Annotated in this window: 222 protein-coding genes, 2 tRNA genes and 4 pseudogenes (2 of these 228 running past the window's edge); 105 read left to right on the forward strand and 123 right to left on the reverse strand. The window is 45.0% G+C overall.

Annotated elements, in window-relative coordinates; genetic code table 11:
* Window positions 1-1,093: pseudogene (locus tag ACZ1GZ_RS00040) on the forward strand (M23 family metallopeptidase) (it extends 856 nt beyond the left edge of the window).
* On the opposite strand, the gene ACZ1GZ_RS00045 reads toward ACZ1GZ_RS00040, so the two are convergent.
* The 7 genes from ACZ1GZ_RS00045 to ACZ1GZ_RS00075 form a co-directional block, all read right to left on the reverse strand.
* Window positions 1,090-1,461 (reverse strand): MmcQ/YjbR family DNA-binding protein, encoded by a 372-nt coding sequence (locus ACZ1GZ_RS00045; RefSeq protein WP_472666387.1) that lies wholly within the window; start codon window positions 1,459-1,461, stop codon window positions 1,090-1,092. The pseudogene ACZ1GZ_RS00040 and the gene ACZ1GZ_RS00045 sit on opposite strands and share 4 nt — an antisense overlap.
* A gap of 71 nt (window positions 1,462-1,532) precedes the next feature.
* Complete coding sequence (gene clpB, locus ACZ1GZ_RS00050) at window positions 1,533-4,139, reverse strand: ATP-dependent chaperone ClpB (RefSeq protein WP_472666388.1); 2,607 nt, start codon at window positions 4,137-4,139, stop codon at window positions 1,533-1,535.
* A gap of 188 nt (window positions 4,140-4,327) precedes the next feature.
* Complete coding sequence (locus ACZ1GZ_RS00055; protein WP_472666389.1) at window positions 4,328-4,915, reverse strand: DUF4167 domain-containing protein; 588 nt, start codon at window positions 4,913-4,915, stop codon at window positions 4,328-4,330.
* Window positions 4,916-5,238: 323 nt separating this feature from the next.
* Complete coding sequence (gene prmC / locus ACZ1GZ_RS00060) at window positions 5,239-6,093, reverse strand: peptide chain release factor N(5)-glutamine methyltransferase (protein WP_472666390.1); 855 nt, start codon at window positions 6,091-6,093, stop codon at window positions 5,239-5,241.
* A 27-nt stretch (window positions 6,094-6,120) separates the two neighbouring features.
* Window positions 6,121-7,200 (reverse strand): peptide chain release factor 1, encoded by a 1,080-nt coding sequence (gene prfA / locus ACZ1GZ_RS00065; protein WP_472666391.1) that lies wholly within the window; start codon window positions 7,198-7,200, stop codon window positions 6,121-6,123.
* 56 nt (window positions 7,201-7,256) lie between these two features.
* Window positions 7,257-9,524 carry a phosphoenolpyruvate--protein phosphotransferase gene (gene ptsP / locus ACZ1GZ_RS00070; protein WP_472666392.1) on the reverse strand — a complete coding sequence of 756 codons (2,268 nt, stop codon included), beginning with the start codon at window positions 9,522-9,524 and terminating at the stop codon, window positions 7,257-7,259.
* Between the two features lie 79 nt (window positions 9,525-9,603).
* Complete coding sequence (locus ACZ1GZ_RS00075) at window positions 9,604-10,851, reverse strand: aspartate kinase (RefSeq protein ID WP_472666393.1); 1,248 nt, start codon at window positions 10,849-10,851, stop codon at window positions 9,604-9,606.
* A 240-nt stretch (window positions 10,852-11,091) separates the two neighbouring features.
* Between ACZ1GZ_RS00075 and ACZ1GZ_RS00080 the strand changes: the two genes are divergently transcribed.
* From ACZ1GZ_RS00080 to ACZ1GZ_RS00095, 4 genes are all read left to right on the forward strand, one after another.
* Window positions 11,092-11,796, forward strand: a complete 705-nt coding sequence (locus tag ACZ1GZ_RS00080) for a DUF899 domain-containing protein (RefSeq protein ID WP_472666394.1) — start codon at window positions 11,092-11,094, stop codon at window positions 11,794-11,796.
* An 88-nt stretch (window positions 11,797-11,884) separates the two neighbouring features.
* Window positions 11,885-12,631, forward strand: coding sequence for a bifunctional 2-polyprenyl-6-hydroxyphenol methylase/3-demethylubiquinol 3-O-methyltransferase UbiG (gene ubiG / locus ACZ1GZ_RS00085; RefSeq protein WP_472666395.1), 747 nt, complete (start codon window positions 11,885-11,887; stop codon window positions 12,629-12,631).
* 114 nt (window positions 12,632-12,745) lie between these two features.
* The gene (locus ACZ1GZ_RS00090; protein ID WP_472666396.1) at window positions 12,746-13,306 is read left to right on the forward strand and encodes a helix-turn-helix domain-containing protein; all 561 of its coding nucleotides are present in this window, start codon (window positions 12,746-12,748) and stop codon (window positions 13,304-13,306) included.
* A 4-nt stretch (window positions 13,307-13,310) separates the two neighbouring features.
* Window positions 13,311-13,862, forward strand: a complete 552-nt coding sequence (locus ACZ1GZ_RS00095) for a GNAT family N-acetyltransferase (RefSeq protein ID WP_472666397.1) — start codon at window positions 13,311-13,313, stop codon at window positions 13,860-13,862.
* Here the strand turns inward: ACZ1GZ_RS00095 and chrA are convergent.
* From chrA to ACZ1GZ_RS00125, 6 genes are all read right to left on the reverse strand, one after another.
* Window positions 13,859-15,145: a chromate efflux transporter gene (gene chrA / locus ACZ1GZ_RS00100; RefSeq protein WP_472666398.1), complete on the reverse strand. Its 1,287-nt coding sequence runs from the start codon at window positions 15,143-15,145 to the stop codon at window positions 13,859-13,861. The genes ACZ1GZ_RS00095 and chrA overlap by 4 nt on opposite strands.
* A complete protein-coding gene (locus tag ACZ1GZ_RS00105; RefSeq protein WP_472666399.1) occupies window positions 15,142-15,960 on the reverse strand; it encodes a chromate resistance protein ChrB domain-containing protein in 819 nt (272 codons plus the stop codon). The genes chrA and ACZ1GZ_RS00105 overlap by 4 nt, the downstream gene beginning before the upstream one ends.
* Before the next feature lie 119 nt (window positions 15,961-16,079).
* The gene (locus ACZ1GZ_RS00110) at window positions 16,080-16,508 is read right to left on the reverse strand and encodes a DUF1178 family protein (RefSeq protein ID WP_472666400.1); all 429 of its coding nucleotides are present in this window, start codon (window positions 16,506-16,508) and stop codon (window positions 16,080-16,082) included.
* Window positions 16,509-16,517: 9 nt separating this feature from the next.
* Complete coding sequence (locus ACZ1GZ_RS00115) at window positions 16,518-17,339, reverse strand: carbon-nitrogen hydrolase family protein (protein ID WP_472666401.1); 822 nt, start codon at window positions 17,337-17,339, stop codon at window positions 16,518-16,520.
* 15 nt (window positions 17,340-17,354) lie between these two features.
* Window positions 17,355-17,612: a glutaredoxin 3 gene (gene grxC / locus ACZ1GZ_RS00120; RefSeq protein WP_472666402.1), complete on the reverse strand. Its 258-nt coding sequence runs from the start codon at window positions 17,610-17,612 to the stop codon at window positions 17,355-17,357.
* Between the two features lie 87 nt (window positions 17,613-17,699).
* Entirely contained in the window at window positions 17,700-18,476 is a 777-nt protein-coding gene (locus ACZ1GZ_RS00125) for a ComF family protein (RefSeq protein ID WP_472666403.1), read from the reverse strand.
* An 85-nt stretch (window positions 18,477-18,561) separates the two neighbouring features.
* Between ACZ1GZ_RS00125 and ACZ1GZ_RS00130 the strand changes: the two genes are divergently transcribed.
* A complete protein-coding gene (locus ACZ1GZ_RS00130) occupies window positions 18,562-19,434 on the forward strand; it encodes a class I SAM-dependent methyltransferase (RefSeq protein ID WP_472666404.1) in 873 nt (290 codons plus the stop codon).
* Window positions 19,435-19,448: 14 nt separating this feature from the next.
* Here ACZ1GZ_RS00130 and ACZ1GZ_RS00135 read toward each other — a convergent pair whose 3' ends face one another.
* The 6 genes from ACZ1GZ_RS00135 to ACZ1GZ_RS00160 form a co-directional block, all read right to left on the reverse strand.
* Window positions 19,449-19,637 carry a Flp family type IVb pilin gene (locus tag ACZ1GZ_RS00135; RefSeq protein WP_472666405.1) on the reverse strand — a complete coding sequence of 63 codons (189 nt, stop codon included), beginning with the start codon at window positions 19,635-19,637 and terminating at the stop codon, window positions 19,449-19,451.
* A gap of 8 nt (window positions 19,638-19,645) precedes the next feature.
* A complete protein-coding gene (locus tag ACZ1GZ_RS00140) occupies window positions 19,646-19,993 on the reverse strand; it encodes a hypothetical protein (RefSeq protein WP_472666406.1) in 348 nt (115 codons plus the stop codon).
* Between the two features lie 114 nt (window positions 19,994-20,107).
* Window positions 20,108-20,524, reverse strand: coding sequence for an 8-oxo-dGTP diphosphatase MutT (gene mutT, locus ACZ1GZ_RS00145; RefSeq protein ID WP_472666407.1), 417 nt, complete (start codon window positions 20,522-20,524; stop codon window positions 20,108-20,110).
* A complete protein-coding gene (locus ACZ1GZ_RS00150) occupies window positions 20,521-21,297 on the reverse strand; it encodes a GNAT family N-acetyltransferase (RefSeq protein WP_472666408.1) in 777 nt (258 codons plus the stop codon). Before ACZ1GZ_RS00150 ends, mutT begins: the two co-directional genes overlap by 4 nt.
* Window positions 21,298-21,309: 12 nt before the next feature.
* Complete coding sequence (argJ, locus tag ACZ1GZ_RS00155) at window positions 21,310-22,527, reverse strand: bifunctional glutamate N-acetyltransferase/amino-acid acetyltransferase ArgJ (protein WP_472666409.1); 1,218 nt, start codon at window positions 22,525-22,527, stop codon at window positions 21,310-21,312.
* A gap of 12 nt (window positions 22,528-22,539) precedes the next feature.
* A complete protein-coding gene (locus ACZ1GZ_RS00160; protein WP_472666410.1) occupies window positions 22,540-23,388 on the reverse strand; it encodes a peptidylprolyl isomerase in 849 nt (282 codons plus the stop codon).
* A 209-nt stretch (window positions 23,389-23,597) separates the two neighbouring features.
* On the opposite strand from ACZ1GZ_RS00160, the gene secA reads away from it, so the two are divergent.
* The 4 genes from secA to ACZ1GZ_RS00180 all read left to right on the forward strand — a co-directional run bounded on the left by secA (window position 23,598) and on the right by ACZ1GZ_RS00180 (window position 29,992).
* The gene (gene secA / locus ACZ1GZ_RS00165; RefSeq protein ID WP_472666411.1) at window positions 23,598-26,324 is read left to right on the forward strand and encodes a preprotein translocase subunit SecA; all 2,727 of its coding nucleotides are present in this window, start codon (window positions 23,598-23,600) and stop codon (window positions 26,322-26,324) included.
* Between the two features lie 164 nt (window positions 26,325-26,488).
* Window positions 26,489-27,847 (forward strand): lipopolysaccharide biosynthesis protein, encoded by a 1,359-nt coding sequence (locus tag ACZ1GZ_RS00170; RefSeq protein ID WP_472668197.1) that lies wholly within the window; start codon window positions 26,489-26,491, stop codon window positions 27,845-27,847.
* Entirely contained in the window at window positions 27,847-29,094 is a 1,248-nt protein-coding gene (locus ACZ1GZ_RS00175) for a GNAT family N-acetyltransferase (RefSeq protein ID WP_472666412.1), read from the forward strand. Before ACZ1GZ_RS00170 ends, ACZ1GZ_RS00175 begins: the two co-directional genes overlap by 1 nt.
* Before the next feature lie 100 nt (window positions 29,095-29,194).
* Window positions 29,195-29,992: a lysophospholipid acyltransferase family protein gene (locus ACZ1GZ_RS00180; RefSeq protein WP_472666413.1), complete on the forward strand. Its 798-nt coding sequence runs from the start codon at window positions 29,195-29,197 to the stop codon at window positions 29,990-29,992.
* Here ACZ1GZ_RS00180 and ACZ1GZ_RS00185 read toward each other — a convergent pair.
* The gene (locus ACZ1GZ_RS00185; RefSeq protein WP_472668198.1) at window positions 29,989-30,513 is read right to left on the reverse strand and encodes a gamma-glutamylcyclotransferase; all 525 of its coding nucleotides are present in this window, start codon (window positions 30,511-30,513) and stop codon (window positions 29,989-29,991) included. The genes ACZ1GZ_RS00180 and ACZ1GZ_RS00185 overlap by 4 nt on opposite strands.
* A 94-nt stretch (window positions 30,514-30,607) precedes the next feature.
* Between ACZ1GZ_RS00185 and ACZ1GZ_RS00190 the strand changes: the two genes are divergently transcribed.
* Window positions 30,608-31,600: a DUF2125 domain-containing protein gene (locus ACZ1GZ_RS00190; protein ID WP_472666414.1), complete on the forward strand. Its 993-nt coding sequence runs from the start codon at window positions 30,608-30,610 to the stop codon at window positions 31,598-31,600.
* A gap of 8 nt (window positions 31,601-31,608) precedes the next feature.
* Here the strand turns inward: ACZ1GZ_RS00190 and ACZ1GZ_RS00195 are convergent, their stop codons facing one another.
* Together ACZ1GZ_RS00195 and hisC are read right to left on the reverse strand one after the other, a co-directional pair.
* The gene (locus ACZ1GZ_RS00195; RefSeq protein ID WP_472666415.1) at window positions 31,609-32,544 is read right to left on the reverse strand and encodes a prephenate/arogenate dehydrogenase family protein; all 936 of its coding nucleotides are present in this window, start codon (window positions 32,542-32,544) and stop codon (window positions 31,609-31,611) included.
* 2 nt (window positions 32,545-32,546) lie between these two features.
* Window positions 32,547-33,647 carry a histidinol-phosphate transaminase gene (hisC, locus tag ACZ1GZ_RS00200; RefSeq protein ID WP_472666416.1) on the reverse strand — a complete coding sequence of 367 codons (1,101 nt, stop codon included), beginning with the start codon at window positions 33,645-33,647 and terminating at the stop codon, window positions 32,547-32,549.
* Between the two features lie 265 nt (window positions 33,648-33,912).
* On the opposite strand from hisC, the gene metX reads away from it, so the two are divergent.
* Window positions 33,913-35,079: a homoserine O-acetyltransferase MetX gene (gene metX / locus ACZ1GZ_RS00205; protein WP_472666417.1), complete on the forward strand. Its 1,167-nt coding sequence runs from the start codon at window positions 33,913-33,915 to the stop codon at window positions 35,077-35,079.
* 3 nt (window positions 35,080-35,082) lie between these two features.
* Entirely contained in the window at window positions 35,083-35,706 is a 624-nt protein-coding gene (gene metW / locus ACZ1GZ_RS00210) for a methionine biosynthesis protein MetW (protein WP_472666418.1), read from the forward strand.
* A gap of 3 nt (window positions 35,707-35,709) precedes the next feature.
* On the opposite strand, the gene ACZ1GZ_RS00215 is transcribed toward metW, so the two are convergent.
* Window positions 35,710-36,462 (reverse strand): class I SAM-dependent methyltransferase, encoded by a 753-nt coding sequence (locus ACZ1GZ_RS00215; RefSeq protein WP_472666419.1) that lies wholly within the window; start codon window positions 36,460-36,462, stop codon window positions 35,710-35,712.
* A gap of 81 nt (window positions 36,463-36,543) precedes the next feature.
* Between ACZ1GZ_RS00215 and ACZ1GZ_RS00220 the strand changes: the two genes are divergently transcribed.
* Window positions 36,544-36,990 carry a cupin domain-containing protein gene (locus ACZ1GZ_RS00220; protein WP_472666420.1) on the forward strand — a complete coding sequence of 149 codons (447 nt, stop codon included), beginning with the start codon at window positions 36,544-36,546 and terminating at the stop codon, window positions 36,988-36,990.
* Between the two features lie 4 nt (window positions 36,991-36,994).
* Here the strand turns inward: ACZ1GZ_RS00220 and ACZ1GZ_RS00225 are convergent, their stop codons facing one another.
* Window positions 36,995-37,765, reverse strand: coding sequence for a DUF3108 domain-containing protein (locus tag ACZ1GZ_RS00225; protein WP_472666421.1), 771 nt, complete (start codon window positions 37,763-37,765; stop codon window positions 36,995-36,997).
* A 249-nt stretch (window positions 37,766-38,014) separates the two neighbouring features.
* On the opposite strand from ACZ1GZ_RS00225, the gene rpmB reads away from it, so the two are divergent.
* Complete coding sequence (gene rpmB, locus ACZ1GZ_RS00230) at window positions 38,015-38,305, forward strand: 50S ribosomal protein L28 (protein ID WP_472666422.1); 291 nt, start codon at window positions 38,015-38,017, stop codon at window positions 38,303-38,305.
* 85 nt (window positions 38,306-38,390) lie between these two features.
* A complete protein-coding gene (locus tag ACZ1GZ_RS00235) occupies window positions 38,391-39,026 on the forward strand; it encodes a VUT family protein (RefSeq protein WP_472666423.1) in 636 nt (211 codons plus the stop codon).
* Window positions 39,027-39,045: 19 nt separating this feature from the next.
* On the opposite strand, the gene ACZ1GZ_RS00240 is transcribed toward ACZ1GZ_RS00235, so the two are convergent.
* Genes ACZ1GZ_RS00240 through ACZ1GZ_RS00255 form a run of 4 tightly spaced genes read right to left on the reverse strand, consistent with a single transcriptional unit; the run spans window position 39,046 to window position 43,618 of the window.
* Window positions 39,046-40,041 carry an esterase-like activity of phytase family protein gene (locus tag ACZ1GZ_RS00240; protein ID WP_472666424.1) on the reverse strand — a complete coding sequence of 332 codons (996 nt, stop codon included), beginning with the start codon at window positions 40,039-40,041 and terminating at the stop codon, window positions 39,046-39,048.
* Entirely contained in the window at window positions 40,042-41,946 is a 1,905-nt protein-coding gene (gene cobT / locus ACZ1GZ_RS00245) for a cobaltochelatase subunit CobT (RefSeq protein WP_472666425.1), read from the reverse strand.
* Window positions 41,947-41,959: 13 nt separating this feature from the next.
* Window positions 41,960-42,955, reverse strand: coding sequence for a cobaltochelatase subunit CobS (gene cobS, locus ACZ1GZ_RS00250; protein WP_472666426.1), 996 nt, complete (start codon window positions 42,953-42,955; stop codon window positions 41,960-41,962).
* 30 nt (window positions 42,956-42,985) lie between these two features.
* Window positions 42,986-43,618: a J domain-containing protein gene (locus ACZ1GZ_RS00255; RefSeq protein WP_472666427.1), complete on the reverse strand. Its 633-nt coding sequence runs from the start codon at window positions 43,616-43,618 to the stop codon at window positions 42,986-42,988.
* A gap of 169 nt (window positions 43,619-43,787) precedes the next feature.
* On the opposite strand from ACZ1GZ_RS00255, the gene ACZ1GZ_RS00260 reads away from it, so the two are divergent.
* Complete coding sequence (locus tag ACZ1GZ_RS00260; RefSeq protein ID WP_472666428.1) at window positions 43,788-44,069, forward strand: BolA family protein; 282 nt, start codon at window positions 43,788-43,790, stop codon at window positions 44,067-44,069.
* Between the two features lie 7 nt (window positions 44,070-44,076).
* On the opposite strand, the gene ACZ1GZ_RS00265 is transcribed toward ACZ1GZ_RS00260, so the two are convergent.
* From ACZ1GZ_RS00265 to ACZ1GZ_RS00275, 3 genes are read right to left on the reverse strand one after another with little or no spacing between them, the layout of a single operon-like run.
* Window positions 44,077-45,375, reverse strand: coding sequence for an HlyC/CorC family transporter (locus ACZ1GZ_RS00265; protein ID WP_472666429.1), 1,299 nt, complete (start codon window positions 45,373-45,375; stop codon window positions 44,077-44,079).
* Window positions 45,368-46,495, reverse strand: coding sequence for a 3-dehydroquinate synthase (gene aroB, locus ACZ1GZ_RS00270; protein WP_472666430.1), 1,128 nt, complete (start codon window positions 46,493-46,495; stop codon window positions 45,368-45,370). The genes ACZ1GZ_RS00265 and aroB overlap by 8 nt, the downstream gene beginning before the upstream one ends.
* Window positions 46,496-47,101 (reverse strand): shikimate kinase, encoded by a 606-nt coding sequence (locus tag ACZ1GZ_RS00275; RefSeq protein WP_472666431.1) that lies wholly within the window; start codon window positions 47,099-47,101, stop codon window positions 46,496-46,498. It abuts the gene before it with no gap.
* Window positions 47,102-47,262: 161 nt separating this feature from the next.
* On the opposite strand from ACZ1GZ_RS00275, the gene ACZ1GZ_RS00280 reads away from it, so the two are divergent.
* The 5 genes from ACZ1GZ_RS00280 (at window position 47,263) to ACZ1GZ_RS00300 (ending at window position 51,070) form a co-directional block, all read left to right on the forward strand.
* The gene (locus ACZ1GZ_RS00280) at window positions 47,263-47,409 is read left to right on the forward strand and encodes a histidine kinase (protein WP_472666432.1); all 147 of its coding nucleotides are present in this window, start codon (window positions 47,263-47,265) and stop codon (window positions 47,407-47,409) included.
* Window positions 47,409-48,371, forward strand: coding sequence for a site-specific tyrosine recombinase XerD (gene xerD, locus ACZ1GZ_RS00285; protein WP_472666433.1), 963 nt, complete (start codon window positions 47,409-47,411; stop codon window positions 48,369-48,371). The genes ACZ1GZ_RS00280 and xerD overlap by 1 nt, the downstream gene beginning before the upstream one ends.
* Before the next feature lie 101 nt (window positions 48,372-48,472).
* Window positions 48,473-49,429 carry an acetyl-CoA carboxylase carboxyltransferase subunit alpha gene (locus ACZ1GZ_RS00290; protein ID WP_472666434.1) on the forward strand — a complete coding sequence of 319 codons (957 nt, stop codon included), beginning with the start codon at window positions 48,473-48,475 and terminating at the stop codon, window positions 49,427-49,429.
* A 162-nt stretch (window positions 49,430-49,591) separates the two neighbouring features.
* A complete protein-coding gene (locus ACZ1GZ_RS00295; protein WP_472666435.1) occupies window positions 49,592-50,815 on the forward strand; it encodes a L,D-transpeptidase family protein in 1,224 nt (407 codons plus the stop codon).
* A 15-nt stretch (window positions 50,816-50,830) separates the two neighbouring features.
* Window positions 50,831-51,070: a sulfurtransferase TusA family protein gene (locus tag ACZ1GZ_RS00300; RefSeq protein WP_472666436.1), complete on the forward strand. Its 240-nt coding sequence runs from the start codon at window positions 50,831-50,833 to the stop codon at window positions 51,068-51,070.
* Between the two features lie 8 nt (window positions 51,071-51,078).
* Here ACZ1GZ_RS00300 and gluQRS read toward each other — a convergent pair whose 3' ends face one another.
* Window positions 51,079-51,963, reverse strand: a complete 885-nt coding sequence (gene gluQRS, locus ACZ1GZ_RS00305; RefSeq protein WP_472666437.1) for a tRNA glutamyl-Q(34) synthetase GluQRS — start codon at window positions 51,961-51,963, stop codon at window positions 51,079-51,081.
* 62 nt (window positions 51,964-52,025) lie between these two features.
* On the opposite strand from gluQRS, the gene ACZ1GZ_RS00310 reads away from it, so the two are divergent.
* Both ACZ1GZ_RS00310 and ACZ1GZ_RS00315 read left to right on the forward strand, forming a co-directional pair.
* Window positions 52,026-52,670, forward strand: coding sequence for a DNA-3-methyladenine glycosylase family protein (locus ACZ1GZ_RS00310; protein WP_472666438.1), 645 nt, complete (start codon window positions 52,026-52,028; stop codon window positions 52,668-52,670).
* 117 nt (window positions 52,671-52,787) lie between these two features.
* Window positions 52,788-53,345, forward strand: coding sequence for an HNH endonuclease (locus ACZ1GZ_RS00315; RefSeq protein ID WP_472666439.1), 558 nt, complete (start codon window positions 52,788-52,790; stop codon window positions 53,343-53,345).
* 12 nt (window positions 53,346-53,357) lie between these two features.
* On the opposite strand, the gene ACZ1GZ_RS00320 is transcribed toward ACZ1GZ_RS00315, so the two are convergent.
* Together ACZ1GZ_RS00320 and ACZ1GZ_RS00325 are read right to left on the reverse strand one after the other, a co-directional pair.
* Window positions 53,358-53,894, reverse strand: a complete 537-nt coding sequence (locus ACZ1GZ_RS00320) for a disulfide bond formation protein B (RefSeq protein WP_472666440.1) — start codon at window positions 53,892-53,894, stop codon at window positions 53,358-53,360.
* An 8-nt stretch (window positions 53,895-53,902) separates the two neighbouring features.
* The gene (locus tag ACZ1GZ_RS00325; protein WP_472666441.1) at window positions 53,903-54,484 is read right to left on the reverse strand and encodes a YqaA family protein; all 582 of its coding nucleotides are present in this window, start codon (window positions 54,482-54,484) and stop codon (window positions 53,903-53,905) included.
* 143 nt (window positions 54,485-54,627) lie between these two features.
* Between ACZ1GZ_RS00325 and ACZ1GZ_RS00330 the strand changes: the two genes are divergently transcribed.
* The 4 genes from ACZ1GZ_RS00330 to ACZ1GZ_RS00345 all read left to right on the forward strand — a co-directional run bounded on the left by ACZ1GZ_RS00330 (window position 54,628) and on the right by ACZ1GZ_RS00345 (window position 56,753).
* Window positions 54,628-54,927, forward strand: coding sequence for a DUF5665 domain-containing protein (locus ACZ1GZ_RS00330; protein ID WP_472666442.1), 300 nt, complete (start codon window positions 54,628-54,630; stop codon window positions 54,925-54,927).
* Between the two features lie 85 nt (window positions 54,928-55,012).
* Window positions 55,013-55,097: transfer RNA gene (locus ACZ1GZ_RS00335), tRNA-Leu, on the forward strand.
* Window positions 55,098-55,220: 123 nt separating this feature from the next.
* Window positions 55,221-55,889 (forward strand): FkbM family methyltransferase, encoded by a 669-nt coding sequence (locus ACZ1GZ_RS00340; RefSeq protein ID WP_472666443.1) that lies wholly within the window; start codon window positions 55,221-55,223, stop codon window positions 55,887-55,889.
* 81 nt (window positions 55,890-55,970) lie between these two features.
* Window positions 55,971-56,753 carry a glycosyltransferase family 2 protein gene (locus tag ACZ1GZ_RS00345; RefSeq protein WP_472666444.1) on the forward strand — a complete coding sequence of 261 codons (783 nt, stop codon included), beginning with the start codon at window positions 55,971-55,973 and terminating at the stop codon, window positions 56,751-56,753.
* Between the two features lie 4 nt (window positions 56,754-56,757).
* On the opposite strand, the gene ACZ1GZ_RS00350 is transcribed toward ACZ1GZ_RS00345, so the two are convergent.
* The 3 genes from ACZ1GZ_RS00350 to ACZ1GZ_RS00360 form a co-directional block, all read right to left on the reverse strand.
* On the reverse strand, window positions 56,758-57,528 hold the full coding sequence (locus ACZ1GZ_RS00350) for an enoyl-CoA hydratase (protein ID WP_472666445.1): 771 nt from the start codon (window positions 57,526-57,528) through the stop codon (window positions 56,758-56,760).
* A gap of 22 nt (window positions 57,529-57,550) precedes the next feature.
* Entirely contained in the window at window positions 57,551-58,432 is an 882-nt protein-coding gene (gene mmsB, locus ACZ1GZ_RS00355) for a 3-hydroxyisobutyrate dehydrogenase (protein ID WP_472666446.1), read from the reverse strand.
* A 72-nt stretch (window positions 58,433-58,504) separates the two neighbouring features.
* The gene (locus ACZ1GZ_RS00360; RefSeq protein WP_472666447.1) at window positions 58,505-60,001 is read right to left on the reverse strand and encodes a CoA-acylating methylmalonate-semialdehyde dehydrogenase; all 1,497 of its coding nucleotides are present in this window, start codon (window positions 59,999-60,001) and stop codon (window positions 58,505-58,507) included.
* Window positions 60,002-60,119: 118 nt separating this feature from the next.
* Here ACZ1GZ_RS00360 and ACZ1GZ_RS00365 point away from each other — a divergent pair, with 118 nt between their 5' ends.
* Window positions 60,120-60,998, forward strand: a complete 879-nt coding sequence (locus tag ACZ1GZ_RS00365; protein ID WP_472666448.1) for a LysR family transcriptional regulator — start codon at window positions 60,120-60,122, stop codon at window positions 60,996-60,998.
* A gap of 12 nt (window positions 60,999-61,010) precedes the next feature.
* Here the strand turns inward: ACZ1GZ_RS00365 and ACZ1GZ_RS00370 are convergent, their stop codons facing one another.
* Window positions 61,011-61,652 (reverse strand): LysE family translocator, encoded by a 642-nt coding sequence (locus ACZ1GZ_RS00370; RefSeq protein ID WP_472666449.1) that lies wholly within the window; start codon window positions 61,650-61,652, stop codon window positions 61,011-61,013.
* A 132-nt stretch (window positions 61,653-61,784) separates the two neighbouring features.
* Between ACZ1GZ_RS00370 and ACZ1GZ_RS00375 the strand changes: the two genes are divergently transcribed.
* From ACZ1GZ_RS00375 to ppa, 6 genes are all read left to right on the forward strand, one after another.
* The gene (locus ACZ1GZ_RS00375; protein ID WP_472666450.1) at window positions 61,785-63,011 is read left to right on the forward strand and encodes an argininosuccinate synthase; all 1,227 of its coding nucleotides are present in this window, start codon (window positions 61,785-61,787) and stop codon (window positions 63,009-63,011) included.
* 579 nt (window positions 63,012-63,590) lie between these two features.
* On the forward strand, window positions 63,591-65,666 hold the full coding sequence (locus ACZ1GZ_RS00380) for a M3 family metallopeptidase (RefSeq protein WP_472666451.1): 2,076 nt from the start codon (window positions 63,591-63,593) through the stop codon (window positions 65,664-65,666).
* A gap of 21 nt (window positions 65,667-65,687) precedes the next feature.
* Complete coding sequence (locus ACZ1GZ_RS00385; RefSeq protein WP_472666452.1) at window positions 65,688-66,680, forward strand: aldo/keto reductase; 993 nt, start codon at window positions 65,688-65,690, stop codon at window positions 66,678-66,680.
* 196 nt (window positions 66,681-66,876) lie between these two features.
* On the forward strand, window positions 66,877-68,691 hold the full coding sequence (typA, locus tag ACZ1GZ_RS00390; protein WP_472666453.1) for a translational GTPase TypA: 1,815 nt from the start codon (window positions 66,877-66,879) through the stop codon (window positions 68,689-68,691).
* A 112-nt stretch (window positions 68,692-68,803) separates the two neighbouring features.
* Window positions 68,804-69,310 (forward strand): GNAT family N-acetyltransferase, encoded by a 507-nt coding sequence (locus ACZ1GZ_RS00395; protein WP_472666454.1) that lies wholly within the window; start codon window positions 68,804-68,806, stop codon window positions 69,308-69,310.
* A 212-nt stretch (window positions 69,311-69,522) separates the two neighbouring features.
* Window positions 69,523-70,050, forward strand: a complete 528-nt coding sequence (gene ppa, locus ACZ1GZ_RS00400; RefSeq protein ID WP_472666455.1) for an inorganic diphosphatase — start codon at window positions 69,523-69,525, stop codon at window positions 70,048-70,050.
* Between the two features lie 70 nt (window positions 70,051-70,120).
* On the opposite strand, the gene ACZ1GZ_RS00405 is transcribed toward ppa, so the two are convergent.
* The 5 genes from ACZ1GZ_RS00405 to ACZ1GZ_RS00425 form a co-directional block, all read right to left on the reverse strand.
* Complete coding sequence (locus ACZ1GZ_RS00405; RefSeq protein ID WP_472666456.1) at window positions 70,121-70,411, reverse strand: YggT family protein; 291 nt, start codon at window positions 70,409-70,411, stop codon at window positions 70,121-70,123.
* Window positions 70,412-70,553: 142 nt separating this feature from the next.
* Window positions 70,554-73,088, reverse strand: a complete 2,535-nt coding sequence (locus ACZ1GZ_RS00410; RefSeq protein WP_472666457.1) for a response regulator — start codon at window positions 73,086-73,088, stop codon at window positions 70,554-70,556.
* Between the two features lie 158 nt (window positions 73,089-73,246).
* Window positions 73,247-73,951 (reverse strand): rhomboid family intramembrane serine protease, encoded by a 705-nt coding sequence (locus ACZ1GZ_RS00415; RefSeq protein WP_472666458.1) that lies wholly within the window; start codon window positions 73,949-73,951, stop codon window positions 73,247-73,249.
* A gap of 82 nt (window positions 73,952-74,033) precedes the next feature.
* Window positions 74,034-74,612 (reverse strand): cob(I)yrinic acid a,c-diamide adenosyltransferase, encoded by a 579-nt coding sequence (locus tag ACZ1GZ_RS00420; RefSeq protein WP_472666459.1) that lies wholly within the window; start codon window positions 74,610-74,612, stop codon window positions 74,034-74,036.
* 2 nt (window positions 74,613-74,614) lie between these two features.
* Entirely contained in the window at window positions 74,615-74,812 is a 198-nt protein-coding gene (locus ACZ1GZ_RS00425; RefSeq protein ID WP_472666460.1) for a twin transmembrane helix small protein, read from the reverse strand.
* Between the two features lie 244 nt (window positions 74,813-75,056).
* Here ACZ1GZ_RS00425 and ACZ1GZ_RS00430 point away from each other — a divergent pair, with 244 nt between their 5' ends.
* On the forward strand, window positions 75,057-75,344 hold the full coding sequence (locus ACZ1GZ_RS00430) for a hypothetical protein (protein ID WP_472666461.1): 288 nt from the start codon (window positions 75,057-75,059) through the stop codon (window positions 75,342-75,344).
* Between the two features lie 4 nt (window positions 75,345-75,348).
* On the opposite strand, the gene ACZ1GZ_RS00435 is transcribed toward ACZ1GZ_RS00430, so the two are convergent.
* Window positions 75,349-76,431 (reverse strand): D-alanyl-D-alanine carboxypeptidase family protein, encoded by a 1,083-nt coding sequence (locus ACZ1GZ_RS00435; RefSeq protein ID WP_472666462.1) that lies wholly within the window; start codon window positions 76,429-76,431, stop codon window positions 75,349-75,351.
* A 121-nt stretch (window positions 76,432-76,552) separates the two neighbouring features.
* On the opposite strand from ACZ1GZ_RS00435, the gene ACZ1GZ_RS00440 reads away from it, so the two are divergent.
* Window positions 76,553-77,713, forward strand: a complete 1,161-nt coding sequence (locus ACZ1GZ_RS00440) for a M20 aminoacylase family protein (RefSeq protein ID WP_472666463.1) — start codon at window positions 76,553-76,555, stop codon at window positions 77,711-77,713.
* Between the two features lie 27 nt (window positions 77,714-77,740).
* On the opposite strand, the gene ACZ1GZ_RS00445 is transcribed toward ACZ1GZ_RS00440, so the two are convergent.
* Window positions 77,741-78,520 carry a class I SAM-dependent methyltransferase gene (locus ACZ1GZ_RS00445; RefSeq protein ID WP_472666464.1) on the reverse strand — a complete coding sequence of 260 codons (780 nt, stop codon included), beginning with the start codon at window positions 78,518-78,520 and terminating at the stop codon, window positions 77,741-77,743.
* Between the two features lie 99 nt (window positions 78,521-78,619).
* On the opposite strand from ACZ1GZ_RS00445, the gene ACZ1GZ_RS00450 reads away from it, so the two are divergent.
* A tRNA-Arg gene (locus tag ACZ1GZ_RS00450) sits at window positions 78,620-78,695 on the forward strand.
* A 77-nt stretch (window positions 78,696-78,772) separates the two neighbouring features.
* On the opposite strand, the gene ACZ1GZ_RS00455 is transcribed toward ACZ1GZ_RS00450, so the two are convergent.
* Complete coding sequence (locus tag ACZ1GZ_RS00455) at window positions 78,773-79,810, reverse strand: LacI family DNA-binding transcriptional regulator (protein WP_472666465.1); 1,038 nt, start codon at window positions 79,808-79,810, stop codon at window positions 78,773-78,775.
* A 222-nt stretch (window positions 79,811-80,032) separates the two neighbouring features.
* Between ACZ1GZ_RS00455 and ACZ1GZ_RS00460 the strand changes: the two genes are divergently transcribed.
* From ACZ1GZ_RS00460 to ACZ1GZ_RS00485, 6 genes are all read left to right on the forward strand, one after another.
* Window positions 80,033-81,517 (forward strand): M81 family metallopeptidase, encoded by a 1,485-nt coding sequence (locus tag ACZ1GZ_RS00460; protein ID WP_472666466.1) that lies wholly within the window; start codon window positions 80,033-80,035, stop codon window positions 81,515-81,517.
* A 63-nt stretch (window positions 81,518-81,580) separates the two neighbouring features.
* Window positions 81,581-83,161, forward strand: coding sequence for an ABC transporter substrate-binding protein (locus tag ACZ1GZ_RS00465; RefSeq protein ID WP_472666467.1), 1,581 nt, complete (start codon window positions 81,581-81,583; stop codon window positions 83,159-83,161).
* A 79-nt stretch (window positions 83,162-83,240) separates the two neighbouring features.
* On the forward strand, window positions 83,241-84,182 hold the full coding sequence (locus ACZ1GZ_RS00470) for an ABC transporter permease (protein WP_472666468.1): 942 nt from the start codon (window positions 83,241-83,243) through the stop codon (window positions 84,180-84,182).
* Window positions 84,183-84,226: 44 nt separating this feature from the next.
* Entirely contained in the window at window positions 84,227-85,093 is an 867-nt protein-coding gene (locus tag ACZ1GZ_RS00475) for an ABC transporter permease (RefSeq protein WP_472668199.1), read from the forward strand.
* A 2-nt stretch (window positions 85,094-85,095) separates the two neighbouring features.
* A complete protein-coding gene (locus ACZ1GZ_RS00480; protein WP_472666469.1) occupies window positions 85,096-86,088 on the forward strand; it encodes an ABC transporter ATP-binding protein in 993 nt (330 codons plus the stop codon).
* Window positions 86,085-87,080: an ABC transporter ATP-binding protein gene (locus ACZ1GZ_RS00485; protein ID WP_472666470.1), complete on the forward strand. Its 996-nt coding sequence runs from the start codon at window positions 86,085-86,087 to the stop codon at window positions 87,078-87,080. The genes ACZ1GZ_RS00480 and ACZ1GZ_RS00485 overlap by 4 nt, the downstream gene beginning before the upstream one ends.
* 300 nt (window positions 87,081-87,380) lie before the next feature.
* Here the strand turns inward: ACZ1GZ_RS00485 and ACZ1GZ_RS00490 are convergent, their stop codons facing one another.
* From ACZ1GZ_RS00490 to ACZ1GZ_RS00505, 4 genes are all read right to left on the reverse strand, one after another.
* The gene (locus tag ACZ1GZ_RS00490) at window positions 87,381-87,953 is read right to left on the reverse strand and encodes an invasion associated locus B family protein (protein ID WP_472666471.1); all 573 of its coding nucleotides are present in this window, start codon (window positions 87,951-87,953) and stop codon (window positions 87,381-87,383) included.
* A 38-nt stretch (window positions 87,954-87,991) separates the two neighbouring features.
* Window positions 87,992-91,054, reverse strand: a complete 3,063-nt coding sequence (locus ACZ1GZ_RS00495; RefSeq protein ID WP_472666472.1) for an autotransporter outer membrane beta-barrel domain-containing protein — start codon at window positions 91,052-91,054, stop codon at window positions 87,992-87,994.
* Between the two features lie 267 nt (window positions 91,055-91,321).
* The gene (locus ACZ1GZ_RS00500) at window positions 91,322-92,746 is read right to left on the reverse strand and encodes a sodium/proline symporter (protein ID WP_472666473.1); all 1,425 of its coding nucleotides are present in this window, start codon (window positions 92,744-92,746) and stop codon (window positions 91,322-91,324) included.
* A gap of 1 nt (window position 92,747) precedes the next feature.
* A complete protein-coding gene (locus ACZ1GZ_RS00505) occupies window positions 92,748-93,524 on the reverse strand; it encodes a helix-turn-helix transcriptional regulator (protein ID WP_472666474.1) in 777 nt (258 codons plus the stop codon).
* Window positions 93,525-93,843: 319 nt separating this feature from the next.
* Here ACZ1GZ_RS00505 and ACZ1GZ_RS00510 point away from each other — a divergent pair, with 319 nt between their 5' ends.
* Both ACZ1GZ_RS00510 and ACZ1GZ_RS00515 read left to right on the forward strand, forming a co-directional pair.
* Window positions 93,844-94,827, forward strand: a complete 984-nt coding sequence (locus ACZ1GZ_RS00510; protein ID WP_472666475.1) for a helix-turn-helix domain-containing protein — start codon at window positions 93,844-93,846, stop codon at window positions 94,825-94,827.
* 28 nt (window positions 94,828-94,855) lie between these two features.
* Window positions 94,856-96,184: an MFS transporter gene (locus tag ACZ1GZ_RS00515; RefSeq protein ID WP_472666476.1), complete on the forward strand. Its 1,329-nt coding sequence runs from the start codon at window positions 94,856-94,858 to the stop codon at window positions 96,182-96,184.
* Window positions 96,185-96,290: 106 nt separating this feature from the next.
* On the opposite strand, the gene ACZ1GZ_RS00520 is transcribed toward ACZ1GZ_RS00515, so the two are convergent.
* From ACZ1GZ_RS00520 to ACZ1GZ_RS00555, 8 genes are all read right to left on the reverse strand, one after another.
* Window positions 96,291-97,073 carry an L-fucose dehydrogenase gene (locus tag ACZ1GZ_RS00520; protein WP_472666477.1) on the reverse strand — a complete coding sequence of 261 codons (783 nt, stop codon included), beginning with the start codon at window positions 97,071-97,073 and terminating at the stop codon, window positions 96,291-96,293.
* A 1-nt stretch (window position 97,074) separates the two neighbouring features.
* Window positions 97,075-98,352 (reverse strand): L-fuconate dehydratase, encoded by a 1,278-nt coding sequence (locus tag ACZ1GZ_RS00525; RefSeq protein WP_472666478.1) that lies wholly within the window; start codon window positions 98,350-98,352, stop codon window positions 97,075-97,077.
* Entirely contained in the window at window positions 98,349-99,209 is an 861-nt protein-coding gene (locus tag ACZ1GZ_RS00530; protein ID WP_472666479.1) for a fumarylacetoacetate hydrolase family protein, read from the reverse strand. The genes ACZ1GZ_RS00525 and ACZ1GZ_RS00530 overlap by 4 nt, the downstream gene beginning before the upstream one ends.
* Window positions 99,210-99,280: 71 nt before the next feature.
* Window positions 99,281-100,225 (reverse strand): substrate-binding domain-containing protein, encoded by a 945-nt coding sequence (locus tag ACZ1GZ_RS00535; RefSeq protein WP_472666480.1) that lies wholly within the window; start codon window positions 100,223-100,225, stop codon window positions 99,281-99,283.
* Window positions 100,226-100,362: 137 nt separating this feature from the next.
* Window positions 100,363-101,349, reverse strand: coding sequence for an ABC transporter permease (locus tag ACZ1GZ_RS00540; RefSeq protein WP_472666481.1), 987 nt, complete (start codon window positions 101,347-101,349; stop codon window positions 100,363-100,365).
* A 13-nt stretch (window positions 101,350-101,362) separates the two neighbouring features.
* The gene (locus ACZ1GZ_RS00545; protein WP_472666482.1) at window positions 101,363-102,880 is read right to left on the reverse strand and encodes a sugar ABC transporter ATP-binding protein; all 1,518 of its coding nucleotides are present in this window, start codon (window positions 102,878-102,880) and stop codon (window positions 101,363-101,365) included.
* Window positions 102,881-102,883: 3 nt separating this feature from the next.
* Window positions 102,884-103,774, reverse strand: a complete 891-nt coding sequence (locus tag ACZ1GZ_RS00550) for an amidohydrolase family protein (protein WP_472666483.1) — start codon at window positions 103,772-103,774, stop codon at window positions 102,884-102,886.
* Window positions 103,774-104,529, reverse strand: coding sequence for an SDR family oxidoreductase (locus ACZ1GZ_RS00555; RefSeq protein WP_472666484.1), 756 nt, complete (start codon window positions 104,527-104,529; stop codon window positions 103,774-103,776). The genes ACZ1GZ_RS00550 and ACZ1GZ_RS00555 overlap by 1 nt, the downstream gene beginning before the upstream one ends.
* 128 nt (window positions 104,530-104,657) lie before the next feature.
* On the opposite strand from ACZ1GZ_RS00555, the gene ACZ1GZ_RS00560 reads away from it, so the two are divergent.
* Entirely contained in the window at window positions 104,658-105,437 is a 780-nt protein-coding gene (locus ACZ1GZ_RS00560) for an IclR family transcriptional regulator (RefSeq protein WP_472666485.1), read from the forward strand.
* A gap of 104 nt (window positions 105,438-105,541) precedes the next feature.
* On the opposite strand, the gene ACZ1GZ_RS00565 is transcribed toward ACZ1GZ_RS00560, so the two are convergent.
* The 4 genes from ACZ1GZ_RS00565 to ACZ1GZ_RS00580 are packed head-to-tail and all read right to left on the reverse strand — an operon-like array spanning window position 105,542 to window position 111,513.
* On the reverse strand, window positions 105,542-106,501 hold the full coding sequence (locus tag ACZ1GZ_RS00565; RefSeq protein WP_472666486.1) for an ABC transporter substrate-binding protein: 960 nt from the start codon (window positions 106,499-106,501) through the stop codon (window positions 105,542-105,544).
* 58 nt (window positions 106,502-106,559) lie between these two features.
* On the reverse strand, window positions 106,560-108,107 hold the full coding sequence (locus ACZ1GZ_RS00570; RefSeq protein ID WP_472666487.1) for an ABC transporter permease: 1,548 nt from the start codon (window positions 108,105-108,107) through the stop codon (window positions 106,560-106,562).
* 2 nt (window positions 108,108-108,109) lie between these two features.
* The gene (locus tag ACZ1GZ_RS00575; protein WP_472666488.1) at window positions 108,110-109,180 is read right to left on the reverse strand and encodes a quaternary amine ABC transporter ATP-binding protein; all 1,071 of its coding nucleotides are present in this window, start codon (window positions 109,178-109,180) and stop codon (window positions 108,110-108,112) included.
* Window positions 109,177-111,513: a DUF1989 domain-containing protein gene (locus ACZ1GZ_RS00580; protein ID WP_472666489.1), complete on the reverse strand. Its 2,337-nt coding sequence runs from the start codon at window positions 111,511-111,513 to the stop codon at window positions 109,177-109,179. Before ACZ1GZ_RS00580 ends, ACZ1GZ_RS00575 begins: the two co-directional genes overlap by 4 nt.
* Before the next feature lie 190 nt (window positions 111,514-111,703).
* On the opposite strand from ACZ1GZ_RS00580, the gene ACZ1GZ_RS00585 reads away from it, so the two are divergent.
* Window positions 111,704-112,702: a LacI family DNA-binding transcriptional regulator gene (locus tag ACZ1GZ_RS00585; protein ID WP_472666490.1), complete on the forward strand. Its 999-nt coding sequence runs from the start codon at window positions 111,704-111,706 to the stop codon at window positions 112,700-112,702.
* A 72-nt stretch (window positions 112,703-112,774) separates the two neighbouring features.
* On the opposite strand, the gene ACZ1GZ_RS00590 is transcribed toward ACZ1GZ_RS00585, so the two are convergent.
* Entirely contained in the window at window positions 112,775-113,947 is a 1,173-nt protein-coding gene (locus tag ACZ1GZ_RS00590; protein ID WP_472668200.1) for an iron-containing alcohol dehydrogenase, read from the reverse strand.
* 190 nt (window positions 113,948-114,137) lie between these two features.
* Between ACZ1GZ_RS00590 and ACZ1GZ_RS00595 the strand changes: the two genes are divergently transcribed.
* From ACZ1GZ_RS00595 to ACZ1GZ_RS00610, 4 genes are all read left to right on the forward strand, one after another.
* Window positions 114,138-115,535, forward strand: a complete 1,398-nt coding sequence (locus tag ACZ1GZ_RS00595) for a cytochrome ubiquinol oxidase subunit I (RefSeq protein ID WP_472666491.1) — start codon at window positions 114,138-114,140, stop codon at window positions 115,533-115,535.
* Between the two features lie 11 nt (window positions 115,536-115,546).
* Window positions 115,547-116,548 carry a cytochrome d ubiquinol oxidase subunit II gene (locus ACZ1GZ_RS00600; protein WP_472668201.1) on the forward strand — a complete coding sequence of 334 codons (1,002 nt, stop codon included), beginning with the start codon at window positions 115,547-115,549 and terminating at the stop codon, window positions 116,546-116,548.
* 144 nt (window positions 116,549-116,692) lie between these two features.
* Window positions 116,693-117,877, forward strand: a complete 1,185-nt coding sequence (dxr, locus tag ACZ1GZ_RS00605) for a 1-deoxy-D-xylulose-5-phosphate reductoisomerase (protein ID WP_472666492.1) — start codon at window positions 116,693-116,695, stop codon at window positions 117,875-117,877.
* Window positions 117,878-117,927: 50 nt separating this feature from the next.
* Window positions 117,928-118,182 (forward strand): YMGG-like glycine zipper-containing protein, encoded by a 255-nt coding sequence (locus ACZ1GZ_RS00610; RefSeq protein WP_472666493.1) that lies wholly within the window; start codon window positions 117,928-117,930, stop codon window positions 118,180-118,182.
* 57 nt (window positions 118,183-118,239) lie between these two features.
* Here ACZ1GZ_RS00610 and ACZ1GZ_RS00615 read toward each other — a convergent pair whose 3' ends face one another.
* The 3 genes from ACZ1GZ_RS00615 to ACZ1GZ_RS00625 are packed head-to-tail and all read right to left on the reverse strand — an operon-like array spanning window position 118,240 to window position 121,722.
* Window positions 118,240-119,238 (reverse strand): aldose epimerase family protein, encoded by a 999-nt coding sequence (locus ACZ1GZ_RS00615; RefSeq protein ID WP_472666494.1) that lies wholly within the window; start codon window positions 119,236-119,238, stop codon window positions 118,240-118,242.
* Between the two features lie 5 nt (window positions 119,239-119,243).
* Window positions 119,244-121,067: an ABC-F family ATP-binding cassette domain-containing protein gene (locus ACZ1GZ_RS00620; RefSeq protein WP_472666495.1), complete on the reverse strand. Its 1,824-nt coding sequence runs from the start codon at window positions 121,065-121,067 to the stop codon at window positions 119,244-119,246.
* 1 nt (window position 121,068) lies between these two features.
* Window positions 121,069-121,722 (reverse strand): thiamine diphosphokinase, encoded by a 654-nt coding sequence (locus ACZ1GZ_RS00625; RefSeq protein ID WP_472666496.1) that lies wholly within the window; start codon window positions 121,720-121,722, stop codon window positions 121,069-121,071.
* A gap of 212 nt (window positions 121,723-121,934) precedes the next feature.
* On the opposite strand from ACZ1GZ_RS00625, the gene ACZ1GZ_RS00630 reads away from it, so the two are divergent.
* Both ACZ1GZ_RS00630 and ACZ1GZ_RS00635 read left to right on the forward strand, forming a co-directional pair.
* Entirely contained in the window at window positions 121,935-122,279 is a 345-nt protein-coding gene (locus tag ACZ1GZ_RS00630; RefSeq protein WP_472666497.1) for a hypothetical protein, read from the forward strand.
* Window positions 122,255-123,379, forward strand: coding sequence for a M48 family metalloprotease (locus ACZ1GZ_RS00635; protein WP_472668202.1), 1,125 nt, complete (start codon window positions 122,255-122,257; stop codon window positions 123,377-123,379). Before ACZ1GZ_RS00630 ends, ACZ1GZ_RS00635 begins: the two co-directional genes overlap by 25 nt.
* Before the next feature lie 79 nt (window positions 123,380-123,458).
* On the opposite strand, the gene ACZ1GZ_RS00640 is transcribed toward ACZ1GZ_RS00635, so the two are convergent.
* The 6 genes and pseudogenes from ACZ1GZ_RS00640 to ACZ1GZ_RS00665 form a co-directional block, all read right to left on the reverse strand.
* Window positions 123,459-124,028: a CarD family transcriptional regulator gene (locus ACZ1GZ_RS00640; RefSeq protein ID WP_472666498.1), complete on the reverse strand. Its 570-nt coding sequence runs from the start codon at window positions 124,026-124,028 to the stop codon at window positions 123,459-123,461.
* Window positions 124,029-124,399: 371 nt separating this feature from the next.
* Window positions 124,400-124,738 carry a ferredoxin FdxA gene (gene fdxA / locus ACZ1GZ_RS00645; protein ID WP_472666499.1) on the reverse strand — a complete coding sequence of 113 codons (339 nt, stop codon included), beginning with the start codon at window positions 124,736-124,738 and terminating at the stop codon, window positions 124,400-124,402.
* Between the two features lie 145 nt (window positions 124,739-124,883).
* Window positions 124,884-125,276 (reverse strand): RNA-binding S4 domain-containing protein, encoded by a 393-nt coding sequence (locus ACZ1GZ_RS00650; RefSeq protein ID WP_472666500.1) that lies wholly within the window; start codon window positions 125,274-125,276, stop codon window positions 124,884-124,886.
* Window positions 125,273-128,216 (reverse strand): annotated as a pseudogene (locus ACZ1GZ_RS00655) (helicase-related protein). The gene ACZ1GZ_RS00650 and the pseudogene ACZ1GZ_RS00655 overlap by 4 nt, the downstream one beginning before the upstream one ends.
* Window positions 128,217-128,819: 603 nt before the next feature.
* Complete coding sequence (gene phbB, locus ACZ1GZ_RS00660; protein ID WP_472666501.1) at window positions 128,820-129,545, reverse strand: acetoacetyl-CoA reductase; 726 nt, start codon at window positions 129,543-129,545, stop codon at window positions 128,820-128,822.
* A gap of 109 nt (window positions 129,546-129,654) precedes the next feature.
* Entirely contained in the window at window positions 129,655-130,833 is a 1,179-nt protein-coding gene (locus ACZ1GZ_RS00665) for an acetyl-CoA C-acetyltransferase (RefSeq protein ID WP_472666502.1), read from the reverse strand.
* 259 nt (window positions 130,834-131,092) lie between these two features.
* On the opposite strand from ACZ1GZ_RS00665, the gene phaR reads away from it, so the two are divergent.
* A complete protein-coding gene (gene phaR / locus ACZ1GZ_RS00670; RefSeq protein WP_472666503.1) occupies window positions 131,093-131,677 on the forward strand; it encodes a polyhydroxyalkanoate synthesis repressor PhaR in 585 nt (194 codons plus the stop codon).
* 62 nt (window positions 131,678-131,739) lie between these two features.
* Here phaR and ACZ1GZ_RS00675 read toward each other — a convergent pair whose 3' ends face one another.
* The gene (locus ACZ1GZ_RS00675; protein WP_472666504.1) at window positions 131,740-133,323 is read right to left on the reverse strand and encodes a gamma-glutamyltransferase family protein; all 1,584 of its coding nucleotides are present in this window, start codon (window positions 133,321-133,323) and stop codon (window positions 131,740-131,742) included.
* A gap of 141 nt (window positions 133,324-133,464) precedes the next feature.
* Here ACZ1GZ_RS00675 and ACZ1GZ_RS00680 point away from each other — a divergent pair, with 141 nt between their 5' ends.
* On the forward strand, window positions 133,465-133,893 hold the full coding sequence (locus ACZ1GZ_RS00680; RefSeq protein WP_472666505.1) for a GlcG/HbpS family heme-binding protein: 429 nt from the start codon (window positions 133,465-133,467) through the stop codon (window positions 133,891-133,893).
* Window positions 133,894-133,958: 65 nt separating this feature from the next.
* Here ACZ1GZ_RS00680 and ACZ1GZ_RS00685 read toward each other — a convergent pair whose 3' ends face one another.
* From ACZ1GZ_RS00685 to mtgA, 4 genes are all read right to left on the reverse strand, one after another.
* Window positions 133,959-134,360: a hypothetical protein gene (locus ACZ1GZ_RS00685; RefSeq protein WP_472666506.1), complete on the reverse strand. Its 402-nt coding sequence runs from the start codon at window positions 134,358-134,360 to the stop codon at window positions 133,959-133,961.
* 109 nt (window positions 134,361-134,469) lie between these two features.
* Window positions 134,470-134,655: a 50S ribosomal protein L32 gene (gene rpmF / locus ACZ1GZ_RS00690; RefSeq protein ID WP_472666507.1), complete on the reverse strand. Its 186-nt coding sequence runs from the start codon at window positions 134,653-134,655 to the stop codon at window positions 134,470-134,472.
* Window positions 134,656-134,859: 204 nt separating this feature from the next.
* A complete protein-coding gene (locus tag ACZ1GZ_RS00695) occupies window positions 134,860-135,507 on the reverse strand; it encodes a glutathione S-transferase family protein (protein ID WP_472666508.1) in 648 nt (215 codons plus the stop codon).
* Window positions 135,508-135,575: 68 nt separating this feature from the next.
* On the reverse strand, window positions 135,576-136,250 hold the full coding sequence (mtgA, locus tag ACZ1GZ_RS00700) for a monofunctional biosynthetic peptidoglycan transglycosylase (RefSeq protein ID WP_472668203.1): 675 nt from the start codon (window positions 136,248-136,250) through the stop codon (window positions 135,576-135,578).
* 224 nt (window positions 136,251-136,474) lie between these two features.
* Between mtgA and ACZ1GZ_RS00705 the strand changes: the two genes are divergently transcribed.
* The 4 genes from ACZ1GZ_RS00705 to ACZ1GZ_RS00720 all read left to right on the forward strand — a co-directional run bounded on the left by ACZ1GZ_RS00705 (window position 136,475) and on the right by ACZ1GZ_RS00720 (window position 140,374).
* Window positions 136,475-137,392, forward strand: coding sequence for a polyprenyl synthetase family protein (locus ACZ1GZ_RS00705; RefSeq protein WP_472666509.1), 918 nt, complete (start codon window positions 136,475-136,477; stop codon window positions 137,390-137,392).
* A gap of 264 nt (window positions 137,393-137,656) precedes the next feature.
* The gene (locus tag ACZ1GZ_RS00710; RefSeq protein WP_472666510.1) at window positions 137,657-138,406 is read left to right on the forward strand and encodes an electron transfer flavoprotein subunit beta/FixA family protein; all 750 of its coding nucleotides are present in this window, start codon (window positions 137,657-137,659) and stop codon (window positions 138,404-138,406) included.
* Between the two features lie 11 nt (window positions 138,407-138,417).
* The gene (locus ACZ1GZ_RS00715; protein WP_472666511.1) at window positions 138,418-139,347 is read left to right on the forward strand and encodes an electron transfer flavoprotein subunit alpha/FixB family protein; all 930 of its coding nucleotides are present in this window, start codon (window positions 138,418-138,420) and stop codon (window positions 139,345-139,347) included.
* A 151-nt stretch (window positions 139,348-139,498) separates the two neighbouring features.
* Entirely contained in the window at window positions 139,499-140,374 is an 876-nt protein-coding gene (locus ACZ1GZ_RS00720) for a 3-hydroxybutyryl-CoA dehydrogenase (RefSeq protein ID WP_472668204.1), read from the forward strand.
* Window positions 140,375-140,383: 9 nt separating this feature from the next.
* On the opposite strand, the pseudogene tlpA reads toward ACZ1GZ_RS00720, so the two are convergent.
* Window positions 140,384-141,075 (reverse strand): annotated as a pseudogene (gene tlpA / locus ACZ1GZ_RS00725) (thiol:disulfide interchange protein TlpA).
* Window positions 141,076-141,100: 25 nt separating this feature from the next.
* Here tlpA and argH point away from each other — a divergent pair.
* From argH to ACZ1GZ_RS00750, 5 genes are all read left to right on the forward strand, one after another.
* Entirely contained in the window at window positions 141,101-142,513 is a 1,413-nt protein-coding gene (gene argH / locus ACZ1GZ_RS00730) for an argininosuccinate lyase (protein WP_472666512.1), read from the forward strand.
* Between the two features lie 113 nt (window positions 142,514-142,626).
* Window positions 142,627-142,788 (forward strand): hypothetical protein, encoded by a 162-nt coding sequence (locus ACZ1GZ_RS00735; protein WP_472666513.1) that lies wholly within the window; start codon window positions 142,627-142,629, stop codon window positions 142,786-142,788.
* A gap of 15 nt (window positions 142,789-142,803) precedes the next feature.
* Complete coding sequence (lysA, locus tag ACZ1GZ_RS00740) at window positions 142,804-144,072, forward strand: diaminopimelate decarboxylase (RefSeq protein WP_472666514.1); 1,269 nt, start codon at window positions 142,804-142,806, stop codon at window positions 144,070-144,072.
* Between the two features lie 15 nt (window positions 144,073-144,087).
* Window positions 144,088-144,822, forward strand: coding sequence for a CPBP family intramembrane glutamic endopeptidase (locus ACZ1GZ_RS00745; RefSeq protein WP_472666515.1), 735 nt, complete (start codon window positions 144,088-144,090; stop codon window positions 144,820-144,822).
* A 135-nt stretch (window positions 144,823-144,957) separates the two neighbouring features.
* Window positions 144,958-147,540 (forward strand): TIGR02302 family protein, encoded by a 2,583-nt coding sequence (locus ACZ1GZ_RS00750; protein WP_472666516.1) that lies wholly within the window; start codon window positions 144,958-144,960, stop codon window positions 147,538-147,540.
* 35 nt (window positions 147,541-147,575) lie between these two features.
* Here the strand turns inward: ACZ1GZ_RS00750 and ACZ1GZ_RS00755 are convergent, their stop codons facing one another.
* The 3 genes from ACZ1GZ_RS00755 to ACZ1GZ_RS00765 form a co-directional block, all read right to left on the reverse strand.
* A complete protein-coding gene (locus tag ACZ1GZ_RS00755; protein ID WP_472666517.1) occupies window positions 147,576-147,935 on the reverse strand; it encodes a response regulator in 360 nt (119 codons plus the stop codon).
* Window positions 147,936-148,096: 161 nt separating this feature from the next.
* Window positions 148,097-148,642, reverse strand: coding sequence for a hypoxanthine phosphoribosyltransferase (gene hpt / locus ACZ1GZ_RS00760; RefSeq protein ID WP_472666518.1), 546 nt, complete (start codon window positions 148,640-148,642; stop codon window positions 148,097-148,099).
* Between the two features lie 42 nt (window positions 148,643-148,684).
* A complete protein-coding gene (locus ACZ1GZ_RS00765) occupies window positions 148,685-149,293 on the reverse strand; it encodes a hypothetical protein (RefSeq protein WP_472666519.1) in 609 nt (202 codons plus the stop codon).
* A gap of 204 nt (window positions 149,294-149,497) precedes the next feature.
* Here ACZ1GZ_RS00765 and ftsE point away from each other — a divergent pair, with 204 nt between their 5' ends.
* From ftsE to xth, 6 genes are all read left to right on the forward strand, one after another.
* Window positions 149,498-150,160 carry a cell division ATP-binding protein FtsE gene (gene ftsE, locus ACZ1GZ_RS00770; RefSeq protein ID WP_472666520.1) on the forward strand — a complete coding sequence of 221 codons (663 nt, stop codon included), beginning with the start codon at window positions 149,498-149,500 and terminating at the stop codon, window positions 150,158-150,160.
* Window positions 150,150-151,142: a cell division protein FtsX gene (locus ACZ1GZ_RS00775; protein ID WP_472666521.1), complete on the forward strand. Its 993-nt coding sequence runs from the start codon at window positions 150,150-150,152 to the stop codon at window positions 151,140-151,142. Before ftsE ends, ACZ1GZ_RS00775 begins: the two co-directional genes overlap by 11 nt.
* A 98-nt stretch (window positions 151,143-151,240) precedes the next feature.
* The gene (locus tag ACZ1GZ_RS00780) at window positions 151,241-151,996 is read left to right on the forward strand and encodes a YdcF family protein (RefSeq protein WP_472666522.1); all 756 of its coding nucleotides are present in this window, start codon (window positions 151,241-151,243) and stop codon (window positions 151,994-151,996) included.
* 217 nt (window positions 151,997-152,213) lie between these two features.
* Complete coding sequence (locus tag ACZ1GZ_RS00785) at window positions 152,214-154,757, forward strand: DNA translocase FtsK (protein WP_472668205.1); 2,544 nt, start codon at window positions 152,214-152,216, stop codon at window positions 154,755-154,757.
* 106 nt (window positions 154,758-154,863) lie between these two features.
* On the forward strand, window positions 154,864-155,514 hold the full coding sequence (locus tag ACZ1GZ_RS00790) for an outer-membrane lipoprotein carrier protein LolA (protein ID WP_472666523.1): 651 nt from the start codon (window positions 154,864-154,866) through the stop codon (window positions 155,512-155,514).
* Window positions 155,515-155,582: 68 nt separating this feature from the next.
* Window positions 155,583-156,392 carry an exodeoxyribonuclease III gene (xth, locus tag ACZ1GZ_RS00795; RefSeq protein ID WP_472666524.1) on the forward strand — a complete coding sequence of 270 codons (810 nt, stop codon included), beginning with the start codon at window positions 155,583-155,585 and terminating at the stop codon, window positions 156,390-156,392.
* A 1-nt stretch (window position 156,393) separates the two neighbouring features.
* Here the strand turns inward: xth and ACZ1GZ_RS00800 are convergent, their stop codons facing one another.
* The gene (locus ACZ1GZ_RS00800; RefSeq protein WP_472666525.1) at window positions 156,394-156,849 is read right to left on the reverse strand and encodes a cyclic nucleotide-binding domain-containing protein; all 456 of its coding nucleotides are present in this window, start codon (window positions 156,847-156,849) and stop codon (window positions 156,394-156,396) included.
* A gap of 33 nt (window positions 156,850-156,882) precedes the next feature.
* A complete protein-coding gene (locus ACZ1GZ_RS00805; protein ID WP_472666526.1) occupies window positions 156,883-157,566 on the reverse strand; it encodes a response regulator transcription factor in 684 nt (227 codons plus the stop codon).
* 170 nt (window positions 157,567-157,736) lie between these two features.
* Between ACZ1GZ_RS00805 and ACZ1GZ_RS00810 the strand changes: the two are divergent.
* A pseudogene (locus tag ACZ1GZ_RS00810) lies at window positions 157,737-158,287 on the forward strand (L,D-transpeptidase family protein).
* Here ACZ1GZ_RS00810 and ACZ1GZ_RS00815 read toward each other — a convergent pair.
* The 5 genes from ACZ1GZ_RS00815 to tsaD form a co-directional block, all read right to left on the reverse strand.
* Window positions 158,288-158,698, reverse strand: a complete 411-nt coding sequence (locus ACZ1GZ_RS00815; protein WP_472666527.1) for a DUF1761 domain-containing protein — start codon at window positions 158,696-158,698, stop codon at window positions 158,288-158,290.
* Between the two features lie 89 nt (window positions 158,699-158,787).
* Window positions 158,788-159,216, reverse strand: coding sequence for an EVE domain-containing protein (locus ACZ1GZ_RS00820; protein ID WP_472666528.1), 429 nt, complete (start codon window positions 159,214-159,216; stop codon window positions 158,788-158,790).
* 5 nt (window positions 159,217-159,221) lie between these two features.
* Entirely contained in the window at window positions 159,222-159,515 is a 294-nt protein-coding gene (locus ACZ1GZ_RS00825) for a YciI family protein (protein WP_472666529.1), read from the reverse strand.
* 14 nt (window positions 159,516-159,529) lie between these two features.
* Entirely contained in the window at window positions 159,530-160,528 is a 999-nt protein-coding gene (locus ACZ1GZ_RS00830) for an NAD(P)H-dependent glycerol-3-phosphate dehydrogenase (protein WP_472666530.1), read from the reverse strand.
* On the reverse strand, window positions 160,528-161,643 hold the full coding sequence (gene tsaD, locus ACZ1GZ_RS00835) for a tRNA (adenosine(37)-N6)-threonylcarbamoyltransferase complex transferase subunit TsaD (protein ID WP_472666531.1): 1,116 nt from the start codon (window positions 161,641-161,643) through the stop codon (window positions 160,528-160,530). The genes ACZ1GZ_RS00830 and tsaD overlap by 1 nt, the downstream gene beginning before the upstream one ends.
* 70 nt (window positions 161,644-161,713) lie before the next feature.
* Here tsaD and hemC point away from each other — a divergent pair, with 70 nt between their 5' ends.
* From hemC to ACZ1GZ_RS00865, 6 genes are all read left to right on the forward strand, one after another.
* Window positions 161,714-162,643, forward strand: coding sequence for a hydroxymethylbilane synthase (hemC, locus tag ACZ1GZ_RS00840; RefSeq protein WP_472666532.1), 930 nt, complete (start codon window positions 161,714-161,716; stop codon window positions 162,641-162,643).
* Window positions 162,644-162,649: 6 nt separating this feature from the next.
* Complete coding sequence (locus ACZ1GZ_RS00845; RefSeq protein ID WP_472666533.1) at window positions 162,650-163,381, forward strand: uroporphyrinogen-III synthase; 732 nt, start codon at window positions 162,650-162,652, stop codon at window positions 163,379-163,381.
* Window positions 163,382-163,445: 64 nt separating this feature from the next.
* On the forward strand, window positions 163,446-164,756 hold the full coding sequence (locus ACZ1GZ_RS00850; protein ID WP_472666534.1) for a COG4223 family protein: 1,311 nt from the start codon (window positions 163,446-163,448) through the stop codon (window positions 164,754-164,756).
* Between the two features lie 11 nt (window positions 164,757-164,767).
* Entirely contained in the window at window positions 164,768-166,474 is a 1,707-nt protein-coding gene (locus ACZ1GZ_RS00855) for a heme biosynthesis HemY N-terminal domain-containing protein (protein WP_472666535.1), read from the forward strand.
* 48 nt (window positions 166,475-166,522) lie between these two features.
* Window positions 166,523-166,984 carry a tellurite resistance TerB family protein gene (locus ACZ1GZ_RS00860; RefSeq protein ID WP_472666536.1) on the forward strand — a complete coding sequence of 154 codons (462 nt, stop codon included), beginning with the start codon at window positions 166,523-166,525 and terminating at the stop codon, window positions 166,982-166,984.
* Between the two features lie 5 nt (window positions 166,985-166,989).
* A complete protein-coding gene (locus ACZ1GZ_RS00865; protein WP_472666537.1) occupies window positions 166,990-167,703 on the forward strand; it encodes a glutamine amidotransferase in 714 nt (237 codons plus the stop codon).
* Window positions 167,704-167,725: 22 nt separating this feature from the next.
* Here ACZ1GZ_RS00865 and ispG read toward each other — a convergent pair whose 3' ends face one another.
* Both ispG and ACZ1GZ_RS00875 read right to left on the reverse strand, forming a co-directional pair.
* Window positions 167,726-168,958, reverse strand: a complete 1,233-nt coding sequence (ispG, locus tag ACZ1GZ_RS00870; RefSeq protein WP_472666538.1) for a flavodoxin-dependent (E)-4-hydroxy-3-methylbut-2-enyl-diphosphate synthase — start codon at window positions 168,956-168,958, stop codon at window positions 167,726-167,728.
* Window positions 168,959-169,079: 121 nt separating this feature from the next.
* The gene (locus ACZ1GZ_RS00875; RefSeq protein WP_472666539.1) at window positions 169,080-170,264 is read right to left on the reverse strand and encodes an MFS transporter; all 1,185 of its coding nucleotides are present in this window, start codon (window positions 170,262-170,264) and stop codon (window positions 169,080-169,082) included.
* Between the two features lie 282 nt (window positions 170,265-170,546).
* On the opposite strand from ACZ1GZ_RS00875, the gene ACZ1GZ_RS00880 reads away from it, so the two are divergent.
* Window positions 170,547-170,957: a hypothetical protein gene (locus ACZ1GZ_RS00880; protein WP_472666540.1), complete on the forward strand. Its 411-nt coding sequence runs from the start codon at window positions 170,547-170,549 to the stop codon at window positions 170,955-170,957.
* 97 nt (window positions 170,958-171,054) lie between these two features.
* On the opposite strand, the gene pyc is transcribed toward ACZ1GZ_RS00880, so the two are convergent.
* Together pyc and ACZ1GZ_RS00890 are read right to left on the reverse strand one after the other, a co-directional pair.
* Window positions 171,055-174,516, reverse strand: coding sequence for a pyruvate carboxylase (pyc, locus tag ACZ1GZ_RS00885; protein ID WP_472666541.1), 3,462 nt, complete (start codon window positions 174,514-174,516; stop codon window positions 171,055-171,057).
* 182 nt (window positions 174,517-174,698) lie between these two features.
* Window positions 174,699-176,000, reverse strand: coding sequence for a DEAD/DEAH box helicase (locus ACZ1GZ_RS00890; RefSeq protein WP_472666542.1), 1,302 nt, complete (start codon window positions 175,998-176,000; stop codon window positions 174,699-174,701).
* A gap of 550 nt (window positions 176,001-176,550) precedes the next feature.
* Here ACZ1GZ_RS00890 and ACZ1GZ_RS00895 point away from each other — a divergent pair.
* From ACZ1GZ_RS00895 to ACZ1GZ_RS00965, 15 genes are all read left to right on the forward strand, one after another.
* Window positions 176,551-177,201 carry a 50S ribosomal protein L21 gene (locus ACZ1GZ_RS00895; RefSeq protein WP_472666543.1) on the forward strand — a complete coding sequence of 217 codons (651 nt, stop codon included), beginning with the start codon at window positions 176,551-176,553 and terminating at the stop codon, window positions 177,199-177,201.
* Window positions 177,202-177,226: 25 nt separating this feature from the next.
* On the forward strand, window positions 177,227-177,496 hold the full coding sequence (rpmA, locus tag ACZ1GZ_RS00900) for a 50S ribosomal protein L27 (RefSeq protein WP_472666544.1): 270 nt from the start codon (window positions 177,227-177,229) through the stop codon (window positions 177,494-177,496).
* A 125-nt stretch (window positions 177,497-177,621) separates the two neighbouring features.
* Window positions 177,622-178,293 (forward strand): GNAT family N-acetyltransferase, encoded by a 672-nt coding sequence (locus ACZ1GZ_RS00905; RefSeq protein ID WP_472666545.1) that lies wholly within the window; start codon window positions 177,622-177,624, stop codon window positions 178,291-178,293.
* A 1-nt stretch (window position 178,294) separates the two neighbouring features.
* Window positions 178,295-178,867, forward strand: coding sequence for a GNAT family N-acetyltransferase (locus ACZ1GZ_RS00910; RefSeq protein WP_472666546.1), 573 nt, complete (start codon window positions 178,295-178,297; stop codon window positions 178,865-178,867).
* Window positions 178,868-179,019: 152 nt separating this feature from the next.
* Window positions 179,020-180,027: a GTPase ObgE gene (gene obgE, locus ACZ1GZ_RS00915; protein WP_472666547.1), complete on the forward strand. Its 1,008-nt coding sequence runs from the start codon at window positions 179,020-179,022 to the stop codon at window positions 180,025-180,027.
* The gene (proB, locus tag ACZ1GZ_RS00920; RefSeq protein ID WP_472666548.1) at window positions 180,027-181,169 is read left to right on the forward strand and encodes a glutamate 5-kinase; all 1,143 of its coding nucleotides are present in this window, start codon (window positions 180,027-180,029) and stop codon (window positions 181,167-181,169) included. Before obgE ends, proB begins: the two co-directional genes overlap by 1 nt.
* Before the next feature lie 24 nt (window positions 181,170-181,193).
* Complete coding sequence (locus ACZ1GZ_RS00925; RefSeq protein WP_472666549.1) at window positions 181,194-182,480, forward strand: glutamate-5-semialdehyde dehydrogenase; 1,287 nt, start codon at window positions 181,194-181,196, stop codon at window positions 182,478-182,480.
* Between the two features lie 53 nt (window positions 182,481-182,533).
* Window positions 182,534-183,127, forward strand: a complete 594-nt coding sequence (locus tag ACZ1GZ_RS00930) for a nicotinate-nucleotide adenylyltransferase (protein WP_472668206.1) — start codon at window positions 182,534-182,536, stop codon at window positions 183,125-183,127.
* A 124-nt stretch (window positions 183,128-183,251) separates the two neighbouring features.
* Entirely contained in the window at window positions 183,252-183,665 is a 414-nt protein-coding gene (rsfS, locus tag ACZ1GZ_RS00935) for a ribosome silencing factor (protein WP_472668207.1), read from the forward strand.
* Window positions 183,666-183,807: 142 nt separating this feature from the next.
* Entirely contained in the window at window positions 183,808-184,290 is a 483-nt protein-coding gene (gene rlmH, locus ACZ1GZ_RS00940) for a 23S rRNA (pseudouridine(1915)-N(3))-methyltransferase RlmH (protein WP_472666550.1), read from the forward strand.
* A gap of 126 nt (window positions 184,291-184,416) precedes the next feature.
* A complete protein-coding gene (locus ACZ1GZ_RS00945; RefSeq protein WP_472666551.1) occupies window positions 184,417-185,787 on the forward strand; it encodes a murein hydrolase activator EnvC family protein in 1,371 nt (456 codons plus the stop codon).
* Window positions 185,777-187,099, forward strand: coding sequence for a S41 family peptidase (locus ACZ1GZ_RS00950; protein ID WP_472666552.1), 1,323 nt, complete (start codon window positions 185,777-185,779; stop codon window positions 187,097-187,099). Before ACZ1GZ_RS00945 ends, ACZ1GZ_RS00950 begins: the two co-directional genes overlap by 11 nt.
* Window positions 187,100-187,110: 11 nt before the next feature.
* Window positions 187,111-188,352, forward strand: coding sequence for a divergent polysaccharide deacetylase family protein (locus tag ACZ1GZ_RS00955; protein ID WP_472666553.1), 1,242 nt, complete (start codon window positions 187,111-187,113; stop codon window positions 188,350-188,352).
* 8 nt (window positions 188,353-188,360) lie between these two features.
* Window positions 188,361-188,885, forward strand: a complete 525-nt coding sequence (locus ACZ1GZ_RS00960) for an RNA pyrophosphohydrolase (protein ID WP_472668208.1) — start codon at window positions 188,361-188,363, stop codon at window positions 188,883-188,885.
* Complete coding sequence (locus ACZ1GZ_RS00965) at window positions 188,886-190,073, forward strand: MalY/PatB family protein (RefSeq protein WP_472666554.1); 1,188 nt, start codon at window positions 188,886-188,888, stop codon at window positions 190,071-190,073.
* Between the two features lie 59 nt (window positions 190,074-190,132).
* Here ACZ1GZ_RS00965 and ACZ1GZ_RS00970 read toward each other — a convergent pair whose 3' ends face one another.
* The 7 genes from ACZ1GZ_RS00970 to ACZ1GZ_RS01000 all read right to left on the reverse strand — a co-directional run bounded on the left by ACZ1GZ_RS00970 (window position 190,133) and on the right by ACZ1GZ_RS01000 (window position 198,046).
* Window positions 190,133-190,528, reverse strand: coding sequence for a F0F1 ATP synthase subunit epsilon (locus ACZ1GZ_RS00970; RefSeq protein WP_472666555.1), 396 nt, complete (start codon window positions 190,526-190,528; stop codon window positions 190,133-190,135).
* Between the two features lie 82 nt (window positions 190,529-190,610).
* Window positions 190,611-192,125, reverse strand: a complete 1,515-nt coding sequence (gene atpD, locus ACZ1GZ_RS00975) for a F0F1 ATP synthase subunit beta (protein ID WP_472666556.1) — start codon at window positions 192,123-192,125, stop codon at window positions 190,611-190,613.
* A gap of 24 nt (window positions 192,126-192,149) precedes the next feature.
* On the reverse strand, window positions 192,150-193,028 hold the full coding sequence (locus ACZ1GZ_RS00980; RefSeq protein WP_472666557.1) for a F0F1 ATP synthase subunit gamma: 879 nt from the start codon (window positions 193,026-193,028) through the stop codon (window positions 192,150-192,152).
* 24 nt (window positions 193,029-193,052) lie between these two features.
* Window positions 193,053-194,582 (reverse strand): F0F1 ATP synthase subunit alpha, encoded by a 1,530-nt coding sequence (gene atpA / locus ACZ1GZ_RS00985; RefSeq protein WP_472666558.1) that lies wholly within the window; start codon window positions 194,580-194,582, stop codon window positions 193,053-193,055.
* A complete protein-coding gene (locus ACZ1GZ_RS00990) occupies window positions 194,582-195,142 on the reverse strand; it encodes a F0F1 ATP synthase subunit delta (RefSeq protein ID WP_472666559.1) in 561 nt (186 codons plus the stop codon). The genes atpA and ACZ1GZ_RS00990 overlap by 1 nt, the downstream gene beginning before the upstream one ends.
* A 251-nt stretch (window positions 195,143-195,393) precedes the next feature.
* The gene (locus tag ACZ1GZ_RS00995) at window positions 195,394-195,783 is read right to left on the reverse strand and encodes an AGROH133_08824 family phage infection protein (protein ID WP_472666560.1); all 390 of its coding nucleotides are present in this window, start codon (window positions 195,781-195,783) and stop codon (window positions 195,394-195,396) included.
* A gap of 58 nt (window positions 195,784-195,841) precedes the next feature.
* Window positions 195,842-198,046, reverse strand: a complete 2,205-nt coding sequence (locus tag ACZ1GZ_RS01000) for a primosomal protein N' (protein ID WP_472666561.1) — start codon at window positions 198,044-198,046, stop codon at window positions 195,842-195,844.
* A gap of 97 nt (window positions 198,047-198,143) precedes the next feature.
* Here ACZ1GZ_RS01000 and fsa point away from each other — a divergent pair, with 97 nt between their 5' ends.
* Window positions 198,144-198,797, forward strand: a complete 654-nt coding sequence (fsa, locus tag ACZ1GZ_RS01005; protein WP_472666562.1) for a fructose-6-phosphate aldolase — start codon at window positions 198,144-198,146, stop codon at window positions 198,795-198,797.
* A gap of 73 nt (window positions 198,798-198,870) precedes the next feature.
* Here fsa and ACZ1GZ_RS01010 read toward each other — a convergent pair whose 3' ends face one another.
* A complete protein-coding gene (locus ACZ1GZ_RS01010) occupies window positions 198,871-199,818 on the reverse strand; it encodes a 1-acyl-sn-glycerol-3-phosphate acyltransferase (RefSeq protein ID WP_472666563.1) in 948 nt (315 codons plus the stop codon).
* Between the two features lie 195 nt (window positions 199,819-200,013).
* Here ACZ1GZ_RS01010 and ACZ1GZ_RS01015 point away from each other — a divergent pair, with 195 nt between their 5' ends.
* Both ACZ1GZ_RS01015 and ACZ1GZ_RS01020 read left to right on the forward strand, forming a co-directional pair.
* Window positions 200,014-200,949 carry a tyrosine recombinase XerC gene (locus tag ACZ1GZ_RS01015; protein ID WP_472666564.1) on the forward strand — a complete coding sequence of 312 codons (936 nt, stop codon included), beginning with the start codon at window positions 200,014-200,016 and terminating at the stop codon, window positions 200,947-200,949.
* 138 nt (window positions 200,950-201,087) lie between these two features.
* Entirely contained in the window at window positions 201,088-202,167 is a 1,080-nt protein-coding gene (locus ACZ1GZ_RS01020) for a TraB/GumN family protein (RefSeq protein WP_472666565.1), read from the forward strand.
* 23 nt (window positions 202,168-202,190) lie between these two features.
* Here ACZ1GZ_RS01020 and ACZ1GZ_RS01025 read toward each other — a convergent pair whose 3' ends face one another.
* The 18 genes from ACZ1GZ_RS01025 to ACZ1GZ_RS01110 all read right to left on the reverse strand — a co-directional run bounded on the left by ACZ1GZ_RS01025 (window position 202,191) and on the right by ACZ1GZ_RS01110 (window position 220,423).
* Window positions 202,191-202,646: a YtoQ family protein gene (locus tag ACZ1GZ_RS01025; protein WP_472666566.1), complete on the reverse strand. Its 456-nt coding sequence runs from the start codon at window positions 202,644-202,646 to the stop codon at window positions 202,191-202,193.
* 9 nt (window positions 202,647-202,655) lie between these two features.
* Window positions 202,656-204,065 carry a dihydrolipoyl dehydrogenase gene (lpdA, locus tag ACZ1GZ_RS01030; RefSeq protein ID WP_472666567.1) on the reverse strand — a complete coding sequence of 470 codons (1,410 nt, stop codon included), beginning with the start codon at window positions 204,063-204,065 and terminating at the stop codon, window positions 202,656-202,658.
* A 35-nt stretch (window positions 204,066-204,100) separates the two neighbouring features.
* Window positions 204,101-204,859 (reverse strand): SDR family oxidoreductase, encoded by a 759-nt coding sequence (locus ACZ1GZ_RS01035; RefSeq protein WP_472666568.1) that lies wholly within the window; start codon window positions 204,857-204,859, stop codon window positions 204,101-204,103.
* An 18-nt stretch (window positions 204,860-204,877) separates the two neighbouring features.
* Window positions 204,878-205,531 (reverse strand): LysE family translocator, encoded by a 654-nt coding sequence (locus ACZ1GZ_RS01040; protein WP_472666569.1) that lies wholly within the window; start codon window positions 205,529-205,531, stop codon window positions 204,878-204,880.
* Window positions 205,532-205,540: 9 nt separating this feature from the next.
* Window positions 205,541-205,864 (reverse strand): carboxymuconolactone decarboxylase family protein, encoded by a 324-nt coding sequence (locus tag ACZ1GZ_RS01045; protein WP_472666570.1) that lies wholly within the window; start codon window positions 205,862-205,864, stop codon window positions 205,541-205,543.
* Between the two features lie 17 nt (window positions 205,865-205,881).
* Window positions 205,882-206,400: a hypothetical protein gene (locus ACZ1GZ_RS01050; RefSeq protein ID WP_472666571.1), complete on the reverse strand. Its 519-nt coding sequence runs from the start codon at window positions 206,398-206,400 to the stop codon at window positions 205,882-205,884.
* Between the two features lie 17 nt (window positions 206,401-206,417).
* Window positions 206,418-207,626, reverse strand: a complete 1,209-nt coding sequence (odhB, locus tag ACZ1GZ_RS01055) for a 2-oxoglutarate dehydrogenase complex dihydrolipoyllysine-residue succinyltransferase (RefSeq protein WP_472666572.1) — start codon at window positions 207,624-207,626, stop codon at window positions 206,418-206,420.
* A 55-nt stretch (window positions 207,627-207,681) separates the two neighbouring features.
* The gene (locus ACZ1GZ_RS01060) at window positions 207,682-210,663 is read right to left on the reverse strand and encodes a 2-oxoglutarate dehydrogenase E1 component (protein ID WP_472666573.1); all 2,982 of its coding nucleotides are present in this window, start codon (window positions 210,661-210,663) and stop codon (window positions 207,682-207,684) included.
* A gap of 137 nt (window positions 210,664-210,800) precedes the next feature.
* Window positions 210,801-211,703, reverse strand: coding sequence for a succinate--CoA ligase subunit alpha (gene sucD / locus ACZ1GZ_RS01065; RefSeq protein WP_472666574.1), 903 nt, complete (start codon window positions 211,701-211,703; stop codon window positions 210,801-210,803).
* 3 nt (window positions 211,704-211,706) lie between these two features.
* Window positions 211,707-212,900, reverse strand: a complete 1,194-nt coding sequence (sucC, locus tag ACZ1GZ_RS01070) for an ADP-forming succinate--CoA ligase subunit beta (RefSeq protein WP_472666575.1) — start codon at window positions 212,898-212,900, stop codon at window positions 211,707-211,709.
* A gap of 24 nt (window positions 212,901-212,924) precedes the next feature.
* Complete coding sequence (gene mdh / locus ACZ1GZ_RS01075) at window positions 212,925-213,887, reverse strand: malate dehydrogenase (protein WP_472666576.1); 963 nt, start codon at window positions 213,885-213,887, stop codon at window positions 212,925-212,927.
* Between the two features lie 289 nt (window positions 213,888-214,176).
* Window positions 214,177-215,325 (reverse strand): cell division protein ZapE, encoded by a 1,149-nt coding sequence (gene zapE / locus ACZ1GZ_RS01080; RefSeq protein ID WP_472666577.1) that lies wholly within the window; start codon window positions 215,323-215,325, stop codon window positions 214,177-214,179.
* Between the two features lie 30 nt (window positions 215,326-215,355).
* Window positions 215,356-215,889: a protease inhibitor Inh/omp19 family protein gene (locus ACZ1GZ_RS01085; RefSeq protein ID WP_472666578.1), complete on the reverse strand. Its 534-nt coding sequence runs from the start codon at window positions 215,887-215,889 to the stop codon at window positions 215,356-215,358.
* A gap of 162 nt (window positions 215,890-216,051) precedes the next feature.
* Window positions 216,052-216,831, reverse strand: coding sequence for a succinate dehydrogenase iron-sulfur subunit (locus ACZ1GZ_RS01090; RefSeq protein ID WP_472666579.1), 780 nt, complete (start codon window positions 216,829-216,831; stop codon window positions 216,052-216,054).
* Window positions 216,832-216,872: 41 nt separating this feature from the next.
* Window positions 216,873-218,711, reverse strand: a complete 1,839-nt coding sequence (gene sdhA, locus ACZ1GZ_RS01095; RefSeq protein ID WP_472666580.1) for a succinate dehydrogenase flavoprotein subunit — start codon at window positions 218,709-218,711, stop codon at window positions 216,873-216,875.
* A 3-nt stretch (window positions 218,712-218,714) separates the two neighbouring features.
* Complete coding sequence (sdhD, locus tag ACZ1GZ_RS01100; protein WP_472666581.1) at window positions 218,715-219,095, reverse strand: succinate dehydrogenase, hydrophobic membrane anchor protein; 381 nt, start codon at window positions 219,093-219,095, stop codon at window positions 218,715-218,717.
* 10 nt (window positions 219,096-219,105) lie between these two features.
* The gene (sdhC, locus tag ACZ1GZ_RS01105; protein WP_472666582.1) at window positions 219,106-219,501 is read right to left on the reverse strand and encodes a succinate dehydrogenase, cytochrome b556 subunit; all 396 of its coding nucleotides are present in this window, start codon (window positions 219,499-219,501) and stop codon (window positions 219,106-219,108) included.
* A gap of 238 nt (window positions 219,502-219,739) precedes the next feature.
* Window positions 219,740-220,423 carry a LysE family translocator gene (locus ACZ1GZ_RS01110; protein ID WP_472666583.1) on the reverse strand — a complete coding sequence of 228 codons (684 nt, stop codon included), beginning with the start codon at window positions 220,421-220,423 and terminating at the stop codon, window positions 219,740-219,742.
* 134 nt (window positions 220,424-220,557) lie between these two features.
* Between ACZ1GZ_RS01110 and ACZ1GZ_RS01115 the strand changes: the two genes are divergently transcribed.
* On the forward strand, window positions 220,558-221,187 hold the full coding sequence (locus ACZ1GZ_RS01115) for a DUF6434 domain-containing protein (protein WP_472666584.1): 630 nt from the start codon (window positions 220,558-220,560) through the stop codon (window positions 221,185-221,187).
* A 12-nt stretch (window positions 221,188-221,199) separates the two neighbouring features.
* Here the strand turns inward: ACZ1GZ_RS01115 and ACZ1GZ_RS01120 are convergent, their stop codons facing one another.
* A complete protein-coding gene (locus tag ACZ1GZ_RS01120; protein ID WP_472666585.1) occupies window positions 221,200-221,811 on the reverse strand; it encodes a LysE family translocator in 612 nt (203 codons plus the stop codon).
* 73 nt (window positions 221,812-221,884) lie between these two features.
* On the opposite strand from ACZ1GZ_RS01120, the gene ACZ1GZ_RS01125 reads away from it, so the two are divergent.
* The 3 genes from ACZ1GZ_RS01125 (at window position 221,885) to ACZ1GZ_RS01135 (ending at window position 223,953) form a co-directional block, all read left to right on the forward strand.
* Window positions 221,885-222,337, forward strand: coding sequence for an Lrp/AsnC family transcriptional regulator (locus tag ACZ1GZ_RS01125; protein ID WP_472666586.1), 453 nt, complete (start codon window positions 221,885-221,887; stop codon window positions 222,335-222,337).
* A gap of 113 nt (window positions 222,338-222,450) precedes the next feature.
* On the forward strand, window positions 222,451-223,011 hold the full coding sequence (locus ACZ1GZ_RS01130) for a TetR/AcrR family transcriptional regulator (RefSeq protein ID WP_472666587.1): 561 nt from the start codon (window positions 222,451-222,453) through the stop codon (window positions 223,009-223,011).
* Between the two features lie 3 nt (window positions 223,012-223,014).
* Window positions 223,015-223,953 (forward strand): sterol desaturase family protein, encoded by a 939-nt coding sequence (locus tag ACZ1GZ_RS01135; protein ID WP_472666588.1) that lies wholly within the window; start codon window positions 223,015-223,017, stop codon window positions 223,951-223,953.
* On the opposite strand, the gene ACZ1GZ_RS01140 is transcribed toward ACZ1GZ_RS01135, so the two are convergent.
* Both ACZ1GZ_RS01140 and ACZ1GZ_RS01145 read right to left on the reverse strand, forming a co-directional pair.
* Entirely contained in the window at window positions 223,890-225,338 is a 1,449-nt protein-coding gene (locus ACZ1GZ_RS01140; protein ID WP_472666589.1) for a DUF3179 domain-containing (seleno)protein, read from the reverse strand. The genes ACZ1GZ_RS01135 and ACZ1GZ_RS01140 overlap by 64 nt on opposite strands.
* Window positions 225,339-225,391: 53 nt before the next feature.
* Window positions 225,392-225,691: a chorismate mutase gene (locus ACZ1GZ_RS01145; RefSeq protein ID WP_472666590.1), complete on the reverse strand. Its 300-nt coding sequence runs from the start codon at window positions 225,689-225,691 to the stop codon at window positions 225,392-225,394.
* A gap of 167 nt (window positions 225,692-225,858) precedes the next feature.
* Here ACZ1GZ_RS01145 and ACZ1GZ_RS01150 point away from each other — a divergent pair, with 167 nt between their 5' ends.
* Window positions 225,859-226,818: an ornithine cyclodeaminase family protein gene (locus ACZ1GZ_RS01150; protein WP_472666591.1), complete on the forward strand. Its 960-nt coding sequence runs from the start codon at window positions 225,859-225,861 to the stop codon at window positions 226,816-226,818.
* Here the strand turns inward: ACZ1GZ_RS01150 and ACZ1GZ_RS01155 are convergent.
* Window positions 226,815-227,468, reverse strand: a complete 654-nt coding sequence (locus ACZ1GZ_RS01155) for a TenA family protein (protein ID WP_472666592.1) — start codon at window positions 227,466-227,468, stop codon at window positions 226,815-226,817. The genes ACZ1GZ_RS01150 and ACZ1GZ_RS01155 overlap by 4 nt on opposite strands.
* Window positions 227,469-227,642: 174 nt before the next feature.
* On the opposite strand from ACZ1GZ_RS01155, the gene ACZ1GZ_RS01160 reads away from it, so the two are divergent.
* Window positions 227,643-228,341, forward strand: a complete 699-nt coding sequence (locus ACZ1GZ_RS01160) for a TspO/MBR family protein (RefSeq protein WP_472666593.1) — start codon at window positions 227,643-227,645, stop codon at window positions 228,339-228,341.
* A 128-nt stretch (window positions 228,342-228,469) separates the two neighbouring features.
* Window positions 228,470-228,730, forward strand: a complete 261-nt coding sequence (locus ACZ1GZ_RS01165) for a hypothetical protein (protein ID WP_472666594.1) — start codon at window positions 228,470-228,472, stop codon at window positions 228,728-228,730.
* Between the two features lie 102 nt (window positions 228,731-228,832).
* On the opposite strand, the gene leuC is transcribed toward ACZ1GZ_RS01165, so the two are convergent.
* Window positions 228,833-230,242: a 3-isopropylmalate dehydratase large subunit gene (gene leuC / locus ACZ1GZ_RS01170; RefSeq protein WP_472666595.1), complete on the reverse strand. Its 1,410-nt coding sequence runs from the start codon at window positions 230,240-230,242 to the stop codon at window positions 228,833-228,835.
* Window positions 230,243-230,607: 365 nt separating this feature from the next.
* Here leuC and ACZ1GZ_RS01175 point away from each other — a divergent pair, with 365 nt between their 5' ends.
* Window positions 230,608-230,686 carry the start of a phosphoadenylyl-sulfate reductase gene (locus ACZ1GZ_RS01175; RefSeq protein WP_472666596.1) on the forward strand. Its footprint extends 647 nt past the window's final position, so only the first 79 of its 726 coding nucleotides appear in the window; its start codon is at window positions 230,608-230,610; its stop codon lies off the right edge, out of view.

Consider the following 230,686-nt stretch of genomic DNA (forward strand, 5'->3'; position numbering starts at 1 on the left):
AGCGGGTTATATTGAAGAGCAGGTCATTATCTATGAAGATCTGCTGTCGGGTGAAATTGACACAAATAATCTAGAACCTGGCATGTCGCTGCGTATCGGAGTTGAGCAATCCGAAGACGAAACTCAAATTATGAGATTGTCAGTTTACGAACAAAACAAACATCTCGTAACAGGTGCAAAGAATGACCGAGGACGCTATGTGCTAGCGGAAGAGCCGGTATATTCACCTGGCATTGCGGCACTTTTGGAAGATTCTCCAGGAATTGCACCACAACCTTCAAAGATGCCGCGTGTTTATGATGCCATTTATCAAGCTGGTCTTTCCTATGGCATGACACCAGATATGATTAAGCAACTTATCCGGATGATGGCTGCAAGCGTTGACTTCAGAGCACGCGTTAAACCAACGGATCGTTTGGAAGCTTTCTTCTCCGTATCCAATAATGAGGATGTGGCATCTGAAGATTCAGAATTATTATTTATCTCTGCAAATTTCGGCGGCAATCTAACAAAGTTCTACCGATTCGCACATCCGGAAGATGGTACAGTTGATTATTACAATGAAGATGGCCGCAGCGCGCGTCAATTCTTGATTAGAAATCCTGTACCAACAGCAAAATTCCGCTCGGCCTTTGGCATGAGACGGCACCCAATTACTGGGCGCAGACGCATGCACTCTGGCGTGGATTGGTCCGCACCACGCGGAACACCAATTTTGGCCGCCGGTGATGGTGTGGTTGAAAAAGCCGGTTGGCATTCAGGTGGTTATGGAAAACAAACCAAAATCCAACATGCAAATGGCTATGTATCGTCTTACTCACACCAGTCAAAAATTGCCAATGGTGTTGTACCCGGCGCACGCGTAAAACAAGGGCAAGTCATTGGTTATATTGGATCAACCGGCCTTTCAACAGGTCCTCACCTGCATTATGAATTGATCGTCAATGGGACAAAAGTAGATCCGTTACGCGTCAGACTTCCTGGCGGGAAAACATTAAAGGCTGATATATTAGATCAATTCCATCGCGAACGACGCAAGCTCAATTCGTTGTTGGATATCGACGAAGAAGCAACTGAATTGGCCAGCAATTAATCTTGCTGGTTCAAACCAAGTTCTTTTTGCAGTTTTTTCGTCAAATTCAAGCTTATCAAGCGATGTGATTCTTTAAGATAATCACGCAAGGCCTCTTCATCCAATCCAGGATCTTCAAAATGCTGAATCCATTTTGCACCGCGCGGCGCCAAATAAGGTGCGGGTCGCAAACCGGGTTGCTCTTTTAAGATATCAAATGCCAAATCAGAGACTTTAAATGTCACACGAGTGAAATTAGCATCATCTTCCCAACCCGCAATGGCGAAAACTTTGCCGCCAACTTTCCAAACATCAGATCCACCCCATTGGACGACATGAGATGTAGCCCGCAATTCTGAACAATAAGCATTAAACTCTTCACGGTTCATATCAATCTCCAAAAGAAAAGGGCCAGCTATTAACTGGCCCAATCATAACGTGATTCGACAATCAACTCTATTTAAGCAGCAGATTGTTGATCAGTTTTTCGAACATAAACATTTAACCTGTCCGATCCATTGGTGATCACAAGGCTTGAACCATCGTGGATTTCACCGCCAAGAATTTTCTCAGCGAGCATATCCTGAAGATACTTCTGGATAACTCGTTTGAGCGGACGCGCGCCAAACGCCGGATCATAACCCTTGTCCGACAACCAGCTACGTGCTTCATCCTCAATTTCAATGGTGATTTTGCGGTCAGCCAATAATTTGGACAAACGAGCAAGCTGAATATCAACAATGGCACCCATATCTTCTCGCTTAAGACGATGGAATAGGATTGTATCATCGAGCCGGTTTAAAAACTCTGGTCGGAACGCTGTGCGAACAACGGACATGACATCATCACGTGCGCTATCGACATCTTGGTCTTCACCCAAATTCACAAGGAATTCAGCGCCAAGGTTAGATGTCATAATGATCAAGACATTTCTGAAATCAACCGTTCTTCCCTGACTATCGGTTAAGCGGCCATCATCAAGAACCTGCAACAGCACATTGAATACATCACCATGCGCCTTTTCAACTTCGTCAAATAAAACAACTTGGTAAGGTCTGCGACGTACAGCTTCGGTTAAAGCGCCACCTTCATCATAACCAACATATCCAGGAGGCGCGCCGATCAAACGCGCAACCGAATGCTTTTCCATATATTCGGACATATCAATGCGCACCATGGCTTGTTCATCATCAAACAAAAACTCAGCCAATGCTTTGGTCAACTCGGTTTTACCAACACCTGTTGGCCCTAAGAACATGAAGGAACCGATCGGTCGATTTGGATCTTGCAACCCGGCACGCGCACGACGAACAGCGCGAGATACTGCTTGAACAGCTTCGCCCTGACCGATGACACGTTTTGCCAATTCATCTTCCATACGCAAAAGCTTATCGCGCTCACCTTCGAGCATCTTATCAACAGGAACACCTGTCCAACGTGACACAATATGAGCAATGTGATCAGGTGTAACCACTTCTTCAACCATGCTCGCAGATGCAGTATCTTCCCGATTTTCAGCTTCTAAAAGTTGCTTTTCCAATGCTGGAATTTCACTATAGGTGAGTTCACCCGCCCTTTGGTATTCCCCATTTCTCTGGGCTATTTCAAGCTGATTGCGCGCATGTTCAAGCTGCTGTTTTAAATCAGCGGCAACACCAAGCTTCTGTTTTTCTGATTGCCATTTAGCTGTTAAAGCTGTTGAGGTTTCTTCCAAATCAGATAGTTCTTCTTCCAAAGTAGATAACCGCTCTTTGGTCGCTTCATCATCTTCTTTTTTCAAAGCCTCACGCTCAATTTTCAGCTGAATGATTCGGCGATCAAGCTCATCAAGCTCTTCAGGTTTAGAATCTACCTGCATGCGCAATCGCGCAGCAGCTTCATCCATCAAATCAATCGCTTTATCGGGTAAGAACCGGTCTGTAATATAGCGGTTTGATAAGGTTGCGGCAGAAACAAGCGCGCGATCACTAATGCGAACTTTGTGATGCTGCTCATATTTTTCCTTAAGCCCACGTAAAATCGAAACTGTATCTTCAACCGTTGGCTCATTGATCAAAACCTGTTGAAAGCGTCTAGCCAGAGCGGGATCTTTTTCAACATGTTTGCGATATTCATCAAGTGTTGTCGCACCCACGCAATGGAGTTCACCGCGCGCCAATGCAGGCTTGAGCAAATTCGAAGCATCCATTGCACCATCGGATTTACCTGCACCAACCAAAGTGTGCATTTCATCAATGAAAAGAATGATTTGGCCAGCTTCTGCCTGCACTTCATTCAACACAGATTTCAATCGCTCTTCAAACTCACCTCGGTATTTAGCACCCGCAATGAGAGCACCCATATCAAGGGCCATCAAGCGCTTATCTTTGAGTGATTCTGGCACATCGCCATTCACAATACGCAATGATAGACCTTCAGCGATCGCTGTTTTACCAACGCCAGGTTCACCAATCAGGACCGGATTGTTCTTTGTTCGACGAGAAAGGACCTGAACAGCGCGACGGATCTCATCATCTCGACCAATCACTGGATCAAGACGGCCCTCACGCGCATCTTCGGTTAAATCACGAGCATATTTTTTAAGCGCATCAAAGCCTTCTTCCGCTGATGCACTATCTGCTGTGCGACCTTTGCGGATTGAATTAATAGTCTCATTCAGTGCTTGGGCGGTTAAGCCAGCCTGCGTTAAAATCTTACCAACTACTGTCGATTTATCAGTCACCATGGCAAGCAATAAACGTTCAACCGTGACAAAGCTATCGCCAGATTTCTCAGCAATTTTTTCAGCGTCTGTAAAAAGTTTGGCCAGTGGTTGGGTCAAATAAATCTGCCCATTACCACCAGATACATTGGGTAATTTTTGAATAGCTGTTTGCGTTGCGATTTTAGCTTCAGATGAGCGCCCGCCTGATCTGTCAATTAAAGACGACGCCATGCCTTGTTCATCATCGAGCAAAATTTTCAAAAGATGCTCAGAGGCAAATTGCTGGTGACCTTCGCCAAGTGCAAAGGATTGCGCGGACTGAATAAAACCACGCACACGTTCGGAATACTTTTCTAAGTTCATTTCATTCTCCAAATCATGTTTCGCCCTATTTAGGCACGAATACAATACTTCCGGAAGAACTCCCACTAAGTGGCAAGTTCGTTACTCTATTTATATGGGTATTGATCGATATTTCGAAAAGGGTTAATTGCATAAAAACAAAAAAACCCGGTCAAAACCGGGCTTTTTAAATTAATTATGCGTAAAACCTATTCAGCAGGCGTTGCTGCTTCAACAGCATCTGATGTTTCCACAGGTGCCTCTGCAACAACATCGACTTTAGGCGCAGCTGCTGCATCTTCACCATTTTCGCTTGTGCGTGGGCGACGTTGACGAGGCCCTGTTCTACGGCGTTGATTACGGCGCGGTTTCTCCTCAGCATCTGCAGATTGAGTAGCTTCGCCAGCATCTGTATTGTCAGCACTTGAATCGGCCGCTTCAGCTGTTTCGTCAGAATTTTCAGCAGCTTCTGCGACTTTTTCCTGTTGTTCGCGCTCTTGTTGTTCACGCGCAGCTTCGTCACGCTGTTGGCGTTCTTGGATCTGCGCCTGACCTTGCGCAACAATACGATTGTAATGTTCTGCATGCTGCAAATAATTTTCAGCCATAACACGATCGCCTGAACTTTGCGCGTCACGCGCCAAAGCCATATATTTCTCAGCAACAGTTTGCGCATTACCCCTAACTTTTACGTCAGGTCCAGTACTATCATAAGAACGGGAAAGTGGATTGGATGGCTTTCGGTTATTATTATTATTACGTCCGCGTCCACGATTATTCTTTTGTCCAGGCCTCATTGGTAACTCGCTTAAAATCCTGTTATGATGATGGCTGCTCAATCTGAATACAGATCAAACATTCGGTTAATGTCATAATTTTATATGACGTGATAAGGTCGACCCCTATGCCGCTACGATATCAAAATTCTCTCGACGATATAGCAATTCCAATGAGCTAGATTGTATCTTGAAAAGATTGCAAATTAGGGTTTTTGGATTGCTAGCGGGCACTGCCCCGCGCCAGTTTCTAAGAAGGACATTAGACATATTCGCATGTAATTCCAAGTCTTTTCTTCATTAAAAATTCTCATTTTTCCCATGTAGCAACATATTTTTGTTGTTTATTTCATTTCAAACAGCAGCACACGGTCATGACCTGCCAAATCTTTGTGCAAAGCCAACAATGAAAAACCTTGTTTTGTGAAAATATCAATGACGTCCTGGGCCTGACGCCAACCGATTTCGACACCTGTTATTGCACCCGGCAACAGAATTCTTGGAATTTCAGTGGCTAATATGCGATAGGTTTCAAGACCATCTTCACCGCCATCAAGTGCCAACATCGGATCATGCTGCGCAACCTCAACACTTAACTCTGCAAGTTCATCTTTGGTAATATAGGGCGGATTAGAAACAACAATATGAAATTGATCATCAACCTTTTCTAACCAATTGCTTTGCAAAGATTGGAAACGTGCCCCAAGCCCAAGTTGCTCTGCATTCTTACCAGCTGTAACTAAAGCGTCACGCGCTTGATCCACGCCCAAGGCAGTTGCCAGCTTACAATGATGCAACAATGACAAAGCTATCGCACCTGTTCCAGTCCCAAGATCGATAATTTTACAACCACCCTCTTCGCTCGCAAACTCTTGAGCAAATGGCAGTATAACATCTACCAAAACTTCTGTATCGGGTCTGGGTTCTAGCGTCGCTTCTGACAATTCAAAATTTAGACCGTAAAATTCGCGCCAACCCAAAATTCGATAAACTGGCATTCCCTGCAGGCGCTTTTCCACCGCTTCATTGGCCTGCTGGATTTGTATTTCTGTAAGCTCAAGTTCACGACGCGTTGCAACATCAAGTGTGGTAAAACCAAGCAGACCAGTTAACAGCGCTTTCGCCTCAAAAGACGCTCCATCAATGCCGGCAGCTTCAAATGCTGTGTTCATCTTGCGAAGCATTTCTGAAAGGGTCATAATTAGAATATACCCGTTGCGACCGTCTTAACTAGCTTGACCAAGCGCTGCCAACTGAGAAGCCTGATGATCTGAAACCAATGCATCAATCATTTCATCAATTTCACCGACGAGCATTTTATCAAGCTTATAAAGCGTAAGATTAATACGATGATCCGTTACCCGACCTTGCGGAAAATTATAGGTGCGAATGCGTTCTGAGCGGTCACCTGAGCCAACCTGGCTTTTGCGATCTGCTGATCGTTCTTCATCAGCCTTTTGGCGCTCCATATCATAAAGACGTGCTTTTAGAACCTGCATGGCGCGAGCTCTGTTTTGGTGCTGAGACTTCTCAGACGAAGTCACAACAATCCCGGAAGGAAGGTGTGTAATACGCACTGCACTATCCGTTGTATTCACGTGCTGCCCGCCAGCACCAGATGCGCGCATTGTATCAATACGTATATCTTCATTCCGCACTTCAATGTCGACATCTTCAGCTTCGGGCAAAACTGCAACAGTTGCAGCCGATGTGTGAATACGGCCACCTGATTCTGTTTCAGGTACGCGCTGAACACGGTGTACGCCTGACTCAAACTTCATCCGCGCAAACGCACCGCGACCAGATATGGTTGCCGAAATTTCTTTAAACCCACCAACATCACCTTCGCTGGAAGAAATAATCTCAACTTTCCACCCTTGGCTGGACGCATAACGCTCATACATGCGAAACAAATCGCCAGCAAACAAAGCCGCTTCAGAACCGCCAGTACCACCACGAATTTCCAAGATCACGTTTTTACTGTCTGCAGCATCTTTTGGCAGCAACAGAATTTGCATATCGGATTCTAAAGTCTCGATCTGCTCTTTCAGCTCTGGCAATTCCATCTCTGCCAGTTCGCGCATTTCAGCATCTGATTCTTTATCAGCTATAATCTCAGCGAGATCCTGCACCTCATTAACAGCTTTGTTGTAAGTGCGAATAGTTTTTACAACTGGCTCAAGCTCTGAATATTCAGATGCAAGCTTTACATAGGTTTCTGAATCCGGTCCGGCAGACATACGCGCTTCGATCTCATCGAAACGGCGTTCCAGTTCTCGCATTTTATCAATTGGTAATGTTGCCATAGCTGTAATTTTTTCACTCTATTTGAATGACACAGATGATGTGTAGGTTTCAGAATTTAAAGTGATATACCATTTTCTTCAATAAAATCAGTAAGAATTTCAGCAATCGTCATTTTTGCTTCTGTTTCTTCCAATGCTGGCAATAAGATGCCTTCCAATTTATCGATATCCAGCGATAGCAACATTGATTTCACAGGCCCAATTGCTGCTGGTGACATCGAAATTGAACGATAGCCAATTCCAAACAGCGCCATTGCGCTGAGTGGGTTTCCTGCCAATTCACCGCAAAGTGTAAGCGGTGTATTGGTTTGCTCTGCTTTTTCAACGATGGATCTGAGCACACGAAGAAATGGCCGCTTTAACGGTGAAAACCTATCAGACACACGGGCGTTGCCGCGATCACTTGCAGTAATAAACTGGAACAGGTCATTTGAACCGACAGAGATAAAATCAACCTCTTCCATCAATTCATCAAGCTGGAATAAAAGACTTGGCACTTCCAGCATAGCGCCAAAGGTCACTTTTTCCGGAACCTGATAACCATGACGCTTTAAGAAAGCCGTCTCTTTCTCAATCAATTTACGGGTATCGCGCAACTCCGATAATTCTGTGATCATCGGGATCATAACCCGCAATTCTGATCCACCTGTGGCACGCAACAAGGCGCGTAGTTGTGTTTGCAAAAGGCCCGGGCGATCAAGCGAAAAACGAATAGCACGCCAACCCATTGCAGGGTTTTCTTCTTCAGCTGATCGCAAATAAGGAACAACCTTATCGCCACCAATATCAACAACACGGAATGTCACCGGCAATTTGCCAGCTTTATCAAGAACCTCTCGATAAAACATTTCCTGTTCTTGAACCTTTGGCATTTTTGATGAGATCATAAACTGAAGTTCAGTACGGAACAGGCCAATACCTGTTGCACCTGATTCTTTGAGTTGCGGCAGATCAACCACTAGCCCCGCATTCATCAACAACTTGCATTTCTGACCATCTTTACTGACGGGTGCGACATTACGCAGAGCGTAAAATGCTTTTTGACGTTTGGCAAAAAATTTAACTTTATCAGCATAAGCATCTTGCAAATCGACAGCTGGGCGCAAATGAACCGTACCGTCATTGCCATCAACGATGATCGGGTCACCATTTTCAGACAGCGATGCGATACCAATGGCTTGGCTGACAACTGGAACACCCATTGCTTTTGCAACGATTACGATATGGGAAGTAACTGCACCCTCTTCCAATACCAATCCACGAATATGTTCACGCGGATAATCCAGCAATTCAGCAGCACCCATCGTACGCGCAACAATCACCGCATCTTGAGGCAGGCCATCAACCAATGCGCTGGGTGTAAATCCAGTTAATTGTCTGAGCAAGCGATTTGCTAAATCATCAAAATCCGCAAGGCGTTCGCGCAAATACGGATCTGTCAGATTGATCATACGCGCACGTGTATCAGACTGAACTTTTTCGACCGCAGCTTCAGCGGTTAAGCCGTTGCGAACGGCCTCTTCCATCTTACGAACCCAGCCGCGGTCATTGGCAAACATACGAAACGCTTCAAGCACCGCACGATGCTCACCTTCCATGGGCACATCGCGACGCTCAAGCATATCGTCAATGGAAATACGTAAAGACCCAACGGCACCATCTAATCGCTCAAGTTCTGCATCAATATCATCGTTCAATAGATTTGTGACAATAACGCGCGGCTCATGCAGCACAACATGCCCAAGGCCAATACCTTCGCCATAGGCATCAGCATCAATGGAAACGGGCCGAGTCATGTTAAGTTCAAGGCCAGGTTTTGTAACCTTTTTCAGCTCACCCGTGGCAATCATTTCCGCCAAAACCATGGATGTTGTTTCCATAGCTTCAACATCGTCATCGCCATATTCACGATGTTCTTTATTCTGAATAACCAAAACGCCTAAAGAACGTCCAGCTCGCAGGATCGGAACACCCAGGAATGAGTTATAGATTTCTTCCCCAGTTTCAGGAAGATATCTAAAGGCGTGGTGAGATTGCGCATCAGATAAATTAAGTGGTTCTGCATTTGCTGCAATAACACCTACAAGGCCTTGCCCCATTTTCAATTGCGCTTGGTGGACGGCGTCTTTTTTCAGACCTTCCGTGGCATAAAGTTCCAACACACCATCGGCACGCAAGACATAAAAAGAGCACACTTCAGCTACCATGCTGGTCGCAATTTGGTGCACTACTCTGTCTAGGCGTTCTTGCGGCTCTAAGGCTTCCGCCATCAGCTCACGGAGGCGCTTTAGGAGATTGCGTGGGCCAGTTTGATTAGGCACCATAAATCCTCCTAAATGTCACACTGATATTTATCTCATGTTCGGTGAACATGATCAGCCTCCATAAAAGCTATCGGTTTCTTTAGTCTAACTCGTAAACAGAATGTAGGGTACGAACTGCCAACTCAGCATACTCGCTATCGATCAGGATTGAAATTTTAATTTCAGACGTTGTGATCGCTTTGATATTGATACCTTTTTCAGCCATGGCTTTAAATGCGGTTGCCGCAACACCAGCATGCGAACGCATGCCAATACCAATGACAGAAACCTTAACCAAACCCGTTTCACTTTGTACAACATCAAATCCGATATTCTGCTTTTCTTTTTCCAAAACACCGAGAGCTTTTTCAATATCTCCAGATGGCAAAGTAAAGGTCATATCGGTGTGAGTACCATCTTCAGAAATATTCTGAACGATCATATCAACGTTGATATATTCATCTGACAAGGGTCCGAAAATTGCCGCTGACACGCCAGGCGAATCTGACAAACGTCTTAGAGAAATTTGTGCCTCATCTTTTGAATAGGCAATACCTGTGACAACTTCTTGTTCCAAAATCTCATCCTCATCACAAATTAAAGTACCGGGCGGGTTATCAAAATCACCCATTCCCTCAGTATCAGGGTCTTCAAAGCTGGAACGCACAAACATCCGGACTTTGTGCACCATCGCGAGTTCGACAGAACGAACCTGCAGAACTTTCGCCCCCAAAGATGCCATTTCAAGCATTTCTTCAAACGCAATCTTGCCCAAACGACGCGCTTTTGGCTCGACACGTGGATCTGTTGTGTAAACCCCATCAACATCGGTGTAGATATCACAGCGGTCAGCTTTCACACCGGCAGCGATAGCGACGGCACTTGTATCTGAACCACCACGACCAAGCGTTGCGACACGATTGTCTGGACCAATGCCTTGGAACCCAGCGATAACGGCAACCTGTCCTTCACCAAATCGGCGCACAAGATCAGATCCGTCAATATCTTCAATACGCGCAGCACCATGGGCACCACTTGTGCGAATAGGGATTTGCCATCCCTGCCATGATCTTGCATTTACACCCATCGACTGGAGGGTAATGGCCAAAAGACCGGAAGTAACCTGCTCACCAGAGGACACCACAACATCATATTCTCGCGCATCATGCATAGGTGATGCTTCACGCGTCCAACCAACCAGCTCATTGGTTTTACCAGACATTGCAGACACCACAACGGCAACTTCATGACCATTGTCGACTTCGCGTTTTACGTGGCGAGCTACATTTCTAATGCGGTCAATATCCGCAACAGATGTGCCGCCAAACTTCATAACTATTCGGGCCATTAAACTCAAGGGTCCTGTTGTATATCATTCACATGTGCTGTTTCGCCCGGCAATACCGACTGCTCTATGACCAATCATGTGGGACGAAGTTGCCGCTACATATCGAATAAATGCAAAAACTGCAACTCTTGGAAATCACTGGAATAGGTATTTCAAGCATTGTCAGACTAATTAATTGACTAATCTATTTAATTTTTATAATTGTTAATTAACATATTTGCTAATTAAAGGAAAAAACACATGAATATCCGAACAGTGTCTAAGGAAGAGTGGTTGGAAAATCGGCTTGCATTATTGGATCAGGAAAAGGAACTCACGAAATTACGCGATAAGATCAACGCGGCCCGCCGTCGGCTTCCACGCGTCAGAATAGAACAAGATTATGTTTTTCAAACAAACCAAGGCGAAAGATCTTTAGCAGATTTATTTGGCACTAAAAGTCAGTTGATTATTTATCATTTCATGTATGGAAATGACTGGGAAGAAGGCTGCAAAAGCTGTTCATTCTGGGCTGATAATTTTGATGGTATCGACATCCACTTGGCCCATCGGGATGTGAGCTTTATCGCAATGTCACGCGCTGAATTAAAAACTCTGAATGCTTTTAAGAAGCGAATGGGCTGGTCGTTTGAATGGGTATCATCGCATGGCTCTGATTTTAATCGAGACTTTGATGTATCCTTCGATGCGGAAGATTTTGAAAATGAAACCGCAAGATATAATTATCGCCCGTTTACATTTCCAATGAACGAGCACGCTGGCGTGAGCGTATTTCAAAAAGATACCGATGGTTCAGTTTATCACACTTACTCGACTTATAGCCGCGGGCTCGACATGTTAAACGGCGCCTATAACTATCTTGATCTTGCACCAAAAGGACGAGACGAAGCGCAGCTAGAATACGGCATGGAATGGTTAAGGCACCACGACAAATATAGCGATTAATTAGCGCAGGCGGTCTAAAATCTTTTGACTTGCGTAGATATGTTATGATTGAACATGAATAACTTGTCTCATTTAAAGGCGTTTAAAAATGACCGTTGCAGAAAAATCTACCATCGACCAAAGTGAAGTAGACCGCTTTTCAAAAATGGCTGCTGAATGGTGGAACCCAGATGGTAAATTTAAGCCTCTGCATAAGTTTAATCCCGTTCGCCTAACCTATATCCGTGACCATGCCGCTCAACACTTTGGCAAAGATCCGCATTCGCAAAAACCTTTAGAAGGTTTACGCATGTTAGATATAGGCTGCGGCGGGGGCTTGTTATGCGAACCCATGACACGCATGGGCGCATCTGTTGTGGGCGCAGACGCATCTGAAACGAATATTGAAATTGCTAAAATTCACGCTGAACAAAGCGGTTTGGAAATTGATTATCGCGCTGAAACATCAGAAGCTCTGTCTGCTGCAGGTGAAAAATTCGATATCATTTTAAACATGGAAGTCGTTGAACATGTTGCGGATGTCGATTTGTTTCTCACATCTTGTGCAGACATGCTCAAACCTGGTGGATTGATGTTTGTTGCAACAATCAATCGCACCATGAAAGCCATGGCACTCGCCATTATTGGCGCTGAATATGTTCTAAGATGGTTGCCACGCGGCACACACCAATATGAAAAACTTGTTCGTCCTGAAGAAATCAAAACACCTATAACAAACTCTGGTTTAACGATGGTTGATCAAACAGGTGTATTTTACAACCCTCTGCAAGATCGATGGAACATGAGCAACGATATGGATGTAAATTATATGATGCTGTTTGAGCGTAAAACATAAGCTATAAATCAGCCTAACGCTCCCAAACTCACTGCGTTACAATTCTATCTTTACAAAACCAAACTGCTGTGCAATTCTCATATATAAGAAATATTCCCATATGTGAGAATTTAAATGCAGGAAGTCTTTTCAAACAAGTTGGCAAACCATTTAAAGCAAATGCGTTTGGACAAAGGACTGTCACTCGAGCAGCTGGCAACCGAAACCGGTGTCAGCCGCGCAAGCTTATCACGTTTGGAAAATGGCAGTGTCAGCCCAACGACTGATGTTTTGAGTAAACTCTGCGTCACCTATAAAATCAAAATGTCAAAATTGCTGGCAATGCTAGAGGGAGATTTCGAACCTCTGATTAAGCATGAAAATCAGCTCTACTGGAAAGATCCTGATATTGGATTCACGCGTCAATCCGTCTCCCCGTCCACAGACGAGTTGGCGGGTGAAGTGCTCAAATGCCATATCGAACCTGACACGGTAATCACCTATGATCGCCGGTCCATTCCAAGCCTTGAACATCATCTCCTCATGCTTGATGGCACTTTGAAGCTAACTGTCGGTGAAGAGGAGTTTTTATTATCCACCAATGATTGCCTAAGATACATTTCCGCCGAATTTGTTGAATTTAAAACACCAAAGGATAGCCATGCGACATACCTTGTATTCATCGTTGGAGGGTAATTTCATGCCGCTTCATGCATCCCATCCTTCCGTACAAATCCTGTCACCTGAGGACATTCATAGGTATTTGGATCCCCTGTCTGATATGCTGGTTAAAAGCGTAAAACTGGGTGCTGCCATTCGCTTTGTCCTACCATTTACCAAAATGGATGCGCGCGCTTATTGGTGGAATGAAGTTCTACCGCTCGTGCAATCGGGTCAACATACTTTATTCGCAGCCTTTGAAGATCAAATGCCGGTTGGTTCGGTGCAACTCATCCAGCACATGCCAATGAACCAGCCGCATCGTTGCGAAGTTTCAAAACTCATCGTGCATCCTGATCATCGCCGAAAAGGAATTGCAGCAAATTTGATGGGTGCTTTGGAAGCCCATGCAAATTCCTTGAAAAAATCGTTGATTACACTAGACACCAGAACCGGAGACAATGCAGAAAGATTATACAAATCCTTGGGCTTTAACCAAGCCGGTGTGATCCCCAATTTTGCATTAGATGCGGATGGCAAAGGCTATCATGGCACGACGTATATGTATAAGAAACTTCAAGCTCACGCTTAGAAAAGGGTTGAAAGAACCCAACCCAAAAATGCGCATATTGCCAACACCTTTAAAAGCCCAAGCTTGAACTTGAGCAATAGTAACCCAGCAAGCGCAGACAACCCAAATACACGCCAATCAAGCGAGACAATATCCGGCACCCACAATGTTAAAATGCCGACACTTTCACGCGTGATTTCTTGAAAAAAGACATGCAAGCCAAACCAGATCGATAGATTTAAGATCACACCGACAACAGCAGCTGTGATCATCGATAACGCCGAACTTAAACGCGGTTGCGCTGAAATCCACTCAATATAGGGCGCACCAGTGAAGATCCACAAAAAGCAAGGCACAAATGTTACCCAAAGCGTGACAAGTGCGCCTAAAACACCAAGCCAAAATCCACCTTCTTTGAACGCGGCAAGAAATCCAACAAATTCTGTGACCAATATCAATGGCCCCGGTGTTGTTTCCGCTAGCCCCAAACCATCCATCATCTCACCGGCAGATAACCAACCAAATTGCGCGACAACATCCTGCGCCATATAAGCAAGCACAGCATAGGCACCGCCAAACGTCACAACAGCCAGTTTTGAGAAAAACGAGGCCAAGGTATTAAGGATATCCGCCTCAACCAATTGATCTAGCAAGAGCAAAGGTATGATCCAAATTGCCAGCCATATAGCAATAGTGCTCACACTCTTTAGCAAATCGGATCGACCTAATTTAGTAGGATATTGATCGCCATTCGCCTGATGGCTTGCAAAGATAAAACCATAAAGTCCAGCACCCAAAACAATGAGCGGAAATGGCAATGACAAAAAGAAGATACCGACAAATGCAATGGCGGCCATAACCCAGTGCATACGCTCTTTGAGCGCTCGTTTTGACACTTTTAAAAGCGCCTCAATCACAATGATCAAAACAGTAGCTTTGACACCCAAAAACAACGCCGCGATAAACGGGACATCTCCAAAAAACGCATAGATGCTCGCAAGAGCCAGAATGACAAAAGCGCCTGGCAATACGAATAACAATCCAGCGAGCAACCCGCCAAAAACGCCGGTCATTCGCCATCCGGCATAAGTCGCAAGCTGCATAGCTTCTGGACCCGGTAGCAACATGCAAAAGCTAAGAGCGTTGAGATATTGCTTTTCGCTCAGCCAGTTTTTTTCATCAACTAGAACTTTGTGCATAAGCGCAATTTGCGCTGCGGGTCCTCCAAAAGATAAGACCCCAATCCGACCAAACGTATGAAACATATCAAAACGCGATGGCGTGCTTAAATCTCTACTGCTCATGATCGTCTATCATCCTTTGAAGAATCATGACGTTCATTGCTGGCATCACGCGCCCAACGATAAAGCGCATCATAAATCACCATACCAGCATCCAATTGTTCCAGATCGTTTTTATACATACGCGACAGCCCCAGCGAAATTGCAAGTAATCCCTCGCATTCTGGCGCAAGTTTGTGACAGTTTGTATCGGCACCGCGAATTATCCCAGCCATTTTCACCAAAGCATCTGACGTCAATCCAAATTCTGATAACATGATATCAAAAGTGCATTTCTCATCGCGATGGGTCCAAAACACATCAGGTATATCAAAAGGAGTCGCATTAAACTTTTCCGCCACCAATTGAACTTGGTTTGGCGCGACAAACAAAAACTGAGCGTTTGGGTCGATAAACCGGCGAATGAACCATGGACAAGCAATGCGATCTATCTTTGGTCGTTGTTTTGTCACCCAAACACTGTGCGATTTACCCTCGGCTATAGGTATTTTGCTGGCATCAACTAATGGCGCACCTGCATCTCGCCACGCAAAATGGCCACCTTCCAAAGTTTCAGCGTGAATATTATATGTTCGCAATATCGCTGCAGCACCCTGACTGATTTTCAATCCCTTCTGGCAATAGATTACAACAGATTTGCCAGTAAGAGCAGGCACAAGTGCTTCGATATTATCAAAACGCCATCTTTTGGCGGTTGGAATGAGTGTGGGCGCATCAGCAAAATCCTCATCGATGCGAACATCGATGATCAACGGGCAATCAGGTGTACCCATCAATCTTGATAATTGGGAAACGGAAATTTTTGTTGGTGACGTCATGACGTATCCTTGCATTATTGTTATGAAGAGATACGGGATTTAAGCTGACGCCTCACGGGGCACCCCGTGCGCCCCATATCAACTTAATGGCAATTTTTTACGTAAAGTGTCAAGTCAGATCAGTTTTGATCTTCTGGAACATCTGGCAGCGGCATGATTTCAACACCTTCTTCCACCAATTCATGCACCTCATCCGGTGAGGCAGACCCGTGAATGCCCCTTGCTTCGGTTTCGCCATAGTGGATCTTACGCGCTTCTTCAGAAAAGCGGTCGCCAACATTTTCCGTATTGTTTTTAACCTGCTTGACCATCTCGCGAATTGTCTTCATCGCTTCTTGCTGCGCCGCAGACATCATCATTTGCTGCTTGGCCTCTTTGGCGCGCCCAGTTGATACAGATGGCACCATCAGCGCCTTTTCAACATTGATCGATCCACAATGCGGGCAGCTCACCAATCCACGACCCTGCTGTTCCTCAAAATCAGAACCGGAGGAAAACCACGCTTCAAAGTCATGCGAATTTTCGCAGGCAAGGTTAAATTTAATCATGTGTCACACTTACACAGACTTTAACTTGTAATCGCGCGCATTTTTCAAATTCGGAATTTTTGCGCGAGCTGCAACGGACAATTCAATATCGATATCTGCAATCGCAACACCAGGTGTTTCTGAATTAATCTCAGCAAGTATTTTTCCCCAAGGATCAACAATAATCGAATGACCGTATGTTTCACGACCATCATCATGCAATCCACCCTGAGCAGATGATATCATAAAGGCACCATTTTCTATGGCTCTGGCGCGCTGCAAAATATGCCAATGTGCTTCACCAGTCTGTTTGGTAAAAGCTGCAGGTGCGGTTAAAATATTAGCGCCCGCGACAGCTTGATCACGAAACAAATGCGGGAAGCGCACATCATAGCAAATCCCTAGACCGAAATGATGACCCTTTAACTCAACCGTCACTGCTTCTTCGCCAGGCTTATAAGTATTGCTCTCACGCCAACTTTCGCCATTATCAAGATCAACGTCGAACATATGGATCTTGTCGTAAATGGCTTTTAACTCTCCATTTTCATAAACAAGCGCGCGATTAGCAACTTTATCGCCATCAATATCAATAGCTGTCGACCCAATATGGATGGCCACATTTAATTCGGCAGAAAGGCTCTGAGCCATCTTGTTGATTAAATCGTCGTCTTGGCTTGAGATAACTTTACGCAATTCATCACGCGTAGAATGCACACAGCCGGTCATCTCAGGGGTTTGAATATAATCAGCCCCCTTAAAAGCCGCGTCTCTAATCATAGGTTCAAGCGTTGCTACCGTATCAGACGGTACCAACCCGGATCGCATTTGTATAATGGCAGCTTTTAACATTCTGGACCCTTTTGGTTATCCTTCTAACATAACACCAAGTGCACCGCTTTTCTCAAGCGCAAACAAGTCATCACATCCACCGACATGCTCGTTTCCGATAAATATTTGTGGAAATGTGCTTCCACCCTGCGATCGCTTGATCATTTCCTGCTTTAAAGCTGGATCAAATGTTGCGTCATGTTCTGTAAATTTTACACCTTTATCTGCGAGCAAACGTTTTGCAGCTGTGCAAAACCCACAAAATTGGCGTGTGTAAATTGTAACGTCTTTCACGTGAAATATCCATTCTTCTTGTTTGTATGCCTAAACCCGAGCGACTTCATATAATGACCTTCCCGCTCGACATCAATGTTGCAATGCTCATTGACGATCAACGCGCGCAAATGTGAGGACAGATACCTCTTGAGCACCAGAATTCAACAATATCTTTGTCGCAACATTAACCGTTGCGCCGGTTGTAAACACATCGTCAATTAACAGGACCCGCTTCCCCAATATATCGCTGACACGTTCATCACAAACATCAAAGGCACCTTTAACGTTATCCATTCTTGCGCGCGCGCCCAAACCAACTTGTGGCTTTGTATTACGGTGCCTCGTAAAGGTTGACGCCAAAAAAGGAAGACCTGTTTTCTTCGAGATCGCACGTGCAAGTTCAGCACTCTGATTATATTTACGACGCATCAGTCGCCAACGATGCAACGGAACTGGAATAATACAATCTGAGTCTGCAAGACAATCGCGTCCTGCCCTTATCATCCAAGCTGCCATCATGTTGGTCAGTTCAGTGCGGTCATTAAATTTTAGCTGATGCACCATTTGCCGAGCTATTCCATCATATAAAACAGCAGAACGCGCTCGCTTGTAAGGAGGTGGATCGGCAATCGCATCGGCAGAAATAATACCATCCCCTAACTCGTAGGAAAATGGGCGGCCTGTCACAACACAATAAGGCGCATCGATAAATTGCACCTCGTTCCAACAGGTCGTACAAAGAGCATCATGCTGGCTTAATAACGTTCCACAATTGATACAATTTGGCGGATAAACAAAATCATTTACCCAAGATATAAACATGACAGCAGGCTTTACGAGCAAAGACATTGCTGGAAACTTGAGAATTTTATAGTGTTTCATTCGCTGCATGACTTGACTTTATAACGACATTGGCAGTTAAGCGAGCAGTATTATCTAACGCGCATTTATACTGAAAGAGACGACCGTGAACGTTAAAACCATTATTGATCTGGAATTGTTGCGCCGTCGTCAACAAAGGGCGCGAAATGCAGCTGTCAAGGGAGCAGATTTTCTACTGAAATATATTGCTGAAGAAATGGATGATCGTTTGTCATTAATTGAGCGCAAATTCGACAATCCAATTCAACTCCAAGGATATAAAAAAACGCTCGCGGAGCAAATTGTTAGCAGAAATCAAGCAAACCCGTTCAGCTTCCATGATCTCCTTGTCCAGAGCACAGAAACACTTAATGCTGAAGCGCTTAATCTTAGCGATGCTTCCTATGATTTAATCCTGTCACCCGCATCGCTTCATCTTAGCAATGATACACCGGGTTTGTTTGCACAAATCCATAAAGCCCTTCAAGAGGATGGCTTGTTTATGGCTTCTGTTTTGGGTGCCGGCACTTTACAAGAACTTCGAGAAGCACTGCTTACTGCAGAAAGCGAACTTTACGGAGGTGCAAGTGCGCGCGTAATCCCATTTGCAGACATTCGAGACTATGGTGGATTGTTACAACGTGCCGGCTTTGCATTACCAGTTATCGATAGTGATACTTTAACGGTCCGCTATAAGAATGCGAGCGCTTTAATGAAAGACTTGCGCGCTATGGGAATGACCAACCCATTAACTGATCGCAATAAAAAACCAGTATCAAAAGCATTTTTTGATCGCGTTAATGAAGTTTATGCTGAAAGATTTTCAGACCCTGATGGTCGCGTAAGAGCAACCTTCACGATCATTTATTTAGCCGGTTGGAAACCACACAAAAGTCAGCAAAAACCGTTAAAACCGGGCAGTGCAAAGACCCGGCTATCCGAAGCTTTAAACGTAAATGAAATTAAATTAAAAAGTTAGCGCTTTAACGCCGATTACTCTTCCGCATCATCTGGAACTTCTGGAATAGCATCATCAATTTCAGTAAAAATGTCATTGATGCCGCCGCCAATCATGGTCGAAGCAGAGACGACAGATACACCTATCAATCCGGCAATAAGTGCGTATTCAATAACTGTCGCACCATTTTCGTCTTTCGCAAATCTTTTGATGAGATGTAACATGTTCTACCCTACTCGCAGTTAGCAGCCGAATGGTCTAAATCGTAAATCACGCATGCCTCACCCGATGACTGGGTAATGGAATGGCGAATAGTATATTGCTTTTTTGAAAAATTAGGTGTGCGTTGCTCACCGCTTGCAAGGCTTCCAATCGATCCAGTGATGACGTTGTCGTAATTAGCGCCGTCGTTTGCCGCGATATTTGTGTTGGTATTTCCAGCAACGATTGGTGTCATGACGACCGCACCGGCTACAACGGCAGTCGCAAACAACATGGAAAGATGTAGCGCACTGAATCTTCGTTTTGGCTGCTGCCAAGTGTTATTTTCAGAATCTGTCCATAATTCATTATTCGTCATTTCAACATCAAACCTCGCGCTCACTTGCCCTATAGTTGCACAAGTTCTTAAACGTTAGATTAACATTTGAGGTCAGAATTCATCTAAACATGTCCTATTATGGGACAATGTTCTTTATACGATGTCCATGAGATGGGGAATGAGCGGCTCATCCGCAGGTGGCATTTCATAGTCTCTCAGATTGCCAGATTTCACCCATTTGAGCGCCTGCCCTTCTTTCGACTGGGGAACACCCCAAAATCTACGGCAAATGTAAAGCGGCATGAGAAGGTGAAATTTCTCATATGAATAGGATGCAAAGGTCAAAGGCGCCAAACATGTTTCCTTCGTTTCAATGCCCAATTCTTCATTGAGCTCACGAATAAGTGCCTGTTCAGGGGTTTCTCCCTTTTCAACTTTTCCGCCAGGGAATTCCCACATTCCGGCAAGGGACTTTCCTTGCGGGCGTTGTGCAATCAAAATTCGACCATCAGTATCTATTAAAGCGCATGCAGCAACAAGAACGATGGGTTTAGTATTATCAACACTCATAGTTCATGCTCTGGTTGTTTACGATAAGAATAACGATAAACTTCTTCAAAACCCAAGCTTTCGTAAAGTGCGATAGCCCCGCGGTTTTGTCTTACCACCTGCAACCATATCTTTTGCGCACCATTATAGCGCGCCCATAAAAACGCGGATTTTAGGATATTACGAGCGTGGCCTTGGCGTCGACAATCTGGTCGTGTTCCCAAATCAAGCAGACCGGCAAATTCCGTATCATGTACGCATAATACCGTTGAAACAGCACCAATATCTTGATCTTCTAAAACAAAGAGCGCGTTTTTTTGCTTAATTGAACTAATCACTTCGCTCAATCCAGCTTTAAATAATCCATCACGTTCTTGAACTTCAATCACAGCGTCAACAAACCAGCCAATATCTTTAACGGGCAACATATCAACCGCATCATCCAGGTTCATCTTGGTTAAATCAGCCATCAATACTATGGAATCATCAAAACGGATCCAACCGCGTGCATCAAGATAACTATCTAATTGTGGTGGAGCGAGCGGGGACTGACGAAACACCAACGGGCGATTGTAGGCTTTAAACCTACGCGCTGCGCTTTCAATACGCTTTTCGATATCCATATGATCAGAGGGATCTAGCGGATTAACTGAATTAATACGCTTTGACGGATGTCCAGCTGTTTGCCGAATTTGCCAACTGCCATCATAATGCACAGAAGCTGCCGGCCATGCACGAAACGCCATAGCCTCCAAACGTCTTACAATTGCAAGATCATTTACCAAGTTGTCCACCCAATACCCATATTACGAACGATAGTCTCCATTAATGGCAACATATTGTTTGGTCAAATCACATGTCCAAACGCGCGCGCTACCATTCCCAAGACCTAAATCCACTTTAAGGAAAATCTCGTCACCCTTCATAGCCAGCGATGCTTCATCCTCAGAGTAATCGGGATCTCGCTCACCGGAAACCGCGACACGCACATCACCAAACCAAATCGCAATTTTATCTCGATCAGCCTCTTCACCGGCCTTGCCGATCGCCATGACTACACGGCCCCAATTGGCATCCTCTCCCGCTATGGCAGTTTTTACCAAAGGAGAATTTGCAATGGACAAAGCAATTTTCTTCGCAGAAGTGTCGGATACAGCGCCAGTCACGTCAATTTGAACATGTTTTGATGCACCTTCACCGTCTCGAACAATTTGCATGGATAAATCATGCATAACGTCGTTTAAAGCTTTAGAAATTGCATCAATGCGCGGATCATCCATTGAAGAAATTAGATCGCCTTTTCGGCCCGTTGCAAACAACAAAACAGTGTCAGATGTTGAAGTATCACTATCCACAGTAATTGAATTAAAACTAGTCTCAGTGTGTTGCGATAATAACGCCTGCAAAACATCTGGCGCGATGTTCGCATCGGTCACAATGAAAGACAACATTGTCGCCATATCAGGCATAATCATACCCGAACCTTTTGCGATCCCATTAATCAAAACATCACTGTTTTCGACGGTACGAGTAGCTAGTTTTGGATAGGTATCGGTTGTCATAATTGCACAAGCAGCATTGTGCCAATTATCGCCGATACACCCTTGCGCCAAGTCATGCATCACACCATCAAATTTACTTGCATCTAACGGCTCACCAATCACCCCAGTTGATGCAAGATAAACCTCATCTGGATCACAACCGACGGCACTTGCAGCCATTTGCGCTGTTTGATCAGTGGCACTTGCACCCTTCACTCCGGTAAATGCATTCGCATTACCTGAATTTACAACAAGAGCTTTTGCAACACCTTTGGTAAGTATTTTCTTACAATGATCGACCGGTGCCGATGCGCATTTCGACTTAGTAAATACACCAGCGACAGATGTTCCCTCATCAAACACCATGAGCAAAACATCATCCCGACCGGAATATTTAATACCGGCTTCAATAGTTTGCATCTTCACACCATCAAGAGTTTGTAATTTCACAAACTCTTTCGGTGCCAAAGGCGATACATTCATACCAACTACCTGTTATTGCTGTTGAATTTTCTCATAGGAAGCTTTGAGTTCTTCATCAAGAATTTCAAAATTAGACAATGAACGCGCTTCTTTTACAGTTTCCAAATAACGCTCACGAAGAACAACCTGGCGCATTTGATCTTGAACTTCTTCAAATTTTGGCAGCGGGCGATCACGCTTTTCTTCAAGCTTGATCACATGGAAACCAAATTGAGTTTGGACAGGTGTTTTGGTGTAAGAGCCTGGCTCCAATGCAAACGCAGCAGCTTCAAATGGTGGCACCATCTGACCTTTTCCAAAGAAGCCAAGATCCCCACCCTGCGGACCACTTGGACCCGTTGATTTGGTTTTCGCAAGTTCAACAAAATCAGCGCCACCATCAAGCTCTGCAATGATAGCATTTGCCTCTTCAGCAGTTTTCACCAAAATATGGCGCGCGCGAAGTTCTTGCTCAGGCTCAACAGCTGCGATTTCTTTTTCAAAACGAGCTTTAATATCTTCATCAGAAATGGATGCAATTACGTTCTTTTGAAAATAAGCATTGTGCAATGAACGCTCCTTCAAAAATTCCTGACGTTTTTGAAAGCCCGCATCTTGATCCATTTTATCTGCAATAGCTTTTTTCGCGAGAGATTTCACATCAATTAATGCCGACAAGATCGCTAAACGCTTTTGCTCGCCTTGCAATTGTTCAAACTGTGGATCCAACTCTTGGAAGAGATCAAAATCACTTTCACGAATTTCAACACCATCAAATTTGAGTATGACTTTGTCCGTCGCATCCTGCGCTGAAACCTGCATCGGAGCGATCATTATTGCGAGCGCCGTTGCCAAGCCTGCCGCATATTTAAAATAACCCATAATTTAATCCTTTTTATAAAGCACAGGCCCTTGAGAACCTTGATCCTGTTGACATCGCCCAAACTCACTCTTATCTGTCAGGAAAAGCTACGTCTATAGTTTGTTTATTTACGTAGGCACAAACCAAATAACAACCGTCTTTCGGTTCAAATAACATGTTAGTACTTCTTAGCGCCTTCGCGCAGTTTAATCCAGAAAGGACCATATAGATGGTCAACTTCGGCAAAATCGCCCAAAAAATCTTCGGCTCATCGAACGATCGTCGTATCAAAGGCTATCGACCGCGCGTAGATGCAATCAATGCTCTTGAGCCTGAGATGCAAGCTCTTTCTGATGAAGAACTAAAAGCGCAAACAGATAAATTAAAAGCAGAGCTGGAAGCTGGCAAAAGCTTAGACGATATTTTAGTGCCGGCTTTCGCAACAGTTAGAGAAGCAGCAGTCCGCTCGCTCGGCATGCGTCCATTTGATGTGCAGCTCATCGGCGGTATGATTTTGCACGAAAACTCAATTTCAGAAATGAAAACCGGTGAAGGTAAAACGCTTGTTGCAACTTTGCCAACTTACCTAAACGCACTGGCGGGCAAGGGTGTTCATGTTGTTACGGTCAACGACTATCTTGCAACGCGTGACGCCGAATGGATGAGCAAACTATATGGTTTCTTGGGCCTAACAACGGCAACAATTATCCATGGCATGGAAGATGATGAACGCCGCGCGGCCTATGCGTGCGACATCACTTACGCAACAAATAACGAACTTGGTTTTGATTATCTGCGTGACAATATGAAATATGAGCGCGCCCAAATGGTGCAGCGCGGCCATTACTATGCCATCGTCGATGAGGTGGATTCAATTCTGGTTGATGAAGCGCGAACACCGCTTGTTATTTCAGGTCCACTAGAAGACAAATCTGATCTTTATATAACAGTTGATAAATTCATCCCTCTTTTAGTCGAAGAAGATTATGAGTTGGATGAAAAACAAAAATCTGCAAACTTTACCGAAATCGGCACCGAAAAACTTGAAAAGCTTTTAGGTGAAGCAGGTCACCTTAAAGGTGATTCGCTTTATGACGTAGAAAACGTTTCGATTGTGCACCACGTCAATAATGCTTTGCGTGCGCACAAATTATTTGTTCGTGACAAAGATTACATCGTCCGCAATGATGAAATCGTCATTATTGATGAATTTACCGGCCGCATGATGCCTGGCCGCCGCTATGGTGAAGGTCAACATCAGGCATTGGAAGCAAAAGAAAACGTAACCATCCAGCCTGAGAACCAAACGCTCGCATCGGTAACGTTCCAAAATTACTTCCGCATGTATGAAAAACTCGGCGGCATGACAGGTACAGCGTCAACCGAGGCGGAAGAATTTGCAAATATCTACGGTCTTGAAGTTGTCGAAGTACCAACCAACATTCCAATCTCTCGTATTGACGAGGACGATGAAGTTTACAGAACGGTTGAAGAAAAATACGGCGCAATTATTGATGAAATCAAAGCTGCGCAGGAAAAATCACAGCCCGTTCTCGTTGGCACAACATCTATTGAAAAATCCGAACTCCTTGCTGACAAGCTAAAAGCGGCTGGCGTTGACGGATTTAGCGTGCTTAACGCACGTTATCACGAACAGGAAGCGTTTATTGTTTCCCAAGCGGGTGTTCCAGGCGCAGTCACCATTGCCACCAATATGGCTGGCCGCGGTACGGATATTCAGCTCGGCGGCAACTTTGATATGCGTGTTGCGCAAGAACTTGGCGACATGGAAGCGGGCCCTGAGCGAGATGCAAAAGAAGCGGAAATTAAAGCCGACATCGAAAAACTCAAAAAACAGACCCTAGACGCTGGTGGTCTTTATATTATCGCGACAGAGCGCCATGAAAGCCGCCGCATCGATAACCAGTTGCGTGGCCGTGCTGGCCGTCAGGGTGATCCTGGTCGTTCAAAATTCTTCCTGTCTTTGCAAGATGATCTTATGCGGATTTTCGGCTCGGAGCGCATGGACGGCATGCTGAAAAAGCTTGGCCTTGAAGAAGGTGAAGCAATTGTGCACCCATGGATCAACAAAGCGCTTGAGCGTGCTCAGAAGAAAGTGGAAGCAAGAAACTTCGACATTCGTAAAAACCTGCTGAAATTCGATGATGTGCAAAATGACCAGAGAACTGTGATTTTTGAACAGCGCCTTGAACTCATGGATGCTGAAAGCATTTCAGATACAGTTGCAGAAATGCGCCAAGATGTTGTTGACGACTTGGTTGCCCAACACATTCCCGAAAATGCCTATCCGGCACAATGGTCTGTTGCAGAACTTAAGCAAGATGTTTTGACTTATCTGAACATTGATGCACCTGTTGACGAATGGGCTGAAGAGGAAGGCATTGCCGAAGACAATATTCACGAGCGTTTGACAGAGCTTGTGGAAGCTGCTGCGAAGGATCGTTCTGAACGATTTGGTGAAGAGATTGCGAATTACGTTGAAAAGTCTGTTGTATTGCAAACACTCGATCAGCTTTGGCGCGAGCATCTCGTTAATCTGGACTCGTTGCGTTCCGTTGTTGGATTGCGTGGATACGCTCAGCGTGACCCACTTCAAGAATATAAGTCTGAAGCCTTTGAATTGTTCCAAGCTTTGTTGAGCAATCTGCGTCAGGTTGTTACCTCTCAGTTAATGCGTGTTGAGCTTGTCAACCAAGCCGCTGAAGAACCAGCTCCAACACCACCCGAGCATATGGAAACAAACCATGGCGGTGATGATGCGCCAAAAGAAGCAGAGGGTGGAAACTTCAAAACGGTAACTGAGCAACATGTTGCCCCTGAAGATCGTGATCCAGATGATCCCTCAACTTGGGGTAAAGTTGGCCGTAATGAGGCTTGCCCCTGTGGATCAGGTAAAAAATACAAGCACTGCCACGGCGCATTTAATAACACTTAAAACGCATTAAAGGACGTTGCGAAAACACTTTATTAACGCTGTTTTATTATAGTTTACACAGCGTAAATTAAGTTGTGTGAGTATCTGTGACGTCGAGTATTGTGACAATATTGGAGAGAATTCTCCCCCGAAAGTTAGGTGATATTTTATTGCCTAAGCTTTTGATGTTATTCGCAATTCTTGCTAATAAGGACGGTACAAAAAACGCTGAACGCACAGCTCTTTTGGCCTTTTCAATCCGCATTATATCTGCAGCCCTAGCCTTTGTATCTCAGATCATCCTGGCCAGATTAATGGGTGAATTTGAGTATGGCATTTTCGTATTTATTTGGGTTTTTATTATTCTCGCTGGCAATTTATCCTGTCTTGGCTTTCACACAGTCGTCATCAGATTTGTACCTGAATACAATGCACATAATGATCCAAACCGTATCAGAGGGCTCACCATAACGGCGCGAATTTTTGCACTTGTATTGGCTACAATCATTGGCGCAATTGGCGCAGCTATCGTTGTTTTATTTGCTGATAGCATTCCAGACTATTATCTCATCCCTGCTATCTTGGGCATTTGCGCTTTACCAATGATCGCGCTTGGAGATGTTTTAGATGGAACATCGCGTGCAAACTCTTGGCCGATTGTTGCCATGAGCCCAACCTTTATCATTCGTCCAGCCTTGATCATTATCTTTGTTTTGGGCGCATTCTTATTAGGTATGCAACCTACAGCAAAAGTCGCGCTTTTAGCTGCAATTGCAGCCGCTTATATGACTACCCTTGGGCAGTTTATTATCGTTACTAGGAAACTGCGCAATCGCTATAAGGACGGCGAAAACCAATGGGAATTGAAAAAATGGATCACAGTTGCCCTACCAATTTTCATCATTGAAGGCTTTTATTATCTGCTGACAAATGCCGATGTGATCATTGTTGGGTTTTATTTAGAACCAGAAAAAGTGGCAGTATATTTCGCCGCTGCAAAAACAATGGCACTTGTGCATTTCATTTATTTCGCCGTTAAAGCAGGTGCAGCACCCAAATTTTCATCTATGGTTGCTGAAAACAAGATGGTTGAGCTTGATAATTTCGCCAAGCAAACCGCACGTTGGACATTGATCCCGACATTGGTGATCGGTGGGCTTGTGCTTTTACTTGGACGCTTTTTACTTTCTATGTTTGGCGAGAGCTTTATCGATGGTCACATCGTTATGATTATTTTGTTCTTCGGCATCCTCGCAAAATCATTCATTGGCCCCGGAGAGATCCTTCTAACAATGGCAGGCAAGCAGAAGGTCTGCATGATTGTTTACGCAGGTGCATTAGCGGCAAACATTGCGCTCAATATCACGCTTATTCCAATGTTTGGCATTCAAGGCGCAGCATTTGCCACAGCAGGTGCCATGACCATTGAAGCCATATTACTCTTCTTCGTCATAAAATCGCAGTTAGGTATTACTATGTTTGCGCTTGGACAGACATCAAACAACGACAAAACGACTTTATCGCCCAGTAGGGAATTATCATAATGACAACGCAATTAGAAATATCTCCTGATGTGCCTGCAAAGCCAGACCTTGTTGAGGCAAGTCCTGATCATACAGTTGAGCTAGAAACAGTTGGTCGTGAACTATCAATTTATCCTGCAAGATCAGGTTATGAGTTAGAAACAGAACTAGAGTACCTATCCAACCGCGCGGTTGAACCTAATATCTTTTTCACTGGTCGCTTTCTAGCGCCTGCTATGCCACGTCTGGATAATCGTTCAGTTCAGTTGATGATTATGAGAGACAAAGCAAACGGCAAAGATCGCTTGCGCTTGGTACTTCCGTTTTCTATCGAACATCCGGGCTTTGGCATTGGTGCGCCCATTATTCGCGTTTGGGCCAATGAATTTGGTCCTCTCGGCACTCCGTTAGTTGATAGCGAAAATGCGGTTGATACAATCACCGACTTTATTCGCGGTATGGGAGATGCTTCGCTTAAATTGCCAAACGTAATCGTGCTGCCAGACATCAGGCTCGACAGCACATTTGCAACTATGTTGCGCGGTGTAGCCTTATCCAACAATCTTCCACTTCAGGAAACCAATAAATATGAACGCCCAATGTTGGACAGCGAAATTGATGCGCCAGAATATATCGAACAGGCGATATCAAAACATCATGTGCGCGAATTAAACAGACAACGTCGCCGGCTCGCTGATCTTGGACGTTTGGATTTTGAAATTGCCCGCCAACCCAACGATGTCCGAAATGCGCTTGAAGAATTCCTGCATCTTGAAAACCAAGGTTGGAAAGGTCGTAAACGCACCTCGCTCGTGGCTGATCGTCATCGTGCAGCATTTGCGCGCGAGGCCATCAACAATCTTGCAGAAGTTGACCGTGTGCGCATTCATTCACTCCATTTGGATGGTAAAACAATTGCCTCACTGATTGTATTTATCATGGGTGGTGATGCCTATACTTGGAAAACCACCTACAATGAAGAATATGCAAAATATTCTCCCGGCAAGTTGTTGATGCAGGAAGTGACCGAATGGCAGCTTGATGATTTTAACATCATTAAGACAGATTCCTGCGCACGCCCGGACCATCCGATTATGTCGCGTTTTTGGCAAGAAAGATGTTCTATGGGCACATTGGTTGTCGGACTACATGCCAATAGTGACCGTGATGTGCGTCAGGTGACCAAACAGCTTCATATCTATAACAACTCAAAGAATATCGCGCGCAAACTCCGCGATAAAGTCCGCGCTATGGCACGAAATAAATAGCTTTATCAGCCTTAAATACAAAGAACGGCTTTTAGCTTGCGAAAAGATAGTGTAAGCCCGCACTACCTTTTTCCCATTTGAGTTTGAAAGAACCCAATTAATGCTGCTTATTCGTTCAACGCTTTTTAACATCGCCTTTTATGGCAACACAATTATTCGGCTCATCCTGATGATACGCGTGATCTTGTTCGGCACAAGCGAGCAAAATTTAGCGCAGGCAAAAAAGTGGGCGAGCACATCAAATACGTTGCTTGATAAGATCGCCGGTACAAATGTTGAAATCGAAGGTTTGGAAAATTTACCAGAGGGTGGATTTATCGTTGCCGCACAGCATCAGTCTTTTTGGGACACATTTGCATTAATGCCCTTTTTAGACAGCCCGGTTTTCATCTACAAAAAAGAGTTGAACAAGATCCCTCTGTTTGGCTCATGCTTGCAAAAAACCAACATGATTGCAGTTGATCGAAGCGCGCGCGGTAAAGCCATGGCTGGTGTCTTAAAAGGCGCGCGTCGTGAAGTTACTGAAAACGGTCGCCAATTGTTTATTTTTCCAGAAGGAACACGACGCCCTGTCGGCGCGCCATTGGATTATAAATTTGGAGTTGGTCGTATCTATCAGGATGTAAATGTGCCCATTGTCCCAATCGCATTGGTCTCAGGTCTTTATTGGCCACGCCACTCATTCCTGCGGCAGCCGGGTAAATTTAAAGCAAAAATACTGCCACCAATCGAACCAGGCCTACCTATCGAAGATGTGATGGAGCGGTTAGTGGCTCAAACGCAAGTGGCAAGTGATGAACTGCTTTTAGACGCTGTAGAAAATAACCCAAAGCTTCCTATCCCAGATGCCGTTCAAAAAAGACTGAATGCCATTAAATCAAATAATGCAGATAGTTAAGTCTTTGTCGGCAGCTTTGAGACCACATCCTCTAGCCAATGGTCTTTAAGGTTCATAGATCGCAATTGTTCAACAGTGCTGGTCACATAATCAATGTTATGGCCGGATTGACCAACTGAATCGCTTACGATTTCAACCGCTTTTTCAACACTGATATTTTTTGCATATTGCTTGTGGTTTAAATCCGCTACATAGCAAAAAGCTGGAACACGAGATTGATCCGCAAGCTGAATTTTTCCAACTCGCTCGATATAAACATTCGTCACCAATTCACGGGCATGCAAGTATTCAAACACTTCATTACGTTTGTTGCCAGATACTTTAAATGCAACACCGCTACATGAACCACCACGATCGAGACCCAAAACCAATCCAGGTTTTTCAGGTGTACCTCGGTGTATGTGGGAGTGGATGCAAAGCGTTCTGCGATAACCAAATAATTTAGCGCGCTGCTTTTCAATAAAATCAAAGCCCGGGCGCCACATTAAAGATCCGTAGCCGAAAACCCAAAAATCGTCCATATTTGCCACTAATGATTCCAATTAGAAAAATTGAATTAGACATGCCCGTTTGGCGGGGTTAATTCAAGAGTGAATAAACAAGAACGAGACAAGAATGAAGCCCCGACATAAATTGATCCTCCTCATAGCAAGCATTTTCATCATACCGGCACTGGTGACGCTTGGTTGGTATTGGGGGGCTGATAAACTTGAAAACCTCATTGAAACCCGAATTTCCAAAATCGCCAGCAGAGGGGTAACCGTCACCTGCAATAATTTAGAAATTCGCGGCTTTCCATTTCGCATTGGATTAAATTGCGACAATACAAGTTTTGATGACACGAAACGGCGCGTCGGCGTGACAGCTGGTGAACTGCGTACAACGGCACAAATTTATAAGCCCGGGCATGTTATCTCAGAACTTGATGGTCCAATGATCGTCACCAACCGAAACAGTACGATACAGGCTCAGTGGCAGTCTTTGCGCGCAAGCTCGGTTTTTGACATTTCAAATTTAGCCCGCGCTTCTGTGGAGGCGACTTCTCTTGACCTTTCAGCGAAAATTGCAAATTTCAAAGAACTTGAAAATGTCTCCGCTGAAAACGTGCAGCTTCATGTGCGCGAGAATGGAAATAATGTAGATATTGCAGCCAGTGGTGTGAATGTTGCACTTGATAATCTGCTCACTAAGACGCCGATCAAAATAAACGACATCAACATATTCACGACACTGCATGAGAATGTAAAAGTGCTCGAATACGACCGAGCCCCCAATGCAACTTTGCTGCGTGGATCACGAATGACCCTTCATGATTTCACTGTCAAAGGACAAAAAAATGTGCAGCTAACAGCATCGGGCCCGATCGAAATTTCAAATCAAGGAATACTTTCAGGGGAAATTGCTGTTACGCTGAAAAACATTGCCAATTTACGGAAAATTATCAACCAGGTTAATCCAAAATTGGCAGCAAACTTTTCTAATATTATCAATATTTTATCAGCGCTCAGCCCGCAGAATAATCGCAATGAAATAACGATCAACGTGACCATTCGCAATGGCGTTGCACAAGCGGGTATTATCCCACTTGGCAGGATTCCGGCGATTTAGCTTAGGACTTATTTATCGGTATTCTCGGATGCGATTTGACGGCCAAAATCGGGCACATCTACATCCTGGCCCGCTTCGATAATATCGCGGCGAATTGAACGCGTTTGTGTGAACAAATCAAATAACTCATCACCCTTGCCCCAACGAATAGCCTTTTGCAGCGAGGATAAATCTTCTGAAAAACGCGCCAGCATCTCCAAGATCGCTTCCTTATTATGCAAACAGACATCGCGCCACATCGTTGGATCAGACGCAGCCAGGCGGGTAAAGTCACGAAAACCAGATGCAGAATACTTAATCACTTCAGAATCTGTGACGGTTTCCATATCTTTTGCGGTACCCACAATATTATAGGATATGAGTTGTGGAAGGTGTGACACTATCGCTAATACGCGGTCATGATGCTCATGATCCATTAAATCAATATTTGATCCGCATGCTTCCCAGAACGCTTTTAGTCTTTCCATCGCTTCAGGATCAGTATTCTCAAGTGGTGTTAAAATACACCACTTGCCTTGGAAGAGTTCGGCAAAACCAGCATCTGGACCAGAGCGTTCTGTACCTGCAATTGGGTGACCTGGGATAAAATGCACACCTTCAGGAATATGCGGCTGCATTTGTTCAATAACAGATGTTTTCGTTGATCCCACATCCGTGACAATCGCACCAGGCTTTAAATGAAAAGCTATATCTTTTGCAACAGATGCTGAAGCACCCACCGGAACCGACACAATGATCAAATCAGCATGTCTGACGACATCGCCATAATCTGTTGAATATTCGTCACCTAAATCAAGCTTACGCGCTTCGTCCAAAGTTTTTTGAGACCGTGTCATAATCGAAATCGTTTCGGCCAAATTCTTTTGGCGTATGATACGGGCTAAAGATGAACCGATCAAACCAATCCCAATAAGGGCAATTTTATTAAAATGAACATCGGCCATCTTTATGCTTTCATAAACTCTGCAAGCGCAGCAATCACACCCAAATTGGCTTCTTCACTGCCAATTGTCATACGCAGTGCATTGGGAAGCCCATAGCCCGTAACACGTCTTAAGACATAACCACGATTGAGCAGATATGTATCGGCAGCAGCCGCATTTTTTGCTGTCTCATCAGGGAAATGGATTAAAATAAAGTTCCCGACAGATGGCGTTACCTTAAGGCCTAGATCTTCAAGCGCTGTTGTAACCTTATCAAGCCAAGCCGTATTGTGCTCAACTGCTTTTTGCAAATGCGCTTTATCGCTCATAGCAGCCACACCTGCAGCAATTGCAACAGCATTGACGTTAAATGGCCCACGAATACGGTCCATGGCATCAATCACAGCAAGGGGGGCATATATCCAACCAACACGCAGCCCGGCTAAACCATAAATTTTGGAAAATGTGCGGGTCATAACCACATTCTCATTAGCGGAAACAAGTTCGATACCAGCTTCATAATCGTTCTTGCGCACATATTCTGCATAGGCTGCATCTAGCACCAAAATAATATCATCACGCAACCCCGCGTGAAGTCGGCGCAACTCATCTATTGGCAAGTAAGTACCAGTTGGATTATTTGGGTTTGCGATGAAAACCATTTTGGTTTTTGCAGTAACTGCAGCTAAAACTGCATCCACATCCACACGCAAATCGACCTCCGGCACCACAACAGGTGTCGCACCACTGGCCTTGATCTGAATTTTATAAACCAAGAAACCGTGCTCGGAATAAATGGCTTCATCACCATCTGATAAATACGTCTGACACAATAACCCAAGCAATTCATCAGACCCATTACCGCACATAATATTATCTGGATTTAGTGCATAAGCATCGGCTATGGATTTACGCAAAGCATGTGACGTTCCTTCTGGATAGATTTCAAGCTCTTCCAAGACATGCGCCATTGCATCCTTAACATTTGGGCTTGGCCCCAATGGCGTTTCATTTGACGACAATTTATACGTCTTAACATCACCATGTGCCTTATCAGCACCCGGAATATATCGCGCAATATCCATGACACCATTATTTGGTTCAGGTCGCATTTTCTCAGTCATTGAACAACTTTCCTTAAGTCACCATGAATAAAATCAGATCAAGCAATTGCTGCTCTATTCATTTAGAAGGCATTAAACGCTTATGACCAAATTGTCGAGCAACCTTGCTAATTCTGCCAAGAAAAGATTGACGAATGGCTCTTCAAATCATACCTGTACGTTCCATGTTGATGAGATATCGGCTGAAAGATCTGCAAGAGCATGAGCAATTCACCAAATTCTCGGTTCAAAATGGTATGAATGTATCAAATTAGCGGATTGTTAAATGGCACAAAGCGAAGCGACAAAAAGAGCACATTCAGAAGCTCAAAGTCCCTCCAGCAACATTGCTCGTTTTGGGGAGGATGCTCCATTGCATCTAGATGCTGGCGTGTCCTTAACACCATTTCAGATCGCCTATGAAACCTATGGCGAGCTTAACGATGATAAATCAAACGCTGTACTAATCTGCCATGCTTTAACGGGCGATCAGTACTGTGCTAGCGTACAACCAATCACGAAAAAACCTGGTTGGTGGGAAACTTTAATCGGACCAGGAAAACCGATAGATACGGATCGTTACTTTGTCATTTGTTCAAATGTTTTAGGTGGTTGTTTGGGCACAACGGGTCCTGCTTCAATAAACGAGGCGACGGGCAAGCCCTATGGCCTAGATTTCCCAATTGTTACTATTGCCGACATGGTCAGAGCGCAGTCTATGCTGGTAGATTATCTAAAAATCGACACGCTTTTTGCTGTCATCGGTGGCTCCATGGGCGGCATGCAGGTATTACAATGGGCAGCTTCATATCCCGAGCGTGTGTTTGCAGCTATTCCAATGGCTACAGGTGCCCGACATACATCGCAAAATATCGCATTTCATGAAGTTGGACGCCAAGCGATTATGGCTGATCCAAACTGGCATCAGGGTAAATATACCGATGAAGGTGTCGTTCCTTCCAAAGGGCTAGCAGTTGCGCGCATGACAGCACATGTCACTTATCTTTCAGAGCCAGCGCTACAACGAAAATTTGGCCGCCAACTACAAGATCGAGAGAATCTTAGTTTTGGTTTTGATGCGGATTTTCAAATCGAAAGTTATCTTCGACATCAAGGTTCGAGCTTTGTCGATCGTTTTGACGCAAATTCATATCTTTATATGACCCGTGCGATGGATTATTTCGACATGGCTGACGATAATGATGGCAAACTGGCCAATGCTTTTAACGGAACAAATACCCGTTTTTGCCTCGTGTCCTTCTCATCTGATTGGCTATTTACAACCGCTGAGAGCCGCGAAATTGTTCATGCATTAAATGCGACAGGCGCGTCCGTATCCTTTGTTGAAATCGAATCTGACAAGGGCCACGATGCCTTCTTGTTAGATGAGCCTGAAATGGTGGCAACGGTAAGCGGATTTTTAAACTCAGCGGCAAAAGCGAGGGGAATTTAACCAATGACCCGCGAAGATAATGACAGAATTGATCTGGCAATGATCGCCAATCTCGTCACACCCAACGCAAAGGTGCTCGATATTGGCTGCAATGATGGCACCTTGCTCAAGATGCTAGAAAACCAAAAATCTGTCGATGGCAGAGGCATTGAGATCTCCCAAAAAGGCGTCAACAATTGCGTAGCCCTGGGACTTTCTGTCATCCAAGGTGATGCAGATCATGATCTTGTTTATTATCCTGATAAAAGCTTTGACTTTGTGATTTTGTCGCAAACCATTCAGGCAACACGCAACACGAAAACTGTGCTTGAAGAGTTATTACGCATTGGCAAATACTGCATTGTGTCTGCACCAAACTTCGGTCATTGGCGCATGCGCGCGCAATTGCTTATTCAAGGACGCATGCCGGTGACAAAAAGCTTACCTTATAGCTGGTACGATACGCCAAATATTCACTTTTGTACGTTTGAAGATCTCAAAGATCTGTGTCACGAAGTGAACGCAGAAATTCAATCCATCAATGTATTAAGTGATACCGGTCGCGACATTACCAAAATCGCACCAAAACCTTTGTGGAATTTACTTGCACAACAATCGGTGTTTCTTCTTAAAGGGCAAAACGTTTAATAATCACGTCCCCTCGTCCTGATCCCGTCCAAGCGTCGAAGGCTGCGGTGACAGGACAGGAACAAATACTCGGCGCGAATTTCGAACTGCCACCGGAATACCCTGATAAAGTTTTTTCTGTGCCTCAACAATCAAAACACCTGAGAATAAAGGCCAAAATCGCCGACCCATCCGTTCCCAAAAAGGCGACGATTGCAAAATCGCACTTCGTTCAGATGGCGGGAAAAATAATGCTTCGCTTTGGCTAATTGGTGTAAAATTGGTCGCGCGCAACAACGATGATAATTGTCCCTTAGAGTAAGGCTGCCCTGCGCCAAATGGCGTATGTTCGAACCTAGACCACAATCCACGGCGATGCGGTACAACAATCATAATCCGACCATTGGGCGATAAGACCCGCCATAATTCTTTTAGAGTCTCTTCCGGATTTTCTGTAAACTCAAGCGAATGCACCATTAAAACGCGGTCAATTGAACCATCTGACAATGGCAATTCTTCATCGAAAACCAACGATACTGCGCAAGGTTCATGACGCGGCCAAGCGATGGCGCCCTGTCGCGCGGGCATAAATGCTATTGTTTGATCAGCTTCGGCTCGAAAACGATCGAGATATGGCAAAGTGTAGCCGAACCCCATGAGACGTTCTTTCCCGGTGGTCTTCCACAATGAAGATAAGCCCATTGCGATTTTATTTCTCGCACGGCGCCCCAAACGTGAATTGTAAAACTCGCGAAAATCAACGATATCTGTGTTCATATGTAAGATGTAAGGTGATCTTTGCCTAACTGCAAGGCCCAGCGACACAGCTTGCAGCGTGATGGAATATAGGAGATTAAATTGGCCGCGTTCTATGATTTAACAGCACCTGAGATTATCGAAATTTTGAATATGCAACCGCACCCTGAGGGTGGGTATTATCATCAAACATTTCGCGATGAGCAAGGTGGGCCTCGCGGTGCTTCAACGGCTATTTATTATCTGCTGGAACGCGGACAAAGATCCCATTGGCACAAAGTCACCGACGCATCAGAGGTATGGCTGTGGCACGCAGGTGATGCGCTAGAATTAAACATCTCAGACGATGGTCGTGCAACACAACAACATATTTTGGGTATGGATCTAAAGTCAGGTCAAAGACCGCAATGTATTGTAAAAGCGAATGCCTGGCAAAGCGCTGCGCCGATTGGTGATTGGACACTTGTCAGCTGTACGGTGGCACCAGGGTTTGAATTTACGTCGTTTGAAATGGCGCCACCGGACTGGAAACCTTCAGGCGCCATATAACTTATTAAAGCTGCGATGCTCTGACGTATACGGTACCAATTTTTGTCGGAATTTTCGCAAGAACCGGCACATAGGCTTTCAGTGTATCGCTTTCCCCGAACCAGACTTCCATTGCATCTGAATTTTGTAAAAACTTCACCGAACGATGGTTAGAGCGATAACCGCCTTTTGGAGAAAATTTGACCTTACAAGCTACCACTTTACCCTGGAAGCCTTCGGTTTTAAAACGTCGATGCCCTTTGTGAGATAGCTTTAAATCTATCAACGTCTCACCATCAAATATGGACACAGTTCTAGAACAGACCGGGGATTTTAACGGAAAAATCAAGCTCGAAATTGGATCAACCACTGAGGCAAGATCTCGCTTTTTCACACCCACCCAGTCCGAAGGCAATGGCTTACGCGGTGGAACCATTTTAGTTTTGACCACTTTTCCATTCTGATCATACTGAACATTAAAAGCCCTGGATTTTTTCCCTGTTGTATAGTTGATCTTATATGATTTTGCTTGAAGACGGTTCGGACTAATCTTACCAACAACTCTTGTGTTGCCTCGCGTTTTACCAACGATGTCCGCAAGTGCTGAGGATTTAATTTTTCCAACGATTGTATAGTTGTCGCCTTTGATTGCCGTTGTAAAATTGATTTGAGCAATCGGCAAGCCATGAACTCTCACCTTGTATTCAGAAGTGGCTTTGCGTGTTTGTGCACTCGCAACCCCACCAGTTAAAGCCAACGCAAATGCCATTGCAGCAACATTAAAAATCTTTAGCATGTCTATTCGACCCGTATTAAAACCTGATATTTTTTCCATCCAAAACAGATGCTCTATAGCTTCTTAAGTGTAATTATGGTTTTATTATGCCAGAATATGATTTTAAGTCGCAAGATAGTTATCAAAACGCTTGACGTTTTAAACGTTTCTGACTATGAAACCGCAACTTTCCAATCGATCGTTACGAGTTGACGCGCTGGACGCGCTCATTTTGCTTGTTGGACGATCCGAGTAAAATAGGTGAATAAAATGTCTCGTACATGTGAACTAACAGCTAAAGGTGTTTTGTCTGGCAACAATGTGAGCCACGCGAAAAACCGCACAAGACGCAAGTTTTTGCCAAACCTTTGTAATGTGACTTTGATGTCAGAAGCTCTAAACCAGCGCTTCCGCATGCGCATTTCAGCAAACGCATTGCGTTCTGTTGAGCATCGTGGTGGTTTGGATGCATTTCTTGTGAAAGCTCGCGACGCTGAATTGTCAACACGCGCACGTTTGATCAAAAAACAAATCACTAAAAAATTGGCAGAAGCTGCTTAATAATTTTTTAGATTGATAATCTCGCTGGGCAAGTCTGATTAGGCTTGCCTTTATTTCAACTGGTGGCATCACCCAGGATAAAAAAATGCTCAATGTAAAATCTATATTCCCTTTCGTATGTTTAATGGCGCTCATTGTTGTTGCGTCAAACTATCTTGTGCAATTTCCCGTCAATATGATGATCGGCGATTATAATCTCGCAGATCTACTGACTTGGGGTGCATTTACATATCCTATCGCTTTCTTAATCACAGATATGACAAACCGTAAATTCGGTGCAAAAAATGCTCGTATCGTGGTCTTGGTTGGATTTTTGATCGCTGTTGGCCTGTCCATCTGGGCGGCAACACCACGCATTGCTATTGCGTCTGGTTCCGCTTTCTTGGTCGCGCAACTGCTTGATGTCAGCATATTTAATTCTATGCGCAACTCATCATGGTGGCGTGCACCATTAATCTCATCCATCATTGGCTCTGTTGTTGATACGGTATTATTCTTCTCAATTGCCTTTGCAGGGACGTTCGGCTTCTTAGGTTTCGAAGACGGGTTTGCAATGGAAGTTGCTCCGCTGCTTGGACTATTTGCTGCAGAAGCACCGCGCTGGGTGTCATGGGCATTGGGTGATCTTGGTGTGAAACTAATCGTTGGTTTTGCAATGCTGGTGCCATACGGCGTAGCTTTGCCATATCTAACGGGCAAATCCCAAGCGCAAACAGCCTAATTTACACAGGCAGCTTAATTTAATTTTCGATAAGCCTAAACTCGAGCAGCAAATTACGCTGTAAAAATGAGTGATTATCATCAGAAACTAAGGTCACATTTATGTGGCCTTTTTCATCTTCTGTGATGCTCATGCCTTCCATATTATCAATCTGGTATCCAGCACCTGCCTCAAGCAGAATCTCTCCATCTAAAACGGCACCTTTTTTAATGTCAGCACCTGAGATTCGGCGGATACGCATACCAACACCGGTCGCGATATTAAATCGTCTTTCTAATAAAAGAAGGTCACCATTTGGCAGAAAATCTGCATCCGTGATGTTAAACGGCGGATCACGCTTTACAGTGAACACCCCGGTTTGCGAACCATCCACAATCGCCGCAAACAGATTTTCATCCTCATCCACACTGCGCTCGGACAATGCCACCATAGCGCCCTTAAGCGCACTGTCAGAAGGAGAAACTGCCAAAGCTTCCAAACCCCCATTGCGTCTGAATTCATAGGCAGGAATTTGCACTGGAACATTCACCTCAACAGGTGAATTTAAAACTTTATCAAGCGGGTATCCATCAATACGCGCGTCCCGTTCGAAGCTAACAAATGCACGATCATTTTTAATCGCCAGGCCTTCAGCATCAAACTTCCATTTATCTCGAGAAGCATTGCCATTTTGATCAAGTATAGATGCGATCTGAAAAGATGAGATTCCCTGGGGTGAACCGTTGCTGTCTCGGTCAAGCTTTCCTTTAAACCAAAACCCCGTGTCAGCGACGGCTAAAAAATCACTTCGATTATTTAAAAATCGAAAACCTGAAATTGCACCCACCAAATCATTTTCTGATTCAAATTCAAGACCACCCACAAACTTAAATTTGCCAAAAGTCGTCTCTTCAGATCCAATTTTAAAATATGAAATTTGGCGTGCATTGATATTTGCGTTGGTTGTTTGCGCAATTGAAGCCGTCGACAAGCCCAAAGATAACAAAAGGGACGCAATTACCGAGCGATGGGTCATCTAGCTTGCCCTCCGCGCTCCGCGTTTATCTTTCGAGCTCTCTTCACCAAAGAGTTCGGCGAGCTGGTCAGTCATAGCACCTGCAAGCTCTTCAGCATCAACAATCGTTACCGCACGACGGTAATAGCGGGTCACATCGTGACCAATACCAATTGCGAGCAATTCGACTGGTGACTTGGTTTCAATCTCTTCGATCACACCACGCAAATGACGCTCAAGATAATTACCATTATTGACCGATAATGTGGAATCATCCACCGGCGCACCATCTGAAATTACCATCATAATCCGGCGATGCTCAGTCCGCATCAAAAGACGATTATGTGCCCAGATGAGCGCCTCACCGTCGATGTTTTCTTTCAGCAAGCCTTCGCGCATCATTAAACCAAGATTACGTCTGGCACGACGCCAAGGCGCATCACCTGATTTATAAATGATATGACGTAGATCGTTTAATCGACCCGGTGCAGGTGACTTACCATCTCCCAACCATTTCTCGCGTGATTGCCCACCCTTCCAAGCTTTTGTTGTAAAGCCAAGGATTTCAACCTTCACACCGGAACGTTCAAGCGTACGCGCCAAAATATCAGCGCATGTGGCCGCAACGGTAATTGGGCGTCCGCGCATTGAACCGGAATTATCGATCAGCAATGTCACAACGGTATCACGGAAGTTCGTATCACGTTCCCGCTTGAAAGATAGAGATTGCGTTGGATCGATGATAATTCTTGGCAAACGCGCAGTATCCAAATGACCTTCTTCAAGATCAAAATCCCAAGAGCGGTTTTGCTGCGCCATCAAACGTCGCTGTAATCTGTTGGCAAGGCGCGATACTGCACCCGATAAATGCGCCAATTGCTTATCAAGAAACCCGCGAAGTCGATCTAACTCTTCTTCATCGCAAAGTTCTTCCGCGGTAATAACTTCGTCAAACTCTTGGGTGAAGACTTTATAGTCGAGCTTCTCATTCAGTTCGTCAAACTGACTATCAGGACGTTTTGTTTCACCCGGGGTTTCCGCTTCTTCATCACCATCATCGGTGAAATCATCATCGGATAATTCGGCGCCATCTTGCTCGCCTTCTTCCATCTGATCATCAGCGGTATCATTTTCTTCAGCAGGCGCAGTATCAGATCCAGCTTCTTCATCAAGCTCTTCAGTATTTTGCTCTTCAGAACGTGGCTGCTCTTCTTCAGATGAATTATTATCCTGCTCTTCAGGAGGCTCTTCATCACCTTGATATTCTTCTGCAACATCAAGTGACACCAGCATATCCCGCACAGAATGCGCAAACTCTGCCTGATGCTCGATATTGTCCATCAAATTATCAAGATCGCCACCGGCTTTTTCTTCAATCCAATGGCGCCATAAATCAACAACACGACCGGTCGATTTTGGTGGTTTCGCACCAGTAAGACGTTCACGCACAATCAGCGAAATTGCCTCTTCAAGCGGCGCATCTTCACGCGTTTGAATGGATGAGTAATTCTTCTGATCATACTTGTTTTCAAGCATAGCCTTGAGATTTTCAGCAACGCCAGACATTGTTAGCGAACCAATCGCTTCAACACGTGCATGCTCCACCGCATCAAATATCGCCCGGGCATCAGCCCCCTCTGGCATCATCTTGCGGTGAACCATTTCATTGTGGCGCGCTTTTTTAAGCGCAATGGAGTCACCGATACCGCGAACAATTTGGAGATCTTTGAGCGTTGGCCGTTTTGGTAATTCTGGTAAGCGCACGCGGTCCTCTGAAATCCCCGGAGGATCCTTTGAGAACACAACTTCGAGATCTTTCTCACCAGAAATAGCGCGCACGCATCCTGCAATAGAACGCTTAATCGGTTCAGCGTCTATTTGACCTGGAGGATTTTTTCTCCTGTTATCGCCGCGTCCAGCTGCCATTGATTGACGTCCGTTAGCTAGCTGCACTCAACACAAGATTTGCAGAGCTTTCCTTGAGTTCTTCATTAAATGCGCGCTGATAATGCTCAGCAACCAAAGCACGCTCGAGCTCATCACATTTGTTCATAAATGTAAGTCGGAATGCCGTTGCAATATCACCAAAGATCGCTGCGTTTTCAGCCCAAGTAATAACCGTACGTGGGCTCATCACAGTTGAGAGATCACCAGCAATAAATGATGCACGCGTCATATCTGCCAAACGAACCATGCGAGATACTTTGTCTTTACCTTCTTCGCCAGTAAAGCTTTTCACTTTCGCTAGAATAATATCAACTTCATTATCATGTGGTAGATAGTTCAAAGTTGTCACAATTGACCAACGGTCCATTTGCGCTTGGTTGATCTGCTGCGTACCATGGTAAAGACCTGTCGTATCGCCAAGACCAACTGTGTTGGCTGTTGCAAATAAACGGAATGATGGGTGCGGGTGAATAACACGGCTTTGATCAAGCAATGTCAAACGACCAGATGTTTCCAAAATACGCTGAATAACGAACATCACATCAGGGCGACCCGCGTCGTATTCATCAAATACCAACGCCACATTGTTCTGATATGCCCATGGCAAAATACCATCCTTAAACTCGGTAACCTGCATACCATCTTTCACGATGATCGCATCTTTACCGATTAAATCAATACGGCTCACATGGCTATCAAGGTTGATACGTACGCAAGGCCAGTTCAACCGCGCTGCAACTTGCTCAATATGTGTTGATTTACCAGTTCCGTGATAACCGCTGACCATCACACGACGATTAAATGCAAATCCTGCCAAAATGGCCATGGTTGTATCTTTATCAAAAAGATAATCAGGATCAATTTCAGGAACCTGTTCTGCACGTGTCGAATAAGCGGGCACTTTCATGTCGCTATCAATACCAAACAAGTCTCGAACTGAAACTTCAATGTCAGGCGTGTTGGATGCTTGAGTGCTTGTATTTGTCATCTTGTCTCCGGAAAATCTCTCTGGCGCGGCTTAGCAAAATCCTGCGGATTTGAGCATTTGATAGGCTTGAATTACGTCTCTAAAACGCTCTTCAGAACCGCGATCACCGCCATTGGCATCTGGGTGATGCTTTTTGACGAGTTCTTTGTATTTTGATTTGATATCATCAGATGTTGCATCTGCTTTCAGGCCCAACGTCTCAAATGCCTTCGCTTCTAGTGATTTCAGCTTACGCAAACGTGGCTCAGGCGTTTTACTTGCAGCTTCTTCAAAGAAGCCGAATGTGTCGTTCATGCGCGCACGCGCACCGGCACTGCCTGATGGTCCTGGATCATTAAGCGGCGAATGCTTGACCTTCTTGTTAACACCCATACCCCATGTTGGACGATGACCGGTCAATGCCTCTTTTTGATAGCGCGCAACTTCGCTATCTGAAAGGCCGTCAAAATAGTTGTAACCCTTGTTGTATTGGCGCACATGTGTGGCGCAGAATTTGAAATATTTACCTTCCGCATTGCGACCGACAGGGGCTTTGTGCTCACCCTTTTTATCGCAACCATCCCACTGGCATAAAGATTCTTCCTGCGCAGCTTTCGCAGAACCTTTCTTCGTGCCTTTCGGCTTAGTCCTAATGGAATCGAAATATTTGGAATCAAGTTTCATATTTTAAATACAACAGCGTTCTAGAAATAAATATTTAGCTCTTGATAGATGAATCATCTATCAGTCGAATATATAACAGTCCTGAGTAACCCGAATAGCTGCAAATTTCCATAGACCAATTGCATTTTTTCGAGAGTAAGGGCGTAAACAGATTAATAAGGAATCCGCCATGTCGTTGCAAGACACAATCGAAACTAAACTGCGTTCGAATTTCAACATTGTTGAAATGAATGTCATAAACGAAAGTCATTTGCATGCAGGCCATCAACCCAGTTTTGACGGCACCGGTGAAACACATTTTAGAATACAACTTGTGGCCAATGAATTTGACGGCCAATCACGGGTACAACGCCACCGCTTGATTAACGAGCTTTTGAAGCCAGAACTTGACGCTGGATTGCACGCTTTAGCGCTAGAACTTAATGCACCAGGTGAAAATAAACGCTGGTGATAATCGCCTATACAATCGTTTGAGAAGCAGGACGCAAACTTAACTTAGTGATCCGATTTTTTGAGCGTTTCAGCACAATGAAGCGCATTCCATGGAAGGTAAACGCTTGTTTTTCCTCAGGAATAATCTGGCTTTCATGAATAACCAGACCCGCAACCGTTGTTGCATCTTCATCAGGCAATGTCCAATCAAACGCACGATTTAGATCTCGCACTGGCACCGAACCATCGACAATAACAGAACCATCAGCTTGCTGGCTTACACCTTGCACATCCAGATCGTGTTCATCGGCAATCTCACCAACGATCTCCTCTAAAATATCTTCAAGCGTGACGAGCCCTTCAAACTCCCCATACTCATCAATAACAATGGCAACATGTGCTTTTCGGCGCAAAAAGGCATTCAGCTGGTCCTTAAGATTTGTCGCATCTGGTACAAACCAAGGTTTCTGCGCAATTTTCATAATATCAATATTGCTGACTTTATTGTCTGCAGCGGCAAGTGCACGCAATAAATCCTTGGCATGTATAACACCAATAATGTTGTTCGGCTCACCTCGCCAAAGAGGAACACGCGTATATGGGCTTTCCAAAATGGTCTTCACATTATGCGCTGTTGTATCATCCGCGTTGAGCATTTGAACTGACGTTCTATGCACCATAACATCAGACACTTCCAAGTCGCCTAAATCAAGCACACCACCTAATCGATCCCTATCAGCTTTAACAACAGATCCCTCCCGATGAAGCAAATCCACGGCACCGCGAATTTCTTCCTGCGGTGATAACATAGAAGCGTCAGAAGCAAGACTAACGCCAAATAAGCCCAAAATACCGCGCACAAGCGCATTGATTAACGTTGATAAAGGTCCGACAATTAAAACGAATGGTCGTATGATTGGCGCTACAAACATTGCAAATTTATCAGGTGTTGAGATCGCCCAACTTTTTGGCAGCACTTCTGCAAATACCACGAGCGCAGCCGTCATAATCAACGTTGCAAAGACAACACCAGATTCGCCAAAAATCGACAAAAGCATACTTGTAGCTAGAGATGAGGCTAAAATATTGACCAGATTGTTACCAATCAGCAACGCGCCAATTAGTCGGTCACGCCGCTCAATCAGCTTATTGACAATACCGGCTTTCTGCTCTCCATTATTTTCAAATGAATGCATACGTGCTCGCGAGACAGCGGTAAGAGCTGTTTCAGAGCCCGAGAAAAACCCAGACAAACAAATAAGAAATATAATTGTTGCAAGTATCACCCAGTTCTCGATGATAAATTGCAAAAAAGCATCAAGCATTTCGCGTCTCTTCGATAAAGCGCCAAACTTCATTCTCTGGCACATTGTTGGCAACAAAGGATTGGCCAATCCCTTTTGTCAGAATAAAAGTCAATTCGCCACGCGAAACTTTCTTATCCTGAGCTATATGTTCCATCAGTATATCGGTTGAAGGAAGCTCCCCGTCAATATCATTCATTGAAATTGGTAAACCGACTTCCTTTAGGTGTTTTTCAACACGCGCACCATCATCCGGGCTGCAAAGGTTCATCCGGGCAGAAAACTTATGAGCCATCACCATACCAATTGAAACGCCTTCACCATGCACCAATCGCTTGCTATCGTAATTTGTCGCAGCCTCTAAAGCATGACCAAAAGTATGCCCCAAATTTAACAAAGCACGGGTACCATGCTCAAATTCATCAGCGGCAACCACTTCAGCCTTCGCTCGACAACTTGTGGCAATCGCTTCGATGCGCTCAGGTCCGCCATCAAAAATACCTTGCCAATTTTTCTCTAACCACTCAAAAAAATCAGGGCGATCAATCAAACCATATTTAGCAACTTCTGCGTAACCAGCGCGCATCTCGCGTGGTGATAAAGTGTCCAACGTATCTGTATCAACCAACACCAATTGCGGCTGATGGAAAACACCAACAAGGTTTTTGCCAGCTGAGGTGTTAATCCCTGTCTTACCACCAACGGAGGAATCTACCTGTGCCAACAGACTTGTTGGAACTTGAATAAATTTCATACCGCGACGTACGATCCCAGCTGCAAAACCTGTTAGATCGCCGATAACACCCCCACCCAGCGCAATCACCGCATCACCGCGTTCCAGCTTACATTTGAGGATATGATCACACGCAGTTTCCATATTTTCATAGTTCTTTGTTTTTTCACCTGGCTTTAAAACCAACGGATCAATTTCAATGCCAACGCTTTTCAAGCTCTCGGTTAGAAGCACCAGATAATTTTCAGCAACCGTTTCATCTGTAATCACTGTTGCTTTGGCATTTGGCAGACGCTTGGCAATTTCAGCGCCTGCATCTTTCATCAAACCACGGCCAATCAAAATGTCATATGAACGATCCTGCAAAGAAACCGAGACACATTCTGCATTGATATTTTGATCAGACATTTACAAAGTAACCTTTTGTTTTGCTGCGATAATATTACCGCTTTTCTCAATCACTCTTGCAGCATCATAAGCTACATTTTGTTTCGGCGCATTGCGAGATTTTACCGAAACATCCGCGAGAGCGTAAATTGGATATCGTTCATCCATCAAATCCCGCAAAATCTTCTGCGGATTTGGCTGCTGTAATAAGGGTCGGGTCGATCGTTTAGATACGCGCGACCACAAGACGTCATAATCCGCATTGAGCCAAAGCGATAATGCGCTTTGCAAAATGTTCTCCCGCGTTTCATCATTCATAAAAGCACCGCCACCGGTCGAAACGATCTGTGGACCATCTTGCAAAACTCGCTTTACAACACGAGACTCCAGCGCCCTAAACTCAGGCTCACCATACTGTGCAAAAATTTCAGTAATCGGCATTTGGGCAGCAGCAACGATTTCGTCATCGGTATCGACAAAGGGAAGCCCGGTATATTGCGCCAATAATTTCCCGATAACGGATTTTCCCGCTCCCATAAGTCCAACAAGCACAAGATTTCGATCGCCAAGCGCAAAACGCGCGGCGTCACCTGCCTCTTTCAACTTGCTTTCAGAAACTGCTGCCAATTTTAATGCTCCAATTTTCCCCTCTCCTATCATGCACCAAGCGATGCAGGTCAAGGGTGAAGACCAGCATTTTAACCAAGTGCGAGCAAATTCAGACCTTGCGGATTGCGAATAAGTTCCATAAAAACAGTTACGTTCTCACAATTCAGGATTATCTTAGCTTGCCGTCACTTTTCAGATTGCTATTCGTCATCGCAGTTATCGTGGGAATTTGCTATGGTACAATGTACGCATTGGTGGAATTTGTTGAACCAAAAGACCGCGAAGTGACAATCCGAGTTCCCAGCGAAAAGCTGTATAAAGACTAATGAAACGAGATCTAAGCGCTGCACATCTTGAAGCTTTTTTGGAAATGATGATTGCTGAGCGCGGTGCGGCAGACAACACAATTGAATCTTATCAACGGGACTTAACCGAAGTTTCAAACTTCCTGTCTTCTAAAAACACCACCTTAACACATGCATCATCTGATGACATTAAAGCCTATCTTAAACAAATGGCCGACCAAGGATATGCAGCAACATCGCAATCGCGTCATCTTTCCTCAATCAAGCAGTTTTACCGTTTCATGCATGATGAAGGCATCCTAAACGACGACCCAACAGGCATAATCGATGCGCCGAAATTGGGTCTAAAACTTCCCAAGACTCTTTCAGAGGATGAAGTAGGCCAATTGTTAGATCTTGCTGAAGCGGCTACAAAATTTGCAAAGAATAATAGAGACCTTATTAGCAAAACCAGATTTCGAGCCTTGCTCGAACTGCTCTATGCAACAGGCATGCGCGTAAGCGAACTCGTCGCCCTCCCCGTTGGTGTTTTAAAACGCAACGAGCCATTTTTGATCATCAAAGGCAAGGGAAATAAAGAACGCTTGGTGCCGATTTCAGACGCAGCAAAATCAGCCCTATCAGAATATGTATCTGCCGTTGAAGCTTATAACACGCAACAAAAAAATCCGATTGAATCGCCTTATCTTTTTCCGGCGAATTCAAAATCTGGCTATCTAGCGCGACAAGTTTTCGCTCGTGAGTTAAAATCCATGGCGGCTCAGGCTCAAATCGATACTGAGAAAGTATCTCCCCATGTGTTGCGACATGCATTTGCATCACACTTATTGTCAAATGGCGCAGATCTTCGAGCAGTACAGGAACTGTTGGGCCACTCGGATATCTCAACTACCCAAATTTACACACATGTGTTGGATGAGAGGCTGAAAAAGCTCGTCAATGAGCATCATCCCCTTGCCAAAGTGCACAAAAAGTTTGATTAGAACTAAAAATCATGTGAGAAGCAGCTTCTCCTTGATTATGCCTTGTTTGGGCTTACATAGAGACTTGAATTTTTAACAACTGTGCTTGGCGTTGATCTAATATGCATCATTATCTTGATTTCGAAAAACCAATCTCTGATCTTGAAGGTCAAATTCGTGAATTAAAAACCCTCTCCGGTTCAGAAGAAGGTGTTGATACAGCTGACGAGATCGAGCGATTAGAAATCCGCGCCAGTGAAGCTATGGGTGAGATTTACGCTAAGCTTAATCCATGGCAAAAAACACAAGTAGCTCGTCACCCTGCACGACCACACTTTGTTGATTATGCATCAAAGCTGTTTACAGAATTCACCCCGCTTGCTGGTGATCGTAAATTCTCAAATGATGAAGCGATCCAATCAGGGCTTGCACGTTTTGAAGGCCAAGCGGTCGCTGTTATCGGTCATGAAAAAGGTAATGACACGCAATCGCGCATTAAGCACAATTTCGGCAGTGCGCGCCCGGAAGGATATCGCAAAGCTATTCGCGTGATGGAAATGGCAGATCGATTTGATTTACCTGTAATCACATTGGTGGATACGGCCGGCGCTTATCCTGGTGTTGGTGCGGAAGAACGCGGTCAAGCTGAAGCGATCGCTCGATCAACTGAAATGTGCCTCAAGCTGAATGTGCCAATTGTATCAGTTGTGATTGGTGAAGGCGGTTCTGGTGGTGCCATCGCAATTGCAGTTGGCAACAAGGTTTATATGCTCGAGCACTCTATCTACAGTGTGATTTCACCCGAAGGTGCAGCATCTATTTTGTGGCGTGACGCAGCGCGCGCAAAAGACGCTGCAACAAACATGAAAATCACCGCACAAGATTTAAAAGAACTTGGCATCGTCGATGGCATTATTTCAGAACCAATGGGTGGTGCACATCGCGAACCAGCAACCGTGATTGACGGTGTTCGTGGTGTAATCAAATCCTCTTTGGCTGAACTATCCGGTAAGTCACGCGAGGAGCTTAAACTCCAGCGTCGCGAAAAGTTTTTGTCAATTGGCCGTAATTTAGGCTAATTTTTACGCCAATTCGCGTATCTGCTGTGTTTTCGTGCCTAAAAATGCTGATCACAATCTGTTTATCTGCATTTTTAAATCGTACATGGTAAGGTTTTAAAAACCATAATAATGGTATGAGTAATCAACTCGATAACTTTAAATTGTGTGACGCGGACAAGAATGGCAGTTTCTAACGTTAAATGGGTCGTATTAGCGGCAAGCTTAGCTCTTGCAGGGTGCAATGACACTCTAACCTCTGTCACCAACAAGGCAGAGCACCCGCTACCTGATAAACTCGTTAAAAAGATGAAGGCGCAGGGCATGACCACGCGCTCGCCAATTTTGATGCGCATCTTTAAAGAAGAAAACACGCTTGAGATTTGGAAACAAAAGCCCAATGGTCGTTATGAGATCGTCACCAATTATGGCATCTGCAAATGGTCAGGTCAGCTAGGACCGAAATATAAAGAAGGTGATCGTCAGGCACCAGAAGGATATTACAGTATCCGCAAACACCAGATGAACCCGAACTCAAGCTATTATCTGTCATTTAACATGGGATTTCCCAACAGGTTTGATCGCGCGCATGGACGCACAGGATCTAACTTGATGGTACATGGCGCATGTTCCTCTGCCGGTTGTTACTCGATGACCGATGAGCAGGTTTTAGAAATATTTGGCTTTGCACGTGATGCCTTTAAGGGAGGTCAAGAAGCCTTCCAAGTGCAAGCATTTCCATTTCGCCTAACACCAGAAAACATGGCACGATATAAAGATCATGCAAGCTTTGATTTTTGGAACCAGATCAAAGAGGGTTATGATCATTTTGAAATCACCAAGCGGCCACCAAAAGTCGACGTTTGCGAAAAACGCTATGTGTTTAACCAAACAGCCACAGATGGTGGTCAATTCCGCGCAACAGCTGCGTGTCCAGAAATGTCACAACCCGCGTCGTTACAGCTGGCCTATGCAGCCTATCAAAAAGATTATCAGGAAAAATTTGATGCAGCCGTTGCAAAGCTAGAACGCGAAACAGCACGTGAAAAAGAGCAAGAAGTTGCGAAAATTGCGGCGGAAGCGCGTGCCCAGGAACGCGCTATCTTAGCCGAACAACGTTCTGAGAATGTCAAACAAACATTAGCACCAGTTGCCTCGCTATTCTCTCGCCAGAGAAATGCAAATACACAAAATAGCAATGCGCTGTCAGCCAATCTTTACAAGACAAATACGCAAACCACAGAGACTGTCCAAACATCAGTTCCCACGCCATCAACACAAGTTGTAGCAGTTGCCGAACCCACTGTTCCAGTTCCAACTCTTGCGACGGATGAGGCAAATACAAGCGCAGAAAACAGCACAACTCCAAGATGGAAATTTTGGAAGCGAAATTCCAGCGACAATTAATAAACTGAACAAAGCATGCAAGAACTTGATCTTAAGGGGTTAAAATGCCCACTTCCTGTGCTGCGTTTAAGGCGTTACTTGCGTGATCATGTAAAAATTGATGATCAGGTTAAGGTCTATACCACAGACCCAATGTCAGAGATTGATATCCCTCATTATTGCAATGAATTTGACCAAAAACTGATTTTGCTCGATACTACTGAAAACGGCCATGTTTTCATCGTTGAAAAGAAAAGCGAAGTCATCACACCTTAATATCGTGGCTAAAATCCAAGCTGATTTTTAACGTCAGCAAGCGTTTGATTTTGTTTGTTGCGAAGAGCCCTTATGGATGTATCCTGATTGCTCTTGGATAATTTCCGGCCATCCTCATCCAAAATGAGTTTGTGATGAATATATCCAGGCTCCGGCAAACCAAACAGCTTTTGAAGTAACCGATGCACTGAGGTTGCATGATATAAATCCATTCCCCTCACAATGAGATCAATGCCCTGAACTGCATCATCAAGTACAACAGACAGATGATAGCTTGTGGGTATATCTTTACGCGCCATAATCACATCACCCCACGCACAAGGATCCGCAATCATATCCCTTTTATTCAAATCTAGATCATATTCGTTCCAAGTCAGATTTTCATCGACATAAGTAACAACCTTTTGCATATCCAATCGCCAGGTGAATGGCTCGCCATCCATAGCGCGCTGATCTGATAATTGCTGAGATTGTTGCCTGCACATTTGCGGGTAAAGCGGCGCGCCATCTGGATCGCTTGGCCAATCATGCGCGTTATTTTGATTATATTCTGCTACGTAGTTTTTGATGTCTTTACGAGATAAAAACGCACGATAGACAAGCTCTTCTTTGACCAGCCAATCAAGTTTGGCCTTATAATGCTCAAACCGTTTTGATTGAAACATCACTGGTTTTGGCCAATTTAACCCAAGCCAATCTAAGTCCTCATAAATCGCATCAATGAATTCTCCTCGCGCTCGGGTCTGATCTATATCTTCGATCCGCAAAAGAAATTCAGCATCAAAATCAGAGCAAATCTTTTGATTAAGCAAAGCAGAATAAGCATGTCCCAGATGAAGATATCCATTTGGACTAGGAGCAAAACGTAATCTTTTAAAACTTGCATGAGCCATATAATCTCTATGCCACGAGATTCTCTCTCCGTCACCTCTCAATAAATGGGTAAGTTTCTAAAATGATCGAGCGGATAAAAAACGAATCAGATATCGAAATTGCCCTTGGAAAACTGGCTGAGCTCGACCCAGCGCTGATACCAATCATCAATTCGGTTGATCACGTGCCATTGAGACTATCAAAAGATGGCGTCGAAGGTCTTGCAAAAATCGTGACATCGCAATTGATTTCGCGAGCTGCAGCAGATGCAATTTGGGTGCGCATTGAAACCGAACTCGGCGATGTGAATGAGACAGCGATCTTATCTCATAGTGAAGATGAACTTATGGCGCTAGGCCTTTCACGCGCAAAGGCTAAAACCTTTCACACGATTGCTCGCGCATCGGATGATCTTGAAATAAACTTTGCGCAATTTAATCAAATCCCAGCTGATAAGACATTGAAAGAATTGATGTCTTTGAAAGGGATTGGTCGCTGGAGCGCTGAAGTCTATCTGATGTTTTGTTGCGGACATTATGATTTTTTCCCAGCTGGTGACATTGCCTTGCGAAGTGCAGTGGGAGATATTTTTTATAAAGGCATGAGACCAGAAGAGAAAGAACTTCGCGAATTTGCCAAGCGATGGTCACCCTATCAAAGTGTGGCAGCACGACTGCTATGGAGCTATTACGCAAAGGCCAAAAAAAGAGAAATATCGCCTTTATAATTTGACGAAAAAGTCATGTTTGATTTTAGCATGGGAAAATAATTTATTACACTTCACAAGATCGTCACATATTGCATAGTATAAACCCCAATATGTTGTGTAGTTTAGGAGATGAGTGTGACGATTGCCGTTTCGCCTCAATCCCTGCCGGCACTGGTGCTGAATGCGGATTACAGGCCTCTGAGTTACTACCCCCTGTCATTATGGTCATGGCAGGATGCGGTAAAAGCCGTGTTTCTAGATCGCGTTACCATTATTGCTGAATATGAACACGCGGTTTCCTCGCCAAGTTTTTCTATGAAAGTACCAAGTGTGGTCTGCTTGAAAAACTATATCAAGCCGCCAGAATATCCTGCTTTCACCCGCTTTAACGTATTTCTTCGCGACAAATTTGAATGCCAGTATTGTCATTCAAAAGATGAGCTTACATTTGATCACGTGATCCCGCGCAGATGCGGTGGGCAAACGGAATGGGAAAATATTGTTGCGGCCTGTTCACCCTGTAATTTGAAAAAAGGTGGCAAGTTACCAAGGGATGCTAAAATGCACCCGCGCCAGGCACCCTATCGACCAACCATGCATGATCTTCATAAAAATGGGCGGCTCTTTCCACCCAACTATCTTCATGAAAGCTGGATGGACTTTTTATATTGGGATTCTGAACTACAGCCTTAACGCTTCGTAGAATTAAACCGTTCTGAACGCTAATCTAAGTGTGAAAAACGCTAAAATTGCGCTGGCAACAACGTTCCAACCGGCAAATGACAAACCTAAGAAACGACCTGCTGCCTGATCGCAAGAAGGCGGGCGTTTCGCGTTTAGATCACCTAACAAATTAGATGCATCGCCCGACAAACCATCCGCAACCGTTGTGCAAGATTCAGGACCAGGCCACCAACCCCATTCCACACCAGAATGAAAAGCACCGAGATAAACGCCAAAGACCATTAACAGCCCGGCAACCAAAATGAGACCACGCGTTATCAGAGCAGGTGTTGAAAAAAGCGCTGTGACACCTGCAAGCAATGTAATAGGGATGCCAACATAATAGGGCATGCGTTGTTCAAGGCATAAAGCGCAGGGAATAAAACCGCCAATATGCTCAAATGCAAGCGCGCTGCCAACAACCAATGTCATCAAAATAGCGGCATAAAATGTCACCCTGCGATGATCTGCCAAAATGGGAGTTGTTAAAGCCCCAATGAGCGATGAATTCTCAGACATAATGCCCCCTAAAACATAAATTTAACCGCGTAAAACCCGCCGAACAATAATATCAGGAATAAGGCAAAAAGGAGACCAAGATATTTTTCAATAAACAGACGGATCGGTTCACCAAATTTTCTTAAAAGAAATGCTACGAGAAAGAAACGAGCAGATCGACCAATGATGCTGACAATCGTAAAGGTTAGTAAATTCAAACCTGTAGCACCGGAGAAAATCGTCAAAACTTTATAAGGGAACGGTGTAACGGCTGCAAATAAAACACCCCAACCGCCATATATATTATACCACTCAGACACTTTATCAAAACTATCTGCCTTACCATAAAGCTCTAAAATATATTTCCCGATTGTCTCATATAAAAACATACCTATCGCATAGCCCAAAAACGCTCCCAAAATTGAGAATAAAGTGCAGATAAAGGCAATGCGCACCCACTTGTCTGGCCGGGCAACCACCATCGGAATTAAAATCACATCCGGTGGTATGGGAAAGATGGAGCTTTCAAGAAAAGAAACACCGGCTAGGCCTTTTTCAGCGTGCTTTGTGCCTGCAAGAGACATGGTCCAATCATAAAGTCGACGTAACATATTTGTTCCGATCAAATCCTATTGAGATAGATAATTCACCCAATCAAATGGGCCCGTTAATCTACTCAATATGAGATTAACTTTGATAATTTCTTACAAATTACCTATATCCCTGCAATAAAGAGTTCAATGGGTTTTAAAACATGCCGACCAAAATGCCGCAGCAAGCGCACATGTCCAATGAAGAATTGCATAACGAAATTACTGCGTTAAATCGTGAACTAAGCAAACTTAATCAGCATCGATATATTAAAATGCACAATTCGATACCAAGAATGCTTGGCTTTCAATTCATTCGCGGATTAGCATTTGGACTTGGATCCGTTTTGGGGGCAACGGTTCTAGTATCTGTTTTGGTATATTTTCTTGCGCAGATCGATTTTATCCCAATTATTGGTGAATGGGCGCAAGAAATTCTGCTTGCGATCAAGCCACAAGGCTAAGTGAATAACGAAGATGAAAATTTAGCGCATTTTTCATCTATTTCCTATTGCGTATCTGAAATCCATATAGTACATCGCACCTAGGGCCTCCCTGGCGGAACTGGTAGACGCGTTGGATTCAAAATCCAATTCCTCACGGAGTGCCGGTTCGATTCCGGCGGGAGGTACCAAATTCTCATCTCAGTGCATTTTCGAATATATCTGTATCAATAAAGCATGCGCGGCAAAACTTGTGGCAATCGGGTTTGTGTTGTGTTTAATTGCGAAATATTCTTACCAACTGGGATGATTTTATGATCAGTCGATGGCTAAAAGCTCTAGGACCAAACGGCGGCATTCGTATCCGCTTCAGCCAACATGGCGAAGACGCAATCCTACATAAAATTATCGACAAGAAAGATGGATTTTACATCGATGCGGGCGCTTACCATCCTTTCAGGCAATCCAATACTGCAAGGCTTTGGTGCACTGGTTGGAACGGAGTTAACATTGATGCAAACCCAAACAGCATAAAAATATTCAACAAAGTTCGACGCAATGACACAAACATTTGGGGCGCAATCGTTTCTCACGAAGAAGCAGAGAAAGGCGCTAAAGTCGAATTATCATTTTCCAATAAAATTGATCTTAAAGGTTCTATATCTAAAGAGCTGATTGCAGAGCGCAACCTTGCATCAAAAATGAAAGTGCCAACGGTTTCACTTCAAAATATCGTCAACGAATATGCAACCGCTCATAAAGGCGATTTTGACTTTTTAAATGTTGATGTCGAAGGAATGGATTATGCAGCGGTATCAAGCATCGCAAAATGGGAAAAACTTCCATCTGTTATCGCAATCGAAACTTACGGACATGGTGTAAGACAGATTTTAGAAAATGATACAACGGCCTTGCTTGAAGGTGTTGGGTATAAATTTATCTATCAAATTGGGATGACGTCAGTATATTCCAGACTTAAATGATGTCGCGCTGTCCCTTGGCAGAACAGTAAGCAACCTATCTTGAATTTTAAAAATATAAAATTCCGCAACTCGAGCAGCATGATGATAGCGCAAAACAAGACAAACCCTTCAGCCGTTGCCGTTATCTTGACTTATAACGAAGAACAAATCATTGCAAAAACGATAGCTAATGCGCGCTTGTATTTCGATAGTGTTTATATTCTAGATTCAATCAGCAACGACAAAACCAAAGACAAGGCATTAAATGCTGGTGCTCATGTTTTAGAAAACAAGTTTGATAATTTTGCTACGCAACGCAATTTTGCAATCGCTTCTCTGCAAGAGAAATTTGATTGGATTTTTTTCCTCGATGCTGACGAAAGTATCGATGAGAAACTTGGGGAGAGCCTCCAACAAGCGATTTCTCAAAACCCCTTCGAACCGATCGCTTTTCGAATGAAGCGACGTAATTATTTCTTAGGAAAAAAGATTAACTACGCCTTTGGCTCAGATCGACAATTCAGGCTTTTTGGAAAGTTTTCTGAATTACGTTATGCTGGCGAAGTGCATGAAGGTGTTGATCTGACAAATACGAATACCCAACAGCTAGAGGGCTGCATTATTCACCAAGATAAGACAACTATTTCTGAATTAACGTCAAAATTAAACCGCTACACAACGCTGGAAATCAAGCGCCGAAAAACACAATCATTAATGCGCACAGTGTTTCAATTGGCAACAGTCCCTGTTCTAACATTTTTGAAAACACTCATCTGGCGACGTGGGTTTCTTGATGGCTATCGTGGATTTATCATCGCCTGCTACTCAGGCATGTATAAATTTGTGATGATCAGCAAACAGATTGAAAAACACCTTCAAAAATAGTTTCCTATTTGTGTTTGAACTCTGCTTTGCGCTTTTCAGTGAACGCAGTCATACCCTCTTTTTGATCTTCCGTTGCAAATAACGGATAGAACACACGTTGTTCGTAATGCAGACCTTCGGCAAGCGTCGTTTCAAATGCACGATTGACGGACTCCTTCGCTGCATAAATTGATGGACGAGAGAAATTTGAAATCTGTTTGGCTGTCTTAAGCGTTTCATCAATCAATTCATCAACCGGAATAATTCGCGCAACAAGTCCAGAGCGTTCGGCTTCTTCAGCACCCATCATCCGGCCGGTTAAAACCATGTCCATTGCTTTTGATTTTCCAATTGCACGGGTCATACGTTGTGATCCACCCATACCAGGGATAACACCAAGCTTGATTTCTGGCTGACCAAATTGTGCAGTATCAGATGCAAAAATCATGTCGCACATCATAGCCACTTCACAACCACCACCAAGCGCATAACCAGATACAGCGGCAATGATCGGGATCCGGCATTCATTTAAAGACTTTAGAACGCCAAAGTGATCGCGCATTAACATATCGATATACGAATTATCCGCCATCTCTTTAATATCAGCACCAGCAGCAAAAGCCTTTTCTGAACCTGTTAAAACGATGCAGCCAATATCAGGATCATCTTTCAATTGAGATAAATGACTATCAAGCGTTGATAACAGCTCGGCATTAAGTGCATTCAGCGCTTTGGGTCTATTAAGCGTTAAAACTGCAACGCGATCATGTTTTTCCAAAAGAACTGTATCACTCATATCTATCTCCAAAAATGTAGACTTATTTCATCTCGTCTAGAATGTTGATCATGGCAGAAAAATCCAAATCACCATGACCATTTTCGACCATTGCCTTATAGAGCGCTGCGGCATGTGCGCCAAGTGGCGTTTTCGCATTTGCATCACTTGCAGCTTCCATCGCAAGATTAAGGTCCTTATTCATCAGGCTCGCGGCAAATCCTGGCTGATAATTATTATCCGATGGACTTTTTGGCCCGACATTCGGAACGGGGCAATATGTGTTCACGGACCAACATGACCCGGAAGATGTTGAGACAACATCAAAGAGTTTATCCTGATCAAGACCAAGCTTCTCAGCCATTGCAAATGCTTCACATGTACCAATCATCGAGATCGCGAGAAGCATATTGTTACAAATCTTCGCCGATTGTCCCGCACCACCGTCACCACAGTGAACAGCCTTTTGCCCCATAATATCTAAAACGTTTGAACCATCTGCAAATGCTTGTTCAGAACCACCAACCATGAAAGTCAACGTTCCAGCACTTGCACCACCAACACCACCTGACACCGGTGCATCCAAACAAAGCTTACCAGCATTAGACGCCATTTCATGCACAGTCTTCGCTGAAGCAACATCAATCGTCGAACAATCAATGAGCAAGCTTCCCTCCGGCATGGATGGTAAAAGCTGAGATGCAACAGTCTTGGAAATTTCACCATTTGGCAACATGGTAATGACGATGTCCGCACCTTCGGAAACGTTTTCCAATTTATCAGAACTATTCATGCCTTCTGATTGTGCTGCTTGTCGCGCTGCTTCACTGACATCAAACCCAGTGACATCATGACCAGCATTTTTCAAGTTGATTGCCATAGGAAATCCCATATTTCCCAAGCCGACAAATCCAATTTTTGCCATAACTTCCTCCAAATTTATGAGCGGTATCGACGAAAAAAATGGCAGACCAAAGAGCCTGCCACCTGTTTTTTCTTAGTCCATTGTTGGAATGGAGAAGTCTGCACCTTCTCTCGTACCAGAAGGCCAACGCGTCGTAATCGTCTTTGTCTTTGTATAAAAACGAATTGCGTCTGGACCATGTTGGTTCAAATCACCAAATGACGAACGCTTCCAACCACCAAATGTGTGATACGCCAATGGCACAGGAATAGGAACGTTTACGCCAACCATGCCCACTTGTACACGTGAAGTGAAGTCACGTGCTGTGTCGCCATCACGTGTGTAGATCGCAACGCCATTACCATATTCGTGATCATTAGCAAGACCAAGCGCTTCTTCATAATTCTGAGCACGAACAACTGACAAAACCGGACCAAAAATTTCTTCTTTATAGATGCGCATATCTTTGGTTACATTATCAAACAAGCAGCCACCCATGTAGAAGCCATCTTCATAGCCCTGCATTTTGAAATCGCGGCCATCAACAGCAAGGTCCGCGCCTTCATTGATACCAATTTCAACGTAGTTCTTAATGCGTGCGAGTGCTTCAGATGTCACAACTGGACCATAATCTGCATCAGGATCTGTTGAAGGTCCAATCTTAAGCGCTTCAACACGTGGCACCAATTTGTCCATCAAACGATTGGCTGTTTCTTCACCAACCGGAACAGCAACTGAAATTGCCATGCAGCGTTCACCAGCAGAACCATAACCAGCGCCGATTAGCGCGTCAGTTGCTTGATCAAGATCCGCATCCGGCATGATAATCATGTGGTTTTTCGCACCACCGAAACACTGAACGCGTTTTCCGTTTGTGCAGCCGCGACCATAGATATATTCCGCAATTGGTGTTGAACCCACAAAGCCAACGGCCATGATATCTGGATGATCCAAAATCGCATCCACTGATTCTTTATCGCCATTAACGACGTTGAAAATGCCATCTGGAAGACCAGCTTCTTTAAATAATTCGGCAATGCGCATAGGCACGCCCGGATCACGCTCAGATGGTTTCAAAACAAAAGCATTACCGCATGCAATCGCAGGCGCAGCTTTCCATAATGGGATCATCGCCGGGAAGTTAAATGGCGTGATACCTGCAACAACACCCAATGGCTGACGCACGGAATGCAAGTCAATGCCAGGACCTGCACCTTCAGTAAATTCGCTTTTCAGCAAATGCGGAATGCCGATGCAAAATTCAACAACTTCCAGACCACGCTGGATATCACCCTTCGCATCTGGAACTGTTTTGCCGTGCTCTTCCGCAAGCAAAAGCGCAAGCTCATCATATTCTTTATGCACGAGCTCCAAAAACTTCATCAACACGCGAGCGCGACGCTGCGGGTTCACCGCGGCCCAAGCAGGCTGCGCAGCTTTTGCAACAGCGACAGCCTGATCTAATTCATCCTTTGTAGCAAGCGCAACTTTGGCCTGCACTTCACCTGTCATGGGCTTAAAAACGTCAGCTTCACGACCGGATTTGCCAGCAACTTTCTCGCCGCCAATATAATGTCCATATGTTTTCATAAAATCCTCCATTGGTTGGCATGAAGCTTATCGAATTCTCTTGGGACAGAAAAGAGCTTCAATTCTCACTATCATTGTGCAAAAATACATGAATGAAAAACTCTACAGGCAGGCATTTATGAACTGGGATGATTATAGATTTTTCTTGGCCGTAGCGCGGGGTGGCCAATTGAGCGGAGCGGGACGCGCGATGAATGTTGATCACGCAACCGTATCAAGACGCATCAAATCCTTAGAGTTAGAGCTTCAATCCAAACTATTTGATAGCTCTCCGCAAGGTTACTCTCTTACGCCTGAGGGTTTAGAGCTGCTACCCATTGCTGAACAAATGGAGCAAGCAACCCTGAAAGCAGAAGCCGCACTTGTCAATTATGACAAAAAACTCTCTGGAACCGTACGGATCGGCGTTCCTGATGGTGTAGCAGCCTACGTTTTATCCGATGTAGCGAAAACTATCTGCCAAAATTATCCAAAACTGCAAATTCAATTGATTGCAATGCCACAGCAATTCTCGTTATCAAAACGCGAAGTGGATTTCGCAATCACCGTTTCACCTCCACGTTCTGGCCGAACAAAACAGCGCAAAATCACCGATTACACTTTGCATTTATATGGCACAAAATCTTATCTTGATAATGCGCCACCTATCACAACCAAAGAAGACTTAGCCAACCATCGTGGTGTCGGCTACGTACCTGAACTATTACATGACAAAGAATTAGATTACATGCCACTCTTTGGTTCGGAGTTTGAACTCCAGCTAACAAGTACGAGTGTCCATGTACAGCTTTATGCCATCTTAAAAGGAGCTGGGATTGGCATTGTACATGATTTCATGGCGCGCAATCATACCGAACTAATTCCGGTGCTCAAAGATGAAGTGTCTGTGCAGCGCAGCTTCTGGCTTACAGTGCATGAGGACTATGCTCATATTGACCGAATTCGCATATGCATGGATGCGATTGTCGATCATATGCGTCAAGCTTTAGCGGCATAAGGCTCGGCGTGACTACTTGCCTTGCGTAAACAAAATTCGCACAGCAAACATGGAAAAAACGCTAGCAAACCCATAATCCAACCACCGCAAATATTTTGGATTATTTTTGAGCCATGTGGAAATTCTATCCGCGGCAATCACCGTTCCAATGACAATGGGCAGCGCCACAACCGCAAACAAGAAGCCCAAAAATAATAACCGCGCGGTAAAGTTTGGATCGTCAGCGCGCACAAATTGCGGCAGAAAAGTCATAAAGAATATGATGATTTTTGGATTGAGCAAATTTACCCCAAACCCATTGAACCAAAATTTAAATAAGCTTTTCCCACTCGATTGCTTACGTTCAACAGAAAAACTTGAGCTGCCGCGCAACGCTTGAATGGCGAGCCACAACAAATAACCAGCACCTGCGACTTTCAAAATCCAGAATGCTGTCGGAGACGCAACAACCAAAGCCGACAATCCAAATGCGACCAAACAGGTATGGACCAAAATACCTGTTGTGGTGCCAGCCACAATCATCAAACCAGCTTTCACACCGTCGCTTAAGGAGCGCGAAATCATCAAGGTCATATCGGGCCCTGGTGTGATCGCTAGAACGATAGAAGCGGTGCAAAATGCGATTAAGGTTAAACTATCTGGAATAAAGCTCATGAGCTTACCTAACGTTTTCATCCTAATCGGTCAATTATCGAATAATTGGGAGTCGCCAACACGAAATATTTCTTGTATAGCCATGATTATCAGGGTCTGAACCCTTAAATTACTATTCAGGAATAAAATTAGATGACGACGAATAAAGACGTGAAAAAGGTCGTATTGGCCTATTCAGGCGGATTAGACACTTCCATCATTCTTAAATGGCTTCAAAAAGAACTTGGCGCAGAAGTTGTGACTTTCACGGCGGATTTAGGTCAAGGTGACGAGCTGGAACCTGCTCGCAAAAAAGCAGAGCTGATGGGCCTATCAGATGAAAACATCTATATCGAAGATCTTCGCGAAGAGTTCATCTCAAATTACGTCTTTCCTATGTTCCGAGCCAACGCAGTTTATGAAGGTGTTTATCTCCTTGGTACTTCCATCGCGCGTCCGCTCATTTCAAAGCGCTTGGTAGAAATTGCGCGCGAAACAGGCGCTGATGCAATTGCGCATGGCGCAACTGGTAAAGGTAACGATCAGGTTCGTTTTGAACTTGCAGCTTATGCGCTGAACCCAGATATTAAAGTGATCGCACCTTGGCGTGACTGGACAATCAAATCACGCACCGAGTTAATTGAATTCGCCGAAGCACACCAAATTCCAATTCCAAAAGACAAGCGCGGCGAAGCGCCTTTCTCAGTGGATGCAAACATGTTGCACTCTTCATCTGAAGGTAAAGTGCTTGAAGACCCGGCTGAAGAGGCACCAGGTTACGTGTACCAGCGCACGGTTTCTCCTGAAGATGCACCTGATGAAGCGACGATCGTCGAGATCGAGTTCTCAAAAGGTGATGCGGTTGCATTAAATGGCGAGAAAATGTCAGCAGCGACATTGTTCCAAAAGCTCAATGATCTTGGTCGCGACAATGGTATAGGTCGTCTTGATCTTGTTGAGAACCGTTTTGTCGGTATGAAATCTCGCGGTGTTTATGAAACACCAGGTGGCACAATCTTGCTAACGGCACACCGCGCCATGGAATCCATCACGCTTGATCGTGGTGCTGCGCATCTCAAAGACGAATTGATGCCACGCTATGCAGAGCTGATCTATAACGGTTTCTGGTTCTCACCAGAGCGCGAAATGCTTCAGGCCGCAATCGACCACTCACAAAGAGATGTTGAAGGTGTTGTGCGCCTCAAACTTTATAAAGGCAATGTCATTGTCATCGGTCGTGAATCAGCAAAATCGCTTTACAACGATGAGCTAGTAACATTTGAAGATGATCACGGCGCTTATGATCAAAAAGATGCAGCTGGCTTTATTAAGCTCAATGCATTGCGTTTGCGCACACTTGCAGCGCGTGATCTCAAATAAAAAACCTCTCAGGTATTGAATAACATCACCCTCGGCACCATATGAGAAATGATAAGAAATAGTCGAAGCGTGTTGAGGGACCACCACTCAGACTATGCGATAAAAAACCCTCACCGTTGGCCTAACGCACATTCATCGACTACAAAAAGGGTCTGTGCGCGAGAAATGGAGGAATAGCTATGACAGCTTTTCTATCTCTCGAAGCCAACCAAACGGGTAACTGTCAAAGTTACCGACTGGACTGTGGCGTGTATTTACACCCCACGTTGGCATCGATAGTTTTGTTGCTTTCCAGGTTTGGTTAAATTGAAAAGGCGGGAGCTTTGCTCCCGCTTTTTTATTGCGTTATTAAAAGTGGATTGCCAAATGGCAAATTAAATTACCCCATCGGTTCACTAACCGGTGGGGTTTTTTAATGAATAAGAGAGAACCACCTAATGATTGCTCACGCATACATCACCGAGGCATCACTGAGGCATCACCAAGCGATAAAAAATAAATGATCGAAAAAGATCTTTTTGAAAAGCGCTTAAAGACCTATATGGATAAGATACGTTTTGACCACAATAGGAACATATCTTGTCTGACAATTCTACCCAAACCGATATTTCAAACCTAACCAACTGGAATGGACCTTTCGATCTGCCGCAATTTGAGGCGCTTCAAGATGCTGATTTCAGAACCGCATTTGATGTGACATTAAAGCGGGATAAAGAGCAGACTTTGGAAATCGCTAACAATCCAGACGAACCGACTTATGAAAACACAATAGTCGCGTTTGAAGTGATGGATTCAGGACTTGGGAAAGTTGCAAGCCTATTTTATTCACGTGCTGGCAATGACACCGATGATCGCATCAAAGAAATCGAACGAGAAATCGCACCAAAACTTGCGGCACACCATTCTGAAATGTCGATGAACCCGGAAGCTTTCGCCCGAATTGATGCACTATATCAAAAACGCGAAGAACTTGATCTCTCGACCGAAGAATTTGAAGTGTTGGAAAAATACTGGCGTGGCTATGTCAAAAACGGTGCCAAGCTAGAAGATGATGATAAAAAACGCCTCGCGGAAATCACCTCAGAACTTGCAGTGCTTTATACAAATTTTGGCCAAAACGTCCTCGCTGACAGCAATGATTGGACTTTGCATCTCACAAAAGACGAAGAAATTGCCGGCTTACCAGACTTTTTGCTCGACACACTCAAAGCGCAAGCCAAAGAGCGCGGTTTGGATGATGATGGATATCTTCTCACTCTGTCACGTCCTGTTTTAGCGCCATTCATGCAGTTTAGTACGCGACGTGATTTGCGTGAAAAAGCATATCGCGCTGGGGTTTCTCGTGGCTCCCGCGGTGGTGAGACCGATAACGTAGAGAACATTAAAAACATTTTAAAGCTCCGCAAAGAGAAAGCCAAACTGCTTGGCTATAATAACTTTGCTGAAGTACGCCTTGAAAACACCATGGCAAAATCTGCGGACAACGTGAATAAGCTGCTGCATGATGTTTGGCCGCGCGCATTAGAACGCGCCAAAGAAGAAGAAGCTGAACTTCTCGCGCTTGCACAGGAGATGGGTCATAACGATATCATCGAACCTTGGGATTGGCGTTTTTATTCCGAGAAATTGCGTGAGAAAAAATTCAATTTCTCAGAAGCTGAAATCAAGCCATACTTCCAGCTCGACCAAATTATCGATGCAAGCTTTGACGTTGCAAACCGCTTGTTTGGTCTCACCTTCAAACAGCGCGAAGACATCACACCACATCATCCAGATGCGAAGGTGTTTGAAGTCTTTGATCCAAACGGCAAGACAAAGGCGATCTTTATTGCTGACTATTTTGCCCGGCCTTCCAAACGCTCTGGCGCTTGGATGAGTGCTTATCAAGGCCAGCACAAGCTCAAGACAATTGATGGCAAAGACGGTAAAATGCCGTTCATCTACAACATCATGAATTTTGCTAAACCAGCAGAGGGTGAGCCTGCGCTCCTTTCAGCCGATGATGCGCGCACTCTGTTCCACGAGTTTGGTCATGCGTTACACGGCATCTTATCTGACGTTACCTATCCAAGTGTCTCGGGCACATCTGTATCGCGTGATTTTGTCGAACTCCCATCGCAACTTTACGAACACTGGTTAACGGTGCCAGAGATTTTAAAGAAACACGCCACACATTATAAAACCGGCGAAGCAATCCCAGCTGAACTCGTTGAAAAACTGATCAAGTCTCAGACTTTCAATAATGGTTATGAGACACTTGGTTATTGTGCCAGTTCGTTCGTCGATATCGCTTTCCACACAGCTGATGAGGTTGAAGACCCGCTAAAATTCCAGGAAGAGCTCTTGGAAACACTTCAAATGCCACATGCGGTTTCAATGTATCATCGCGCACCGCATTTCTTGCATGTATTCTCAAGTGAAGGATATGCGGCAGGCTATTATTCTTACATGTGGTCAGAAGTTTTGGATTCAGATGCGTTTGCCGCGTTTGAAGAAACAGACAATCCGTTTAACCCGGAGCTTGCAAAACTACTGCATGACCACATCTATTCCAAAGGTGGCTCTGAAAAACCGGAAGTCCTTTATGAGAAGTTCCGCGGTAGAATGCCAACACCTGAAGCAATGATCAAAAAACGCGGGCTTGAAACTGCGTAAAGCAATTTATTGGGGGAAATAATGAAACAGCGTCAATTAGGACAAAATGGCCCCATGGTCGGGGCCATCGGTTTAGGCTGTATGTCAATTGCAGGCTTTTACGGTGAATGTGATGTGAAAACCGCTCATGCAACGCTTGCAAAAGCGCATGAGATCGGCATGACACATCTCGACACCGCAAAAATCTATGGTGAAGGCATTTCAGAAAACATCATTGGAGAGTTCTTAAAAGATAATCCCGATAAGAAATTCACCATCGCAACGAAGGGCGGGATTAACACCACCCCGCCAAGAAGCTTTGATAATTCAAAAGAATATCTAACCGAGTGTCTTGAAGGTTCATTAAAGCGATTGGGCGTTGATCACGTAGATCTTTATTATATCCATCGTCGCGATCAGAGAATTCCCATCGAAGATGTTATGGAAACTCTGGTCAAATTCATTGAGCAGGGAAAAATCGGCGCAATCGGCCTGTCTGAAATTTCTCCAGCGACCCTTGAGCGCGCCAGCGCAATTCATCCAGTTGCTGCGGTTCAAAATGAATATTCACTTTGGACACGTCAGCCGGAACTTGGCCTCATTCAAGCCTGCAAACGTTTGGGAACAACATTTGTGCCGTTCTCACCTGTTGGTCGAGGCATATTAACAGACCATGCTGCAAGTTTTGATGTCAGTGCTTATGACTATAACCGCTTTATGAATACCAACCCGCGCTTTATGGAGCCTAATTTTTCTGCCAATCAGAAGAAGATAGATCGTTTCAGAGCCTATGCTGCGGATAAAAATGTCAGTACAGCAGGTTTAGCGATCGCTTGGACCCTGGCTATGGATGAAGGTGCGATACCTATTCCGGGCACCAGAACGGTCGAACATTTGTTAGAATGTGCACAAGGCGCTGAAATCAATTTATCACAAAATGAATTGGCCGAGATTGAGGAAATCCTTCCAGTCGGCTTTGCCCATGGCAGCCGATATTCAGACGAACAAAAGATCGGCCCAGAAGACTATTGCTAGTCTGATAGCATCAAAAAACGTTTATAATTTGGGGTAATAGTCTACGCCGGTAACCATTCCGGCGTTTTAGGTCTTTTGTTTTTGGCAAAAACCGTGTATCGAGCGCCCAAGAGGCGTTGCTGCATGGGAATAATTCCCGCCGACGCCAATAAATTTAACCATATATAGCCAATCCTCCCTAAAAGGCGATACGAAAATGACACTGCGCAACATTGCGATCATTGCCCATGTTGACCATGGCAAAACAACTCTTGTTGACGAGATGATGAAACAATCATCTACATTCCGCGACAATCAAGCAACCGAAGAACGCATGATGGATTCCAACGATCTGGAACGCGAGCGCGGCATTACAATTCTAGCCAAAGCAACATCTATTGAGTGGGAAGGCCTTCGCATCAACATCGTTGATACCCCAGGCCACGCCGATTTTGGTGGTGAAGTTGAACGTATTTTGAACATGGTGGACGGTGCTATCGTTTTGGTAGATGCAGCCGAAGGCCCAATGCCGCAAACAAAATTCGTTGTGGGTAAAGCACTTAAGGTTGGCCTAAAGCCAATTGTTGCCATCAACAAAGTTGACCGTTCTGATGCTCGTGCAGAAGAAGTTGTCGATGAAGTGTTTGATTTGTTCGCCAGCTTGGATGCGACAGATGAGCAACTTGATTTCCCAATTTTGTACGGTTCAGGCCGTTCCGGCTGGATGAACTCAGAGCTTGATGGCGATCAATCTGAAGGTCTTCAACCAATGTTCAAATTGATCTCTGAACATGTTGCAGAACCTGTTGTTGAAGAAGGTCCTTTCTCAATGATCGGCACAATCTTGGAAGCCAACAACTTTCTTGGTCGTATTATCACAGGTCGCATCAATTCAGGCTCGATCAAACCAAACCAACCAGTTAAAGTTTTGCATGCTGATGGCAAAACACTTGAAACTGGCCGTATCTCTAAAATCCTTGCCTTCCGCGGCATGGAGCGTGTGACACTAGATGAAGCCCACGCGGGTGACATTGTCGCAATCGCAGGTCTTTCAAAAGGCACTGTTGCTGATACATTCTGCGATCCATCGATCAACACACCAATGGTTGCACAGCCAATTGATCCACCAACAGTGACCATGTCGTTTATCGTCAACGATTCACCACTTGCTGGTACTGAAGGCGATAAAGTAACATCTCGTGTTATCCGTGATCGTCTCTTTAAAGAAGCCGAAGGCAATGTTGCGCTGAAAATTGAAGAAGCTGATGACAAAGATTCATTTTATGTTTCTGGTCGCGGCGAATTGCAGCTTGCCGTTTTGATCGAAACGATGCGCCGCGAAGGTTTTGAGATCGCCGTATCTCGCCCACGCGTTGTGATGAAAGAAGAAAACGGCGAAAAACTTGAGCCGATTGAAGAAGTCGTCATCGATGTGGATGAAGAATATTCAGGCGTCATCGTTCAGAAAATGTCTGAGCGCAAAGGTGACATGATCGAGCTTCGTTCATCAGGTGGCACACGTCAGCGTCTTGTCTTCCATGCGCCAACGCGTGGCCTGATTGGCTACCAGTCTGAGCTTATGACCGATACACGCGGTACAGCAATCATGAACCGTTTGTTCCACGCTTATGAGCCTTACAAAGGCCCAATTGGCGGACGTAATAACGGCGTTCTAATCTCACAAGAACAAGGTGAATCTGTTGCATATGCAATGTTCAACCTTGAAGATCGTGGTCCATTTATCATTGGTTCTGGTGAGAAAGTTTACGCGGGCATGATCGTGGGCATCCACAATCGTCCAAACGATCTTGAAGTCAACATTCTAAAAGGTAAAAAGCTCACAAACATGCGCGCATCCGGTAAGGATGAAGCGGTTAAGCTGACAACACCAATTAAGATGACTCTTGAGCGTGCCTTGTCATGGATCCAAGACGATGAATTAATGGAAGTAACACCAAAAAATATTCGCCTTCGCAAGCTCTATTTGGACACCCATGAGCGCAAGCGTTTTGAGAAAGCTCGTGCTTCTTAAGTAGCGTTTTTCATAAAATTTCCAAACCGCCTTCAGTTATGAAACTGTGGGCGGTTTTTTTAATTTAAAAAAATCCTTTATAAATGGTTAAAAATGTCTTTTACTAAGCCTCATGGATGCTTTGACGATAGACATACGACCGGCAGAACCCGAAGACACTTGGCAGGTTGCTCAGACCCATCGCTTGTCGTGGGAAGGTGCGTATAACGGTTTGCTTCCACATAAATCACTGCGAGAAATGTTTGAACGACGTAATGCCAATTGGTGGGAACGCGCAATCAAAGGCTCAGCAAATGTTTTGGTGCTTGATGTGGGCAATGTCATTGCTGGTTACACAACACTGGGTGTTAATCGCGTCAAAGAGCTCAGCCAACAAGGCGAAATCTATGAGCTTTATCTCAGACCAGAATTTCAAGGTGTTGGCTTAGGTCAGAAACTTTTCACTGAATCTCGTCGTTTCCTTAACAGTTTGGGGCACCAAGGCTGCGTCGTCTGGAGCCTTGATGACAACACAGGTGCAAAACAGTTTTACAAAGCCATGGGCGGACAAAAAGTTGCTTCCGGTCACGAGACTTTCGACGGCAAACGTTTTGGTAAAATCGCATACGCCTGGTCGTAATACACCCTATCAAACAGCTTCATCCAGTAATTAATTGCAGGTATTGGAACAAAATCGCACTCTCGCGTGCTTTCAACCTTTACAAATTTATTTTGCAGCGCAATAAACCGTTCAAACTTATTTAAACAACATCTCGTATGTGATGGTCACTGACTTGCTTTGTCTAGCAATGAAACGATCTAAAAATACAAGAATTATATTGGAGCAGCTTTATGCGCATCGACGCGATTAAAATTGGTAACAATCCACCAGAAGACATCAACGTAATTATCGAAGTCCCTGTTGGAGGCCATCCAATCAAATACGAATTGGACAAAGATTCTGGCACACTGGTTGTCGACCGCTTTTTGTACACACCAATGACATATCCGGGCAATTACGGTTTTGTCCCACATACGCTTTCAGACGATGGCGATCCAATTGATGTATTGGTTTGTAACACACGTCCATTGATCCCAGGCTGCGTCATCAATGTTCGTCCTGTCGGCGTTCTCGTGATGGAAGACAATTCAGGTGAAGATGAGAAAATCATCGCTGTGCCTTCAACAGAACTTACAAAACGCTATGACAATGTAAATGACATTTCAGATATGCCAGAAATCACATTGCAGCAGATCGAACACTTCTTCGAACACTATAAAGATTTAGAACCTGGCAAATGGGTTAAGATTGGCGATTGGCAAAATTCTGATCGCGCACGTGAGCTTATCGTTTCTGCGATTGAGCGTGCTAAAGCTTAAGATAAAAGATTACTTTAAACAAAAAAAGCGGCTGTCAAAGCCGCTTTTTTATTGTCTAATTTCGAGTTTATTACATGAACATTGGTCGAATAGAAGTCGCCAAGAAAATACGCAGGAAATAAATACCAAACAAAAGCGCGATCGGTGACAAATCAAGGCCACCAAGATTTGGTAGAATGTTACGGATTGGGCGCAAAACCGGCTCAGTTAATTTAAACAAAAACTCGCCAATCATGCCGACAAACTGATTACCAGAATTCACCACATTAAAAGCGTATAACCATGAAAAAATAACACTACCAATGACGATCCAAGTGTAGAATCCTAAAATCGCATCCAGTGTCGCAAAAACCGCAATCATTTAAATCTCCGTTTTTTGTTTGCTTTAATCGCACTCGAATACGACATACAAACAAAGCAAGTCCAAGTTATGTCTTATAGCTATGTAGTGATTTCCTATACGGACAGCAAGAGCAATTAAAAAATATGGTTTACATACAAAATTACGCGCGTTTTGCAGTTGAAGAGCCTGCAGATTGTCCATCCAGCCAATTTGAAATCTTTGAGTTGAGCATCTCAGGCGAGATTGGCTTGGTCATATAATCATCCATACCAGCATCACGGCAATTTTGCTCATCCGTTTTCATCGCATGCGCTGTAACGGCTATGATCGGAGTGTGGTGTAAACCTTCAGCTTCTTCGATGCGGCGAATTTCCCGCGTTGCCTCATGCCCATTCATATGCGGCATAGATACATCCATAACAATGACTTTAGGCGCCCTTTTGCGCCAAAGTGTAACAGCTTCTCGCCCATCATTGGCAATTTCAAAATCAAGATCAATCTGTTTAAGCGCTTCGGAGAACACAATCTGATTAACAGGATTGTCTTCAGCAACAAGAACAGTCAGACTAGGTTGCTCTTCAACTGATGCTGATACGTGTTCAACTTCTTCAGCAATGCACTCTGCAGCGTCCACAATGGGTTCGGAGTGCTGCAACTCAATGTTTTGTGGATCGGCGGGCGTTTCTTTGCTTGCAGCAGCCATTTCCGGCTCAGGCTGCTCTAAAGGATGGCTTTGTGACCTCTGACGCTTAGAGAGAATAGAATCGATGGTCGATTTAAGCAGTTTGCTGCGTGCAGGTTTAGACACATGCCCCTCAATATTCGCATCAGATAACTGTTCCAACTCATGCGCTTGATCGACGGATGATAAAATCAAAATCGGTGTATCAGCAATCTCATTAGTTGCGCGAACCGCTTTAACGACATCCGCGCCATTCATATCCGGCATATGGAAATCGAGAACTACAAGATCAACCGGAGCCTGATGCTGAGCTTGAGCATATTCTAAGAACTTAATCCCGATAGGTCCTGATTCAACCGCGACACATTCATGTCCCCAGCCCGTAAGTTGTTCGGTAAGAATTGTCCGGTTGATTTCATTATCATCAATAACCAAGATTCTTGCGTTAGCGATATTTTCGCCATTATTAGAATATTCAATTTCTTTGGCCGATTCTATTGGCAGATCAATGGTGAAATTAAAATTGGAGCCATAGTTTAGACGACTTGAAACCCGGATTTGACCACCCATAAGCGATACAAGACGCGCTGAGATCGCAAGGCCAAGACCTGTGCCCTCATGTTTACGAGTTGTCGAACCATCAACTTGGCTAAACTTCTCAAATACATGACTAATGCGATCTTCTGGAATTCCTATTCCTGTATCTTCAATTTCAATTTTGATACTGGCAATTTGATTGCCACTGTTATCATCATGGATTTTACAAGTTGTGCGCACAAGAACATGGCCCACTTCCGTAAATTTAACAGCGTTACCAATTAAATTGGTGAGCACCTGACGTAATCGACCACAGTCACCCATCACCATTTCAGGCGTATTTGGATCAATACCTAAAATAAGCTCGATATTTTTTTCCGCAGCACGCGAGCTCATCAAAGCGCCGACATCTTCAATGGATTCAACTAAATTAAATGGTGCATCAATTAGTTTGAGCTGAGCGGCTTCGATTTTTGAGAAATCCAAGATATCATTGATAATGGTCAAAAGCGCATTACCGGATTTGATAATCACATCTGCAAAGGTCTTCTGCCGTGTATCCAATTCCGTCTTTGACAGCAATTCTGCCATTCCCAAAACACCATTCATCGGTGTGCGAATTTCATGGCTCATTGTGGCCAAAAATTCAGATTTCGCTTTATCAGCAGCCTGAGCTTTCTCTAGTGCTTTGTTTGCCTCTTGAGTTTTCGCATTAAGCTTAGAGAATAAGCGCCTGAGAATAATATCAACTGGTAAGAACACAAAAAGAGCCAAGCCAATCAACGTCAGAATGCTCATGATTAGGACTTCTTTTTGTGTCTGGGATTGCAGTTCAACAAATCCAGCCAAATATTCTTTTAAGAAACTTTGTGTGTCATTAATGCGCGACTTTAAAAAATCATCAAATCGGTCGACAAACATTTCAGCAGCAAGATGCATATTTGCTTCAGATTTTGCTGAACGCAAATACTTACTATCCGTTGACTGCTTTACAACTTCAAACGGATTATCTGAATCTTTAAAAATCTTTTCGCGCGCGAATTCTGCTCGAAATTCAGTAGGCGCCTTTTTCCAAAGCCGTTCTAAAACCTTAACTTGCTCAAACAATATTCCTAAATCAGCTAACTGTATCCGGCGTGCAACCTGAATCTTCTTCTCGGGTTCCGCAGTTTTGTAGAACTCTTCTTGCTCTTCCGAAGTAAATCCCTCGATACGAGTATCAACAGCATCGGGAGAAAAGACCCGGGTTAAGATGCGGGCACGTTTTGCAGCATCATTAAAGCCAGTGCTGATTTTGCTGAACTGATTGGACAAAGCAATCATGCTTTGGATGCGCGTTTCGTTTGCTTTTTGTTCAATATAAACTTGATAGCTCATAAATCCCATAATGATGAGCGCAGCAACATAGCTTACCCGCAACCACATCATGGATTTGCGTGCACTTCTTAGAGCATCATCATCAACTGGCTTGGCCATAAAACACACCTAAAACCGAAAATTTCAGGAAGAGTTTAGGTGTTTTTTATTAATGATCTGTTATTTATAATTCCAAGAAAACGTGTTCTTGCCAGTAAGAATTGGTGTTTTTTTGAAAATTTTTACCCACCAGCTTAGGCTTTGCCGAAAATTAAACACTACTCGGTGGCAGGCGTCACTTTTGCAAATAATCGCACACCTTTGCGCTTCATCAGCACAATAAGAATGGCTCCGGCGATAATACCGCCCACATGACCACCCCATGCAACCTGCCCATCGGCATCATAAATCAACATAAAGAACTGAAAGAGGATCCATAAAGTTAACGCCAAATAGCTCGGGAGAGGAAGCGGAATACGGCCAAATGCCAAAATCCATATCCGAACACGGGGATGAAGCAACAAATAAGCGGAAACCATGCCAGACGCTGCGCCGGATGCACCGATGAGCGGGCTATCCGAACTTGGATCCAAAAGGCCATGTGCAAGGGCGCCAGCTGCTGCGCACAAGAGATAAAATATTAAAAACCTAAAATGCCCTAGAGCGTCTTCAACATTATCACTGAAAATCCACAAAAACGCCATGTTACCGGCCAAGTGAATAAATCCACCATGAACGAACGAATAGCTAATAGACGTAAACCATGGTGGAAAAATTGCCAGATCAGGCGATAGTTCCTTAATATCAAAAGCGACTGAAGGGATGTAACCATAGCCCAAGACGATCTGCTCGCTGAAATCACTACGCTCACCCGAAAGCCACATAACAACCCACATGCCAACATTTAAGATGATAAGTATGAGCGTGACCCATTGGAAACGAATGTGCTCCAAATCATTCTGATCATATAAAGGTATGAACATTCACGTGTTTCCTGCGTCTCTTAAGGGCACAGTAAACCATCAAATTTGATTATTGAAGCGATTTATCGTTGTAAAACCGCGATTATCGGTTTTTGCCTGGAACCCACAAAACATCGTCAGCACCCTTATTGTTGCACCATCTAGCAGCTACAAACAAAAAGTCAGACAACCGATTTACATATTTAAGCGCGTTCTTGTTAATGGTCTCGTCTGGGTTTTCAGACAAATGGGAGATGATGCGTTCTGCGCGCCGCGCAATTGTACGCGCCAAATGAAGATGCGTTGCGCTTGCAGATCCACCGGGCAATATGAATGACTTCAACGGCGAAAGATCGGCATTTAACCTATCAATATCGCCTTCAAGGCGTAACACCTGCCCTTCAGTAATACGCAAAGGTTCATAGTCCAATTCACTATCTGCCTGCGCTGTCGCCAGATCTGCACCCAAGTCAAAACAATCGTTTTGAATGAGACCCAACATAACTTCCACTTCGCTGCCTGCATCTAAATGAAGGCGAGCAGCACCAATGAAAGAGTTCAACTCATCAACGGTTCCATATGCTTCGATCCGCAGATCATGTTTCACACGGCGTTCCCCGCCAACAAGTGCTGTTGTGCCGTCGTCACCGGTTTTGGTGTAAATTTTGTTCAAGGTGACCATGACTAGCGCCCTCCACCGGTGAGCCAAAGTGTAATCACGATCAATGCAATCGCAATAAACTGTAAAAACAATCTCATCCGCATGAGTTTATTCGATAAATTCCCATCACCGCCCTTGAGCATGACCAATAGTCCACGAACAAGAACGAAAGCGACTGCAATCATGAAGATGATTGCCAAAACATAGGTGAATGAAGCCATTTATAACCCTTAACTTTATTGCTTATACGTGATGAGCGTTCTTTCAGTTTGGTTTTGGTACAATTGAATTATGTAAATTGAAAGCCCAAAATTTGATCACAGCCAACTTAGCAAAAAGCTTAGGTTACATAAAATTTTATATTTCTTCTCAACACTCTTTTCACGCCATATTCAAAACCTCAATGCACCCGTTATATGGATATGTTATCTCTTAAGCTCGGGGGGCCGCTGAAAGGACGGCCAAATGTTTTCACAAATAATGACCGGGTTAGACCTGACAGGAATATCCCTTATGCTCATACTGAGCTTCTTTTTAAGCTATTCCATGGATCTGATCATGCACCGGCATGGTTTTGGCATATGGGGAACAATGGCGATTATGAATGTGCAATTCATCGTCGGCTTTTACTTTTCCAACAAGTATTTATATGGAGACATAACCCTCAATCAACACTTATTGATTGCGCTTGCTGTTGCCTTTGGAACAATTCTTTTCCTTGCGCTAATCAAGACACGCCTGACCAAAGCGTGACGATTTAACGCTGCAATGTTGGTGCTGGAATAGGAACATTTTTCAAGTTTGAGAGCTTCGTCGCAGGACGAGGATTGCGGTAAGGAGCCGAAGCAATCTTCGGAGCAATTCTCAGTGCTTTGATATGAGGCGATGCTTCGCGGATCTTAACTTCAAGATCACGACCGTCAAGGCGCGCAGCACGGGCTTCTTTTGTACAAATTTGATTGCGGATGTTTGCAAGCTGATTTCGAGTTTGTCCATAAGGCTTCATACTTGAGAGTCGCCCTCCTGACCGCTTTCCAGAAAACCCGGCCTGCAACAGATTAGCCGCCAGTCCGGCACGCTCTTCTTGGCTTTTAGCACCCAGTACAACAGCAACAATGGATTTGCTCCCGCGAGTTGCAGAACTTACTAGGTTAAAACCAGATGCACAAATATAGCCTGTTTTCATACCGTCAGCACCGGAAAAACGACCAAGCAAGAGGTTATAATTTGGATAAGTTTTCTTACCGGTAGAGATGCCACCTAGACCAAAATAGCCCTTATATCGGGGAAACTCCTTTTTAAGAGCAACGCCCAACACGGCCATGTCATACGCGTTTGTATACTGCCCATTACCCGGCAAGCCATTGGGATTTACAAATCGCGTGTTGTTCATACCCAAACGTTTCGCTTCACGGTTCATCATCGCAACAAAATTTGCTTCGGAACCCGCCACACGCTCACCAATGGCAACTGCAACGTCATTAGCAGATTTAACCAAAAGGTATTTCAAAGCCGAATCTATCGTAAATTCCGTCCCAGGTTTGAAATACATTTTACTGGCTGGTTTTGACGCAGCATATGTGCTCATCGTTACCATTGAATCAAAACTCAGCTTACGGTTTTTAATTTCGCGAAAAACAACATAAGCGGTCATAAGTTTGGTCAAAGATGCGGGATACCATTTTTGAAACGCTTGACTGTGTTGAACCACACGACCGGATTTTACATCTACCGCAATATAAGGGCCAGCAGCCTTTGCAGGATTTAACAAACTCAGAAACGCAAAACTCAGTAGAACAACAAGTTTCGAACTCAATCGCTTATTTAAAATATCACTCATTTTGTCCCCGTAGCCCTTGATAAGGTTTGACTATATAAACAAATAGGCAAAAAGAGCATTGCGCTCAACTCAAATTTAATACAATTCTCAACAAATCGATGAAATCTATCAAGGTGACGACATGCCCATCCTAAATAGCCTGAATGAAATGCATCCTGAAATCACAGAATGGCGCCGAGAATTGCACCAAAAGCCCGAGCTTCAATATGATGTTTTTGAAACTGCAGAGTTTGTAAAAAAGAAACTGGAAGAATTTGGCGTCGACGAAATTATCCCGGGCCTTGGAAAAACCGGTCTGGTTGGCATTATCAAAGGAAATTTAGGTGATGGTAAAACCGTGGGTCTTCGCGCGGATATGGACGCGTTGCCGATTGAGGAAATTTCTGGCAAACCTTGGGCATCAAAAACAAAAGGCAAAATGCATGCATGCGGTCATGATGGACACACATCCATGCTTTTAGGCGCAGCCAAACATTTTGCACAAACGCGAAACTTTAAAGGCAATATTGCGCTAATCTTCCAACCGGCAGAAGAAGGTGGCGCAGGCGCAAAAGCCATGCTTGATGATGGCATGTTAGAAAAAGCCTCGATTGATGAAGTTTACGCCATGCATAATATGCCCGGCATTCCCATTGGCGAATTTGCAATTTGTGACGGTGCAATTTGGGCCTCCACCGACGAATTTGTCATCACATTAACGGGCAGAGGTGGCCATGCCGCCTACCCCCATACCGCTACAGATACAATTGTTGCTGGCGCAAATGTGGTCACGGCATTACAAACAGTTGCTGCGCGCAACACCAACCCGATTGAAAGCCTTGTGATATCTGTCACCAAATTTCATGCGGGAACTGCAATGAATGTCCTACCAGAACAAGCCGTGATATCTGGCACCATTCGAACGCTTAAAAACGAGCTACGCGATTTAGCAGAAACCCGCCTTAAAGGCATTGCTGAAAATATTGCTGCAACATACGATATGTCAGCGGAAGTTCATTATAAGCGCAACTATCCAGTGACAGTTAATCATGATGATCAAACAGCTTTAGCGGCAGATGTTGCGTCTGAAATCGCAGGCGCGGACAAAGTTGATCGAAAAGCAAATCCCAACATGGGAGCCGAAGACTTTTCCTACATGCTCGAACAACGACCCGGCACCTACATCATGGTTGGAAATGGTGACACCCCAGCGCTGCACAATGCAGCTTACGACTTTAATGATGAAGCCATACCATATGGCGTGTCTTATTGGGTCAAATTGGCAGAGCGCGTGTTGGCATAGACACGTGGCTCTTCCTTCCATCCGCAATCAGCTTAACTTTTTCGCGACCGTTAAAATCTCTAAAGATTGGTCCTTGATGAATTTCGATCCATCCAGCGCCGTTTGATCGACGATGTCAAAGCCATTCTGCTGCAAAAGATCCCTCAATTCATCAGCAGTATAGATTTGCAGCGTAAAGGTATTTTGCCGCTGCTCTCGTCGTCCATCATGCCAATAAATGTCATAATAGTCAGTTGAAACCATCAAACCATTTTCATGATCAATCTTTGAAATTTGATGTTGATGAAAACGCGCACCACCGGCTTCTTTTTCTTGGACCACTTCAAGCGACTTAATGGCGTCATTGTTCATTGCTTGCAAGTTGAAGATATCAAAAACATATAATCCATCTTGATTAAGATTACTTCGCGCATTCTCAATAGTTTTGCAAAAATCAAGTTTAGACACATGCCCAATCGCATTAAACATGGTAATCACCGCATCAAATTGCCCAACTTGAATATTACGCATATCTCCATCAATAAACGAGATATTTCTTCCCAAAGCTTTGGATTTTTCACGCGCAATATCAAGAAGCTTTGGGCTAAAATCAGAACCTGTTACATCAAAACCATGTTTGGTTAAATGAAACACCTGACTACCTGTTCCGCAGGTCATATCAAGCACAGATAATACATTATGGGCCGATAGGATTTCTCGAAGGCTCGCATTTTTGTCTTCGGTATCTGCTTTAACATTATGTGCGTCAAACCAATCAGGCATGAGCTGATATTCAAGCGGCAAACCTAAATCTAATTCTGAAGTCATATTGATAACATCGTTATATGTGCTTTGAGCGATTGTATTGTGTCGCAAATATTATTATGGGGTAACATAATATCTGATTGAGTGCGAATGCAATCATCTGGTCCCGTAGCTCAGGGGATAGAGCACAGGATTCCTAATCCTGGTGTCGCAGGTTCAAATCCTGCCGGGATCACCAATTTTATTGCTACAGTTCAATACCAACTGCTTATGAAGAAAATGTTCGGATGCGCAAAGGTATGATCTACCATCTTTTCAAGGCGTTGTATCACGCCAGAGGATTTCGTAGCCGATATCAATGACGGTATCTTTTTTCTTCAAACTGAAGCCACGTTCAAGCAGTCTTCTTGCGGCCATAGCCCCCATTTTATGACTATCTATGCAAACTGTTGTCAATCGCTTATCAAGGATAGATGAAATCTCGAGATCATCAGACCCGGTGATCGCAATATCATCCGGTACTGACAGCCCCATACGCGCGCATTGCAGCTGCACACCAACACCATGAATGTCATTCGATACAACAGCATCCAAATCTTGATTTTCATTAAACATCCGCTCGAACGCCAAAGCGCCATTTTCAATCTTGAATGGCGCATGGGCAATTAGGCTTTCGTCGATCATTATGTTTGCCGTTCGCAGGGCTGCTAAGTAACCTTCCCGGCGCAACTGAACACGATCATTGCCGTCAGGCATCGCTGATATGAAACCAATTCGGCGGCGGCCGAGGGAAATTAGCTGCCGGGTCAGTTCCTCCGCCATTGTAAAATTCGAATAGCCGATCACACTATCGATTGGTGCTTGAGCACATTCTAAAAGCTCGACGGTCGGTGTATTTGAGGCTTGCAATAATTTTCGCGTACGGTCGTTGTGCAACTGACCCACCAGGACAATTCCCGCAACTTTATACATTAAAAACCGTTCGACGAGTTTTTCCTCTTTATCAAGTGAGTAATCATTGTGGGCAATAAGTAGCTCGTGATTATTAGCCTCAAGTTCTGAAGCGAGGCCCGCCACGACTTCTGAAAAAATAGAATGGTCCACAGTTGGCACAACAACAGCCACAAGCTTCGTTCTATTAGCCGACAAGCTGCTCGCAGCTGGGTTTGGAAAATATCCTGTTTCTTCAACGACTTCGGCGATACGAATACGATTACTATCGCTCAAGGTTTCAGGCTCTTTAAAGTAGCGCGAAACAGTTTGGGTAGACACACCCGCCATCCTCGCCACATCACGCATATTCACCATGGATTGGCGTGGCTTAGGACGTCGATAAGGCTTGTTTTTTGTCATTGGGATACCATCAAAGTGCACACATCTAGAATTCTCAGTCATATTTGACAACAGACTTTAACGTAATTCCAGTATTGACTCAATCATTGTTACCGGTAATACTTGCATAATAGTTACCGGTAATACTAGCTAAATAGTTACCGGTAATATTACATTGATAATTTATCCCGGATCAGGGAATCTTTGATCTCATAGGCCATAAGGTTAGTTAAGGAGAGTTGTGTGCGTATAGCTGTTGCGAGCTTCGAATATGAAGGAAATAGTCTTTCTCTGAGAGTGGATCAGCGCGAAGACTTTGAACGCAAAGGGCTTGTTTTCAAAGACAACGTCTTGCAATTTGTTGAGGGCAAGAAAACTGCGCTTTCCGGTGGAATTGAAACCATTTTAGATGCATCAATGCAAGTCGTCCCGATTGTCGCTGCAAAAGGCAGCGCCGGTGGTCAGGTAGACGAACGCTTCTTTCAGGAGCTGCTCTTGCAAATCGAGGAGAGCGTCCAAGATGCAATGCCTCTTGATGGGATATATTTTGCGCTTCATGGGGCAATGATCTGCACTGAAGAAACAGACCCAGAAGGTGCGATCCTTGCGCGCTTGCGTTCAATCGTTGGCCCGGATCTGCCAATCGCCATTAGTCTTGATTTACACGCACATGTTTCAAACCGAATGGTAGAACATGCCGACATTATTGTAGGCTATGAAACCTATCCACATATAGATGCCTATGAGACAGGGATAAGGGCCGCACGCCTGCTAGTAGCTGCGGTAAACGGAGAAATAAAACCCGTCACAAGGATAAAGAAGTACAATGCCATCTTTCCTGTTCTCGGAGGTTCGACACTTGAAGGAGCGCCCATGGCAGGTGTTGCACAGCAAGCTCGCAAGGCCGAAATCGATAACAAGGCTTTAAGCGTCAGTTACTTCCCCGTTCAACCTTGGCTCGACATGGAAGATGTCGGAATAACCGGCCTGGCCGTCACAAATGCCGACCCTGAAGGGGCCGAAATGGTTGCGCAGGAAATCTTGGATGCGATGTGGGCGATCCGACACGAATTTGAGCTCCCGTCGATGACTGCCAATGAGGCGGTTTGTGCAGCGCTTGTTGGCGACGCGCGTACGACGCTTCTGGTTGACACTCCAGACAGTATCGGAGGTGGCTCAGCCGGTGATTGCCCTCGCTTACTTGCAGCAATCATCAAACACGCATTGCATGTATCCTCTGCGCTTTGTATCTATGACCCGAATTGTGCTGCCCGCGCATTCGAGCTGGGAATAGGAGCCGAAGCAGAGTTTCAGGTCGGTGCATGGCTCGATTCTCGTTGGCATCCACCAGTTTCGGTGACAGCAACTGTCGAGAGTTTGCACGATGGTCGATTTGTGTATTCAGGTGGACCGGCGGCAAATTTGGAAAACACACTCGGTCCTACAGCTGTTCTTCGCGTCGGCGGACTTCGGCTCCTTTGTGCGAGCCATGCAGCCTACGAGCACATGGATGAACATTACGCAGCCTGCGGTGTCGACATCAAACAGTGTCGCCTTGTGTCATGCAAGAACCTGATGAACTTTCGCAAACTGCTCGCGGACGATGTCGATTACATCGCCATTCATGGGCCCGGCAGTACGCCACTACGTCTTCAGGATGTGACATGGCAGAACCGCAGAGAACCTTTCTGGCCGCAAGATCATCAAGATCCTCCTGACAAACTTTAAGAAAGTTCAGCAAATTTACAAAAGCAGACCAAGACAAATGCAAATAAAATAGGATGAAGAAAAATGATTAAACGTCGTACAATATTAGGGGCAGCAGCAGCTTCTCCGCTTCTGTCCATCCCCGCCTTGGGTCAATCGGGCAGCAGTTCGGTATTAAAATATGTCCCCTCCGGTAATCTAACAGTGCTGGACCCGATATTCACACCCGCCGCGGTGTCGGTCACCCACGGGTATTGCGTGTTTGACACACTCTATGGCGTAGACGCACAACAAAGCCCTAAACCGCAGATGGCCGAAGGCCATACGGTTTCTGATGATGGACTTGAATGGCGTATTACTTTGCGTGACGGATTGACATTCCACGATGGTGAACCAGTAAGGGCACAAGACTGCGCTGCCAGCCTCTCCCGCTGGGCACAACGCGATCCATTCGGCCAGGCTTTGAATGCAGTAACTGACTCGTTCGGTTATGCTGATGACAAAACGATTGTCATCAAACTTACCAAACCTTTTGGTCCTTTACTTCATGCAATCGGTAAACCGCACTCTCGCCCAGCAATGATGATGCCTGAGCGTTTGGCACAGACCGATCCGCAGACGCAGATCACCGAAATGGTAGGCTCCGGTCCGTTCAAGTTTATTGCTGATGAATATGTCTCAGGTGACCGTGTCGTTTATGAAAAATTTGCGGACTATATCCCACGCAACGAACCGGCCAATTGGACCTCGGGTGGCAAACGAGTCAATTTTGATCGGCTTGAATGGCAAATCATCCCAGACGCAGCAACAGCGCTGGCGGCTATCCAGGCAGGAGAAGTTGATTGGCTGGGTACAGTCTTGCCCGACTTGCAGCCCGTTCTTGCAGCCCACCCGGATGTCAATTTGCATAGAACCGATCCATTCGGACTGCTTCACGTTGTCCGCTTTAACCATTTGATTGCGCCGTTCAATAATGTTGAGCTGCGCCGCGCAGTTCTTAAAGCTGTGGATCAAGTGCCATTCTTGCAATCAGTGGCGACTAATCCCGAGGATCGAGAGGAATGTTTAGCACTCTTCCCATGCGGAACACCTGGAGTAGAACAGGTTGGAGAAGGTATTCTTGGATCACTCGACATAGAGGCTGCGAAAAAGGCAGTCATGGACGCGGGCTACCAGGGTGAACCGGTTGTGATCTTAAACCCGACCGACATTGCTACCATCCACCCTCACGGCCTGCTTATCGCCGACTTGCTCGCAAAAATTGGCTTCAATGTTGATTTAGTGGAAACCGACTGGGGCACGGTAGTTCAACGGCGCGTGTCTAAAGAAACGGTAGAAAATGGTGGCTGGAATATTGCAGCAACAAATTGGCCTGCCATATCCATCAATAACCCGGCAACAAATGCGACAACCCGTGGTCTGGGCGAGAGCGGCTGGTGGGGTTGGTATGAGGATGCAGAAATGGAACAATTGGTCGTCGACTGGCTGGGCGCCTCAGATGAAGCCGATGCGGCCGCGATTTATCTCGACGTCCAAAAGCGCGCGCTGGATCAAGTACCCACTCTACCGTTGGGCTTGTCATATAGCTCCGGTGCAGTTCGCGCGGATCTTCAGGGTGTACTTCAGGGGTCAGTGGAAATGTTCTGGAACATCCAGCGCGGGTGATCTAGCGAAAAAGTGCGATGATCTGCTACAATAGGAGTAGCAGATCTTTCGCAAAACGCATGAAAGTTGAACGCATCATATGACCCGCTATATCATACGACGCATCCTCGCCACTATTCCTGTGGTGGCATTTGTGATGCTCTTCGTCTTTAGCTTGCTCTACATCACTCCTGGTGACCCGGCAGCAATCTTGGCGGGTGATCAGGCAACACAGGCTGAGATTGAGCAGATCAGGACCGAACTAGGATTGGACCGGAGTTTTCCTGTGCGGTTCTTCGAATGGTCGGCAGGCGTTTTAAAAGGCGACTTCGGGACATCCATTTTCACCCAGTTGCCAGTTTCTACCATGATACTACAGCGTGTAGAGCCTACATTGTCGCTCATGTTTGTTACCATGTTGATCGCAATACTGATCGCAATCCCACTGGGTGTACTAGCTGCATGGAAACATGGGAGCATCACTGATCGCGTGATCATGCTGTTTGCAGTATTGGGATTTTCTGTTCCGGTTTTCGTGATCGGATACGTCTTGGCCTGGGTATTTGCACTGCAACTTGGTTGGTTTCCCGTACAGGGATACACACCATTTAGCGACGGCGTATGGCCCTGGTTGCTTAATCTTATTCTGCCAGCTTTCACACTGGCAACATTCTATATCGCGATCATCGCTCGTATTACACGTGCTACAATGTTGGAGGTTCTACAACAGGACTATATCCGGACTGCCCGAGGTAAAGGGACGCCCGAACGGGCTGTTTTATTCATCCACGCGTTACGCAATGCATCGGTGCCAATTGTAACAGTTATCGGGATCGGTATTACGCTTGTGATAAGTGGTGCCGTTGTGATCGAAAGCGTGTTTGCTCTGCCTGGTCTGGGGCGACTTATTGTGGATTCGATCTTACGTCGTGACTACCCGATTATACAAGCAGTGATCCTAATCTTCAGCTTCGTTTACGTTCTAATCAACCTGCTGATCGACCTTAGCTACACCGTCATTGACCCGAGGATCAGATATTGACCCAAAAACCTGACACTTCAACGAAATTCCACGCTGCCCGCGAGATGCCAGCGATTTTGAACGCACCATCGACGAGCTCGGGCATAGTACGAAGCCTCCAGCGGCAGCCCACAATGTGGTTAGGTGGTGCTCTATTGGTAGCGGTTATCATGATGGCTGTTTTTGCCCCTTGGATTGCCACCGCAGACCCCGCTGCGCTCAACCCAGCACAACGCGTTCAGCCCGTATCATCCGAAGCCTATTTCGGAACCGACATGCTGGGGCGTGATATATTTTCGCGCAGCATCTACGGCGCGCAAGTTTCGCTGATAGTTGGCCTAGGCGTTGCAATTCTGGCCTCGGTGGTTGGTATGGCCATCGGACTCGCGGCCGGTTTCACACGTTTGGCAGACGGGATTATTATGCGAATTATGGATGGAATGATGTCAATCCCCTCCATTCTCTTGGCAATTGCCCTCATGACACTTTTGCGCGGCGGATCGATTTTCAATGTCATCCTTGCGATCACCTTGGCTGAGATACCGCGCGTTGCACGGCTAACCCGCTCGGCTGTTTTGACGGTGCGCGAAATGGCCTATGTTGAAGCAGCGGTGGCCTGCGGCACCTCCAAGTTTAGCATTATCAGGCAACATATCTTACCCAATACCCTCGCGCCAATCACGGTGCAGGCGACATATATTTGCGCCTCAGCAATGATTACTGAGGCAATCCTATCCTTCATCGGCGCCGGATTACCCAGTTCGATCCCTTCCTGGGGAAATATCATGGCCGAAGGTCGCGCACTTTGGCAAGTCAAGCCAAACATTGTTTTCTTTCCTGCAATCTTTCTTTCGATCACAGTGCTTGCAGTCAACCTGCTTGGCGACGGGTTGCGCGACGCGGTCGACCCACGTCTTGCGAAACAGGTTTAACTATGCCCCTGCTTGATATTTCAGATCTTCAGATCCATTTTCGAACCGACAGCGGAGTGAACCGCGCGGTGGACGGCCTGTCTTTTTCAATCGACAAAGGGGATGCGCTTGCGATCGTGGGCGAATCCGGTTGTGGCAAATCGGTAACGTCATTGTCCGTATTAAGCCTTCTACCGACGCCACCGGGCAAAATCGCAGGAAAGATCATATATCGCGATGCTGATTTATCACGATATTCAGAACGAGAAATGCGCCGCCTTAGAGGCGGTGAGATTAGCATGATTTTTCAAGAACCGATGTCTTCACTCAATCCGGTTTTTACCATCGGAAAGCAGATCGGCGAAGCGGTGCGATTGCATACTGGTGCGAATGCGCGGGCATCCCGCGAACGCGCCATTGAGATGTTGACCCTTGTTGGCATACCCTCACCCCAGATCAGGGTGGACGAATATCCACACCAGTTATCAGGTGGCATGCGCCAACGCGCAATGATAGCCATGGCGCTTGCTTGCGATCCTGCGCTGTTGATCGCAGATGAGCCAACAACTGCGTTAGATGTTACCATCCAGGCGCAGATTATGGAATTATTGCGCGATCTGCGAAAGAAGACCGGCACCGCAATCCTACTGATCACCCATGACCTTGGAGTAGTGGCCGAATTCGCAGAACGCGTGTTGGTTATGTACGCTGGAAGGAAGGTCGAAGAAGCAAGTGTTGCTGACCTTTTCGCCAGTCCGCTGCATCCCTACACACAGGGGCTCTTAAATGCTGTGCCCAAACTTGGTCAGGTCCGCAATCGCAGAGCGGGCAAACTAGCAGAGATACCTGGTCGTGTTCCGGATCTAACCAAACCAATAGTTGGTTGCGTCTTTGCACCACGATGCCCGCATGCTCAGGATGTCTGCAGGCGGATCAACCCAGCGCTTGAGGTCAAGGCTACTGACCATATTGTAGCTTGCCACTTTGCCAACACTCCAGTTGGAGCAGACGAATGACTGAACCTGAAAAAGACCTCGTACCGTTGATCAGTGCACTTGATATCAAGAAGTACTTTTCAATATCTGGCGGACTACTTGGGCGAGCCGTCAATCATGTCAAAGCGGTAGATGGTGTCAGCTTCGAAATAAGGGCCGGAGAGACGCTGTCGCTGGTCGGTGAATCAGGATGTGGCAAATCGACGGTTGGACGTTGCGTTGCGCGATTGCTTGATTTGACATCGGGCGAGTTGACGCTGGATGGACAGCGTATAGACACACTGCCTGAAGCCAAGTTGGCGCCATTCCGCCGGCGTCTCAACATTGTGTTCCAAGACCCTTTTTCAAGTCTCAATCCTCGTATGAACGTTGAAGCCTTAGTGTCAGAACCCTTACGCAGCCACCAAATCGTGGGAAACCGTACCGAACGCAAGGAACGCGTTGCGGAATTGTTAGAAACTGTCGGGCTCTCGCCAGATGTGATGGACCGGATGCCGCACCAATTTTCCGGTGGCCAACGCCAGCGGCTATGTATTGCGCGCGCCCTCGCATCTAATCCTGACATCATCATCTGCGACGAAGCGGTTTCAGCGCTCGATGTTTCGGTACAGGCTCAGATCATTAATCTATTGATGCAACTGCAAAGCGACCTCGGTCTTGCAATCCTTTTCATCTCGCACGATCTCGCTGTCGTCGAACATCTGAGCGACCGAGTTGCTGTGATGTATCTGGGCAGGATCATGGAGATTGCGGATCGCGATATCCTTTTTGCATCACCTTCTCATCCGTATACAAAAGCTCTGTTATCCGCTGTTCCAATACCTGATCCATTTGTGCATCGCGAACGCTTGATCTTGACGGGCGATGTGCCGAGCCCAATAAATCCACCAACTGGCTGCCCATTCCACACCAGATGCCCAATTGCAACGGATCTTTGCTCTGTTGAAAGACCCGAGCTAGTTGAGCACATACGCGGCCAAAAAGTAGCTTGCCACTACCCTTCGTCTGCCTGATAGGGGCAATAGCGCAGAACAGAACTCAAATTATTGAATTTGTAATCGGTACTTTTTGGACAAACAAACTCATCATTCAAAATCCTGGTGTCGCAAGTCCGAATACTACCAGGAACACCATGCTCATTTATTGAAAAAGATACGACCGCTAAGAGCGCGAATGGAGAGGTCAATTTTTTTAAAATCGACATACAGCTTTTGGCCCATGGTGCCAACGCTCAATCAAATCTGGGTTTCAGCCATCCACCATGCATCGTCTATACATGGCGAAAATTTACAATGAGCAACAGGTTAAATAGCTCACATTAAGCTGGTTAGTCTGTTATGTGCGCTTGTAAATCCTTTGAGCGATATTTTGAATTCAATTGGTTCACCGCCATCTCTTAAGGCAGAAATCACCAATTCGCCGCTTAGCTTGAAGGCATTGACAGATTGTTGTGCGAGCCTGATTGGAACAATGCACCCACCAGGCACACATGTCGAAAAATCAAGCCTCATAAACTTGGAATTATCGTCCAACGAGAGTTCTACGCCGTCGAGTAATTTTAGTCCAAACGGCAGCACAATAAGCCCCTCAATAATTCCATCACCTTTTGGGCTAAATTCTAATCCAATCAAACGTTGTTTTGTTTGACTGTTAAATACCTGCTGTGACATGGCACAAAGTATCTGGTCCGATTGACCTGATTGGCAGACAACTTCCCAATCACTATGTGCTTCTTTCAAAGACGTTGCCCCACCCGGCAACGTCTTATTATTTTGCGCTAAAGCTTCAATCGGAGTAACGCAGGGGACTGCGAGGAATACAAGAGCTAAAATACCTCTTAGTTTTCTGCCTCTCCTGAGCAAAGTTGATGTAAAAATCGAAATCATTCTTAAAAACACAGGATATCCCTCTAACGATTTTCGACTTAAAATTTCACACTTAAACCAGCGCTGAACGAATGAGCATGACTTCCACCAGAACCAATTTGACCTGAATATTTGAAGTCTAGGACTGTCGTATCGCTCACATTAACATCCATACCTGCATCTAGCACCAAAGCATTTTCAGCAATTGAAGAACCTTCAACACCAAATGAATTACCACCCGCAAAAGACAATGCCGTCATTGCACTTGTATTAAATGCATGCTGCCAACCAATCTTACCGTGGAGTTTTGCAGCAGCACCATTGTCTAATGTGATATCACGATCCGCGCTCACCCCAAGCACAGTATACGTGGTATCGGTTGAAGCACCCGCGCTTGAAAGTGCTGCACTTCCTCCGGTTTCTGAAAATCCATCAGAATGATGACTAACATGGGCGATTTGAGCAAACGGCGTATAGATACCCGCATCTGTCGTTAGCTCTGTACTCCACTTTGCAAAAATTTGCGTGGTGTCAGCACTATAATCACCCGTTAGCGTCTGTGATAGCGACCCAACGGAAATGTTTCTTGTTGTCTCAATGTCATGAGAAATGAATGACGCACCAAATGCCAATCTTGACTGATCAAGGTTTACCGCGCCATAGGCACCAATGCCGTAATCTGAGCTATCAGCATCGCTTGACCTACCATTGCCAACCGAAATATTCGAACGGCCAATCTGGATCGCAATACCCGCCTGCCAATCATCTTGCACGCTATCAAGACCTGCAATAAGCCCACCAGAGGCTACATCTGTATCTGCCGCGTTGCTGTTGCTTCCAAGAGTTTGAAAACCACCATAAGCCTGTCCCCAGGCATAGTTTCCTTCTGCCAAATCGAGATCAGTGCGCTCAAGAGAGGCCTGACGCAAATAACGACTATCATTGATTAAGGCGCTTTTTATAGATGAATGGACTTCACCGGAAAGTGAATCGAAAGCAGTTTGAGCCTGCGATGCGGAAAGACCTAAGAGCGCAGAATAGATTTCGTTGGAATTGCCCAACGCCTCAACCGCATTTGCGATGTTTGTCTGGTTAGATGTTGTTGCCACTGTATTAAAACTTGCCGCTTGGCTAAGAGTGACCGTCACAGAATTGGCTGTGTAGCCCAGTGTTGCACTCAAAAATGCGAAATTTTCGCTCACAGAAGCAAATGTACCGGTCACCCCACCCGTTGCCGTAGCGATTGTATACACCTGACCATCTGTATATGTAGAGCCATCATCCGTACCATTTTCTGGAGACACTGTTACGGTTGCGGTTGGATCAATGGTCAGAGTGCCACCCACATCTAGCAGATCGCTGTTGCCTGCATCATCGACTTCAACCTGATAGATTGAATTAGCGCCAAATGAAACATTACCTGTTACAGTTAATGTACCAATAGAGTTACCAGGCGCAATGATGCCGCCATTTTGCGCAGTCAGTCTATTGATCGTACCTGCACCACCGATGATACCGCCATTTTGAGCAATAATTGATGCAGCATTTGCAATTGTACTGAAGCTCGGATTGAGCCTCAAAGTACCACCATTTACAATTATACGACCAGTGTAACCACTTTGGACAATACTCGTCAAATTAGTATCACCGGCGTTGTGAACGATATCAATATCACCAAAAATACTCGATGAAAAATCGTAATTTGTGTCGGTGTGATTAAACTGGATCGTTCCATCACCTGATCCACCGCTAATACCACTAGCTGACACAGTACCCGCCGCCGCAGCAGCCGAACCACTATCAGCACCGATATTTAATGTACCCGTGCTATTCGCAACGGCAGCAAGCGTCAAAGTACCAACATTTTGAAGGGCACCACCGTTACTGACTGTAATAGTACCATCGCCAGCGCTACCAACATAAACCGTTTTTCCGTTGGCATCCCATGTTGAGCCTGCCCCATCCACGAATACAGTACCAGTCGAACCCTGACTTCCTCCAAGGGTGGTAGTCCCAGTGCTTATATTTGTCGACAAGGTACCTCCACCTGCCACTGTCACTGTCCCGTTAGCCCCGGTATTATTGCCAACCGTGAAACCGTTCTGTACCGTTACCGAGCTATTGTTAATATTCAACGTGGCTGATGTGCTGGATGTAGCAACGCTTAATGAACCTGACACCGCAACAGAACTGGAGTTCATCACAGTGGCAGTCGCGGTAGACGTTGCGTTGCTGCCAATAGTCAGGCCATGGGTACCACCGTTGACATTGGTATTTAAGCTACCACCATCAACAAGCAATGTTCCGTTAGAATTTTGGGTATCACCGATAATCACTCCAGCCGTTGTTGCCACAGCCCCATTTTTGATATTCAAAGTACCCGTTCCACCATTAGCACCAACGGAAAGGTTGGAGTGTGTTTCGAGTGTAGCACCCGTACCATCCACATCAACCGTACCCGTACCACTCGGCGCCCCGACAATTAAAAGACCAGAACCAGTGACCTCAAAACTACCATAGGCATCTACATCAATAATACCCGTTCCTGTCGCACCAACCATAACAGAAGCATTGGTCGTGAATGTTGCCTGGTTCGTGCTTGTACCGTCGACAATAATTGTGCCGGTTGCATTAGCAGTCGCACCCAGATTTACAGCATTGTTGGTTTGGTTAAATTCTGCACCACTAAATATTGAAACGGTTCCGGGACCAGCCACACCAATATTGAGTTCCTGATCATTATTGATAGTTGCGTTATCGTTATTTCCGTTTTTGCCAATCGCTATTAATTGGCCACCAGCAGAGCTACTATTACCCAAATTAATTGCGGCTGTGGTATTTGTCAGCTCCGCGCCGTTTTGCACAATAACAAGGCCGCCTGTGGTGTTACCCACATCCAACCCGGTAGTCGTCGCGTCTCCAGTTATACTTGTGTTCGAGGATACGTTGGCTGTAATTGCTGTGACGTTAGAACTGTTGCTGTTGTTATCAATTACAAGATTTGCATCAACATCGATCGCATGCGCAGGTGTTACAAAACCACCATTTAATATTGTTGCCAAACCTGTTGCAGAAACGAACATTGTTCCGGTTAACAACGCGCTTTTGAGTGTCTTAAACATAACTTTTTAATCCTCGATTGAATCGACCACTTTTGATGAGAATGTAGTCCGGATCGGGAATTAAACAATTCGCCTAACTTACTAGTAACTTATTACAATACAGGAGATAAATTGACACTGACGCTTTAAAACATCTGTTATGGGCGTTAAAATAGGCAAATTATTGTCTAAATGGATGAGCATTGCGCTACGTTATGAGATTGCTCATAACAATAGTTTCATAAATCATAAAACTTGGCACAAAACCCATAAGCTTTCGCTTTAGATTTAATCAATGAATGATGCGCGACTATTCGCTTTGAAAACAATTTTTTCTAATATCAAGAAAACAACAAAGCCAGAAATCATCCCGATAGCTGTTGAATAAATGATGCTGCTATATTGCGAAAAACTCCAGGAAATACTGGCGGCAATACCAACTAAAAACATGATTATTGCAGTTGATTGTTTTGGATTATTTTTGAGAAGATAGACAATCAATAAAGGCGCAAATCCACTGGCCAATGCCGACCAAGACAACAGAACTAAATTGAAAACATTTTCGATCTGTAGCAGTGCAAGAAGCAACGTAATAATCGTAATTACGATTATAAACACGCGTATATTTTTCAAGTCTTGGCCCTGTTTTGGCAGGATGTGAGCAATACAGGATGTGCACGCCAAAATTTGCGAGTCAGCGGTTGAGAGCGTTGCAGCAAAAATACCTGCTAAAAATGTTCCTAACAGGATATCAGGCAACAGCTCTTGAGCGAGCATAAGAAGAGCAAGTTCTTTATCGAATGAAATATTATCGCCCAATATAACACGCGTGCTGAGTGCGAGTGGAATGATCAAACAAGAAATACTGATTGACATCACATAATAATAGGAACGCGTGAGCCACATTTTACGTTCGTCATTAAGTGTCAGAAAACGGCTCATTATGTGCGGTTGGCCGATGGTCCCAAGCCCCCCAAAAATCCAACCAACAATAAAGAAAACAGCGCCCGTATATTTATCTAAAAATTCTGTATTAGGAAACACATTTGCATAACCATTAGGGATGATGGAAACTTTTCCAACAAACGCATGTACGCCACCAACATAGTCGATAGCAAAAAACAGCATCACGCTGAGCGTTATGATAATCAGAACGGCCTGAAATGAATCCGTCCATATTGATGCTCGCATACCACCTTTAAGACAATACAACAGTAACACTGCTGCGCTAATGAATGCCCCGACAGAATAGTTGATATCAAACATTGCATACAAAGCTTTACTACCTGCGTTAAATTGCGCCGCCGCGTAAGTACACAAAAACAATAACGAAACCACAGAAGCTATTCTTGCAAAAATGATAAATGGACGCCCATTCCAATTGCTAATTAGATCAATATAACTATTGGCTGCACGTCGTTCAGCTTGCTCCCTGAATTTTCTATGAACGAAAAAGAAGGAACAGAAATCTCCTATCTTCCAACCGATTGTGATCCAAATTGCCTGAAGTCCAAATTCAAAAATAAACCCAACCTGCCCGATAAACATGAAACCACTATGGTTTGTCGCTATAGCCGATAGAGCGACAAGCGCTGGAGAAACTGATCTTTGTGCAGTGAAATAATCTGTGACGGTATTCTCACTTTTGCGAAGTGACGCAAAACCAACAATACAAAACAGAAATAGAAAAAAACCTAAGACAGCAAGAGTCATTTTAAATTTTATATACCTCTGTTTCGATTTGATAGAAGCCAAGGCCTGCGCCCGGACCAATCTGATTATAACGGATTGCTTGAAGTACACACTCAGTTCTATTTGCAGCGTTCAATTTTGCAGACGCATTTTGAATATGAGCAACCACCGTGCGTTCGCTAATTTTCAGGACCTTGCCTATTTCATCTGATGTTTTGCCTAATGCTGAAAGTGACAGCACCTCACGTTCACGCGCAGTTAACTCACCTTCACGTGTATTATTTAATGCTCCGAACTCCCGGAGCTTTGCGAATAAACACTCAATAAGGCAACTGAGAAGCGATTGATCATACCTACAATTCCCTACTAGCTGTTTATTTTCAATCATACCCTGATATGGGCTGATAGTTGTGACAACAACACCTTGAAAGAAACTGTTCGAAATATGCGGAATGACCAAAATATCACGTTCTTCATCAGGAAGCCCAGCAGCGATTGCTAAACCAGATGAATGACAAAATTGTCTTCTAAGAATAAATGGGCTTGGCCAATCGATGGCTTTTTGAATGATAAGATCAGATGTTTCTGGTCTAAAATCCGCTCCATGGATCTTATGCAACCAATCGCAATAAAGTATTGATGGCCCGAGCTTCTTTTGCGGCATCGGTATCCCAGTGACCAGAAGATGTGTTGAGCCAAATATCTTAAGCGTTTTCTTGAGTGTTATAAATACAGCCTCCGCTGATTTTGCATCCTTCAGATTCGAAATTGCATTCAAAAGAAGATTACTATGACCCATTTTTCTATAAGTTCCGCATTTTTGTTGAAGCCATTGGGGCAAACCCCGATCATTTCAGACAGCCCACAATACATAACGAAATCAAAAATATTTGGACTTTGAATAGTTTATGATCAAATGCTGATTATTTATGAAATCTTGCATACAAGAGCTTTTCTCTTGCATCGGTTATACATTTAGCTATGAGCAAATGACTTTATTTTATGAAAAAATAACAAACTAAGATGGTTTGCCGGTCCCAAAAAAAATAAGATTACTAATTTTTTTTATTGCGATAAATGGTATCAATAATTATTATTGTTTCGGGGCTGTTAATAGTGTGACGGGGGCTGTTATCAGAATAAAACCACTTTCAGATCGCAATACAAGCTCTGAATTAGACATAGAAGTTTCGCCAAGTGAAAAGGTAGAAATCATTAATCCTCGTTTTAAACTAAGCGGGGAACGTCTTGCTTTTGATGATGGTTTTTTGCTTTCCCATGGCAGACTAAGCACCTCCGAAAGCGTTGAAGTTGCAGGGATTTCTCCAGCAGAAACAGATTTTCAACTCTATTGTCATATTAGCGGTAAAAGCAGTTTTGAAAGTAACGGTTTTGCACCAATTAATTTCAACGAAGCAAACGTCGCCCTATTTAGAAGGGGTAAAAAATCAAGTGGAATTTCTACAATTGCAATGGGTGAAACAGTGAACTGTTTTGAGTTAAATTGCTCAACTGAACGATTGATGGAATGGTTTGATCAAGACCCGCCGAAATCTTTAAAGCCAATGCTAAGTGGAGAATTTTCATCGGGCCTTCATATACCCTTACCGACATCAAACATCTATTTTCAGATGTCCGACATCCTTCGTGTTAATTTATTTACAGATAAAATCCAAAAATTGGCCTTAGAAGGATTGGCACTGCAAATGTTTGCATCGTATTTTTCTTTTCTAAGCGATGAGAAATTGCGTGACTTGCCTGGCCTTTATAGCAAGGAAGAGCGAGTAGCACACCAAGCAAGGGAAATATTGTTAAGCGATTTATCATCACCACCGAGCCTCAGTGAGCTTTCAAGAGCGGTGGGAATTGCGCCGCGCCGATTGAATATAGCTTTTAAAGAAGTCTTCGGTGAAAGTGTCTTTCAGACCTTATCAAATGCAAGGCTTGATGTGGCCAGAACAGAACTCACATTGGGCTACTCAACGATAAAGGAAGTCGCGTATGCAGCAGGGTATAACCATGTCAGCAATTTTTCCGCTGCCTTTAAAACCCGATTTGGCATTTCACCAGCTAAAGTAAAGCCAAAACGTGAAATTTATTGAATAGCAGCTCGTCGGGCGGGGCCGGGACATGACATCAAAGAAAAACAAGAAAATTCATATCTCGTGGATGTTATTCGACAACGCAACCGTCGGTTTTTTCACACTTGTTCTTATCTTTATATATGGCCCATATTTTGTAGCCAACGTCGCTTCATCACCCAAATCAGGTCAAGAGATTTGGGGCTTCACGATAGGTGCAGCAGGAATTTTCGTCGCACTTTTATCCCCGGTTTTAGGCGCCATTGCGGATGTATCGGGACGACGAAAGATATGGCTTTTGGCTTTTTCAACTTTGTTAGTTGGTGGATTATTGCCGCTTTATTTTTTCAAACCATTTCATGATATTCCAATGCCAGTTTTTTGCATCTCATTAATGTCGGCATTCATTGGCGTGCGACTAGCCACATCCTTTACAAATGCAATGATACCACAAATTGTGGATTTAAATGTAGCGGGACGTTTGTCTGGCAACGGTGTCGCTATCGGAAATACTGGCAGTTTATTCCTTATTCTATTGGTACTTGGTTTCATGGTTGCAGATCCCTTTAGCGGGAAAACACTACTGGGTGTGAGCCCGATATTGGGAATTGATCCGACAGAACTTCAAGGCGAACGCTTAACGCCGATACTGGCAGCGGTTTGGTACATGATTTTTGTAATTCCGTTATTTTTATTTATACCTGATTCAAAACCCATTGAGCGGGAACAAAACCCAGTTTCAAAAGGTCTTAAAAACCTTTATCGCACGGTCTCCAATCTCCACAAAAGACCATCATATTTCAAATTTCTTTTAGCCGTTGTTTTTTATCGAAATGGTATTAGTTCCCTATTTGCATTTGGAGGAATATACGCGGCGGGAGTTTTAAAATTATCGGTTTTATATATCGGCATTTTTGGAATTTTAGCCATCTTATTTGGCGCAATTGGCGGTTGGATTGGTGGTCGGCTCGATCAAAGATACGGGGCAAAAAACATCGTATTGGTATCACTTCTAGCTTTGAACTTGTGCTGTGTAATTGTCGTATCAGTCACACCCAACAGCATCTTTTTTATCTTCACTACCACCTCAGAGGATACAGCAGCTGTTATTTATTTAACAATGGGTGCTTTAGCTGGCGCTGCTAGCAATTCCGCGCTCGCATCATCTAGAACGCTGTTGGTTAGACATATATCGGAAAAAGAAGCGACAGAAGCATTTGGAATTTACGAATTGGCAAGTCGTTGCACTGCTTTTACTGGACCCATTGCAGTGGCGTTTGTTACCAGCTTATCTGATAGTCAGCGCGTCGGCATAGTACCAATTATACTATTACTAATTATTGGTGTTATAATTCTCTCACAAGTAGACCGGAAATAGTTTGCGAGAGGAAATAGACTAGATTGTCGTTTGGCGATGGATATTCATCCATAATTTTCATTAAAACCTGACAGAAATCATTACAATTTTTCGGCGCAGTTTGATGTCAACCTTTATTCAAAGCGCGATCAAGGTGGGTATATCCGCCATCAACAAAATGCCATTGTCCTGTTGTATGACCCGCCCGATCGGACAATAAAAACACAACTGCGTTTGCCAACTCCTCGGTTAATGTCATTCGGTTACCCAAGGGAATGCGGTTCAGAATTTTTTGAAGCTCAACATCGGGCTCACCCATTCTTTCCAAACAGCGTTCATATAATGGTGTCATACTTTCGGCAGGTATAACGGCATTCACGCGTATGCCATCATCTGCAAGATCTGCAGCCCATTCGCGCGTTAAGCTCAGTTGCGCGCCTTTGGCCGCACAATATGCTGATGTACCGCCTTGACCCGTTAATGCTGTTTTAGAAGATATATTGACGATAGAGCCCGACGATTGTTTCAAATATGGCAAACACAGATGCGCCATCGTGTAATAATGGGTTAGGTTGTTTTCAATGGATCGACGAAAGGCATCAGGCCCCGCATCCAATCCAACAGCATCATTTGCGCCTGCGTTATTTACCAAACCGTAGATGCTGCCAAATTTTTCCACCGTTTTCAAAACAGCATTCTCGCAATCAGCATCATTGGTGAGTTCCGTTAATATGATTTGCGCATTAGAGTTTAAGTCTAAAAGCCGATCCTTAAACTCCTGATCTGGTTCCCGCCGTGTGAGAACAACGGGAATAGCATCCTCCTGCGCCAATACAGATGAAATTGCAGCGCCAATTCCTGAAGCACCGCCTGTGACAATGACAACTTTGCTCTCTAATCCTAAATCCATTTTAACTGCCTCTAAATTGATATTGGCTCAATGAGTTTGCCTTCATCTCGATTGAAAATCCAGGAGAATTCGGCGGCATATAAGCTGCGTTCTCAATCACACAAGGATCAATAAAATGTTCGTGTAAATGATCCACAAATTCTATGACCCGCCCCTCGCGAGTGCCAGATATGCATAAATAATCTATCATAGAAAGATGCTGCACATATTCGCAAAGTCCAACGCCCCCAGCATGTGGGCATACCTTTAAATCATATTTCGCAGCCATAAGCATAACAGCGAGGATCTCATTCATACCGCCAATACGACAGCTATCGATTTGCACCACGTCAATCGCACCACGCATGATCAACTGCTTAAACACGATCCGGTTTTGACACATCTCCCCGGTGGCAACTTGAACCGGTTTAATTGCATTACGAATTTTACGATGGCCTTCAATATCATCTGGACTAGTAGGCTCTTCAATAAACCACGGATTGACAAAAGAAAGCTCTTTGACCCAATCAATAGCTTCATCCACTTCCCAAACTTGATTGGCATCTATCATTAAATTGATATCAGGCCCGCATTCATCTCGCGCAATCTTTAGCCTGCGAATATCGTCATCTAGATCTCTGCCAACCTTCATTTTCACATGCTTAAATCCGGCATCAACCGCCTCGCGACACAATCGGCGGAGCTTATCATCATCATAGCCCAACCACCCGGCAGATGTTGTATAACACGGATAGCCCTCAGCCCTGAGGGTAGCAATGCGCGATTGTTTATCATTGGCAAGCTTGGAAAGATGTTCGAGCGCCCATTCGGGTGTGATGCAATCCGTCAAATATCTAAAATCGATGCACCGCACTAGCTCCTCAGGTGACATATCACATACGAGTTGCCATACCGGTTTCTTCTCAATCTTAGCCCACAAATCCCAAACTGCATTCACCACAGCACCCGTTGCCAGATGAATAGCACCTTTGTCCGGACCAATCCAACGCAGCTGGCTATCAGATGTAATGTGGCGCCAAAACCGCCCCATGTCTTCTGCAACCCAATCCATATCCAAACCAATCACAAGCGGTTTAAGAGCCTCAATGGCTGCGACGCAAATTTCATTGCCCCGTCCGATTGTAAAGGTCAGACCATGACCTTCTAAATCACCATCCGTTTTTAAAATAACATAGGCGGCTGAATAATCAGGATCCGGGTTCATCGCATCAGATCCATCCAAAGAATCTGAGGTGGGAAATCTCACATCAATTGTGTTCAAATCTATTATTTTAGTCATGAGGTCCAACCAATTACATGTTGTGTTTGTGTCCCCAGCCCATCAATACCGAGCTTCATTAGTTCACCGCCCTTGAGATAAACGGGAGGTTTTTGCCCCATGCCAACGCCCGGCGGAGTGCCTGTTGATATGATATCGCCCGGTTGCAGGCTCATAAATTGAGAGCAATAAGAAACCAAAAACGGAACTTTATAAACCATTGTAGATGTGTTGCCATTTTGATAGCGCTTTCCATCAACCTCACACCACATTGAAAGATTATCAACGTCTTCAATTTCATCTTGTGTGACAAGCCACGGACCTGTCGGCCCAAACGTGTCGCAACCTTTGCCCTTGTCCCAGGTACCTGAGCGTTCGATTTGAAATTCACGTTCAGATACATCGTTGATCAGACAATATCCCGCAACATGCGCAAGCGCATCTTGCTCGCTGACATAGCGGCATGTCGAACCGATTACGACACCAAGCTCGACTTCCCAATCTGTCTTTGAAGAATGTTTTGGAATATGCACATCATCGTCAGGACCGATAACAGCCGACGTCCACTTGTTAAATATGACAGGCTCTGGCGGGATTTCCATTCCGGCTTCCGCTGCATGATCGGCATAGTTCAATCCAATACAGATAAATTTTCCAATATTGCCAACACAAGCACCTAATCTAAGGTCCTTTTGTGGCGCGCCATTGACGATGGGTAACTCTGAGACATCGAGCGCGCGCAGTTTATTAAGGCATTGTGGGTTTAACGCGTTCCCGGCAATGTCATCTATATGCGCGGACAAATCTCGTACTTGTCCGTCCATATCTAACAAGCCAGGTTTTTCCTGGCCCGTTGCTCCATATCGCAACAGCTTCATTTTAATTTTCCCAGCGTTTAAAGAGATAAGTATTGGGTTTGGCGGCACTTCGCCAAACCCATTATTTATGATTAATCGTACAAGACGGCCTTGATTGTAGGATCGTCGATATTGGATTTGTCATACCAGTAAAATCCTGTATCAACATGCTTATCAAGTGTTTCACCTTTTGAAGCAGCAATACCAGCTTTGACCACTTCATAGCCAATACCAACTGGGTTTTGTGTAATTGCACCTGCGATTGTTCCGTCACGGATCGCATCTGTTTGTGCTTTACCAGAATCGTAACCAACAACTACAACATCAGAATTGGTCTCTTTTTTACCAATAGCAACACCGATCGCTGACCCTTCATTGGTTCCAAAAATACCCTTCAAATCAGGATAAGCTTGAAGCAAAGTTTTGGTAATTTCAGCAGATTTCAAATGATCTCCGCCACCATATTCAATCGCAACAATTTCAACATCACCATGAGCCGCTTTGATTTGATCAACAAATCCATCGCGACGTTCAATACCTGTTTGACTAGTCTGGTCAAATGACACAATGGCAACTTTGCCCGCACCACCAATTAGTTCAGCCATTTTATCAGCAGCTAAAGCCGCAGATGCCAAGTTATCTGTTGATGCTGTTGTCAGTGGGATGTCGCTTGCAACACCACTATCAAATGCGATGACGGGAATGCCATCACTCTGGGCACGTTTTAGCAATGGAACTGTCGCCTGACTATCAATAGCAGCAATACCCAAAGCTGTTGGCTTTTTTGAAATAGCTGCAGAAATCATGTCCATCTGACGGTCAACCGCACCTTCTCCATCTGGCCCCTCAAAAGTGACTTCCGCACCAAATTCTTCTGCAGCTTGTTCGGCACCAATTTTAACGGCTTGCCAAAACTGATGCTGAAAACCTTTAGAAACCAAAGCAATGTAAGGCTTGTCTTCAGCAAATGATAAAGTCGTGCTGCAAGCAAGTGTAGTGGCTGCTAGCAATCCAACAATCGTTCTTCTCGTGAACATATGTTCCTCCCTTTTCATGGTTTGAGAGCCTAATAAAACAAAGACCCCCGGCTATGGTTCTGCTCGGCGATTTGTCAAAACTGACATAAAAACTGAGCTAAGCAGAATGTTCAAAGCGCTCTACAGAACGCTTCAAATTACGAATTCCCTCTTCTCAACTGATCGGCATATACAGCCATAATGATGATTGATCCTGTGACCACGATCTGCCATTCCTGCGGCACAGACAAAATACGAAGGCCGTTGGCGACAACACTTATGATCAAGGCGCCAATGATGGTTCCAAGCATGGTACCTTTACCGCCGCTTAGAGATGTTCCACCGATCACCACTGCTGCAATCGCATCAAGCTCATAACCCTGCCCAATGGCTGGTTGCGCGGAATTAATGCGTGATGCCAACAAAATCCCAGCAACAGCACAAATGCCGCCTGCAAGCGAATAGACAATGATCTTCCAACGGTCGATATTAATACCGGATAAGCGCAGTGCTTCTTCATTGCTGCCAAGCGCAAAAATGAAGCGACCCAAAATGGTTCGTGTCAAAATAAAAGACGCAAGTATCGCCACAAGAAATAGGATCAAAACCCCGTTTGGTATCGGCATTGCTGGAATAAAATACCCAATGATTGAACCGGTTGAGATCTCTGAAAAACCCTCTGTGTCATTGAAATAAATTGGACGACCGCCACAAATTGCAAGCGACAGACCTTTATAAACAAGCATCATGCCAAGGGTTGCAATGAACGGTGGGATTTTAAGCTTAGCGACAAAAAAACCTGACAATGCACCGCTTAAAAAGCCTGCAAGCAATGCACCAGGTATACCGATATAGATCGGCAGTCCTAAATTGGTCAGCAAGACACCCGCAACGACTGCACAGAATGTCATGAGTGTTCCAACCGATAAATCAATCCCAGCAGTTATGATGACCAAGGTCGCAGCAATTGCTAAAACTCCGTTCACCGACGTTGCTTGGAGAATTGAGATAAGATTGGTTGTTTGAAAAAAGTTTGGTGACGCCAGACTAAAGCCAATCAAAAGGATGATTAAGCCACTAAACGCCCACAACCGATGTTGATTTCGCTTCAAGCTCGCAAAAAATGTATTTGAAATCTCACTCATATCGCAGCTTCACTCACTTCTTCTGATTTTTAGTATTTGATTGCATTGTTTTTGTCGCAAGATGCATAATCTCTTCCTGCGATGCATGTGCTGGTAAAAACCCGGTCAATCGGCCTTCACACATCACCGCAATTCGATGGCTAATTCTTAGAACCTCGGGCAGCTCCGAAGAAATCATGATGATAGCCTTCCCCGCCGCAGCGAGCTCCTTAAGGATCTTATAGATTTCGTTTTTGGCACCCACATCGATGCCCCGCGTTGGCTCATCGAAAATGAGAACATCGCAATCTCTTAGCAGCCATTTGGCGATAACAACTTTTTGCTGATTGCCACCAGAAAGTAAGCGTACTTCCTGCCGCTCAGATGGTGTTCGAATATCTAGTTTTTTGATAAAGTCTTTGGCGGTGTGCGCTATTTTCGCGTCATCTAAAATCCCTGCCAATCCTCCAAATCGGCTGATACTCGGTATGGCCACATTGGTTTGAATGTCCATGCCCAAGACAAGACCAAAATGCTTCCTGTCTTCAGAGAGATATCCAATCCCAGCTTTCACCGCATCACTTGGTGTATCAATATCAACGCGACGGCCATCGATATAAATGTCGCCGCTATCTCGTTTGTCGGCACCAAATATGACACGCGCCACTTCAGTTCTACCTGCCCCCATCAAGCCTGCAAAACCAAGTATTTCGCCTTTTCTGACAGAGAAACTGACATCTTTAACAACCTTCCCACGGGATAGATTTTTAACTTCAAGAGCAATCTCAGCATCAGAAGTATCGGGGAATTGTTCTTTTTCTAAAACCAATTCCCGTCCAACCATCATCGAAATGATGGTTTCAATCGATGTTTCATCACTAATGCATGTACCGACATATTCACCATCACGCATAACAGTGATGCGATCTGAAATTCGTTTGATCTCATCCATCTTGTGACTGATATAAACAACACCCACACCGTCGTTTCGCAGCTGCTCAATGATACGGAATAGTTCAGCAATTTCCGCATCATTTAACGCGGCTGTCGGTTCATCCATAATCAATATTTTCGACCGGTAAGACAGCGCTTTAGCAATCTCGACCATTTGCTGTTTTGCAATCGTCATCGTGCCCACTTCAGCGCGAACATCCATTGATACGTTCATGCGCTCAAAAATATCAGCAGCATCTTTGTTGAGGCGTTTTTCATCTAAAATGCCGAGGACGTTTCGTGGCTCGCGCCCAATGAAGATGTTTTGCGCTACTGTCAGATCGTTCATCAAGCTCAGTTCTTGATGAATAATTCCCACGCCAGCATCTTGCGCTTCGCGCGGCCCACTAAATTCAGCAGTCTGACTGAGAACTGTCACTTCGCCGCTATCGCGCACATAAACACCCGAAAGTATTTTCATCAGTGTCGATTTTCCGGCACCATTTTCACCCATTAGGGCGTGCACTTCTCCTTCACGCAAACTAAACTCAACATTCTTGAGTGCATGGACCCCAGGAAACCGCTTCTCGATACCTTTCATATTTACAAGTACGTTCATGGCCTAGACATCCAATCCATAAAATTGCAGGGCTGTATGGGACAAGACTGCGTCTTGATCTGGCTGACCCAAGTCCTCTAAAAGCTTCATCGTAATTTCATTCCAGCAATCATAACCTCCCGCTAGTCGCACCACTGGCCAATCAGACCCCCACATGATCCGGTTTGGACCAAATGTTTCGATGAGAAGATCAAAAAGAGGTTTCAAAATGTCGTAAGCGTCCGCTCGCTGCCAAGATGCCATCTCGGTCAAAAGACCAGAGAGTTTGCAAAAAGCATGGGTTTGATTGCCGATGGCAGCAATCTTTTCAAAAGTATGCTTCAACTCATCTGAACTTGCCGTTGCAAATTGTGGTTTTGCACAATGGTCAATCACAATTGGAAGATCTGGATTTTCATGACAGAATTGCAAAATAAGATCTAGATGGCGCGGTTTGATAAGCGCATCGAACCGAAGCTCTTTCATCGCCAATTGCTGCCAAACCTTTCTGTCAGGAATCTCGCGCAACCAATCAGTATCTTCGATATCCTGCAGCATGGGCCGGATACCCTTAAAATAAGGGTTTTCAGCATAGCTGCTAATGGTATCTAGAACACTATTGCTTGATAAATCCACCCAACCCACAACGCCTTTTATCTGAGGATTTCTCTCTGCGATTGTGAGCAGAAAATCAGTTTCTTCTTCAGTCGCCGCTGCCTGAACAAGAACAGCGTCAATGATATTAGAACTTTGCGATGCTTCAATTAGATCAGCGATTTCAAAATCTTTAGCGATCTCTTTCAACGCTGGATCTTTGACGTCCATCCAATGATAGTCGCCACGCGAAAGAGACCATAAATGACAATGCGCATCTACTCTTGGTGCCATATCTGATGAGCTAACTTGAACAGGCATTAGATTGTCACCCCACCATCAATTGACATGGCTTGACCGGTGACAAAACAGCTTTCATCAGAAAGGAGATAAGTAACAAGCGGTGTAATATCATCAACTGTTGCAAGGCGCCCAACAGGCTGGCGTTTTATGAAATCTATTTCCGCTTGAACGGGATCATCTGCCTGCGCAATCCGACCTCGCAGCGATGGTGTGTCGACCGTTCCGGGACAAAGAGCATTACTGCGGACGCCCTTGTCGACAAAATCAATTGCAATAGATTTCGTAAGACCAATAACAGCAGCCTTGGTTGCACCATAGGCAGCTCTACTTGCAAAACCTTTTATGGATGAAGCCATCGATGCCATATTTAAGATCGACACTGATCCAGTTGTCTCTGCACGTTTTAACATGCCCGGCAAAAATGCTCGGCAAGTGCGGATCATAGAGCTGACATTGATATCGACGTTCAATTCCCAAACATCGTTGGAGACATCCAATATTGTTCCATGATGAACGATGCCAGCGCAGTTAAATAGACCATCGATAGACTGAAATTCTGAAGCTAGCTCGTCGATCGCATGCGTATCACGAACGTCTAAAACTCTCGTTTCGATCGCAGGGAACTCGTCCTGCAAATTGGAAAGTGCATTTGAATCGTTATCCGTGGCAACAACCAACGCGCCCTCATTCAAGCATGCAATCGCGCTTGCTTTCCCCATCCCGCTTCCTGCAGCGGTTATGAAGATGGTCTTCCCATCCAGCTTCATGGTCATAGGTCCTCCCAACCTAATACACAAACAATATTTGTATATGAATTAATTATTCATATATGAAAAATGATGTCAATAGGTTGTTGACAACAAATGAAATCTTAGGGCAAAAGTGAGGTCTGGGAGACGCCATGACCAAGAAAGAAAATGAAGATCGCTACAGAGCGCCGGCACTCGATAAAGGCCTTGATATATTAGAGCTTTTAGCGACACAGCCAAGCCCGATGACAAGAAGTGAAATCGTCAAAACGATGGGAAGAAGTCCCAGTGAAATTTATCGTATGATTGAGCGTCTTGTGGTGCGTGGATATGTAACAAGGTCGGCAGGTGGCGATCGTTATGCACTTAGCATGAAACTGTTTTTGCTTGGTTCCGCGCACCCGCCAATGCAGCGTTTAATCTCATATGCACAACCATTATTGGACAGATTTTCCAATGATACTTTGCAATCTGTGCACTTGGCCGTGCCAGATAAAGGCTATGCCATTGTAGTTGCGCAAGCAAGTGGTCCAGCCAACTGGGAATTTAGATTACGCGTCGGCGCTGAACTTGATTTAATTGAAACCGGTTCAGGTCGAACACTGCTAGCCTTCCAAGATCAGCTAGGCCTTGAGAAACTCTTTGCAGTGGGCGATCGACCAAAACTAAATTTATTGAAAACTGAACATGAGTTACAGAAAGAACTTACAGATATCGTCAGGGACGGTTTCCGCTTGCAGGAAAGTGGGCAATTGGTTGGCGTGACTGACATCTCAGTTCCAGTTTTAGGCTCCGATGGCAACGCTTTTGGCGTTTTAACTTGCCCATACATTGAGCGCATCAAACCAGGCTCGGCCATTGAAGTTCGCCAAACTATACAAGATACAAAAACATTACTTTTAGAGCTTTCAAGCAAAATATCACTTGGTTGAAGATGATGCTGATGCCCACAGTTTATAGTCCGGTCTCACAAGCTCTTAAATTGAAAAAGGGGCTTGCGCCCCCTAATCTAGCTTCAATTAAAAACGAAGTGGTATTAGCCATTAATCCAAGCGTTGACCGTATCCATATTATCTGCAACCCATTCTTGAGCCACATCACGCGGGTCAAGACCATCGCCATTAATTGACAAAATCCAACCATTAATCGCGTTAGGGTCTAACTTGATATTTGACAACATTTTCGCAACAGCGGGGTTACGTGTTTCCAATGTTTTGGAATAAGCAACATAAACACTTGCGACAGAACTCGCACATGAGAATGTGGACACTTCCAACCAATCTTCAGCCTCTAGATCAACTTTTTCGCAACCTTCTGTGCGTGCAGGCTCTTCAACCGCAGACAGATCATATTCCGCGAACATAGCTTCAGGTGTCCAACGATAGAACAATGCCGGCTCGCCTTTGGCATAAGCTGCTTTTAGCTGACCTTTAAAGGCAGCTTCAGTGATATCTGCCGCTTCCCAAAGTTCATCCAAACCATAGCTTTTGAATTTGACTTTCCATTGCTTAGTCGATTTCCAACCGATTTCGCCAGCCCAATATTCGCCTTTTCCGTTTCCATCTGAATCAAATAATAGCGCAACTTCAGGCTTCTTCATATCTTCAATAGAGGAAAGTTTGTCGGTCATATATGACGGCACATAAATACGCTGTGTACCTTCATAAGGCGTATTGACGGCGACCGTTGCTGAACCGTCGATATATTTATCCCAAAGGCCAGCACGACTTGGCATCCAGAAATCTGTATAGACATCGATGGAACCATCGCCTTTATCCATACCAGCTGCAATAATCGAGCCGTCAGACATTCCCTCTACAATTTCAGCTTCCATACCCATTGGGCCAGTTATGATTTCTTGGATTACAAAGCCAATTGCCTTTGCGCCTGTCCACGTCAAGTCAGAAATTGTGACCTTTGCATCTGCAGCCAAACCCGCAGTCGTGGAGCCAGCTATAAGCGCAGAACTAAGCGCCAGTGATTTTAATAGTTTCATGTTCACACTCCTTTGTTATAGATGTTCATCGCGCCACTGAATTGACGCGCTGAATTTTTTAATCACGAATTTTATTCGCTTTCTGCACAACGCTGTCGATCATCATCGCCAGAAGTGCAATTCCAAATCCGGCCAAAAGACCGCGTCCTGTTTCCGCATTGTTCAAAGCTTCAACCACGATGAAGCCCATACCCCCTGCACCAATGAATGCAGCGATCACAACCATCGCAAGGCTCATCATCACCACCTGGTTCATGCCTGCCATAATAGATGGCAGAGCGAGCGGCAGTTCGACTTTTGTTAAGAGCTGTCTTGGGTTTGCGCCAAATGCCAGCGCCGCTTCCTTTGTATTTTCCGGCACGTGCTTGATACCAAGCGCTGTTAAACGCACCATTGGCGGCATGGCAAATATCACCGTTGCTAAGATCGCCGGTGGCTTGCCAATCGAAAAGAACGCGATTGCCGGCAAGAGATACACAAAGGATGGAATGGTCTGCATAACATCAAGGATTGGGGTGGTAATGGAATTTCCTCGGTCAGATTTCCCAACCCAAATGCCCAGCGGCAGCCCCACAATGGTACAAATCACAGTAGATGCAACCACCAATGACATTGTGTCCATCGCCGTTTGCCAGAAATCAAACATCGCAATATAAAATAGCGATGCAACGGCAAATATCGCCGTTCGTCGTCCCGCCATTTTATAGGCAATAAAGACGAGCACCAACATAGTCACTGGCCATGGTGTACCGACAAAGACAGCCTCAATGGCATTTAGCATTGAATTTAAGAATGCTGTTATTTGATCAAAAACAGAACCATAGAAGATCGTTGCATATTGAATGCTGTCATCAATACTTTGAGACATATATCTATTCAGGTTAAATGGTGGTGCACCTTCACGCGCAGGTGTGCGGATTTCAACATAATTTCCACTGTCATCTTTGCGATAATTGACCGTATCAGGTCTATCAATCCAGATTAATGTGGGGAATTCACCCATGACAGCACAATTAAATCTATCTTGGAATGGAATCTGCTCACCTTGCTCAATAAGGCGATCCTGCTTAATACAAGCGCGTTGTTCGGGCACAAACTGTGTTGAACGATAAATTGTCAGCGGCAGAATAAGAGCTGAAATCACCGCAACAATGACCAATCGGGACAGCACAAAACTGCTCGGAGTTTTTTCATCGGTACGCCAGCGCGCATATTGATTTGCATAAAATCTGTCTGCAAACCAGGCAAATAGAATTCGACCCAACACGAAAGTTAAAATGGCCATTAAGATATGATTGCTTGACCAACCTTCGTAACGATCCAACAAATATACCTTGTCATCCTGACCGATATATTCACGGGCTTTTTCAGCATATTTGAAATAGAGCGCGAGATTGACCATCGCGACCAGGTCAATCACAAATCCAATCGTGAAAAGTAGCCAATTCCCGCGCAGTCCTGCCCAAACAAAACTACCTAGGAGAGCAGCGTAGTTAATATGTGTTTTGGGCAAAATGGATTTTTGGATTTTGAGAAATTTGTCTGCATAATAATCGCTGTTTTGACCAGCGAAATCTTTGAATTGTTTTAGATCATCTTGAGACATGATTACACCTCACCTTGAATTCCGCGTAAAAGCGCGTCTTTGGTGACGATCCCAACGGGTTTGGAATCTGACATGATTACGATTGGATTGTCCTGCCCAACAGATACGCCAACCAATGCGTCCAAATCATCATCAGGCGTTGCTTGCGGGCATTTATCTAATGCGGGAAGCTTTTTGACTTCCTTCTCATATTGTTCAACCGGCTGCATAACTGTGTGTGCGAAAATCAGTTTTAGTTTCGATATTCCGGCAACAAAATCTGCGACATAATCATCTGCCGGCTCTGTCACGATTTTTTCAGGCGTTCCGATTTGTACAATCTCACCATCTTTCATAATGGCAATGCGCGAACCCATTCGGATCGCCTCATCCAAATCGTGCGTGATGAATAATGTCGTCTTCTTCATCGTTTTGGATAGATCCAAAAACTCATCTTGAAGGCCACGTCTAATTAAAGGATCGAGCGCAGAAAATGGTTCGTCCATTAATAGAATATCGGGGTCAGCTGCCATCGCACGCGCCAAACCAACACGCTGCTGCATACCACCTGATAAATCAGCAGGTAAACGATCGCCGTAACCTTGCAGGCTCACAAGCCCTATCATTTTGTCAGCAATTTCAGATCGCGTGAACGCATCGACATTTCTAAGTTCAAGTGAGAAAGCGATGTTATCGCGCACGGTACGATGCGGTAAAAGCGCCATATTTTGGAAGACCATACCAATCTGATTGGCGCGCATTTCTCTTAAATCTTCAGATCCAAGATTTCCTACATTGGTGCCATTGATTAAAATCTCGCCGTAAGTTGGCTCAATCAACCGGTTTATGTGGCGCACAAGGGTGGATTTACCGGAACCGGAAAGTCCCATAATGCAAAATACTTCACCTTCGCCTACGCTTATTGATACATCCCGGACGCCTACAACACATTCATAGCGCTCCAGCACCTCAGCTTTAGAAAGATTTTCTTTTCTCACGGCTTCCATGGCTTCCGAAGCACGTGCGCCAAATATCTTCCAGACGTTGTTACAAACAACTACATCAGATTTTCTATCGCTAGTGTCTTTATTCAAGCTCTTGCCTTCTCTCTTTTCGGGTCAATAAAGGGAATTCCTGTTGTTACGCAGGGAAGCCTTTTCATGTGCCCATCGAGTTTGCCCACTTCCAATTCTGTTCCAAATTCTGAATTCTCAACAGCAATCCGCGCCATTGCGATAGCATGCCCCAATTCCGGCGAGGTGCAGGCGCTTGTCACCACACCCACTTGCTCTCGTCCAAGAAAGACTGGATCGCCATGATGGGGCGCTTCATTGCTGTTAAATTTCAAGCCAACCAATTCTCTGCGGATTGCGGATTGGTTGCGTTCGAGTGCTGCTTTGCCGACAAAATCTGGCTTCTTGAAATCAACCGCAAATCCAAGACCGGATTCAATCGCGTCCACATCACCGCCAAATTCCGCACCAGAAATCATCAAGCCTGCTTCTATCCGCAACATGTCAAGCGCGTGGCCACCCATAGGTTTTAAGCCATAAGGTTCACCAGCTTTCATAACTGCGTCCCAAATTTCAACCGCGTCGGTTTCATCGCAGAAGATTTCGTAACCCAATTCACCGGTGAAACCTGAACGACACAGCATAAACAGAGAACCATCACGATCATGAATGCGGGCAATTGTGAAACCGAACCATTTTAGGCTTTCAACATCAGGTCGATATGGATGCGTGAAGACAAGATCTTTTAAAATGTCTCTCGACTTTGGCCCCTGCAATGCAAGGTTTGCCATCTTGTGTCCAATGCTGAGGACCTTAACTTCCAAACCCAACAATTCTGCCTGCTCTCTAAGATGAAGCGCTGAATTATTTGAACCTGAGAACCATCTGTAAACATTTGGTTCAATGCAAAACAAAGTTCCGTCATCAAGCACGCTGCCGCGTTCATCGCAAATCAGGGCATAAAGTCCACGATGAACGGATAATTTGGAAATATTGCGCGTCAGACAGTGCTGCAATAATTCAAGCGCATCCGGTCCAACAATATCGTATTTGAACAGACCAGACATGTCCTGCAATGTCGCATGATTTCGACATGTCCAGTATTCTTCAATTGCACCAGTGGCGTCATAATGGGTCGGCATCCAGAGATCTCTCGCTGCATAAAAGCTTTTTGTTAATTGTGATGTTCGCGGGTGAAATGCAGAATGCTTTGTTAGCTGCTCTGCATCATCTGGCTGCGCCCGCCAAGCAACGGAATGCGTAATGGAACTATCCTCCTCGTAAATACGAACGTGAATATCTGTCGGATTCCATCCGTTCGTTGGGTCAATATCGTCTGGGCAAGCTGTGGAAACACCAACGAGATCCGTCAGCGCTTCAAGGACAATGTAATCCCCGGGTCGCGACCAAGGTTCGTCTCCGGAATAGACGTTTGACACCGCATCGATATTAGAATTCCAGAAAAAATTGATAGCCGGCCAGCCCTTGCGTGGCTTTATGCCAAAAGGCGCATAGGCGTGACTGATATTATCTGAGCAATTGATATGTCCGGGAAAACCCCGCTCCTCATATCCATATGCATTACAAGCTAAACCAAATGCATCATGGCGACCGACCGTGTCTCGGCGAACAGCTAGTAGTGGCGTAATATCTTGATCATAAAATTTGTCGTGAAGTCCAGGGGCCGGATAGGCACCACGTGCACACGTGCGTGTTACAGTGGAATCGATATAACGCTCTATCCCCTGATCAAGCGCTGATGCACGCATTGCCATAAAGTCAGAACATTGTTGACCTTCAACATCGATAATTTGCAGAAATTGGCCTTTTTTAAGTTCATAGGCTTTCGCGGTTCCAGCATCCACCCGCCATTCATCCACAATCTTACCCAGAGGGTCTGGCATATAAAAATCTTCAGATGCCTGTCCAGTCTCTTTGATTTCGACATGATATCTCGCACCGCCGCCGGTTTCGATATAGTCTTTTTCAATTGGAGCAATGAGAAAGAACAACGCGGAAGATGTAAACTTAAGCAGAAAAACATCTCCAGGTTTGGAGCCTTCATCAAAAACCTTAATGACTTCACTGTTTTCAAGCGCACCATCCTTCGCCTTAGCAATCGCACGCATCTGACGATCATCAAACAAAGCACAATCGAGCGACGTCATTTTCATTTCAGGAGTTTTAAACGGCTCGCATGTAAACTCTCGTTGACTGTCTAAAGAAGAAGTCATCCATGCAGCTTTGCCACCATCAACATTGGTGATGGATAAAAGCGCGCCTGCGGCAACTTTGATACAGCCAGCTTCACCTGCAAGAACATCAAGCCTTAAGCTTTTTTGCTCATTCAGACCTTGATATCGCCTCCGCCCGAAGGAGATATTTTTGTTATTTGCATCATGCAAATTTAACATTGGCTGCCCTTTTCATACGAAATCGTCATTGAAATTGACTGTTTATGTAACCGGTTACATATGCAGTTAAAATAATGTCAGCCACGGAGGCATTATGATTAAAATTCTATGAAACCGGTTACATATAACCATTTGTTTTTTTGTTGCGTCAAGCCCCAAAATAATATTTGTATGATTTTGGAGGCCCGCATTGACCAAGAAACTAGGAAGTATTCGCGATGTTGCAAAGGAGACAGGACTGTCTATTGCAACCATTTCACGTGTTATGAATGGCGCGACCAATGTAAGCCCAAAAACCCGAGAAAAGGTGCTGCTAGCATCCAAAAAACTCCACTATGTACCCAATCCTGCAGCGCGAACCCTGACCACCAAAAAAACCAAAATAATCGCGGCAATCATTCCAACCATCGAACACTCTGTTTACGCTAAATTCATTGCTGGTATGGAGCAAACATTGGCCAAACGCGGCTATTCACTGGTCTTTGCAATCTCAAATTCTGATGAAGATCAAGAAAAAGAAGCCGCGGAAAAGCTACTTGGAATGGGGGCCGAAGCGTTTGTTCTTTCAGGTGGACGCCATGATCCAGAATTGATTGAGCTGTTAACGCGTCGCGGTGTGCAATTTGTTTTCACGTCAATTTGGTCACCGGAAAGTGAAGTCCCCACAATTGGTTACGACAACTTTGCGCTCGCACGAAAAGCCATCCAATATCTAAGTGAAATGGGGCACCAAAATATTGCTGTGGTTCATGGGCCAGAAGTTCTAAGCGATAGAACAACGTTGCGAATAAAGGGTGCAAAATCTGCTGTTGTATCGGGGATAAAATTATCATTTTTTGAGGAAGAACTTAGTGTTGGAGGCGGAAAACTAGCAACCTATTCCATGTTGCAACATAAAACTAAATTTTCAGCTGTTCTTTGCCTATCCGATGTGATGGCCCTTGGCGTCTACACCGCGCTCTCAGAAAAAAGCCTTGTTGTACCTGATGACATATCAGTCATGGGATTTGATAACCTTGACTGGTCAGTTCACATCTCACCACCGCTCACGACTATAGACCTCCCAGCCCGTAAAATGGGTGAAGGTGCCGTTACATCATTAATGGATTATCTTGAAGACGGGTTACCAATTACCAGTAATTTCTTTGAAGCAAAAATTATTGAACGGGAATCCGTTAAAAAATTATAGGCCGACAACTGCGTTCGGTGCTTTGCATAAAAAGATCGATCTAAATTTTCAGGCCGCTTTTATCTTCCCATTTCAAAGCGAAGCTCGATAAATCTTAACGGCGTCATCATAAGTGACTTTGCGTGGATTATTGACCAATAATCGCGTTTGATTCATCGCATCATTTGCAAGTTTTTCTATATCATTTTCACCAATGCCCACATGTGCCAACCCTGCTTCAAGCCCCAATTCAACATTGAGTTGGCCCAAACGTTCGATAAATTCTGCTGCAATGAACGATGCTGATTGGTCAAGGTTGATAGTGGGGAAAACATGCGGGGCGAGCTCTGCATAATCCTGCGCGCACATCTCAGCATTAAAGCGCATAACATTTTGCAAAACGAGCGCATTGGATAATCCATGCGGCGCATGAAACAAACTTCCCACGGGATACGCAAGCGCATGCACCGCAGCAACGGGTGAATTAGCAAAGGCTTGCCCCGCCATCATGGATCCCAACAACATATTGGCACGCGCATTTTTATCATCTCCTTCAAACACGGCTGTACGAATGTTGGCACCCAATAGGTCAAGCGCGTGAAGCGCCAGCATTTTCGAAATTGGATTATTATTTGCACTTTTGGATGTATAGGCTTCGATCGCATGTACCATTGCATCAACCCCAGTTGCGGCCGTCACATGAGATGGCAATCCAAGCGTAAGTTCGGCATCAAGCAACGCAATATCTGGGAGAATTTTGGCCGACACAACACCTTTTTTCTCAGCCGTGCCAGTCGTTAGAATTGATATGCCAGTGACTTCAGATCCAGTGCCTGCTGTCGTTGGCACCAACAAAAGCGGAAGCCGTGAACCGGAGACTAAATTAACACCATACATATCATCAAGTGGTTGATCAGTTTTTGCCAAAAGCGCCACCATTTTCGCCACATCCATCGAGCTACCACCGCCAAATCCAACCACACAATTGCAGCCTTTATCTTTCGCAGTCTTGGCAGCTTTTAGAACACTTTCAGAACTTGGATCAGCAGACACGTCATCAAATAATGTAACGTCAAAACCACTGTTAGATAGGCTTTCAAGTGCCAGATCGGCGAGTTTTAACGACATAATGCCTGGATCTGTTACGAAGAATACGTGTTTTTGAGACTGTTCGATCTGAAGATCACTTATCAAATCGCCAAGTTTTGCAGCTCCACCAAACATCTGGCGAATAGAAGGAGTGGTGTTAAAAACAAAGTCATTCATCTTCATTAAATTATTCCGTTGATCTTAAGACGAATATTGAACATCGATTGTATTTAATGTCCAGTTTTCAAGGGAAAGTGCTCGCCATGCGACAATTTGTTTAGAACAATTCTAATTTTGCGACAGTCTGACACATAATTTTCAAGGCCCGAAATATTATATATACTGCAAGCTATCGGAGTACGGAATTATGGACCCATTTATATTATCTAGAATGCAATTTGGTGCAAACATCACCTTTCACATTCTCTTCCCCACCATCACAATTGCGCTTGGTTGGATCTTACTGTTTTTCAAGTATCGATATAATAAAACAGGTGATCACGCCTGGATGGACGCCTATTTCTTCTGGGTGAAAATTTTCGCTCTATCTTTTGCTATGGGTGTTGTATCTGGCATTACCATGAGCTTTCAATTCGGTACCAATTGGCCGGGTTTTATGGAAACCGTTGGCAATATTGCCGGCCCCTTATTGGCTTATGAAGTACTGACAGCCTTTTTCTTAGAAGCCGTATTCTTAGGCATAATGCTGTTTGGCTTTCGCCGTGTATCCAATCGGGTCCATACACTCGCAACATTTTTAGTTGCCTTTGGCACCACTATGAGCGCGTTTTGGATACTTGTGCTTAATTCATGGATGCACACACCGCAAGGCCATGAAATTATAGATGGTGTGGCGCATGCTACCGATTGGTTTGCAATCATATTTAATCCATCAATGCCCTATCGCTTAACACATATGCTTATTGCATCAGGTTTAACAGCAGCCTTCCTTGTAGCAGGCTTATCCGCACTAAGATGGTTGCTGGGTGACACAAGTGCTGCCATGTTTAAAGCGATAAAAACTGGTGTCACAATTGGTGCAATTTTAATTCCGCTGCAGATTTTCGCCGGTGATTTACATGGGTTAAACACGCTCGAGCATCAACCTGCAAAAGTCGCCGCGATGGAAGGCAATTGGGAAACCAGAGGCAATGTTCCGCTCGTATTATTTGCACTTCCGGATGAAGAGACACGCAGTAATAAATTTGAATTATCTGTGCCCAATGGCGCCAGTATAATCTTAAAACACGATCCAGAAGGCGTCGTACCTGGCCTTAATGACTTTGTGGCAGAGGATGGAACTGTTCTTCATCCACCTGTTGCTGCTGTATTCTGGGGCTTTAGGATTATGGTCGGAACCGGTTTTGCGATGCTGTTCTTATCTTGGATCGGTAGCTATTATCTTTGGCGGAAAAACACCTTTCCAAAACCCATCGCTTATCTGTTTGTTCCAATGGCGCTGTCAGGCTGGGTTGCCACCATTGCCGGCTGGTATGTAACAGAAATCGGTCGTCAACCATGGTTAGTCACCGGCGTGTTAAAAACCGCAGATGCTTTGGGTCCAATTGCGGGAGGAATGGTTCTATCAACCTTCATTACTTATCTTGCGACTTATGTCATATTGCTAGGGGCATACATCTTCGTGGTTGTCAGATTAGCCGTCAAAGCTGCAAAATCAGGTGATGAACGACCTCAACCGGGCGCAACAGGCAAGCCCGCAATGCCCGGCGCTGTTGCTAATCAAGCCAGCCTTCCTGCGGAGTAAACAAAATGGATATCACAACAATATACCCCTATCTCCCAATTATCTTTGCAGGATTAATGGGCATTTCAATTCTTGTTTATGTCATCTTGGATGGATTTGACCTAGGTGTTGGTATCTTATTTCCATTTGCACCGCAGTCAGAACGAGATCGCATGATTGCGTCAATCGGCCCGTTTTGGGATGCAAATGAAACATGGCTTGTTTTGGCAATCGGAATTTTGCTAGTCGCCTTCCCCGCTGCCCATGGAGAAATTCTCACGGCCCTTTATCTTCCCGTAACAATCATGCTCATTGGTTTGATTGCACGAGGTGTTGCCTTTGAGTTCAGAGCCAAAGCGCAAGCTAGCGAAAAGTGGTTATGGAACAGAGTATTCTTCACAGGTTCTCTCGTCACCGCGCTTAGCCAAGGCTATATGCTTGGGATTTATATTTTGGGCCTTCAAACAGGTTGGCAAGCTTTTGCATTTGGCGTGCTAGTTGCCGTGTGTTTAACGGCAACTTACGCAGCCATCGGCGCAGCTTGGCTGATCTATAAGACCGACAATGATTTACAAAAAATGGCAATCAACTGGATGAAAAAGGCACTCATTTTCACCCTTATTGGCATGGCTGCAATTTCAATCATCACCCCGCTGGCAAGCGATAGAATATTTGCAAAATGGTTTGCGATCCCTGAGATCATTGCGCTTGCACCACTTCCCTTAATGTCTGGATTGTTTTTTGTCTTCACCTATTGGCAGTTAAAACACCTACCTGATGAAGCCGATCGTTTTTCTTTACTCCCCTTCATCGGCATCGTTGCCATTATGACACTCGGATTTGCAGGTCTTGCCTATTCATTTTATCCATATATCGTGCCTGAAAAAATGACGATTGTTGACGCTGCATCAGCACCGGAAAGCTTGTTGATCATACTGTTTGGAACAGCATTTGTGCTACCTGTGATCATTGGATATTCGATTTTTGCCTATCGCGTATTTGGTGGCAAAGCGACCGAGCTTCGCTATGATTAATCAAGTTACGGTGAGCATCTGAATTATAACTGCATATAGGCTTGGAGTTTTTACCGTTATATGCCATTGAGACTATACTAACGTTGCCTTTGCTTAACGTTTTGTATCAATGCCAATCAATAACGAGTTAGAATTCTACGTCCGATGTCAAATTTTGATCTTCCCAATAAGATTTCGATCCTCGGAGCGACGGGATCAATCGGTCGAAATACACTGGATGTCCTTGCTCATCATGGCGGTGCTGAAGCGTTCGATATTATTGCACTCACGGGCATGTCTAATGTTGAATTGCTGAGCCAACAAGCACGAACATTTAACGCTAAATTTGTCGTCACCGCTGATGAGACGAAATATGCAGAACTGAAAGAATTACTTGCTGGTACGGATATTGAAGTGGGAGCTGGGCGCGAAGCGTTAATTGAAGCAGGCCGGCGTGATAGTGATTGGGTGATGGCAGCCATTGTTGGCATGGCAGGACTAGCCCCCACAATAGCAGCTGCAGAGCGTGGTGCAGATATTGCACTTGCCAACAAAGAATGCCTGGTGTCGGCGGGAACCTTATTTAAATCCATTGTTGAAAAAGGAGGAGGCAAACTCCTCCCGGTCGACAGCGAGCACAGCGCCATTTTTCAGGTGCTCAATCGCAAACACGCGCCATCACTAGATAAAATTATACTTACAGCATCCGGTGGGCCATATCGTAATTTTACACGTAGCCAAATGGCAAATGTTACACCCATAAGTGCCGCCGCACACCCAAAATGGTCAATGGGTACAAAAATCTCAATTGATAGCGCGTCCATGTTCAACAAAGCGCTTGAAATGATTGAGGCAATGCACCTGTTTGACACACATCCTGACAAAATTGATGTAGTCGTTCACCCCCAGTCAATCATCCACTCATTGGTTTCCTATTGCGACGGCTCCGTGCTTGCTCAATTGGGTGAACCAGACATGCGCACGGCCATCGGTTATGCGCTTGCCTACCCCAACCGGATTGACCTTCCTGTCGAAAAGCTTGATTTGGTAAAACTTGCACAATTGGACTTTGAAGCACCTGATGAAGAGAAATTCCCCTCATTGAGATTGGCGCGTCAATCCATGAAAGCTGGCGGCCTAAGTGGCGCTATCTTTAACGCAAGTAAGGAAGTGGCGTTGGATGCATTTATTGACGAGAAAATCGGCTTTTTAAAAATGGCAGATATCGTTGAAGGCGTATTAGAAAAAGTACCAGCACAGAGCGCCAGCGACATCGACATACAAACAATTTACAACATTGATGTAACAGCACGTGAAGAAGCTGTACTTCTCGTTAACGAATTAGCCTGATTTTTGTCATATTTTAACCCTAGCTTTACTATAACCAGAAGGGGTTTATCATGAAAAAAATCATCGCAATCGTCGCTATTTCTGCAGCACTCGCGGGCTGTACGTCCACTCAACAAGGCGCCACAATTGGTGCAGCAACAGGTGCTGCAGCAGGTGCACTGGCAACAGGAAACCTTAAAGGCGCAGCTGTTGGTGCAGCAGTAGGTGCAGCAGCCGGTGCATTAATTGGACGTGTGGCAGGCGATCCAACAAAATGTCGTTATTCTGACGGAAATGGCGGTACCTACATCGCTGCATGTCCTTAATACCAAGATTAACGTCTTAACCTAATGAATAGGCAGTCACGATTAATCGATGGCTGCCTATTTTTTTGCGAAAATATATTCAGTCCGCTGCACCAATTCTTGTCCTTTTTGCAAAATAGCATTTGGGAACGCAGCATGATTAGGCGCATCTGGCCAAATTTGAGTTTCTAAACAAAGTCCAGCACCACTTTGATAGGGAACATTTAATAACCCATTTTTACTCGGTAAAATTCCAAAGCCTGTATAAAACTGGATCCCTGGCTCTGTTGTATGCACTTGCATCTCAATACCAGATTTTGCGCTATGGAGCGTCGCAACGTGACGACAATTTGTCTGGCCCTCCGACAAGCAAAAATTATGATCATATTCAATAAAACCGTCTGCCGTTCGAATTGCTCTCTTTGTTCGAAAGTCAAAATCTGTCCCTTCAACAGGTTTAATCTGCCCCGTTGGGATAAGAACATCTAAAACAGGCAAGTAAGCTTGTGCATCAATCATGATTTCATGATCAAAGATTTGATCGGAACCATCCAAATTAAAATAACTATGATGTGCGATATTTGCAGGTGTGGCTTTATCAGAATGACAAGTATAGACCACTTCAAAAACACCATCAGGCTTCAAACTATATTGGCAGGTAATTTTACAATTACCTGGATATCCGGTGATCTCACCCTCATCAACAATCGATAACAGCAGCGAGCTTTCATCTACATCTTCGATGTTCCAAAGCTGATTTGAAATGCCATTTCGGCCGCCATGTAAATGATTGCCACTCGTCTCATTTTTATCGACTTGATAGGACTGACCATCAATTTGAAATTGACCCGCATTGATACGATTGGCAAAACGGCCAACACTTGCACCAAAATAAGGTGAATAATTAAGATAATCATCGAGTTGATTAAACCCAAGCACCAGCGGTGCATCATGGCCAGCCAGCCTTAAATCCTGCAACACAGCGCCATAGGTTAAAACCTTAGCAGACAGGCCACCACCGGAAAGCGTTACGACTTTCACATCTGCACCATCTATCTGACCAAAACTACGGATCATATGTGTTAACCTCCCGCCTCAAGCTCTTCACGCAACATTTCCAACTCAAGCCATTCCTCTTCCATCTTTGCAATATTCTGCTTAATGGTTTCAAGCTCTTGGGCAGCTTTGGCAAACCCTTCAGGGTCAGTTGCATAAAAGCTACCATCGGCCATTTTATCTTCAATCTTAGCAGCCTTACCTTCTGCTTCTTCCATTTGAAGAGGCAAATTCTCCAATGCATATTTCTGCTTAAAAGATAGTTTATTCGAAGACTTGTTGGCAGATGACTTTGCATTGTTAGCTTTTGGTGAAGCAGCCTTTTTCAGCTTTTTCTCAACCTGCGCAACTTCTTTTTGTTGCGCCAACATATCTGAATATCCGCCCGCATATTCAATCCATTTACCATCGGGCGCATCGGGATTTGCTGGTGCAAGTGTTGAACTCACTGTGCGATCCAAAAAGTCTCGATCGTGGCTTACAAGGACCACTGTTCCCGGATAATTTGAAACAATCTCCTGCAACAAATCCAACGTTTCCATATCCAAATCATTTGTAGGCTCATCAAGTACCAAGAGATTTGAACTGCGGGCCAAAATGCGGGCTAAAATGAGCCGAGCACGTTCGCCACCCGATAATTTGGCTATCGGAGTTCGGGCCTGTTCAGGTGCAAACAAAAACTCTTTCATATAACCAGTGACATGCTTTTGTTCGCCACGGACTATCAAATTTTCGCCGCGACCATCGGTGAGATAATGTGCAAGGGTATCATCAAGCGGAAGGTCACTACGCTTTTGATCAATCTGAGCAATATCCAAATTGGTTCCGGTTTTAATAGAGCCAGCATCAGGCTCAAGCGATCCAATGAGCATCTTCAATAAGGTGGTTTTGCCAGCACCATTGGGACCCACTAAACCAATGCAGTCACCTCGGTTAATGCGAATTGAAAAATCATCAACAATCTTGCGCATCCCATAAGATTTGGAGATATTTTTCGCTTCAATGACCTGCTTGCCAGATTCTCGGCTTTCAAATTGTGGCGCGTCAATTTTCCCCAATGGACCTTTATGACCACGATATTCAGCACGTAAACTATGAAGGTCTTTTAAGCGTCGTTGATTACGCTTGCGTCGCGCAGAAACGCCATACCGCAACCAGTGTTCTTCCCGAACAATCTCGCGGCCAAGCTTATGGTGCTCAAGCTCTTCTTCTTCTAAAATTTTATCGCGCCAGGCTTCGAATTTTGTAAATCCTTGGTCTAATCGCCTTGCTTCTCCTCGATCTAACCACAGGACTGCATTTGAAATATTCTCAAGAAACCGCCGGTCGTGGGAAATCAACACCATTGCACTTCTCGAGCGCGCAAGTTCACCTTCAAGCCATTCAATGGTTGGCAAATCGAGATGGTTAGTCGGCTCATCCAGCATCAAAATATCAGGTTCAGGTGCAAGAACGCGAGCAAGCGCAGCGCGTCGCGCTTCTCCGCCGGATAGTTGGTTAGGGTCTTCATCACCAGTTAAGCCCAAATGCGATAAAAGATAGCTTGCGCGATGGGGGTCATCGCTGGGACCTAATCCGGCTTCAACATAGGAAGACACAGTAGCATAGCCATCAAAATCAGGCGCTTGCTCGAGATAGCGGACTGTTGTTGAAGGTTGAAGAAATATCTCTCCACCTTGAGCTTCAAACTGCCCCGAAGCTATTTTTAAAAGCGTCGATTTTCCCGAGCCATTGCGACCAATAAGACAAATTCGTTCACCAGGCAGCAATTGAAAATTAACCTGATGAAGTAAATCATCACCGCCAAAACTGTGTTGGATATTGTCCAATTTCAAAATTGGTGGTGCCACATTAAACTCCTGAAAAATCGTGAGGACGTGCGATCAAAACAGCGCGCCCTTCACCTAACGTAATCTTCGTATGCCCGTGTGAAACATTTGATAAGGTAAGAGTAGAACCGAAATTGGTTTTGATATTATCAAGGGGATATTCTGCACCTGAAATAGACAGACCTTTTAGATCTTCAAATGGTAGAATTGAAAAAAGTGAACCCTTGGGTAACTCGATCTCAAACTCACCCTCTTCCAGCGGCCAGCATTCCTCTAGGCCAGATGTCATCATTGTATCAATGCCATCTTGATGCAATTGCATCATTTGGTTCAAAACGGCAATTGTATGATCGTTTCTTGCACCGCCCAACGCACCTAAAAAAATAATGGAAGTCGCCCCCTTATCCAGTACAGTTTGAACAGCAAGTGCGCCATCGCTCATTGCTTTTTGTCGCCCGAAGGTCATTGTTTCGACATGTTTATATTGTTCTTTAAAATTGTCAGGGGTCGAATCAAAATCACCTAGCCATAGCTCCGGTTCAACATCTAAGCTCGCTGCGTGTTTGATCCCACCATCAGCTGCAATTATGCGGCCGGATTGGCATAAAGCTCGAACACGATCGTCAATTATAAGATCGCCAGCGAGTAGGATTATGAATGTGCTATCTATGTGCATGACAATGTGGGGATATCAGTTTTTGGGCGTTATAACATCAACAATTTTTAATGATTGCTCTTTATATCGAATTCTTCACGCATGCGAGGCCCTACCGCTAGGAATTTTATGCAAATACAGCTACGGTAGCCCTCAAATCAGCTAGATCCGTTAGACCATTGATGAAGATAAATATCCATAACCCAATTCAATACACAAAACCGAATGCATTAATGAGCATGCGGAATTGGTTTGCGTTGGTTGGTATGGGACTGGTTCTAACAAGTTGCATCACGGCAAGCGATCTTGAAGCAGATTTTGCGCCATCTGACACCCCCCAAACTGTCAACACGGTGCAACAAAACGATGAGCGCGCCAAACTAGGCGCTGCCCAACATCCCAAAATTTTAGCAAGTTACGGCGGTGAATATCAAGATTTTGGTACATCCAAGATGGTTGCGCGGATTGTTGGAATCCTAACAACAGTATCAGAGAATCCGCTTCAATCTTATCGCATCACAATTTTAGACTCCCCGATGTTAATGCCTTCGCACTGCCTGGCGGATATCTTTATTTAACCCGCGGCTTACTTGCCCTTGCTAATGACGAAGCTGAAGTGGCGGCGGTGATTTCGCACGAAATGGCACATGTCATTGCAAATCATGGCGTTCAACGACAGCAACGTCAGGATGCAGCTTTAATCGCCGGACAAGTTGTTTCAGAAATTCTCACGGGGCGACTTGCAAGTTCTAGTGTTCTAGCGCGCAGCAAATTAAGGCTTGCAGCATTCTCTCGCCAACAAGAACTTCAAGCTGATGAGATCGGCATTCGCATGCTAGCGCAGGCTGGATATGACCCTTACGCCGCGGTGAGATTTTTAAAGTCTTTAGAAGCCTACAGTACGTTTAATAGCAAAAGCCCATCTGGTTTAAACTTTCTATCAAGTCACCCTTCAACACCCAAAAGACGGGCGGCAGCCATACAACATGCTGAAAGATTTAAAAACGCCAATGCCAAAATCACCAATAGAACAGCTTTCCTAACGGATATTGATGGGCTGACTTTTGGCGATAACGCACAACATGGCTACGTGCGAGGACAAACATTTCTTCACCCTGGCCTAGGGATCAGATTTGATGTGCCAAAAGGTTTTGAGATCGACAATACCAGCGATGCAGTATTGGCAAATGGACCAAATGATATTGCAACACAATTTGATGCTGTAGAAATAGAAAATGGCAGCACCTTGCGGTCTTATATTTCAAGTGGTTGGATTAAAGGGTTAGATGCATCTTCAATTAAAGACACCACAATCAATGGCTTGCCTGCATTAACGGCGCGCGCAAAAGCCGATCGTTGGATTTTTGATGTCACCATTATCCAGTATAAGGAATTCTATTATAGGTTCTTAACCGCAGTTCCACGTAACAAAGCACGCTCATTGCTAATTGCCGGCAATATTTCTGGAACATTTAAAGCGCTAACCCAAGGTGAGATTGAAAACCTTCGACCCTTGCGCATACGCGTAATACAGGTTCAACCGGGTGATAGCATTGCTTCCATTGCAGCACGCATGCAGGTTAATTCTCGTAAAGAAGAACAATTACGGATTTTAAATGCGCTGAACCCCGGCGCTGCCTTACAACCAGGCTCATTGATCAAGATTGTCGCAGAATAACCTGGTCACAATCAAACAAAAAACCCGAAGCGAACATTTCAGAGCGCTTCGGGTTCTTTAAATTCAACTAGTAAATAATTTAAGCTGCAGCTTCTTCCGAACCGTCTTCAGCTTTCTTACGCTTTGCAGGCGGTGTTTTATTCAAATTCACTTCGATCAACTGAATAGCTTCAGTGTCCGAAATTTTCTGAACAGCTGACAATTCACGAGCCATGCGATCAAGTGCAGCTTCATAAAGCTGACGCTCTGAGTAAGATTGCTCAGGCTGGTTCTCTGCGCGATAAAGGTCACGAACAACTTCCGCAATCTGAATAAGATCACCAGAATTGATTTTCGCATCATATTCCTGCGCGCGACGAGACCACATTGTCCGCTTAATACGAGCACGACCTTGAACAACTTTCAAAGCACGCTCAACAAAATCTGTTTCAGATAGCTTACGCATACCAATTGAAACAGCTTTTGCCACTGGAACTTTCAAACGCATCTTGTCTTTTTCGAAATCAATTACGAAAAGCTCAAGTGAATATCCTGCAACTTCCTGCTCTTCGATAGCAGAAATCTGGCCCACACCGTGAGCTGGATAAACAATAGATTCACCGACTTTAAAGCCTTGACGCGTAGAAGATTTTTTTACTTGGGTTGCCATTTGTGTACAAACACTCCCTGCTACATTTCCCGAAATACTGGCTCCGAGAAACTCTTATTATAATTTTGCGATACGCCCGCAAAAGATGACCGCCAACTATCTGAGTACAAACAAACATACCCGTCCGCAGTTGATCACTAGCGCGAGTATGATTTTAAATTATCGTGAGATTACCATGCCAATAGTTTTAAAATGGTCATGGTATGTAATGCCTCGTTTGCCAAACTCTTGTTGTTAGACGTGCACAATAACACAAAAAACACCAAAATTCAACGCCTTGGCGTTTTACAGTCCCAAAGGTCTTAAAAAATGGTTAATTACCATAATAATTGGTAACGATCACATTACCCTTATTGGTTCGTTGTAACGAACTAATCGCCCTGGCCTGGAGCTTCAGAGAAGAACTGCTTAAACTTATCAGCAACACCGTCCATTTCAGTTGCATCAGCAGGCGCTTCACGTGCAACTGTAATATTTGGCCACTTCTCAGCATATTCGGTGTTGATTTTAAGCCATTTATCAAGACCAGAATCTGTATCAGGAGAAATAGCTTCAGCCGGGCATTCAGGTTCGCAAACACCACAATCAATGCATTCGTCAGGGTGAATAACCAACATGTTTTCACCTTCATAGAAACAGTCAACTGGGCAGACTTCAACACAATCCATATATTTGCAGCGAATGCAATTTTCAGTCACGATATAAGTCACTTAGAACTCCGGAATTTTTTATTCATTAAAGCATCTGGGTAAATGCTTTATTTAGGCAATGCAAGGAAATATGTTCCGCAAACTGCTAGCATAATAGACGCATATTTCAAACGTTAAACTCAGTGTAAAAACCAACGGCCTTCAACTAACTCTTTGAACGAAACTTGTCCATCTCACGGCGCTCTTTTTTCGTTGGCCGCCCGGAGCCTGGTTCACGCTGGGCGGGAGCTGGTACAAAGGTCGCTTTTTCCTGCTTTACAGGTTCTGGTGATAGATCCTCATAAAGCTCTTTGGCTTCAATATAGGGTCCACGTTTTTCACCCGGCGCGAGGATTTTCAAAACCAGAATTTTTCGCTCTAAAGTTATCGTCAAAACATCTTCGACTTTAACCTGATAACTCGCTGAACTGATTTTATTGGAGTTAACTCTTACTTTTCCAGCTTCTGCAAGTTTTCCTGCCAGGGTTCGCGATTTGACAACCCTGGCAAAAAATAGCCATTTATCAACACGTTGTTTTGCAACGGGTTCTAAACTCACTTGTTCATCTGATCCTTCAAAGCAGCTAATTTTGCAAATGGTGAATCTGGATCAAGTGGCTTGTCCTTACGCGGTGGACGATTATTCCCGCCCGCATTTTTACCCTTATTATGACGTGTTTTATTACCGTCTTTATAAGAGCCTTTGCCACCTTTACCGCGATTGCGGTTTCCAGGATTTTGAGCCCCACCTTTGCCCTGATTAGGGCGTGAACGACTGCGATCACTGCGGCCCATTGGACGCCATAATAAGACAGGCTTAGGCGCTTCATCACCTTCAACTACTGAAGCTTCTTCTTGAGTTGCCTCAGTATTGATCGTATCAGATGATGTTGCTTCAGCCACATCGTCAGCTTTTGCAATTTGTTTTGAAGCAACAACTTCAACAACAGGACCAGCATCGGAACCATCTGCATCAGATGACACACCGTCCAATTGCGCTTTTGCAACATCCGCTGCTACCGGTTCTGCACGATAACCAAGACCTTTCAGAATTTCTTCGATATCTTCGGCAGTTGCACCTAAAATTGAGAGCATTGCAGGTGTTGATATAAAGGATTTACCATCATAGCCGGCTTCTGGGCGAGGCGCATCACCTGGGTTCCAGCTAAGCGCCGGGCGAATAAGATCTGCCAAACGCTCAAGAATATCAATCCGAACAGCACGCTTACCTAAGAAACGGAAACCGGCAAGACGATAAAATTCACGCTCAAAACTCTGCTCGGTCGGCAATGATGTACGACCAGCAGCTAAAGCTGGGATGATCTCACCATAACCGGGCTTATCAAATCCATCATTTTTAATCGCCCATAATAATGTTACTAGCTCTGCAGGAGCAGGTTTAAGCAAGGCAGGCATAAAGATGTGATAGGCGCCAAAACGGATACCATAACGACGCAAAACACCACGGGCTGTTTGATCGATGCTTTTCACCGTTTCATGAACATCGCGTCGGAACAAAACCCCTAGGCTCTCAACTAATTGGAAAGCAAGCCCACGCCCCAAACCATCAATATCTTCTGCGCGAGAAAGTTCATCAAGCGGCTTTAAGATTGTTGTAATATGATGATTAACAAAACGATCGATGCGCGCGGTAACCAATTCACGAACATTTTCTGCAACTTGATCGTCTGCCAACAACACAACATTTGGACGCAAAACATTGTCGCCGGATGTAAGCTTACCCACCGGTTCGCCCATCCAACGAATAGTTCCATCATTACCAATTGCAAAATCACTATTGCCGGAAGCATGCAATCGCGCAGCACGTGCTTCAAACTCTATCGCAAGCGCTTTTTGCGCAGCGCCAGTCACGGCTTTGGCATCTAAACCTTCAGCGGAGCTGTCCGGTACAAATCTAAATCCTGTTAGTTGTCCAACAAGATGGCCTTCGACGAACATGTCGCCATTTACACTAATTTCTGCTTCTAGCATCGTCTTCTCTCTTAAACGCCTCATCAGCACAGATGTCCTGCGGTCTACAAAGCGTTTCGTCAACCTTTCATGAAGTGCATCTGATAAATTGTTCTCTATTTCTCGTGTTTTTTCCTGCCAATGGTTAAAATTCTTAAGCCAACCGGGATGATTTGCCACATAAGTCCATGTTCTTATTTGTGCGATCTCGCGCGGAAAGCGTATCAATTTCTCCATCAGTTTTGTCCAGTAATTTTATCTGTCTGGCGATATAGTCTTCATTCACGGCACCTTTATGAACAAGGTCTTTAAATAGTACCGCAATTAATTCTGCATGTTGCGCCGGTGCAATGCGCCTATAATCAGGTAATGCGCATATATCCCACAAAAGTTCAACATTTTCTGCGCGCTCTGTCAGAGAAATAATTTCATCATCACGTGATAGAAACTCTAGCGCCCTTTGGTCAACGGCTGGAACCGCTTTGGTCAACCCTTCCACCTTTGGCACCTTCTCTAAACTTTGTTTGAGCGCTTGCAGTGAGGAAAAGTCAAATTGCTTAGACCGCCATTGCAAAATTTTTACCGGTTCAAATACATGCGCCTCAAGTCGTTCAATTGTTTCATCGCTGAACGGAGCTGCATGTCCTGTAACCCCAAACGTACCATCCTGAACATGTCGCCCGGCACGCCCGGCTATTTGTCCAAGTTCGGCAATATTTAGCGGGCGATATTGGAAGCCATCAAATTTATGGTCCTGAGCAAAAGCGACATGTTCGACATCCAAATTAAGTCCCATGCCGATGGCATCGGTAGCAACAAGGTAATCAACATCACCGTTTTGATAGAGCTCAACCTGCGCATTGCGCGTGCGCGGAGACAAGGCACCTAAGACAACGGCAGCACCACCTTTTTGACGACGGATAAATTCAGCAACTGCATAAACTTCTTCAGCGGAAAACGCGACAACCGCAGAACGGCGCTTTAACCGAGAAATCTTTTTTGATCCTGCATATTCCAGCTTTGATAATCTGGGACGCTCCATGATGTGAATACCCGGCAAAAGCTTGGATAACACATTTCGCATAATATCCGACCCAAGGAACAGCGTTTCCTGGGTTCCCCTTAAATGCAACAGCCTATCTGTAAAAACATGGCCACGCTCCAAATCAGAGGCAAGTTGCACTTCATCAATCGCCACGAATTCAGCACTTGTTTGGCGCGGCATTGCTTCCACTGTGCATACGGTATAACGGGCATTTTTTGGACTGATCTTTTCCTCGCCTGTGACAAGCGCGACCGCGCCCTCACCGACGCGCAAGACAAGACGCTGGTAAACTTCGCGCGCCAACAACCGGAGTGGCAATCCAATGACACCAGATTTATGAGCGACCATACGTTCAAGCGCATAATGGGTTTTACCGGTATTGGTTGGCCCCAACACAGCCGTCACCCCACGTCCAGACAGGATGAGCGGAGAGCTCTCACTTTGCTTCAAATTGCTCACTGAAATTTCGGAATGTCTATTCATCACCAGAACTCTAAAATCGAGCTATATTGCTAACATAATGGCGTAAAGGTTCATACCCAAAAACGCGTCTTTGATCGATGTTAACGATTGAAAAGATTAACCTTTGGAACAGGGGTGGAACGAATCAGCGACGAATCACTGACATCGGAAGTTTCTCGTTTCGTTCACCGCTACATTTAGTTCAATATCGCGATATTGTGACAAAATAGCGCCAAAGCCATGTTAACTTTTAAAGTTATTTATCTCAAAAGGTTAACGTAAATAGAAACAAGACTTTGACGATGTAATGGAAGATGTAACGAAACGGCATTAACTGAAAATTTATGAAGCCAAATAATTCATTAAAATTTTAATTAAATTTGATTTAACTGCGTTAAGAATTGGACCAAAGGCGGAACGAATCAGCGACGAATCACTGACATTGAAAGTTTCCCGTTTCGTTCACCGCTATATGTGGTGAAATCAACGATAGCCAACACTAAAGCGATCAAAAAATTAAGGGTCTTTTAAGAACGGAACGGTGCGCCTATTAACCTCTGTTAAGAGAGCATTAAAAAAGGCGCCTCGAAGAGACGCCTTTCTAAGCAAAAACTTAATAAAGTCTTAAGTAAAGTATTGTCCACCATTGGCAGAAATTGTTGAGCCAGTGATAAAGCCGGCATCGTCAGATGCTAAGAAGACAACACAACGTGCGATCTCTTCAGGCTCACCCAAACGGCCAACCGGGATTAATGGAAGGATATGCTTGTTCAAAACATCTTCGTCAATCGCTTTGACCATTTCAGTGCCAATATAGCCTGGGCAGATGGCATTTACTGTGATGCCAGCACGAGCACCTTCTTGTGCAAGCGCACGTGTCAAACCAATGTCACCTGCTTTCGCTGCAGAATAGTTAGCCTGACCAGCTTGACCTTTTTGACCATTGATAGAAGAGATATTGATCACGCGACCAAATTTACGATTACGCATGCCCGGCCAAATTGGGTGAGTCATATTGAACACGCCATTAAGGTTGGTGTTGATGACTTCATTCCATTTTTCAGGAGTCATTTTGTGGAACATACCGTCACGAGTAATACCGGCATTGTTGACAAGAACAGAGATGTCACCAAGATCTACCTCAACTTTTGCAATACCGTCAGCACAGGCCTGATAGTCAGCAACTGACCACTTATATGTCTTAATGCCTGTTTCAGCGGTAAATGCTGCTGCCGCTTCATCATTGCCTGCATAATTTGCTGCAACTGTGTAACCCGCAGCTTTCAAAGCAATCGAAATTGCTGCGCCAATGCCACGTGATCCACCTGTCACCAATGCTACTTTACTCATGTCTAAATCGTCCCTTTTTTTGTACCTGCTAGAAGCCCCCTAGCAATTTAACTAGGTCCTATCTAGCAGGTTCCTCCAATTTATACCCGTGCGATTATGTAATGGCTGCCTAACGCTCTACGCAAAGCGCAACGCCCATGCCACCTCCGATACATAGTGTTGCCAAACCTTTATGCACATCACGGCGCTCCATCTCATGAAGCAGTGTTGTTAACACGCGCGCACCAGATGCACCAATTGGGTGACCAATCGCAATCGCACCGCCATTGACATTCACGATCTCAGGATCCCAACCCATGTCAACATTCACCGCACACGCTTGCGCAGCAAATGCTTCATTGGCTTCAACAAGATCAAGATCGCCAACAGACCAACCAGCACGCTCAAGTGCTTTACGTGAAGCAGGGATTGGACCAGTACCCATGATTTGCGGATCAACACCAGCTGTCGCCCAAGATGCAATACGCGCCATTGGCTTAATACCGCGCTTGTTAGCTTCATCTTCAGACATCAAAATTGCAGCAGCAGCACCATCGTTTAAACCAGAAGCATTTGCAGCTGTTACAGTACCTTCTTTATCAAATGCAGGGCGAAGTTTTGCAACGCCATCGATTGTTACACCGTGTTTGATGTATTCGTCTTCTTCAACAATTGTATCGCCTTTGCGGCCTTTGATTGTGAAAGGAATAATTTCGTCTTTAAACTTGCCAGCTTTTTGCGCAGCTTCGGCTTTATTCTGTGAGTTCACAGCAAATTCATCTTGAACCTGGCGAGATAGTTGCCACTGCTTAGCAACGTTTTCTGCAGTGTTACCCATATGGTAGCCGTAAAACGCTTCGGTCAAACCGTCCTTGATCATGGTATCAACCATTTTCAAATCACCCATTTTCGTACCGGCACGCAAATGCGCACAATGGGTTGAAAGTGACATAGATTCTTGACCACCAGCTGCGATGATATCAGCATCACCTGACATGATCTGTTGCATGCCAATCGCCATCGCACGAAGACCAGAACCACAAACCTGATTCAATCCCCAAGCTGTAGCTTCTTTCGGAACCCCTGCAGCCATCGCTGCCTGGCGCGCAGGATTTTGACCCATGCCAGCTGTTAGAACCTGTCCAAGAATAACTTCATCAATCACACCCGCTTCCAGGCCAGCTTTTTCTAAAGCACCGGTGATGGCCGCAGCACCCAATTCGTGTGCCGGTGTTTTACCAAATGAACCATTAAAAGAGCCAACAGCAGTTCTAGCAATGCTGGCGATTACAATTGAGGAGTTACCCATAAATATATCCCTTATAAATCAGACTGATTTTCCCTGAACGCAGCGTGCGTTCGCGCTCCCATCAAACTTAATAAGTGTTCGCACACAGATCTGTTGATCATATAAGCGAATACTAACACTGTCCGTCAAGCTGTGTTTATGCTGCAGCGCAGCATTTACTTACACAAATTAACCGCGTTGCACAATAGACTTGGCAGGAACGATATTTTTACGTTAGGGTCTACGAAAGTATTTCGTAATTTGCATTTAGGAGGGTCAGATGAGCGGGAATGAGTCTGTAGTTATCAAGAAGTACGCAAACAGGCGTTTATATAACACAGGTACAAGTGCTTATGTGACACTGGAAGATTTGGCTGAGATGGTTCGTAAAGGTGAAGACTTCACTGTTAACGACGCCAAATCTGGCGAAGACATTACCCATTCTGTATTGACACAAATCATTTTTGAGCAAGAAGCGAAAACCGGTAATACTTTGTTACCCGTGTCATTCTTGAGACAATTGATCTCATTTTATGGCGACCAAATGCAAATGGTTGTGCCAAGTTATTTAGAACACTCCATGTCAGCGCTCACAGATCAGCAAGAGAAATTTCGCGATCAAATGTCAAAATCAATGGATGCAAATCCAATGATGGCGAATATGAAAGCACCAATGCAAATGATCGAAGAACAGGTCAAACGCAACACAGAAATGTTCCAGCAGGCAATGTCTATGTTTTCACCCTTCGGTTTACCAACAGGAGAAAAAGCAGCTGAAGAGGCAGAAAAACCAGAAGCCAATGACATTGATGAGTTGAAAGCTCAATTAAAAGATCTACAAGGCAAGCTGGATAAATTCAGCTAGATCGAAATTGTCTGTAATGAATTAAACGCCGTGATATTCGTCAAACAATATCATGGCGTTTTTTAATAACCGATCGCTAAGCCATCTTTGCGAGGGTCAGACCCGCCGCAATAATAACCGCGTTCATCTCTTTGAATAATCTGCCCGCCACCAATTGGTGTATTGGATTGGCGTATCTCATGACCGCGAGCCTCAAGCCCGCCAATGACGGCTCGAGATATCTCGCTTTCAGCTTCCAGCACTCCGTCAAGTGCCCAGAATATGCGCGGATGATCAAGTGCAGCTTGTGGATCAAATCCATGATCAACAAGGTTGGAAAATACATGGGCCTGACCCATGGGTTGGTATGCACCGCCCATAACGCCAAATGAAAATGCGGGGTTACCATTTTTAAGCGCAAACCCAGGTATAATAGTGTGCAATGGACGCTTAGATGGTCCAATCGCATTTGGATGTCCTGGTATTGTGTTAAAACACGCCCCGCGACTTTGAAGCACGATCCCCGAATTGGGCGTGACAATCCAAGAACCAAAATCAGTATAGATGGAATAAATGAGCGACACCATTTGTCCATCTTTATCAGCCACAGACAAGTAAACAGTGTCCGAACTCGGCAAATCTGGCAATAATATCGTTGGATTGCGCTTCAGCGGTCTTATCTGATGATAAAGCGTTTTTGCAAAATCCATCGATGTTAGTTCTTCAGCCGACATAGTCATATGGGCAGGATCTGCCAACATCGCATCGCGCACAGCATAAGCCACGCGCCCGATCTCGATTTCATGATGGTACCGCTCCGGACTATCATGGTCCATGGAACGTACATCCAGCAGCTCCATCAAATTCATCATGATCAGTGCGACCATGCCCTGACCATTAGGTGGAATTTCAAATACTTGATGACCGGTATATTTGGTTGAAATTGGCTCAACCCAATCAGCGGTAACTGCACCAAGGTCATCCTCATTTAAAAAAGCACCTTTTGACTGAACTGTATCTGCGATCTCAGCAGCGATAGAACCTTTATAAAAAGCCTCAATGCCGTCCTTTGCGATGGATCTTAGACTATTTGCCAATGCAGTAAACTGCACGCGATCACCCATTTGAGGTGCAGCACCGTCATGTAGCAAATGCATAGAAGCGCCAACATCTTTACTCAAAGGCGTTACGTTTTTTTGCCAATCAAAAGCTACACGTGGTGAAACCAAGAACCCCTTATCAGCAATATCGATTGCATCTGTGAACAACCTGTCCCAACCCAGCGATCCAAATTTTTGATGCATTTCATCAAACGCTTTAAGCGCGCCAGGCACCGTTACAGAATGTGCGGAAGCATCTGAGATTTCAGTAAAACCGTTTTCTTGGTACCACTCAATGTTGGCACCTGCCGCTGAACGACCGGATCCATTAATGGCATGCATGCCTTTTGAAGGGTCCGAAATAATCGCAAAACAATCCCCACCAATGCCGGTCATTTGCGGCTCGACAACACTTAACACCAAAGAAGCAGCTAGAGCAGCATCGACAGCTGATCCTCCCTCGCGCAATACGCTGAGTGCAGTTGATGACGCAAGAGGGTGCGATGTTGCCACCATACCATTATCAGCAAAAACCTGTGAACGACCAGGTTTGTCAAACAAGCGCATATTATTTCTCCCTTGGAAATAATGTTAATCAAATACAGACAAATGACTTAGGGTGCGAACGTCTATATACTCGATTTTCAACAATCGCTATCAATTATAGCTGAAATTTCATCAATCCCAACCGAATAAAGAGTAACAAACATGCAAATCAGTCTTTCCAAAGCGAATAAAATGATCACATCTGCCTTAAAAAAGGGTTCAGAGCTTGGTTTAAAACCGTTGGCCGTTGTCGTGCTTGATGCCGGCGGTCACGTTAAAGCGTTCCAACGCCAAGACGGCGCGTCAAATATGCGTTTTGAAGTAGCGAAGGGCAAAGCCTATGGCGCTGTTGCAGTTGGTGTGGGTTCTCGCTGGTTGGACGCACAAGCTGCATCACGTCCGCATTTCCTTGAAGGATTGTCCGGTGTTTCTGGCGGCAATATTGTCCCTGTGCCAGGTGGCGTATTGGTCAAAAATAAAAAGGGCGAAATACTCGGCGCTGTTGGAATATCCGGTGATGTATCAGATAATGATGAAGCCGCAGCAATTGCAGGGATTGAAGATGCTGGCTTTGTGGCTGACGCGGGCTAAGGCATAAAGATAAAAAAGGGCGGTTTAAAAACCGCCCAACATTTGTTCAAGTCTTTGTATTTGGACTAAAGACCGATAGATACATCCCGTCCTGCGGATCTGATCGAAACAGAAAATCCTGCAATCACATCGATAAATGCGATGACCATCAAAATAAAGAACACCTGTGTTGCTGCTCCTTGCACCAATAAAAACTCCAGCAAGAATGCGATAAACACAAATGTCGACAATAAATGATCGACCACGGAAAATGCGCCCGTACGGGTAGCTTTCATGATCTCAATAAACAACAACACCAACGCGATTAAAATAAATAGATCACCGACATTTAAAATCCATGTCGCACCAGACAGCATTGGCAATTCCAAAATATGGTTTTCCAACCCGCCAATACCGGAGCCTGGCCCCAACATTACAACATTATATAAAATCAGCGGAATGATCATTAAAGGGATAGCTACCAGCATGTTTATCTCTCTTTGATATGATTGTTAAATCGATTGCTTGATATATCTCATACAAAAAGGCCAGCCGTAAGGCTAGCCTGATTGAATTCATTGATATCGAAAAAAGAGCTTATGCGTCTTCTTTTGGTGTCAAAACTTGACGACCGCGATACATGCCAGTTTTAAGATCCACGTGGTGTGAGCGGCGAAGCTCACCTGAATCTTTATCTTCAACATATGACGGCGCGTTCAACGCGTCTGTTGAACGGCGTGCGCCGCGCTTTGAGCGCGAAATTTTCTTCTTTGGTACAGCCATTTTCTACTCCATTATAACGGGCATTACACGAGGTTAGGCAGTTTATACCGCCATAATGGACGTGATGCCAAAATTGGGAATTGGCGCGGCTTATACATTGACTTTGCGAGTTTGACCAGTGGGATCTCGAAAGATTTTTTTCAATCTGACCAATAAAACGAATATCAATGCTCTTTAGACCAACCAATTACGCCCAATATACCGCTAAGCTTCGTCTTCTTCAACAATCCAAGGCTCGGCTTTTCCCGCTTTCTCCCACTCCTGCCAGGCATCGAGTGACTTCATGCTCTCTATATAAGCCAATACTTTTTTATTTTCGCTTAGCTTATAAACCTCAAAACGATTCACAACAGGGGCAAACATCGCATCTGCAATGCAAAAATCACCAAATAAAAATGGTCCATTCGACTGAGTAAGACAATCCGTCCATATTTTCTCAACACGAGAAACGTCTTTTTCCAAGGCCTCATCTTGTTCCATTTTAACAATTGGCCGGCGCATATTCATCGGGCATTGATTGCGAAGGGCAAAAAAACCACCCAACATCTCACACGATATTGCCATCGCGTGGCTATGCGCTTTAGCACTTTCAGGCCAAAATCCTTTGACAGGGAACTTACGTGATAAATGATCTAATATCGCAAGCGATTCAAAAATCGTTTGATCACCATCAATTAAGACAGGAACCTTGCCTGTTGGCGAAAAGGTTTTAAATTTCGGATTGCCCGCCGCCATATCAAATGGGATCAGTTCTTCAGTGAAGTCGACGCCCAATACTTTCAACCCAATCCATGGACGAAACGACCAGGATGAATAATTTTTATTACCAATATATAGCTTCAGATCAGACATGATTTACCTCATTGCATTTCATGCAATATCGGCAACACCTTATAAAAACACCAGCGAAATAATTTGATCTAAGGATAAATACATTTGATGTATGCGCCAGACTGGCGGGCGCGCTTTTCAACCCGATTTGCCAACCGCCGTAGACCATTTGAAGGCTTGGCTGGATTTCGCAGGATTGGATTGGGAAGCGTCACTGCCAACAATGCGGCCTGTTTGCGGGTCAATTTACTAGCTGAACGTCCAAAATAAGTTTGTGCCGCAGCTTCAATCCCATAAACTCCATGACCCCATTGCGCAATATTGAGATATAGCTCCATCATCCGCTCTTTACCCCAAACATAGTCCGATGTGAGTGCAAGGGGAATTTCCAACCCTTTTCGAATGACCGAGCGGGTTTGAGACAAAAACAGGTTTTTCGAAGTTTGCATAGCAATCGTGCTGGCACCGCGGGAAGCTTCACCTTCCAGCGCTTCTTCGATCACAATGTTGATCGCATCCCAATCAACGCCTGAATGCGCGCAAAACTGACCATCTTCCGACATCATTACAGATTGAATAACAACGGGTGCGATATCCTCTAGATCAACCCAAGAGCGCTCATAAGAGCGGCCGGTAAATGTTTCACTCAACATGAGAGTAGAAATCGGTTTCACACCATCTATTTTGTAAACGAAAATCAGCACATAAGGCGTAAGCAATAAAATCAACACCAAGATCGCAATACGCTTCAGCCACTTCAACATAAATTGGCGAAACACAAATTTTGACTTCGACTTCGTTTGCTTTTTCTTGCCAGCCTTTGCCAAGGGCAGCCCCCAATAAAATGTTTTGCGATATTACACTTTTTTGCGCATCGTTAAGATCGCGAGCTTAGCTCTAGTGCACCAACGCTCGAATTTCCAGTAATACAAGCACTTTTCTTAAAGAAAAGATTGCTCAATCGAAAATGCCGTGGCAATAGGGCTCCATGTCTGATCAAAGTCAAAATCAATTTAAGCAGCGCATGGCAGAAGCTGCAAAGCTTGTTGAAGCTGAGCTGAAATCTGTCTTGTCTGATAAAATCCACGGCAGTGAAATTGCCCGCCCTGAACATTTAATGCGCGCTATGCGCCATGGATCGCTCAATGGCGGCAAACGATTGCGTCCGTTTTTAGTAATCGAATCGGCACGGCTTTTTGGTGGCAATGAACATGCGGCGTTGCGTGTTGCAACAGCACTTGAATGTATTCATTGTTACTCTCTGGTCCATGATGATTTACCAGCCATGGACGATGATGATCTGCGCCGCGGTCAGCCTACCGTTCATATTGCTTTTGACGAAGCGACGGCAATTTTAGCCGGAGACGGTTTACTCACGCTCGCATTTGATATTATCGCATCCGATGAAACTCCTTTGGATGCCTCGGCAAAAGTCAAACTTATCTCAGAGCTTGCACAAGCCGCTGGACTTGGCGGTATGGTCGGTGGACAAGCGCTCGATTTAGCGGCAGAAAAAAACAAGCCTGATGAAGCCGGAATAATTACATTGCAGCAAATGAAAACCGGAGCATTGATCAGATTTGCCTGCCAAGCTGGCGCGATTATCGGCAACGCCGATACGAACGATTACGCCCGCATGACAAAATTCGGGCAAATCGCAGGCCAAGCCTTTCAACTTGCCGATGATCTGCTAGATGTCACGTCAGATACACAAACAATGGGTAAGAACACCGGCAAGGATGCAGATGCTGGCAAAGCGACACTCGTTGGTTTGCATGGTGTTGATTGGGCAAAAGAGCAATTGAAGCATTTGGCCCAAGATGCCAGTAAGACACTCGATGATATGAACTGCGAAAACGAAATTTTAAAACAAACAGCGCAATATATCATCCTGCGCGATCGATAAAGAATATCTATCGATCCATTGGGATACGTCCCGTAATTTGTCAATTTATTTCCATTTATTGAGACGAATCGCCGCCAGATCCAACCATTGGCGTGAATTTGGTTTGACTTGTCTATAATTATACGATTATTGATTTGCCAAGCGGCGAATTTTGGGCCCAATTCCCCCAATATCTATAGAATAAATCTATTGATGTCGCCGATTAAATTGATGTTATTGTAAAGCAATAATTTGCTTTAAGAAAATTGATGAGAAGGATTAAAAATGAAGGTTCTCGTACCCGTGAAACGGGTTGTTGACTACAACGTTAAGATTCGGGTTAAACCGGATGGTTCTGGTGTAGAATTGGCAAACGTTAAGATGTCAATGAACCCATTTGATGAAATTGCTGTTGAAGAAGCTCTTCGTTTGCGTGAAGCCGGCACTGCAACAGAAGTGATTGCCGTTTCAATCGGGCCTGCAAAATCAGAAGAAACAATCCGTACAGCTTTGGCCATGGGCGCTGATCGCGGTGTTTTAATTGAAACTGATGAATTGGTTGAACCTCTTGCTGTTGCTAAAATCCTTAAATCAGTTGCTGAAAGCGAAGGCGCTGATCTCGTTATCGCTGGTAAACAAGCGATTGATGATGATGCTGGCCAAACAGGCCAGATGTTAGCAGCATTGCTTGGTTGGTCTCAGGCAACTTATGCCTCAGAGATTAAAATCAATGGCGATACTGCAGAAGTCTCCCGTGAAGTTGATGGCGGCATGCAAGTTGTCTCTCTTAAAATGCCAATGGTTGTCACTACAGACCTTCGTTTGAATGAGCCACGTTATGCGTCCTTGCCAAACATCATGAAAGCCAAGAAGAAGCCAGTTGATAAGAAAACTGTTGCTGATACGGGTGTTGATATTGCCCCTCGTTTGGAAGTGGTCACCACAGAAGAACCAGAAGCACGTAAAGCAGGTGTTGTTCTTAACTCTGTGAGCGAGCTTGTCGATAAATTGAAAAACGAAGCTGGTGTAATCTAAGGAGCACAATGATGACTACTCTTCTTGTTGCTGAACACGATAATTCAGCTCTTTCCGATCAAACTGCAAAAGCACTGACAGCCGCCACTGAAATTGGTGGCGATGTGCATATCCTTGTTGCAGGCAAAGGCGCGTCAGGCGTTGCTGATGCAGCTGCTAAGCTCTCAGGTGTTGGCAAAGTTCTACTTGCTGATTCAGATGAATATGCAAACGCACTTGCTGAACCAATGGCTGATTTGATCGTATCAATGGCCGGTGATTATGATTGTGTAATCGCCCCGGCAACAGCGTCTTGTAAAAACTACATGCCACGTGTCGCGGCTTTGTTGGACGTAATGCAGATCTCAGAAATCACCGATGTGATTGCAGCTGATACTTTCAAGCGTCCAATTTATGCAGGTAACGCTATTCAAACTGTTAAATCATCTGACGCAACGAAGGTGATCACTGTTCGTACAGCATCATTTGCCGATGCTGCAGAAGGTGGTTCTGCAAGTGTTGAAGCCGTTGCTGGTCAAGGTAATTCTGGTCTGTCTTCATTTGTTGAAGATAAGATTGTTCAAAATGATCGTCCTGAACTTACATCTGCAAAGATCATCATCTCGGGTGGTCGTGCATTGGGTTCAGCTGAGAAGTTTGAAGAAGTTATTCTACCTGTTGCAGATAAACTTGGTGCTGCAGTTGGCGCGTCTCGTGCAGCGGTTGATAGCGGTTATGCACCAAACGATTGGCAAGTTGGCCAAACGGGTAAAGTGGTTGCACCGGATCTTTACATTGCAGCCGGGATCTCAGGCGCTATTCAGCACTTAGCCGGTATGAAAGACAGTAAGATTATCGTTGCGATTAACAAAGACGAAGAAGCACCGATCTTCCAGGTTGCTGATTACGGTCTTGTGGCAGACCTCTTTGACATCCTGCCTGAACTTGAAAAAGCGCTTTAAGCTAAGTTTCAAATTCGAAGAAAAATATCATGGCCGGCAAATTCGTTTGCTGGCCATTTTTTATCATCAAAAAGAGCAGGATTGCTTTTTTTGCAACGCAATATAAATTGCGCACGAATTCTTTAATTTAAAAGTGGACATCATCATGGCTATTGAAATCAAAACGGTTGGCATTATTGGTGCAGGACAAATGGGCAGCGGTATCGCTCATGTTTGTGCATTATCAGGCTATAATGTGCTCATCCATGATGTATCAGTAGATCAAATCGACAAAGCGCTCGCCAGCATCGATAAAAACATGAGCCGCCAGGTTGCAAAAGAAAAACTAACCGAAGCAGATAAAACTGCTGCATTGGCACGCATTTCAGCAGCAGCAGATTTAACCGCACTATCAGATTGCGATATGGCGATTGAAGCCGCCACAGAAAATGAAGCGATCAAAAAGAAAATCTTTGAAGCGCTCTGCCCAATCTTAAAACCTGATGCGATATTGGCGACAAACACATCGTCGCTATCTGTAACCCGTCTTGCGGCTTCAACCGACAGACCAGAACAATTCGTCGGCATTCACTTCTTTAATCCTGTTCCTTTGATGAAACTCGTCGAACTCATCAAAGGTATCGCCACAAGCGATGAAACCTTTGATGCGGCCAATAATTTTGCCGTTTCCTTGGGTAAAAGCGTAACTGTTTCAGAAGATTTCCCCGGCTTTATCGTCAACCGGATATTACTGCCGATGATCAACGAAGCGGTTTATGCGCTTCATGAAGGTGTTGGGTCTATTCAATCGATCGATCAAGGCATGAAGCTTGGCACAAACCACCCAATGGGGCCGTTTGAACTTGCAGATTTTATTGGTCTTGATACGTGTCTATCGGTGATGCAAGTGCTGCACGAAGGATTGGCTGATACGAAATATCGCCCCTGCCCGTTACTGGTTAAATATGTTGAAGCCGGATGGTTAGGCCGCAAATCAGGCAAAGGCTTTTATGATTATAGCGGTGAGGCACCAGTTCCTACGCGCTAAGAAAGCTATCTAATTAAGCGCACTAATATTAGTTTCTTTCGTAGCGATCGCAGCATCAATATAATTAAGCGCATCTGGGCTTGACCAATGGGCCGGCCCATTCATAGATGCCATGATATATCCATTTTCATCAACAAGCAGCGTGACCGGCAGGCCAAACGCAATGCCTTCTTTTTTCAAAGCATTAAAAATACCCATTGTGCTATCTTGATAGAGCGGCAAATTATCAACGCCAATCTCGTTTAAAAAACCTTCCGGCTTATTGCGATCGCCGCGGTCAATATTGATCGTGACCACTTCAAAATCCGCGCCTTTTTTGGCAGTTTGCAATTCTGAAAGCGCTGGCATTTCTTCACGGCATGGCGCACACCAAGTCGCCCATAAGTTGACCAATGTGATCTTGCCTTTGAACATATCCAGCGATTGCACATTACCATCCGGATCGACAAATTGATGCTCTGGCATCAATTTAGCATCTTCTAGCGCGATCATTGCAGCAACGTCGCCCTGAGCGCTTTTTCCAATCTCAGCGGCCTTTACCACCACATTAGCGTCGGTTTTTGTGCTGGCGGTATTAATTGTATCATTGCCATACCCCCCATCATCACGTATACCCCAGCCGCAACCAAGCTAATTCCGCCAACCAACAAAATGGTTCCAAGAATTTTGGATCTGCGATTACGATTACTTTGCTCAGTCATACAATTCTCCGAGGTCTTTTAAAAAATGTCCGAAAACGAAAATAACAAATCTTCGAACAAAATGTGGGGTGGCCGTTTTGGCTCCGGGCCTGATGCTATTATGGAAGAGATCAACGCTTCCATAGGATTTGATAAAAAGCTATATGCGCAAGACATTGAAGGTTCAATGGCTCATGCACAAATGCTTGCAGATAATGGCATAATTTCGGCAGAAGATCGCGACAAAATCACTCACGGGTTGAACACAATTTTGTCAGAGATCGAATGTGGTCAGTTTGAGTATTCTCGTGCACTTGAAGATATTCATATGAATATTGAAGCACGCTTGCGCGAATTAATCGGCCCGACGGCAGGGCGCTTGCACACAGCCCGCTCTCGTAATGATCAAGTCGCGCTTGATTTCCGCCTTTGGGTAAAAGCTGAATTGGGCAAAACAGCTAAACTCTTAGAACAACTAATTTCAGCATTTGTTTCCCGTGCCGAAGAGCATGCTGATACGGTTATGCCGGGCTTTACGCATTTGCAGACAGCACAACCGGTTACTTTCGGTCATCATTGCTTAGCTTATGTTGAAATGTTCTATCGCGACTTATCTCGTGTATTAGATTGTATCGACCGATTGGACGAATGCCCATTAGGTGCTGCGGCACTTGCTGGCACAGGATTTCCAATCGACCGTCACCAAACAGCAAAAGCACTGGGTTTCAGAGAACCAACGCGTAACTCATTGGATAGCGTATCGGACCGTGATTTCGCCATGGAATATTTGTCTGTAGCAACAATTTGCGCAACGCATTTGTCCCGCCTTGCAGAAGAAATTGTCATCTGGTCAACGCCGCAATTTAACTTTGTAAAACTGTCAGATTCGTTTTCAACCGGCTCGTCGATTATGCCACAAAAGAAAAACCCGGATGCTGCTGAATTGGTCCGCGCAAAAACCGGTCGTATTAATGGTGCGATGGTTGGCCTTCTAACAGTAATGAAAGGGCTTCCACTTGCTTATTCAAAAGACATGCAGGAAGACAAAGAGCAAGTTTTTGATGCTGCAAACAGCCTAGAACTTGCGCTGGCTGCAATGGCAGGCATGGTTGCTGATATGCATGTGAATAAAGACGCAATGCAGAAAGCTGCAGGCTCCGGTTTCTCAACGGCAACAGATCTAGCAGATTGGCTTGTGCGTGAAGCTGGACTTCCATTCCGTGATGCCCATCATGCAACAGGTGCAGCTGTCGCCCTTGCAGAACAACAGGGTATTGAATTGCACGAAATCAAGCTTTCTGAATTGCAAGAAATCAACAGTGCGATCACCGAAGACATCTATTCTGTATTAACGGTAGAAGCCTCAGTCGCATCACGCAAAAGCTTTGGTGGAACAGCACCTGATAATGTGCGCGAACAGATCAAATATTGGAAATCAAAAAGCTGGCTATCAAACTAAGCAAAGCACACACCCCTTTTTTATAAAACCACGAACAAAAAAAGGGGTGCTTTGTGCCGATTTTTTCGTTAAAAGGTTGCTCACTTGTTTAAGCCTTACAAAGGACACAGCTCATGAAGCTTTCAAGACTAACAATCGTGCTAGCCGCTCTTATGTGCGTTTTGTCTGCATGTGGCAGTAAATCAGATTTGATTGCACCCGCATCGGTCTCAGAACCTGTAGCACAGCCTGCAGCACCCGAAGAGCCAAAACAACCTGGCATTTTGCTAGACTAGTTTTAAGAGCCACTTATGAACCATTTTGACTATATCAATGGCGTCCTGCACGCTGAAGGCGTTTCTATTCAAGAAATCGCTCGCGAAGTTGGTACGCCATTTTATTGCTATTCAACAGCCACCTTTGCGCGTCACTTCAACGTTTATAAAGACGCATTTTCCGGGTTAGACTCGCTTGTTTGTTATGCAATGAAAGCCAATTCCAATCAGGCTATTCTCGCCACACTAGCGGATCTGGGCTCAGGTGTAGATATCGTCTCCGAAGGCGAGTTACGACGCGCGCTTCAAGCTGGTATTGACGCTAAGAAAATCGTCTTTTCTGGTGTTGGTAAAAAAGCCTATGAAATGGATGCAGCGCTAAAAGCTGGCATTCTATGCTTCAACGTCGAATCTGAACCAGAACTAGAGCTGCTCAACGAACGCGCTCTAAAAATGGGCGTGAAAGCCCCAGTATCTTTCAGAATAAACCCTGATGTCGACGCAAAAACTCACGCCAAAATCTCAACAGGCAAAAAAGAAAACAAATTTGGCATATCCTATAAGCGAGCGCCGGAAGTATTTGAACGTGCAAGTAAAATGGAAGGTATCGATGCCCACGGGATTGATATGCATATCGGAAGTCAAATCACCGATCTGCAACCATTTGATGATGCTTTTGTTTTGGTCGTGGACTTGGTTGAAAACCTCAGATCAAAGGGGCACAAGATTGATCACGTCGACATCGGCGGCGGTTTGGGCATTCCGTATAAAAACGATAATTCCCCACCACCCGATCCAACAGCCTACGCGAAAGTTGCCGAAGAACGGCTAAAAAACCTCGGCTGTAAAGTCCTCATGGAACCTGGTCGATTAATTGCCGGCAATGCCGGAATTTTGGTCACTGAAGTGATCTATGTCAAAGATGGCGGCGAGAAAAACTTTGTCATTGTCGATGGTGCGATGAACGATCTTATTCGCCCAACGCTCTATGATGCGTTTCATGAAATCATGCCAGTTGAGATTTCAGCGGTAAATTCACCCGCTATGACGGCTGATATCGTTGGTCCTGTTTGCGAAACAGGTGATTATCTTGCGCTTGATCGCCAAATGTCAGAACCAAAGCCTGGTGATTTAATTGCTGTGAGCAGCGCGGGCGCTTACGGAGCTGTCCAATCCAGCACTTATAATACCAGACCGCTCATTCCAGAAGTATTGGTCAATGGTGCTGAATATCATGTCATCCGCGCGCGCCAAGAAGTGCAAGACATCATTGCAATGGACTCCATTCCAGATTGGCTGAAATAAAAGGAGTAAACGCAAATGATGGTATTATGGTTTATCATATTAACATTTGCGATTTCTCTCATTGGCTTTATTGGCGTTAAAAAATTACCGAGAGCACAATCACCTGAAACCCCAACTGGTCTTCCATGTTGGCTCGTTATGGTTTGGGCCCCAAGCCTGGCAGCTATTTTATTGTCTTCCTATCAAGGCAGTCTCTCAGCATTGATGTCACGCAGTTTTAACCTTTCAAATGTGCCGCTTGAAATTTGGTTATTGACGATCTCTCCGTTGGCACTTTTGGCGATCTTAATGCCATTTGGCAAAGGCAAACGCGAGACGTTCGGCTTTAAAATGTTTGCCGCTATGTTTGCGCTTAATCTTGTTCTAGGCCCGCTCGGTGAAGAACTCGGTTGGCGTGGATTTATGCAACACGAATTGAGCCCAACTTTTGGTTGGCTCGTTTCGAGTATAATCATAGGTGTCGTATGGTTTATCTGGCACACACCAATGTGGATGGTTGAAAGCCCAATTTCAGAAATTTCACAAAAATATTTTGGCCTCCATTGTATGGCCTATTCAATTATCATTGGTGCTAGCTTTGAAGTATCGCAAGGTTCAATCATCCCAGCAATCCTTCTACATCTTGCGATCAATCTGGCGTCCAATTTAGCGAGCTTTGCAGGTTTTACTAATCCCAACGACTGGTTTCGCATCAGTATAATACCTTATTTCGGGCTCGCATTTTTGATCAGTATTTATGTTATGATCTAGTTCATAATCAGCCATTTAATCGATACAGACATATCATTTCTGTTTCCACACAAATTATTGAAGAATATCTATCTCGTTTTTGACACAAGACCGTGTTAGGCTCTTCAAATCATAGCGAACACGACGTGAGGATCCATGAGCGAACGCCCCTTTGATATCAAAGGCAAACTAGCGAGACATCGCTGGGTTACGCGCACAATCATGATTTTTGAACGGTTGTGGTCAGCAGCTTTTGTCCCCTTTACGATCATCGGCGCGTTTGTTGCACTCTCATGGTTTGGTGCATTTCGGATCACCCCGTTTTGGGTTGGTTATATTATCGCTGCGATTTTAATCATTGCCTTTATTATCTCGCTCCGAAATTTAAAGCGCTTCAAACTGCCCAATGCAGATGATGTAAATGTCCGACTAGAGCAGGATAACAAGATTGATCACGAAGGAATTGCAATCCAGCTTCAATCAATCAGTCAATCAGAAGATGAAACAGCGTCGGCGCTTTGGAAAGAACACAAAGCCCGCATGTGGGCAAAACTATCTGACTTAGAACGTGGCAAATATCAATCAGACATCCCCGATAGAGACCCTTATGCATTACGTGTATTGGTGCTTTTGTTGTTGGTTTCAGGTTTTGCATATTCGTTCTCAGGACAATCTGGCAGCATTAGCGATGTAGTTAATCTGCGCCCACCTAGCCAACAAAATACCGATCTTGTTCGTATCGACGCGTGGGTAACACCTCCGGCTTACACAAATCGCGCTCCGATCTTTTTGAACCAATTACAGGCGCTTGAAACCGCAATTTCCATCCCCGAAAAAAGTGAAGTTACCATTCGCATTGTTGGTTTAAATCAAAACGAAAATGCCGACCCATTAGACGTTAATTTTACAGCTAAAGATGGCACCATTCTCCCTCTTTCTCAGACAGATGAAAGTACGAGCGCTTCTATTAGTTATGAATATATTCCAGATGAAGATGGCACTTTAAATATTTTGGATCGCCACACATTTGAGCTCGGTCTTGTTAAGGACAACCCGCCCGAGATTGATTTTCATGAAGAGCCGACACAGGCACAAAATGGTGCCTTGCAGCTCGCATACAAAACAAGCGATGACTATGGCGTTTTGCGAGCACGTGCGGAAATCACATCCATTTATGGCATTGATGATCATGCGTTGCAATTATATGAAGATCCCGAAATTGATCTTCAATTACCGCGTCGCTCCAGCGAAGACGGCCTGGCAAATACCAGTTATGATCTGACCGACCACCCACTTGCTGGTGAAGAGGTTTATATCACGCTCGTTGCGATTGATGGTGCAGGCCAAGAGACGCGCACCGAACCGTTGCAAACTATATTACCAAGCAAAAATTTCGTCTCTCTTTTAGCGCAGTCAATTGTTGAACAACGTCAGATCATAGCTTTTGACGCCTATGAGCGTTTTAGAGCCATTGAGCTCAACGATGCTTTGACCATAATCCCAGAAGTAACAATTCCAAGCATCCGCGACTTTTTGCTGGTCAAGTCTGCGCGTGAAGGCTTGGCACTCGCTTATAGTGATGAAGCTCTTTTACGTTCCATTGATGAACTGTGGGAAATTGCACTTTTGTTAGAAGATGGCAATCTCTCGCTAGCAGAACAACGATTAAGAGATGCTCAGCGCGAACTATCCGAAGCTTTGGAAAATGGTGCATCGGACGAAGAAATTGCACGTTTAATGGAAGAGCTCCGCGAAGCCATGCAAGAGTTTATGGAAGCACTCGCTCAACAAAACAACAACAATCAACAAGCACAAAATCAGCAGTCAGAAACTCTCGAGCTTGAACAACGTGACTTGCAAGATATGCTCGATCAGATTGAAGACATGGCTCGCTCCGGCAATCGCGAACAAGCGCAACAAATGTTGCAAGAATTACAAAACATGATGAACAATCTGCAGGCAAATCGTCAGCCACAACAACAGCAAAATGGCGAACAAAGTCCGATTGAACAACAAATGGAAGAATTAGGACAAATCCTTCGCGAGCAGCAGCAGTTGATGGATCAAACATTTGATATGCAACAACGTCAATCTGAAGCGGAGCAACAACGCTCACAAAACCAACAAAACAACCCGCAAAGCCCAAATAACCAACAAAACCAGCAGAGCCAGAATGGCCAACAAGAGCCTATGACTGCGGAAGAACTTGCAGACGCACTCGAGCAATTACGTCAACAGCAACAAGCGCTACAGGAACAATTGCAAGAACTTATGGAGCAGATGCAAGAGGAAGGCTTGGAACCAACCGAAGGTTTAAGCGAAGCTGGTGAAGCCATGGGACAAGCCGAGGGTGAGTTGGGTGAAGGCGACACAGGTGAAGCTGGAAATCAGCAGGGGAGAGCTTTACAAGCATTACGCCAGGGCGCGCAAGAAATGCTCAACCAACTTCAGCAGCAAATGCAAGCGCAGGGCCAAGGCCAGGGTCAAGGCGAAGGTCAGGGCACCCAGCAAAGCCAACAGGGCCAAGGCCAAGGCAGCCAACGTGACCCGCTTGGACGGCGCCAAGGCGGCGATCGCGAAGGACTGTATGGACGCAGTGACAATGGCGCTTTCGATGATGCAGACAATGTCCAGCGCGCGCGAGAGATATTAGAAATCATCCGCCGACGTCTTGGCGAAAATTTCAGGCTCGAATTTGAAAAAGACTATCTCGAACGCTTACTAAAACCAACTGAATAGCGCACGCTCTTATTAATATGAAAAGTTCAACAAATCTAAGCGGCTAATGCTTGTGCGACCGCATTGCGAATATCTGGTAATGAGAAAGGCTTGGGAACCACATCGACAATGATTTTCTCTAAATTATCAGCGCGCTCACGCTGCTCAGCATAACCAGTCATGAGAAGAATTTTTGTATTTGGATAAAGCTTGGCTGTTTCTTCCGCAAGCGCAATACCATCCATCACAGGCATGCGAATATCTGATAAAAGCAGATCGAACTCGCCCTGTTCCAATTTTTCTAATCCATCTGAACCATCTTCAGCTTCTGTTGTCTCATGTCCATCCATGCGCAAAGCACGCGCAACAAAAGAACGCAAAGCAGTTTCATCTTCGGTGATTAGAATTTTGGCCATTGAACACACATCCCTAAATCCGCATCTTATATCGATGCCAAGTCGAATTCATTCGAGCTTTTCGATGTTCTTATTAAAACACGAATTTCTTTTCGGGCCGTAAATACGGTTGGTAAACAATGTCTCAATTTTTGCCCATTGCGGCACTGGGCAATTAATATTTATTCCGCATCCCCAGTGACGATACCGACATATGGCAATTCACGAAAAGCATATGCAACATCCATCCCGTATCCCACAACGAAATAGTCCGGACAAACAAAACCAACATGATCAGCAACAAGCTCGCCTTTACGCTTAGACTCTTTGTCAAGCAAAACAGCAAGACCAACATCTTTTGCGCCACGTTCATACATAAGATCGCGTGCGAAACGAAGTGTGTTGCCTGATTCTAAAATATCATCGATCAATAAAACATCGCGACCTGTAACATCGCTATCGATATCCTTGATGATTTTAACTTCTTTACCTGTGGTGCCAGTGCCGTAACTCGACAAGGTGATGAACTCAACTTCAGGTGCTAGCCCAGCTCGATAAAGCGCTCTAACCAAATCTGCTGCAAAGATAAATGAACCTTTCAAAATAGCGACCACCAAAAGATCATTTTTCGGACTTGCCGCAATCTCGGAAGCTATTCGCTCAATCTTTTCTTCAATTTCTTTATCTGAAAAAAGAACATCAATGTTCTTGCCGCGCACTACTTCCATAATTTAACTCTCGATCTGATATTAACGCCTAAGCGATTTGTATCAGTCCTGAGAGCCGAAATAAATAACAGAACCTTCAGAAGAGCCTTTAACCACAGAACCTTCACCAACCGCATGCAATGAGGAGGTCTTATCATGTTGATCTGAGTTTGGATTGCTCAAAATTTCTGAATTTAAAGTATTTGGTTCGTTTATCTGGGGAATGGCGGGCATGGCTTTGACGCTACCAGTTGCAACAGAGGCGTCAGGTGAAAGCGTTTTTGTCTCGTTGGCAATTTGCTGATTTGTATCCTGCCGATCTAGCATCCAAACAATTGGCAGCACAGCAGCTACTGTAAAGACACAAATTGCAACAGACAAAATGAGTTGACTGACAAAAGGTGATTTTTGCTGAGATCGTTCCTCTTTAGAAAAAATGTGCAATCCTTTTTGGACCGCATCAGGTGCCATCGGCGCATCATTATTAAGTTTTCCAAAAGTTGGTTTTTGCGATTTGTATGTTTCTTTTATTTCAGCGCGACGATGACTTTGGTCTTCAACAATCGTTTCAAAAATCGCGTCTTCTATATCTCGCTCGAAGGATGAGAAAATCTCAGATCCAATTGCGGAAGTGCCTTGCTTTAATGAATGAGGTTGCGCATCAGCTGACATAAAATGTTCTCTATGTAGAATTATACCTTAATCGCGCAAAAATAGCGCTTAACAACTGGTAAATGAATATGGTTAACAGATCGGTAATTTCTTCTGTGCTAGTGCTAATTTAACGCAAGTCAGCGCTCTTGCAGATACGTAAACACTTGGCTGGGATCTGCAATTAAAGCTATAAGCAGCTTATAGCAAATAGGGAATTTCAAATTGATTCGATTGGAAAATGTTGGTGTCAGATATGGTATGGGTCCAGAAATTCTGCGCGACCTTACTTTTGATATTCCTAAACACTCATTCCAATTTCTAACCGGCCCGTCCGGGGCGGGCAAAACGACATTGATGCGGTTGTTATTTATGTCACTGCGCCCAACTCGCGGTAATATTTCAATGTTTGGCAGAGACGTGATTGATATTCCAAGGGACGAATTACCTTTATTACGACGCCGGATTGGAATCGTTTTCCAGGATTTTAGACTGCTCAATCATCTAACCACGTATGAGAATGTCGCCCTGCCCTTGCGTGTCAGAGGCAAGGAAGAAAGCTCTTATCGCGCTGATGTAGTGGAATTATTGGAATGGGTTGGTTTAGGAGAACGCATTCATGTGCGTCCGCAAGTTTTATCAGGTGGTGAAAAACAACGTATCGCCATTGCGCGTGCGCTTATTGATCGGCCAGAAATCCTGTTAGCTGATGAGCCCACAGGTAACGTTGATCCACCGATGGCATTAAGACTTCTATCATTATTTAAAGAGCTTAATCGGCTTGGGACAGCCGTTCTTATCGCAACCCACGATCTCAATTTGATGGAGCAAGTTGAAGCACGACACATGATCTTATCTGAAGGGCATATCGATATTTATGATAGATAAAGCCAAACAAAGTGTCGCAAAAGTCAAGAAGGTTGCCAAACAGCAGTTTAAGGCACCAGCTCCGATTGTGCCGCCAGCAAATCTATCGAGCAAGGCACTCATCGTCGTTGTGATTATCATGTCATTCTTGGCATGTTTAACACTCGGATTTGTCACGCTTATTCAGGAAACATCTAAAACCTGGCAAAACCAAATTTCTGAGGAAATCACAATCCAAATCAAACCCGAAGAAGGGCGAGATATGGAACTTGCACTTTTGGATGCCAAAAGTTTAGCGCTTGAATTTTCCGGTACATTAAGCGCCGAGATTGTCGATAAAACTGATACCGCAAGACTGTTAGAACCGTGGTTGGGTGAAGGCTTCAACATGGACGAGCTACCCGTCCCACGGTTGTTGATCATTACCATTGATAAAGATAACCCGCCCGACTTTACCAGCATGCGCAAAACGCTGGCTGACACAATTCCAAATGCATATCTAGATGATCACCGCACATGGGCTGGCCGACTTGTCAGCATGGCGCAGAACACAGTTTTCATTGGTGTCGGTTTATTGTCACTTGTGTTAGTTGCAACGACTTTAACCGTGGTATTTGCGACCCGAGGCGCTATGTCGGTCAACCACGAAATCATTGAAGTGCTGCATTTTGTCGGCGCTGAATCCTCATTTGTAGCCAATGAATTTCAAAAACACTTCCTGCTAACCGGCTTTTACGGTGGTGCGATTGGTGGCGGACTGGCTGCATTGGTGTTTTTTGTCACTGACATTTGGCAGGATGCGAGCATGGCAACAGCGCTAAATGATCAGGCAAGCGCCCTATTTGGTAGCTTTTCTATGGGGCCAGCTGGGTATCTCGGAATTGCAATTATTATCGTTACTGTTGCGATATTAACCGCATTAACAACCCGTATCACCGTTATAAGAACCATCCGGGAGATTGATCTGGTAAGATCTGATCCCGCGCGTTCTGACCTTGCCTAACCACGCAATCGCTGTTTGATAACAGTGGGCCTTTCAAATACCCAAAAACGAGCATAAAAAGGTCTGGCCTTTGCCATATTTCAAGGTTACAAATGTGTATGGAAAACAATGACCACAACATTGAACCAACCACTCAAGCTCAAGATCAACAAGACGTTTTGGTCGAAACATCTGATGAAGAGCAAGCGGTTAAAAAGCGTAAATCAAGCTGGGTTGGATGGATTTGGACCCCAATAGCACTCGTCTTATTGTTAGCAATTGGCGTGGGTATTGGCAGTTTTGTGCGCTTTGCTGAAGATGTTGCAAACTTACAAGCACCCGAAATTTCAGAAAAATCGGATGCGATTGTCGTTTTAACTGGTGGCAAAAGCCGCATTACTGAAGCTGTCAATCTACTTAAAGATGGCAAAGCTAATCGCCTTTTCATTTCAGGTGTTAATCCAGACATTTCAGATAGTGAGCTTTTACGCGTATCAGGCGCTGACAAAGCTTTGTTCGATTGCTGCATCGATATTGGTAAAGATGCCAAAGACACAATTGGCAACGGCAAAGAAATTGCCCAATGGGCCACGCAACAAAACTATAAAACTTTGATTGTTGTCACGAACAACTATCATATGCGTCGAAGCCTTTTAGAGCTCTATTCGGCAACATCAGACATTGAACTTATTGCCTACCCAGTGATGAATTCAGAAGTAAAAACAGAGAACTGGTACAAAGACAGACCAACATTGCGTACCCTCATCAATGAGTTTGCAAAACTGAACCTTGCCTATTTCCGTAAATATGTTGGCGTTGAAATGGCAGGAAATCTTTATTCAGAACAAGTAGTTACCAAGCAAGCTGGCGTATAAATATCGCCTTAAATCTCACTTACGACTTTTATTCCATGGTTAATGAGGCATTAACCCACTGCGGGTAAAATTGCGCGAACGCCCTTTATAGGGCCAAACATTGGCATTGATTTGCCACTTGAGTTTAACCCGCGTATTTGGACCTGTTCTGACCATGCAAACGACAGCACATTCGGCCTCAAACCGTAATTATGATAGCAATTCAAGCCAGCGAATTATGCCATATTATCTTAAACGCCAGTTTCAGATCGTCTGTGCCTTCGCAATCTTCTTAGGCTTGGTTTTCGCAAGTGTTTCGCTCGCGACATGGAACGTATTGGATCCCAGTTTCTCTCACAAAACAGCCAATGTTGCGACAAATGCATTTGGATATATGGGTGCCTCATTTGCTGATTTAATGATGCAATTCTTCGGCTTAGCTTCCGTTATTGCACTTCTTCCATCCATCGCATGGGGCATTGCTCTTATGCGTGGCAAGCCATTTGATAGAAAAAGCTCCCGTCTGACCGCATGGTTTTTTGGTGCAATTTTAACAGCAGCGGTCTTCGGCCTCTTCCCAACCACAGAAACTTGGCCTTTACCAACGGGATTGGGCGGTGTCTTGGGTGATATGTTATTAAAGTTGCCTGCAACCATCATTGGCGATTTCCCGAGCGGCATTTTAGCGGTCATGCTGGCTGTATTGCTTTCAGCGCCAGCAATTTGGCTCATGCTCAAAGCGTCAGGGGTTGTGCAAAGAACAACACATATAGCTGATGAACAGGAAAATGAAGAGCTTCCATGGGATGATGCAGACGCGCAAGACGATGAAGAGCGCGAAGGTTCGCTATGGCTTGGAATACTGGCGCATACAATGTTTACACTGCGTGCAAGGCTCCGTCGTTTATTTGGCTTTAAGTCGAACACATCAGACGAATGGGAATACGAAGCTCCTTACGACATGCATGAGAGCGATGGTGGGTTTGACCAACAACAATATATCCAACAAGCTGCACCACATATTGAACCAAGTTTCCGCCAAGAACCGCAGTTTAACACACCAAGTGTTGATGCGCCTTTTTCTGAAGAAGAGCTAGATACAAACGAATTACCTTATCAAGCAGTAAATCGTGTTGCGCAGCGTCAACCCGCGCCTGAGCCGGCTGCATTAAGCCCTCGCGTTGCGCAAGCTGCGCCACCACCGCGTCCGGGTAAACGTGTTGTTCGTGAAGCGCAGGCATCGCTCCTTGCTCCATCGGATTTCGAGCTTCCATCAATCCATTTACTGGCTGAACCTAAAAATATCGTTCAAGATGCGACCTTATCTCCTGAAGCACTTGAACAAAATGCACGTATGCTGGAAGGCGTTTTGGAAGACTTTGGTGTAAAAGGTGAAATTATCCATGTACGCCCAGGTCCTGTTGTTACACTTTATGAACTCGAGCCAGCGCCGGGGATTAAATCATCCCGCGTCATTGGCCTTGCTGATGATATTGCCCGCTCTATGAGTGCAATCGCAGCCCGTGTTGCTGTGGTGCCCGGTCGTAACGCAATTGGTATCGAACTCCCGAACCAAACACGTGAAACGGTATATTTCCGTGAGATGATCGCCAGCCGTGATTTTGAAGCCAATAAAGGCAAGTTACCACTCTCATTGGGTAAGACAATTGGTGGTGAACCCGTTTTTGCTGACCTTGCGAAAATGCCTCACGTACTTGTTGCCGGTACCACGGGCTCTGGTAAATCCGTTGCGATTAACACCATGATTTTATCTATTTTGTATCGCTTTAATCCATCGCAATGTCGCCTGATCATGATTGATCCAAAAATGCTTGAGCTATCTGTCTATGATGGCATCCCGCATCTTTTAACACCTGTGGTGACTGATCCGAAGAAGGCCGTTGTTGCGCTTAAATGGACTGTGCGCGAGATGGAAGATCGCTATAAGAAAATGTCCAAATTGGGCGTACGTAATATCGATGGCTTTAACCAGCGCGCTGAAGAAGCACGACGCAAGGGTGAAGCAATCACACGTACGGTTCAAACAGGCTTTGATAAGGAGACGGGTGAAGCGGTTTACGAGACCGAAGAATTTGATCTCGAACCGCTACCATATATCGTTGTGATCATCGATGAGATGGCCGATTTGATGATGGTCGCTGGTAAAGATATTGAAGGTGCTGTTCAGCGACTAGCGCAGATGGCGCGTGCTGCTGGTATCCACGTTATTATGGCAACGCAGCGTCCATCGGTGGATGTGATCACCGGTACAATTAAAGCCAACTTCCCAACGCGAATTTCCTTCCAGGTAACATCAAAAATTGATTCGCGCACAATCCTTGGTGAGCAAGGTGCGGAGCAACTACTTGGTATGGGTGATATGCTCTTCATGGCAGGCGGTGGACGCATCCAGCGTGTGCACGGCCCGTTTGTGTCTGATCGCGAAGTTGAAGGTGTTGTTGATCATCTGAAAACCCAAGGCGTTCCGCAATACCTAGATGCAATTACCGCTGATGATGAAGAAAATGAAGACACAGGTGGCGGTCCAAAAGGCACGGGCAACCTTGCAGATTCAGATGACCCATATGATCAAGCTGTCGCCGTTGTGTTGCGCGATGGCAAAGCATCAACATCTTACATCCAGCGCCGTTTGGGCATTGGGTATAACCGCGCAGCATCGCTGATTGAACGGATGGAAGAAGAAGGTGTTATCGGACCAGCAAACCACGCTGGTAAACGTGAAATTCTCGTTCCAACCGAAAAAGACATCATGGGTGAGTAAACATAATCAGGCATTTGACATTTAGATGCCTTGTCGCAATCATGCCTCAGTTTTCTAGTATTTCGTATTTCTGATGGATCATTTAACCACACTGGAATTGAAGTATATGATAAATGCAAAAAATCGGATCATCGGCTTTACACAGCTTGTGAAAAAGCAATCTAAGCTCGCTGTTATTGCAACTAGCATGTTGGTTGCAAGCTCAATCAGCGCAAGCGCAAATAATGAAACAGCGCAAAAAATTGCCGATCACTTTGCTTCTGTAAAAACAATGATGGGTGAATTTGTACAGCTAAGCCCCGATGGCAATCAGGTTGCCGGAAAATTCTTTATCTCACGCCCTGGCAAACTACGTTTTAATTATGAAAAACCATCAGCAGTGCGCGTCATTTCAGATGGCAAAAACTTGGCTGTTGGCAACCAAAAACTCAAAACGTGGAGCCTTTATCCACTGCGCACCACGCCATTGAAGTTGCTTTTATCCGACAAAATAGACCTGTCATCAAAAACCGTAAAGTCGGTAACGGAAGATGAAAACCTGACCACAATTGTCATGGGAAACAAATCCGTTTTTGGCAAATCAACGATCACGATGATGTTTGATCCAAAAACTTATGAACTGCGTCAATGGACGATCAAAGATGCGCAAGGCAAAGATACAACGGTAATGATTTTTAATATCGAGACTGGTGTTGACTTCGCCCGCAGTGTTTTCCGCGTACCTTATGAGAGTGCTAGAAAAAATAAAAACGGATAAGCTTTAAAAGCTGTTCAGAATCCTTTAGACCTCCTTGGGCTGTTACTTACAGATCAAGGAGTTTTATTTTGGCATTTACAATCGCAACATGGAATATCAATTCAGTTCGCCTACGCATGCCCATTGTGGAAGCGTTTTTAGAAGAACATCAACCTGATGTTTTGTGTTTGCAGGAAATCAAATGCGAAAATGATTCGTTTCCATCAGGCGGGTTTCGCAAATTAGGGTATCAGCATTTCGCGATCCATGGCCAAAAAGGCTATCACGGCGTAGCAACAGTCTCCAAGACCCCGGTGAAGGACATTCAGCGCCAAGACTTTTGCGGCAAAGGTGACGCAAGACACGTCTCAGCTATCGTAGAAACTGGGTCTAGAGATCTGCGCATTCATAACTTTTATGTGCCAGCGGGTGGTGATGAGCCTGACCGCGAGAAAAATGTCAAATTCGCCCACAAACTTGATTTTCTGGAAGAGATGAAGGCCATTCATGCTGAGGCAGAGCACAAGGATGAAGTTTCATCCGTTCTTGTTGGCGATTTAAATATCGCACCTGCGGAAACGGATGTCTGGTCGCATAAGCAGCTTTTAAAAGTCGTCAGCCACACACCGATTGAAGTTGATGAGCTTAACGATGTGCAAGCCAAAGGTGCTTGGCACGATCTGGTGCGCGCGCATATTCCCGTAGAAGAAAAGCTATTTAGCTGGTGGAGTTATCGCTCAAAGGATTGGAGCAAAGCAGATAAAGGTCGTCGTCTCGATCACATCTGGTCATCAAAAGACCTTGCAAGCAGCTTGGAAAAAGTTGACGTATTACGTCATATGCGCGGCGTTGAAAAACCGTCCGATCACGTGCCGATGATTGCGCATCTTAAACTATAAATCAGCGAAATTTTTCGCCCAATTGGTTGAGCTTGATCGCAAGCTCACCAAGATTTTGTTGTATACGCTCTCGAAGCTTATCAGCAATTTGCGGATATTCAGCCATAAGCCGGTGAAAAACGTCTCTGTCAATTTTGATCAGATCAGATGTCTCTACAGCTTTGATCGTAAATTGCCGTTCAGAAGGTGCAATCAATGCGATTTCACCCATCAATCCACCACGCCCCAGAATACCCTGAGAAACAGGCTCACGTTCCCCAAGGGTCCATAATATTTCAACTTCACCTGATGCTACAACATAGGCACAACTCGCCGCATCGCCCTGACGATAAAGCGTATCACCTTTGATTAAATTGCGATGATCGCCACCAAATGCCACCAGCCTTAATGCATCGACAGGCAATTCAGAAAAGAGTGGCGTGTCTCGCAAAACGCTTAAGTCATCATTCAAAGCCATTAAGGCAATTCCCCCTAATTACGGATAATCTCGTTAAGGAACGAGTTTATAACCACCGCTTTCCGTCACCAAAATTTCAGCGTTGGATGGGTCTTTTTCAATTTTTTGACGCAGTCGGTAAACATGCGTTTCCAGCGTGTGCGTGGTTACACCGGAATTATAACCCCAAACCTTCTCCAAAATATCATTACGCGGCACAACTTTCTGTTCAGCGCGATAAAGGAAACGAATGATCGAAGCTTCTTTCTCAGTCAGACGAATTTTATTTTCATCTTCATCGATCAGAACTTTCTGACTTGGTTTAAACGTGTAAGGACCAACAACAAATGTCGCATCTTCGCTTTGCTCATGTTGGCGAAGCTGCGCGCGAATTCGCGCCAGCAATACAGCAAATCTAAATGGCTTTGGTACATAATCATTCGCGCCGGCTTCTAAACCTAAGATCGTGTCTGAATCTGTATCATGACCGGTAAGCATAATGATTGGCGCTTTAAAGCCGCCTTTGCGCAGAAGCTTCACCGCTTCGCGACCATCCATATCCGGCAAACCCACATCCATAATCAACAAATCAAGATGATTGTCTCTGGCCGTTTTAACACCCTTCGTTGCCGTGCTTTCCTGAATGATAAAAAATTCTTCATAAAGAGAAAGTTGCTCAATGAGCGTCTCACGTAAATCATCATCATCATCAACCAGTAGGATTGTGCGTGCAGACATGAATAATTCCTTTTTTCTTTGTTACGGCGAACTTATTATAGAACACCAGAATTGGCAAAGAGTTACTTCAATTCTCCAATACCAAATCTTTTATCAATTGGCCTTAGTCAAGAATCGTGGCAATTTGTGGGACATGTCTCGATCCTTTTTCAACCCAGTAACGTTAAACTATGAAGCCTGCTAGTAAATCTCGATCACATAATGGTGTAAACCGCGTCATCGTGCGGCAACGACCAGGTGTTAAAACACAGTGCCTAGTAAGGGTTGGCTCCCTAACTTTCAAAGGCGCGTTGGGCCGCTCGGCTCGGACTATTTTTAAGCGTGAAGGAGATGGCGCAACTCCAATAAAATCAATGGCTTGCCTATATGGATTTTATAAGTATCGGCATCGTTTTCATATTCGGACAAAGCTGCCAATGACCGCAGCGTCGGCAAAAATAGGATGGTGTGATCAAAGCGATCACGCAAGCTATAATCGAGCGGTTAAACTCCCTTTTTATCATCACATGAAACCATAATTCGAGATGATATGCTTTATGATTTTGTGATTGTGCTTGATTGGAATATCTCATCGCGCAAACGTCATTGCGGTAGCGCCATTTTCTTTCACGTAGCCAAACCTGGCTATCCACCAACACAAGGATGCATAGCCATTTCCCGGCAAGATATGATGCGGCTATTGCCACTAATGAGCACAAATACGATTGTCAAAGTGATTTAACTATACGCCAAACCATCCAATAACGCTGCCCATTACGCATGCAACCAACAACCAATGTATGCCGTCAATGATCGTTAAATCCCAACCAAAATCTTGATAGCGATGATTGATCGTCATGGTTGGCATAATAATACCCAACCAAAGAAAGAAACCAGAGATTAATCCGTTTATTAATGTCACCTGACCTTCGCCTAAATGCCCAATGACGCCTGCGATCATTACGGCTAAAACGAGTTGACAAATGAATGTAATAACAAACAAACTAGGCTTCATATTGGGCTCTTCGCCCTCAGGAATCTTGACAGCCTTCATCCATTGTTTAGCCATGGTGCCATAATAAACAGCTCCAATAACAAACGCGGCAATAGTTGCCGCAATGATCGCGATATAATTTATTCCATCAAATTGCATATCTACTCCTCCATCCTTGGAAGATGTAAATTATAGCAATTTTCAATGAAATTGAATAACTAAGATTTATTCATGCCAATTTGGCACAGCTACATTGGCGGGTTTGCCAACTCACCCATGCGGCAGACTTCAAGATATTCATCTTCTGTCACTGGCTGAACCGAAAGACGCATCGATGTCACCAAAGACATGTTTGCCAAGGCTTCATTGGCTTTCACATCTTTCAAGGTCACGGGTTTTGGCATATCGCAGAGGGCTTTGATATCGACACAATCCCAGCGCTCATCATCGGTGGTAGAATCTGGATGCGAGAGCGCGCAAACTTCCACAATACCAACCACTTCAAGGCCCTCATTGGAATGATAAAAAAAGCCTTTATCACCTAATTTCATCAAGCGCATATTGTTGCGTGCTTGATAGTTGCGAATACCATCCCATTCTTCGCCGGCTTCGCCTTTCGCCTTTTGCATTTCCCAAGACCACTTAAATGGTTCCGATTTAAAAAGCCAAAATGCCATCTAACTTACGCCTCCGGTGCGTGGAAAATCCATGTGTAAGGTTTAATATCAACCTTTTCAAACAACCCTGCATGCGCATAAGGATCTTGCGATGCGATGTCTTCCGCTTCTTTTTTGCTATCAAGCTCAAGAATAATCAGGCTGCCGCATGGCTTTTCATCATCATCAAGCAAAGGACCGGCAGCCTTAACAATACCCTTTTCGTCAAGGTCTTTTAAAAAAGCGACATGGTCAGGGCGGGTATCCATCCGAACCTGCAAAGCACCTGGTTTGTCATGACACATAAGGGCAAAATACATATAATATACTCCGGTTATTCCTGCTCACGGCGCAAAGGGCGCGCCAGAAGCTGTTGAATTGCTTGGGTTACATCTAGCCGACCTTGGATAATATCCGCAACCGAATTTGTAATCGGCAGGATAATATTTTCGCGATTGCTCAATTCACTCGCTGCAATCGCTGCATTCGCACCTTCAACCAATGGCTTATCCGGACCGACGAGATCAGAAGGTGCCACACCTTTTCCTAGCTCAATGCCAAATCGATAATTGCGTGATTGTTCACTTGTCGCAGTTAAAACTAAGTCCCCAAGTCCCGATAAGCCTGATGCTGTTTCGGCTTTACCACCCATGAACAATATATACCGCGATAGTTCCGCCAACCCGCGGGCAATGACAGACGCGCGCGCACTCTCCCCAAGACCTGCACCCATTACGACCCCAGATGCAATTGCCAATACATTCTTTAATGCGCCCCCGGTTTGCACACCAGTAAGATCGTCACTGCCATAAAGTCGAAACGTCTGGCGGGAAAGTGTGTTGGACAAATCTTGCGCCAGCTCTAAATTGTGCGCAGCTAGTGTCATGGCAGTGGGCAAACCTTTTGCGATATCAGATGCGAAACCAGGACCAGATAAAACGGCAATCTCATTGCCGGGTAATATCTCGCTAACGCGGTCGCTCATTAATCCACCAGAGCTTTTATCAAAGCCTTTTGAACATATAACCAACGGTGTCGTGTCCTGAAGTATTGATGCAACCTGCTGCGCAAAATGAATTTGCGCACCCGTTGGAACGACGGACAGCAAAACATCTGCTGTTTGTATACATGCAATATCACTTGCGATCGTAAGTGCATCTGGCACTTTAACATCCGGCAAGCGTGATTGGTTCACCCTTAACGTTTGCATTTGTTTCGCGTTGTCTTCATTGCGCATAAGCAGTGTAATATTATTTGCATTATCTGCAGACATTACAATGGCCAATCCGGTACCAAATGCACCACCGCCAGCAACAACAATATTTTTGCCCATTAGGCTTTTGCTCCTCGTTTTCCCGACCCCACTTTGCTGTTTGCGCTTTCATCAAGCGGCCATCTTGAACGTGGCGCAATATCTAACGCATCCGGCTCAAAGCCTAAAACCATTCGTTCCGCGGCAGCCCATGCAATCATGGCTGCATTATCAGTACAAAGGTGATGTGGTGGCGCGACGAATTTCACACCATGCTCATCACACAAGCTATGTAGCAAATTTTGGATTTTCTTGTTCGCGGCAACCCCACCTGCGACAACAAGTGCGGGTTCTACCGGCAGATCATTACGATCTGTATATGATTTTAAAGCGCGTGAAATTCTGTCGCGCAAAGTAGCAGCGACGGATTTTTGAAAACCAGCGCAAATATCATTCACATCCTGATCTTTCAAAGGTTGAATTTTTGTCGCTGTTTGGCGCACAGCGGTTTTCAAACCTGAAAATGAAAAATCAAAGCTCTTGTGTCCGCGCATCGGCACAGGCAAATCAAAACGGTTTTCATCACCTTGTAACGCAGCTTTTTCAACGGCTGGACCACCCGGATAAGGCAAGCTCAGCAGTTTCGCTGTTTTATCAAACGCTTCCCCCAACGCATCATCAATTGTCGTGCCCCAACGTTCATAAGAGCCAACACCTTTTATTAAGATAAGCTGCGTGTGACCACCTGACAACAGCAACAGTAAATATGGAAATTCCAATTGATCCGTCAGTCTCGCGGTCAGCGCGTGCCCTTCAAGATGATTAATCGCAAATAGCGGTTTATTTTTTACCATTGCCAGCGCCTTTGCTGACATTAACCCAACCATCAAGCCACCGATTAATCCAGGACCCGACGTGGCCGCAAATGCATCAATATCATCAAGCGTGCACTCCGCTTCATCGAGTGCTTGGGCAATCAAACCATCCAGTTTTTCAACATGTGCTCGCGCCGCGAGCTCTGGAACAACACCACCGAAATTCTCATGCTCGTCAATTTGCGAATAAACAATATCGCTATCAATGCACGAATTGCCATCACCAAGTCTGGTCACGACCGCGGCAGCCGTTTCATCACAACTTGTCTCAATTCCCAATATTTTGAATTGTTCTAAGTTTTTTATCGGCTTTTTCGACATAGATGGTTTCCAACAAATATTCTTTGGCGTAAAGCCTTTTATATGGTCAGGTAGCAATGGAAAACCGCAGATGCAAACAAAACCTTTTCAAATCGGCACAAGAGGTGGCCCCTTAGCGCTCTATCAGGCACATGAAGTACGTGATCGACTGATGGCGGCTCATGGTTTGCCGCAAGACGCGTTTGAAATTGTTGTTTTGTCCACAAAAGGTGATCGCATTACCAATAAAGCACTTTCAGAAATTGGCGGAAAAGGTCTCTTTACCCTCGAACTTGAAGAAAAACTTCATGATGGATCGCTGGATTTTGCCGTACATTCATCCAAGGATATGGCAACCACACTACCTGACGGACTTTATATTTCGGCCTTTCTACCAAGGGAAGATGTAAGAGACGCATTTATCGGCGGTACAGCACCAACTATTTCTGAACTTCCAGAAAACGCACTTATCGGATCTTCCTCATTGCGACGTCAGGCTCTTATCCGCCGCATGAGACCTGATTTGCGCGTCACTATTTTCAGAGGATTGGTTGAAACAAGACTGCGTAAACTTGCAGAAGGACAAGTCGATGCAACACTTCTTGCCTATGCAGGCATGAAACGTTTGGGGATTGAAGACAAAGCGACCGAAATTTTCGACACATCAAAGTTCCTAACCGCACCCGGGCAAGGTGCAATTTGCGTCGAAAGCCGGATTGGCGACGAAAAGATCGACAATCTTTTAGCTCCAATAAATCACCAACCCACACATACAGCTTTATTGTGTGAGCGGGCATTTTTAAGATCGCTTGATGGCTCTTGCCGCACCCCAATAGCTGGTTATGCCACAATCGAAGGAGATGCGGTCAATTTCTCAGGTATGATCCTCACACCTGATGGCCAAACTGTTTATGATATTCAAACCCAGGGTAAATCGAAAGATGCTGAAATGCTGGGTAAAAACGCTGGCGATACTCTTCGAGAACAGGCCGGCACATCATTTTTTGACGGCTGGGGCTAAGAGCAAATGGCGCAGGTACTTGTTTTAAGATCTGAACCTGCAGCGTCAGAAACCGCACGTAAAATTTCAGCACTCGGTCATTGCCCGGTTCTTCTGCCTTTGAAAAAGTGCGTCTGTCAAAGTGATATCACACTACCGGAAGCGAAAAAGATTTCAGGTTTTGTTTTCACAAGTGCCAATGCCATTAGATGCTTAGGCGAAAGCACAAATGTCGAGAAAACTTTATCAAACTTGCCAACTTATTGTGTCGGCGCACGAACCGCTGAAATTGCGCAAGGCATGGGGTTTTGTGACATAACGTGCGGCGAAGGTGGTGGCAGGTCATTAGCAAAAGACATTATAGCTGATCATGACAGCGGGAAAATCCAATCATCAGCAGAAACTCCCCTTTATTATTTTACACTTGAAAAGCGTACGCCAGATCTCGAGCAATCACTTAATCAGGCTGAAATTTTTATAAAACCGATTATATCCTATGAAATGATTGATCAAATATCGGATGAGAGTCTTCAAAACACGCTCGACAATGGCCATATTGATATTGTTCTGTTTTATGCAAAAAGCGCTGTGCGGCGTTTCTTCGCGATTGAAGACGAAACCCAGCACAACTTGTTTACAAATATGCAGTTTGGGTGTTTAAGCAAGGAAATAGCAGGCGCTGTTCCACGACATTTTGCTGATCAAATTGTCATTGCAGAAAAACCGAGCGAAACACATCTTTTAGCCTGTATTGGTTGATAGACTTATATTAAATTACCAGTCAAAGTTATTCCTGCTTTGGCATTTTATGAGATGATAAAACATGGTCAAGACACCTCGACACTCCAAACCAACCGATGAAGGCAAGACAATTGACTTAGATTCAAAGGATGTAAGCACTCTTGATGAAGAGAATCTGGAGAAAGAAACAGCAGGCTCGACTGATAAAAGTTCAAACGATGATCAATCATCTCATGAAACCGAGGCTCAAAAATCTGACGAAACAAATGAAGTAAAAGTAAAAGCTTCTAAAAAATCAGGATCCCCTGTAAGCGCTGGTATCATCGGAGCAGTTGTCGCGTTAATCGGCGGCGCAGGCCTTCAATGGGCAGGAATTTTACCAACATTGCAAAATTCATCCCCTCAAATCAGTGCGGAAGTTTCAGAAAAGCTCAGCGGAATTGAGCAAAATCTAACGGCTCTGGACACACGTTTTTCAGAACAAAGCACGTCAGATTCCGCATCTTTGATGAGCAACCTAACCGCCTTAACCGCGCGTATTGATGCTCTTGAAACATTGGTTCAGAACGACAATACCGGAGCGTTAGAAGCCATTAGTTCGATAAATTCGCGCCTTGATGAAATGTCTTCAACTATCATCAACATGCAGCAATCGCCATCAACAGGCTCTGAAAATGTTACAACATTACCTGAAGGCTTGCAGGATGAAATTGCAAATCTAGTTGCATTAAGTGCGGCACAAGCGACAGAAATCAACAATCTGAAAGCGCTAATTGAAACAACCACTCAGGCTTCATCAATAGATGATGCAACAGCTAAAACGCTCGCTGACTTACAATCTCGTTTAGGTGAGGCAGAAACAGCACTTGCGAAATCTCAAAGCGATGTCCCCATTGCAAGATCACTCGCAGCGGTTACGGTGAAAAACGCAATCGATCGCGGTGGAAAATTTTCTGTTGAACTTGATGCTTATGCCCAGCTTGATGGCGACAACCCAGCTTTAGCTGAATTGCAGGCCATTGCAGAGACAGGTGTATTGTCTCGCGCAGATTTGGTGCAACAATTTGATAATATTGCTAATCAGATCATCAGCGCAGATAAACCTGAAAATGCCGAAACAGATATTATGGCACGGTTGCTGGACAGCGCAGCGAACATGGTCAAAATCCGTCAGGTTGGAGAAGTGGAAGGCGATACCGCCGAAGCAATTGTTGCACGTATGGAACAACGCCTGTTGTCAGGTGAACTTGAAGACGCAATGGACGAATGGCAAAAACTATCGGATGCAAGCAAATCCGTGTCACAAAATTATTCTGATCAATTGCAAGCACGCATCACAGCGGAAAAGCTTGCCGATCAACTTTTGCAGGCACGTCCTGCCACAGCAGGCTAAGGTAAAAGCGTATGATTAAAGGTCTCATATTTATTGTAATTGTTCTGGCAATGGGTGTTGGGTTTGCTTGGCTTGCAGATCGCCCGGGTGAAATGTTGATCAACTGGCAAGGCCAGCAAATTGAACTTTCCTTGATGACGGCTGTCAGCATTATTGTCACCATTATTGTTGCTGTGATGCTGACATGGTGGATTATTCGAGTCATTTTGACTTCCCCTGAAATCATGTCCAAGTTCTTTAAAACGCGCAAACGTGATCGTGGTTATAAAGCCCTGTCTGATGGTTTAATTGCTGCAGGCGCTGGCGATGCTTCAATGGCAAAGAAGTTGACCAAACAAAGTAAAAACCTATTGGATGAGGAAAGCGAACCACTTTTAAATCTGCTTGAAGTTCAAACAGCAATGATTGACGGGCGCGACGATGACGCGCGCGCTTCGTTGCAGAAAATGGCCGACAAACCCGAAACTGCTGTTTTAGGTCTGCGCGGACTTTATCTTGAAGCAAAAAGACTGGGAGCAGGAGAAGCTGCCCGCCAATATGCGATGAAAGCGGCTGATCAGGCTCCACATCTTTCATGGGCAAGTGATGCTGCAATTGAATATTGCGCCCAGGATGCAGACTGGGATGATGCTATTCGTCGCTTGGAAAAACAGCGTAGTGCCGGTGTTATTTCAAATGAAGATGCAAAACGTAAAAAGGCGATTTTATTGGCAGGACGTGCGCTCACGCGTTCAGATGGCGAGTTACCAGAAATCAGCAAAGATGCACAGGCTGCACTTTCTCTTGCAGCTGATTTAGTACCTGCTGCGACAATTGCAGCAAAAGCATTATTCCGTCAGGGAAATTTGCGCAAAGGTTCAAAAATCCTTGAGAAATTGTGGAAGGAGCAACCGCACCCACAAATCGCTGATACATATGTTAATGCACGTGTTGGCGATACCGCAGGAGATCGGCTCAAGCGCGCTCAAAAGCTGGAAAGCCTTAGAGGCAATCAGGTAGAATCTTTGTTTATTGTGGCAAAAATGGCGCTGGAAACACGCAATTTCGAACTTGCGCGTTCAAAGGTTGAAGCCGCAGCGAGATTAGATCCACGTGAAAGCATGTATTTGCTTCTAGCTGACATCGAAGAAGCTGAAACAGGTGATCAAGGTCGCGTACGCTACTGGCTCTCATGCGCTGTCAAAGCACCACGCGATCCGCAATGGACGGCCGATGGCTATGTCAGCGACAAATGGGCACCTTTCTCCCCTGTCACCGGCAAATTGGATAGCTTTGAATGGAAAACACCATTAACAGCGTTAACGGGTCCTGTTGCTGAAGGCGACGTTGCAGACAACGGCTTTGACGAAGCCATGTCAAATCTGCCTGCCATTGCCGCAATGCCGGAAGCTGCACCTGCTGAGCATGCAGCCGTAGAAGAAGACGTCGTCGTTACGACAGATGATGACAACGTCATTGAGATCGTACCTGATGCTGAAACATCAGAGGAAACCGTTGAAACTTCTGAGGAAACATCTTCGCAAGAAACCGAAACGCCAAAGGAAGATGATACCGAGACAGCAGCAGTAGTTGAACCTGTGACGCAGGAAGCTCCCGCGGACGTAACAGTGCCAGAAGAAGAACCGGTAAAAGAAGTGACAAGTTTGAGAGTTGATGATCCCGGCGTTGATGAAAACGTGAACGAAACGGATAAAAAAAGCCGTTTCAGCTTGTTTTAATTCGATATTGCAACCATATTCAGCCCACACATTTAGGTTGGAGAAAACATGCTCATTGATCGGCTGCATCAATTTTTTGAATCCTTGGCGCAAGATGATGCGCAAAGTGTCAAAGCTGACAAAAACGATCCTCAAGTCGCAGCCACTGCGCTCTTTCATCATCTAATTGAAGCGGATGGTGAAACCGCGGAGAGTGAAACTCAACGATTGAAAGAAATTCTCAGTTCAGAATTTGATATCAGTGTTGATGAAGCTGTTGCGCTTTATCAGGCTGGGCAAGCAGCAGATAAAGATGCGGTTGATCTTTATTCATTCACCAGCGTACTTAAGGTAAAGTTGGATGAACAGCAAAAAGTAGATCTTGTAGAAATCCTATGGGATCTGGCCTATGCAGATGGACATCGCCATGAACTTGAAGACCATGTGATCTGGCGTATCTCCGATCTTTTGGGCGTATCAGCCCGCGAGCGGGTTTTGGCAAGACAACGTATTGAGGCTGAGCGTAACTAAAGTCTATGATCGATCACCTACCAGATTCAAAACCAAAAATTCTCATCGTTTTACACCAGGTCACCTCAACACCGGGGCGTGTCGGACAGCTTTTGGTCAAAATGGGATTTGAGCTCGATATCAAACGTCCACCATTAGGTGATCAATTACCAGAGACACTTGCAAACTATCATGGTGCCGTTATGTTCGGCGGACCCATGAGCGCCAATGATGATTTTGAATATGTTGGTCGCGAGATCAATTGGCTCGACATTCCTCTTAAGGAAAATAAACCGTTTCTGGGGATTTGTTTAGGTGCACAAATGCTGGTCAGACATTTGGGCAAGAAGGTTTATTCTCACCCTGAAAAGCTAGTAGAGATCGGCTGGTATCCGCTTGAAACAACCGATGCAGGCAAAGAACTCATGGAATGGCCTGAGATGGTGTACCAATTCCATCGCGAAGGATTTGAGCTTCCAGAAGGCGCTGTGCATTTAGCTGGTTCAAAGGATTATCCCAATCAGGCATTTCGCTATGGTGAAAATGCTTGGGCAGTCCAATTCCATGCAGAGCTCACCCTTGCAATGATGCATCGATGGGTCGTGAAAGCCGAGGAACGCTTCGAATTACCCGGTGCGCAAAATGGGCCGCTGCATCTTAAGGGAAGACTTTTATATGATCAGGAATTATTAGCTTGGCTGAAGGTCTTTTTACAAAAAGTATTCGGCTCCGCACATTAGCAATATCCATTAGCCATTTTGCTTATTGATAGTGCTCTTCAATATATTTCTTGACCAAACCTTCAAAATCCCCGGCAATATTTTCACCACGCAAAGTGACTGCTTTCTCACCATTGATGAACACAGGCGCTGCAGGCGTTTCGCCAGTACCCGGGAGTGAAATTCCGATATTTGCGTGTTTTGACTCGCCCGGACCATTTACAATACAGCCCATCACTGCAACCTGAAGATTTTCAACGCCTGGATATTTCTCACGCCATACAGGCATATTTTTACGCAGATCACCCTCAATCTTTTGCGCCAATTCTTGGAAAACTGTTGACGTTGTGCGCCCACAGCCCGGACATGCAGCGACCACAGGCAAGAATTGGCGAAAGCCCATCACTTGCAATAGCTCTTGCGCCACCTGCACTTCGCGCGTCCGATCACCACCTGGTTCCGGCGTTAATGAAATTCGAACGGTATCACCAATGCCTTGTTGCAACACAATACCAAGCGCTGCAGATGATGAGACAATACCTTTCGATCCCATACCGGCTTCGGTAAGGCCCAGATGCAATGCATAATCACCACGCGCCGCCAATTGTGAGTAGACAGCAATGAGATCCTGCACACGAGACACTTTGGCAGACAAAATAATCTTGTCACGCCCGAGGCCAACTTCTTCTGCCAATTGTGCTGATAAAAGCGCAGATTGAATGATCGCTTCATGCATAACTTGATCAGCGGTAAGAGGTGAACCGTTTTTCAAGTTTTCATCCATCAACCGCGTGAGCAATTCCTGATCAAGCGAACCCCAGTTTACGCCAATGCGCACGGGTTTATCATATTCAATAGCGGTCTCAATGATCTGCGAGAATTGTTTGTCTTTTTTGGCCTTAAAACCAACATTACCCGGATTAATCCGATATTTAGCTAATGCTTCCGCGCATGCAGGATGATCGGCTAGTAATTTATGACCAATATAATGAAAATCACCAATGAGCGGTATATCAAGACCTAAACGCTCCAAGCGTTCGCGAATTTTAGGAACAGCCGCCGCACTCTCATCGCGGTCCACGGTAATTCGCACCAATTCGGAACCAGATTTTGCCAGAGCCGCAACTTGCGCGACTGTCGCGTCAATGTCCGCAGTATCCGTATTCGTCATGGACTGGACGACGATTGGTGCATTGCCGCCAACCGTGACACCACCAACTTTAACCGCGACAGAATTCCTGCGTGGCTTTGGACCTAGATCTAAACATTCAGACATCGGAAACCTTTGTTCAAATAAGCTAAAACAAGCGACGATTTGCTGCCCAAGAAGTGGGAAATTGCAAACCAATTGTCAACAGCTGGTCAATTGATAGGAAAAGAAAACTGCCAATTCGTGACTATTTGTCACCATCAGTGCTGGCATCAGCAGGCGTATCTGCGTGTCGCACGGTCCAAACAAGGAAAAACACAATCAATAGGCAAAATGGCATAATCCCATAGACCACTGTGTAGTTCCAAGTTTGCGCAATGAACCCAAATAAAGGCGGCGCCAATAAGATCCCGCCATAGCCAACTGTCGTCACCATTGATACGGCAATACCACCCGGGATATTCGGTACATTTCCTGCGGCTGAAATGGCAATAGGAAATAAATTGGCCAAGCCAATGCCCGACACGAAAAATCCAAATACAGCGACATAGGGCGATGATGAGAGCGTGATAAGCGAGAACCCAATGATTGCCGTCACGACAGAAAACCTCAAAGTTTGCTCAGCACCAAATCGCTTGCGTAAGTGATCACCCGAAAAACGCATAATGGCCATAGCAGTTGACGTTGCAGCAAATCCTGTTCCCGCCCATGCAATGGAAACCCCGCGCTCAGTGTTCAAAAACAGCGCGCTCCAATCAATGATCATGCCTTCGGGGACGACAGAAAATAATGCCACGACGCCGAGCAAATAGGGCAAGACAACTCTTGGGAACTGAAGCTTCGGCTTTTCCTCTTCTTCGGTTAATCCGACGCGCTTTTGCAGTCTCGGGACGGCATAGAAAAACAATCCGAGAAACACCACTTGCCAGAATATGCCATGCCCAATTTCGCCGAAAGAGGACAAAGTAAACCCACCGATCAATGCGCTTATCAATGCACCAACACTCCAAAAACCATGGCAGGAAGACATGATGGGAAAGCGATGTTGTTTTTCAACTTCAATCACATTGGAATTCATGGCCACATCCATGCCCGCCCATGTCGCGCCAAACAAAAACATGACGACAACGGCTGACCAAAATTCAGGAACGATTGTCAAACACGGAATACCAAATGAACAGATGAAGGCGAGATACTTAATGGGTAAGCGCGTACCATTTCGAGCAACAAAGGCACCCACAAATGGCATACTGATGAGCGAGCCAAAACCCAGCGCCAAAATGATCAAACCAATCTGACTTTCTGTCAAATCAAGACGTGCTTTAAACGTCGGTATCATTGGGGCCCAAGCGCCAATCAACATACCGTTGATGAAAAACAGAATTGAAACTGCGGCACGTGCAGGGGGCATCGGGCCAAGAATTTTTTTCATTTGAGGTAACCAAGAAATCGAAGTTGGCTGCCAGCTAAACACCATTCCTGGGGACTTGGCAAACGTTCTTTTTCGGTACTGGAATTATGGGTCAGCAGGGAGAACGGGTAAAGTTCTACGCTTGCGATCTTTTAAAACGAAGCCTGAAATTCTGAAACGCTGATGTTGGATTATACTCTGCAGCAAACTTTGTTCGATCTATGGTACATAAATGAGAGTTTGAAGTTCTATTCTGAATAAGACATAAATTTAAAATCAAATTTGGTTTAAGGTTCAACCAACATGACTATATCTATCCATGACAACAAATTGATTAGTTATTCTGTTAATGAAGAAAAATCAGAAATTCGTTTTGAAACGACTTTTGAGAACAATGGTGTTCGCGAATATACCAATATAATTTTCTCCAATGTTGCGGGATACTTGTTTGAAAATCACTCTTTATCGTTGGGAACAATTATTTATAGTGTTGAGCAAACAGAAGCGATTACAATTTTGGAAGATAATTGGGAGAAGTTTGAAGAAGGCAAAAAATACGGTTGGCCTGGGCATTGGGCGCTTACCAAAGAACACGCCATTACCTATTTCGAAGAAAATAACATTATAGGCTATTACATAAATTCAAGCTGCGGGTTACATGGATGGGTACTGGCAGAAAATATGCAACTCGAAAGTAAAAACGATAGTCGGTGACTATATTGACTCAAAAGCATATTTGCTGAAAAACACAAAAAAACGCCAGACCAATAAGTCCAGCGCTTCTTTATCAATGTATATCTGGCTTTAAAGACTATTCTTTAAAACTCACCAACAAGTCTTTTGCATCGATCTGATCGCCGACTTTCACGAGAACTTCGTCAAGGACACCGTCTCTCTCAGCGTGAATGGCAGTTTCCATTTTCATCGCTTCAATAGATAGCAACACATCACCAGACTTAACCTCTTGGCCAGAAGACACTGCAACTGTTGAAATCACACCCGGCATTGGTGCGCCGACATGATTATCATTACCAACGTCAGCTTTTGAACGAACAGCAGAACCAGACGCACCATGGGCACGATCGATCACTTTGATCCGGCGTGGCTGACCGTTAAATTCGAAGAACACTGTGACCATGCCCTTCTCATCAGTTTCACCAACAGCCAAGTTGCGCACCACAAGTGTTTTACCTTTTTCAATCTCCACAAAGGCTTCTTCACCCGCTGGCAGGCCGTAAAAGTATACAGGTGTCGCAAGCGTGCTAACCGGGCCGTATGTTTCTGAGATAAGCGCAAAGTCAGTAAACACTTTTGGATACATCAAATAAGATGCAAACTCGTTTTCACTGATTGAGCGCTCTAGCTTTGTCTCAATGTCTTTGCGCTCTTGATCAAGATCAGCATCTTCAAGCAATGAGCCCGGTCGAACCGTATAAGCATCTTCACCTTTTAGCACTTTTTTCTGCAATGCTTCCGGCCAACCTTTTGGCGGTTGACCCAAATCACCACGCATCATTGATACAACTGATTCAGGGAATGCTACATCCTTGTCTGGATTTTCAACATCCGCGACAGTCAGATCCTGGCTAACCATCATCAACGCCATATCGCCAACAACTTTCGAAGACGGTGTTACTTTTACGATATCACCAAACATTTGGTTGGCATCAGAATATGTTTGCGCAACTTCGTGCCAACGTGTTTCGAGCCCAAGCGAACGTGCTTGTTCTTTAAGGTTGGTAAACTGACCGCCTGGCATTTCGTGAAGGTAAACTTCAGATGCTGGACTTTGACTGATTGATTCAAAGGCTGCATATTGATCCCGCACAGCTTCCCAATAGAAGGAAATACGGCGGATCCATTCACTATCAAGATTTGGATCACGATCTGAACCTTTAAGCGCTTCAACAATTGAACCAAGACAAGGCTGCGATGTGTTACCTGATAGTGCATCCATAGCTGCATCCACTGCATCAACACCTGCATCCACCGCGGCAAGCACAGTTGCCGCTGAAATACCCGATGTATCATGTGTGTGGAAATGAATTGGCAGATCCGTTGATTCACGAATTGTTTTAAACAACATTTTCGCAGCATTTGGTTTTAACAAACCAGCCATATCTTTAACGGCAATGATATGTGCACCAGCTTTATCAAGCTCTTGGGCAAGTTCAGCATAATACTTCAAATCATATTTCGGACGGGCTGAGTTTAAGATGTCACCAGTGTAACAAATCGTTGCTTCACACAGCTTGTTTTCCTCACGCACCGCATCCATTGAAACGCGCATATTTTCAACCCAGTTCAGGCAGTCAAACACACGGAACAGATCAATACCGCCTTCAGCGGCTTGTTTTACGAAATGCTTCACTACATTATCAGGGTAGTTTTTGTAACCAACGCCGTTTGCACCACGTAAAAGCATTTGCAACAAGATGTTTGGCGCAGCTTCACGGATAAGAGACAAACGCTCCCATGGATCTTCAGTTAAGAAGCGCATGGACACATCAAATGTTGCACCACCCCAGCACTCGAGTGAGAACAAGTTCGGCAATGCGCGCGCATACGTGCCAGCAATGTTTGCAATATCATGCGTACGCATACGTGTGGCTAACAATGACTGGTGACCATCACGCATTGTTGTATCTGTGATCAACGCTTGCTTTTGAACACGCATCCACTTGGCAAATTTATCAGGACCTAATTCGTCCAATTTGTCTTTTGTACCCGGCACAATATCGTTTGTTGTGTAAGGCACAATTGGCGGTGTCGCATCAGCTTGTGGTAACGGACGACCCTTTGTTTCAGGGTGACCATTAACCGTAACATCTGCGATATAAGTTAGAAGCTTAGTTGCACGATCCTGACGCTTAACTTCTTCAAACAGTGCAGGCGTCGTATCAATGAACTTGGTTGTGTAAGTATTGTTTTTAAATTCCTCATGGCCAATGATCGCCTCAAGGAAAGTTAAGTTGGTTGCAACACCGCGAATACGGAACTCGCGCAATGCACGGTCCATACGAGAAATTGCTTCCTCTGGTGTTGGCGCCCAAGCTGTTACTTTTTCAAGCAATGGATCATAATAACGAGTGATCACAGCACCTGAATAAGCGGTACCACCATCAAGACGAATACCAAAACCGGTCGCACCACGATATGCAGTAATTCGGCCATAATCTGGAATAAAATTCAGCTCAGGATCTTCCGTTGTAATACGGCACTGCAATGCATGACCGTTGAGCTTGATATCTTCCTGCGCAGGCACACCAGATTCAGGCGTTCCAATCGCTTCGCCATCAAGGATATGGATCTGCGCTTTAACGATGTCTATGCCTGTAACTTCTTCAGTCACAGTGTGCTCAACCTGAATACGTGGATTTACCTCAATGAAGTAAAATTTGCCTGTATCCATGTCCATAAGATATTCAACAGTACCAGCGCCGACATATTTCGTCGCGCTTGCGAGCATTTTAGAATAGTTTGCAAGTTCCTGGCGTTGCTCTTCGCTCAGATAAGGCGCAGGCGCGCGCTCAACAACTTTTTGGTTGCGGCGCTGAACAGAACAGTCCCGCTCAAACAAATGCACGACATTGCCATGTGTATCACCAAGAACCTGGCTTTCAACGTGACGTGCACGCTCAACCAATTTTTCAAGATAAATTTCACCTTTACCAAAAGCTGCAATTGCTTCGCGACGCGCTTCTGTTGATTCACGCTCTATTTCATCCTCAGAACGGATAACGCGCATACCGCGGCCACCGCCACCCCAAGAAGCTTTAAGCATAAGTGGATAGCCAATCTCAGCAGCCATCTTTTTCACTTCTTCAATGTCGTCTGGCAGAGGATCCGTTGCAGGAACCACAGGAACACCAACTTCTAAAGCAAGATTACGTGCGGCAACTTTATTGCCCAAGCGGCGCATTGTTTCACCACGAGGACCGATGAATGTAATGCCGGCTTCATCACACGCGTCAACAAATTCAGGGCTCTCAGATAAAAGACCATAACCTGGGTGAATAGCATCAGCACCAGATAATTTTGCAACACGAATAACTTCTTCAATTGAAAGATAGCTTTCGATCGGACCTAAATCACGATCTAAATGCGGACCACGGCCAATTTGATAGGATTCATCTGCTTTGAACCTATGAAGGGCAAGTTTGTCCTCTTCGGCCCATATTGCCACTGTTTTAATGCCAAGCTCGTTAGCCGCACGAAAAACACGAATGGCAATCTCAGACCGGTTCGCTACAAGAATTTTGGATATTTTCACGAATACATCTCCGTCAGATGGATCAAATTGATCGGGTAAGCTTTGAAGTTCTTCAAAGCCTGGAAGTTACAGGAACTTCATAACGGGTGATGTATTGCATTGCAACATTTGAAAATCAATCCGTAGAACTGTGGACGAAAATCCGTAGTCCTACGGTATCTGATTAATTGCAAAAAATGCTGCTATGCCGCGCGCTTAGAGCTACCTTTACGAGCATTGGTGCGACGGCGAGTTGATTGTGGACGACCAGATTTAGCTGCGCCTTCTCCACCCTCTTTCTTCTTGCCATTGCGTGCATGCTTCTTGAAACTGAACGGCTTTGCCTTGCTTTTTGCCTGTCCTGGCTTTCCAGCGCCACCTTTACCACCGGCTTTTTTACGCGCCGGACGCGGCACATCCGTGTTCGGGTTCATCAGTTTAGAGATCGCATACCATTTTTCTTCATCGGCTTGCGAGATGAAGCACAAAGCCTCGCCTTCAGCGCCTGCACGTGCTGTACGGCCAATGCGGTGAATATAATCTTCCGGAGATTGCGGCAGATCAAAATTGATCACATGCTCAATATGCGGAATATCTAAACCACGGGCAGCAATATCAGTGGCCACCAAAATTCGAATGCGTTTTGCGTGGAAGCTTTTGATCACACGTTCGCGTTTGTTGTGACGCAAATCACCGTGGATCGCATCCGCATCATGACCTTCCTTGGACAAACGTTTAGCCATTTTATCGGCATTATATTTGCTTTTAACAAAAACAATAATCGAGCCTTCACGCTGATTAAGCTCATCTTGCAAACGCGGATATTTCTCACTTTGCGTTAAATGAACAATCTCTTGCTTGATGTTTTTCGCCGGATCTGTGACCGAACCAATCGCAACACGCTCTGGGTTGATCATATATGATTTCGACAAGTTTACGATGTTATGCGGCAATGTTGCAGAGAACAGCAATGTTTGACGTTGCTTTGGCATGTGTTTGATAATTTTATCAATCTGAGAGGCAAAACCCATATCAAGCATACGGTCTGTTTCATCGAGCACCAAGAAGCTCGTGCGATCCAAGCGCAATGACTTACGCGCTAGGTGATCATTGATGCGGCCAGGTGTACCAACAATAACGCGCGGATCACGTCGTAAGTGGTTAAGCTGTTTTGGCATCGGTTCACCACCGATTAAAAGGGCAGTTAGAATTTTTGATTTCTTACCCAAAAATCCTTGAATAGCCTGATGCACTTGCGTTGCCAATTCTCGTGTTGGCGTAATAACAACTGCCATATCATCAGGGTTAGCCATCATTTTAGCAACGAGCGGAATACCAAAGGCGCCAGTTTTACCCGTACCAGTTTGCGCTGAACCCAAAATGTCACGACCTTTGAGCGCAAGCGGGATGGCTTTTTGCTGTACAGGCGTTGGTTTGTTAAATCCCAAATGGTCCAAACAATGATGAAGTGATTCAGGTAGATTGAATGATTTAAAGTTTTCCATGTCATAATCCTTTGCGATGGAGAACTCTCCATCACATGTAAGAACGGCCTCGCGCTAACTTTCAAATAAAGCGCAAGAACCATTTTAATGTTCTGTCAGACATTAAAGGATCAACAAAGATGAACATGATCGCGAAAAGCCTGAGCTGGGGCAAGCCCACAGAGCTCAACTGCTTTAGGGCCTTTTAAATGAGTTTTCATCAACTCTTGTTGCGCTTGGTATAGGCAGCCGGCTAAGAATGCAAGAACAATTGTGCATAGCAGCATTGCGTTAGTCATCACATAGGTGCTCAAAGCACTTCTTTATTAAGGTGCGAAAACACCAAAATTCCTTGACTTGTCAGCCAATTGGGCGTATCGGAACACCCAAGCGGTGCAATTTATTTTGTGCCGTTTATCTTTGCTCGCAGCCTATCGCGGCAAAACTGAACCGATAACCTTTTATAATACAATAGGTTATCATTGATCGAAGACTGAAAAAAGACGGTCATTTGCGTGCGTTACTGGTAATAATCGCAAATAGAACTGGACTGAACACTCAAAGGAAAAAAATGTTCGCAGTCATTAAAACCGGTGGTAAGCAATATCGCGTTACTGCTGATGACGTTCTAAAAGTAGAACGTGTTGCTGGCGAAGCTGGTGACATTATCGAATTCACAGAAGTTATGATGGTTGGCGAAGGCGCATCTGCGACTATCGGCAAACCAACTGTTGATGGCGCAATGGTTACAGCTGAAGTTGTTGACCAAGGCCGTGGTCGTAAGATCATCGCTTTCAAAAAACGTCGTCGTCAAAACTCACGCCGCACAATCGGTCACCGTCAGCATTTCACAACAGTGAAAATCGCTGAGATTTTGACAGATGGCGCGAAAGCTTCGAAAAAAGCTGCTGCTAAGAAGCCAGCTGCAAAAGCAGAAGCTCCAAAGAAAGTTGCTGCTGAAAAAGCTCCGGCTAAAGCTGCTGACGCTGCACCTGCAGCATTGTTCACTGCGCCTGAAGGCCCAGCTGATGATTTGAAAAAAATCTCAGGTGTTGGTCCGGTGCTTGAGAAAAAACTAAACGCACTTGGCGTGACAACATTTGCGCAAGTTGCTGCAATGTCACGTGATGACATTGAAAAACTAGATGACGCTTTGTCTTTCAAAGGCCGTATCGATCGCGATAACTGGCTTGAGCAAGCAGCTGAACTAGCTAAAGCGTAATTGACGAGATCGTAGGAGATAAAAAATGGCACATAAAAAAGCTGGTGGTTCATCCCGCAACGGTCGCGATTCTGAATCAAAACGCCTAGGCGTTAAAAAATTCGGCGGCGAAGCTGTAATTTCAGGCAACATTATTCTGCGTCAGCGCGGCACTAAGTGGCATCCGGGTACGGGTGTTGGCCTTGGTCGTGATCACACTATTTTTGCCACAACAGCTGGTAATGTAGAGTTCCGCAAAAAGGCCAACGGACGCACGTATGTGTCTGTAATGCCTATGGCGGAAGCAGCGGAATAACCGGAAACGCTCTAAATCATCCGGTGTCTCATCGACCCGGCTGATTGTAAATAAGCCAAATGTTTTAAAGGGAAGATGAGAGATCATCTTCCCTTTTTGTTTTTGCATTCACAGGAGGCTTTAAAATGCAATGTCAGTCAGATGAACAATTTAGCGATGAATATGAAGAACGGATAAGCCAAAGTGATGGGCTCAGTATCAGCGTTACAGGATCTGTAACACAAATTGACACCCCTCGCCTTACTTTGCGCAAACCGCATTGTGATGACATAGACGCAATTTCCACGTTGGCAAATGACTTTGCCGTGGCCTCAATGCTTTCTCGAATGCCCTATCCGTATAAACGTGCGGATGCGGAAGATTTTGTGAATAAGATTGCCAAGTTGGAAAATGGAAATTGCGTCTATGCCATTACGCTCAATGAAACGGGTGAGTTTATTGGCTGTTGTGGGATCGAAAAGAAACAAGGACGCGAGCGCATGGAAATTGGATATTGGCTAGGCAAACCCTATTGGGGCAACGGCTATGCGACCGAAGCTGCTCATGCACTTGTCGATAAAGCTTTTCGAATTTGCAATATCGAAGAAATTATCGGCCGCTGCAGAATTGGTAATTTAGCTTCCCGCAGCGTGCTGCAAAAAAGTGGTTTCCAATTCATTGGAACCGGCATGAATTATTCATTGGCACAAGATACTCAAGTGCCTGTGGAACTTTACAGATTAGAACGTAAAATTTGGGATTCATTGCGTAACTGGCCTGAATCCACCGAACAGAAAACCAAATTGAAAGGAGGTTAAGATGTTGGAAATAATAAAAAATCACAAGGAACGCATAGCGCTGGAGCCGATCGCGCAAAAGCACGTAAAGCCGATGGCTAGTCTTGCTGGTAATCCGAAAATTCTTGACCGGATGCTTTTCAAACCTCAGCCTTTTACGGTTGATGACGCGCAACAATTTGTCGAGCGGGCACAAAACAGTAATCCATTAGAGCTGTTAAGTTATGCAATTGTTGATCGTTTAACCCGCGAGTTTTTGGGTGTAACCAGTATTTCTGTCAAACCAAACCACATCATTCCATCATTTGGATATTGGTTGGGTGAACAACATTGGAATAAAGGTTTGGCGAGCGAAACCGTCGGCGTTGTTGTGCGCGATGTATTGCCAGAGTTCCGCTTTGCAATCTTACGTGCTGGTTGTGAGTTGGATAATCTGGCATCACAACGTGTCCTTGAGAAAAACGGTTTTAAGCCGCAAGAAACTGCGCCTTTAAACATTGGCGATCAAAAATCAATTGATATCAAATGGTATCAGATTAATTTAGCGCCATATCAGGGATATAACAACTCAGATGTGAAAGAAGACACGGCTTAAAAGCTTTAATCTTTTGCCTTTTTGGGCAAGCATCTATATCCCTCTCAGCAATATCTATCGTTGAGAAAATTTTAGCCTCATATTTTGATCATTTCAGAATATGAGGCTATATGACTATTTAATTTAAGCAGACCAATTGGCGGACAGCACAGATGAAATTTCTAGATCAGGCAAAAGTATATATTAAGTCTGGCGCAGGTGGTGCTGGCTGCGTCTCCTTCCACCGCGAAAAATATGTCGAGTTTGGTGGACCAGATGGTGGCGATGGCGGTAATGGCGGCCATGTTTGGGTTGAAGCCGTCAATGGTTTAAACACGCTGATCGATTACCGCTTCCAACAGCATTATAAAGCCCAAACGGGTGTGCATGGTATGGGACGAAACCGCACCGGTGCAAAGGGCGATGATGTCACTTTAAAAGTACCTGCTGGAACACAAATCTTTGAAGAAGATAATGAAACACTGATTTGCGATTTAACCGAAGAAGGTCAGCGCTTCCGTATTGCTAAAGGCGGCAATGGTGGTTTTGGTAATGCGCATTTTAAATCAGCGACTAATCAGGCACCACGCAATGCAAATCCCGGACAGCCTGCAGAAGAAAAAACAGTATGGTTGCGTCTAAAACTAATTGCTGATGCCGGTCTTGTTGGCTTACCAAATGCGGGCAAATCAACGTTTTTATCCAGCGTTAGTCGTGCGCGTCCAAAAATTGGCGCATATCCATTTACAACGTTGCATCCAAATTTGGGTGTCGCAACATCTGACGGTTATGAATTTATCATTGCCGATATCCCAGGCCTAATTGAAGGCGCGCATGAAGGCGCAGGTATTGGCGACAGGTTTTTAGGACATGTTGAGCGCACGCGCGTGATGCTGCATTTAGTATCTGCGCAGGAAGAAGATGTTGGCAAGGCATATACAACGGTGCGCAAAGAGCTTGAAGCCTATGGCAAAGGCATCGCTGAAAAGCACGAAATTGTAGCGCTCTCTCAAACCGACATTTTGGACGAAGAAACGCTCAACGAAAAAATGCAAGCGCTTGAAGAAGCTGCTGGCCGAAAGGTCGAGAAAATTTCTGCCATTGCCGGTTTTGGCATGAAGGAAATGCTGCGCAATCTACGCAAGCATATCGATCAGAATATAAGTGAAGAGGCAGAGTAATGAGCGGGGGTCGCAAACGCGTTGATGGTCACACAAAGATCGTGATTAAAATCGGCTCCGCTTTGCTCGTTGATCGCCAAAGCGGTCTTAAATCCGATTGGTTAGCATCTTTATGTGATGACATCGCAGCGCTGAAAGCAAAAGGCGCGGATGTGCTTGTTGTCTCATCAGGTGCCATTGCTATGGGTCGCACAGTTTTATCTGCGACCAACAAACGCCTCAAACTAGAAGAAAGCCAAGCCTGTGCAGCAGTGGGACAAATTGCTTTGGCACGCGCTTGGAGCGAATGCCTATCGCACCATGATATTTTTGCAGGACAAGTGCTACTCACGCTAAACGACACTGAAGAGCGCCGTAGATATTTAAACGCGCGCGCAACGATTGGCGAGTTACTCGAACTTGGCGCTATTCCAATCATCAATGAAAATGACACCGTTGCGACCAGCGAAATTCGCTATGGTGATAATGATCGCCTAGCCGCGCGCGTTGCCACAATGGTGGGTGCTGATCTTTTGGTACTACTGTCTGATATTGATGGGCTATATACCGCCCCGCCTCATGAAGATCCAAACGCAGAATTTTTGGAGGTCATTGAGCAGATCACACCGGAAATTGAAGCCATGGCTGGCGATGCGGGTTCTGAATTGTCTCGCGGTGGCATGCGGACAAAAATCGATGCAGCAAAGATTGCAACAACAGCTGGTTGTTCAATGATCATTGCATCCGGACAAACCAAAAACCCGCTTTCCTCCATTGATAATGGCGCGCGCTCATCATGGTTTAACGCATCGGGAAGCCCGCGCACAGCACGTGCAGTTTGGATTGCAGGCCAACTTGAACCTGCAGGCGCTCTAACAATTGACGATGGAGCCATTGGCGCTCTGAAAAAAGGCAAAAGCTTATTGCCCGCAGGGGTGCGGAAAGTTAAAGGCGATTTTTATCGAGGTGATACGATATCTATTCGCAGCCAAGCAGGTGAAGAAATTGCACGCGGTATATCACGCTATGATGCGGATGAAGCTACAGCAATTGCGGGCCTACAAACATCACAAATTGAAGAAAAACTAGGTTATGCTGGACGAAGCGCCATGGTGCACCGGGATGATTTGGTTATGATGCATACCAAAGAAAAAGCATCATAAGGTTTTAAAGAACGGGATTTTATCATGTCTGATACATTGGAACGAACGCAAACTGTAGAAGAAGTAATGATGGACATTGGTGCACGCGCCAATGCAGCAAAACCCGCATTGGCCATCGCAAGTGCTGAGCGCAAACATGCAGCTCTGATCGGAATGGCACAAGCCATCGAAGCCAGTATCGCAGATATCTTAAACGCAAATGCCATTGATATGGAAAAAGGCGCAGCCAATAATATGTCATCAGCCATGCTTGATCGCTTAAAACTAGATGATGGCCGAGTGCGCGCAATGGCTGATGGTATTCGTGCAATTGCTGAGCTTAAAGACCCAATTGGAGAAGTTATTGCTCAGTGGGATCGTCCAAATGGTCTTAACATTGAGCGCGTTCGCACGCCGCTTGGTGCAATTGGCGTGATCTATGAAAGCCGCCCAAATGTAACCGCGGATGCTGGTGCGCTTTGCTTAAAAGCCGGTAACGCTGTTGTTTTGCGGGGTGGTTCAGATAGCTTTCATTCATCGGGCGCCATCCATAAATGTTTGGTCAAAGGCCTGGAAGCTGCAAACTTGCCAAAAGAAGCTATTCAAATAGTTCCAACATCAGATCGTGCAGCTGTCGGCGAAATGCTCAAGGGCTTGAACGGCGCAATTGACGTGATCATCCCGCGCGGTGGCAAAGGCTTGGTGGCCCGCGTTCAATCTGAAGCACGCGTTCCAGTTTTTGCCCACCTTGAGGGTCTGTGCCACATCTATGTCGATGCTTCAGCTAGTTTGGATATGGCAAAAGAAATCGTTCTAAACGCAAAATTGCGACGCACTGGAATTTGCGGTGCAGCTGAAACTTTGTTGATCGATGAAAATGCAGACGCCTCTTTTGTTCCAACGCTTATAAACGCATTAAGAGATGCAGGTTGCGAAGTGCGTGGTTCACAAGCCATTATCTCGCAAGTGGATGCAGTGATCCCAGCAACGGTTGAAGACTGGTCGACAGAGTACTTGGATAAAATCATCGCTGCAAAAACGGTTGATGGAATTTCAGGTGCGATTGAGCACATCAATCAATATTCATCAAACCATACAGAAGCAGTGATCTGTGAAGATGCAAACGTTGCCGAACATTTCTTTAATGAAATTGATTCCGCGATTTTGTTGCATAATGCATCAACGCAATTTGCAGATGGTGGTGAATTTGGCATGGGTGCTGAAATCGGTATTGCTACTGGCAAAATGCATGCGCGTGGTCCGGTTGGTGTTGAACAACTGACATCATTTAAATATCGCGTTCGCGGCAATGGCCAAATCCGACCATCATAACCAATAGAATTATTAGATTGAGCACATCTGCTACCAAACCTGATTTTTTAAAAATGCCGCTCGTGCATAAAGGCATGCGCGTGGGGCTTTTTGGCGGCTCGTTTAATCCCCCCCATGAGGGGCATGTTCTGGTTGCAGAAACGGCCATTCGCCGCCTGCAACTTGATCAGGTTTGGTGGATGGTAACCCCTGGAAATCCGCTAAAGAGCCATAAAGAATTGGCCGATTTAGAAACAAGGGTCAATCTTAGTCGCCAGATATGCGAAGACCCGAAGATTAAAGTTACAGCATTTGAGGCTGCGCATGATCTGCAGTTTACGGCTGAAACGCTCGATTTTGTAAAGCGCCGTAATCAAGGTGTGAATTTTGTTTGGTTGATGGGCGCTGATAATCTTGCCAATTTCCATCATTGGCAAAATTGGCAATATATTGCAGGACAATTTCCCATTGCGGTGATCGATCGACCAGGATCTACTTTGTCTTACCTCTCATCACGCATGGCTAAAACATTTGCCTATGCCCGCCTTGATGAAACAGATGCGAAGCGACTACCATTTTTAAAAGCGCCCGCCTGGACTTTTTTGCATGGCCCACGCTCTACGCTTTCATCTACAGCAATACGAAATGCTGCCAAACAGTCCAAATAATTAGTTTGCTTGAAATTGGGATTTGACTTGCTTCGCAACAGCTTTCAATCGTATTATCCCAATATCGAGGCGATTTATAACATTGCCCGATATAGGCGTGTTCTTATAGAAGAAAGGGATCAAGCTGAGAACAGCACACACAAAGACAGACGCTGATAAAGCACTGTCATCAGGTCAGAACTCTGGCGAAAATGCCGTGAAGGAGACCTTAAAGACCGTATTGAACTGCTTGGAAGAAGCCAAAGCGGAAGATACGATTTCAATTGATATCTCTGGAAAGTCGTCAATTGGCGATTATATGATTGTGACATCCGGACGTTCAAACCGCCATGTTTCCGCAATTTGTGATCAACTCATCAAAGACATCAAAGGCGCAGGCTTTGCTTCACCTCGTATTGAGGGGCAAAATGCTGGCGATTGGGTTTTGATGGATTGTGGTGATATTATTATTCACATCTTCCGCCCGGAAATTCGTGATTTTTATAATATTGAAAAAATGTGGATGGCACCCGAGACAGATGAAAAGGTTGTGCACTAGTTTCTAGTGTTTGAATTTTATCATCTGCAATAGGCATGATGGAGCATAAGACAGCTCCATTTCACTGGCAGGAACGACTGGCCAATTGGCCAGAAAAGACGTTTGACGCCTTAATCAGCACCTGTATAAAAGACTACCGATTATGCGCATTCATCTTTTTGCCGTTGGAAAATTAAAATCTGGACCTGAGAGTGAACTCACCAAACGTTATTTGGATCGGTTTTCAAAGTCTGGTCCGGCAATCGGTCTTGAATTTGGCAAGATGACCGAAGTGGGCGAGAGCCGCGCGTCCAATGCAAATACGCGAAAATCCGATGAGAGTGCATTGCTTGAAAAAGCAATCCCAGACAACGCGAAACTAATTATCTTGGATGAAACTGGAGACACAATCTCTTCCGATAAATTTGCGAAAATACTCGCTAATTTACGCGATAATGGTGATCGAGATGTAATTTTTGCGATCGGTGGCGCAGATGGTCATGCGGATGCATCGCGCCAAAAAGCTTATAAAACGCTGTCATTTGGGAAGATGACCTGGCCTCATCAAATGGCGCGCTTCATGTTGGCAGAACAACTTTATCGCGCCGTTACCATCCTCTCAGGCCACCCTTATCATCGCATTTAGGAAACAATCCATGTTTGATTATCTTCCAATGCCCCATTGCAAACACAAGTTTGTGAGATGACAATAAATCTATAATTTGAGTATATTACGATAAATCAATTGAAATAGGTTCGATCAACACACCCAATGAATTTAAACGCTATCAGATATCTAAAAGTGATCATTGGCATAACCGTGGTAATGGGATCAGCAAATCTATCATTTGCGCAAGATACCAATGCGCTAAATTCTGATGATCCTACCAAATCTTTAGAAGAAAATCGCACCCAAACCGAAGCAGAATTAAATGCTCTGCAAAGTGAAACAGCACAAATTACGTCGACCTTAAAACGCTTAGAAAATGACATTCAATCTCTTAAAAAAGACCGAGATGAGCTTGAAGCAAAATTGAGTGCAGCCGAGCAACGTCAAAACATTTTAGATGGACGAATTGTTGCCGGCGAAGCGAAACTTTCGGAATTAGAAGAGCGCGAAGCTTTAGTGAAAGGCTCACTTCGCGAGCGGAACAATGTTTTAGCTGAGGTTTTAGCTGCACTTCAAAGGCTGGGTTCCAACCCACCGCCAGCGCTTTTGGTTTCACCAGAAGATGCGCTATCATCAGTGCGCAGTGCAATTTTGCTGGGCGCCGTTGTGCCAGAAATTCGTTCTGAGACTGAAAAACTGCTAACTGACTTGCAAGAACTTGCAGATATCCGCACAGATATTACCAGCGAACGCACCCAATTAGCCGCAGATTTAGATGAGAGCTTTAATGAACAGGAAGAGTTAACAGCGCTCATTAAAGAAAAAGCGGCATTGAACATTGCAAGCTTAACCCAGCTTGAGAAAGAACGTGAACGCGCAAATGAGTTGGAAGACAAATCTTCTGAATTAAAGACCGTCGTTGCGGCTTTGACATCAGAAATTGAATCTATTCGTGAAGCCGCAGAACTTGCGCGCCTTGAAGAAATTGAACGCCAAAAGAAAGCTGCTGAGCAACTCGCACGAGCAAAAGAACTTGCTGAAGCGAGAGCATTACCTAATCAAGAACGTTTAATGCCTGCATATTCCTTCGCAGCTTTGCAATCAACATTGCAATTTCCCATCGATGGCGCGATTGAAAAACGTTTCGGTGATGAAGATAATTCAGGCCAAACTCTGCGCGGTATATTAATGTCAGCAGGTGAAAATGATCGCGTGCTGGCCCCTGTTGATGGGTGGGTAACCTATGCAGGTCCATTTAGAACATATGAAAACATTATCATTTTGAATGCGGGAGAAGGCTATCATTTGGTCATGGCCGGTTTGGACCAATTGAAAGTAACCCAAGGCCAATTCGTTATTTCTGGTGAACCAATCGCAACAATGGGTCGCGAAAGCTTTACCAATAATAGCGCATTAACACTAGCGTCAGGCAAGCCAACGCTTTACATTGAGCTTAGAAAAGATCAAACACCGATTGATTCTGCCCCCTGGTGGGCAAACATCGCTTCTGGAAGGGCAAGTAATGATACGTAAAATAACACTTCTCGCCTTAGGTATTTTTGTAGGTGCCGCAGCGACCAGTTTTGTGAACACACAAAGCCTTTCCGCTGTAGCTGCCGGATCTGATACCTATCGACAAATATCAATATTTGGCTCGGTGTTCGAGCGTATTCGTGCAGAATATGTAACCCCGCCAGATGAGAAAAAACTTGTCCAAAGTGCAATCGGTGGCATGCTATCATCACTTGACCCGCATTCGAGCTATCTTGATCCGGATGCTGCAGGTGATATGCGCACCCAAACCCGCGGTGAATTTGGTGGTCTTGGCATCGAGGTCACCATGGAAGATGAACTCGTTAAAGTTATCACACCGATCGATGATACACCCGCTGCGAAAGCCGGAGTGCTTGCAGGTGATTTTATTTCAGAAATTGATGGCGAACCGGTCCGCGGGCTTTCGTTGACAGATGCCGTTGATAAAATGCGCGGCCCTGTGAATACACCAATTGTGTTGACCATTCTACGCCAAGGCGCAGATATGCCGCTCGAGATCGAAGTCGTTCGCGATGTGATTGCAATTCGTGCCGTTCGCTCTCGTGCCGAAGATGATATTGGTTATCTGCGGGTGATTTCATTCACTGAGAAAACCTATACTGATCTTGAAAAAGCAATTGAAAAACTCACTGACGAAATTGGTGAAGATAAACTGAAAGGCTTTGTTCTTGATCTTCGCTTGAACCCGGGCGGTTTATTAGACCAAGCCATTAGCGTATCGGATGCATTCCTAGATCGTGGTGAGATTGTTTCAACACGCGGTCGTGATCCTGAGGAAGGCCGCAGATTTAATGCGCGTCCCGGGGACCTAACAGGCGGCTTACCGCTTATTGTCATGGTCAATGGCGGCTCAGCATCAGCATCAGAAATTGTTGCAGGTGCCTTGCAAGATCACAAACGCGCAACTGTTTTAGGCACACGCTCATTTGGTAAAGGATCAGTGCAAACCATTATTCCACTACAGGAATTTGGTGCACTTCGCTTAACAACAGCGCTCTACTACACGCCTTCTGGCACGTCTATTCAGGGTAAAGGTATTGAACCTGACATCAAGGTCGATCAGCCTATTCCAGAAGAATTGCAAGGTCGTGTGCGTGCATCTGGAGAATCAGAACTTCGTGGCCATATTCAAGGTCAGGAAGAAGATGAAGAAGGTTCAGGCTCAATCGCCTATGTGCCGCCGGATCCAAAGGATGATGTACAGCTTGGTCATGCGTTGAAATTGCTTCGTGGTGAAATCGAAGATGATGCATTCCCACCACAAAAGGATCAGGCAAGCAACGCAAACTAAGTCTGTTGCCCATGCAATCGGATCTCAATCGACCTCTTGGCCAAGATAGCAAGTCAAAGAGTAACTCGAAGAACAAAAACAAGCCTGCCAACCAATATAAATGGTTGGCAGGTTTTGCTGTTGTTGCGATCATTGCTGGTGCAAGTTTTACAGCGCTCCATCAGGATCCAATTGAAGAGAAAGTAATAACAGCTTCCGAAGATACCGCATACCTACAAGATAATGGTGAAACGCAATCTAGCACAGCTAATCGTGAGCCTGAGGACGATACTCAAAATACGGAACAAATCCAGCCTGGCATCATTGATCGACAAGCTGGAAATTCCGGTGGCAATATTGAAACCGTTACGACATCAGATGGTCTTAAAATAACAAAAATCACGCCCAGTGACCGTGATCGCGATGGGGCTGTTTTATTAGATGCGCCTAATCAAAAAGGGCAAGATCCCCATTTAGCGCATTTACCAGATCCTAAGATTACGGAAGATACAGAATTTGGGCGCTTACCTGTTTATGGACAAGACGGTGAACGGGCCTTTGATATTTATGCACGCCCTTGGTCAGGCGCCCGTGGTGTACGAATTGCGATTATTGTCGGCGGACTTGGTTTAAGCCAAACAGGTTCAAATTATGCCATCAATACTTTGCCTGAAGACATCACATTGGGTTTTGCTGGTAACGGCAACAGCTTACAGCGTTGGATGCAATCTGCGCGCCGCAATGGACATGAAATTATTCTACAAGTTCCCTTTGAACCATTTGATTATCCAAACAACAATCCGGGAAGAGGTACGCTTGTCACATCCAATGATCCAGTCTCTAATTTAAATCTTCTTCATGAATCCATGGGACGGATAACCAATTACACGGGTATTGGAAACTTTATGGGTGGGCGGTTCTTATCAGACCCTGAAGCTTTTGAACCCATTATGCGAGATGTTGCGCTGCGCGGCATCATGTTTTTTGATGATGGCACATCATCGCGATCTTTGGCTGAGACATTTTCCAACACGCTTGGCATCCCTTTCGTTGCCGCGGATTTAACCCTGGATGCAACTCCTCAAAAAGTTCAAGTTCTACAAAAACTCGATGATCTAGAACGAATTGCAAGACGCAACGGATATGCTGTAGGAACGGCTTCAGCATTTACTGAAAGCGTCGATGCAATTGCCGAATGGAGCAATGAAGCAAAGGCGCGCGGGATCGAAATCGTAGGATTGTCAGCGCTCGCAGCAGACCCAAATACAAGATAAAACGAGATATTATGGCTAAGAGATTGAAAGCAGAAGATTTACCCTATCGTCCCTGCGTTGGCATTATGGTTTTAAACAAAGACGGTTTGGTCTGGGCTGGCAAACGAATTTCCAACAATGAACGGGACGAGTATAAAGATAGTCCATATGAGTGGCAGATGCCGCAAGGAGGGATCGACAAAGGCGAAGATCCACAACCAGCATCACTTAGAGAACTCTATGAAGAAACAGGCATTGAAAGCGTTGAATATATCGCGGAATCAAAAAATTGGCTTACCTATGATTTGCCTGATGAACTTATCGGAATCGGGCTAAAAGGGAAATTTCGCGGTCAGAAACAAAAATGGTTCCTATATCGCTTTGTAGGAAATGTAGAAGAAATACGGGTTAACCCTCCCGTGACCGGAGAAAAGGCAGAATTTGATGATTGGGCATGGAAACCCATGGATCAACTACCGAAACTGATTGTTCCGTTCAAACGAAAGTTGTACGAAGACGTAGTGGAAGAATTCTCAAAATGGGCGGAGCATTAGATGAAAGAATTTGGCGGTCAAATTGGTGACTTTGACGAAATAATCAATCGCGTTGGAACCCATTCTGACAAATGGGATTCCATGGAAACCAATTATGGCGTTTCACCTGAACGAGGTCTAGCCATGTGGGTCGCTGATATGGATTTTCGTCCACCACAATGTGCGACAGATGCAATTCAGCGCATGTGCGACCATGGTATTTATGGATATTTCGGTGATGACGCAGACTACAAATCATCTATCATCTGGTGGATGAAAGAATGCCATAGTTGGGATGTGAAACCAGAATGGATTTTTTCGACCAATGGTCTTGTTAACGGGACAGCCTTATGTGTTCAGGCATTTACCGAAAAGCATGATCACGTTGTCTTATTCACACCAGTATATCACGCATTTGCACGCGTAATAGAAGCTGCAGATCGTCATGTAACTGAATGCCCCTTGGTGATAGAACATGGCCGTTATGTATTTGATTTCGAAGCCTATGAGAAGCTCCTCACTGGCAAGGAAACAATGCTGATTTTATGTTCACCGCACAATCCGGGCGGCACCGTTTGGTTACGTCAAGAACTAGAAGAACTTGCTGATTTTGCCATCAAACATAATCTTAAAATTGTCTCTGATGAAATTCATCACGACCTTATAATGCCCGGGCAATTACATATTCCAATGGCTGAAGTGAAGAAAGATATCACTGACAGATTGGTTATGATGACTGCACCCACCAAGACTTTTAATATCGCGGGTTGTCATACGGGTAATGTAATCATTGAGGATAAGAAGCTACGCGCTACCTTTGCTAAAACAATGAAAGCAACGGGTACCTCACCAAACGCATTCGGCATGCACATGACCGAAGCTGTATATTCACCAGATGGCGCCTATTGGGTTGGTGCGTTGATGCGCTACATAGATGAAAATGCCCGCATTTTTGATGAAGGCATTAATGAGATTAAAGGTGCGCAATCTATGGGATTGCAAGCAACTTACCTCTCTTGGGTCGATTTCACCGAAACAGGGCTAAGCCCGATGTATATTGCTGAACGCATTCAGGATGTCGCAGAAATCGCAGCAAGCCACGGCACAACATTTGGTAAGGGCGGTGAAAACTTCATGCGCTTTAATATTGGGTTGCCGCGCTCACGGCTAGAAGATGCTGTTAAACGTCTCCATAAAGCATTCGCATAAAACAAAAAAGCCTCCGAAATCGGAGGCTTTTCTATTTAAAGATATAATCTTTTAAAGAGCTAGATAGCAGCTTTAAGATCTTCAAGCTGAGCTGCAAATGCGGCCAAGCGAGTTTTATCAGCATCAACAACTGCAGCATCTGCGGCTTCATTGGCAGCTTTGATGCGATTATCCAATTCGTCAGCTTCTAGCGCGTCAACAGCAACAGCAGCTTCAGCTAAAAGTGTACAACCAGTTGGCACGATATCAGCAAATCCGCCAAAGACGACATATTTGCTTGACCCGTCAGAACCTTCAACAGTCACAACACCAGGCTTAACTGTGCTCATTGTTGGCGCATGATTTGCCATTACAGTCATTTCACCCTCAGAACCTGGAAGTACAACTGAGTTGACTTCAGCTGATAGCAAAAGCTTTTCAGGAGAAACGAGTTCAAATGTAAATGTGTCAGCCATGACAAAACGTCCAATTAGAAACGAGTAAGGTTCAATAAAATACTGCTACGCGAAGCCGAATGCTTCGCGTAGCATAAATTGCTTAGGCAGCTTCAGCAGCCAATTTTTTAGCTTTTTCGATCGCCATGTCAATGCCGCCAACCATGTAGAAAGCAGCCTCTGGAAGGTGATCGTATTCACCAGCAACCAAGCCCTTAAATGAGTTGATTGTATCCTGAAGATCAACCAACTGACCAGGTGAACCAGTAAACACTTCAGCCACGAAGAATGGCTGTGACAAGAAGCGCTCAACTTTACGAGCACGTGCCACTGTCACTTTATCTTCTTCAGACAATTCATCCATACCCAAGATGGCGATGATGTCTTGCAAAGACTTGTAGCGCTGTAGGATTTCCTGAACAGAACGAGCAACTTCATAATGCTCATCACCCACGATTTGTGGATCAAGCATACGAGAGTTTGAATCTAGTGGATCCACCGCAGGGTAGATACCTTTTTCAGAAATCGCACGGTTCAACACTGTTTGCGCATCCAAGTGAGCAAATGTTGACGCAGGCGCCGGATCGGTCAAGTCATCGGCAGGCACGTAAACGGCTTGCACTGATGTAATCGAACCTTTTGTTGTTGTTGTAATACGTTCCTGCATGGCGCCCATGTCAGTTGACAATGTTGGCTGATAACCCACAGCAGATGGGATACGGCCAAGTAGCGCTGACATTTCAGAACCAGCCTGTGTAAAGCGGAAGATGTTATCAACGAAGAACAACACGTCCTGACCTTCATCACGGAAGTGTTCCGCAATTGTTAGACCAGTTAGAGCAACACGAGCACGCGCTCCTGGAGGTTCGTTCATCTGACCAAACACGAGAGAACATTTAGAACCTTCGCCACCGCCTTCAACGTTCACGCCTGATTCAATCATCTCGTGGTAAAGATCGTTACCCTCACGAGTACGCTCACCAACACCAGCAAACACTGAGTAACCACCGTGTGCTTTCGCGATGTTGTTGATCAATTCCTGAATAAGAACTGTCTTACCCACACCGGCACCACCGAAGAGGCCAATTTTACCACCACGCGCATATGGCGCTAGCAAATCAACAACTTTAATACCAGTTACAAGGATCTCAGCTTCTGTAGACTGCTCAGAGAAATCTGGAGCTTCTTGGTGAATCGCACGCTTAGCTTTTGTTTTAACAGGACCAGCATCATCCACTGGCTCACCGATCACGTTCAAAATACGACCCAGTGTTTCATCACCAACTGGTACTGAAATCGCTTCGCCTGTGTCAGTTACTTCCTGACCACGAACTAGACCTTCTGTGGAGTCCATCGCAATTGTACGAACAGTGTTTTCGCCCAAGTGCTGTGCAACTTCAAGAACAAGGCGGTTGCCCACGTTCTCTGTTTCAAGAGCACTTAGAATTTTCGGAAGTGGACCATCAAATGATACGTCAACCACCGCGCCGATAACCTGCGTAACTTTACCAACTTGACCAGCTGCGGCTGTCTTAGTCGCTGCAGCTTTTTTAGCTGGTGCACGTTTCGCTGGCGCTTTTTTTGCTGCGGTCGCTTTTGTCGTCGCTGCTTTTGCCATGTTTATTAACCTCTTTATATCGACTTAGAGTGCTTCTGCACCCGAGATAATCTCAATGAGTTCTTTAGTAATTTGTGCTTGACGTTGGCGGTTGTAGCTCATCGTCAATTTGTCAATCATATCACCCGCGTTACGCGTTGCATTGTCCATTGCGCTCATTTTAGCACCCATTTCACCAGCAACATTTTCAAGCAATGCGCGGAGAATTTGAACTTTGATATTACGCGGAATAATGTCTTCCAAGATCTCATTTGCATCTGGCTCATAATCATAAGCTGCATCAGAACCTTGTGCATCTTCTTCAGACGCTTCAATTTTTGCAGGAATGAGTTGCTGAGCTGTCGGTACTTGTGAAATCACAGATTTAAATTCTGAGTAGAACAATGTGCAAATATCAAATTCGCCAGCGTTAAACAGAGTTGAAATGCGGTTTGCAATATCCTCTGCATTGGCAAATCCAATGTTTTTAACTTCGCGCAAATCTACACGGTCAATAATCGCTGTTTCAAACTCACGCTTGAGCTGATCAAAACCTTTTTTACCAACGCAAAGGATTTTCACCTCTTTACCCTGGCTTTGTAGTTCTTTCGCATGAAGACGCGCAAATCGAGCAATCTGGGTGTTAAAACCACCGCAAAGACCACGTTCAGCGGTACAAACAACAAGCAAATGAACATCGTCTTTGCCTGTGCCTGCCATCAAACGTGGCGCATCATCACCACTTACTGCACCGGAAATATTTGCCATGACAGATGCCATGCGCTCTGAGTAAGGGCGCGCAGCTTCCGCAGCTTCTTGTGCACGACGCAGTTTAGCAGCCGCCACCATTTGCATGGCTTTGGTGATCTTCTGCGTCGCCTTCACTGAGGCAATCCGGTTTTTCAGATCCTTTAAAGAAGGCATCCGTATCGTCCTTAGTTTAGCCTATTAGGCAAAAGTTTTCGCAAATGAATCAATCGCAGCTACAAGCTTCTCTTTGATTTCATCGGTGACAGCTTTCTTGTCAGCAATTGCAGCAAGAACATCTTTTCCTTCGCCGCGCATGTGGCTTAGAAGACCTTGCTCAAATGCACCAACCTGGCTGACTTCAAGGTTATCAAGATAACCGTTCACACCAGCAAAGATCACTGCAACTTGCTCTTCCGTTTTAAGCGGAGAGAACTGAGGCTGTTTCAATAGCTCTGTCAAACGCGCACCACGGTTCAGCAAACGCTGAGTAGATGCATCCAAGTCAGAACCGAACTGCGCAAACGCAGCCATTTCACGGTACTGAGCAAGTTCACCTTTAATCGAACCAGCAACCTGTTTCATCGCTTTAATTTGAGCAGATGAACCCACACGTGACACTGAAAGACCAACGTTCACAGCTGGGCGGATACCTTGGTAGAACAATTCTGTTTCCAAGAAGATCTGACCATCAGTAATCGAAATCACGTTTGTTGGAATATAAGCAGACACGTCGTTCGCTTGAGTTTCAATAACAGGTAGAGCTGTTAGAGAACCAGAACCATTGTCTTCGTTCAATTTCGCTGAACGCTCAAGAAGACGTGAGTGAAGATAGAAAACGTCACCAGGATAAGCTTCACGGCCCGGAGGACGACGAAGTAGAAGTGACATTTGACGATAGGCAACAGCCTGTTTTGACAAATCATCGTAACCGATCAAAGCGTGTTGACCATTGTCACGGAAGTATTCGCCCATTGTACAAGCAGAGAATGGTGCCAAGAACTGCATCGGAGCAGGATCAGACGCTGTCGCTGCAATCACGATTGAATATTCAAGCGCACCGCGATCTTCTAGAACCTTCACGAACTGAGCAACAGTTGAACGCTTCTGACCAACCGCAACATATACGCAGTAAAGCTTGTCAGCTTCGTTGTCTGCATCATGTGCTGGCTTCTGGTTAAGGAATGTATCAAGAAGGATCGCTGTTTTACCTGTTTGGCGGTCACCAATAACAAGCTCACGCTGACCACGACCAACCGGGATCAAAGCATCAATTGATTTAAGACCAGTTGCCATTGGCTCATGCACAGACTTACGAGGCATAATACCAGGAGCTTTAACATCCACACGGGCACGCTTCTTGGCTTTGATTGGGCCTTTGCCATCAATAGGGTTACCCAAAGCATCAACCACACGGCCGAGCATTTCAGGACCAACAGGCACGTCCACAATAGCGCCAGTACGTTTTACAACGTCGCCTTCTTTAATGTCACGGTCAGAACCAAAGATAACAACACCAACATTGTCAGCTTCAAGGTTAAGTGCCATGCCGCGAATACCACCAGGGAATTCGACCATCTCACCAGCCTGAACGTTATCAAGTCCATACACACGAGCGATACCATCGCCCACTGACAATACTTGACCGACTTCAGAGACTTCTGCCTCTTTGCCGAAATTTTTAATTTGATCTTTTAGGATTGCGGAAATTTCCGCGGCACGGATGTCCATCAGCCAACCTCTTTCAATGAGAGCTTAAGGGTGGAAAGTTTAGTACGCAAAGATGTATCAATCTGACGCGAACCAATTTTAACAATTAGACCGCCGAGAAGCGACGGATCAACGGTAAGTTTGACCGCTACGGTTTTGCCAGTCACGCTCTTCAGCGCAGCCTGCAATTCTTTTGTCTGCGTTGCATTCAACTCATGAGCTGAGATTACGTCTGCAGTCACTTCCCCGCGATGACGCGCGACAAGCTCACGATACCCCTGCGCAATAGCAGGAAGCGTAAACAAACGTCTGTTTTGCGCAACAACATTTAGGAAGTTTCCGGTCAAACCGGAGATTTTAGCCTTTTTGGCCAAAGCTGAAACAGCGTTAAACTGATCTTCAGCTGAAAACACAGGGCTTTCAATAAGTCTTTTAAGATCTTCACTTTTCTCGATCATAGCTTCGAAGCTTTCAAGCTCCTTGCCAACTTTATCAATAGATTTTGCTTCTAGAGCAAGTTCAAACAGCGACGACGCATATCGTTCTGCAACACCGGAAATGAGATTGGAACTGTCAGCCACGGGCAATTTTCTCTGTTCTGGTCAAGCAATATCAAATTTGGAAGAACTCCAAGCGATATCGGCTTAATTATTTACGATTTTAATGAAAGACATGAGAATTCTCCCCACATGTTTTCCATATTTTGCGGGTACCTAGCATAGGATTTTCTGACAGGCAACACACGTGAGGCACCAAAATTGAAACAATGTGAGATGAAACGCCGCACCCTAGGGGCAAAATAATCGTATCCTATTGATTTATATACACATTTCTAAATCAAACCAAAAACGTATAATGTCGGCAAAATGCCCAGCAATGCTTCGATAGGCCAGGATATCCAATTGTACTTGGTATTTCCCCCATCAAGCGCCATAGAAACTATGCGCCCGCAGGCAGTAATTATCCAACTCACGCCCAATGCGAGGTATAAAAGCGGTTGCGCGAGCAGAATACAGCAAAACCCAACACCCAAATAGAAGCCGGCCATTGTCGCGCGTGATTCTGAAACCGCTGACGGCACATCATCAAATGTCTTCAGCCGCAATATTTTCAAAGATAACCGCGGCATGACCAGCAACAACACACCAAATCCAATTGTTACGATCGCGGAAGCAAAAGCAAACCACTCGCCTGGTGAGGTGGGAAAATAAAAATCGATCATGTTATGCGGCCCTAACTGCGTATGTTTATTCTAACTACGGCAATACACGAAGATCAGATTAAAGAAAACTCTGCGGATCAATATCAATTTGCACCCTCAGTGATCCGCGCTCTTTGGGTCCACCTTCAAACATCTGACGAATGTACTTTTGAATATCTGCACCTTTCGGACCATGAATGAGCAACCTCATTCGGTGACGCCCACGCACCAATGCTAAAGGTGCATCCGCCGGCCCTAACAGATTAAACGGTGATCCGGAAGGAGCTGAACTTCGCAATGCCTTACCGTGAACTTCCGCTTCAACACGGTTATTAGCGGATATAATAATCGAAGCCAAACGACCAAATGGTGGCAAGTTAGCGCGTTCCCTTTCAATGGTTTCTCGCTCATAAAACAATTCACCATCACCAGAGACTAGCGCCTGCATAACCGGATGTTCTGGTTGATACGTTTGAATAAGCCCGGAACTTTTCCGGCCCGTCCGCCCGGCGCGACCTGTGACTTGAGACAATAATTGGTAAGTCCGTTCTGCAGCGCGGGGATCCCCATTTGACAAACCTAAATCAGCGTCCACCACCCCAACTAACGTCATAAGCGGAAAATTATGGCCCTTTGCGACCAATTGCGTGCCAATAATGATATCAGCTTCACCCTTGGCAATTGCATCCAACTCAAGTCTTAATCGCTTTGAGCCACCCATCATATCTGAAGACAAAACGATAACCCTTGCATCGGGGAAATGTTGATCCATCTCTTCCGCAATCCGTTCGACCCCAGGACCACAGGCAACCAAGTGATCAAACGTTCCGCATTCCGGGCATGATTCATGCACGGGTTCATGATAGCCACAATGGTGACATTGGATTTGGCCTCTAAACCTGTGTTCCACCAGCCAGGTAGAACAATTTGGACATTGAAATCTATGACCGCACACCCGGCATAAGGTCAGAGGTGCATAACCTCGTCGGTTCAAAAACATCAACGCCTGCTCTTCGCGCTCAAGTGTTTTGCGCACAGCATCGATTAAAACTGGCGAGATAAACCCGCCGCGTTTGGGAGGCGTTTTGCGCATATCAACAAGCGATAAATCCGGCAGAGCTGCATCGGAAAAGCGTTTTGACAATACAATACGCTCATAACGACCTTGCTCAGCATTTACATGCGTTTCCAAAGATGGTGTTGCTGAGGCTAAAATAACAGGAATATCGTTGAGCCGCGCTCTAACAACCGCCATATCGCGCGCGTGATAAAAAACACGATCCTGTTGCTTATAAGCCGGGTCATGCTCCTCATCGACAACAATTAAACCCAAATTTTCAAACGGCAAAAACAATGCACTTCTAGCACCGGCAACTACGCGCACTTGCCCATCAATAACTTGCCGCCACACGCGCTCTCTGTTTTTCGGTGCAACATCTGAATGCCATTCAGCGGGTGGAGCACCAAAGCGATCTTCAAAGCGTTTCAAAAATGAGGCGGTGAGCGCGATCTCAGGCAGTAAAATCAATACTTGCTGGCCACGCTCTAAAACTTTCGCAATTGCCTCAAAATAAACTTCGGTCTTACCTGATCCTGTTACACCATCGAGCAATACAGAATGAAACGCGTCATCTGAAATGATTTCAACCAGATCATCGGCACCAGCAATTTGCTCATCGCTCAATTCAGCACGTCCATAAGTTGGATCAGGCTTTGCCACGATTGCCGGCGCGGGCAACATGATCGTCTCGAACACACCTTGTTTAGCCAATCCATCAATCACACTTGGTGTAACACCCGCAGCATGCGCAAGACCAGATTTGCTCCAAGCCATACCATCGGAGCTATGCTCTAAAACGCGCTTGCGCGCTTCGGTAAGTCGCTCCGGCATTTGTCCCGTATTGCGCAAAGCGGGGATCATCGGCTCCGGTTCTAACGCAGCGGGTGCACGCAGTGCCATTCGCGCAACCAAACCAGGTGGAGAAATTGTATAATTGGCGATCCAATCGATGAATTTGCGCATGGATTGGGTCAGCGGGGGGCAATCAAAAACTTCGCTGATAGATTTTAGTTTTTTAGCGTCAACCTGATCTGTTTCACCGTCCCAGACCACACCGATAACTTTACGCGGACCAAGCGGTACTTGCACAATCGAACCCGGCTCCACGTCCACCCCATCAGGAACGGCATAGGTGAAGGGACGCTCCACCGGCATTGGCACCAAAACAGGAACCGAACGCGGTTGAGCTTCTTCAAACAGCAGGTTTTGCGAATCATTCATCATTAGGACGTGACCTTGCCCCCAGATTAGTCTAAAGAAAAGCTGCGCCCACTAAAAATGATGGTTTTTACCATCAGCTTGATAAATTCGGAGTTCAATTATGAAATTTTTTGTCGATACAGCCAATGTAGACGATATCAGAGAAATTAATGATCTGGGTCTGTTGGATGGTGTGACAACTAACCCTTCCCTGATCATGAAATCTGGTCGTGACATCATCGAAGTAACTAAAGAAATCTGTTCCATTGTAGAAGGTCCTGTGTCTGCTGAAGTCACAGCCATGGAATATAGCGAAATGCTTAAAGAGGCAGAAGTGCTTGCTAAGATTGCAGACAATATCTGCATCAAACTGCCGTTGACACTTGACGGTTTAAAAGCATGTAAAGCACTCACTGGCGATGGACACCAAACAAATGTCACTTTGTGTTTTTCTGCAAACCAAGCTCTGCTTGCAGCAAAAGCAGGCGCAACATTTATCTCACCATTTATCGGTCGCTTGGATGACATCAGCCTTGACGGTATGGAACTTATTGCTGAGATCCGTCAGATCTATGACAATTATGATTTCCAAACTGAAATCTTGGCAGCCTCAGTTCGCACAGTGAACCACGTTAAAGACGCAGCGTTAATTGGTGCTGATGTGGTGACTGCGCCGCCTGCAACACTTAAAGCGCTTGTGAAGCATCCTTTGACAGACAAAGGCTTGGACGCATTTATGGCAGACTGGGCAAAAACAGGTCAATCAATCGGATAACCTGCTTAGGAATAAAAATAAAAAAACCGGCGTTTGACCCAAGCGCCGGTTTTTTATTATTCATTTGATCGGTTTAAAATGCCGAAGCGTATTTTTGACTTTGATCAGGCTGATACCCCAGATCAAACCCATGATCTAAATCTTCGATAAGTCCGTGAACCGTATGCTGCTCAAGCGCTTTCGTTGCGGCATTCATATCATTGCCCAACTGGTCTGGCATGATGATATTGCCGATTTTAAAATTAAAGATCTTATTCTTCTTATTCAGCAATTCATGAAACACGGTAATATCGCGCAACTCAGCTGAATATTTTGACAAAAAGTAAAATAGACCTGAATTACGTGAACTCATGTTTACCGGCAGGATCGGAAGATTATATTTCCGTGCCATGGAATAAACTGATGGCTTCCATTCACGTTCAGCCAATTTACCCTTTTCATTATCCCAATATGCGATGCGACCGGATGGGAACAAGATCCCAGCTTTATCTTCTTTAAATGTCTTTGACGTTAGTTGCAGCGTCTCACGTGCTTTTAAGCGAGATTTATATTCCTCGCGCCATTCAACCGGTATGATAATTTCATTCAAACGCGGATTAACACGAATTGCGTCCCGATTGGCAAAGAACATCATATCAGGTCGTACACCCTTAAGCATATCGAACATCGCAATACCGTCAGCAATCCCTGTTGGATGGTTACTAACTAGCAAAAAAGCACCTTCACGCGGGATACGCTCGTAACCTGAAACGTTGATCTGAAGGTTTAAGATCTTACTGATATATTCAAAAGAATCGTGTCCAGATAATTGGCTCGTTGCATCAGCAAATTGAATAGCTTCTCGGTAATGCAAAAACGTATGCGCTATGGGGCGAATAACAGGCCAAAGTGGATGGCTCATAATGCCTTTACCGCGCTCAGCAATCAATTCATCAACGATATGGCCTGGTCTACCATATGTTAAAAGTTGCAGAGCTTCAGACAAACCACCAAAAGCGGTCATTTCATTGCGCTTAAACATGTTGCACCATTATCTACAAAACTGCTTGGTCTAAAAACACCCGAATTATCTTGGGCATCTGGCCGTCTTATTGCAGCGAATTGTGTAGTTACTATGACGTAAATCAAAATTACGTCTTTTCATCCATATTTAACGGCGCAATAACATATCTGCGGTAAAATTTGAAAGTGTTGAACCCAAATTATAGTGGATTTCATGACAGAATATCTCACAATTGCCGGTAAAGATGTAATCAAGCAACAGTCTCAATGGTTGATTAATTTAGAATCTGAGCGACGGTTATCAGACAAAACTGTCGAAGCTTATGAGCGAGATTTGCGACAATTCTTCGTTTTTATGACCGATCACTTGGCAAAACCGCCGAGCATAAAGGATCTTTCTGATATTCGCCCAGCGGATTTACGTGGATTTTTAGCATCGCGCCGTCGCGACGGTGCAGGTGCGCGCACATTGGGACGAGGACTTGCCGGCGTCCGTTCATTTCTGCGATATTTAGAAAAACAAGGTTTGGCAAATGCATCAGGCGCGCGCGCTGTAAGATCACCAAAACAACCGAAATCTTTGCCTAAACCGCTCACAGCTCAAGACGCAATTCGCGTTACCAATCAAGACCTGCAAATGATTGACGAACCTTGGCTTGCTGCACGCAATACTGCAGTTATGGTACTTCTTTACGGATGTGGTCTACGCATTTCAGAGGCATTAAACTTAACCCGTGGTGAAATTACTAAAAAAACTGAAGCTTTACGCATCAACGGCAAGGGAGGGAAATCACGGATTGTTCCTATCCTTCCAGTCGCGATTGAAGCGATCGAAACTTACATTGACCTGTGCCCGTTTCAATTGGAAAACTCCGAATTATTGTTCCGAGGCGCACGTGGTGGCAAATTGCACGCAGCGATCATTCAACGGGACATGAAAAAGCTACGCTCAGCGCTGAATTTACCAGATACAGCAACTCCACATGCATTGCGGCATTCTTTTGCGACACATCTGTTAGCAGGTGGAGGGGATTTAAGAACGATCCAGGAATTATTAGGACATGCGAGCCTATCAACCACGCAAATTTATACAGGTGTCGATACAGCCAGATTGCTCGATATATACAACAAAGCTCACCCGCGGGCTTAATCTAACTTTTCGTTTTGGGAATTAAGGTTTTTCATATTAACAAGTTGAAAACCATAAATGCGCTCTGCGCTAATACGTTTACTAATTTTATGGCAAATTGGAGCTAATATCCCGCTGGACAGTAAATTAGGGACGTGTATGTTGACCAAAACCATCACTTGGCGCAAATTTTTGAACGAAAATCTTGATCAGACGATCGCCATTGGGTTGCACGTTCTGGCACTAATCAGCTTTGTCGTTTTCAACATGTTTGCCGTAGATCAAGCACAATCTGACGAGTTGGACAAATCCTGTATTAGCAATAATCTGGTTCAGCAATTATCCGAGCAAACTTTGCAAGACGTCCAACAGGAAGCATTAAATACGCCAAATGGTCAGGGGCTTTTTTGGAAAATTTCCAAGGATGGACTAAAACCGTCATGGCTTTATGGCACCATGCATGTCACAGATCCGCGTGTGTTAAACCTACCCGATCAGGTCAAGCAAGCTATTGATCTATCCGACACCGTTGTGATCGAGACGTTGGATCTGCTTGATCCTCGCAAGGCACAGGCCGCGTTATTCAAAAATCCTGGACTGACAATGTTCACCGACGATCAGAGGCTGACAAGCACGATGTCGGCCGAAGACAAGGCTTTTGTAGAGGCGGAGCTCAAAGAACGGGGCATACCAGCAAGCTTGGTTGCGCGACAAAAACCCTGGATGGTAATGAGCCTTGTCAGTATTCCGCAATGCGAACAACAGCGCAGAGCAAATGGTCAGCAAATCTTAGATTTCGACATAGTTGAACGCGCCAAATCTCAGGGCAAAAATCTTGAAGGATTGGAAACCATCTTTGAACAAATGTCGGCGATCGGGTCGCTACCAATTGAGTTCCAAGTAAAGGGGCTTGTTGAAAGCCTCAAACTTGGAGACTTGCTCAATGACGTTCATGAAACAATGACCCAATTATACCTTCAAGAAGACATTGGCCTCATTACACCCGCGTTAACCGCTGTCGCCAAGAATCTGGGACAAGAAGAAGATCCAGATGCAGACTTTGGTGAGTTTGAAGCAAAGATTATACTCGCGCGAAACTACCTGATGGCAGAGCGAGCGGAACCAATCTTAGATAAAGGCAATGCCTTTATTGCTATTGGCGCGCTTCATCTTCCAGGCAAAGAAGGCGTAATTGAACTGCTACGCAAAGAAGGTTATGAGATCACGCGGGTGCAATAACACACCCGCATCATCTGATTTAATTAGCTTGGTAATTTGCTCGTTAAAACATATTGTAAAATATCGACAACTTCATCGGCCTTTTCGCAAACAGCTAATGCTGCAGCGTCAACTTCTTTAAGCGCATGTTGATGTTCAGCTGAATGAATAACGATGATGGATTTGCCAAGCGCAGAAGCATAGCCTGCATCAAAAGCTGCATTCCATTGTTTATATTTCTCACCAAACCGCACGACAACGACATCGGCATCTTCAATGCCTTTGCGTGTGCGGATCGCGTTCATTTTAGCACCCTTATGATCATGCCAAAACTTTTGATCTTCTGCGCCCAAAATCGCAACACCACAATCATCTGACGCATCATGATCTGTCACAGGAGCAGAAAAACTCACATCAAGTTTTTTAGCTTTACAGCCGTCCATGATTTCTTCACGCCAAGATGTGTGAATTTCACCAGAAAGATAGATATTCAAATTCATGGGTTCACCTTACATGTGAATTGGTTTTGCAAAAGTCGCCATCGCTGCTTCTTTTACAGCTTCAGACATAGTCGGGTGCGCATGGCATGTACGTCCCAAATCTTCAGAAGACCCACCAAATTCCATCAACACTGCCGCTTCATGGATCATATCACCTGCGCCAAAGCCGATAATATGAACACCAAGCACACGATCGGTTGTTTTATCCGCTAGAACTTTCGCAAACCCATCAGGTGCGAGCATCGCACGTGCACGGCCATTTGCTGAGAATGGGAATTTACCCGAACGATAGGCAATACCAGCAGCTTTAAGCTCTTCTTCTGTTTTACCAACAGAAGCAACTTCAGGCTGGGTATAAACAACACCTGGGATAACATCGTAGTTCACATGACCTGCTTGACCGGAAAGAATCTCAGCAACCGCGACACCTTCGTCTTCAGCCTTATGCGCAAGCATCGCACCACGGACCACATCACCAATTGCATAAATACCTTTGACTGATGTTTGGAAGTGATCATCGATCTCAACACGGCCACGATCATCCATAGCAACACCGGCTTCTTTAAGACCAAGATTATCTGTATATGGCTTACGACCCGTTGCAACGAGAACAATATCTGCACCAACCGATTTCGCATCCCCACCTTTAACAGGTTCAAAGGTGACAGTAGCACCGCTATCAGCTTTCTTAACTTCAGTCACTTTGGCGCTGAGCTCAAACTTAATGCCCTGCTTTTCCATGATCTTCTTAAACTGCTTGGACACTTCTTTATCCATGCCACCAAGCACCGTATCAAGATATTCAACCACAGTGACATCGGCGCCCAGACGCGCCCAGACCGAACCAAGCTCAAGTCCGATGACACCGCCACCAACAACAACCATTTTGCTTGGCACTTGTTCAAGTTCAAGCGCACCAGTTGATGAGACAATCACCTTCTCATCAATATCGACCTTAACACCTGGAATACCCGCAACATCTGAACCAGTTGCAATCACAATATTCTTTGTCTCTAAATCTTGTGTAGAACCGTCGTCCGCCGTCACTGTGACTTTGCCAGCGGCCGCGATTGAACCTGTTCCTGTATAGGTATCGATCTTATTTTTCTTCATCAAAAATGCGACACCATCCACATTGGATTTAATAACCGCTTCTTTATGCTTCATCATGTTTGGCAGATTTAGTTTTGGTGTTTCAAGATCGACGCCAAGCTCTGCATATTGATGACCAGCATGATCAAAAACTTCTGATGCATGAAGAAGCGCTTTGGATGGAATACAGCCGATATTGAGACAAGTCCCGCCAAGCGTTGCGCGTTTTTCAACAACCGCGGTTTTTAGACCCAATTGTGCAGCCTTAATGGCGCAAACATAGCCACCAGGTCCGGTGCCGATTACGATGAGATCATATGAAGACATGAGTTTTTCCTTAGTCTTAAGCTAAATAATTGGGTTTATGGGACAATGGATCGCCCGCCAGAGACGTCGATAATCGTTCCTGTTGAATATGATGCATCATCTGACATGAGCCAGATAATGGCTTTGGCAACTTCAATGGCATCGCCCGGACGCTTCATTGGGATAATAGACGCGAGTTCTTGCGCACGATCGGGCTGCCCACCGGATGCATGAATATCTGTGTCAATAACACCTGGGCGCACCGCATTCACACGAATGCCTTCTTCTGCAACTTCACGCGCAAGACCAACAGTCATTGTATCAATCGCACCCTTGGCGGAGGCGTAATCAATATATTGCGCACCAGCACCCAGTTTAGCTGCGGCCGAGCTTAAATTAACAATCGAGCCGCCCGAACCACCATGTTTGGTCGACATAGCTTTCACGGCTTCACGCGCACACAAAAAAGCACCTGTTAGGTTGATCGCGAATATGCGGTTGAGGCGTTCAAGCGACATTTCATCAAGACGCGCTGCATGATCAACAACGCCGGCATTATTGACCAATGCTTTGATCGTGCCTTTAGATTTAGCAAATTCAAACAGCTCTAAGACATCATCTTCATGCTGCATATCGCCTTGAAGAGAGTAGGCCTTGCCACCTGCACCCGCGATCTCGCCTACCACCTTGTCCGCAGCAGATTGATTAGATACAAAATTGACAATCACTGTATAGCCTTGTGCGCCAGCAAGCTTTGCTGCCTCAGCACCAATCCCGCGGCTACCACCAGTTACAATCACTACATTATCAGTCATATCGATCACCCCTAATCTTTACTGACGCGACGTTGCGACTCGAACCGCCAACATCACAAGTGCAGCACCTGTAATCCGGTTAAACCACTTACCGATTTTGTAAAACGCACCACGGACACTCGGTGTCGTAAAGAAAATCGAGACCAGCAGATACCAAGCAAAGAGTTGCAAGCTCATTGTCACAACATAAATAGCTTTCACCTCAACAACCGTTGACGCACTGACGATGGTTGAAAACAAAGCAAGGAAAAAGAGCACGGCCTTTGGGTTCAAAAGATTTGTTAAAAACCCAATCGTGAATGCGCCAATTGCACTTGGTTGATTGCTTTGTTTAACATCGTCAAAATTTGGTTTTTCAGGTGGCGCAGCACGAAATGTCGAAATGCCTAAATACAATAGATAAAGCGCACCGGCTATTTTTAAAATTGAAAACAACAACAGCGATTGGCTGACAATCAAACCAATACCAAGCAAGGTATAAGTGCCATGAACTAAAATCGCTGACGCGATCCCAAGACTTGTGAGGATAGCTGTCTTTCGACCATGCACGATGGATTGACGTAAGACCATGGCAAAATCCGGTCCTGGCACAACGGCATTAATACCAAAGGCAATAAAGAGCGCGGTAAATTCTAGCCAAGGAAATACAAATGATGAAAATTCAAATCCCATTGTTAAATCCTATTTGCCTTCGGTAAATTCATCATAAGCTTCGAGCGCTTTCGCACCATAAGTCAGCCCAGGCCCAGAAGCCATATAACCAATCATCGCTAGCCCTTCGCAAAACTCGTCTCGTGTTGCACCAAGGCGAATGAGCGAGCGGGTGTGAAATGCAATGCAGCTTTCGCACTGGGTCGCAATGGACATAGCCAAAGCAATATATTCTTTGGTTTTCTCATCCATAGCACCAGGTTTTTTGGCAGCTTTACCCATTGCTTCAAACGCACCGTAAGCTTCTGGCATTTCTGCTTTCAGCTTTTCAAGCCGCTTGATATTAGCGCTCATTAAATCTTTCCAGGCCATCACTGTGCTCCACAATCCAACAGATCGAAAACTTCAAACGGCTCGCGATCAATATTTAACTCATTCCAGATGGGTTTAGACATAACAGATCGGGCGAAGTCTGGCAGTAACAATTGCTTGACTGCAGGATCACCCTCATCCGGCAATAATCCAACAGCTCCGTCGGAATACAAACCATAAGGCACACCTTGCCAGATCGTGCATTTGGCCAATTCTTCCCCTGTTATATCGCCATCCGGACATTGATGAACCGCATAAGCGATTGGGCGCAAGGGATTGCCTTCTAACGTAATAAAACCTTCAATCTTCGTCTCAGACTTTTCTGAACCGATGGAAAAACCTTGCAAAAACGCTGAGGTTTCCGACCCTTCTTCAAAGGCAAAAACCAAGTCAGATTCAGGATCAATATACCGCGCTTTACTTTGCTCGCAAGATATTGCCGTTGCGTAAGAGGGCCCCACAAGAAGCATGATCATCGCAACGGATGAAAGTTGTATTAGCTTCTTGTGTAGAACCATAATTTTGCTCAATCAACTTAGAGATCAAGAACCAAACGCTCTGGATCTTCAAGGCTTTCTTTAACGCGAACCAAGAATGTCACGGCTTCTTTACCATCAACAATGCGGTGATCGTATGACAGTGCCAAATACATCATCGGACGGATAACAACCTGCCCGCCAATTGCCATTGGACGCTCTTGAATTTTGTGCATGCCCAAGATACCGGACTGAGGTGCATTCAAAATTGGCGAGGACATGAGTGAGCCGTATACACCACCATTTGAGATAGTGAATGTGCCGCCCTGCATGTCCGCCATACCAAGTTCGCCATCGCGCGCTGCACGACCCAAACGACCAATCTCTTGCTCAACTTCAGCAATTGACATGTCATCTGCATCACGCACGACAGGCACAACAAGACCTTTTGGTGTACCCACAGCAACACCGATGTGACAGAAGTTTTTGTAAACCAGATCCGTGCCATCAATCTCAGCATTCACAGCCGGGATTTCTTTCAGCGCATGACAAACTGCCTTTGTGAAGAAGCCCATGAAACCAAGTTTCACACCGTGTTTCTTTTCAAACAGCTCTTTGTATTTCTTACGAAGTTCCATCACAGCTGTCATGTCCACTTCGTTATAAGTGGTCAGCATTGCAGCTGTGTTTTGTGCATCTTTCAAACGCTTAGCAATTGTCTGACGAAGACGTGTCATTTTCACACGCTCTTCACGCGGCGCATCAGCTTCAGATGAAGCTGCACGAGGTGCAGCAGCTGGAGCTGCAGGTGTAGACACACCTTTTTCAAGTGCGCTGATCACATCACCTTTAAGAACCTGACCACGTTTACCTGAACCATCCACCTGATCAGATGAGATATTGTTTTCAGCCATCATTTTTGCAGCAGCCGGTGCAGCTGGCATATCTGATCCAGATGCCGCAGGCGCTGGGGCAGCAGCAGGTGCTGCTTCTTTTGGTGCTTCAGCAGCCGGTGCAGGCGCTGCGCCCTCACCTTCAGCGATCTGGCCCAAAAGCGCATCCACTTCAACAGTGTCACCTTCTTGTGCGATGATCTCAGACAAAACGCCTGACGCAGGTGCAGGCACTTCCAAAGTCACCTTATCTGTTTCAAGTTCAACAATGGGCTCATCTGCGGCCACTGCATCTCCAGCTTTTTTGTACCAAGTGCCAATCGTGGCTTCGCTCACACTTTCACCCAATGTAGGAACGCGGATTTCAGTAGCCATAGTGTTTTCTCTCGTTGTTGTTTTAAACGTTAAAATTCAAATAGGTTCAAATATTCTAATTACCAAGTGCGTCTTCTAAGAAGGCTTCAAGCTGGGCTAAATGCTGAGACATCAAACCTGTTGCTGTCGAAGCAGCTGCAGCACGACCCGTGTAGCGAACGCGTTGGTATTTTGCATTGATATGCGCAAGCACCCATTCCAAATACGGATCGATAAATGACCAGGCACCCATATTCTTAGGCTCTTCCTGACACCACACCATTTCAGCATTTGCAAAGCGCGATAGTTCATTGATCAAAGCTTTGGCTGGGAACGGATAAAGCTGCTCAAGACGCAAGAGATAAATGTCATCCAGACCACGCTTTTCACGCTCTTCGTAAAGGTCATAATAAACCTTACCAGAACACATCACGACGCGACGGATCTTGCTGTCTTTTTGCAGCTGAATTGGTGCATCTTTAATCACTTCAGCATCATCCCATAACAGACGGTGGAATGTTGATTCACCTGTTAGCTCTGAGAAGCTCGACACCGCACGCTTATGACGGAGCAATGATTTTGGTGTCATCAAAATAAGTGGTTTACGGAAATCACGGTTCAGCTGACGACGCAAAATATGGAAATAGTTTGCAGGCGTTGTACAGTTCGCAACTTGCATATTGTCCTCAGCACAAAGCTGAAGGAACCGTTCAAGACGTGCAGATGAGTGCTCCGGTCCTTGCCCTTCGTAGCCATGCGGCAGCAAGCAAACAAGACCAGACATACGCAACCATTTGCGCTCGCCTGATGAGATGAACTGATCAAACAGAACCTGCGCGCCATTGGCAAAATCACCAAACTGCGCTTCCCATAAAGTCAAAGCATTTGGCTGTGCGAGCGAATATCCATATTCAAAACCAAGCACCGCTTCTTCCGACAGCATTGAGTTAATCACTTCATATTCGCCTTGCGACGGAGACAAATTGCTCAATGGAATATAGCGATCTTCTGTTTCCTGATCATAAAGCACTGAATGGCGTTGCGAGAACGTACCACGCTCACAATCCTGACCGGACAAACGAACACGTGCTCCATCCTGACACATAGAACCAAAGGCCAATGCTTCACCCATTGCCCAATCGATACCTTCGCCGGTTTCAATCATTTTGGCGCGGTTTTTCATAAAGCGTTCAATAGTTTTATGCGCTTTAAAACCATCTGGGATTGTTGAAATCTTCTGACCGATTTCGCGAAGTGTTTTAGCAGGCACTGCAGTTTTACCGCGACGCTGTTCATCCGCATTGTTAGCCGTGGACAAACCAGACCACTGACCATCAAGCCAATCCGCTTTGTTTGGCTTATATGCCTGACCAGCTTCAAACTCGACCTCAAGTTTAGCGCGCCAGTCAGCTTTCATGCCATCAAACTCAGCTTGAGAAATAACGCCTTCTTCAACCAAGCGCGAACCGTAGATCTCAACAGTCGTTTTGTGCGCACGAATGTTTTTGTACATTTTTGGCTGTGTAAACGCTGGCTCATCACCTTCGTTGTGGCCAAATCTGCGGTAACAGAACATGTCGATCACCACAGGCTTGTGGAATTTCATGCGATATTCTGTTGCAACTTTAGCCGCATAAACCACAGCTTCCGGATCATCTCCATTGACGTGGAAGATTGGCGCTTCAATCATTTTCGCAACATCAGAAGGATAAGGCGAAGAGCGAGAGAAGGCTGGGTTTGTTGTAAAGCCGATTTGGTTATTGATGATGAAGTGAACAGTACCCGCAACACGGTGTCCACGTAGACCTGATAAACCCAGGATCTCCGCAATCACACCCTGACCAGCAAAGGCTGCATCACCGTGCAGCAATAGCGGCATCACTTTCACACGCTCTGTCAACGGAACGATATCGCCTTCTGGCTTACCGATAATGTCTTGCTTTGCACGCGCTTTACCCATAACCACCGGGTTAACAATCTCAAGGTGAGATGGGTTCGCAGTGAGTGATAAGTGAACTTTATTGCCATCAAACTCGCGGTCAGATGATGCACCCAAGTGATATTTCACATCACCTGAACCTTCCACTTCATCAGGGGCAAATGAACCACCTTTAAATTCATGGAAAATCGCGCGATGCGGTTTTGCCATCACTTGGCTCAACACATTCAAGCGACCACGGTGCGCCATGCCAAAGACGATTTCTTTAAGGCCGAGATTACCACCACGTTTGATGATCTGCTCAAGCGCTGGAATGAGCGATTCACCACCATCTAGACCAAAACGCTTTGTGCCTTTGTATTTAACGTCAATAAACTTCTCAAAGCCTTCAGCTTCAATCAGCTTTTGCAAAATCGCTTTCTTACCGTTTACAGAAAAGTCGATTGCTTTATCTGGACCTTCGATGCGTTGCTGCAACCATGATTTTTCTTCGGGGTTGGAGATGTGCATAAACTCAACGCCCATTGTCGAACAATATGTGCGTTGCAAAATATCAACCATCTGCGGAATTGTCGCATATTCCAAACCAAGTACGTGGTCGATGAAAATCTTACGATCATTATCTTCAGGGGTAAAACCATATGACGCAGGGGAAAGTTCATCATACGCTTCTTTTTTCTTGGCAATTCCAAGAGGGTCAAGATCTGCATGCAAATGACCACGCATACGAAAAGCGCGGATCATCATAATGGCGCGAACACTATCACGCGCTGCTTGCTCAATTTCGGCTTGATCAGGCGCTGCACCAGCGCTTTGCGCTTTGGCTTTTAACTTCTCTTCGACATGCTTTTCAACAGTGCCCCAATCGCCATCAAGGGCAGAGACTAATTCACCATTTGGCTGCTGTGGCCAATGATCTTTTTTCCACGATGCGCCTTGAGCAGATTTGCGAATGCTATCTGGGTCATCACCTAATTCCGCAAAAAATGATTGCCACTCAACAGGCACAGAATTCGGACTATCGAGATAACGTGCATACATATCTTCGATATAGGCGGCATTCGTCCCATCTAGGAAAGATGTTTGCTGGAAAAACTCATTGGCTTCTTGGCGTGCCATTTTTTATAACGGGAAAGCCCCGTCCCCTATCTGTCGCTGAGAATTCGACTCAGCCGTTTGGTTTAAATCAAGCTCGCTTATAACGCCCCGAGCTTTGTGCGAAGCTGGTAACATTAATTGCTACCAGCTTCAGTTTTCTAACCGTTCAACACTTTTACAAGTGTTTTGCCCAATTGAGCTGGTGATGGTGAAACAGTGATACCTGCAGCTTCCATGGCTGCAATTTTATCTTCTGCTCCGCCTTTACCGCCGGAAATAACCGCACCAGCGTGACCCATAGTTCTACCTGGAGGTGCCGTACGACCAGCAATAAAGCCAACCATTGGTTTTTTACGGCCCAATTTAGCTTGTTCGATCAGCCATTCAGACGCTTCTTCTTCCGCTGAACCACCGATTTCACCGATCATGATAATGCTCTCGGTTTCAGGATCATCAAGATACAAATCAAGCATATCGATAAATTCTGTACCCTTAACCGGGTCACCACCAATACCAACAGCAGAGCTCTGACCAAGACCTTCATTGGTTGTTTGGAACACAGCTTCGTAAGTCAGCGTTCCTGAACGTGACAAGATACCGACAGAACCTTTTTTGAAGATATTGCCCGGCATAATGCCAATTTTACATTCATCAGGTGTCATAACGCCTGGGCAGTTTGGTCCAATAAGACGTGAATTGGATTTATCCAAACGCGCTTTCACTTTAACCATGTCAGACACCGGAATGCCTTCTGTGATACAAATGATCAGCGGGATTTCTGCGTCAATAGCTTCAATGATCGCTGCGCCTGCACCTGCTGGTGGAACGTAAACAACAGAAGCGTTCGCACCCGTTGCAGCTTTACCTTCTGCAACACTTGCAAAGATTGGAAGCGTCTCGCCGCCTTTACCTTCCCAAGTCTGACCACCTTTTTTCGGGTGAATACCACCGACCATTTTGGTGCCGTGATAAGCAAGCGCTTGTTCGGTGTGGAATGTACCAGTTTTACCAGTTAAGCCCTGAACGAGAACTTTGGTGTCTTTGTTAATTAGAATAGACATCTGTTATCCCTTCACCGCTTTAACAATTTTCTGAGCTGCATCATCAAGATCATCCGCTGCGATCACATCCACATCGGAATCATTGATAATCTTCTTACCAGCTTCAACATTGGTACCCTCAAGGCGCACAACCAACGGCACCTTCAAACCAACATCTTTCACAGCTGTCACAACACCTTCCGCAATCACATCACATTTCATGATGCCACCGAAGATATTGACCAAAATGCCTTTTACATTTGGATCAGATGTGATGATTTTAAACGCAGCTGTAACTTTTTCAGTTGTCGCGCCACCACCAACATCAAGGAAGTTAGCAGGTTCAGCACCGTACAATTTAATGATATCCATGGTTGCCATGGCAAGACCAGCACCATTGACCATACAGCCAATGTCACCATCAAGAGCAACGTAAGCTAGATCATATTTAGAAGCTTCGATCTCTTTTTCGTCTTCTTCTGTTAGATCGCGCAATTCCTGCACATCTTCATGACGGAACACTGCGTTTCCATCAAATGATACTTTCGCATCAAGAACGCGCAAGTGACCATCTTTCATAACGATCAATGGGTTGATCTCTAGAAGCGCCATGTCTTTTTCAACAAAGGCATTATAAAGAATTGGGAACAAACCAGCGCCATCTTCTGCTGCAGCACCATCAAGCTCAAGAGCATTGTTGATCTTTGCAACGTCGGCAGCAGTAACACCCGTGTCTGGATCAATCGCAACTGTGATGATCTTTTCAGGTGTTTCTTCCGCAACAGCTTCAATATCCATGCCGCCTTCTGTTGATACAACAAAAGCAACGCGGCCAACTGTACGATCAACAAGTAGCGAGCAATATAGTTCGCGTGCAATATCGGCACCATCTTCTAGATAAAGACGGTTTACTTGCTTACCCGCTGGGCCAGTTTGCTTTGTAACGAGCGTATTACCCAGCATTTCTGCCACATGAGAGCGAACCTCATCTGGATTAAACGCCAAACGCACACCACCGGCTGCATCTGCGCCAAGTTCTTTAAACTTGCCTTTGCCACGTCCACCCGCATGGATTTGGCTTTTGACCACATAAAGTGGACCTGGCAAAGCTTCGATCGCCGCATCAACGTCATCCGCTGATAAAATTGGCACACCTTGGGCAACCGGTGCGCCAAACGACTTTAATAAAGCCTTGGCTTGATATTCATGAATATTCATAAATTCGTTCCCGTTTCTGGAAGATTATTTAAGGTTCGGTGCGATTTCCGCACATGTTTCGCAAAGACCAACAACCGCTGACACAGATGCATCAAATGCCGCTTGCTCGGCTTTATTCAAGTCAATCTCAACCACGCGCTCAACGCCTTCAGCGCCGATGATGGTTGGAACGCCAACATACAAATCTTTAACGCCATATTGGCCAGACAAGTGAGCCGCACATGGAATGACGCGTTTTTGATCTTTCAAGTAAGCTTCAGCCATTTTGATGCCAGATGCCGCAGGCGCATAATAAGCCGAACCTGACTTTAGAAGACCAACGATTTCAGCACCACCATCACGTGTACGCTGGATAATTTCTTCAAGACGCTCTTTTGTTGTCCAACCCATATCAATAAGGTCAGGCAATGGAATACCGCCAATTGTTGAGTAACGAGCAAGCGGCACCATTGTGTCACCATGGCCGCCAAGCACAAATGCTGTCACGTCTTTAACTGACACTTTAAACTCATCAGCAAGGAAGTATTGGAAACGTGCACTATCAAGCACACCAGCCATACCAACAACTTTGTTTTTTGGAAGACCTGAGAATTTTTGCAAAGCCCATACCATCGCATCAAGCGGGTTTGTGATACAGATCACAAATGCGTTTGGCGCGTATTTAGCAATACCTGCACCAACTTGTTCCATCACTTTAAGGTTGATACCCAAAAGGTCATCACGGCTCATGCCAGGCTTACGTGCAACACCAGCAGTAACGATACAAACGTCAGCATCAGCGATTGCTTCATAATCATTTGCACCTGATAGAGCGCTATCAAATCCATCAACGGGAGAAGATTCTGCAAGATCCAGCGCTTTACCCTGCGGGATACCATCGGCGATATCGAATAGGACGACATCTCCGAGTTCTTTCATTGATGCAAGATGTGCCAAGGTACCACCGATCATACCTGATCCGATGAGTGCAATTTTTTTACGTGCCATTGAGCTTCGTCTCCGAGTTATTTCGCCTGAATAAGGCCATTAGAACTGAGGCGATAAGAATAAGTCATGATTTTTTGTCGCCCGAATTAGTTTTTAACGCATTCAGTTGCAGCGATGGGAAACTCAGCTGCATCCAAAAGCCTGGAAGAGTTACCGCAAAGGCTTAGAATCCTACTGAAATAAATGCAAGTCAATTTTTTAATACATATTTATCAATAAGTTATAGTGTGTTATTTTTACGTAAACGTAAAATAAATCGATTTAAATTACTTTTCGAAAATGGTGAAATCTAGCTAATTTCCAATGATTCCAGATATTCAGCGCTCTGCATTTCAAATAATCGCGATGCCGTGCGCGCAAACTCGAACGCTTCCGTGCCGCGTTCACCTTCATAAAGTTCATCTGCAAGCTTCTCAGCTGAGACAAAAAGTCGAATTTTCTTATCGTAAAGAACATCGATCAGCGTGATAAATCTCTTGCTCTCATTGCGCTTTTGATTACCCAATTGCGGCACATCGTCCAGCACAATGGTGTGGAACTCTTCGGCAATAGCAATATAATCTGAAGCGCCAAGCGGCTTCGCGCAAAGATCATCAAATGAAAACCTTGCACACCCCGTTACAGATGAAGGCACCTCAATTTGGCGACCTTTATTTTCAATCTTATGGTCTTTTGAAACATTCTTGCCAGCCGTTAATGCAGCCCAGGCTTCATCCATTTTCAGCCGCGTTTCATCATTAAGTGGTGAGATGTAAACAGGCAGCTGATTGGTTTTTTCCATCCGATAATCGGTTGGAGAATCCAGACTTAGAACATCGACATGTTCATCCAGTAAATCGATAAATGGTAGGAACAATTCCCGGCTCAAACCATCCTTATAAAGATTAACAGGTTCGACATTTGAGGTGGCGATAAGGATGCAACCTTTTGAAAAAAGTTGTTCAAAAAGTCGCGATAAAATCATCGCGTCGGTAATATCTGTGACCGAAAATTCGTCAAAACATAAAATCCAAGCCTCAGCAAACAACTGCGAAGCGACCGGCGGAATGGGATCTTTTTCCCGACTTTCGCCATTCTGAAACTTCTGCCTATGAGCGTGGATGCGGTTATGGACGTCGGCCATAAAATCATTGAAATGAATGCGTTTCTTGCGCTTTGCAGGCACCAGCTCATAAAACATATCCATTAGCATGGTTTTGCCGCGGCCAACCGACCCATGAATATAGAGGCCCTTTGTCGGCGTATCCTTCTTTTGACGTTTGGCAAATAGCCAGCCAAGCGCGTTGGATTTAGACGCAACTCGTCGGTTACGCACATAATCAAGCACTTGATCAAGAGATTTTATCATTGCCTTTTGAGCAGGGTCTGGTTGGACCTCTCCAGAATTGACCAACAGCTCATAAGAAGCTGAGACCGTTAGCATTTCCGACTGAGGCATAAAGGCCCTACCTTAGTGTATGAAACCTAATTATCGGCTCATGCCGACAGCGCCACCACTTGTAAGTGATCCGCTATAGCGTTCAGAGGCTGTTTTATAAAGGCTTGCAACATTTGCGCCTGTGCTATCAGCTAAAACAACCTGCTTGCCCTTCACATCCCATGCAGAAATAACAGCTGATTGTCCCGCACACCCGCGTGAAGCAGCACGATAGCCGCCTGTCCACTTTGTCAAAGATAAGAAAATATCGCAGGTTTGCCCATCAGCTGCGAGCGTCCAACGCCCGATCAACTCTTCTTTGGTCAAGTCTTGCGCAGCAGCCGCGATCTGAGTTGTATCTGTCGCAGTAGCATTTGGTGCCGCTGGGAATTGGTTCGGATCACTTGTCGCGTCTGGCAGTTGGCTTGCTTCAACACCGCCAACAGGTGCTGGCGAGATAGGTTGTGGCTGAACGACTTGCGTATTGGTCGTACGCTGTCCAGGGAAACCACCAAAACTTGTGCGTTGGCAACCAGATAGCACAGCAAGAACCGCAGCTGCAGTTACTAAATATGACACACGCATGGTGAATACTCCCGTATATTGCCGTTATTCAAACGCGAAACTCTATGACGTCTATTATCGTAGACCTCATAAAACCGCAATATGGTTAAAAATAAACAAAAATTCGACTAAACTGCGGCAAAGCCACAGTTTATCTCAATTAAAACAATAATTTCCTAGTCGCTACACGCGACGTTCAACCATCATTTTCTTGATTTCGGCAATTGCTTTCGCCGGATTTAGACCTTTAGGACATGTTTGCGCACAGTTCATAATCGTATGACAACGATACAAGCGGAACGGATCTTCCAAATTGTCCAAACGCTCACCAGTTGCTTCATCGCGACTATCAATAAGCCAGCGATAAGCTTGCAACAGAACCGCAGGACCTAAATAACGATCGCCATTCCACCAGTAGCTTGGGCAAGACGTTGAACAACAAGCACACAAGATGCACTCATAAAGCCCATCCAATTTCGCACGGTCTTCGTGGCTTTGTTTCCACTCTGTTGCTGGCTGTGGTGAAACCGTTTGTAACCAAGGCTCAATCGAACGATGCTGCGCATAGAAATTATTCAAATCTGGTACAAGGTCTTTAACCACCGGCAAGTGCGGCAAAGGATAAATTTTTACCGTGCCATTGATCTCGTCCATTCCCTTTGTACAAGCCAATGAGTTTGTACCGTCGATATTCATCGCACATGAGCCGCAAATACCTTCACGGCAAGAGCGACGGAATGTCAAAGTCGGATCAATCTTGTTCTTAATATAAAGAAGACCGTCCAAAACCATTGGACCACAATCATCTAAATCAACATAAAATGTATCAACACTTGGATTGTCGCTATCATCAGGTGACCAGCGATAAACCTTATATTCGCGAACATTTTTGGCGCCTTCCGGCTTTGGCCAGGATTTACCTGTTTGTACCGTTGAGTTTTTTGGAAGTGTTAATTCAGCCATATCTCAAATTCCCTAACGTCGTTATTTTCCAACGACCAGTTTTAGTAAACCCGTGCTTTCGGTGCGATTTTCGCAATATCAATGCCGTCGGCAATAAGCTCTGTATGCACTGGACGATAATCAAGCGTCACATCGCCTTTTTCATTCACCCAGGACAATGTGTGCTTGCGCCAGTTTTCATCATCACGGCCAGCAAATGCGCCTTCTGTATAATCTTCGCGCGCATGCGCCCCACGGCTCTCTTTACGTGCTTCCGCACCATAAACAGTTGTAATCGCGTTCGGCATGAGGTTTGTCAGCTCAAGTGTTTCAACAAGATCAGAGTTCCAGATCATTGACGTATCAGTGACTTTCAAATCACTCATCTCACCCCAGATCTCAGACAAACGCTTACAACCAGATTCAAGAGATTCCTGCGTTCTAAACACCGCAGCATCGTCTTGCATCGCTGCTTGCATTTTATCACGAAGCGCAGCAGTTGGTGTGCCACCTTTTGCATGGCGAAGACCATCAAAACGATCCATGATCTTATCGCAGGCTTGCGTGTTCAAGTTTGGAATAGGCTCATCTTTATTGATCACTTCAGCTGCACGAATAGCTGCTGCGCGGCCAAAGACCACCAAATCAATCAATGAGTTTGAACCCAAACGATTAGCCCCGTGAACCGATGCACAGCCCGCCTCACCCACAGCCATAAGACCCGGAGACACAGCGTCCGGAGAACCAAGTGCTGGATTTACAACTTCACCCCAATAGTTGGTTGGAATACCGCCCATATTATAGTGAACTGTTGGTAGCACCGGAATTGGCGCTTGCGTTACATCAACACCAGCAAAAATCTTCGCAGATTCTGAAATACCTGGTAGACGCTCTGCCAATACATCAGGATCTAGGTGATCAAGATGCAAGAAGATATGATCTTTGTTCTTGCCAACACCGCGACCTTCGCGAATTTCCATTGTCATACAACGAGACACCACATCACGAGATGCCAAATCTTTCGCAGATGGTGCATAACGTTCCATGAAACGTTCGCCTTCAGAGTTGACGAGATAACCGCCCTCACCGCGTGCACCTTCAGTAATCAATGTACCTGAACCGTAAATGCCAGTTGGGTGGAATTGGACGAACTCCATATCCTGCAAAGGAAGACCCGCACGTGCGACCATGCCGCCACCATCACCAGTACATGTATGTGCTGATGTTGCAGAGAAATATGCACGGCCATAACCACCTGTTGCCAACACAACCATTTTGGCTGAGAAGCGGTGGATCTTACCATCATCAAGGTTCCAAGCGACAACACCTGTGCAACGTCCATCATCTTCCATGATCAAATCAAGGGCGAAATACTCGATAAAGAATTCGGCGTTATTCTTAAGTGACTGTCCATAAAGCGTGTGCAAAATCGCGTGACCAGTACGGTCAGCTGCAGCACATGTGCGCTGTACGGGTGGACCTTCACCATAGTTTTGCATATGCCCGCCAAATGGGCGCTGGTAAATCTTACCTTCTTCATTTCGTGAAAATGGCACACCGTAGTGTTCAAGTTCATAAACAGCTTTTGGAGCTTCCATGGTCAGATACTGCATCGCATCAACATCACCAAGCCAGTCAGAGCCTTTCACGGTGTCATACATATGCCACTGCCAGCAATCCGGCGTCATGTTTACAAGCGACGCGGCAATACCACCTTGCGCGGCAACTGTGTGCGAACGAGTTGGGAATACTTTTGTAATACAGGCTGTTTTAAAGCCCTGTTCTGCCATGCCCAACGTTGCGCGAAGGCCAGCACCACCGGCACCGACAACAATCACATCATAGGCGTGATCTACATATTCATAGGCGCGCTTATCTTGCGCGTTTTCTGAAGCTGCCATGAATTAACCCCCAAAACCGAGTTTTAAGATCGCAAAGAGTGACAAGGCACCAATTACAATTGCGAAAAATGTATTGAAAAGTAGAAGCGCGATCTTCGTGCTTTCTGTGTGGATATAATCTTCGATGATGACCTGCATACCAAGTTTCATGTGTACAACACCTGAAATGATCACCAATCCAAATAATACAGCCACAATTGGATTGCCCAATGCACCGGTCACTTCTGCATAAGACGCACCATTATATGTGATGATAAATCCAATGAAGAAAATCAAAAGCGGCACGTTGGCAAGTGCTGTTAAACGCTGACGCCAAAAATGCTCAGTGCCTTCTTTGGCTGAACCAAGGCCACGAACTTTGCTTAAAGGTGTACGATAATCCATAATTTACTCCCTACATCCGTGTCGCATAGCCGATGATCCAAATCAGGATCGTCAGGATGATAGAACCAGCTAGCGTTGCCCACGCCATTTTGGTGGAAACGTCTTTGTCAAAACCTTTACCTGTATCCCAAATAAAGTGACGAATGCCGCCAAGCATGTGATGCACAAGTGCCCATGTGTAACCAAAGAGGATTAAGCGACCGATAAAGGATCCGAAAATTCCATTGACCAGATCAAAATATACTTCACCAGAAGCTGCTGCGATCAACCACCAAGCGACCAAGATCGTGCCCACATATAATGCTGCACCAGTAACACGGTGCGCAATGGACATGACCATTGTTGGAATAGGCTTATAAACGGAAAGATGCGGCGATAACGGCCTGTTTTGAGGTGCACTGCTCATAATTAAGCCCCCTTTTGATGTGTGCGAATGTGGAAGCCAATAAATCTACCCTGTGATCATGTACAAAAGTAAATGATCCTTCGGTTCCCACTGATTTGAAACAAAATTGTATCATTGCGGCGTTCTTTAGCAGCTCGAATCGCTTTGGCAAAGATACCTAACCAAATAAAATCGGTTTAAGCTTCATCTTGAATCGAAATAATTGTTTAATTCTCTGTATTTAATAACTCATACAGAGCTATTGCGGGGCAGCAGTTGCCGATTTGCCTAAAATTTTATCACTTAGAGCATCAACAGCTTCTGCCAGAACAACAACACCAACACTACCGATGATCGCCGCGACCGCACGATTAAGCCGAAGCAGTGCTTTTGCGGAGGATAATACGCCAGCGGCAATGGAAGCAGCAAAGGCATAAACCAACAATGTGATCATCAATATCGTCGCGGTGATCACTGCCAGTATCGACCAATCTAAAAATCCAACCTGGTTTAAGTCCAATACATTAGGGATCAAAGCCATGTAAAAAATAATAGTTTTCGGGTTTCCGAGCGTGACAACCAAGCCATATAAATATCCACCGGCCATGCGGGATTTTTTTGATTTGGTTTGCTCGTTTTCAGTGCTTTGAAACGCGCCTTTCGAAGTCCAAAGGCCATATGCAATATAAAGAAGATATAAAGCGCCAAGAATTTTAATCACAATAAATACGCCGGAAAAGGCCTTTGCAACGACAGACAATCCCAAAACGGCGAGTGTTAGAAAGAATACATCACCGGTGATATGTCCCAGGATAAATGGCATTGTATCTTTAACGCGTTTACCAAGAGCTTGCCCAATAAGAGCTGCAACACCTGGACCGGGGATGAGTGCAGACACAGCCAATGCCAATGAATAGGCGATAAAGGGGGTAATCGTTTCCATGGGTTGCACCTTCTTTGTTTAAATAACCTTCTTAAACGGTAACGTACCCAACCCGATAACGCCATCCACTTCACAAAAAATCTGACCGAGTTTCAGTTATTGAAAATGACAAACCATTGATCTAACGTTCGGCCATGAGCAACAATGAAAAACGCCCTGATCCGCTTTCCATCAAAGACGCAGCAGAATTTAAGCGCTGGTATTGGCGTAAAGAAGATCTCACATTGATTGCAAAGCACTATGGGGTCAAATCCACCGGCGCCAAATTTGATATCTTGGACAGAATTGCGCATTTTTTAGATACAGGTGAGAAATCTTCACCAAAAGATCGCGCACTAAAAAGTAAGCGCACACCACAATTATCAAAGTTTGATTGGCATTGCGAAGTGCTTGATGAAAACACCATCATTACTGACAGCTATAAAAACACCCAAAATGTGCGCAGATTTTTCAAACAGCACTGCGGAGAAGGTTTTAAATTCAACATCGCCTTCATGGAATGGATGAAAGCCAATATTGGCAAAACACTTTTAGATGCTGTGGAAGAGCATAAAAAACGAGAGCAACTCCTTAAGGCCTCAGGTGAGAAAACCAAAATCAAACCTCACAATCAATATAATCAATATTGTCGCGATTTTCTTGCCGATAACCCAAATTTAAAAATGTCTCATGTGCGCATTGCATGGGCTAAAAAGATCGAATTGCCATCTGAAACCGGTCGCCATATCTATGAGAAATCTGATCTAGAGTTTCTTAAAAATTAGACTCAAAACCATCTATACAAATGCGCCGGTGAGGACCGGATATAACGTTGCCACCAAAATTAGCGCGCAACCGATATTAAATGCTCTGAACGCAACCGGATTGCTTAAGAACATGCGAAGCTTCAAGCCAATGATTGTCCACGTATTTGCGGACATCATTCCCACCGCCAGAAATACAAATATGACGATGAAAACACTGAGCAGCATATTGTTTGCAATTGTGTAAGCAGAAATCGCCGTTAGCGCCATGGCCCAGGCTTTGGGATTAACCCATTGGAATGCAGCGGCTTGGATAAAGGTCAATGGGCGGGTGTTTTTGATCTCCGGATCCATACCTGCTGGCCGCGTCGAAGCGATTTTATAAGCGAGATAGATCAAATAAACCGCGCTCAAAACCTTCATGACCAGAAGGCTAATCGGATAGGCTTCAAAAATCTGCGTAATGCCTAGCCCAACACCAAAAATCATCACTGGGAAGCCGATCGCAATCCCCAAGATATGAGGCACAGATTTACGCCAGCCAAAATTCATCCCAGAACTGAGTAGCATTAGATTATTAGGGCCGGGTGAAAATGCTGACACCAACGCAAAACCGACTAATCCGATAAGAAGTTCATTGCTCATGAACAATACTTTATTGCAGACCGACATAAATTTTATTGCGAAAATACGTAAGATATGTGTTATTACGCAATATATGAGAGATATTGATAAATTTGACGAAATTATATTGCGGGAACTTGAGCGCGATGGACGCATCTCCAACGTAGACTTAGCTGATAAGGTTGGTCTTTCAACATCCGCATGTTTAAGACGCGTGCACGAACTTGAGAAAAACGGAACCATTAAAAGCTACCGCGCTGTTATTGACCGGGAACGCACTGGTAAAGGTTTCACCGTGATTGTGACCGTCGGGCTCGCTCGCCACCTTAAAAAAGATCAGCAAGAGTTTGAGCGCGCCATGCAAGCTGCACCGCAAGTGGTGGAATGCCACAGCATATCTGGCGAATTTGAATATATGCTGCGCATTGAGGTGCGTGATCTTGCAGCTTATAAATATTTCCATTCCGAAATTTTAGGAACAGTGCCGCAAGTATCGCGCATAACTTCGCATTTTGTGATGGCTTCACCCAAAGATTTGCGCGGCTAACACGGTTTTCATAAACAATTAATTCTCAGCTAAACCAAAAACTTACAGCCACTGCATAAGCTCGTTTGAGATTTTCTGATTGACACTCATACCAAATGAGACATATTTGTCTCATGACAAAAATTCGACTAGATACAAAAGACGCTATCCTGCAAGCAGGCTTTGATGTCTTCAGCAAAAACTCCAGCGCATCCTTGGACAAAATTGCCAAGCGCGCTGGTGTTGGGCGCGCAACTTTGCACCGTTACTTCTCATCAAAAGATGATCTTATGGAAGCTTTGGCTTGGGCCGCGATGGACGAGTTAAACGAAGCTGTCGAAGACGCGATAAAAGATGCGCAAAGCTATACAGAAGGTCTACGATTAGCACTTGAAGCAATCGTCCCACTTTCAAACCGACAATTGTTTTTGGCCAATGAACCTTTGGATAAAAACCCAAAAATTGCTAAGGCTTACGAGAAAGATCGGCAAGAGCTGATTGCTGACATTGAAAAGGCAAAGCAAGAGGGCACCTTCTCGCCTGATATCCCATCCAAATGGATCGCCGAGAGCTTTGAAGCATTAACCTATGCCGCATGGGTAATGGTCAATGATGGCGAAGCCACACATAAACAAGCTGCAGATCTTGCGTGGCACACGCTGACATCCGGCCTTTCAGCTTCAATGAGTAAGTAGAAAATGAATTTAGAACTTTTAGAAAATTTAGGCACACAAATAGATGATGCGTTCTTCATCATAGGTGCCATCATCTTTGCGATTGAAATCGCGGAAGCATTCTTTAAAGGCAACTTAAAAGGTCGCACTTTTTTAGAGATGCTCGCCAGCACCTCAACTCAAATACCATATTTGTTGGTTGAAATCTTTATCATGACCAGCGCCTATGGCCTGTTCTACATTCTGGCCGAAGGTCTCGTACCCTGGTCTATCCCGATGAATTGGTGGACACTTGTGTTGGTCGTCATTGTTGCGGATATCACCTATTATTGGGAACACCGAATTGCCCATCAGGTGCGTATTTTATGGACCCAGCACGCCGTGCATCATTCATCACGTGATTTTAATATCATTACCGGCATTCGCTTTGGCCCGCTGGAAAGCGTGTGGGCACTTATTGCTCATACACCTATGGTCATTATGGGCTTCTCGCCGGATATGATTTTCTTCGGCTCGCTCACTGTGCTTGCCTATCAAACATGGATCCACACAGAAACTATTGGCAAATTGGGTCCATTAGAAAAAGTGCTAAACACGCCATCTCACCACCGAGTTCATCACGGTTCTGACGCGAAATATCTGGATAAAAACTATGGTGGCATCCTAATCATCTGGGATCGTATGTTCGGATCATTCCAAGTGGAGGAAGAAACACCGCGCTATGGCCTGACCACAGATTTTGATACCCCAAACCCGATCCATGTTTGGTTTTCCGAATTCCCGCAGCTCTACCGTGATCTCAAATCAGCAAAGTCTGGCAGAGAAGTGTTTATGCGGCTATTTGCCGGCCCCGGCTGGTCACCAAAAAAGACAACCAACCGAACTGATTTAAATGGGGCTTATGACCCCACCCATAATTCAGTTTCAGGATGGAACTGTGACCATGCAAACCAAAACGCTTGATGACTGCCAATATCCGCACCGTCTTTGCCAACAGCCTTAACGCCACTGCCCGATAGCACCAACCTCACATCGCCAAATGTAATTTCTTTACCGCTTGCAAGCGCGGCGACAGCATTTGAACGTTGGAAGGCAATTGGTTGGCCAGCCTCAGTGATCACACCAATGACATCTTCATGAACTGGCAGGCGCGGATCAACATCGCCAACCGGGAAAATCGGGCCATTTGCATCGCGTCCATTTCTAAAATCAGGGTCTCTGCCCAATGCGTATCTTTCAAGCAGAACAGTCGTCTCAGGATGGGCTTTTTTCCATGCACCCCATGTGGAGGTGACGACACTTGCCTGCTTCAACTTAATGCCTTTTTCATAAAGCGGACCCGTTACAGCATTGCCTTTAAACGTGTCGAGCACAGAATAAGTCGTAAGATCATACATCACTTTGTTCGAGCGAATAAGAAGACCGGATGTGCGCAATACTGGTCGCTCAATACCTTCTGGCAACTGGTCAGTGAAATAGGCCTGCGCTGCGCCACACAATGTGCAATATGGAATACCAAGATGACGGCCACCAAGCGTATCATTGACCATCTCGCGCACTTCCATGATACGGCGTGGATAGGCACGGTATTCACCATTAACCTCAATTCCAAAGACCACATCGTCATCTTTCAGCCATGTCGCATCTTCTGCGCTTGAGACTTCCGGATTATCCGCAGCGGGGATACAATTACATGGCTCATCCGTGGTGTCATATGGGCGGTTATCAATGAGAACCCCACCCCAGGACACATGACGCCAATCAATATCACCTTCGACGAAGATACGCTCCCAGCCAGGCACAATCGTTGTGAAAATCGCTCGCTTATATTCAAGATAATTCGGCGGCTCAGGGATATCCCAAGCGATTAAATGATCCGTCGCAATTCCCCATTGGTTTTGCAAAGGTATCTCTTTGCCCAAAAGGCTTGTTGAAGCTGCGGAAAGCTCAATATTAAGGCGCTGCCCAGATGAGAAACGCATCAGATCACTTAATATCCACACAAGACGTGGATCTTTAGACTGAGAGATTTCGGTCAGCGCAACTGTCTGATCTGGCCCCCAGCTGGATTGAGCCATCGCATCAAGGAAGGCAACTTTCACAGCTGCAGTAAGTTCATCGGACAAATCACCTTCAGGAATAGCGGGCGGCTCACCAAATTTCTCAATCACATATTTGGGCAGAGCCTTGCCTTCTTCTGCTTGAGCTGAGGTTACCAGCATCGCGCATAACGCAAGAAACGAATAGAAAACATAAAGGTGAGGTTTTGAGCCAATTGCCATGAGAAAGCCTTTTCGCAAACTTATCAATTGGCGATCAGCGTAATCGTAAGCTTTTCTTGATGCCAATCACGATTACATCAGGATTTCGTGATCAGAAAAGCTGAAAGGGCTTAAAAGAGCTATTTACCGAGGACTTTTTCTTCTTTTGCGATTGACCATTCAATCAGATCACGCCAAACGGTTTCGGCAATTTCCGGATCAAGATTGTTTTGTTTTGCAAGCTGCTTAACGTTATCAACGACCTCTTCAACGCGTGAGGTAATTCTTGCAGGCATTTTTTCACTTTGCTTAAGCACAGCAGCACGGTCGATATAAGTTGTACGCTTTGCGATCAATTCAATAAGCTGACGATCAAGCTGGTCAATTTCCACACGCAATTCTGCCATAGAGCCGCAGTCTTCAGGAAGTTTTTGTGTCATTTATCGCTCGTTTTTAGATGAAGTAGCAACCTCTTATCACCACCCTTTACCATCAATCAACCCAGCAAAATGCCGCAATTAAAGTCACGATGCATAGGATGAAAAACTCTATGAATTGATGGTTAAGTCTGTTAGCCAATACCCACCAATTAACCAGGAACCAAACCGTGCTATTATTAAATCGCTCTGAGATTGAACAACTTGTTGATTTTGATCTTTCTTTTGATGAGATCACATCTGCTTATATCGCGACGAGCAAAGGCGAGGTTAATCTTCCACCGGTGGGTCACATCACATTTCCTGATCATAGTGGTGATTGTCATATCAAGTATGGTCACGTCAAAGGCGATGAATTTTTCGTCACTAAAGTTGCCACCGGATTTCCCAATCTAGGTAAAAACGACTTACCAAATGGCAATGGAATATTGTTGGTTTTATCAGCGCAAACTGGTCAAGTGATGGCCATGCTGCACGATGAAATGCATCTAACTGATGTACGCACAGGAATTGGTGGCGCTATCGGATCACACCTATTAGCAAAAGCCACATCTGAAAAAATGTTGATAGTGGGAACGGGCATTCAGGCTGAGATGCAAATTAGAGCCCATGCTGCAAAGTTTAATCAAACACTGGAATTTAGCATTTGGGGTCGAGATACTTTAAAGGCTCAGTCTCTTAAATCGCGCTTGGATAATTCGCTCAATGTTTCAGTCGTAACGGATTTAGAACAAGCTTGCCGACAAGCTGACATCATTGTGACAACGACAACCAGCAGCACGCCCTTTATTAAAGCTGAATGGATTACTCCTGGCACGCATATATCTGCTATTGGCGCGGATGCGCCGGGTAAACAAGAGCTGATGTCCGAGGTCTCAGAATTGGCCGACGTTATCGTTGCAGATTCAATATCCCAATGTATCGATCATGGCGAAATTGAAGAAGCAGCAAAACGGGGTTTGATCGACCAAACCGCGGTCCTAGAGCTTGGCAACATTCTGACAAACCCGAAGCTTGGGCGCAAATCTGATGATCAAATCACACTTGCAGATTTCACAGGAATTGCAGCGCTTGATATCGCTATGGCCAAAATCATTTGGCGATCATATCATCAAACAAAAGACGGTTAAGCGCGAGACTGATAGCTCGCGTTAAAAAAATCAACTTCGCAATCAACCGCTTTACCAAACATCTCTTCCGCTTTTTCGCGTTGTGCGTCATCAAGATCGCCCCAGGCTTTATCAAGCTGATCGCGTAGATAATTCACCACGCCCTCAAAGCCCTCACCACAATGAAGATCGATCCATTCGGAAAACCAAAACGGCAAGTTTTCATTGTAATTCTCATAGCGCTCTGCCCAAGACAGATAAGTCCATTCCGCAACTACAAGCACAGCCAACATCTGCTCATAACGCCCGGATGTTTGTGCGTCATACATTAAATCTTGAAATGCTGTTGTCTCTGGAGCAGGCGCAAGATTGCGCTCTTCCTCTGTCATGTCTAGCGCATCAAACGAACGCAGGAAATATGTGTTTTCTGGGCCGGTGATCACAGCTAAAAACTGCGCTGCGGGCACACTGTCCGCAAGACATGGTGCATGCGCGATGGCTGTCGCAAGCAACCTGACAAAGCGATCGATAAATTGATAATCCTGCGCCAAATACCATTTCATTTTTTCAATCGGCAAGGTGCCATCAGCCAGTTCTTTGCAAAAAGCGTGGTCAGTTGCGATGTCCCACTGAGATTGAAACTTTTGACGTAGCTGCTGAGTGGCTTGCATGACTTTTCCTCGATACATTGAACTGGACTTAGTTGTAACGGGAAATAGATGAACCGCAAACTTAAGGCAACACTGAATTAATCAGAACATTGAACCAAGATCAGAAACCAAATACATCTTTTCCCGATGGCTGATCGTATAAAGACATATCGCTATTTAAATAAAGATAAAGCCATGAAACCAATCTTGATCCTAATCGCTGCAATCGCATTTGCACTTACGCCATTTCTATTGCCAGAATTTGGAGGCTTTGACCCAGAGCTTTATCCAGTTCCACAAAATAATCCTGCCGTACAACCTGCCGGATGGGCATTTGCGATTTGGGGCATAATCTATTTAGCGCTCATCTTTCACGGCGCTTATGGATTGATAAAACGCAAGACAGATCGGAGTTGGGATAACGGTCGCTTGCACTTATTCATCTCGCTTGCCATTGGGGCAATTTGGCTACCCGTTGCCTTCGTCTCACCCATCTGGGCAACAATTTTGATATGGGCAATGCTCATCACAGCTTTAATGTCACTTTATCAAGCCCGGAGCGCCACACCAAAATGGGCAGCGTCCTGGCCTGTCGCACTTTATGCAGGTTGGCTAACGGCAGCATCCTTTGTATCCATCGGTTTAGTCCTCGCCGGTTATGGTTTCATCGGTGAAGTGCCGGCCGCCATCATTGCATTGATGTTGGCAACACCGTTTGCGGTTATCAATATATACAAACTCAGACACTGGACGTATGGCGCTGCGATTGCATGGGGTGTGATTGCCATTGCAGCGAATAATTGGGACAGTAATTCCATGCTGGCATGGCTATCTGTTGTAATCGCTGTCATTATCATCGGCACAACGATTTTACAGGTGAAACGAACGCACTAGCTATAAATAGATAAAGCCTAAATATCCCGTCCAAGATATTTTAGAACACTTGTGTTTATAAAGCACCAGTGCCATATCAAAACGAGACGCGAGCACCATAAAATTCACACGCGTTAAGGAGCTGACACTTGGCCGAAGAAACCCGCTACATTATCCAAACCTATGGTTGGCAAGACGCTAAAGGCGGAGCTCCGGCAAAGCTTGTGATCACCGATACCAAAGAAGTACCCTCAGAAGCAGATGCTATTCGCAAGGCTGAACGTATCCACCAGTTTAGCACCGAACATGTCGGCGTTGATGCTTATCGGTTAACCGTTGACGATGAAGCGGGTGAATATAGCGAACCAGAGTTTTTCGTGCGGCTTGGTGAAGTCCCTGATCTGGACTAAACTTACAAAACTCTCAAAGATAACGTCTAAATCCCAAGCACAAAAAACCGGACAGGCTCTCACCCATCCGGTTTTAATAATTATGCAAAATTTAAGAGCGGCTTAAAGCTCGCGCACATCCACAAAGTGGCCGTTAATTGCAGCAGCGGCTGCCATTGCAGGTGACACAAGGTGTGTTCTACCTTTAAAGCCCTGCCGACCTTCAAAGTTACGGTTTGATGTTGATGCGCAACGCTCTTCAGGCTTTAGACGATCATCATTCATCGCCAAGCACATGGAACAACCTGGCTCACGCCATTCAAAACCAGCTTCCTTGAAGATCTTATCCAAACCTTCTTTTTCAGCCATTGCTTTCACCAAACCAGAACCCGGCACGATCATAGCGTTCACACCTTCTGCAACTTTTTTGCCTTCAACAACTTTGGCAACAGCACGGAAGTCTTCAATACGGCCATTTGTACATGAACCAATGAAAACACGATCAATGCTAATGTCCGTGATTTTTGTACCTGGCTCAAGACCCATATATTGAAGCGCACGCCATTTAGAAGCACGTTTGTTCTCATCTTCAATCTCATCTGGATTTGGTACAACACCTTCAACAGAGATCACATCTTCAGGTGATGATCCCCAAGAGACGATTGGCGGCAGGTTAGCAGCATCCAAAACAATTGTCTTATCGTAATGTGCACCTTCGTCAGACGCGAGTTTCTTCCAATATTCTAAAGCATTATCCCAGTCTTCACCTTTCGGTGCACGTGGCTTGTCTTTGAAATATTCGTAGGTTGTCTCATCAGGAGCAATCAAACCAGCGCGCGCGCCGCCTTCAATTGTCATATTACAGATGGTCATACGACCTTCCATTGAAAGTGAACGGATCGCTTCACCCGCAAATTCGATCACATAGCCAGTACCACCAGCTGTGCCAATCTCGCCGATGATGGCAAGAATGATATCTTTCGCTGTCACACCTTCAGGCAATTGACCATCCACACGCACAAGCATGTTTTTAGCTTTTTTCTGGATCAATGTTTGCGTTGCAAGCACGTGCTCAACTTCAGATGTTCCAATACCATGCGCCAATGCACCAAATGCACCATGCGTTGATGTGTGGCTATCACCACATACGATTGTTGTACCAGGAAGTGTAAAGCCTTGCTCCGGGCCGACAACGTGTACGATACCCTGACGGACATCGCTCTCATTGAAATATTCAACACCAAACTCAGATGAGTTATTGGCCAAAGCTTCAACCTGTATACGGCTCTCTTCGTTTTTGATACCTTCGTAACGGTCAGCAGTTGTTGGAACATTGTGATCCACAACAGCAAGTGTTTTTTCAGGCGCGCGTACTTTGCGGCCCGTCATACGCAAACCTTCAAAAGCTTGCGGGCTTGTCACTTCGTGAACGAGGTGGCGGTCAATATATAATAGACAAGTGCCATCATCCTGAGTGTCGACCACGTGGTCGTCCCAGATTTTGTCATACATAGTGCGTGGAGTATCAGTCATTTTTTTGTCCTTGAAATATGAAAAGCGATTAAAAACGGTAAGTCAGTTTCAGACCTAACCGTTTCCTCGCCCAGCGCTGGTGACAGCGAGCAAAAAACGAGAAGGCAAGCGTTTATGATCATCAATCAAGATGATCTTTCCCTGCCGATTTTGCGTTAATAAGTTCATGACGTGCTCATAGCAATCTTTGTCCCAAGAGGCAATTGAGTGTTTAATTTTATATTTCGCAAACTGAATGCCCCTTCCGAGAATATCGCGATCATAAGATACCTCTATTTGCAATAATTTTGGCAAAAAATACCTTTAAAGTTAAAAAATGAGACTTATGATGGGGCCAATTATTATTCAATAATAGAGCCAAAATTATGTCTTCAAAACAGGTCGCCCTTGAATTTGATCAGCAGCTCGCTGCGTTAAATATATCACAACGTATTGAATTTATTG

The organism is Lentilitoribacter sp. JB5-8 (assembly GCF_055693385.1).

Coding starts and splice junctions, on each gene's coding strand:
- ACZ1GZ_RS00965 (WP_472666554.1), top strand. CDS start 188,886: ATGAAAGAATTTGGCGGTCAAATTGGTGACTTTGACGAAATAATCAAT.
- ispG (WP_472666538.1), bottom strand. CDS start 168,958: ATGTCTGAATGTTTAGATCTAGGTCCAAAGCCACGCAGGAATTCTGTC.
- ACZ1GZ_RS00105 (WP_472666399.1), bottom strand. CDS start 15,960: ATGACGTCACCAACAAAAATTTCCGTTTCCCAATTATCAAGATTGATG.
- ACZ1GZ_RS00350 (WP_472666445.1), bottom strand. CDS start 57,528: ATGAGTGATACAGTTCTTTTGGAAAAACATGATCGCGTTGCAGTTTTA.
- mmsB (WP_472666446.1), bottom strand. CDS start 58,432: ATGGCAAAAATTGGATTTGTCGGCTTGGGAAATATGGGATTTCCTATG.
- ACZ1GZ_RS00470 (WP_472666468.1), top strand. CDS start 83,241: ATGACCCGCTATATCATACGACGCATCCTCGCCACTATTCCTGTGGTG.
- ACZ1GZ_RS01115 (WP_472666584.1), top strand. CDS start 220,558: ATGAGCAACAATGAAAAACGCCCTGATCCGCTTTCCATCAAAGACGCA.
- prmC (WP_472666390.1), bottom strand. CDS start 6,093: ATGACCCTTTCAGAAATGCTTCGCAAGATGAACACAGCATTTGAAGCT.
- ACZ1GZ_RS00880 (WP_472666540.1), top strand. CDS start 170,547: ATGACTATATCTATCCATGACAACAAATTGATTAGTTATTCTGTTAAT.
- hpt (WP_472666518.1), bottom strand. CDS start 148,642: ATGGAAGTAGTGCGCGGCAAGAACATTGATGTTCTTTTTTCAGATAAA.
- ACZ1GZ_RS00485 (WP_472666470.1), top strand. CDS start 86,085: ATGACTGAACCTGAAAAAGACCTCGTACCGTTGATCAGTGCACTTGAT.
- ACZ1GZ_RS00980 (WP_472666557.1), bottom strand. CDS start 193,028: ATGCCTTCTTTAAAGGATCTGAAAAACCGGATTGCCTCAGTGAAGGCG.
- argH (WP_472666512.1), top strand. CDS start 141,101: ATGTCCGAAAACGAAAATAACAAATCTTCGAACAAAATGTGGGGTGGC.
- ACZ1GZ_RS00925 (WP_472666549.1), top strand. CDS start 181,194: ATGTCTGATACATTGGAACGAACGCAAACTGTAGAAGAAGTAATGATG.
- ACZ1GZ_RS00385 (WP_472666452.1), top strand. CDS start 65,688: ATGAAACAGCGTCAATTAGGACAAAATGGCCCCATGGTCGGGGCCATC.
- typA (WP_472666453.1), top strand. CDS start 66,877: ATGACACTGCGCAACATTGCGATCATTGCCCATGTTGACCATGGCAAA.
- ACZ1GZ_RS00435 (WP_472666462.1), bottom strand. CDS start 76,431: ATGAGTGATATTTTAAATAAGCGATTGAGTTCGAAACTTGTTGTTCTA.
- ACZ1GZ_RS01045 (WP_472666570.1), bottom strand. CDS start 205,864: ATGAGCGCTAATATCAAGCGGCTTGAAAAGCTGAAAGCAGAAATGCCA.
- ACZ1GZ_RS00475 (WP_472668199.1), top strand. CDS start 84,227: ATGCCAGCGATTTTGAACGCACCATCGACGAGCTCGGGCATAGTACGA.
- ACZ1GZ_RS00110 (WP_472666400.1), bottom strand. CDS start 16,508: ATGATTAAATTTAACCTTGCCTGCGAAAATTCGCATGACTTTGAAGCG.
- ACZ1GZ_RS00125 (WP_472666403.1), bottom strand. CDS start 18,476: ATGAAACACTATAAAATTCTCAAGTTTCCAGCAATGTCTTTGCTCGTA.
- ACZ1GZ_RS00540 (WP_472666481.1), bottom strand. CDS start 101,349: ATGAGTGAGATTTCAAATACATTTTTTGCGAGCTTGAAGCGAAATCAA.
- ACZ1GZ_RS00225 (WP_472666421.1), bottom strand. CDS start 37,765: ATGCTAAAGATTTTTAATGTTGCTGCAATGGCATTTGCGTTGGCTTTA.
- ACZ1GZ_RS00950 (WP_472666552.1), top strand. CDS start 185,777: ATGATACGTAAAATAACACTTCTCGCCTTAGGTATTTTTGTAGGTGCC.
- clpB (WP_472666388.1), bottom strand. CDS start 4,139: ATGAACTTAGAAAAGTATTCCGAACGTGTGCGTGGTTTTATTCAGTCC.
- ACZ1GZ_RS00550 (WP_472666483.1), bottom strand. CDS start 103,774: ATGCCTGTTCAAGTTAGCTCATCAGATATGGCACCAAGAGTAGATGCG.
- odhB (WP_472666572.1), bottom strand. CDS start 207,626: ATGGCTACTGAAATCCGCGTTCCTACATTGGGTGAAAGTGTGAGCGAA.
- ACZ1GZ_RS00505 (WP_472666474.1), bottom strand. CDS start 93,524: ATGGGTCATAGTAATCTTCTTTTGAATGCAATTTCGAATCTGAAGGAT.
- ACZ1GZ_RS00045 (WP_472666387.1), bottom strand. CDS start 1,461: ATGAACCGTGAAGAGTTTAATGCTTATTGTTCAGAATTGCGGGCTACA.
- ACZ1GZ_RS00875 (WP_472666539.1), bottom strand. CDS start 170,264: ATGAAAAAAATTCTTGGCCCGATGCCCCCTGCACGTGCCGCAGTTTCA.
- ACZ1GZ_RS00410 (WP_472666457.1), bottom strand. CDS start 73,088: ATGGCCAAGCCAGTTGATGATGATGCTCTAAGAAGTGCACGCAAATCC.
- ACZ1GZ_RS00545 (WP_472666482.1), bottom strand. CDS start 102,880: ATGAACGTACTTGTAAATATGAAAGGTATCGAGAAGCGGTTTCCTGGG.
- ACZ1GZ_RS00235 (WP_472666423.1), top strand. CDS start 38,391: ATGCTCAATGTAAAATCTATATTCCCTTTCGTATGTTTAATGGCGCTC.
- ACZ1GZ_RS00140 (WP_472666406.1), bottom strand. CDS start 19,993: ATGACGAATAATGAATTATGGACAGATTCTGAAAATAACACTTGGCAG.
- ACZ1GZ_RS00495 (WP_472666472.1), bottom strand. CDS start 91,054: ATGTTTAAGACACTCAAAAGCGCGTTGTTAACCGGAACAATGTTCGTT.
- ACZ1GZ_RS00625 (WP_472666496.1), bottom strand. CDS start 121,722: ATGCACATAGATAGCACATTCATAATCCTACTCGCTGGCGATCTTATA.
- ACZ1GZ_RS00430 (WP_472666461.1), top strand. CDS start 75,057: ATGTTTTCACAAATAATGACCGGGTTAGACCTGACAGGAATATCCCTT.
- obgE (WP_472666547.1), top strand. CDS start 179,020: ATGAAATTTCTAGATCAGGCAAAAGTATATATTAAGTCTGGCGCAGGT.
- ACZ1GZ_RS00255 (WP_472666427.1), bottom strand. CDS start 43,618: ATGAAACTTGATTCCAAATATTTCGATTCCATTAGGACTAAGCCGAAA.
- ACZ1GZ_RS00530 (WP_472666479.1), bottom strand. CDS start 99,209: ATGAAGCTGTTGCGATATGGAGCAACGGGCCAGGAAAAACCTGGCTTG.
- atpD (WP_472666556.1), bottom strand. CDS start 192,125: ATGGCAAAAGCAGCGACGACAAAAGCGACCGCAGCAAAAAAAGCGCCA.
- phaR (WP_472666503.1), top strand. CDS start 131,093: ATGAGCGGGAATGAGTCTGTAGTTATCAAGAAGTACGCAAACAGGCGT.
- sdhD (WP_472666581.1), bottom strand. CDS start 219,095: ATGGATTATCGTACACCTTTAAGCAAAGTTCGTGGCCTTGGTTCAGCC.
- ACZ1GZ_RS00135 (WP_472666405.1), bottom strand. CDS start 19,637: ATGTTACATCTCATCAAAAGATTTGCGAAAGACGAAAATGGTGCGACA.
- metX (WP_472666417.1), top strand. CDS start 33,913: ATGGCACAAAGCGAAGCGACAAAAAGAGCACATTCAGAAGCTCAAAGT.
- ACZ1GZ_RS00850 (WP_472666534.1), top strand. CDS start 163,446: ATGGTCAAGACACCTCGACACTCCAAACCAACCGATGAAGGCAAGACA.
- leuC (WP_472666595.1), bottom strand. CDS start 230,242: ATGACTGATACTCCACGCACTATGTATGACAAAATCTGGGACGACCAC.
- ACZ1GZ_RS00265 (WP_472666429.1), bottom strand. CDS start 45,375: ATGCTTGATGCTTTTTTGCAATTTATCATCGAGAACTGGGTGATACTT.
- ACZ1GZ_RS00535 (WP_472666480.1), bottom strand. CDS start 100,225: ATGTTCACGAGAAGAACGATTGTTGGATTGCTAGCAGCCACTACACTT.
- ACZ1GZ_RS00845 (WP_472666533.1), top strand. CDS start 162,650: ATGGCGCAGGTACTTGTTTTAAGATCTGAACCTGCAGCGTCAGAAACC.
- aroB (WP_472666430.1), bottom strand. CDS start 46,495: ATGTCTGATCAAAATATCAATGCAGAATGTGTCTCGGTTTCTTTGCAG.
- ACZ1GZ_RS00330 (WP_472666442.1), top strand. CDS start 54,628: ATGCCGACCAAAATGCCGCAGCAAGCGCACATGTCCAATGAAGAATTG.
- hisC (WP_472666416.1), bottom strand. CDS start 33,647: ATGACTGAGAAAATGCGACCTGAACCAAATAATGGTGTCATGGATATT.
- ACZ1GZ_RS00755 (WP_472666517.1), bottom strand. CDS start 147,935: ATGGCCAAAATTCTAATCACCGAAGATGAAACTGCTTTGCGTTCTTTT.
- ACZ1GZ_RS00445 (WP_472666464.1), bottom strand. CDS start 78,520: ATGACTTCAGAATTAGATTTAGGTTTGCCGCTTGAATATCAGCTCATG.
- sucD (WP_472666574.1), bottom strand. CDS start 211,703: ATGTCTATTCTAATTAACAAAGACACCAAAGTTCTCGTTCAGGGCTTA.
- ACZ1GZ_RS00300 (WP_472666436.1), top strand. CDS start 50,831: ATGCAAGAACTTGATCTTAAGGGGTTAAAATGCCCACTTCCTGTGCTG.
- ACZ1GZ_RS00075 (WP_472666393.1), bottom strand. CDS start 10,851: ATGGCCCGAATAGTTATGAAGTTTGGCGGCACATCTGTTGCGGATATT.
- ACZ1GZ_RS00890 (WP_472666542.1), bottom strand. CDS start 176,000: ATGGAAAACTTTAAATCATTCAATCTACCTGAATCACTTCATCATTGT.
- ACZ1GZ_RS00765 (WP_472666519.1), bottom strand. CDS start 149,293: ATGTCAGCTGATGCGCAACCTCATTCATTAAAGCAAGGCACTTCCGCA.
- rpmA (WP_472666544.1), top strand. CDS start 177,227: ATGGCACATAAAAAAGCTGGTGGTTCATCCCGCAACGGTCGCGATTCT.
- ACZ1GZ_RS00815 (WP_472666527.1), bottom strand. CDS start 158,698: ATGCAATTTGATGGAATAAATTATATCGCGATCATTGCGGCAACTATT.
- ACZ1GZ_RS00610 (WP_472666493.1), top strand. CDS start 117,928: ATGAAAAAAATCATCGCAATCGTCGCTATTTCTGCAGCACTCGCGGGC.
- ACZ1GZ_RS01120 (WP_472666585.1), bottom strand. CDS start 221,811: ATGAGCAATGAACTTCTTATCGGATTAGTCGGTTTTGCGTTGGTGTCA.
- ACZ1GZ_RS00630 (WP_472666497.1), top strand. CDS start 121,935: ATGAGCATGCGGAATTGGTTTGCGTTGGTTGGTATGGGACTGGTTCTA.
- ACZ1GZ_RS00825 (WP_472666529.1), bottom strand. CDS start 159,515: ATGTATTTTGCCCTTATGTGTCATGACAAACCAGGTGCTTTGCAGGTT.
- ACZ1GZ_RS00775 (WP_472666521.1), top strand. CDS start 150,150: ATGATAGATAAAGCCAAACAAAGTGTCGCAAAAGTCAAGAAGGTTGCC.
- ACZ1GZ_RS01085 (WP_472666578.1), bottom strand. CDS start 215,889: ATGCGTGTGTCATATTTAGTAACTGCAGCTGCGGTTCTTGCTGTGCTA.
- ACZ1GZ_RS00115 (WP_472666401.1), bottom strand. CDS start 17,339: ATGTTAAAAGCTGCCATTATACAAATGCGATCCGGGTTGGTACCGTCT.
- ACZ1GZ_RS00370 (WP_472666449.1), bottom strand. CDS start 61,652: ATGAGCTTTATTCCAGATAGTTTAACCTTAATCGCATTTTGCACCGCT.
- ACZ1GZ_RS00420 (WP_472666459.1), bottom strand. CDS start 74,612: ATGGTCACCTTGAACAAAATTTACACCAAAACCGGTGACGACGGCACA.
- ACZ1GZ_RS00820 (WP_472666528.1), bottom strand. CDS start 159,216: ATGGCATTTTGGCTTTTTAAATCGGAACCATTTAAGTGGTCTTGGGAA.
- ACZ1GZ_RS00945 (WP_472666551.1), top strand. CDS start 184,417: ATGAATTTAAACGCTATCAGATATCTAAAAGTGATCATTGGCATAACC.
- ACZ1GZ_RS00665 (WP_472666502.1), bottom strand. CDS start 130,833: ATGGGTAACTCCTCAATTGTAATCGCCAGCATTGCTAGAACTGCTGTT.
- xerD (WP_472666433.1), top strand. CDS start 47,409: ATGAAACGAGATCTAAGCGCTGCACATCTTGAAGCTTTTTTGGAAATG.
- ACZ1GZ_RS00570 (WP_472666487.1), bottom strand. CDS start 108,107: ATGTCTCAAGATGATCTAAAACAATTCAAAGATTTCGCTGGTCAAAAC.
- ACZ1GZ_RS01130 (WP_472666587.1), top strand. CDS start 222,451: ATGACAAAAATTCGACTAGATACAAAAGACGCTATCCTGCAAGCAGGC.
- chrA (WP_472666398.1), bottom strand. CDS start 15,145: ATGAGCAGTAGAGATTTAAGCACGCCATCGCGTTTTGATATGTTTCAT.
- ACZ1GZ_RS00340 (WP_472666443.1), top strand. CDS start 55,221: ATGATCAGTCGATGGCTAAAAGCTCTAGGACCAAACGGCGGCATTCGT.
- ACZ1GZ_RS01000 (WP_472666561.1), bottom strand. CDS start 198,046: ATGATGAATGATTCGCAAAACCTGCTGTTTGAAGAAGCTCAACCGCGT.
- ACZ1GZ_RS00515 (WP_472666476.1), top strand. CDS start 94,856: ATGACATCAAAGAAAAACAAGAAAATTCATATCTCGTGGATGTTATTC.
- ACZ1GZ_RS00175 (WP_472666412.1), top strand. CDS start 27,847: ATGACAACGCAATTAGAAATATCTCCTGATGTGCCTGCAAAGCCAGAC.
- hemC (WP_472666532.1), top strand. CDS start 161,714: ATGCAAACAAAACCTTTTCAAATCGGCACAAGAGGTGGCCCCTTAGCG.
- ACZ1GZ_RS00790 (WP_472666523.1), top strand. CDS start 154,864: ATGATAAATGCAAAAAATCGGATCATCGGCTTTACACAGCTTGTGAAA.
- ACZ1GZ_RS00520 (WP_472666477.1), bottom strand. CDS start 97,073: ATGGATTTAGGATTAGAGAGCAAAGTTGTCATTGTCACAGGCGGTGCT.
- ACZ1GZ_RS00995 (WP_472666560.1), bottom strand. CDS start 195,783: ATGATCGATTTTTATTTTCCCACCTCACCAGGCGAGTGGTTTGCTTTT.
- ACZ1GZ_RS00565 (WP_472666486.1), bottom strand. CDS start 106,501: ATGAAACTATTAAAATCACTGGCGCTTAGTTCTGCGCTTATAGCTGGC.
- proB (WP_472666548.1), top strand. CDS start 180,027: ATGAGCGGGGGTCGCAAACGCGTTGATGGTCACACAAAGATCGTGATT.
- lysA (WP_472666514.1), top strand. CDS start 142,804: ATGAACCATTTTGACTATATCAATGGCGTCCTGCACGCTGAAGGCGTT.
- ACZ1GZ_RS00735 (WP_472666513.1), top strand. CDS start 142,627: ATGAAGCTTTCAAGACTAACAATCGTGCTAGCCGCTCTTATGTGCGTT.
- ACZ1GZ_RS01090 (WP_472666579.1), bottom strand. CDS start 216,831: ATGGCTGAATTAACACTTCCAAAAAACTCAACGGTACAAACAGGTAAA.
- ACZ1GZ_RS01160 (WP_472666593.1), top strand. CDS start 227,643: ATGAAACCAATCTTGATCCTAATCGCTGCAATCGCATTTGCACTTACG.
- ACZ1GZ_RS00905 (WP_472666545.1), top strand. CDS start 177,622: ATGCAATGTCAGTCAGATGAACAATTTAGCGATGAATATGAAGAACGG.
- ACZ1GZ_RS00895 (WP_472666543.1), top strand. CDS start 176,551: ATGTTCGCAGTCATTAAAACCGGTGGTAAGCAATATCGCGTTACTGCT.
- rpmB (WP_472666422.1), top strand. CDS start 38,015: ATGTCTCGTACATGTGAACTAACAGCTAAAGGTGTTTTGTCTGGCAAC.
- prfA (WP_472666391.1), bottom strand. CDS start 7,200: ATGGCAACATTACCAATTGATAAAATGCGAGAACTGGAACGCCGTTTC.
- ACZ1GZ_RS00095 (WP_472666397.1), top strand. CDS start 13,311: ATGCCGCTTCATGCATCCCATCCTTCCGTACAAATCCTGTCACCTGAG.
- ACZ1GZ_RS00395 (WP_472666454.1), top strand. CDS start 68,804: ATGGATGCTTTGACGATAGACATACGACCGGCAGAACCCGAAGACACT.
- ACZ1GZ_RS00855 (WP_472666535.1), top strand. CDS start 164,768: ATGATTAAAGGTCTCATATTTATTGTAATTGTTCTGGCAATGGGTGTT.
- ACZ1GZ_RS00345 (WP_472666444.1), top strand. CDS start 55,971: ATGATAGCGCAAAACAAGACAAACCCTTCAGCCGTTGCCGTTATCTTG.
- sdhA (WP_472666580.1), bottom strand. CDS start 218,711: ATGGCAGCTTCAGAAAACGCGCAAGATAAGCGCGCCTATGAATATGTA.
- secA (WP_472666411.1), top strand. CDS start 23,598: ATGGTCAACTTCGGCAAAATCGCCCAAAAAATCTTCGGCTCATCGAAC.
- ACZ1GZ_RS00715 (WP_472666511.1), top strand. CDS start 138,418: ATGACTACTCTTCTTGTTGCTGAACACGATAATTCAGCTCTTTCCGAT.
- ACZ1GZ_RS01010 (WP_472666563.1), bottom strand. CDS start 199,818: ATGTTTAAGCGCAATGAAATGACCGCTTTTGGTGGTTTGTCTGAAGCT.
- ACZ1GZ_RS00780 (WP_472666522.1), top strand. CDS start 151,241: ATGGAAAACAATGACCACAACATTGAACCAACCACTCAAGCTCAAGAT.
- ACZ1GZ_RS01155 (WP_472666592.1), bottom strand. CDS start 227,468: ATGCAAGCCACTCAGCAGCTACGTCAAAAGTTTCAATCTCAGTGGGAC.
- ACZ1GZ_RS00465 (WP_472666467.1), top strand. CDS start 81,581: ATGATTAAACGTCGTACAATATTAGGGGCAGCAGCAGCTTCTCCGCTT.
- ACZ1GZ_RS00705 (WP_472666509.1), top strand. CDS start 136,475: ATGTCTGATCAAAGTCAAAATCAATTTAAGCAGCGCATGGCAGAAGCT.
- ACZ1GZ_RS00325 (WP_472666441.1), bottom strand. CDS start 54,484: ATGTTACGTCGACTTTATGATTGGACCATGTCTCTTGCAGGCACAAAG.
- ACZ1GZ_RS00970 (WP_472666555.1), bottom strand. CDS start 190,528: ATGGCTGACACATTTACATTTGAACTCGTTTCTCCTGAAAAGCTTTTG.
- ACZ1GZ_RS00180 (WP_472666413.1), top strand. CDS start 29,195: ATGCTGCTTATTCGTTCAACGCTTTTTAACATCGCCTTTTATGGCAAC.
- gluQRS (WP_472666437.1), bottom strand. CDS start 51,963: ATGGCTCATGCAAGTTTTAAAAGATTACGTTTTGCTCCTAGTCCAAAT.
- lpdA (WP_472666567.1), bottom strand. CDS start 204,065: ATGTCTTCATATGATCTCATCGTAATCGGCACCGGACCTGGTGGCTAT.
- ACZ1GZ_RS00455 (WP_472666465.1), bottom strand. CDS start 79,810: ATGACAAAAAACAAGCCTTATCGACGTCCTAAGCCACGCCAATCCATG.
- ACZ1GZ_RS00490 (WP_472666471.1), bottom strand. CDS start 87,953: ATGATTTCGATTTTTACATCAACTTTGCTCAGGAGAGGCAGAAAACTA.
- ACZ1GZ_RS00800 (WP_472666525.1), bottom strand. CDS start 156,849: ATGGCTTTGAATGATGACTTAAGCGTTTTGCGAGACACGCCACTCTTT.
- ACZ1GZ_RS00865 (WP_472666537.1), top strand. CDS start 166,990: ATGATCGATCACCTACCAGATTCAAAACCAAAAATTCTCATCGTTTTA.
- mdh (WP_472666576.1), bottom strand. CDS start 213,887: ATGGCACGTAAAAAAATTGCACTCATCGGATCAGGTATGATCGGTGGT.
- zapE (WP_472666577.1), bottom strand. CDS start 215,325: ATGCCTCAGTCGGAAATGCTAACGGTCTCAGCTTCTTATGAGCTGTTG.
- ACZ1GZ_RS00615 (WP_472666494.1), bottom strand. CDS start 119,238: ATGATCCGTAGTTTTGGTCAGATAGATGGTGCAGATGTGAAAGTCGTA.
- ACZ1GZ_RS01015 (WP_472666564.1), top strand. CDS start 200,014: ATGACAGAATATCTCACAATTGCCGGTAAAGATGTAATCAAGCAACAG.
- ACZ1GZ_RS00425 (WP_472666460.1), bottom strand. CDS start 74,812: ATGGCTTCATTCACCTATGTTTTGGCAATCATCTTCATGATTGCAGTC.
- ACZ1GZ_RS00195 (WP_472666415.1), bottom strand. CDS start 32,544: ATGGCCGATGTTCATTTTAATAAAATTGCCCTTATTGGGATTGGTTTG.
- argJ (WP_472666409.1), bottom strand. CDS start 22,527: ATGAATGTATCGCCTTTGGCACCGAAAGAGTTTGTGAAATTACAAACT.
- ACZ1GZ_RS00590 (WP_472668200.1), bottom strand. CDS start 113,947: ATGAATGACTTTGTTTTTAACACCACTCCTTCTATTCGCCAGATGTTT.
- mtgA (WP_472668203.1), bottom strand. CDS start 136,250: ATGTTGAAGTGGCTGAAGCGTATTGCGATCTTGGTGTTGATTTTATTG.
- ACZ1GZ_RS00320 (WP_472666440.1), bottom strand. CDS start 53,894: ATGTCTGAGAATTCATCGCTCATTGGGGCTTTAACAACTCCCATTTTG.
- ACZ1GZ_RS00360 (WP_472666447.1), bottom strand. CDS start 60,001: ATGAAAACATATGGACATTATATTGGCGGCGAGAAAGTTGCTGGCAAA.
- ACZ1GZ_RS00090 (WP_472666396.1), top strand. CDS start 12,746: ATGCAGGAAGTCTTTTCAAACAAGTTGGCAAACCATTTAAAGCAAATG.
- ACZ1GZ_RS00170 (WP_472668197.1), top strand. CDS start 26,489: ATGTTATTCGCAATTCTTGCTAATAAGGACGGTACAAAAAACGCTGAA.
- ACZ1GZ_RS00750 (WP_472666516.1), top strand. CDS start 144,958: ATGAGCGAACGCCCCTTTGATATCAAAGGCAAACTAGCGAGACATCGC.
- ACZ1GZ_RS00310 (WP_472666438.1), top strand. CDS start 52,026: ATGATCGAGCGGATAAAAAACGAATCAGATATCGAAATTGCCCTTGGA.
- ACZ1GZ_RS00525 (WP_472666478.1), bottom strand. CDS start 98,352: ATGACTAAAATAATAGATTTGAACACAATTGATGTGAGATTTCCCACC.
- ACZ1GZ_RS00415 (WP_472666458.1), bottom strand. CDS start 73,951: ATGTTCATACCTTTATATGATCAGAATGATTTGGAGCACATTCGTTTC.
- tsaD (WP_472666531.1), bottom strand. CDS start 161,643: ATGTCGAAAAAGCCGATAAAAAACTTAGAACAATTCAAAATATTGGGA.
- ACZ1GZ_RS01035 (WP_472666568.1), bottom strand. CDS start 204,859: ATGACTGATAATGTAGTGATTGTAACTGGTGGTAGCCGCGGGATTGGT.
- ACZ1GZ_RS00185 (WP_472668198.1), bottom strand. CDS start 30,513: ATGGACGATTTTTGGGTTTTCGGCTACGGATCTTTAATGTGGCGCCCG.
- ACZ1GZ_RS01025 (WP_472666566.1), bottom strand. CDS start 202,646: ATGAATTTGAATATCTATCTTTCTGGTGAAATTCACACATCTTGGCGT.
- ACZ1GZ_RS00785 (WP_472668205.1), top strand. CDS start 152,214: ATGCCATATTATCTTAAACGCCAGTTTCAGATCGTCTGTGCCTTCGCA.
- rpmF (WP_472666507.1), bottom strand. CDS start 134,655: ATGGCTGTACCAAAGAAGAAAATTTCGCGCTCAAAGCGCGGCGCACGC.
- ACZ1GZ_RS00440 (WP_472666463.1), top strand. CDS start 76,553: ATGCCCATCCTAAATAGCCTGAATGAAATGCATCCTGAAATCACAGAA.
- ubiG (WP_472666395.1), top strand. CDS start 11,885: ATGACCGTTGCAGAAAAATCTACCATCGACCAAAGTGAAGTAGACCGC.
- ACZ1GZ_RS00080 (WP_472666394.1), top strand. CDS start 11,092: ATGAATATCCGAACAGTGTCTAAGGAAGAGTGGTTGGAAAATCGGCTT.
- atpA (WP_472666558.1), bottom strand. CDS start 194,582: ATGGACATCCGTGCCGCGGAAATTTCCGCAATCCTAAAAGATCAAATT.
- ACZ1GZ_RS01125 (WP_472666586.1), top strand. CDS start 221,885: ATGAGAGATATTGATAAATTTGACGAAATTATATTGCGGGAACTTGAG.
- ACZ1GZ_RS00930 (WP_472668206.1), top strand. CDS start 182,534: ATGCCGCTCGTGCATAAAGGCATGCGCGTGGGGCTTTTTGGCGGCTCG.
- ACZ1GZ_RS00595 (WP_472666491.1), top strand. CDS start 114,138: ATGGACCCATTTATATTATCTAGAATGCAATTTGGTGCAAACATCACC.
- ACZ1GZ_RS00910 (WP_472666546.1), top strand. CDS start 178,295: ATGTTGGAAATAATAAAAAATCACAAGGAACGCATAGCGCTGGAGCCG.
- cobT (WP_472666425.1), bottom strand. CDS start 41,946: ATGGCAGCTGGACGCGGCGATAACAGGAGAAAAAATCCTCCAGGTCAA.
- rlmH (WP_472666550.1), top strand. CDS start 183,808: ATGCGCATTCATCTTTTTGCCGTTGGAAAATTAAAATCTGGACCTGAG.
- sdhC (WP_472666582.1), bottom strand. CDS start 219,501: ATGAGCAGTGCACCTCAAAACAGGCCGTTATCGCCGCATCTTTCCGTT.
- ACZ1GZ_RS00805 (WP_472666526.1), bottom strand. CDS start 157,566: ATGTCTGCACGCACAATCCTACTGGTTGATGATGATGATGATTTACGT.
- ACZ1GZ_RS00680 (WP_472666505.1), top strand. CDS start 133,465: ATGCAAATCAGTCTTTCCAAAGCGAATAAAATGATCACATCTGCCTTA.
- ACZ1GZ_RS00675 (WP_472666504.1), bottom strand. CDS start 133,323: ATGCGCTTGTTTGACAAACCTGGTCGTTCACAGGTTTTTGCTGATAAT.
- metW (WP_472666418.1), top strand. CDS start 35,083: ATGACCCGCGAAGATAATGACAGAATTGATCTGGCAATGATCGCCAAT.
- ACZ1GZ_RS00295 (WP_472666435.1), top strand. CDS start 49,592: ATGGCAGTTTCTAACGTTAAATGGGTCGTATTAGCGGCAAGCTTAGCT.
- ACZ1GZ_RS00555 (WP_472666484.1), bottom strand. CDS start 104,529: ATGACCATGAAGCTGGATGGGAAGACCATCTTCATAACCGCTGCAGGA.
- ACZ1GZ_RS00365 (WP_472666448.1), top strand. CDS start 60,120: ATGAACTGGGATGATTATAGATTTTTCTTGGCCGTAGCGCGGGGTGGC.
- ACZ1GZ_RS00710 (WP_472666510.1), top strand. CDS start 137,657: ATGAAGGTTCTCGTACCCGTGAAACGGGTTGTTGACTACAACGTTAAG.
- ACZ1GZ_RS01145 (WP_472666590.1), bottom strand. CDS start 225,691: ATGACACAAAAACTTCCTGAAGACTGCGGCTCTATGGCAGAATTGCGT.
- ACZ1GZ_RS01110 (WP_472666583.1), bottom strand. CDS start 220,423: ATGGAAACGATTACCCCCTTTATCGCCTATTCATTGGCATTGGCTGTG.
- ACZ1GZ_RS00160 (WP_472666410.1), bottom strand. CDS start 23,388: ATGGGTTATTTTAAATATGCGGCAGGCTTGGCAACGGCGCTCGCAATA.
- ACZ1GZ_RS00215 (WP_472666419.1), bottom strand. CDS start 36,462: ATGAACACAGATATCGTTGATTTTCGCGAGTTTTACAATTCACGTTTG.
- cobS (WP_472666426.1), bottom strand. CDS start 42,955: ATGACAAATACAAGCACTCAAGCATCCAACACGCCTGACATTGAAGTT.
- ACZ1GZ_RS00955 (WP_472666553.1), top strand. CDS start 187,111: ATGCAATCGGATCTCAATCGACCTCTTGGCCAAGATAGCAAGTCAAAG.
- ACZ1GZ_RS00055 (WP_472666389.1), bottom strand. CDS start 4,915: ATGAGGCCTGGACAAAAGAATAATCGTGGACGCGGACGTAATAATAAT.
- ACZ1GZ_RS00480 (WP_472666469.1), top strand. CDS start 85,096: ATGCCCCTGCTTGATATTTCAGATCTTCAGATCCATTTTCGAACCGAC.
- sucC (WP_472666575.1), bottom strand. CDS start 212,900: ATGAATATTCATGAATATCAAGCCAAGGCTTTATTAAAGTCGTTTGGC.
- ACZ1GZ_RS00860 (WP_472666536.1), top strand. CDS start 166,523: ATGCTCATTGATCGGCTGCATCAATTTTTTGAATCCTTGGCGCAAGAT.
- ACZ1GZ_RS00375 (WP_472666450.1), top strand. CDS start 61,785: ATGACGACGAATAAAGACGTGAAAAAGGTCGTATTGGCCTATTCAGGC.
- ACZ1GZ_RS00640 (WP_472666498.1), bottom strand. CDS start 124,028: ATGGCAACCCAAGTAAAAAAATCTTCTACGCGTCAAGGCTTTAAAGTC.
- ACZ1GZ_RS00405 (WP_472666456.1), bottom strand. CDS start 70,411: ATGATTGCGGTTTTTGCGACACTGGATGCGATTTTAGGATTCTACACT.
- ACZ1GZ_RS00695 (WP_472666508.1), bottom strand. CDS start 135,507: ATGTCTGATCTGAAGCTATATATTGGTAATAAAAATTATTCATCCTGG.
- phbB (WP_472666501.1), bottom strand. CDS start 129,545: ATGAGTAAAGTAGCATTGGTGACAGGTGGATCACGTGGCATTGGCGCA.
- ACZ1GZ_RS00260 (WP_472666428.1), top strand. CDS start 43,788: ATGTCGTTGCAAGACACAATCGAAACTAAACTGCGTTCGAATTTCAAC.
- mutT (WP_472666407.1), bottom strand. CDS start 20,524: ATGAGTGTTGATAATACTAAACCCATCGTTCTTGTTGCTGCATGCGCT.
- ACZ1GZ_RS00240 (WP_472666424.1), bottom strand. CDS start 40,041: ATGACCCATCGCTCGGTAATTGCGTCCCTTTTGTTATCTTTGGGCTTG.
- ACZ1GZ_RS01060 (WP_472666573.1), bottom strand. CDS start 210,663: ATGGCACGCCAAGAAGCCAATGAGTTTTTCCAGCAAACATCTTTCCTA.
- ACZ1GZ_RS00685 (WP_472666506.1), bottom strand. CDS start 134,360: ATGCTGGTAGCTATCCCTTTAATGATCATTCCGCTGATTTTATATAAT.
- dxr (WP_472666492.1), top strand. CDS start 116,693: ATGTCAAATTTTGATCTTCCCAATAAGATTTCGATCCTCGGAGCGACG.
- ppa (WP_472666455.1), top strand. CDS start 69,523: ATGCGCATCGACGCGATTAAAATTGGTAACAATCCACCAGAAGACATC.
- ACZ1GZ_RS01050 (WP_472666571.1), bottom strand. CDS start 206,400: ATGGTTCTACACAAGAAGCTAATACAACTTTCATCCGTTGCGATGATC.
- ACZ1GZ_RS01135 (WP_472666588.1), top strand. CDS start 223,015: ATGAATTTAGAACTTTTAGAAAATTTAGGCACACAAATAGATGATGCG.
- ACZ1GZ_RS01020 (WP_472666565.1), top strand. CDS start 201,088: ATGTTGACCAAAACCATCACTTGGCGCAAATTTTTGAACGAAAATCTT.
- ACZ1GZ_RS00190 (WP_472666414.1), top strand. CDS start 30,608: ATGAAGCCCCGACATAAATTGATCCTCCTCATAGCAAGCATTTTCATC.
- ACZ1GZ_RS00290 (WP_472666434.1), top strand. CDS start 48,473: ATGCATCATTATCTTGATTTCGAAAAACCAATCTCTGATCTTGAAGGT.
- ACZ1GZ_RS00500 (WP_472666473.1), bottom strand. CDS start 92,746: ATGACTCTTGCTGTCTTAGGTTTTTTTCTATTTCTGTTTTGTATTGTT.
- ACZ1GZ_RS00745 (WP_472666515.1), top strand. CDS start 144,088: ATGATGGTATTATGGTTTATCATATTAACATTTGCGATTTCTCTCATT.
- ptsP (WP_472666392.1), bottom strand. CDS start 9,524: ATGGTGCCTAATCAAACTGGCCCACGCAATCTCCTAAAGCGCCTCCGT.
- fsa (WP_472666562.1), top strand. CDS start 198,144: ATGAAATTTTTTGTCGATACAGCCAATGTAGACGATATCAGAGAAATT.
- ACZ1GZ_RS00560 (WP_472666485.1), top strand. CDS start 104,658: ATGACCAAGAAAGAAAATGAAGATCGCTACAGAGCGCCGGCACTCGAT.
- ACZ1GZ_RS00830 (WP_472666530.1), bottom strand. CDS start 160,528: ATGGGCAAAAATATTGTTGTTGCTGGCGGTGGTGCATTTGGTACCGGA.
- ACZ1GZ_RS01040 (WP_472666569.1), bottom strand. CDS start 205,531: ATGGGATTTGAATTTTCATCATTTGTATTTCCTTGGCTAGAATTTACC.
- ACZ1GZ_RS00580 (WP_472666489.1), bottom strand. CDS start 111,513: ATGTTAAATTTGCATGATGCAAATAACAAAAATATCTCCTTCGGGCGG.